The 230,686-nt window shown below is 44.1% G+C and carries 196 protein-coding genes and 2 tRNA genes (2 of these 198 only partly in view); 116 read left to right on the top strand and 82 right to left on the bottom strand.

Features of this window, described 5'->3' with window-relative positions:
• Both V7R39_RS02255 and V7R39_RS02250 read left to right on the top strand, forming a co-directional pair.
• Positions 1-772: the 3' portion of a phosphoglycerate kinase gene (locus V7R39_RS02255; RefSeq protein WP_334027729.1), read on the top strand. It extends 404 nt beyond the left edge of the window; only the last 772 of its 1,176 coding nucleotides appear in the window; its start codon lies off the left edge, out of view; it ends in the stop codon at positions 770-772.
• A 310-nt stretch (positions 773-1,082) separates the two neighbouring features.
• A complete protein-coding gene (locus V7R39_RS02250; RefSeq protein WP_334027727.1) occupies positions 1,083-1,982 on the top strand; it encodes a fructose bisphosphate aldolase in 900 nt (299 codons plus the stop codon).
• A 213-nt stretch (positions 1,983-2,195) separates the two neighbouring features.
• Here V7R39_RS02250 and V7R39_RS02245 read toward each other — a convergent pair whose 3' ends face one another.
• Complete coding sequence (locus tag V7R39_RS02245; protein WP_334027725.1) at positions 2,196-2,660, bottom strand: hypothetical protein; 465 nt, start codon at positions 2,658-2,660, stop codon at positions 2,196-2,198.
• 328 nt (positions 2,661-2,988) lie between these two features.
• Here V7R39_RS02245 and V7R39_RS02240 point away from each other — a divergent pair, with 328 nt between their 5' ends.
• A complete protein-coding gene (locus V7R39_RS02240; protein ID WP_334027723.1) occupies positions 2,989-5,160 on the top strand; it encodes a S9 family peptidase in 2,172 nt (723 codons plus the stop codon).
• On the opposite strand, the gene V7R39_RS02235 is transcribed toward V7R39_RS02240, so the two are convergent.
• The 4 genes from V7R39_RS02235 to V7R39_RS02220 form a co-directional block, all read right to left on the bottom strand.
• Entirely contained in the window at positions 5,138-6,304 is a 1,167-nt protein-coding gene (locus V7R39_RS02235; RefSeq protein WP_334027721.1) for a DUF418 domain-containing protein, read from the bottom strand. The genes V7R39_RS02240 and V7R39_RS02235 overlap by 23 nt on opposite strands.
• Before the next feature lie 287 nt (positions 6,305-6,591).
• Complete coding sequence (ppx, locus tag V7R39_RS02230; RefSeq protein WP_334027719.1) at positions 6,592-8,124, bottom strand: exopolyphosphatase; 1,533 nt, start codon at positions 8,122-8,124, stop codon at positions 6,592-6,594.
• A 16-nt stretch (positions 8,125-8,140) separates the two neighbouring features.
• Positions 8,141-10,213 (bottom strand): polyphosphate kinase 1, encoded by a 2,073-nt coding sequence (gene ppk1, locus V7R39_RS02225; protein ID WP_334027717.1) that lies wholly within the window; start codon positions 10,211-10,213, stop codon positions 8,141-8,143.
• 106 nt (positions 10,214-10,319) lie between these two features.
• Complete coding sequence (locus V7R39_RS02220; RefSeq protein ID WP_334027715.1) at positions 10,320-10,826, bottom strand: glycine cleavage system protein R; 507 nt, start codon at positions 10,824-10,826, stop codon at positions 10,320-10,322.
• A gap of 235 nt (positions 10,827-11,061) precedes the next feature.
• Here V7R39_RS02220 and V7R39_RS02215 point away from each other — a divergent pair, with 235 nt between their 5' ends.
• From V7R39_RS02215 to V7R39_RS02195, 5 genes are all read left to right on the top strand, one after another.
• Positions 11,062-13,230 (top strand): ABC transporter permease subunit, encoded by a 2,169-nt coding sequence (locus V7R39_RS02215; RefSeq protein WP_334027713.1) that lies wholly within the window; start codon positions 11,062-11,064, stop codon positions 13,228-13,230.
• A complete protein-coding gene (gene pstA, locus V7R39_RS02210; protein ID WP_334027711.1) occupies positions 13,223-14,887 on the top strand; it encodes a phosphate ABC transporter permease PstA in 1,665 nt (554 codons plus the stop codon). Before V7R39_RS02215 ends, pstA begins: the two co-directional genes overlap by 8 nt.
• Positions 14,888-14,895: 8 nt before the next feature.
• Complete coding sequence (gene pstB, locus V7R39_RS02205) at positions 14,896-15,702, top strand: phosphate ABC transporter ATP-binding protein PstB (protein WP_334027709.1); 807 nt, start codon at positions 14,896-14,898, stop codon at positions 15,700-15,702.
• Positions 15,703-15,806: 104 nt separating this feature from the next.
• Entirely contained in the window at positions 15,807-16,523 is a 717-nt protein-coding gene (gene phoU, locus V7R39_RS02200; protein WP_163105107.1) for a phosphate signaling complex protein PhoU, read from the top strand.
• 323 nt (positions 16,524-16,846) lie between these two features.
• Positions 16,847-18,115, top strand: coding sequence for an inorganic phosphate transporter (locus tag V7R39_RS02195; protein ID WP_334027707.1), 1,269 nt, complete (start codon positions 16,847-16,849; stop codon positions 18,113-18,115).
• A 158-nt stretch (positions 18,116-18,273) separates the two neighbouring features.
• Here V7R39_RS02195 and phbB read toward each other — a convergent pair whose 3' ends face one another.
• Together phbB and bktB are read right to left on the bottom strand one after the other, a co-directional pair.
• Positions 18,274-18,996: an acetoacetyl-CoA reductase gene (gene phbB, locus V7R39_RS02190; RefSeq protein WP_334027705.1), complete on the bottom strand. Its 723-nt coding sequence runs from the start codon at positions 18,994-18,996 to the stop codon at positions 18,274-18,276.
• A gap of 286 nt (positions 18,997-19,282) precedes the next feature.
• Positions 19,283-20,467 carry a beta-ketothiolase BktB gene (bktB, locus tag V7R39_RS02185; protein ID WP_334027703.1) on the bottom strand — a complete coding sequence of 395 codons (1,185 nt, stop codon included), beginning with the start codon at positions 20,465-20,467 and terminating at the stop codon, positions 19,283-19,285.
• Between the two features lie 397 nt (positions 20,468-20,864).
• Between bktB and V7R39_RS02180 the strand changes: the two genes are divergently transcribed.
• The 6 genes from V7R39_RS02180 to V7R39_RS02155 all read left to right on the top strand — a co-directional run bounded on the left by V7R39_RS02180 (position 20,865) and on the right by V7R39_RS02155 (position 26,231).
• The gene (locus V7R39_RS02180; protein WP_334027701.1) at positions 20,865-21,098 is read left to right on the top strand and encodes a DUF6489 family protein; all 234 of its coding nucleotides are present in this window, start codon (positions 20,865-20,867) and stop codon (positions 21,096-21,098) included.
• Positions 21,099-21,137: 39 nt separating this feature from the next.
• Positions 21,138-22,937: a PHA/PHB synthase family protein gene (locus tag V7R39_RS02175; protein ID WP_334027699.1), complete on the top strand. Its 1,800-nt coding sequence runs from the start codon at positions 21,138-21,140 to the stop codon at positions 22,935-22,937.
• Between the two features lie 122 nt (positions 22,938-23,059).
• Positions 23,060-23,491, top strand: a complete 432-nt coding sequence (gene phaR / locus V7R39_RS02170; protein WP_334027697.1) for a polyhydroxyalkanoate synthesis repressor PhaR — start codon at positions 23,060-23,062, stop codon at positions 23,489-23,491.
• A 223-nt stretch (positions 23,492-23,714) separates the two neighbouring features.
• Entirely contained in the window at positions 23,715-24,356 is a 642-nt protein-coding gene (locus V7R39_RS02165; RefSeq protein ID WP_334027695.1) for a phasin family protein, read from the top strand.
• 116 nt (positions 24,357-24,472) lie between these two features.
• A complete protein-coding gene (locus V7R39_RS02160; protein ID WP_334027693.1) occupies positions 24,473-24,823 on the top strand; it encodes a phasin family protein in 351 nt (116 codons plus the stop codon).
• A gap of 190 nt (positions 24,824-25,013) precedes the next feature.
• Positions 25,014-26,231 carry a polyhydroxyalkanoate depolymerase gene (locus V7R39_RS02155; protein WP_334027691.1) on the top strand — a complete coding sequence of 406 codons (1,218 nt, stop codon included), beginning with the start codon at positions 25,014-25,016 and terminating at the stop codon, positions 26,229-26,231.
• Between the two features lie 59 nt (positions 26,232-26,290).
• On the opposite strand, the gene V7R39_RS02150 is transcribed toward V7R39_RS02155, so the two are convergent.
• Positions 26,291-27,274, bottom strand: a complete 984-nt coding sequence (locus V7R39_RS02150) for a universal stress protein (RefSeq protein ID WP_334027689.1) — start codon at positions 27,272-27,274, stop codon at positions 26,291-26,293.
• A gap of 187 nt (positions 27,275-27,461) precedes the next feature.
• Between V7R39_RS02150 and V7R39_RS02145 the strand changes: the two genes are divergently transcribed.
• A complete protein-coding gene (locus V7R39_RS02145) occupies positions 27,462-28,370 on the top strand; it encodes a hydrogen peroxide-inducible genes activator (RefSeq protein ID WP_334027687.1) in 909 nt (302 codons plus the stop codon).
• A 108-nt stretch (positions 28,371-28,478) separates the two neighbouring features.
• On the opposite strand, the gene V7R39_RS02140 is transcribed toward V7R39_RS02145, so the two are convergent.
• Positions 28,479-29,024 (bottom strand): hypothetical protein, encoded by a 546-nt coding sequence (locus tag V7R39_RS02140; protein WP_334027685.1) that lies wholly within the window; start codon positions 29,022-29,024, stop codon positions 28,479-28,481.
• Positions 29,025-29,032: 8 nt separating this feature from the next.
• A complete protein-coding gene (trhA, locus tag V7R39_RS02135; protein WP_334027683.1) occupies positions 29,033-29,689 on the bottom strand; it encodes a PAQR family membrane homeostasis protein TrhA in 657 nt (218 codons plus the stop codon).
• 505 nt (positions 29,690-30,194) lie between these two features.
• Between trhA and V7R39_RS02130 the strand changes: the two genes are divergently transcribed.
• Positions 30,195-30,566: a hypothetical protein gene (locus V7R39_RS02130; RefSeq protein WP_334027681.1), complete on the top strand. Its 372-nt coding sequence runs from the start codon at positions 30,195-30,197 to the stop codon at positions 30,564-30,566.
• 110 nt (positions 30,567-30,676) lie between these two features.
• Here V7R39_RS02130 and V7R39_RS02125 read toward each other — a convergent pair whose 3' ends face one another.
• A complete protein-coding gene (locus tag V7R39_RS02125) occupies positions 30,677-31,120 on the bottom strand; it encodes a MarR family winged helix-turn-helix transcriptional regulator (protein WP_334027679.1) in 444 nt (147 codons plus the stop codon).
• 155 nt (positions 31,121-31,275) lie between these two features.
• Here V7R39_RS02125 and V7R39_RS02120 point away from each other — a divergent pair, with 155 nt between their 5' ends.
• Together V7R39_RS02120 and V7R39_RS02115 are read left to right on the top strand one after the other, a co-directional pair.
• Positions 31,276-31,704, top strand: a complete 429-nt coding sequence (locus V7R39_RS02120; protein ID WP_334027677.1) for an organic hydroperoxide resistance protein — start codon at positions 31,276-31,278, stop codon at positions 31,702-31,704.
• A gap of 351 nt (positions 31,705-32,055) precedes the next feature.
• Positions 32,056-34,002, top strand: a complete 1,947-nt coding sequence (locus V7R39_RS02115; RefSeq protein ID WP_438823502.1) for a M1 family metallopeptidase — start codon at positions 32,056-32,058, stop codon at positions 34,000-34,002.
• A 161-nt stretch (positions 34,003-34,163) separates the two neighbouring features.
• On the opposite strand, the gene V7R39_RS02110 is transcribed toward V7R39_RS02115, so the two are convergent.
• Together V7R39_RS02110 and V7R39_RS02105 are read right to left on the bottom strand one after the other, a co-directional pair.
• Entirely contained in the window at positions 34,164-35,084 is a 921-nt protein-coding gene (locus V7R39_RS02110; RefSeq protein ID WP_334027673.1) for a cation diffusion facilitator family transporter, read from the bottom strand.
• Between the two features lie 246 nt (positions 35,085-35,330).
• On the bottom strand, positions 35,331-35,933 hold the full coding sequence (locus V7R39_RS02105; RefSeq protein ID WP_334027671.1) for a hypothetical protein: 603 nt from the start codon (positions 35,931-35,933) through the stop codon (positions 35,331-35,333).
• Between the two features lie 484 nt (positions 35,934-36,417).
• On the opposite strand from V7R39_RS02105, the gene V7R39_RS02100 reads away from it, so the two are divergent.
• Positions 36,418-38,676: a TonB-dependent siderophore receptor gene (locus V7R39_RS02100; RefSeq protein ID WP_334027669.1), complete on the top strand. Its 2,259-nt coding sequence runs from the start codon at positions 36,418-36,420 to the stop codon at positions 38,674-38,676.
• Positions 38,677-38,725: 49 nt separating this feature from the next.
• Complete coding sequence (locus tag V7R39_RS02095; RefSeq protein WP_334027667.1) at positions 38,726-39,910, top strand: PepSY-associated TM helix domain-containing protein; 1,185 nt, start codon at positions 38,726-38,728, stop codon at positions 39,908-39,910.
• Between the two features lie 39 nt (positions 39,911-39,949).
• Here V7R39_RS02095 and V7R39_RS02090 read toward each other — a convergent pair whose 3' ends face one another.
• The 5 genes from V7R39_RS02090 to V7R39_RS02070 all read right to left on the bottom strand — a co-directional run bounded on the left by V7R39_RS02090 (position 39,950) and on the right by V7R39_RS02070 (position 43,153).
• Positions 39,950-40,300, bottom strand: a complete 351-nt coding sequence (locus V7R39_RS02090; protein ID WP_334027665.1) for a YacL family protein — start codon at positions 40,298-40,300, stop codon at positions 39,950-39,952.
• On the bottom strand, positions 40,300-40,824 hold the full coding sequence (locus tag V7R39_RS02085; RefSeq protein ID WP_334027663.1) for a M48 family metallopeptidase: 525 nt from the start codon (positions 40,822-40,824) through the stop codon (positions 40,300-40,302). The genes V7R39_RS02090 and V7R39_RS02085 overlap by 1 nt, the downstream gene beginning before the upstream one ends.
• Before the next feature lie 20 nt (positions 40,825-40,844).
• Positions 40,845-41,531, bottom strand: a complete 687-nt coding sequence (locus V7R39_RS02080; protein ID WP_334027661.1) for a YigZ family protein — start codon at positions 41,529-41,531, stop codon at positions 40,845-40,847.
• 127 nt (positions 41,532-41,658) lie between these two features.
• Positions 41,659-42,864 (bottom strand): type II toxin-antitoxin system HipA family toxin, encoded by a 1,206-nt coding sequence (locus tag V7R39_RS02075; RefSeq protein ID WP_334028138.1) that lies wholly within the window; start codon positions 42,862-42,864, stop codon positions 41,659-41,661.
• Positions 42,854-43,153 carry a helix-turn-helix domain-containing protein gene (locus V7R39_RS02070; protein WP_269517472.1) on the bottom strand — a complete coding sequence of 100 codons (300 nt, stop codon included), beginning with the start codon at positions 43,151-43,153 and terminating at the stop codon, positions 42,854-42,856. The genes V7R39_RS02075 and V7R39_RS02070 overlap by 11 nt, the downstream gene beginning before the upstream one ends.
• A gap of 99 nt (positions 43,154-43,252) precedes the next feature.
• Here V7R39_RS02070 and V7R39_RS02065 point away from each other — a divergent pair, with 99 nt between their 5' ends.
• Positions 43,253-43,477, top strand: coding sequence for a hypothetical protein (locus tag V7R39_RS02065; RefSeq protein WP_334027658.1), 225 nt, complete (start codon positions 43,253-43,255; stop codon positions 43,475-43,477).
• A 79-nt stretch (positions 43,478-43,556) separates the two neighbouring features.
• The gene (locus V7R39_RS02060; protein ID WP_334027656.1) at positions 43,557-43,994 is read left to right on the top strand and encodes an SRPBCC family protein; all 438 of its coding nucleotides are present in this window, start codon (positions 43,557-43,559) and stop codon (positions 43,992-43,994) included.
• A 103-nt stretch (positions 43,995-44,097) separates the two neighbouring features.
• Here the strand turns inward: V7R39_RS02060 and V7R39_RS02055 are convergent, their stop codons facing one another.
• The 6 genes from V7R39_RS02055 to V7R39_RS02030 form a co-directional block, all read right to left on the bottom strand.
• A complete protein-coding gene (locus V7R39_RS02055; RefSeq protein ID WP_334027654.1) occupies positions 44,098-45,213 on the bottom strand; it encodes a carbohydrate porin in 1,116 nt (371 codons plus the stop codon).
• A gap of 320 nt (positions 45,214-45,533) precedes the next feature.
• Positions 45,534-46,577, bottom strand: a complete 1,044-nt coding sequence (locus tag V7R39_RS02050; protein ID WP_334027652.1) for an AI-2E family transporter — start codon at positions 46,575-46,577, stop codon at positions 45,534-45,536.
• A 113-nt stretch (positions 46,578-46,690) separates the two neighbouring features.
• Positions 46,691-48,139, bottom strand: a complete 1,449-nt coding sequence (locus tag V7R39_RS02045; RefSeq protein ID WP_334027650.1) for an adenosine deaminase family protein — start codon at positions 48,137-48,139, stop codon at positions 46,691-46,693.
• A 164-nt stretch (positions 48,140-48,303) separates the two neighbouring features.
• On the bottom strand, positions 48,304-49,887 hold the full coding sequence (locus tag V7R39_RS02040) for a trehalase family glycosidase (protein WP_334027648.1): 1,584 nt from the start codon (positions 49,885-49,887) through the stop codon (positions 48,304-48,306).
• On the bottom strand, positions 49,884-51,131 hold the full coding sequence (locus V7R39_RS02035; protein WP_334027646.1) for an MFS transporter: 1,248 nt from the start codon (positions 51,129-51,131) through the stop codon (positions 49,884-49,886). The genes V7R39_RS02040 and V7R39_RS02035 overlap by 4 nt, the downstream gene beginning before the upstream one ends.
• Positions 51,132-51,346: 215 nt before the next feature.
• Positions 51,347-52,372, bottom strand: a complete 1,026-nt coding sequence (locus tag V7R39_RS02030; RefSeq protein WP_334028136.1) for a LacI family DNA-binding transcriptional regulator — start codon at positions 52,370-52,372, stop codon at positions 51,347-51,349.
• A gap of 299 nt (positions 52,373-52,671) precedes the next feature.
• Between V7R39_RS02030 and V7R39_RS02025 the strand changes: the two genes are divergently transcribed.
• The 7 genes from V7R39_RS02025 to V7R39_RS01995 all read left to right on the top strand — a co-directional run bounded on the left by V7R39_RS02025 (position 52,672) and on the right by V7R39_RS01995 (position 64,429).
• On the top strand, positions 52,672-54,942 hold the full coding sequence (locus tag V7R39_RS02025) for a TonB-dependent receptor (RefSeq protein WP_334027644.1): 2,271 nt from the start codon (positions 52,672-52,674) through the stop codon (positions 54,940-54,942).
• Between the two features lie 441 nt (positions 54,943-55,383).
• On the top strand, positions 55,384-56,721 hold the full coding sequence (gene sbcD, locus V7R39_RS02020; protein ID WP_334027642.1) for an exonuclease subunit SbcD: 1,338 nt from the start codon (positions 55,384-55,386) through the stop codon (positions 56,719-56,721).
• The gene (locus V7R39_RS02015) at positions 56,718-60,434 is read left to right on the top strand and encodes an SbcC/MukB-like Walker B domain-containing protein (RefSeq protein WP_334027640.1); all 3,717 of its coding nucleotides are present in this window, start codon (positions 56,718-56,720) and stop codon (positions 60,432-60,434) included. Before sbcD ends, V7R39_RS02015 begins: the two co-directional genes overlap by 4 nt.
• Positions 60,435-60,622: 188 nt before the next feature.
• On the top strand, positions 60,623-61,429 hold the full coding sequence (locus V7R39_RS02010) for an alpha/beta fold hydrolase (protein ID WP_334028133.1): 807 nt from the start codon (positions 60,623-60,625) through the stop codon (positions 61,427-61,429).
• A complete protein-coding gene (locus V7R39_RS02005; protein ID WP_334027637.1) occupies positions 61,426-62,319 on the top strand; it encodes a GGDEF domain-containing protein in 894 nt (297 codons plus the stop codon). Before V7R39_RS02010 ends, V7R39_RS02005 begins: the two co-directional genes overlap by 4 nt.
• A gap of 219 nt (positions 62,320-62,538) precedes the next feature.
• A complete protein-coding gene (locus V7R39_RS02000) occupies positions 62,539-63,909 on the top strand; it encodes a sodium/glutamate symporter (protein ID WP_334027635.1) in 1,371 nt (456 codons plus the stop codon).
• Positions 63,910-64,009: 100 nt separating this feature from the next.
• On the top strand, positions 64,010-64,429 hold the full coding sequence (locus V7R39_RS01995; RefSeq protein ID WP_334028131.1) for a CreA family protein: 420 nt from the start codon (positions 64,010-64,012) through the stop codon (positions 64,427-64,429).
• 122 nt (positions 64,430-64,551) lie between these two features.
• Here V7R39_RS01995 and V7R39_RS01990 read toward each other — a convergent pair whose 3' ends face one another.
• The gene (locus V7R39_RS01990; protein WP_334027633.1) at positions 64,552-65,310 is read right to left on the bottom strand and encodes a MipA/OmpV family protein; all 759 of its coding nucleotides are present in this window, start codon (positions 65,308-65,310) and stop codon (positions 64,552-64,554) included.
• 289 nt (positions 65,311-65,599) lie between these two features.
• On the opposite strand from V7R39_RS01990, the gene V7R39_RS01985 reads away from it, so the two are divergent.
• Positions 65,600-66,535, top strand: coding sequence for a BadF/BadG/BcrA/BcrD ATPase family protein (locus V7R39_RS01985; protein WP_334027631.1), 936 nt, complete (start codon positions 65,600-65,602; stop codon positions 66,533-66,535).
• A 176-nt stretch (positions 66,536-66,711) separates the two neighbouring features.
• Here V7R39_RS01985 and V7R39_RS01980 read toward each other — a convergent pair whose 3' ends face one another.
• From V7R39_RS01980 to V7R39_RS01970, 3 genes are all read right to left on the bottom strand, one after another.
• Positions 66,712-68,304: an ABC-F family ATPase gene (locus V7R39_RS01980; RefSeq protein WP_032096404.1), complete on the bottom strand. Its 1,593-nt coding sequence runs from the start codon at positions 68,302-68,304 to the stop codon at positions 66,712-66,714.
• A 656-nt stretch (positions 68,305-68,960) separates the two neighbouring features.
• A complete protein-coding gene (locus V7R39_RS01975; protein WP_334027629.1) occupies positions 68,961-71,372 on the bottom strand; it encodes a YbcC family protein in 2,412 nt (803 codons plus the stop codon).
• Positions 71,372-72,988, bottom strand: coding sequence for an NADH-quinone oxidoreductase subunit L (locus V7R39_RS01970; RefSeq protein ID WP_334027627.1), 1,617 nt, complete (start codon positions 72,986-72,988; stop codon positions 71,372-71,374). Before V7R39_RS01970 ends, V7R39_RS01975 begins: the two co-directional genes overlap by 1 nt.
• Positions 72,989-73,243: 255 nt before the next feature.
• On the opposite strand from V7R39_RS01970, the gene V7R39_RS01965 reads away from it, so the two are divergent.
• Complete coding sequence (locus tag V7R39_RS01965; RefSeq protein ID WP_334027625.1) at positions 73,244-74,212, top strand: L-threonylcarbamoyladenylate synthase; 969 nt, start codon at positions 73,244-73,246, stop codon at positions 74,210-74,212.
• Here V7R39_RS01965 and V7R39_RS01960 read toward each other — a convergent pair.
• The gene (locus V7R39_RS01960; RefSeq protein ID WP_334028129.1) at positions 74,209-75,081 is read right to left on the bottom strand and encodes a LysR family transcriptional regulator; all 873 of its coding nucleotides are present in this window, start codon (positions 75,079-75,081) and stop codon (positions 74,209-74,211) included. The genes V7R39_RS01965 and V7R39_RS01960 overlap by 4 nt on opposite strands.
• A gap of 335 nt (positions 75,082-75,416) precedes the next feature.
• Positions 75,417-76,010, bottom strand: coding sequence for an HvfX family Cu-binding RiPP maturation protein (locus V7R39_RS01955; protein ID WP_334028127.1), 594 nt, complete (start codon positions 76,008-76,010; stop codon positions 75,417-75,419).
• Between the two features lie 543 nt (positions 76,011-76,553).
• Between V7R39_RS01955 and V7R39_RS01950 the strand changes: the two genes are divergently transcribed.
• The 3 genes from V7R39_RS01950 (at position 76,554) to V7R39_RS01940 (ending at position 81,767) form a co-directional block, all read left to right on the top strand.
• Positions 76,554-77,153 (top strand): hypothetical protein, encoded by a 600-nt coding sequence (locus tag V7R39_RS01950; protein WP_334027623.1) that lies wholly within the window; start codon positions 76,554-76,556, stop codon positions 77,151-77,153.
• Positions 77,153-81,232, top strand: coding sequence for a pullulanase-type alpha-1,6-glucosidase (pulA, locus tag V7R39_RS01945; RefSeq protein ID WP_334027620.1), 4,080 nt, complete (start codon positions 77,153-77,155; stop codon positions 81,230-81,232). Before V7R39_RS01950 ends, pulA begins: the two co-directional genes overlap by 1 nt.
• Before the next feature lie 79 nt (positions 81,233-81,311).
• Entirely contained in the window at positions 81,312-81,767 is a 456-nt protein-coding gene (locus V7R39_RS01940; protein WP_334027618.1) for an MBOAT family O-acyltransferase, read from the top strand.
• Positions 81,768-81,865: 98 nt separating this feature from the next.
• Here the strand turns inward: V7R39_RS01940 and V7R39_RS01935 are convergent, their stop codons facing one another.
• The 3 genes from V7R39_RS01935 to V7R39_RS01925 all read right to left on the bottom strand — a co-directional run bounded on the left by V7R39_RS01935 (position 81,866) and on the right by V7R39_RS01925 (position 84,384).
• The gene (locus V7R39_RS01935; protein WP_334027616.1) at positions 81,866-82,420 is read right to left on the bottom strand and encodes a hypothetical protein; all 555 of its coding nucleotides are present in this window, start codon (positions 82,418-82,420) and stop codon (positions 81,866-81,868) included.
• A gap of 729 nt (positions 82,421-83,149) precedes the next feature.
• Positions 83,150-83,323 carry a hypothetical protein gene (locus V7R39_RS01930; RefSeq protein ID WP_287008326.1) on the bottom strand — a complete coding sequence of 58 codons (174 nt, stop codon included), beginning with the start codon at positions 83,321-83,323 and terminating at the stop codon, positions 83,150-83,152.
• A 26-nt stretch (positions 83,324-83,349) separates the two neighbouring features.
• Complete coding sequence (locus V7R39_RS01925; RefSeq protein WP_334027612.1) at positions 83,350-84,384, bottom strand: zeta toxin family protein; 1,035 nt, start codon at positions 84,382-84,384, stop codon at positions 83,350-83,352.
• On the opposite strand from V7R39_RS01925, the gene V7R39_RS01920 reads away from it, so the two are divergent.
• Positions 84,272-84,919 (top strand): replication endonuclease, encoded by a 648-nt coding sequence (locus V7R39_RS01920; RefSeq protein WP_334028124.1) that lies wholly within the window; start codon positions 84,272-84,274, stop codon positions 84,917-84,919. The two genes, V7R39_RS01925 and V7R39_RS01920, sit on opposite strands and share 113 nt — an antisense overlap.
• A gap of 401 nt (positions 84,920-85,320) precedes the next feature.
• Here V7R39_RS01920 and V7R39_RS01915 read toward each other — a convergent pair.
• Positions 85,321-85,397: transfer RNA gene (locus V7R39_RS01915), tRNA-Ile, on the bottom strand.
• 414 nt (positions 85,398-85,811) lie between these two features.
• On the opposite strand from V7R39_RS01915, the gene V7R39_RS01910 reads away from it, so the two are divergent.
• The 9 genes from V7R39_RS01910 (at position 85,812) to V7R39_RS01870 (ending at position 93,621) form a co-directional block, all read left to right on the top strand.
• Complete coding sequence (locus tag V7R39_RS01910; RefSeq protein WP_334027611.1) at positions 85,812-86,621, top strand: MbnP family protein; 810 nt, start codon at positions 85,812-85,814, stop codon at positions 86,619-86,621.
• Positions 86,622-86,843: 222 nt separating this feature from the next.
• A complete protein-coding gene (locus V7R39_RS01905) occupies positions 86,844-87,173 on the top strand; it encodes a hypothetical protein (RefSeq protein WP_032096413.1) in 330 nt (109 codons plus the stop codon).
• Positions 87,174-87,391: 218 nt separating this feature from the next.
• Complete coding sequence (locus tag V7R39_RS01900) at positions 87,392-87,754, top strand: CidA/LrgA family protein (RefSeq protein ID WP_334027608.1); 363 nt, start codon at positions 87,392-87,394, stop codon at positions 87,752-87,754.
• A 4-nt stretch (positions 87,755-87,758) separates the two neighbouring features.
• On the top strand, positions 87,759-88,469 hold the full coding sequence (locus V7R39_RS01895; protein WP_334027606.1) for an LrgB family protein: 711 nt from the start codon (positions 87,759-87,761) through the stop codon (positions 88,467-88,469).
• A gap of 201 nt (positions 88,470-88,670) precedes the next feature.
• The gene (locus tag V7R39_RS01890) at positions 88,671-89,666 is read left to right on the top strand and encodes a response regulator (RefSeq protein ID WP_334027604.1); all 996 of its coding nucleotides are present in this window, start codon (positions 88,671-88,673) and stop codon (positions 89,664-89,666) included.
• The gene (locus V7R39_RS01885) at positions 89,666-90,154 is read left to right on the top strand and encodes a PAS domain-containing protein (RefSeq protein WP_269517504.1); all 489 of its coding nucleotides are present in this window, start codon (positions 89,666-89,668) and stop codon (positions 90,152-90,154) included. Before V7R39_RS01890 ends, V7R39_RS01885 begins: the two co-directional genes overlap by 1 nt.
• Positions 90,155-90,258: 104 nt before the next feature.
• A complete protein-coding gene (locus V7R39_RS01880; protein WP_334027601.1) occupies positions 90,259-92,061 on the top strand; it encodes an Lcl C-terminal domain-containing protein in 1,803 nt (600 codons plus the stop codon).
• Between the two features lie 91 nt (positions 92,062-92,152).
• Entirely contained in the window at positions 92,153-92,653 is a 501-nt protein-coding gene (locus V7R39_RS01875; protein ID WP_334028122.1) for an Lcl C-terminal domain-containing protein, read from the top strand.
• A gap of 161 nt (positions 92,654-92,814) precedes the next feature.
• Entirely contained in the window at positions 92,815-93,621 is an 807-nt protein-coding gene (locus V7R39_RS01870; RefSeq protein ID WP_334027599.1) for a DUF2884 family protein, read from the top strand.
• A 111-nt stretch (positions 93,622-93,732) separates the two neighbouring features.
• Here the strand turns inward: V7R39_RS01870 and hemW are convergent, their stop codons facing one another.
• From hemW to srmB, 3 genes are read right to left on the bottom strand one after another with little or no spacing between them, the layout of a single operon-like run.
• The gene (gene hemW, locus V7R39_RS01865; RefSeq protein ID WP_334027597.1) at positions 93,733-94,872 is read right to left on the bottom strand and encodes a radical SAM family heme chaperone HemW; all 1,140 of its coding nucleotides are present in this window, start codon (positions 94,870-94,872) and stop codon (positions 93,733-93,735) included.
• Entirely contained in the window at positions 94,865-95,467 is a 603-nt protein-coding gene (gene rdgB / locus V7R39_RS01860) for an RdgB/HAM1 family non-canonical purine NTP pyrophosphatase (protein ID WP_334027595.1), read from the bottom strand. The genes hemW and rdgB overlap by 8 nt, the downstream gene beginning before the upstream one ends.
• A 17-nt stretch (positions 95,468-95,484) precedes the next feature.
• Positions 95,485-96,741, bottom strand: a complete 1,257-nt coding sequence (gene srmB, locus V7R39_RS01855; protein ID WP_334027594.1) for an ATP-dependent RNA helicase SrmB — start codon at positions 96,739-96,741, stop codon at positions 95,485-95,487.
• 307 nt (positions 96,742-97,048) lie between these two features.
• Between srmB and msrA the strand changes: the two genes are divergently transcribed.
• The gene (msrA, locus tag V7R39_RS01850) at positions 97,049-97,648 is read left to right on the top strand and encodes a peptide-methionine (S)-S-oxide reductase MsrA (protein WP_334027592.1); all 600 of its coding nucleotides are present in this window, start codon (positions 97,049-97,051) and stop codon (positions 97,646-97,648) included.
• A 165-nt stretch (positions 97,649-97,813) separates the two neighbouring features.
• Positions 97,814-99,988: a S46 family peptidase gene (locus V7R39_RS01845; protein ID WP_334027590.1), complete on the top strand. Its 2,175-nt coding sequence runs from the start codon at positions 97,814-97,816 to the stop codon at positions 99,986-99,988.
• Between the two features lie 104 nt (positions 99,989-100,092).
• Here the strand turns inward: V7R39_RS01845 and V7R39_RS01840 are convergent, their stop codons facing one another.
• Together V7R39_RS01840 and V7R39_RS01835 are read right to left on the bottom strand one after the other, a co-directional pair.
• Entirely contained in the window at positions 100,093-100,680 is a 588-nt protein-coding gene (locus tag V7R39_RS01840; protein ID WP_334027588.1) for a porin family protein, read from the bottom strand.
• 274 nt (positions 100,681-100,954) lie between these two features.
• Positions 100,955-102,250: a CCA tRNA nucleotidyltransferase gene (locus V7R39_RS01835; protein WP_334027586.1), complete on the bottom strand. Its 1,296-nt coding sequence runs from the start codon at positions 102,248-102,250 to the stop codon at positions 100,955-100,957.
• Positions 102,251-102,396: 146 nt separating this feature from the next.
• On the opposite strand from V7R39_RS01835, the gene V7R39_RS01830 reads away from it, so the two are divergent.
• Together V7R39_RS01830 and V7R39_RS01825 are read left to right on the top strand one after the other, a co-directional pair.
• Entirely contained in the window at positions 102,397-103,308 is a 912-nt protein-coding gene (locus tag V7R39_RS01830; protein WP_334027584.1) for an ExeA family protein, read from the top strand.
• A gap of 10 nt (positions 103,309-103,318) precedes the next feature.
• Positions 103,319-104,611, top strand: coding sequence for a general secretion pathway protein GspB (locus V7R39_RS01825; RefSeq protein ID WP_438823501.1), 1,293 nt, complete (start codon positions 103,319-103,321; stop codon positions 104,609-104,611).
• 38 nt (positions 104,612-104,649) lie between these two features.
• On the opposite strand, the gene V7R39_RS01820 is transcribed toward V7R39_RS01825, so the two are convergent.
• On the bottom strand, positions 104,650-105,882 hold the full coding sequence (locus V7R39_RS01820; RefSeq protein ID WP_334027580.1) for an HD-GYP domain-containing protein: 1,233 nt from the start codon (positions 105,880-105,882) through the stop codon (positions 104,650-104,652).
• 392 nt (positions 105,883-106,274) lie between these two features.
• On the opposite strand from V7R39_RS01820, the gene nhaC reads away from it, so the two are divergent.
• Entirely contained in the window at positions 106,275-107,762 is a 1,488-nt protein-coding gene (gene nhaC / locus V7R39_RS01815; protein ID WP_334027578.1) for a Na+/H+ antiporter NhaC, read from the top strand.
• A 222-nt stretch (positions 107,763-107,984) separates the two neighbouring features.
• On the opposite strand, the gene leuD is transcribed toward nhaC, so the two are convergent.
• From leuD to mutS, 8 genes are all read right to left on the bottom strand, one after another.
• Complete coding sequence (leuD, locus tag V7R39_RS01810) at positions 107,985-108,590, bottom strand: 3-isopropylmalate dehydratase small subunit (protein WP_334027576.1); 606 nt, start codon at positions 108,588-108,590, stop codon at positions 107,985-107,987.
• 3 nt (positions 108,591-108,593) lie between these two features.
• Entirely contained in the window at positions 108,594-109,994 is a 1,401-nt protein-coding gene (gene leuC / locus V7R39_RS01805; protein ID WP_334027574.1) for a 3-isopropylmalate dehydratase large subunit, read from the bottom strand.
• A gap of 9 nt (positions 109,995-110,003) precedes the next feature.
• Entirely contained in the window at positions 110,004-111,101 is a 1,098-nt protein-coding gene (gene leuB, locus V7R39_RS01800) for a 3-isopropylmalate dehydrogenase (protein WP_334027572.1), read from the bottom strand.
• The gene (leuA, locus tag V7R39_RS01795) at positions 111,102-112,661 is read right to left on the bottom strand and encodes a 2-isopropylmalate synthase (protein WP_334027570.1); all 1,560 of its coding nucleotides are present in this window, start codon (positions 112,659-112,661) and stop codon (positions 111,102-111,104) included.
• A 507-nt stretch (positions 112,662-113,168) separates the two neighbouring features.
• Positions 113,169-113,921, bottom strand: coding sequence for a hypothetical protein (locus tag V7R39_RS01790; protein ID WP_334027568.1), 753 nt, complete (start codon positions 113,919-113,921; stop codon positions 113,169-113,171).
• A gap of 195 nt (positions 113,922-114,116) precedes the next feature.
• On the bottom strand, positions 114,117-115,409 hold the full coding sequence (gene eno, locus V7R39_RS01785; protein ID WP_334027566.1) for a phosphopyruvate hydratase: 1,293 nt from the start codon (positions 115,407-115,409) through the stop codon (positions 114,117-114,119).
• Between the two features lie 59 nt (positions 115,410-115,468).
• Positions 115,469-117,100, bottom strand: coding sequence for a CTP synthase (locus tag V7R39_RS01780; RefSeq protein WP_334027564.1), 1,632 nt, complete (start codon positions 117,098-117,100; stop codon positions 115,469-115,471).
• Positions 117,101-117,314: 214 nt separating this feature from the next.
• On the bottom strand, positions 117,315-119,918 hold the full coding sequence (gene mutS / locus V7R39_RS01775; RefSeq protein WP_334028120.1) for a DNA mismatch repair protein MutS: 2,604 nt from the start codon (positions 119,916-119,918) through the stop codon (positions 117,315-117,317).
• A 115-nt stretch (positions 119,919-120,033) separates the two neighbouring features.
• Here mutS and V7R39_RS01770 point away from each other — a divergent pair, with 115 nt between their 5' ends.
• The 4 genes from V7R39_RS01770 (at position 120,034) to V7R39_RS01755 (ending at position 124,539) form a co-directional block, all read left to right on the top strand.
• Positions 120,034-120,573, top strand: coding sequence for a CinA family protein (locus tag V7R39_RS01770; RefSeq protein ID WP_334027562.1), 540 nt, complete (start codon positions 120,034-120,036; stop codon positions 120,571-120,573).
• A 344-nt stretch (positions 120,574-120,917) separates the two neighbouring features.
• The gene (recA, locus tag V7R39_RS01765) at positions 120,918-121,952 is read left to right on the top strand and encodes a recombinase RecA (protein WP_163105169.1); all 1,035 of its coding nucleotides are present in this window, start codon (positions 120,918-120,920) and stop codon (positions 121,950-121,952) included.
• Positions 121,953-122,540: 588 nt separating this feature from the next.
• Complete coding sequence (locus V7R39_RS01760) at positions 122,541-123,347, top strand: ATP-binding cassette domain-containing protein (protein WP_334027559.1); 807 nt, start codon at positions 122,541-122,543, stop codon at positions 123,345-123,347.
• Positions 123,331-124,539, top strand: a complete 1,209-nt coding sequence (locus V7R39_RS01755; protein ID WP_334027557.1) for an ABC transporter permease — start codon at positions 123,331-123,333, stop codon at positions 124,537-124,539. The genes V7R39_RS01760 and V7R39_RS01755 overlap by 17 nt, the downstream gene beginning before the upstream one ends.
• Before the next feature lie 133 nt (positions 124,540-124,672).
• On the opposite strand, the gene V7R39_RS01750 is transcribed toward V7R39_RS01755, so the two are convergent.
• Positions 124,673-124,996 (bottom strand): EscU/YscU/HrcU family type III secretion system export apparatus switch protein, encoded by a 324-nt coding sequence (locus tag V7R39_RS01750; protein ID WP_032094308.1) that lies wholly within the window; start codon positions 124,994-124,996, stop codon positions 124,673-124,675.
• A 14-nt stretch (positions 124,997-125,010) separates the two neighbouring features.
• Positions 125,011-127,662 (bottom strand): flagellar hook-length control protein FliK, encoded by a 2,652-nt coding sequence (locus V7R39_RS01745; RefSeq protein WP_334027554.1) that lies wholly within the window; start codon positions 127,660-127,662, stop codon positions 125,011-125,013.
• Positions 127,663-127,999: 337 nt separating this feature from the next.
• Between V7R39_RS01745 and ccmA the strand changes: the two genes are divergently transcribed.
• The 10 genes from ccmA to V7R39_RS01695 all read left to right on the top strand — a co-directional run bounded on the left by ccmA (position 128,000) and on the right by V7R39_RS01695 (position 136,273).
• Positions 128,000-128,623 carry a cytochrome c biogenesis heme-transporting ATPase CcmA gene (ccmA, locus tag V7R39_RS01740; protein WP_334027552.1) on the top strand — a complete coding sequence of 208 codons (624 nt, stop codon included), beginning with the start codon at positions 128,000-128,002 and terminating at the stop codon, positions 128,621-128,623.
• A complete protein-coding gene (ccmB, locus tag V7R39_RS01735; protein ID WP_334027550.1) occupies positions 128,623-129,288 on the top strand; it encodes a heme exporter protein CcmB in 666 nt (221 codons plus the stop codon). The genes ccmA and ccmB overlap by 1 nt, the downstream gene beginning before the upstream one ends.
• Positions 129,288-130,040, top strand: a complete 753-nt coding sequence (locus V7R39_RS01730; RefSeq protein ID WP_334027548.1) for a heme ABC transporter permease — start codon at positions 129,288-129,290, stop codon at positions 130,038-130,040. The genes ccmB and V7R39_RS01730 overlap by 1 nt, the downstream gene beginning before the upstream one ends.
• A gap of 1 nt (position 130,041) precedes the next feature.
• A complete protein-coding gene (gene ccmD / locus V7R39_RS01725; protein ID WP_334027546.1) occupies positions 130,042-130,239 on the top strand; it encodes a heme exporter protein CcmD in 198 nt (65 codons plus the stop codon).
• Positions 130,240-130,328: 89 nt separating this feature from the next.
• Positions 130,329-130,901 carry a cytochrome c maturation protein CcmE gene (ccmE, locus tag V7R39_RS01720; protein ID WP_334027544.1) on the top strand — a complete coding sequence of 191 codons (573 nt, stop codon included), beginning with the start codon at positions 130,329-130,331 and terminating at the stop codon, positions 130,899-130,901.
• Positions 130,902-130,904: 3 nt separating this feature from the next.
• Positions 130,905-132,908 (top strand): heme lyase CcmF/NrfE family subunit, encoded by a 2,004-nt coding sequence (locus V7R39_RS01715; protein WP_334027542.1) that lies wholly within the window; start codon positions 130,905-130,907, stop codon positions 132,906-132,908.
• Positions 132,905-133,561: a redoxin family protein gene (locus V7R39_RS01710; RefSeq protein WP_334027540.1), complete on the top strand. Its 657-nt coding sequence runs from the start codon at positions 132,905-132,907 to the stop codon at positions 133,559-133,561. Before V7R39_RS01715 ends, V7R39_RS01710 begins: the two co-directional genes overlap by 4 nt.
• Positions 133,562-133,629: 68 nt before the next feature.
• Positions 133,630-134,055 carry a cytochrome c-type biogenesis protein gene (locus tag V7R39_RS01705; protein WP_438823500.1) on the top strand — a complete coding sequence of 142 codons (426 nt, stop codon included), beginning with the start codon at positions 133,630-133,632 and terminating at the stop codon, positions 134,053-134,055.
• Complete coding sequence (gene ccmI, locus V7R39_RS01700; protein WP_334027538.1) at positions 134,052-135,377, top strand: c-type cytochrome biogenesis protein CcmI; 1,326 nt, start codon at positions 134,052-134,054, stop codon at positions 135,375-135,377. Before V7R39_RS01705 ends, ccmI begins: the two co-directional genes overlap by 4 nt.
• Before the next feature lie 2 nt (positions 135,378-135,379).
• Positions 135,380-136,273: an MlaA family lipoprotein gene (locus V7R39_RS01695; RefSeq protein ID WP_334027536.1), complete on the top strand. Its 894-nt coding sequence runs from the start codon at positions 135,380-135,382 to the stop codon at positions 136,271-136,273.
• Positions 136,274-136,435: 162 nt separating this feature from the next.
• Here the strand turns inward: V7R39_RS01695 and galE are convergent, their stop codons facing one another.
• From galE to V7R39_RS01655, 8 genes are all read right to left on the bottom strand, one after another.
• Entirely contained in the window at positions 136,436-137,458 is a 1,023-nt protein-coding gene (gene galE, locus V7R39_RS01690; protein ID WP_334027534.1) for a UDP-glucose 4-epimerase GalE, read from the bottom strand.
• Positions 137,455-137,757 carry a DUF6170 family protein gene (locus V7R39_RS01685; protein WP_032094319.1) on the bottom strand — a complete coding sequence of 101 codons (303 nt, stop codon included), beginning with the start codon at positions 137,755-137,757 and terminating at the stop codon, positions 137,455-137,457. The genes galE and V7R39_RS01685 overlap by 4 nt, the downstream gene beginning before the upstream one ends.
• A gap of 203 nt (positions 137,758-137,960) precedes the next feature.
• Positions 137,961-139,481 carry a peptide MFS transporter gene (locus V7R39_RS01680; RefSeq protein ID WP_334027532.1) on the bottom strand — a complete coding sequence of 507 codons (1,521 nt, stop codon included), beginning with the start codon at positions 139,479-139,481 and terminating at the stop codon, positions 137,961-137,963.
• 233 nt (positions 139,482-139,714) lie between these two features.
• Positions 139,715-140,830, bottom strand: a complete 1,116-nt coding sequence (locus V7R39_RS01675) for a capsule biosynthesis protein (RefSeq protein WP_334027529.1) — start codon at positions 140,828-140,830, stop codon at positions 139,715-139,717.
• A 10-nt stretch (positions 140,831-140,840) separates the two neighbouring features.
• Positions 140,841-141,515, bottom strand: coding sequence for an ABC transporter ATP-binding protein (locus tag V7R39_RS01670; protein WP_334027527.1), 675 nt, complete (start codon positions 141,513-141,515; stop codon positions 140,841-140,843).
• The gene (locus tag V7R39_RS01665; RefSeq protein ID WP_334027526.1) at positions 141,512-142,291 is read right to left on the bottom strand and encodes an ABC transporter permease; all 780 of its coding nucleotides are present in this window, start codon (positions 142,289-142,291) and stop codon (positions 141,512-141,514) included. The genes V7R39_RS01670 and V7R39_RS01665 overlap by 4 nt, the downstream gene beginning before the upstream one ends.
• Before the next feature lie 2 nt (positions 142,292-142,293).
• Complete coding sequence (locus tag V7R39_RS01660; protein WP_438823499.1) at positions 142,294-144,123, bottom strand: polysaccharide biosynthesis/export family protein; 1,830 nt, start codon at positions 144,121-144,123, stop codon at positions 142,294-142,296.
• Between the two features lie 8 nt (positions 144,124-144,131).
• Positions 144,132-144,536: a hypothetical protein gene (locus V7R39_RS01655; protein ID WP_334027522.1), complete on the bottom strand. Its 405-nt coding sequence runs from the start codon at positions 144,534-144,536 to the stop codon at positions 144,132-144,134.
• 706 nt (positions 144,537-145,242) lie between these two features.
• Between V7R39_RS01655 and wecA the strand changes: the two genes are divergently transcribed.
• From wecA to galU, 4 genes are all read left to right on the top strand, one after another.
• On the top strand, positions 145,243-146,304 hold the full coding sequence (gene wecA, locus V7R39_RS01650; RefSeq protein WP_334027520.1) for a UDP-N-acetylglucosamine--undecaprenyl-phosphate N-acetylglucosaminephosphotransferase: 1,062 nt from the start codon (positions 145,243-145,245) through the stop codon (positions 146,302-146,304).
• A 159-nt stretch (positions 146,305-146,463) separates the two neighbouring features.
• Positions 146,464-147,351 carry a glycosyltransferase gene (locus V7R39_RS01645; RefSeq protein WP_334027518.1) on the top strand — a complete coding sequence of 296 codons (888 nt, stop codon included), beginning with the start codon at positions 146,464-146,466 and terminating at the stop codon, positions 147,349-147,351.
• Positions 147,348-148,202 carry a glycosyltransferase family 2 protein gene (locus V7R39_RS01640; RefSeq protein ID WP_334027515.1) on the top strand — a complete coding sequence of 285 codons (855 nt, stop codon included), beginning with the start codon at positions 147,348-147,350 and terminating at the stop codon, positions 148,200-148,202. Before V7R39_RS01645 ends, V7R39_RS01640 begins: the two co-directional genes overlap by 4 nt.
• A 276-nt stretch (positions 148,203-148,478) precedes the next feature.
• The gene (gene galU, locus V7R39_RS01635) at positions 148,479-149,372 is read left to right on the top strand and encodes a UTP--glucose-1-phosphate uridylyltransferase GalU (protein WP_287010229.1); all 894 of its coding nucleotides are present in this window, start codon (positions 148,479-148,481) and stop codon (positions 149,370-149,372) included.
• A gap of 55 nt (positions 149,373-149,427) precedes the next feature.
• On the opposite strand, the gene V7R39_RS01630 is transcribed toward galU, so the two are convergent.
• The 7 genes from V7R39_RS01630 to queF all read right to left on the bottom strand — a co-directional run bounded on the left by V7R39_RS01630 (position 149,428) and on the right by queF (position 157,591).
• Positions 149,428-149,742, bottom strand: coding sequence for a ComEA family DNA-binding protein (locus V7R39_RS01630; RefSeq protein WP_334027513.1), 315 nt, complete (start codon positions 149,740-149,742; stop codon positions 149,428-149,430).
• Between the two features lie 188 nt (positions 149,743-149,930).
• The gene (locus tag V7R39_RS01625) at positions 149,931-150,938 is read right to left on the bottom strand and encodes an isocitrate dehydrogenase (protein WP_334027511.1); all 1,008 of its coding nucleotides are present in this window, start codon (positions 150,936-150,938) and stop codon (positions 149,931-149,933) included.
• Positions 150,939-151,317: 379 nt separating this feature from the next.
• Positions 151,318-152,985 (bottom strand): histidine kinase, encoded by a 1,668-nt coding sequence (locus tag V7R39_RS01620; RefSeq protein WP_334027509.1) that lies wholly within the window; start codon positions 152,983-152,985, stop codon positions 151,318-151,320.
• 6 nt (positions 152,986-152,991) lie between these two features.
• Positions 152,992-153,366 (bottom strand): DUF3192 domain-containing protein, encoded by a 375-nt coding sequence (locus V7R39_RS01615; RefSeq protein WP_032094325.1) that lies wholly within the window; start codon positions 153,364-153,366, stop codon positions 152,992-152,994.
• Between the two features lie 355 nt (positions 153,367-153,721).
• Positions 153,722-155,077 (bottom strand): nucleotide 5'-monophosphate nucleosidase PpnN, encoded by a 1,356-nt coding sequence (gene ppnN, locus V7R39_RS01610; RefSeq protein ID WP_334028116.1) that lies wholly within the window; start codon positions 155,075-155,077, stop codon positions 153,722-153,724.
• An 11-nt stretch (positions 155,078-155,088) separates the two neighbouring features.
• Positions 155,089-156,654: a GGDEF domain-containing protein gene (locus V7R39_RS01605; RefSeq protein ID WP_334027507.1), complete on the bottom strand. Its 1,566-nt coding sequence runs from the start codon at positions 156,652-156,654 to the stop codon at positions 155,089-155,091.
• Between the two features lie 55 nt (positions 156,655-156,709).
• Complete coding sequence (gene queF, locus V7R39_RS01600) at positions 156,710-157,591, bottom strand: NADPH-dependent 7-cyano-7-deazaguanine reductase QueF (protein WP_334027505.1); 882 nt, start codon at positions 157,589-157,591, stop codon at positions 156,710-156,712.
• A 96-nt stretch (positions 157,592-157,687) separates the two neighbouring features.
• Between queF and syd the strand changes: the two genes are divergently transcribed.
• Positions 157,688-158,266, top strand: coding sequence for a SecY-interacting protein (gene syd, locus V7R39_RS01595; RefSeq protein ID WP_334027503.1), 579 nt, complete (start codon positions 157,688-157,690; stop codon positions 158,264-158,266).
• 72 nt (positions 158,267-158,338) lie between these two features.
• On the opposite strand, the gene V7R39_RS01590 is transcribed toward syd, so the two are convergent.
• Entirely contained in the window at positions 158,339-158,632 is a 294-nt protein-coding gene (locus tag V7R39_RS01590; protein ID WP_334027501.1) for a hypothetical protein, read from the bottom strand.
• A 513-nt stretch (positions 158,633-159,145) separates the two neighbouring features.
• On the opposite strand from V7R39_RS01590, the gene V7R39_RS01585 reads away from it, so the two are divergent.
• Together V7R39_RS01585 and V7R39_RS01580 are read left to right on the top strand one after the other, a co-directional pair.
• Entirely contained in the window at positions 159,146-159,511 is a 366-nt protein-coding gene (locus V7R39_RS01585) for a DUF3192 domain-containing protein (RefSeq protein WP_032094329.1), read from the top strand.
• A 164-nt stretch (positions 159,512-159,675) separates the two neighbouring features.
• Positions 159,676-160,326 (top strand): GNAT family N-acetyltransferase, encoded by a 651-nt coding sequence (locus tag V7R39_RS01580; protein ID WP_334027498.1) that lies wholly within the window; start codon positions 159,676-159,678, stop codon positions 160,324-160,326.
• A gap of 126 nt (positions 160,327-160,452) precedes the next feature.
• On the opposite strand, the gene V7R39_RS01575 is transcribed toward V7R39_RS01580, so the two are convergent.
• The 3 genes from V7R39_RS01575 to V7R39_RS01565 form a co-directional block, all read right to left on the bottom strand.
• On the bottom strand, positions 160,453-161,010 hold the full coding sequence (locus tag V7R39_RS01575; RefSeq protein WP_334027496.1) for a hypothetical protein: 558 nt from the start codon (positions 161,008-161,010) through the stop codon (positions 160,453-160,455).
• Between the two features lie 1,169 nt (positions 161,011-162,179).
• A complete protein-coding gene (locus V7R39_RS01570) occupies positions 162,180-162,482 on the bottom strand; it encodes a DUF3301 domain-containing protein (protein ID WP_334027494.1) in 303 nt (100 codons plus the stop codon).
• Between the two features lies 1 nt (position 162,483).
• Positions 162,484-163,542: a DUF3549 family protein gene (locus tag V7R39_RS01565; protein ID WP_334027492.1), complete on the bottom strand. Its 1,059-nt coding sequence runs from the start codon at positions 163,540-163,542 to the stop codon at positions 162,484-162,486.
• Between the two features lie 326 nt (positions 163,543-163,868).
• On the opposite strand from V7R39_RS01565, the gene V7R39_RS01560 reads away from it, so the two are divergent.
• The 3 genes from V7R39_RS01560 (at position 163,869) to V7R39_RS01550 (ending at position 165,550) form a co-directional block, all read left to right on the top strand.
• Positions 163,869-164,210: a YqcC family protein gene (locus tag V7R39_RS01560; protein ID WP_334027490.1), complete on the top strand. Its 342-nt coding sequence runs from the start codon at positions 163,869-163,871 to the stop codon at positions 164,208-164,210.
• A 91-nt stretch (positions 164,211-164,301) separates the two neighbouring features.
• On the top strand, positions 164,302-165,060 hold the full coding sequence (locus V7R39_RS01555; RefSeq protein WP_334028113.1) for a pseudouridine synthase: 759 nt from the start codon (positions 164,302-164,304) through the stop codon (positions 165,058-165,060).
• A 40-nt stretch (positions 165,061-165,100) separates the two neighbouring features.
• Positions 165,101-165,550 (top strand): flavodoxin domain-containing protein, encoded by a 450-nt coding sequence (locus V7R39_RS01550; RefSeq protein ID WP_334027488.1) that lies wholly within the window; start codon positions 165,101-165,103, stop codon positions 165,548-165,550.
• A gap of 156 nt (positions 165,551-165,706) precedes the next feature.
• Here V7R39_RS01550 and dapD read toward each other — a convergent pair whose 3' ends face one another.
• The 3 genes from dapD to map all read right to left on the bottom strand — a co-directional run bounded on the left by dapD (position 165,707) and on the right by map (position 170,279).
• Positions 165,707-166,531, bottom strand: coding sequence for a 2,3,4,5-tetrahydropyridine-2,6-dicarboxylate N-succinyltransferase (gene dapD / locus V7R39_RS01545; protein WP_032094342.1), 825 nt, complete (start codon positions 166,529-166,531; stop codon positions 165,707-165,709).
• Positions 166,528-169,179 carry a [protein-PII] uridylyltransferase gene (gene glnD / locus V7R39_RS01540; protein WP_334027486.1) on the bottom strand — a complete coding sequence of 884 codons (2,652 nt, stop codon included), beginning with the start codon at positions 169,177-169,179 and terminating at the stop codon, positions 166,528-166,530. Before glnD ends, dapD begins: the two co-directional genes overlap by 4 nt.
• Positions 169,180-169,484: 305 nt before the next feature.
• Positions 169,485-170,279 carry a type I methionyl aminopeptidase gene (gene map, locus V7R39_RS01535; protein ID WP_163105209.1) on the bottom strand — a complete coding sequence of 265 codons (795 nt, stop codon included), beginning with the start codon at positions 170,277-170,279 and terminating at the stop codon, positions 169,485-169,487.
• 366 nt (positions 170,280-170,645) lie between these two features.
• On the opposite strand from map, the gene rpsB reads away from it, so the two are divergent.
• From rpsB to tilS, 17 genes are all read left to right on the top strand, one after another.
• Positions 170,646-171,377 carry a 30S ribosomal protein S2 gene (rpsB, locus tag V7R39_RS01530; protein ID WP_032094345.1) on the top strand — a complete coding sequence of 244 codons (732 nt, stop codon included), beginning with the start codon at positions 170,646-170,648 and terminating at the stop codon, positions 171,375-171,377.
• Positions 171,378-171,490: 113 nt separating this feature from the next.
• On the top strand, positions 171,491-172,363 hold the full coding sequence (gene tsf / locus V7R39_RS01525; RefSeq protein WP_334027483.1) for a translation elongation factor Ts: 873 nt from the start codon (positions 171,491-171,493) through the stop codon (positions 172,361-172,363).
• 290 nt (positions 172,364-172,653) lie between these two features.
• A complete protein-coding gene (gene pyrH, locus V7R39_RS01520; protein WP_032094347.1) occupies positions 172,654-173,394 on the top strand; it encodes a UMP kinase in 741 nt (246 codons plus the stop codon).
• Positions 173,395-173,415: 21 nt separating this feature from the next.
• Positions 173,416-173,973, top strand: a complete 558-nt coding sequence (gene frr / locus V7R39_RS01515; RefSeq protein WP_032094348.1) for a ribosome recycling factor — start codon at positions 173,416-173,418, stop codon at positions 173,971-173,973.
• A 9-nt stretch (positions 173,974-173,982) separates the two neighbouring features.
• Positions 173,983-174,765, top strand: coding sequence for a polyprenyl diphosphate synthase (uppS, locus tag V7R39_RS01510; protein ID WP_334027479.1), 783 nt, complete (start codon positions 173,983-173,985; stop codon positions 174,763-174,765).
• Between the two features lie 54 nt (positions 174,766-174,819).
• Entirely contained in the window at positions 174,820-175,683 is an 864-nt protein-coding gene (locus tag V7R39_RS01505) for a phosphatidate cytidylyltransferase (RefSeq protein ID WP_334027477.1), read from the top strand.
• Entirely contained in the window at positions 175,683-176,870 is a 1,188-nt protein-coding gene (gene ispC / locus V7R39_RS01500) for a 1-deoxy-D-xylulose-5-phosphate reductoisomerase (protein WP_334027475.1), read from the top strand. The genes V7R39_RS01505 and ispC overlap by 1 nt, the downstream gene beginning before the upstream one ends.
• Entirely contained in the window at positions 176,864-178,216 is a 1,353-nt protein-coding gene (rseP, locus tag V7R39_RS01495; protein WP_334027473.1) for a sigma E protease regulator RseP, read from the top strand. Before ispC ends, rseP begins: the two co-directional genes overlap by 7 nt.
• Positions 178,217-178,274: 58 nt before the next feature.
• Positions 178,275-180,752, top strand: coding sequence for an outer membrane protein assembly factor BamA (gene bamA, locus V7R39_RS01490; RefSeq protein WP_334027471.1), 2,478 nt, complete (start codon positions 178,275-178,277; stop codon positions 180,750-180,752).
• Between the two features lie 73 nt (positions 180,753-180,825).
• Positions 180,826-181,341 carry an OmpH family outer membrane protein gene (locus tag V7R39_RS01485; protein WP_334027468.1) on the top strand — a complete coding sequence of 172 codons (516 nt, stop codon included), beginning with the start codon at positions 180,826-180,828 and terminating at the stop codon, positions 181,339-181,341.
• 172 nt (positions 181,342-181,513) lie between these two features.
• Positions 181,514-181,963 (top strand): 3-hydroxyacyl-ACP dehydratase FabZ, encoded by a 450-nt coding sequence (fabZ, locus tag V7R39_RS01480; RefSeq protein ID WP_163105216.1) that lies wholly within the window; start codon positions 181,514-181,516, stop codon positions 181,961-181,963.
• A 1-nt stretch (position 181,964) separates the two neighbouring features.
• Positions 181,965-182,735 carry an acyl-ACP--UDP-N-acetylglucosamine O-acyltransferase gene (lpxA, locus tag V7R39_RS01475; protein ID WP_334027466.1) on the top strand — a complete coding sequence of 257 codons (771 nt, stop codon included), beginning with the start codon at positions 181,965-181,967 and terminating at the stop codon, positions 182,733-182,735.
• Positions 182,736-182,737: 2 nt separating this feature from the next.
• Positions 182,738-183,886, top strand: coding sequence for a lipid-A-disaccharide synthase (gene lpxB / locus V7R39_RS01470; protein WP_334027464.1), 1,149 nt, complete (start codon positions 182,738-182,740; stop codon positions 183,884-183,886).
• Positions 183,879-184,475: a ribonuclease HII gene (gene rnhB / locus V7R39_RS01465; RefSeq protein WP_334027462.1), complete on the top strand. Its 597-nt coding sequence runs from the start codon at positions 183,879-183,881 to the stop codon at positions 184,473-184,475. Before lpxB ends, rnhB begins: the two co-directional genes overlap by 8 nt.
• Before the next feature lie 82 nt (positions 184,476-184,557).
• Positions 184,558-188,022: a DNA polymerase III subunit alpha gene (dnaE, locus tag V7R39_RS01460; protein ID WP_334027460.1), complete on the top strand. Its 3,465-nt coding sequence runs from the start codon at positions 184,558-184,560 to the stop codon at positions 188,020-188,022.
• 68 nt (positions 188,023-188,090) lie between these two features.
• The gene (gene accA, locus V7R39_RS01455; RefSeq protein WP_334027459.1) at positions 188,091-189,047 is read left to right on the top strand and encodes an acetyl-CoA carboxylase carboxyl transferase subunit alpha; all 957 of its coding nucleotides are present in this window, start codon (positions 188,091-188,093) and stop codon (positions 189,045-189,047) included.
• An 18-nt stretch (positions 189,048-189,065) separates the two neighbouring features.
• Positions 189,066-190,400 carry a tRNA lysidine(34) synthetase TilS gene (gene tilS / locus V7R39_RS01450; RefSeq protein WP_334027457.1) on the top strand — a complete coding sequence of 445 codons (1,335 nt, stop codon included), beginning with the start codon at positions 189,066-189,068 and terminating at the stop codon, positions 190,398-190,400.
• 113 nt (positions 190,401-190,513) lie between these two features.
• Here the strand turns inward: tilS and V7R39_RS01445 are convergent, their stop codons facing one another.
• Positions 190,514-191,413, bottom strand: a complete 900-nt coding sequence (locus tag V7R39_RS01445) for a GGDEF domain-containing protein (protein WP_334027455.1) — start codon at positions 191,411-191,413, stop codon at positions 190,514-190,516.
• A 379-nt stretch (positions 191,414-191,792) separates the two neighbouring features.
• Here V7R39_RS01445 and V7R39_RS01440 point away from each other — a divergent pair, with 379 nt between their 5' ends.
• Positions 191,793-193,757, top strand: coding sequence for a cation:proton antiporter domain-containing protein (locus tag V7R39_RS01440; RefSeq protein ID WP_334027453.1), 1,965 nt, complete (start codon positions 191,793-191,795; stop codon positions 193,755-193,757).
• Positions 193,758-193,858: 101 nt separating this feature from the next.
• Here V7R39_RS01440 and V7R39_RS01435 read toward each other — a convergent pair whose 3' ends face one another.
• Positions 193,859-194,092, bottom strand: coding sequence for a hypothetical protein (locus tag V7R39_RS01435; RefSeq protein WP_032094361.1), 234 nt, complete (start codon positions 194,090-194,092; stop codon positions 193,859-193,861).
• A gap of 288 nt (positions 194,093-194,380) precedes the next feature.
• Here V7R39_RS01435 and tadA point away from each other — a divergent pair, with 288 nt between their 5' ends.
• A complete protein-coding gene (gene tadA / locus V7R39_RS01430; RefSeq protein WP_334027450.1) occupies positions 194,381-194,938 on the top strand; it encodes a tRNA adenosine(34) deaminase TadA in 558 nt (185 codons plus the stop codon).
• Between the two features lie 392 nt (positions 194,939-195,330).
• Here tadA and mltF read toward each other — a convergent pair whose 3' ends face one another.
• Positions 195,331-196,713 (bottom strand): membrane-bound lytic murein transglycosylase MltF, encoded by a 1,383-nt coding sequence (gene mltF / locus V7R39_RS01425; protein WP_334027448.1) that lies wholly within the window; start codon positions 196,711-196,713, stop codon positions 195,331-195,333.
• A gap of 175 nt (positions 196,714-196,888) precedes the next feature.
• Here mltF and purL point away from each other — a divergent pair, with 175 nt between their 5' ends.
• Positions 196,889-200,776, top strand: coding sequence for a phosphoribosylformylglycinamidine synthase (gene purL / locus V7R39_RS01420; protein WP_334027446.1), 3,888 nt, complete (start codon positions 196,889-196,891; stop codon positions 200,774-200,776).
• Between the two features lie 243 nt (positions 200,777-201,019).
• Positions 201,020-201,160 carry a hypothetical protein gene (locus tag V7R39_RS01415; RefSeq protein WP_334027443.1) on the top strand — a complete coding sequence of 47 codons (141 nt, stop codon included), beginning with the start codon at positions 201,020-201,022 and terminating at the stop codon, positions 201,158-201,160.
• Positions 201,161-201,268: 108 nt separating this feature from the next.
• Here the strand turns inward: V7R39_RS01415 and smrA are convergent, their stop codons facing one another.
• From smrA to V7R39_RS01400, 3 genes are all read right to left on the bottom strand, one after another.
• Positions 201,269-201,856 (bottom strand): DNA endonuclease SmrA, encoded by a 588-nt coding sequence (gene smrA / locus V7R39_RS01410; protein WP_032094366.1) that lies wholly within the window; start codon positions 201,854-201,856, stop codon positions 201,269-201,271.
• Between the two features lie 113 nt (positions 201,857-201,969).
• Positions 201,970-202,045 (bottom strand) — tRNA-Arg (locus tag V7R39_RS01405).
• A gap of 78 nt (positions 202,046-202,123) precedes the next feature.
• A complete protein-coding gene (locus V7R39_RS01400; RefSeq protein WP_334027441.1) occupies positions 202,124-203,305 on the bottom strand; it encodes a flagellar assembly protein T N-terminal domain-containing protein in 1,182 nt (393 codons plus the stop codon).
• 676 nt (positions 203,306-203,981) lie between these two features.
• On the opposite strand from V7R39_RS01400, the gene V7R39_RS01395 reads away from it, so the two are divergent.
• Complete coding sequence (locus tag V7R39_RS01395; protein ID WP_334028111.1) at positions 203,982-204,416, top strand: LPP20 family lipoprotein; 435 nt, start codon at positions 203,982-203,984, stop codon at positions 204,414-204,416.
• A gap of 153 nt (positions 204,417-204,569) precedes the next feature.
• Here V7R39_RS01395 and flgN read toward each other — a convergent pair whose 3' ends face one another.
• From flgN to flgA, 3 genes are all read right to left on the bottom strand, one after another.
• Positions 204,570-205,001, bottom strand: a complete 432-nt coding sequence (gene flgN, locus V7R39_RS01390) for a flagellar export chaperone FlgN (RefSeq protein ID WP_334027439.1) — start codon at positions 204,999-205,001, stop codon at positions 204,570-204,572.
• A 312-nt stretch (positions 205,002-205,313) separates the two neighbouring features.
• Positions 205,314-205,643, bottom strand: coding sequence for a flagellar biosynthesis anti-sigma factor FlgM (gene flgM, locus V7R39_RS01385; protein WP_334027436.1), 330 nt, complete (start codon positions 205,641-205,643; stop codon positions 205,314-205,316).
• Between the two features lie 103 nt (positions 205,644-205,746).
• Positions 205,747-206,463: a flagellar basal body P-ring formation chaperone FlgA gene (gene flgA, locus V7R39_RS01380; protein WP_334027434.1), complete on the bottom strand. Its 717-nt coding sequence runs from the start codon at positions 206,461-206,463 to the stop codon at positions 205,747-205,749.
• A gap of 224 nt (positions 206,464-206,687) precedes the next feature.
• On the opposite strand from flgA, the gene V7R39_RS01375 reads away from it, so the two are divergent.
• The 13 genes from V7R39_RS01375 to flgL all read left to right on the top strand — a co-directional run bounded on the left by V7R39_RS01375 (position 206,688) and on the right by flgL (position 219,571).
• Positions 206,688-207,617 (top strand): chemotaxis protein CheV, encoded by a 930-nt coding sequence (locus V7R39_RS01375; protein WP_334027433.1) that lies wholly within the window; start codon positions 206,688-206,690, stop codon positions 207,615-207,617.
• 15 nt (positions 207,618-207,632) lie between these two features.
• Positions 207,633-208,463, top strand: a complete 831-nt coding sequence (locus tag V7R39_RS01370) for a CheR family methyltransferase (RefSeq protein WP_334027431.1) — start codon at positions 207,633-207,635, stop codon at positions 208,461-208,463.
• Positions 208,464-208,667: 204 nt separating this feature from the next.
• A complete protein-coding gene (flgB, locus tag V7R39_RS01365) occupies positions 208,668-209,099 on the top strand; it encodes a flagellar basal body rod protein FlgB (protein WP_032094373.1) in 432 nt (143 codons plus the stop codon).
• 2 nt (positions 209,100-209,101) lie between these two features.
• Positions 209,102-209,524 carry a flagellar basal body rod protein FlgC gene (flgC, locus tag V7R39_RS01360; protein ID WP_334027428.1) on the top strand — a complete coding sequence of 141 codons (423 nt, stop codon included), beginning with the start codon at positions 209,102-209,104 and terminating at the stop codon, positions 209,522-209,524.
• Positions 209,525-209,555: 31 nt separating this feature from the next.
• Positions 209,556-210,242, top strand: coding sequence for a flagellar hook assembly protein FlgD (locus V7R39_RS01355; protein ID WP_334027426.1), 687 nt, complete (start codon positions 209,556-209,558; stop codon positions 210,240-210,242).
• A 14-nt stretch (positions 210,243-210,256) separates the two neighbouring features.
• The gene (gene flgE, locus V7R39_RS01350; protein WP_334027424.1) at positions 210,257-211,642 is read left to right on the top strand and encodes a flagellar hook protein FlgE; all 1,386 of its coding nucleotides are present in this window, start codon (positions 210,257-210,259) and stop codon (positions 211,640-211,642) included.
• A 195-nt stretch (positions 211,643-211,837) separates the two neighbouring features.
• Positions 211,838-212,581: a flagellar basal-body rod protein FlgF gene (gene flgF, locus V7R39_RS01345; RefSeq protein WP_163105236.1), complete on the top strand. Its 744-nt coding sequence runs from the start codon at positions 211,838-211,840 to the stop codon at positions 212,579-212,581.
• A gap of 73 nt (positions 212,582-212,654) precedes the next feature.
• Positions 212,655-213,443, top strand: a complete 789-nt coding sequence (gene flgG / locus V7R39_RS01340; RefSeq protein WP_334027420.1) for a flagellar basal-body rod protein FlgG — start codon at positions 212,655-212,657, stop codon at positions 213,441-213,443.
• 11 nt (positions 213,444-213,454) lie between these two features.
• Positions 213,455-214,147 carry a flagellar basal body L-ring protein FlgH gene (gene flgH / locus V7R39_RS01335; protein WP_032094379.1) on the top strand — a complete coding sequence of 231 codons (693 nt, stop codon included), beginning with the start codon at positions 213,455-213,457 and terminating at the stop codon, positions 214,145-214,147.
• Between the two features lie 15 nt (positions 214,148-214,162).
• Positions 214,163-215,269 carry a flagellar basal body P-ring protein FlgI gene (locus tag V7R39_RS01330; protein WP_334027417.1) on the top strand — a complete coding sequence of 369 codons (1,107 nt, stop codon included), beginning with the start codon at positions 214,163-214,165 and terminating at the stop codon, positions 215,267-215,269.
• A 12-nt stretch (positions 215,270-215,281) separates the two neighbouring features.
• Positions 215,282-216,238: a flagellar assembly peptidoglycan hydrolase FlgJ gene (gene flgJ / locus V7R39_RS01325; RefSeq protein ID WP_334027415.1), complete on the top strand. Its 957-nt coding sequence runs from the start codon at positions 215,282-215,284 to the stop codon at positions 216,236-216,238.
• A gap of 14 nt (positions 216,239-216,252) precedes the next feature.
• Positions 216,253-218,340, top strand: coding sequence for a flagellar hook-associated protein FlgK (flgK, locus tag V7R39_RS01320; RefSeq protein ID WP_334027413.1), 2,088 nt, complete (start codon positions 216,253-216,255; stop codon positions 218,338-218,340).
• 7 nt (positions 218,341-218,347) lie between these two features.
• A complete protein-coding gene (gene flgL, locus V7R39_RS01315; RefSeq protein WP_334027411.1) occupies positions 218,348-219,571 on the top strand; it encodes a flagellar hook-associated protein FlgL in 1,224 nt (407 codons plus the stop codon).
• Positions 219,572-219,600: 29 nt separating this feature from the next.
• Here the strand turns inward: flgL and V7R39_RS01310 are convergent, their stop codons facing one another.
• On the bottom strand, positions 219,601-220,560 hold the full coding sequence (locus V7R39_RS01310; RefSeq protein WP_334027409.1) for a hypothetical protein: 960 nt from the start codon (positions 220,558-220,560) through the stop codon (positions 219,601-219,603).
• 239 nt (positions 220,561-220,799) lie between these two features.
• Here V7R39_RS01310 and V7R39_RS01305 point away from each other — a divergent pair, with 239 nt between their 5' ends.
• From V7R39_RS01305 to V7R39_RS01270, 8 genes are all read left to right on the top strand, one after another.
• The gene (locus V7R39_RS01305) at positions 220,800-221,645 is read left to right on the top strand and encodes a flagellin N-terminal helical domain-containing protein (RefSeq protein WP_334027407.1); all 846 of its coding nucleotides are present in this window, start codon (positions 220,800-220,802) and stop codon (positions 221,643-221,645) included.
• A gap of 892 nt (positions 221,646-222,537) precedes the next feature.
• A complete protein-coding gene (locus tag V7R39_RS01300) occupies positions 222,538-223,383 on the top strand; it encodes a flagellin N-terminal helical domain-containing protein (protein WP_334027405.1) in 846 nt (281 codons plus the stop codon).
• 746 nt (positions 223,384-224,129) lie between these two features.
• Positions 224,130-224,969, top strand: coding sequence for a flagellin N-terminal helical domain-containing protein (locus V7R39_RS01295; RefSeq protein WP_334027403.1), 840 nt, complete (start codon positions 224,130-224,132; stop codon positions 224,967-224,969).
• An 87-nt stretch (positions 224,970-225,056) separates the two neighbouring features.
• Positions 225,057-225,536, top strand: a complete 480-nt coding sequence (locus V7R39_RS01290; RefSeq protein ID WP_334027401.1) for a flagellar protein FlaG — start codon at positions 225,057-225,059, stop codon at positions 225,534-225,536.
• A gap of 12 nt (positions 225,537-225,548) precedes the next feature.
• Positions 225,549-226,979 carry a flagellar filament capping protein FliD gene (gene fliD, locus V7R39_RS01285; RefSeq protein ID WP_334027399.1) on the top strand — a complete coding sequence of 477 codons (1,431 nt, stop codon included), beginning with the start codon at positions 225,549-225,551 and terminating at the stop codon, positions 226,977-226,979.
• 25 nt (positions 226,980-227,004) lie between these two features.
• Positions 227,005-227,433, top strand: coding sequence for a flagellar export chaperone FliS (gene fliS / locus V7R39_RS01280; RefSeq protein ID WP_163105247.1), 429 nt, complete (start codon positions 227,005-227,007; stop codon positions 227,431-227,433).
• Positions 227,430-227,747, top strand: a complete 318-nt coding sequence (locus V7R39_RS01275; RefSeq protein WP_163105248.1) for a hypothetical protein — start codon at positions 227,430-227,432, stop codon at positions 227,745-227,747. The genes fliS and V7R39_RS01275 overlap by 4 nt, the downstream gene beginning before the upstream one ends.
• Before the next feature lie 2 nt (positions 227,748-227,749).
• Positions 227,750-230,686: the 5' portion of a motility associated factor glycosyltransferase family protein gene (locus V7R39_RS01270; RefSeq protein WP_334027395.1), read on the top strand. The gene runs 438 nt beyond the window's last position; the window shows 2,937 of its 3,375 coding nt (coding positions 1-2,937); it begins with the start codon at positions 227,750-227,752; its stop codon lies beyond the right edge, outside the window.

Here is a 230,686-nt window from a genome sequence, read left to right as displayed (position 1 = left end):
TTTCGTGATGGATGCATTTGGTACTGCTCACCGTGCACAAGCTTCTACACATGGTGTAGCGAAATTTGCTACCCAAGCATGTGCCGGGCCGCTTCTAGCTGCCGAACTCGATGCACTAGGTAAAGCACTAGATAATCCTAAGCGCCCAATGGTGGCTATTGTTGGTGGGTCAAAAGTATCGACTAAGCTAACCGTATTAAAAACACTGGCAGAAAAGGTCGATCAGCTTATTGTAGGTGGCGGTATAGCCAACACATTTATTGCTGCCCAGGGCCACAATGTAGGTAAGTCTTTAGTTGAGATGGACCTAACTGAACAAGCCACACAGCTGATGAACGACGCTCAGGCTAACGGCGGAAACATCCCTGTGCCAACCGATGTAGTGGTAGGCGCAGCGTTTGATGAAAATACCGAGGCCACGTTAAAGCACGTGTCTGAAGTTACTGATGAAGATATGATTTTTGATATTGGCCCAGACTCATCGAAAGCTCTGGAAAGCATTATTAAAAATGCGGGCACTATTGTGTGGAATGGCCCGGTGGGTGTATTTGAATTTGAACAGTTCAGCGCAGGTACGAAAGCTCTGTCTGAGGCAATTGCAGCAAGTGACGCATTCTCTATTGCAGGGGGCGGTGATACACTTGCGGCAGTCGATAAGTACGGGATTGCCGATAAGGTCTCTTACATATCAACAGGCGGTGGCGCTTTCCTTGAGTTTCTTGAAGGAAAAACACTGCCTGCTGTGGCGATACTAGAAGAAAAAAATAAATAAGCGCTGTCGTTGCCTCAAGTTAGCTAATCAAATTAACTCACTTGAAACTATAACGTAAGAAATAGCGCCTAGTATGCTACCGGTGCTTACCTATACTGAAAACAGCAATAACATGGTGCAGGTAAGCGCCTTTCGGAAATGCCCTTTTTAAAGAGCAACTTTCTTTGAAAACGGTGCTTTTCGAAAAACTCTTTTTAAAAAAGGTTCTTTGTAAAAAGAACTGGTTAGCTTTACAGTGATGTTTGCTGACGAAATAACTATAAACCCTACAGCTGTCGTATAGGCAGAACAATACAAAAGGAGTGTTGCAATGGCATCACAAGCTCAGCAATCTATGCTGGATAAACTCAACACACAAATCGGTTTTATTGCAGCGTTAGATCAAAGCGGCGGCAGTACACCGAAAGCATTACGTCTTTACGGCATTGAAGAGTCACAATACAGTTCAGACGAAGAAATGTTCAACCTTGTACACGAGATGCGCACTCGTATTATTACCAGTGCTCCTTTCAGTGGCGAGCGCGTTTTAGGCGCTATCTTGTTTGAAAATACCTTAGATAGAGAAATTGAAGGCATGTCCACTGCTCACTATTTGTGGCAGAAGAAGCGTGTTATTCCGTTTTTGAAGGTAGACAAAGGGCTTCAGGAAGAAAGTGATGGCGTACAGCTTATGAAGCCGATGCCAGAACTTGACGCATTGCTAGCGAAAGCCGTGGCGCAAGACGTGTTTGGTACTAAAATGCGAAGCGTAGTAAAACTCGCTAATCAGCAGGGTATTAAAGCCGTTGTCGAGCAGCAGTTCGAGGTAGGTAAGCAAATTCTTGCTGCAGGACTTGTGCCTATTATAGAGCCAGAGGTTGATATTCACAGCCCGCAGAAAGCCGAAGCTGAAGCACTCCTTAAGCTTGAGATCCTTACCCAGCTTAACTTGTTAAGTGAAGGGCAAGAGGTAATGTTAAAGCTAACATTGCCTGACCAAGCCAACTTCTACAAAGAGTTAGTAGACCACCCACGTGTATTGAAAGTAGTTGCCTTATCTGGTGGTTATACTCGCAACGACGCTAATGCAAAGTTGTCAGAAAACCAAGGCATGATCGCAAGCTTCTCTCGCGCACTTACCGAGGGTACCTCGGCTAAGCAGTCTAAAGAAGAATTTGAAGCACTGCTCGATACCGCAATTGACGGTATTTATACTGCATCTAAGTCTTAATGTAGCGCTTGCATGGCATTGTGCTTTGCCGGAACAAGCGGCATTAGCTTTGCGATATGAGCCTTGCAGCCAACGCTTCGACATATAAGTTTCGAAATGTGAGCTTTGCAAAATAGACATAAACAAAAGGAGAGCATCGCTCTCCTTTTTTATGTCTATTTATTCAGTGCTGACATATTCCGTTTTCAAAAAGAAAGTGAAAAGGCCTTAGGCTCAAGATGAAAAGTCATTTTGACTTAAAAACTGCCTGACTTCCTGCTCATCAAAACGCAACCCTGCTTGGGAAATTGCGTTAAGGGCGGCATCAATGTCTTCAAAAAACGCATATTCAATTTCAGCAGTATCGTAACAAAAGCGCAGTTGTTGTCTTATTGTCATTGCCACATCAGAATCTTTAATCACTACTGCAAGTAATGTTAATCCACGAGTTTGACGAATGCGGGTTTGCTTGATGAAAATATCAAATGTGGAGGGAGGCATAAGGCTTTCACCATATAAAACACTTAATTGCGCCCATTGCTTGCTAGGGTTGTCTGTGTTGCTTGATACGGTCTCTATGTGTTGTGATAGTTTGACCACGCCATGTCGCATTGTTTCGTCATTCCATGGGCCTCTTGCAGAAAAAAGTACAAGCTGCTCACTCACTGCGCTTTTGTATTCACCATGATGATTATGCATATACCTAATGCCACCTTCTTGTTGGTAAAATCACACTGCCATGTCATCTACTTTTTCAATATTCTCCCTTCGTATACGGTTAGCTGTTGCCTAAAAATTAACTCTACGATTGCATAAAGAGCAGAGAAAGCGGTAAGAGTAAATCGCAGCAAGCGTGGTCTACGGCTTTAAATAAAGAACAGTTTGTCTTGAAAGTATGTACATTTTATCGACTAAATCGAGTGAATGGCCGCATATTTAACCCCGCTTTATCTTCATGTCGTTTGATTGCGCTAGTATGAGAGCTGAACAAGTTTGAAGATCAAAAATAAAAAAGAATAGGGCAACAATGACAGCACATTATTTCCACCCACATTGCAAAACAACCAAGAAATCATTTACTACAGGCCGCATTTCTACGGCCATATTATTTTCCTTAGGTACTTCTTTGCTGAGTACGTTACTTCCCGCTACCAGCGTGGCCCAAGAAGACACTCGCACTGTGAATTCGACGCCAACATCACCAGCATCCAATAAAGCTCACCACTTTGCGTCAGAAGATATTTTCAATTTAGAATATGTAAGCGAAGCACAGGTATCGCCAGATAAAAAGCAGGTGGTCTACGTTCGTCGCTCTAATGACATTATGTCTGATAGCACGCGCTCTAATATTTGGCTTGCCAGTGTCGATGGCAGTGAGCACCGGCCTTTACTATCGTCTAAACATAATTTCTACTCGCCCCGTTGGTCTCCTGATGGAAAGCGTTTGGCGTATTTGTCGAATGAAGAAGGAAAGCCACAGCTGTATGTACGCTGGATGGATACCGGGCAAACGGCACTTGTTACTAATGTCACCTCTTCCCCTAGTTCCATTACCTGGTCGCCTGATGGAAAGCACATTGCATTTACCATGAGCGTCGATGCCGAAGAAAAGCCGCTGAAAGTCAATATGCCTAAAAAGCCGAAAGGGGCTAACTGGTCTCCAAGCTTTGAATATATCACTAAAGCAAGGTATCAGGCCGACGGAAGAGGCGTATTAGAGCCTGCGTACACACACATATTCGTAGTGCCATCACAAGGCGGCACCGCAAGGCAGCTTACCTCAGGTGATTATCACCATCGCGGAAGCTTAAGCTTCTCTCATGACGGCGCAAAAATATACTTTTCAGCCAATCGAAGCAGCAACTGGGAATACGAGCCAATAGAAGCGGATATTTATACGGTAGACATGCAAGGGCATATCGAGCAACTAACCAGTTTTAAAGGTCGTGAAGCGTCACCGGTAGTTTCCCCTAATGGCAAACATGTCGCTTACGAACGCCGAAGCGATGACAAAGTCATGTATAAAAATACGTATTTATACGTGATGAAAGCCGATGGTACAGAGCATAAAAATCTCACTGAAACTATCGATAATGCTGTGTCTAACTTTGTATGGAAAGACAACAAGAATATCTACTTTCAGCAGTCTGTACGAGGCTTAGCGCAAGTCGATAGTGTGTCGCTATCGGGCAAAGTAACCAATATGGCATCTGGGTTAGGGGGCACTACTTTAGGTAGGCCTTACGTTTTCGCCACTTACCATGCCGCGGGTGATGTTATTGCCTACACTAAAGGGGCAACTAACAGACCTGCCGACTTATATGTTACCAGCGATGATGAGCGTCAACTGACGTCGCTGAATGAAGATGTGCTTGGCCACAAAACGTTGGGTGAAGTGAAGGAGATTGTTTACAAATCTTCAATAGATGGGGAAGAAATTCAGGGCTGGTATATTCTTCCGCCAGACTATGACAGCAGTAAAACCTATCCACTTATTTTAGAAATTCATGGTGGTCCAAATTTAGCTTATGGCCCCGTGTTTACGGCAGAGTTACAGCGAATGGCGGCCGAAGGTTACGTAGTGTTTTACGATAATCACCGAGGCAGCACTGGCTATGGAGAGCGTTTTGCTTTGCTACTTCAAGGCAAGTACAGCTCAAAGTATGACTTTGCCGACCACATGTCGGGTGTTGATGCGCTCATCGAAAAAGGCATTGCCGACCCTGAAAAACTTTTCATCACCGGTGGCTCTGCCGGGGGAATTGCATCTGCTTATGCCATTGGTCTAACGGATAGGTTTAAAGCCGCGGTAGTGGCAAAGCCTGTTATTAATTGGCTATCTAAAGTACTTACCGCTGACTCAGGGCTTTACCAAATACCCTTTCAGTTTCCTGGCAAGCCATGGGACAACGTAGAGCATTATTGGAAGCGTTCACCCCTGTCGCTAGTTGGCAATGTTACAACGCCTACCATGCTTATCACCGGAGTGAACGATAAACGTACTCCTATGTCTGAAACGGAGCAGTTTTACCAAGCGCTTAAAATTCAGAAAGTAGATACGGTATTAGTCAAAGTACCTGAATCGTCTCATGGCATTGCTACGAAACCGTCGCGAATGATTGGCAAGGTAGAAAATATCTTAGCGTGGTTTAAAAAGTACAGCGGTGCTGATGAAGCTACAACGCCAGATGCTCCTTAGTACGTTTCTTATAAAAGCTATGTAAATACAACTTTCGCCAAATGGCTTCAAAAGGGCCTTGGCGGAAGTGCTTCGTCATTATATTCGCCAGCACTATCTGAATAGCAGTAAAGGCTAACGTTATGATAAGCAAATCAAGCAAGGTCACTGTGAAGGCAAAGTCAGGGAAGTACGCAGGCATGACTATGCGAAAGAGAACCGCCATCGCAATTGATTGAGTGAGGTATAGCGTAAACGCCACTTTTCCACAGTTTACTAACGATTGATACCACCACGTTGCCGTATTTTTCACCTTAACTAACAAATGAGCGTAAACCAACGCACAGAAAGTAGCGGGGACACTCGACAGCATCGGTGTAACGTCTGCTGTTACGCTCTCAATCATTATCAGGGGAAGAGTAGTGGCCATGGATGTCACTATTGCAATGGCGGCTACCTTTATAAACGCCGCTGAAGAAAAGCCTTGGTTGAAAAAGCCATTTCGATAAAGGTAAGCGCCGAACATCATAAGTCCCATAGATTGCCATAGCATGGTAAATGGAGCGACAATAATGCTTATTGCTTGAAAGGTAACTTGTGTTTCAATTTGGAATAAATAACTGCTCTGCCACTGCGCCACTTCATCGCTGTACACTTCACTTGCCCTAAGCGGAAGTTCGCCGCCGAAGTCATAGAAAAATGCTGATATCACGCCAACGAGAAGCATAATAACGCTGCCAATCACTAAAAAATTGAGGCTTTTCTTCTTCAGATCGCCTTGGCTAAGGGAAAAACTCTTTAGAATTAAAAAGGCACAAATGCTGTAATACAGCAGAATATCGCCACCAAAAATAAATACGCTGTGCAGTAGCCCAAATAAAAAAAGCCATTTTAGTCGAGACTTAGCAAACGTTAAAAAGTCGTATCCTCGCGACTGGCAGTGTTCAAACTGAATAGCCAAGCCTGCGCCAAAGAGCAAGCAAAATAACGAACGGAATCTTCCATCTAAGAAAAGGGCATTGATGAGCGAAATGATGTCATCAGATAAAAGTGGTTCTTCAAAAAACGCGTAGCCAGTGTAGAAATTTTGGTGAAACGTAATATTTAAAAAGAGTATGCCGAGGATAGCTAGGCCTCGAATAGCGTCTATTGAATGAATTCGCATTTACATTCCTTGTAAAAGAAGATGGAGTGCCATTAGTTTGGAGTACTAGCAGTTTGGTGTTACAGCAGTGTAGCGAGTCTGATAAATAAAATCGAAATGAAAAATGTATCGAAACGTTTATTAGTTTTTGTGCCTGTGATTTTATTGAATCATATTCGCGTCGATATGTGACACGAGAATTCTAGGTCTGCTACTCGTCAAATTGACTCATCGTTTAAAATATAAAAAATAGCTAGCACTACCGCTAGCTACTTTCTTGATGTTAAACGCTGTAGAGGGAAACCCAGCTAGCTATTAATCAGTAATTCCAAGTCAAGCGCCTGCCAGTGCTGGCTCTCACTGGCTAAATCAGCAGATAAAATGGACTTTTCCTCAAGCCACCCTTCAGGAAAGTTCAACGATAATGATGATGGGGTAACGTCAATCGTCATGTCTGGCAAGAATTGCTCTTGTCGCTTTAAATTGAGTAATGCTCCTAGTCTTAGCAGAGCAATTAGGCGCTTCACGGCGTTGCTGTCAAAAAGGTTAAAGCTAGGTAAGTCACTAATGCGTATTTTCTTGCGATGAAAGCGCACTAGTGTGGCTAACAATAACTGCTGCTCTTGAGTGAAACCGGGCATATCAACATTAGCGAGAATATAAGCACTGTGACGCTGCACGCCGCGGGAATTAATTTGTATGCCTACCTCGTGAAGTAGAGCTGCCCAACCCAGCATATTTTTAAAGTCTTGGCCTTTAAGTTTCCATGCTTTTTCTGCTTCTCGCAGCAGCATTAGCGAGGTATTTAACACAATGGTTGCTTGCGAGGTATCCACATCATAACGGGTTGCTAAGCTACTTGCCGTTCTTCCGCGAATATCAGCGTGATGAAGCTCGTCTTCCATTTGATAAAGCACGCCTTCGCGCAATGCCGCAGGTGAGTAAACAAGTGCTTTAATATCTAACGCTTTAAACACCGCAATTAAAATAGCAATACCACCGGCGATGACCACGCGGCGATCTTCGCTTAAATTGGGAAAGTCCAACTTATCAACATGCCCAGCATCAATGAATTGGTCCATAAGACTACGCAAGGCTTTCAACGTAACGGGAATATCATGTTCGTTAGTTTTGTCTTGCTGACATAGCGTAAACAAAGAGCGAATAGTCCCCGAGGTGCCAACACATTGCACCCAGCCGAGTTTGCGATACTTTACGTCTATCATCTCAAGCTCTTGAGCGGCACTGGTTATTGCTTTATTAAACGCGCTGCGCTTTATTTCGCCGTTAGCAAAAAATTTCTGCGTGTAGCTTACGCAGCCCATTTGCAAGCTTCTACAAAGTAGAGGCTTAAACCCTTTACCAATAACAAACTCCGTTGAGCCACCGCCAATATCTACCACCAGTTGCTGGCCATCGGCATGATTAGTGTGGGCAACGCCGGAGTAGATTAAGCGCGCCTCTTCCACCCCTGAGATAACTTCAATGGGGTAGGGCAGTACGTCTTTTGCTGCGCGAATAAACTGTCTGGCGTTTCGCGCTTTTCGCAAAGTGTGCGTGGCCACAATTCTGACTGAATCGGGCTCGAAGCCCTTTAAACTCTCAGCAATGACTTTGAGCATGGCAAGGCCACGTTCTATGGCTTCATCAGACAAAATATTGTCGTCATCTAGCCCTTCGGCAAGTCGCACCTTCTGTTTAACGCGGTGAAGAATTTGAACAGAGCCCGCTACAATTCTCGCCACGACAAGGTGAAAGCTGTTTGAGCCAATATCTAGCGCGGCGACTTTACTTACTTCCCGGGACTCTACACCGTCAAAGATGGATTCATGCTCAGTCATTAGTGATCAGGTTATCCTACAGGTTGTCTTCAAGTTGTTTGAGGTAATCGTATATTTCTATTTGAGAGCGTACCTTTTTGCGATTACCGCGCAACACATAATCATTCGTCTGTTCAGAGTTGATAACGCGCGCTTTCAGCGTATCTTTAAACTGTAGCTCCATAATATCAACAATGCGCTGCTGCAAGGTTCTATCGTAAACTGGGCAGCCCACTTCTATCCGGTTGTCCATGTTGCGTGTCATCCAATCGGCAGAAGAGATAAACACTTTTCGATCACCGCCGCCTTCAAAAATCATCACGCGAGGATGTTCTAAGAACCTATCGACAATAGAGATAATTTCAATGTTGTCGCTAATACCTTTAAGACCTGGGTTCAGTGAGCACATGCCGCGAACGATACCGCGAATTTTGACGCCTGCTTGGCTAGCTCGGTATAAATCGTCAATTAACTCTTTATCAACAAGGTTGTTAATTTTGAATGTTATTTGCGCATCAAAGCCTTGGTTTAAATGCTGTATTTCTTGACGAATTAACGACTGGATCTTAGTTCTAGAGTTCAGCGGCGAAATTTGTAGATGCTGGAATTTATAACGGCGGTACGGGTATTGAATAAGGTCAAACACCGCTACACCTTCGTCGGCTAATTCTTGATTGCGCGTAAACAAGCTGTAATCGGTGTATATTTTAGCGGTCTTCTCGTTGAAGTTACCGGTACCGAAATGAGCGTAATTAATTAAAGCTCCACGCTCTTCTCGCGTCACAATACACAGTTTTGAGTGAATCTTAAGAGTAGGCACCCCAAGCACAACGCGAATTCCCGCTTCGGTCATTCGTTTCGACCACTCAATATTAGCTTCTTCGTCAAAACGGGCGCGTAACTCTACAACCACGGTCACTTTTTTACCGTTATCCACCGCGTCAATGAGCGAGTTGATGATACGAGAATTACTCGCCACTCGGTAAATATTAATGCGTATGGTGCGTACATTAGGATCGAAAGCTGCCTGACGCAAAAATTCAGTGAAATGCAAAAAGCGGTGGTAAGGATAGTGCAGTAAAATATCGTTGGCTGTAATGGCATCAAACACGGTGTTGTGTTGCGAAAACGCTTTGCTATCAATAGCCGGCAGCGGCGTATGTTCTAAGTATTCTCGGCCCACGTTGGGAAAGCCAATAAAGTCTTTAAAGTTACGATAGTGGCCCGCAGCATGCATGGTATCAAGCTTAGTGATTTTAAGGCGCTTGCGCAGGTCTTGCATCATATCGTCTGGCATATCGGTGTCATAAATAACCCGAACCGGCTCTGCAATAAGGCGCTGTTTCATGCTTTCAGACATTTTCTCAACGTAGCTTTCGTCTATCTCATCGTTGATGGAATACTCGGCATCTCGAGTCATCTTAAATGAAAATGACTCTATGTCGTCAAACTTGATAAAGCCTCGAAAGATATCTTCAAGACAAAGCTGAATCATGTCGTCGAGCATAATAATATGCTTTTTCTTTTTACTTTTTTCTGGAGGAATAAGCATAAAGCGAGACATTTCAGTGGTAGGAACCTGAATGACTGCGAATTTCGTGTTTTTCTCTTTTCTTCTCAGGGCGACATAAAGATAAACAGACGTGCCGTTTAGCCGCTTTAATAGGTCTGTTTTTTTATCAATAATGATAGGCGCAATGTGACGCAGCACTTTATTCACGAAAAAATTGCGAACCCACTGCTGCTGATAATCATCCAGGTCGTTTTTGCGAAGTATATGTATATTATATCGTGCTAAACTTTTAACGACGTCTTTATGAATTTTGTCGAATTTTTCTGAGAGCTGAACCACCTTCTTTTGAATCTGTTCCATCAGAATTGTCTGACGTTCGGCTTCTTCTTCGTTACCGTCGTTTTGCGCGATAGTGATTTGTCTTTTTACACCTGCGGCACGCACGCGGTAAAATTCATCTAGGTTGTTTGAGTAAATACCTAAAAAGCGTATACGTTCAACGGCAGGAGTGTTTTGATCGGCGGCTTCCTGCAACACGCGTTCGTTAAAAGCTAACCAACTCAGTTCCGCAGGATAATATAAAACGTTGTTATCCATAATTTCTCATTCAAGGCTCACAAAATGGTCAAAGGCTGTCATCCGTTAATGACACTTTGATGACAAGGCAATACTTGGCAATGGGTGAAACGGCGTATTCTTCACATTAATGCGTTGCGGTGATGTCTACAACTAAGTCATTCGCCAAAGCTTCAAGGGCGTTTTGCAATGCGCCATCGTCGAATTCTGCTGGTACACCAATTTCTGCTTTCGCTTTAAAAATTAAACTGCCCCAGTTAGGCGCGCTTTCGCAGTGTGAGGCAAAGGTAAGTATGTTGAGGTTGAACTGATTAAGTACACTAGTCAGTTCTTGCACTATACCGGGTTTGTCGTTACCCATTACCTCAACGGTATACTTAACGGCGTTGCTTTCTTGAGGTCCAAGTGCTGCGACATGTTGAACGGTGATGTCGGGTAACGCTTCAATGGCGTCTATTAAAGGCTGTTTTCCCTCTGCACTGACATGCACTTCAACAAAGCCTGTGAATAAACCCGCCATGTGTGCAAAGCTTGATCCCAACCAGTTTCCTTTGTGTGTATAAATACATTTCGCAAGCGAGTCGACTAACCCAGGCTTGTCTTGCCCCATTATGTTTATAACTATAGATTGCATGCAAAACTCCTTGATGAATGGCTGAGAAATAAGCTGAACGTGCTTACGCAGGCTAATAGCATGTGTGATTTCGCTCAATGGTTGAATAGAGGCATAAACACAACGCCTAAAACTCGTAGCAGGAAAAATTTTCGCTTGCTATTAGCATAACAAAACTTACACTGCTCACCAGTGCAATTTACTCCAAATTCTTCCACTGAGAAGGGTTTTTATAATATAAACACTAAAAAGTAGAATGACTCCCGATAGCGATAGCATAAACAAGAGACGCCAACGGACTGACAGACGGTCTCGCTTTGTAGTAACGGGCTTTGGTGGTCTGGTGTTGCTGACGCTGGTTATTCTAGTCTCACACCTTATAAGCCAAGCAGTACCGCTTACCTATACGCCTTCACTTAAACAAGTGGCCCACACCACTGTGCCCAATAATGAATCGATTATCAGCACTGGCGATATCTTTAACGGCCAACCGCTGTTGGCAGAAAAAGCAAACTGTCGATTAGGGCTTCTCGCCTTTTCTGATGGTAAGCTAAAGAATACTCAAGATTACACAAAGCCTTGTGGTCACACGCTTTCTGCTATGAGCGTAATGGGCGAAAACTTCATTGTTGATATTTCACCCACAGGGCAGGTACGTCTTGTTCCTGTACGAACCTACAATACAGACAAACTGTTAGATAAGAAGGTAGTGCAAAGCACTCCGTCTAATACTATTGCTTTTGCGCTTCCCAAACAGGTTTGGCAGGGGCAAAAGCACTGGCAAATTCAATTATCCAATCGGTGGGTAGTGACACAGGTTACCCTTGATAGCGGTGTTTTTGTGCGCTGGGTTAATCGCAAAGCGCCCACCACGTTTATCGATAAACATTTTTCGGGCGCAGAACAGGTCACGCTGATGCCTGGCAGTGAAAGCATGCTGCTGCATAAAAATAACGATATTTATCTTCATCGCCTTTACGATAAGGCTAACGCATCAGCGCCATTTATCAGCAATGTGTCTCACGCAGGCAGTGATGCATTGGTATTCCCCTTGGCCAAACAGCGTTCATTCTTTTTGCACAATCTCAACACCCATTCATTAACGCGGTGGGTATTGAGTAAAGGCAGCGAAGGCTTACATTTTCAAAAGACATACTCAATTGTGTTAAGCGATAGTGAGGTGACGCTAGATATTGCTGAGCATGCCAGCATGAATTTGATTTCAGTGCTAACGAGCAACAGTACGCTATTGCTGATTAATCGAATTACTGGGGAGATAATAAGTTCTCGTCACAGTGATACGGCTATTTCTAGTATTGACTGGCATGGTGATGTGTTAATAGGAAGAAGCAACAGTTCGGTAACGGCATGGCAGGGAAATCACTTAAGCGGTATTACCACGTGGTCTTCTTTGTTTGAACCACAGCATTATGAAGGCTATGACACCGAGGCGACAGTATGGCAAACCACCAGTGCATCAGACTACCAAGAGGCCAAATTTAGTTTAACTCCGCTATTAATTGGTAGTTTTAAAGCATCTTTACTGGCTTTGGTTATCGCTATTCCCGTTGCCATTGGCGCGGCCATTTATACTGCTTACTTTGCAAAAGCGAGACTTCGCCACCTGTTAAAGCCGGCTATTGAGATGTTAGAGGCTATACCCAGCGTACTCATTGGCTTTATTGCCGCTATATGGCTATCGCCCAAGGCAGAGCAATTTCTATTTTCCGTCGCTTTCTTTATTATCTTTGTGCCAATTACACTTATTATTGTGTCGCTGTTTCAGCGCCAAGTAGCGCAATACCTGCCAAAGCGTATTCGCCACGGTAGCGAGTTGGTATTTGCCCTAGGAGGCACGTTATTACTCGCCTTTATCAGCGTGGAATTTGCGCCTCAGTTTATATTCTCTATCATGGGCGTTGATGGGTTTGCACTGTTGGCGTCGGGGTCAGACAGTCCAATTGGTAAAACAACCATTGTGGTTGCTATTGCCTTAGGTATCGCAATTTCGCCCAGCATTTATTCTTTGGCTGAAGACGCCATAAACGGGGTGCCCGAAGATTTGAAAAACGCCTCGTTTGCGCTGGGAGCGACACGACTTCAAACGTTAATGCATGTGGTGCTGCACGTATCGCTGCCAGGCATTATTGCTGCCATAATGTTGGGCTTTGGTCGCGCTTTCGGTGAAACAATGATTGTGCTTATGGTAACGGGGAACACCCCCATATCTAGCTGGGGCCTTATTGAAGGGCTAAGGGCACTAACCGCTAATTTAGCCATTGAATTGCCTGAAGCTGATGTTTCATCGGCCCATTATCAAATTCTCTTTTTTACCGCCTGTATTTTGTTTGCATTCACCTTCATGGTAAATACCATTGCCGAGGTTATGCGGCAGCGACTGGGAAGGAGAAAAAAGCATGACTAAGCTTCGCCTTTCTGGCTTAAATGCGGTGCAGCGTCAGTCGCTGGTGATTAGTTTAACCGCCTTTTTCACTGGCCTATTGCTGATTGCCCTTATTAGCGTACTCGTGTTGATTACGGCAAGGGGCGGCGCTTATTTTTGGCCAAAACCCATATACAGCGTTGCGCTTACTCCCATACCTTCTCCAGAGCTTGCCTCCGACCAAGTTCTACCTAAAGAAGCTGCGTCTAAAGAGACTACACCTAAAGAAATTACGCCTAAAGAGATTATGCCTAAAGAGACCCGGCCGCAGATTGAGACCCTTTTAGCCAATGTATTCGATGATGAAGCTAAATCGGAGATTAGGCTCAAGTATGCAGACGCGCTAAATCCATACGGGGCGCAATTGTTAGTTGAGCGTGAGCGTATAAAGCGTATTGACCTAGCTAAAAACAGCGCCGAGATAAAGCTCAATGACGGGCGGCAGGTAATGGCTGTGCCTGAAAATGTGGTTACGCCAGAGGGCGCCAATATTCCGCTAGCAAAATTGCCGCAAATAATGGAGTCAGTAGCACTCATCTCAAGTGAAATTACAAAATTAAACAAACAATTTTTAGCACCAATTCACGAATCGCTTTCTCGCTTTGACAATCGAGATGTCGCAGCGGATGCGCCAGCGCGAGAAAAGTTAGTAGCTCAGTTCAATGAGTATCAACAACGAGTTCGTTCACTTGAAACTCAGCGAGATCAATACAAGCTTGCGGTGAGTTTTGCCGACGGGCAGCCCTTTAATATTCCGATATTTACGATTCAAAGTGTCGATTTTGTGAGTCGATTAACAGGGTTTGAAAAGTGGCAGGTGGCCATTGGTGAAGTGTTTGTGTTTCTCACTGAATCGCCTAAACAAGCCAATACGTCGGGTGGCGTGTTTCCTGCTCTATTTGGTACGGTGCTAATGGTATTTATTATGACCATTATCGTTACCCCCTTTGGCGTAATGGCTGCTATCTATTTAAGCGAATATGCGCCAAACACAGCCCTAACCACCACTATTCGCGTAAGCGTAAGCAATATGGCCGGTGTTCCTTCCATTGTGTATGGTGTGTTTGGCCTTGGATTCTTTGTTTACACGCTTGGCGGTAGTATAGACAGCCTCTTTTTTAGTGATACGCTACCTGCGCCAACCATGGGTAGCCCAGGTATATTTTGGGCGGCATTAACCATGGCAATACTCACACTTCCGGTGGTTATTGTGGCTACCGAAGAGGGGCTTAGGCGCGTGCCAGAAGGGCTAAAAGCGGGCAGCTATGCATTAGGTGCCACTAAAATTGAAACCATTGTACGCACTATATTGCCTATTGCTTCTCCCGGTATTATGACCGGCGTTATATTGGCCATTGCCAGAGCTGCAGGTGAGGTAGCGCCACTTATGTTGGTGGGTGCAGTCAAATTCGCGCCTGCCTTACCTATTGACGGTGAGTTTCCATTTTTACACCTCGATAGACAGTTCATGCACCTAGGCGTGTTAATTTACGATAGTGCATTTCACAGCCAAACCGATGCAAAAAGTGCATCGATGATGTTTGCCGCGTGCTTGCTATTGCTGGTTGTTGTATTTGTACTTAATATCCTAGCGGTACTACTTAGAACACGCTTACGTAAACGGTATTTAAAAGGGTAAAAGCTGTCATGCTGAAGTTGTTTAAACATAATATACAGCCCGTTAGCGAATTATCGAGCGCGCAGACAGCGGTTGAGGTTAACGAACTCAACTTATGGTTTGGTGACAAGCACGTGTTAAAAGACATCACCATGCGAATCCCGAAAAACAAAGTTACAGCGTTAATTGGTCAAAGCGGGTGCGGTAAATCCACACTGATAAACTGCTTTAACCGATTGAACGACCTGTACGACGGTTGTCAATACAAGGGTGAAGTGATTATTGATGGTAAAAACATTAATAGTAAAAAAATCAACGTGTCACGACTAAGAGCTAAAGTGGGGATGGTATTCCAGCGCCCAAATCCATTTCCTATGAGTATTTATGAAAACGTATGCTATGGATTGAAGCTTCAGGGGGTGCGTGAAAGACGAAATTTAGACGATGCGGTAGAAAGTGCGTTGAAGCAGGCCGCATTGTGGGATGAGGTGAAAGACCGATTATTTGAGCCTGCAATGACCTTATCGGGGGGGCAGCAGCAGCGATTAGTTATTGCTCGCGCTTTATCTCTAAAACCTGAAGTCCTGTTGCTCGATGAGCCAACGTCAGCCCTCGATCCGCTCACGACGCTTTTCATTGAAGAGTTGATGGAGTCGCTTAAAAAGCAATGTACGATAGTTATTGTTACTCATAATATGCAGCAAGCTGCGCGCGTGAGTGACTACACGGCTTTTTTTCATCAAGGTAAACTAGTGGAATATGCCGATAGCGACACGCTTTTCACCATGCCTGAGAAAAAACAAACAGAAGATTACATCACGGGGCGGTATGGTTAAGAACGACTCTTTTATTCCCGTTAGCCATATACGAAGAGGCGCGCTAACTTTAGTAGCAGCCCTTGTTGCACGCGCCATGTTTGCTGTTCACTGGAGTTACTAGAATGCGTCAGGTTGCTTTAAATACTCATATTTCGGGTACGTTCAACGTTGAATTAGAAAACTTGCGTAATTCCGTTTTGACTATGGGGGGCGAGGTAGAGCAGCAGATGGTAGATACGCTGTATGCTATTAAACACAATCATGCAGCCATTGCTGAAAAAGTAGTGTTGAACGACTTAAAAATAAATTCTATGGAAATTCAGATAGACGAAGAGTGCCTGAGAATTATTGCTAAGCGGCATCCCACGGCAAGTGATCTGCGTTTAATCATGACCATTTCTAAGGCTATTACTGACATTGAGCGTATGGGGGATGAGATAGAGCGTATTGCTAAGCTAGTAACGCGGAACAAGCTCCCTTCCTCTGACACCATAAAAAGCAGTATGGTAAAGATAGGCGAACAGGTTATCGATATGATGCGCGGCACATTCGATGCTTTCGCCCGACAAGATGAGTCAGCAGCGCTTGAAGTTTATCGCCAGGACAATCAAATAGACAGTGAATATAAACGCCTGATAACGTACACCACGTCTGAAATGGAAAAAATCACCGAAGATATGCAAGATTGGCTCGACGTACTTTGGGCATTGCGATCACTGGAGCGCATTGGCGATCGATGTAAAAACGTCTGCGAATACGTTGTGTATCTAACACGGGGAACCGATGTGCGTCATACCTCCCTCGAAAGCATCCATCAGAAGATAGAAGATCTGACTTAATTTGCTGCGTAAATGTCGCTATACCGCCCGCGTGGCGTGGCATGGAGACTATTTTGAAATATAGCTGTCATAAAAATGAAACATTTGATTGAATAATCAGCATCGAAATATACTTTTATCTAATTTCGATGATTTTCGCTATGGCTTCGAAGATGATTACGTTATCATGCGCCGGAGCCGAGGACAGGTCGTGCAAAAAACGAACATTATGCTAAAAACATAATCTGTCTTTAACATCACACTCTAGCCTATTTGGCTCGGGGAACTGCTACACAGTGAAGTAGCGTAAAGCCCAAATCGCATTAGCTCGGGAGCGATACTTAGTGGATTTTTTTGAAAGTTATGGCCTAATTCTAATTCTTCTTGCCGGTGGTGTAGGTTTCATCATGGCGTGGGGAATTGGAGCTAATGATGTTGCCAATGCAATGGGGACATCAGTAGGGTCAAAAGCATTAACAATTAAGCAAGCAATTTTTATTGCGATGATATTTGAGTTTGCTGGCGCTTACCTTGCTGGTGGTGAAGTTACCTCTACTATACGCAAAGGAATTATCGACTCAAGCTTTTTTACAGACATACCTGAATTGCTCGTGCTGGGCATGATTTCCTCGCTGTTAGCTGCCGGTATTTGGTTGGCCGTAGCATCATGGTTGGGCTGGCCTGTATCAACAACGCATTCTATTATTGGCGCTATAATAGGTTTTACCGCAGTAGGCGTTAGTATGGACGCGGTTGCGTGGGAAAAAGTTGCCGGCATTGTGGGTAGCTGGGTGGTGACACCGGCTATTTCGGGTGTTATTGCCTATTTAATATTTATGAGTGCGCACAAACTTATATTTCAAACTGCCTCTCCTTTTGAAAGTGCTAAGCGCTACGTTCCATTTTATATGGCGTTAGCGGGCTTTGTTATGTCCCTTGTAACTATTAAAAAGGGGCTTAAGCACGTTGGCTTAGAAATGAGCGCAGTGAATGGATATTTTCTTGCCGTGGGTATCGCAGTTTTATTAGGCGTTGTAGGCAAGTGGTACATTGGCCGTATGAAGTTCAGTGGCTCTGAAGATGCAGATTTACAGGCTGCAAACGTAGAGAAAGTGTTTGCCTTATTAATGGTAGTGACAGCCTGTTGCATGGCGTTCGCCCACGGCTCGAACGACGTAGCGAATGCTATCGGACCATTAGCGGCAGTTGTTAGTGTAGTGAGCAGTGGCGGCGAAATTAATGCAAATGCAAAGCTCGCGGTATGGATTTTACCACTTGGCGGTTTAGGTATCGTTGCTGGATTGGCGCTATTCGGCCATCGAGTAATAAAAACCATAGGGCAGGGAATAACTCACCTTACACCTAGCCGCGGTTTCGCAGCGGAATTGGCAGCAGCTTGTACCGTTGTTATTGCCTCTGGAACGGGGCTACCTATCTCTACCACGCAAACACTTGTTGGTGCGGTGCTAGGCGTAGGTTTAGCGAGAGGAGTGTCTGCACTTAACCTTGGCATTGTAAGAAATATTGTAGTGTCGTGGGTTGTTACGCTTCCTGCAGGCGCTATTCTTTCAATTATCTCGTTCTATATATTGAGAGCTTCGTTTGGGGTGTGATACTACCGCGGTAGTCAGTGCAGCATAATTATACTGAAACGCTTGCACAGGTAGCGAAAGTGAAACTAATATCAACACGCCCTCAAACTCACATAACATAAAAAAGCCGCGATTAGTGAAGACTGATCGCGGCTTTTTGCCAACTAAAAAGACTTCATCTAATACATGTGTTGACCACCGTTGATAGATAATGTTGAGCCAGTCATAAAGCCTGCCTGGTCAGCCACCAAAAACAACACCGCATTGGCAATATCTTCTGGTTTGCCTAATCGGCCCACCGGAATAGTCGCAATTATCTTTTTAAGCACCTCTTCTGGAACCGCGCGCACCATATCAGTATCAACATACCCTGGTGCAATGGCATTAACCGTAATACCTTTTGAAGCTCCCTCAAGTGCTAGTGCTTTTGTAAAACCATGAATTCCTGACTTGGCTGCCGCATAATTCACCTGTCCGTACTGTCCTGCCTGACCATTGACAGATCCGATGTTAACAATTCGCCCAAAGCCACGCTCTCTCATGCCCTCAATAGCGGCGCGACAGGTGTTAAAACAAGACGCGAGGTTCGTTTGAATTACGGCATCCCATTGCTCAAAAGACATACGATGCATTGTACCATCGCGTGTAATACCGGCATTATTGATTAGCACCTCTACCGGGCCGTAATCAATTTCAATTTGTTCAATAGCCTGTTTCGTCTTTTCGAAATCCGATACATCAAATTTAAGCGATGGAATACCGGTTCTTTTGGTAAATGCACTGGCGGCTTCATCGTTACCACCATAGTTTGCAACGACAGTGTAACCTGCCTTATTCAATGTTGTACAAATTGCTTCTCCAATACCTCGTGTACCACCTGTCACTACTGCTACTCTGCTCATGCTGTTTCCTTTCTTAAAGTGCTTACTTTTTATACCAAAATCCTAGCTAACATGTATAAAGGGAATATGACAGGGGTTACATTAGACCTTGGTACTAGATTAATATTTATACAAGTGTCAACGCCACTTCACTGTTTCATAAAAGCCTAAATATCAGTCTATTACTTCTATATCTGATAGTTTTTGAGGCAGTCTACAGCTCATCCGGCCAGTAAGATTTTGAGTGGCGGCTTCCATTCCTCGTCCAACTAATACCTTGTCCAAGTAATACCGTTTTCCCCTATGACTAGAGGCGCTCGAATATGACTGCAATGCCTTGTCCGCCGCCTATGCACATTGTAGCCAGTGCGTACTTACCGCCTATGCGTCGCAACTCATGGATTGCTTTAGTGGCAATGACAGCGCCTGATGCGCCTATAGGATGGCCCAAAGCAATCGCTCCGCCATTGGGGTTTGTTTTTGAGGGGTCTAGTTCCAAGCCCTTTGAAACTGTAAGTGCTTGAGCTGCAAACGCTTCGTTAGATTCAATAATATCCATATCAGCGATAGTTAAACCGGCTTTAGCAAGCGCTGCTTTTGAAGCAGGAATTGGGCCTTCACCCATAACATCATTTGGCACGCCTGCTACTGCATACGATACAATACGAGCGATGGGAGCCAATTCATTTGCACTGGCGTACTTTTCACTCGCCAAGGTAAGGAAGGAAGCACCATCATTAATACCTGACGCATTACCAGCAGTTACACAGCCATCTTTTTTGAAAGCGGGTCTCATACCGCTCAATGTTTCAATAGTAGTGCCGGGTTTAACGTGCTCGTCAACTTCAAAAAACGAGCTGCCTTTTCGGCTTTTCAGCTCAATCGGAATAATCTGATCAGTAAAGTAGCCCGCGTCGATAGCCGCTGCCGCACGTTTATGCGATTCTGCTGCAAAAGCGTCTTGTTCCTCACGAGAAATGCCCCATTTACTCGCGAGATTTTCGGCCGTTATACCCATATGACCGACACCAAAAGGGTCTGTCAAACACGCAACCATCATGTCGTTGGAAACCGTGTCTCCCATTCGTGCTCCGTTGCGAAGGGCAGGCGATAAGTATCCGCCTCGAGTCATGTTTTCAACACCACCGCCAACGGCGAGCTCGTGGTCGCCAAGCATAATGCCTTGGGCAGAATTGACAACGGCTTGTAAACCAGAGCTACACAGTCTATTTAACGCCATTGCAGTTGACGATAACGGCATGCCAGCTTGAATTGAGGCCACACGTGCAACATAGGGAAACCGCGATTCAGTGGGAATTGTATTACCGACAACAACTGATTGATATTGATCAGCACTCACACCTGATGCATTTATACCGCCAGCCAGCACTTGACTCGCTAGCTCGCATGGCTCGATGCCCTTTAAACTTCCGTTAAATGTCCCGATAGCAGAACGAACGGCACTCAACACAACAACGCTATTTACACTCATTTTAATATTCCAAGTCGATTATCGTTAACAATGCCCTTTTACTTCAAAGACGATTAAATAAACATATAGCGTAAACTGAAAATACTAAAGCAGATGTTAATAGACTTTAGTCTTAGCATGATTTAGAGCAGGGTTAGTTGTCCCACGGTCATAATTGCAGAAAAATTGTTTTTTGATGACTTTAAGAGTGTGCATAAGAGTGGCTCTTAGGACCTCATTTAACGTAACTTCTCTTGTTGATGTGGCGCAAACTGGCATTATCGATAACGTGATATTTTTGTTACGTCCACAAATTTTCAGCCTAATACCTTGGTCGAAATATATAGACTTTGGTACCTCTTCAGCATAGGCTAAAAATTAGTCAAAAAAGCGAGTTAATCCAAACGAGGTGTCGTTTATGAAAGTAAAGATTGAGGTCGATTTAAGCCCCGCAGAGGTACGTGAAGTATTTGGACTTCCTGATTTTAGCCAATTTCATGCAGATATTACCGAAGATATGGCTAAACAATACGCCAAAGACCCACAGAAGGCGTTTGACACTTTCATAAAACCATCACTAGAAAGTGGCATAACGGGGTTCAGCGCCTACCAAAAATTGATGGAGTCCTTCTTGGCCTCGGGCAGCAAGTGATCGTCCAAGTACACAAATAAATATCTATGGAGAATAGACATGGGAACGGATGAAAAAGAAGTACTCGCCTGTATCGAGAAGTATGCGGCGGTTTTTAATACAATGGCGCAAGAAGTGCTCTCCCGTTCAGCCGCGAATTCCAAAGGTGCTTCTGTAGATATGCAAGGTTTATTTGACCCGCAAAAATTAAGCGCTCTGCTAAACGGCGATATTAAAGTTGACTCGAACAAGCTCATACAGCAACAAATGCATTACATGCAAAAGCAAGCCGAGTTATGGCAAGAAGCCTCAAAGGCAATGATGGGTGAAGTCTTGCAGACCAAAACAGACGAACATTCAAAAAAGAAACCACAAGACAAGCGATTTGCCCGAGAAGATTGGGACAGTAATCCAGTATTTCGCTATATTAAAGAGTCTTATTTAGCCAACTCAGAAATGCTCAGCAGCATGGTAGATGCTATCGAATTTGCCGATGAAAAAGCTGAGAGGCAAGCCAAGTTTTTTACTCGTCAGTACGTAAATTCTCTTTCACCAACCAACTTTGTGCTGACTAATCCAGAAGTATGCGAAGAAGTGCTAAAGAGCAAGGGACAAAACTTAGTGAAAGGGATGCAAAATTTCTTAGAGGATTTGGAAAAAAGTCCGCTTGAGGCATTTAAAATGCGCCAAACGGACAGCAGCGGTTTTACATTGGGCGAGAACCTAGCGAATACCCCGGGGAAAATTGTATATCAAAATGAGTTAATGCAGCTTATTCATTACGCTCCTGTGCATAAACAAAATCATCAAATACCCGTGTTGATTGTTCCTCCATTTATTAACAAATACTATGTGCTCGATTTAGACGAGAAAAAATCGATGGTACGAGGCTTACTAAATGCTGGCTATTCAGTATTCATGATTTCGTGGGTAAATCCTGATGCCGAACTAGCGGATAACGACTTCGTTGATTACATGCGTAAAGGGCCCATTACCGCGATTGAAAAGGTGAAATCCATTACTGAGCAGACGAAAGTCAATTTAACTGGATTTTGCGTTGGTGGTACACTTTGCGCGATGACGGTCGCTTATCTTGCAGGATTGAAAGATAAATCAGTTAATTCTCTTACACTTTTAACCACGCTATTAGATTTCAGTGAGCCCGGCGAAGTTGCTAATTATTTCTCAGAAGATATGTTGCCATTGATAGAGCAAAACGCTGATATTAAAGGCGTATTCGATGGTCGAATCATCGGCATGAGTTTTAGCTTGCTTCGAGAAAATAGTTTATTTTGGTCATTTTTCATCGATAACTACCTCAAAGGAAAAGACCCTGCGCCTTTCGATATTCTGCACTGGAACAGCGACTCTACAAACATTCCAGCCGCGTGTTTTAAACAATATTTGCGCACTACTTATTGGGAGAACAGGCTCAAGAATCCGGAAGATATAGTTATTGATGGGGTAAAAATCGATTTGAGTAATATCGATATACCTACCTATTTCCTCTCTACTATTTCTGATCATATCGTGCTTTGGAAAGGCGCATATGAGGGAACTAAACTTGTTTCAGGTAATCGTCGGTTTGTTCTAGCCGGTTCTGGACATCTAGCCGGTGTGATCAACCCTACCGAAAGTGGGAAATATCCGCATTGGATCAACGAAAATTTGCCAGATAGTGCGGATGAGTGGTTTGAAGGTGCAACAGAAAATGCTGGTTCGTGGTGGCCTGACTGGCATGCATGGTTGTCTCCTCTATCTGGAAAAAAACTCAATGCGCCAATTCCAGGAAAACACTCGGATCTCCCCGCACTGATGGACGCCCCAGGAAGCTATGTAATGAAGCGGTTAGGCGAATAACTCACCCTATTCATAATTTTAATTACACAGTATTTCTGATGGTAGAAACCGCGCTTATCTTTGCAGGACATCGCAGTTTAGCGTAGTGTTGCCATTTCATCTTTCGCGAAACCGAGGTTACATTGGTAGTCATCAAAAAATATCCGAACAGACGTTTATACGACACTACACAAAGTAAATACGTGAATTTAGATTTTATAAAGGTATTAATTAATGATCGTATTGAATTTAGAATCGTCGATTCAAAAACCGATGCAGACTTAACCAAGTCAGTATTGCTGCAGATAATCAGCGAGTCTGAAACCAATGAGCAACAATCATTGCTAACTGACGTGTTATTGAAACAGCTTATTCGCTTTTATGACAGCGATATGGAGGTATTCGTGCGACAGTACTTAGAGCAAAGTATTGTCCAGTTCATTGAGCAGCAAGATAAGGTTCAAGGTTTAATGAAAAATATGGTTGAAAACAGCCCTATTGGGATGTTTTCTAAAATCATGGAACAAAATATGTCTGCGTGGAATATGAACCCTAAAGACAAAAAAAATAATTAAATCAGTCGTTTAATTTTTAACCTATCAACCAACTTCAATTAAATCTAAATAAATGTTGCGGTGCAGCAAAATAATTCTTGATCTTCTCTTCATATTGTCTATTATCTAACCATAATGAAATGTTGCAGCGCAGCAATTGGCGGTGAGGGTCGCTTCCTCACGCTAGTACATCGTTTGCTGGGTTATTTCAAAATAACTATTTGAAATTACATTGAGGAAAGTCATGTTTGGTCAACTTACAGAACAAATACAAAAGTCGTCAAAGCCCGCTAACGATTTATTATCAGCGAATGTGAAAGCATTTGAAGCTGTTTATCAACAACAAAATTTATTTCTATCCGGTGTATTAGAAGACAGTGTAAAGCTGATTCAAACCATGTCTCGACAAACTGAGGTCAAGGGTGTTCTTGCGGCGCAGTCAGTGTATGCAGAATCAGTAAAAGAACGTTTTACGAGTACGGCTAAAACTGCTTACGGCACGATAACGAATGTTTCTCAACAATATTCTGACGCCTTAAAAGCAGGTTTAGAGAGTGCAGGGGAGCCAAGCACTGCTAATGTAGTAACAAAAGCACCAGTGAAAAAAGCGGCACCTGCAAAAAAAGCCGCACCCGTGAAAAAAGCAGCGCCTGTGAAAAAAACTAGCCCTGTAAAAGCAACGCAAGCGAAAAATAAAGAGGACAGTTCGGTTTCGGTTCAGCAACAAGCCAAGTCATCGTCATCAAAGCCTGCAACAGCTGAAGCGGCAAAAGCGTCGGCTAAACCCGTAGCAAAGAAAGCAGCACCAAAGACAGTTGAAAAATCGACAGTGAAGCCGACAGCGACAAAAAGTACAGATGAGGGTAAGGCGACGCCGACAGTTTAAGCGACGTCAATTAACCGTAACGTTGACATAGCAGCTACTGCTACTACAACGATATCGGCTAAATAAGTTAGTCAGCAACTAGTAATGAGTGTTTAAAATTAAATCGGAGTTTTATTATGTTAGAACAAATGAACGAGCAACTTAAAGAGTCGATGAAGCCAGTAACTGAACTAGCAACATTGAATATGTCTACACTTCAAGCATTAGCGGAAAAGCAAAACGCACTGTTTTCAACATTATTAAGCAGTGGAGTTTCTTTTGCTGAAACAGCGAGCCAGCAAAAAGACGTAATGAGCCTTGCTGAAACTCAAAAAGCGTACTTAGAGTCGTTGCAAGAAACGGTAACTAATTCCGCTAAAGAAACTTATACTCTCGTCTCTGGCGCGCAAGCAAAAGCGGGCGAAATGATGAAAGAAATTAGTGAAGAGTTGACCTCGAAAATGACTTCTGCCGCTACTGCAAAATAAAGTTAAAGGCTTTATATTTATTGCTCTTAAGCAGAAAAGAAACCGCTAAAGAAGCTCCAATCGCAAGAATAGATTAAGACTTGGTGATTGGAGCTTTTTTGTCTCACAAAATTTTTTATATTCACAAAAAATAGGAAAAAGTAAGCCCTAAGTGATTATATAAGCGTTATTCTAAAGCTGAGGAAAGTAAATGAATTATCAAGCGTATGACTATTTTGCCCGCACAGGTCAATTAATGAGTGAAGGTTTTAGCTTAGTTAATGACATTGTATCTCATCCTAGCAATCCCTTGTCATATACTTGGACTGGACGCATTTTAAACGCCTCTCTAGAGACTGCCATTAGAGTCACCCAACGTTACGACAAGCTTGGGTTTAATATAGACTCTGCAGAAGTAGACGGCAAAACAATTCGCGTCAATGAAGAAGTCGCCATGAAACTGCCGTTTTGCAATTTAATTCATTTCAATCGAAGTGGTCAAGTTGCGAAGGAGAAAGTACTTTTAGTCGCGCCTCTTTCTGGTCATCACGCAACACTTCTTAAAGGAACGGTTGAAGCACTATTGCCAGAACACGAAGTATACATTACGGATTGGCTAGATGCCCGTGAAGTGCCTTTAAGTGAGGGGCCATTCTCGTTCGATTGTTATGTGGGCTACCTGATGGAATTCCTTAATCATTTAGGTGATAACTCACATATGATTGCTATCTGCCAACCCACAGTGCAAGCATTGATAGCAACGGCTGTGATGGCTGAGCAGAAAAGTCCAAATACGCCCAAATCGTTAACTTTGATGGCGGGGCCTATAGACACCACAAAGAATCCAACACGCGTTAATGAATTTGCACATGAACGGCCAATGTCGTGGTTTAAAAATGTCGCTATTATGGAAGTACCAGTGGGGTATCCTGGTCAAGGTCGTAAAGTGTACCCAGGTTTTATGCAACTCGGTGGTTTTATATCGATGAACAAACAAACGCATTTGAAAAAGCATCAAACGTATTTTCAAAATCTCTTGTTTGGCGAAAAAGAAGACGCAGATCGCTTTAGGGCTTTTTACGATGAGTATATGGCAGTGCTAGATATGCCTGCTGAATTTTATTTAGAAACGATTGAACGCGTATTCAAAAGCAATGAGATAGCAAACAACACCATTACCTATGAGGGTAAGCCCGTAAATTTTGACGCAATTGTTGATACGGCGCTGCTAACGGTGGAAGGGGCTGACGACGACATTTGTGGTATTGGTCAAACTGAAGCCGCACAAGATTTATGTACTAATATACCCAAAAACATGCGAAAGCATCATTTGCAGCCTGGTGCAGGTCATTACGGTATTTTTAGTGGTTCAATGTATCGAAAGAATGTTCGTCCTTTGGTGACTGAGTTTATCGATAAATATTCCTAATATTACTTAAGATATGGCGCGCGTTATGATGCATTTATTGACGCGCCAGTGCGAAGTAGCTATTTTTTCTCAACAGAAATGGGCGTTTGAAATCCGTTGGGCTTAATTCCAACCACAGCACAATGGAGCTGCTGAAGTGTATCTTCAGCGGTGCTGCCCATGATAAAGCCGGGAAGCCCCAACTTTGCCACTGTACCCATTACCACAACATCAGCTCTTAAAGACGCCGCAGTAGCCGCTATCTCTCGGCGTGGATAGCCATGCACAATATGCCGTTGAGGATTTAAATAGTCCATTACGTCATCGTCAAGTTCGTCACTAAGTTCATCGAGTAGATGGGTTACTTCTTTACTGCGCTCTTCAAAAATATTGGCGAGGTCTTGCTCTATCTTATCGCTGTCGATAGCAATAAACCCATCTCTCGCTATATTTTCAGGCACAGCATCAAATACGTTTACAACATGCAGCTGAGCAAATTCAAGTAAGGCAATCTGACTTGCATGACGCAGTATGTCACGGTTTAGCTCTCGCCTAACGGCGGCTTCCTCTTTTGCATAGTGGTAATTCACGTCGATTGCCGCTACTACATTTTTATATTGACTTTTAGGAGTGCGGTCGACAACCCAAACCGGGCAGGGGCATTTTCTCAATAGGCGTATGTCTAAGCTGCCGAAAAGCTTATCTAAAAAACTCTCTTCTGCACGCTTAATGACCAAGTCGATATTGTTATTTACAACGTAACTCACTACATCAATCAGCGGATCGCCGATCAGTACCTCGGTATCAGCATGATAGTGCTGGCTCCAGTTTTTAGACTGCTCTGTTAGCCACTGCTGAGCTTGAGTTTCCATACTCTGTTGAGATTCAATATAAGAAAACGACTCCATGATCATATTGGCATTAGGCGGAAGCGTCTCTAGTGCAAGCACAATGGTGATATTCGCTTGATGGGTTTTAGCAATGTGAAGTGCCTGAGCAACCGTATCATCCTGACGGTGAGAGTCGCCTAGTACACAGAGAATGTTTTTGTAGTGTCCTTTCATCGTGGCCTCATTAGCATTGTCGTTGTTGTGTTTACCGAATACGCTTTATTACAATCCTAAACTTAGAATGCCTTACTTGCCAGTGTGTAAGTAAGAATTCTTTATGACGTTTTCGGGTTTTTAATGCGCTACACGTAATCCTTATGCTAGATTAGGAACTACATTATTAATCAATTATGAGATGAGCATGAAGTGGCCAAACCTTAAGCATTTACACTACCTTGTAACCCTACATCAAGAGCAGCATTTCCATCGTGCCGCTCAGCGTTGCAACGTGAGCCAATCAACATTAAGTACTGCCATCCAAAACCTCGAAGAGCACTTTGGTAGCCAGCTTCTAGAGCGCGAACATAAAACGTTTGTATTTACGTCGCTAGGACTAGACATTGTGGAACGCAGTAAGTTAATACTGCAAGAAGCGGGTGAACTGGTTGAATATGCGCAAAATGCAGGTAATTGGCAACGAGGTACTATAAAGCTAGGGGTTATCCCTACTATTGCGCCATTCCTTTTTGAAGGCATGTTGGGGGCTTTTAAGGCATTTCTACCAGAGATTAACCTAGAAATGCAGGAAGACACTACTGAAAAGCTGCTTCAACAATTAACAGACGGTAGGTTGGATTTACTTATTCTTGCATTACCTATGGATACCCCAGGGTGCAAGCAAATGGTGCTAGGGCACGATCCATTTCACCTTATCGCCCATGAGGATATGCTACCAACTTTGCCTAACCCAGTGGATATATCGTCGCTACCTAAAAAGAGTATTTTTTTGCTTCAGCAAGAGCATTGTATGACGGGGCATGCGGTAAGCGCCTGTAACTTGCAGCACAGCGACCAAATAAGCAGTGTTGCTGCCAGTAGCCTGTACACCTTGGTACAATTAGCAAATAGCAAAATGGGGTATACCTTTTTACCAGAGTTGGCGATTAACCAGTCTATTTTAGAGCACACCGGGCTTCAAAGTTATCCGGCTGAGGAAAAAGGCTTCAGGGAAATAGGGCTTGTATGGCGCTCTGGCACCACTCGCATGCAGCTGTTTCGACGTATTGGTGAAATTGTTTCACCATTATTGCCAATACCAACGCTCAAATAATAGCGCGAGCAAACACTAAATACCGCAAATATTAAAAAGTTGCTCTTTGAAAAATGATCTCAAGAAAATAACGCAAAGCCACCAATTGCTAGGTGGCCTTATTTCACTTTAGATATGCGGAGCTGAATGACCAAGTGCGGCAGCCCAAGTAAGCTCAGAGCGTGATAAGTTGTTTGCCGCATTTCGGCCAAAGCTATGCAGGGCATTGTAAGCGCTGTTTGATGGAATGCCCACGTAGTGGCAAAGTGCGTAAAAAAGTAGGCTACAGCGATGCTGAGAGCCATCGCAGTGCAAATAAATACTGGCACCTTCAGATAACATTTTTGATAGCTCATGAAGATAATGATGTAGGTGAACATCATCTGTTGGCGATTGAGATGATGGATGACTAAAGGGAACCCACAACCATTCCAAACCATTTTCCAATGCGCTGTCTCGAATATTTGGGGCTTGTTCTTCACCGGTTTGAACCGTTGCCACGTGAGTCACTCCTAAGCTTTTTAATGCACTATAGGCTTCGGCAACAGGCTTCTTGCCCAAACATATTTTGCCCGCTTTCAGCGAGAACCAGGCGATGGCGGGTGACCCATCTGCGGTGATATTGCCATGAGTGTTATTGCCAGCAATGTTAGTCTCAGTTTCAGTTGTATTCACAGCGAGCGTTAAACCACAAAATAATAAATTGAAAAATAATGGCAACCGCATCCGCCGATAACGAATACGTGCCATATAGCATGGGTGTATTTTACCTTTTTTGCCATGTAAAAACAGACGCCCACGCTGAAACAAAGTCCCCCTGCTACGAGTAGCCACAATCCAGCCCCAGGTAATGCCATATAAAGAGGATAAATTAAGCCGATGGCTATCCAGCCCATGAGCAGATAGGTTATAACCGACACTTTCGGAAAGCGATGTTGCGCCACTAATTTAAAGGCAACCCCACCAAATGCAAGGCCCCAGATAACACCGGTCATAACCATACCTAACGCGCCACCGATAGACACTAGAAGTAACGGTGTGTAAGTACCCGCTATCAATAAATATATTGCACTGTGGTCGAAAAGCTTAAGCCATTCTTTGGCTTTATGATGTGAAGTAGCATGGTAAAGAGTAGAGCTTAAAAACATCAGAATAAGGGTGGTGCCATAAATTGCTACGGTAGCTAAGGCAAGTGTACCATCAGCTCGGTAGAGTAAAAAAACTAAGCCAACAATGGCAGCAACCAAACCGACGCCGTGACTAATACTATTAAGCCATTCCTCTATTACTGAGTACGCCCTTGCGGGTATGCTTTCAAGTTGGTCTCGCATTTCTGACATGACTACTCCTATAGCGTGTTTGTCGTCATTTTTGTGAATTTCAGTGAACAAGTGTTCGCTGAAATAATGATAGCAGAAAATGCACTGATATTGACACTAGTTTTCAACTTTCTAAAGACTACTTCTTACTCTTTTCGTTCAGAGCTAACCGTCCCGCCTATCAATGCCTTTTTTACAGCTCGGTAGGTTATATTTTACTCGGTGCATTTTACTCCCTCTTGTGTAGAAACTTCCAATATCAACACAGTTACCTCGCCCCTATTTTAGTAAATGCATGATTTTTATTGTTTTTTGTTCTTGGTTCGAAACCTGCAATAAATCTGTATAAACCAGGAAACAATGGGTTGATAACTCATAAAAGTTAACCAAGCAATTTACAGTTTCAGCACCATTACTGATGCAAGGGAATAGGTGTTTTGTTACAAGTATATAAACCAGCGATGGCAAAAAGTTATAGAGCCAAAATTATAGCGCTGAAATGGAAGCCCTTAATAAGGAGCAATAAATGTCTTTTCTAAAATGGATTTCTTCAGGAATAGTCGTGTCGTTACTCATCGTTTTGATTGGGGTAGTAGGCAACGGGAATACCTTTGTGAGTCAAGCGACTGCTGAGGATAATGCTAAGCCTTATCATACAGACATAACGGATGTGGAAGAGACTTACACCAGCATGGAATTTAACGTAAATAGAAAAACTCATCTATTACGTAAAACTCGAATTGAATTTTACCTTGCACAAGCGAAACAGGCTGATAAGCGTGGGTGGGATCATCAACGCAAAGACATTATGAGAAGAGTGGAAAACATTTTAGCGCATCATCTAACGCAATATGCGCAAGAAGTTGACGCTGAAATGTCCCAGTATACTTCTGCTTAACCATACTTTTGCTTAACCCACATCGAGTATCGCTAAATACAGATAGCTAGAGTTGAGAGCGTGTTAACTGCTGCAGCAATGCACGGTAAAAAACGACACGCTTTAATTCTCTATCTTTGGTCGTCCGCTTTAAAGCAGCTACCAAGTTTGTCTAGTAAGTCACGAAGCTGCACGCTTTCTTCATGGCTCATGCCGTCTAATTTGCACAGCATTTGCGAAGGGACGTCTTGGGCAATGTGTTTTTTAGATTTACCTTCCTCGGTGAGCATTACTCGTTTTACCCGCTTGTCGTGTTCATCTTTTTCAATAGTGAGGAATTGTTTTTCATTCAGCTTTTTAAGAATGAGCGTCATAGCACCGCCATCAATCGCGGTGCGCTCTAATAGTTCGGCAATGGTGATGTTATTCGCTTCCCACAAAGCCATAAGCGTAATGTACTGCGGATAGGTAATATCCAACGCCTTCAATAGGGGCCTGTAAGCACGTGTAAATGCATTTGAAAGCGTATAAAAGCGATGACAAAGCTGATTTTCTAATTTTAATAATTCAGACACAGGCAACTCCAATTCAATAGTGGTTTTATTTTGTATGCAAAGTACTTGAACTTCAAGCCGAGATAGTGTTATTTTATTTTGTATGCAAAGTAAGTATGGCTAATAAAAGTCTTCGCTTGCTGTTTTGCAATTTCTTTTTAACAACGGAGTTTATGATGCATACATTACAACAGGTCGTTTATACCGGCACAGCAACGGCAACAGGCGGAAGAGAAGGCACGGCAAAATCTAGTGACGGCAAACTTGAACTTGGGCTTTCTACACCAAAAGAACTTGGCGGCGCAGGTGGCCAAGGGACAAACCCTGAGCAAATGTTTGCAGCAGGGTACTCAGCCTGCTTCATCGGTGCACTGAAGCACGTTGCAGCTTCACAAAAAATTAAATTGTCAGACGACATTAGCGTAACTGGCGATGTGTCTATTGGGCCTATCGAACAAGGCTTTGCCATTGCCGTTAAGCTTACCGTTGACCTTGGTGATGTGGAAACAGACAAAGCGCAGGCGCTAGTAGATGCAGCGCACCAAGTGTGCCCGTACTCAAATGCAACTCGCGGCAATATTGAAGTAGATATAGCGCTCGCCTAACCATGTTTATTGGTCTATGGCCGCTGCCTTTCAGTGGCCATTGAGCCTGCGCTAAAACCGTGCCTCAGCGGAATCGAACCCTCACAACTACCGAATTCTTTTGTTGCTCAATCTCACAGCCACTGGGCCCACATCATCACTCAACCCAGTTAGCAAAGTTAGTGTTAAACCTTACCTGTCTCATACCCTGTTTATTTATCGCCCGTGAAGCTTCTACTTGCTACTATGACCATGTAGAACGAACTCTTAGACAGAATTGCCTAAACTTATAAAGAAACAGAACGAGCTTGAAAGAACTATAAAGGAAGAAGCATGAAACAACATAGGAACCACACTAAGAGCTACTGCAAAATGCTGGCTACGCTAATTTGCGTACCAGCCCTTTTTGCATGCAGCGATGCCACTACTGAGTCTGCGAGCAAGGCTGACGCTAGCGCTGCCATGAAGAACGCTGCAACCGAAAATATGGAAAATAAGGCGGCCGAAGATAACGCTAGAGCAGAAATTTCAGAGGGGTCATCTGATATGGCCTCAGGGGTCGATTACCATTCATTTTCTAACCCCGATGAAATACGGGTAACCCATTTAGCGTTAGAGCTTAGCGCTAATTTTGATACTCAGCAGTTATCAGGAAGTGCAACGCTCAAGGTAGAGCGCACCGACCCAAAATACAATGAGCTTATTCTTGATACTCGCGCTCTGAACATTGAAACTGTTACCGTAAATGGTGAGGCAGTTCCCTTTACTTTAGGCGAAACCGATGTTGACCTAGGAACGCCTCTTTCCATCTCGCTACCCGAGAACGCCAATCAAGTTACTGTGAACTATGCCACATCACCAAGTGCGTCAGGCGTTCAGTGGCTCACACCAGCACAAACCGCAGGTAAAAAGCATCCGTTCTTATTTACTCAAGCTCAGGCCGTTCACGCCCGAAGCTTTATACCATTGCAAGATTCCCCGCAAGTGCGTGTGACTTATGAGGCCACCATTAAAACACCGCCAAGCTTATTGGCAGTAATGAGCGCAGCAAACGATCCTCAAACAAAGCGTGATGGTGAATACACCTTTACCATGCCGCAGCCTATTCCTTCTTACCTTATTGCATTAGCCATTGGCGATCTGCAGTTTAAAGCCATGGGCGAGAGAACCGGGGTGTATGCCGAACCTGCGCTTCTTGAAGGTGCCGCCAAAGAATTTGAAGACACCGAGGCGATGCTCGAAGTAACTGAAGAGACTTACGGGCCTTATCAGTGGGATCGATACGATCTACTTATTTTACCGCCATCGTTTCCCTTTGGTGGCATGGAAAACCCTCGTCTCTCGTTTATCACGCCAACCGTAATTGCGGGTGACAAGAGTCTAGTATCTCTTATTGCACATGAGTTGGCTCATAGCTGGTCTGGAAATACAGTTACCAACGCTACATGGCGTGATTTGTGGTTAAACGAAGGCTTTACCACCTATTTAACCTATCGCATCATGGAAATGATTTATGGTCATGAGCGGTTTAAAAAAGAGGCCGTGCTAGGTTATCAAGACTTGCAAAACGATATCGCTGCACTAGAACAAAACGATGAAATTCTTGCTATCGATTTACGTGGTCGTAACCCTGACGATGTATTTTCAAATATCCCTTACGAAAAAGGCGCGCTTTTTCTTCGTGAGTTAGAGCAAAAAGTAGGGCGTGAGAATTTTGATGCATTTTTAATGCAGTACTTCGAAGACTTTGCTTTTAAAAGCATTACTACAGATACCTTTATCGACTACTTGGATGGGACGCTGCTTAAGCAATATCCAGAAAAGTTAGACGCTGAGCGTATTCAGCAGTGGATTTTTGAACCTGGTATTCCTGAGGGCGCACCAAAGCCTGAGTCTGATGCCTTCAGTAAAATCGATGATACACGAAGCGCTTGGCTTTCTGGTGACGTAATAGCAGCGGATATTGAAACCGCACAATGGACTGTACACGAGTGGTTGTATTTCCTTAATAACATGCCTGAGTCGTTGACCGACAAGCAGCTAACAGCGTTAGACACGGCGTTCTCGCTAACAGAAACACAAAACAACGAAATTGCCCACAGCTGGCTGATGATTGCTGTAGCCAATGAGTACAAGCCAGCATACGAGCGTTTATACAGCTATTTGGTTAGCATTGGCCGCAACAAATTGGTTAAGCCGCTTTATCGTACGCTTTCACAAACACCAGAAGGCAAAGCATTTGCGAAGAAAGCATTTGAAGAGGCAAAGCCTGGTTACCATCCATTGACGATAAGAGCCAACGAAGGTTTTGTTAACTAAGCGCTGTATGAGTAGTCTCTTAAAGAGTGAGTAGGTAAAGCCTGCTCTCTCAGAATATACGTTATATAAAGGCCCTATCAACTTTGCTTGGTAGGGCCTTTTTTATGCATCTTTATTGTACTGTATTGGTTGTAGCCGTCGCGTGAAAAAGGGTAGCTTGTCTAATCAGCTAACGCTGGGTTAGCGATAAACAATATATCCATAATAATGGCTGGATCCCATTGTCGCATGGCGGTCTCACTGGCAATGCGGATATCGTCTAACTCACTTATCGTGGCAACAGAAAACGATTTATCAACAATAATATGCACGAGTAAATAAATGTCTCTTCCGCTTTTACTTATTCGTACTTCCACATGTTGATAGGGCACTGCAATCAAGGTTTGCTTTAATCGCTTTTCAATCACAGCTGTCACCGACTCTGGTGGCGCTTTATTGATGACTTCTTTTAGGCTGTTAAGCATAATTTTAAAAGGCACTGGCAATATCGCGATTCCTAATATTATTAGCAAGACGGGGTCGACAAAGGGCGCATACTCAGCAAAACGGGTTTGCTCAATACCATACGCAGTGGCAAACCCTAATAGGATGGAAGCACTTAATACGCCATCTACAAACCAAGTGTGAGCTTCTACCGCCACTAAATCTGAGCGCAATGGTTTGCTTTGATACTTCATGTAGCCGGACACAGCAAAGCAGGCAGTAGTAGCAACAACACCGTAAATTATTGCATAGCCATACTCAGCCTTTATTCCGCCGTCTGTAAGGCTACCAATAGCCCCCACAACGGCGTATAAGCACGTGGCAATAATAACAATGGATTTGAATAAGTTTAACGTAGGCTCTATGGCCGTGTAGCCAAAATGAAAGCGGTCGTCATCGGGTAACTGCACTAAATTTGCTACTTTCAGCGTGAGCAACGACATGAAAAAGGCAATGAGTGAGTATGCGCCGTCAAACAGGATGGCGGCTGAATGGGTAATATAGGCAAAGCCAAGTGCGATAAATACAAACAAACCCGCTACGTAAAACGATACACGCAGTAAGGTTTTTTCTTTAGTGTGGTGAAAACCTATGGCCATTTTCGGCTCAAAGACTCAAGTGTTAATATTCGGCGGATAATACGCTTGTTTTAGAAATAAGATAGCGAATTTATGCTGGGTGACGAATAATTTTTTTAAGTCTGGATGCCACCTATAGCAAGAACAAGCAACTAGATTGAGAGTAGAAACGCTGGTGGTATTTTGCGAGAACGCTAAGGACAAAAAAAGGAGTGTATTTACACTCCTTTTTCGATTTTTGCTTGCGGCTAACTAAGCTGCTATGGCCTATTCGCTTTGCTCTTGTGAGATACGTTTGGCATATCTCATCTTCGCTCTAGCCAATTCTGTAAAGCTTGCTTTTACCTCATCAACGGTTTCTATTTTTTCTTTCATGTCTTCGTATTGCGCCGCTTGCGCTTCTTGCATTTTTTTCTGCAGTTCAGATTGGCTTATTCGATAACTTGTTGAGCCTACTTCGCCTGCTCCAATCAAACGGCCATTGTGAAAGCTAGAATTTAAGAACTCGATTCTGTATTCATCAAGGATCTCATTCACAAACAACGCCTGGCAACCGCGGTGGTTAAGATTATTCTCCCATGGCTTGCACTTTACTTTATAGCCTGATTTTTCGGCCACAGTATTGTAAGTTTTGAAAAACGATACCTGTGCATCGTGCAGCTTACTACGGTAATAAGAAACTGGCCGCTTGCCTAATACCTCAATGGTTTCATTTGTGGCTGTGTCTGCAGCATTTCCAGTCGATGGAATATATGATGAAGCCATGGCAAATGGGCTAACAACGGCCGAGAGAAGTACTGCTAGTTTGGCGTACTTTTGGCAGAATACTGGTATAGCTGTGTAGCTTTTGGCTTGGTATTTTTTGAGCATAGTGAAATCCTCTTTTCCTTCAGAATAACGACAACTTGCTATTAAAAATTGGTCTTGCTGCACTCGTGAGTTGCAATAGGTATAAGTCCATTCTTTTTATTACCTATTTCAATATTGTATAAGAAGCGCTTTAAATTCATACAATATGAACGTAGCAAATTAAAGTGCGTTGAACAAGTCGTTGATATCAGTAGCTATCCTCATATGTCGCTTAGCACACTAATTCTATTGGCTGCGCTATGATTATTGGGCTAAGCCATAATTATTAATTCTTTTTTACTCAAGCTATAACAAATCCGTGTGAGCTCAGGCATATCCCTGAAGACGCTAGCCTTTTACGTTAAGCTCCTAATGTAATTAAAAAGCTGGAACCAAAGGTAATTTTCTAGTTACTTTTAAAAATCATTCTCATTTGCATATGTAATAGGAATGATTTACATTATCGCAAAATTTTTTGTCCCAACCGTTAGCCATTGGAATTGTAATGAGAAATACAGGTCGAAACGCTGTCACCGTAGTTATTTTAACCGTGCCAACCCTATTTAACGCGAATGCACAGACTACTAACACGAATGAAGACGAGGCGGCAGACTCCGTTGAAGTCATCAGTGTTGTCGGCACCAACCAGTCTCGTTACATTGTTGAGGCAAAAGACGGAGCAAGTGGCTTAGACTTGTCGTTTCTAGAAAACCCAAGAAATGTTTCGTTTATTCCAGAGCAACTCGTCTTAGACCGAAAAATTACCACTATCGAAGAAGCATTACGTAATGCGCCGGGTGTTAGCGCGGGAGATGGTTTTGGAGGAACTACAGATGATTTCTTTATACGTGGGTTTCGTCGAAACGCATCGTATCGAAATGGCTTCAGGCGCAACTCAGTTTTTAAAGAAAATTTAGCCAATGTAGAATACACACAAGTGGTAAAAGGGCCTGCGGCCATCACTTATGGTCAAGTTGAGCCCGGCGGTGTGGTAGATGTCGTCACAAAGCGGCCGCTAAGTGAACAAAGAATTGCAGGAGAGCTTCGCTATGGTTCGTTTAATGACCAGTTTGCTCTTTTTGATTACTCTCAGCCTATTACCGACGACCTTGCTGTTCGACTGGTTGGTTCAACGCAAGATGCAGAGAGTTTCAGGGATTTTACCGATATTAAACGTGATAATGTTGCCTTTTCAGCCCGTTATTATTTAGCTGACAGTACTCAGTTTGATTTTGCGTACGAATGGCGAGAAGAAGCAAGGCCACTAGACAGAGGCACTATTGCAATAGAAACTTCTCAAGGTCCTCAAGTAATTAACGAGCTACTCGACGTACCATTTAGTCAACGCTTTGGCAGCCCCTGGGAAATAGGCGAGGTTGACTATCAAATAGCAGAATTCCGTGTGCTACACACTTTCGACGATCACTGGAACATTGAAGCAAATATCGCCAGAGAAGACTCGACGGGCAACGACCTTCAATCTCGACCGCGTGCAGCATTTGTAGTAGATGCCGAGACCAATATAAATGAGCAAGGCTTTATAACGGGTCCGTTTGACCCCAGCGTTATTGTGTCAGGTGCGGTATATGACGATCCTACCGACCGTGTTTATCTTGTTAAACGTTTGGACGGCAGCAGAAATAGAGAAATTACAGCCGATCTAGCAAACATCAAGCTTCGAGGCGACTTTGCGTTTGCTGGCATGGAGCACAAAGTAATATTGGGTGCTGACTTTATTGATGCACAAGAAAGCCGTCGCTTTACCATTGGCAGTCAAACAGATGGTGTTACCGCACCATTTCACAGCTTTATCTCCCCTGTTTATGCACTGTCTGATGCTTTCACCGTCGATGACAGACCTTTAGATTTAAATACGCGAAAAGACTATGGTGTGTATGCCAACCTCTTTACCAATGTGACTGAAAATGTTGGGGTACTTGCAGGTCTTCGATACAGCGATACCGAGTCTGAGAACTTTCGTGACGGAGTAACACGCTCGCAAACCGCCGCTTCAGGTGTGGTGCCTCAGCTAGGCCTGAGCTATCAGGTAACAGAATCAATTTCACTTTATTCTTCTTATGCAGAGTCGTTTGAACCCAACATTGTCATCCCGGACAATGAGGGCCTGGTTCGTGAAATCGACCCAGAGGAGGGCGAGCAAGTAGAGCTAGGTGCCAAAGCCGAGCTATTTAACGGTCGAGCACAAGCAAGCGTTGCCGTATATCAAATCGATAAAGTGAATGTGGTAAATGGATTAAATGATGACGGAAGCCCAATATTTATTGACGGAAGAAGCTCTGAGGGCGTTGAGTTTAGCTTAACTGGCCAACCGACGGACGGAATGAACGTTACGGTATCTTATGCTTATACAGATGCTGAAGATAGAGATGCTCAAGGCAACACGCGTCAGGCCGAGTCTATTGCTGATACTATTTTTAATGTTTACGCATCTTATGAATTTCAAGGCGGACAACTAGAAGGCTTAGGGCTTGGTGCTGGCTATTACTACGAGTCTGACCGAGTTCTCGACCCTGAAGGAAACCTTTCTGCACAGCTGAACTTAGGTGATGTTAATTTAGTCGATTTATCGGCATGGTACTCTGTGAAAGCCCCTCAAATGTTCAGTGACGATGGCACAATACGCTTTCAGCTTGCGGTCAAAAATGTATTTGAAGACGAGTATTATGGTGCTGGCTTTACTGTTCTGAGAATACCGGTAGGCATGCCTCGCACCGTATTCGGTTCGGTTTCTTTTGATTTTTAGGCTTCACATACTATGAATTTGGCTTTTCGCCACACTGCGGTGTAATGACATGGCTGCTCGTAAACGACTGAAAAAGCTGTATTCGTTACACGCTTGGCTGGGTTTTCAACTTGCTTTGGTGATGTCGGTTATTTTGGTGACGGGTACCATTGCTACCGTTTCAAACGAGATAGACTGGTTGCTGTTTGATGCTTTGCATCGGGATGATAGCGTTGTAGAAACGCAGCAGCCCGTCACCTCTGATGATTGGGCTGCTATCTATGCGTCGCTTAAAACCTCATACCCGCAGGGCGAAGTTCGCTACTTGTTAGATATGGGAGAGTCGTACTTAACCCACAGAGCGCTGATAGAAAATGAGGCGCTTAGCACCTCATTTGTGCAAATTGACCCCGCCAGTCATCGTGTTACCGGTGTTATGCCGCGTCTTACCGTGCAACGTTTTTTTAGAGATTTTCATCGTTATCTATTTATGCCCGCGTTTCCTGGCATCTTATTTGTGTGCGCCTTTGCTTTTGTGCTGGCCCTATCGCTATACACGGGCTTAAAAACTACTCGAAATTGGAAGACGGCGCTGTGTAGATTGCGATTAAACCATGGGGCGCGTATCGCGTTAAGTGACTTGCATAAGGTTTTGGGGCTTTGGGGTGTCTGGTTTGTTGCACTGATAACGGTAACGGGGCTATGGTATTTTTATGAGTTTAGTTTTCAGTTAGTTGGCTCTAGATTAGAGCCTAGGCCGCCTGCAATAGAGACGCCGCAGACTGAAAATAGGGTGTCTATTTCGGTCGAAGACTTTCAGCAAATGGTACAGCTTGCTCAGTCAAGCCACGTAGATTGGGAGATTACGTCAATTCTATTGCCAACTGATAATACAAAACCTGCTGAGTTTAGGGGAGTAGGTAGCAACCCTCTACTTCGCGATAGGGCATACCGAGTGTTTATTAATCCGCAGACATTCGAAGTTATTGATGTTTTTTCACCACACACAATCGGTGTCAACGCCTACTTAAATGAATACGCCGACCCTCTGCACTTTGGTAATTTTGGCGGTTTCGTTAGTAAATTAATTTGGTTTGTTTTCGGTATTGGCCTGTCGGCAATGTCTATTACTGGCGTGCTAATGACCTGGAAGCGCACGAAAAGCCGCATTCTAACCAAGCAACAAATAAAAACATTACCCATTATTTTACTTACGTTAGTTGCCTTCTTTTTCTGGGTGCAGCGCTATTTATAAGCTATCCATATTTTTAGATGGATCGGGAAAAGGCGCTTATTAACGAATAAACGCCTTCCATTCTTGCAGTAAATGTTTGAAATCTGCCAAGCCGCAACCTGCTTGCATCTCTTGGTCGTAATCTTCGGCAAATTCTTTGTGACTGGTTTCGTTGTGATTGAGGGTAAGTATTACTTCGTCGTCTTCAATGGTTAACGTGTATTCCTTGCCAATAAATTGGTAATGAGGAATGTTGCGACACAGCAGGTTTTCAATAGCATCTAGCACTGTAATAATGCTTTCGCGATCGGTGCCTAAATCGTTACTTAACCAATCGCCAAAAGCTTCGCACTCAAGATCACATTTGGCGGAAGGCTCTCCTAACATGTCAGTGCGAAATTGAAAATCCATTAGGCCTCCTTAGGCATTTGATAAACATACCCTGTTAATTCTAGTTCAGTTAAATAGACTCGCACGTCAAATTCAATTTGATGGTAGCCGGGCAGCATGTGTTGGCACAGTTTGTAAAAGGCTTTGTTATGCTCTTTTTCTTTAAGGTGGGCTAATTCGTGCACCACTATCATGTTTAAAAATGGCTCGGGCGTGTGTTTAAACAAGCTGCTCACTCGCAGTTCGTTTTTACTCTTTAATTTGCCGCCCTGTACTCGAGAAACATAGGAATGTAATCCAAGGGCGTGGTTCACAACATGGATTTTTTGATCGTATATGACCTTACTCAACGGTTGGGTTTTCTTCATATACTGATTTTTAAGCCCCATCACATATTCGCGTAAGTCATTGTCGTTTGCCACTGAGTGAGTGGCAGGGTAACGAGTGCGCAGCCAATCTCCCAGCGCGTCGTCGTCAATCATCTGTTGAATCTGTTGCTGCAGTCTCTCAGGGTAGTGTGAAAGATATTGAAGCCTGCTTTTCATATTGGCACTCATTTTGGCACTCATACTGACGAATCATTCAATTTGCTTTGCTTGCTTTCAACGTCCCGGCTTTCAACGTTCCGGCTGTCAACGTCCGGGCTGCCACCTTGCTGGTCCTTAATGTCTTGATTAACAATTGGCGCCAGCTGCTGCTTTATTTCTTCTACGTGGGTAACGGGTATTTGAATATCAATACTTACCTGCTGTGCATAGCGACAGTCGGCAATATTGCCCGACGCTTGCTGAACCAAATGCCTAACAAATTGTTCGTGTTTAAAGTCTACATCAACAGTAAGCATGTGAAGGGTAACTTCTTCTCGTACAGCAAGCTGTTCAATGGCCTGCTGCGCCGCCGCTGAATAAGCGCGAACCAGGCCGCCAGCGCCTAACTTTATACCGCCAAAGTAACGAGTCACTACAATCATAACATCGCCAATATCCTTGTGCTGAAGCACGTTTAAAATAGGTTTGCCGGCTGTGCCACTTGGCTCGCCATCATCGGCCATAGCAGCGCTTACTGGAGAGCTTGGAGGACCAAAAATATAGGCCCAGCAATGATGTCGTGCATCGGGGTAGCGCTGCTTTACTTCATCAAGCACAGCCATTGCGCTCTCGCGAGAGTTGGCAAATGCTGCCATCGCAATAAACTTGCTTTTCTTCACTTCAAACAGGACTTCAACCTGATTGGCGGGAACAGGATAATTCATTTGGTAAGTATACCCTATTGCGCAGCCCCAATTAAGCGGTTCATAGCGATAGTGCAATGACTCTTAGTCCAACAAAATGAGACTCTGTTGAATGGATAAGGTATACACTTCACCCTCCTTGTATTCACTAACTTATGGAAGGAATTACGCCTTCTAAACGCTTTATGTCAACCTCGCTGATATCAGCAAAACGTTTAAAATGAGCAGGCCATTGACGAACATAACACTCAATCTCAGCAATAATCTTTTTGGCCTGAGAATTATTTAAACCAAAGCGTTTAGCTTGCGACAGAATATTATCGATACTCGCATAGCGGCCATCATCACCAAGCCCTAGGCCGTGCTGCTTTGAGTTATTAATTGGAGTAATATCGTAAGCGGGGCTCAAGCGCCACGTTTGCTCTGCAAAATTATACAAAAATGCATGGTTTCGGCTGTGGTCATCTGTATTACCTATAAATACGTTAAACACCATTCGCCTGAATAGTTCAGTAGCATCATCCGCAAATTTACCTGTATGGTGGCGAATAAACTCAGCCAGTTCAGCGTAGCTATAGTAAGTAGCTAAATCGCTTAAAGCGACTTTAGGCCTTTGCAACAAGCTGTTGGCGCTCAAAAAATGATGTGTTGGTAAGCCTTCGCTTACGTCAAAACGCTCAACTAAGAGAACATCTCCATTTTCTGTTTCTTGAATACAGGTATTTGCAGAACGAATCCCCAATTCATTAGCCATACGCATTGCACCATGCTCAGCTCTAACTAAATTGAACAAATCGTCTTGACGATTAAACTTTGCCAAATAAAGTTTCTCACCAATCTTCACTGATGTTTTAGGCCTTGCACCCCCCATACTTTGGCCAAACTCAAAGGCTTTTTTTGCCTCATCTGAAATAGCCTTATCAGCGAGTAAATCGTCCTTGGCTCGATCTAAAAACGCTAAGTCGGCTAACGTGTTTTTATTTGTTTTATGCTTTGATGCACTGCGCGACAAACTAAAAACCAAAGCACCAACACCATATCCAGACCCAGCTAGTAAAAACTCAAGTTCGTTTTTGGGTCTAGTATTATGCAGTGAAAGTATAAGCTTACGACCCCATGAGTCAGCACCGGCATCACTTAATACGCCAAATATACCTTTATTCGCCGAATAGCTGAAAATGCCAGATTGTAGCGGTAAATGCACAGGGTCAACAGCAAACGCATCTGGCCGTGCGAGGTAACTTTTACCGTAGTTAAATTCCCCTCGACCTGTTTGTGTGTTTAGCTTGAAAAAGCCACAAATAATAGGGGCGTCTTCCAAACCATCAATAAAAACATAAGCCTCAGAAGTCATCATTAATCTCCTGAGTTTTGCGGCCTTTGCGCTGCCTTGCATTGTAACCACCAGCATCCGCAACCAATTCATTAACTTCGTCTAACAATGAGCCTTGTAGCTGAAGCGCAACTAAAGCCTCAAACAATATATCGCTTTTTACCACCTCGCCTTGCTCAAGTTTTTGCACCGTTGAACGGGATACGCCTATCATTTTCGCAAACGTACTTTGGGTATAATTCAAAGTGCGATGCTGACGTATTAAATCACCCAATTTATTCGCCAACTTTGACGCTTGCTCAGATCTCATAAGTGAACACTCTATCAGTCATTAATTATCTAATGATTACTTTAGCAGTATTTATATTGCATGCAAGATGATTTAAACACATACAAAGTATGTGTAACGATGTCCTCATTAACAAAGAAACCGCTGACGCTGATAGCACTGCAAAACACCTTTGAGGTGTTTTGCAACTTGTTGGTAAGCCGCATTCACTTTCGGTATCACGAGCAGCTAGAGCGCTTAAAAAACAGTTATGCGCTTTTCGACCCCAACAAAGATGTCCGCACGCCGCAAGACATTATAGATAGCCAACGCAAAGCCGTTATAATTGCCTATAGTTGCAGATAAAAAGTGGTTACTTGAGCTATTCACACATTACTTTATATTCAAGCAATCAATAGGCTCACATTTTTCTAGTAGGTATCTAATGTTTTCAATTCATGTAGAACGAGTAATCGATAAACCTATCCACGATGTGTTTGCGATGCTAAGCGATCACGAAAACTATGCGCAGTTTAAAGGCGTGGATGAAGCGAACTTACTAGTTCATGGTAAAGACGATAAAAACGGGTTAGGTGCTGTGCGTGAAATTATCGCAGGTGGCGCTAATCTACATGAAGAAATTGTCGCGTTTGAGCCTCCTTATAAACTTGGCTACAAGGTGATAAAGTCGAAACCGTTGCCTTACGATCATCAGTTAGGCGAAATAACTCTAAAAGAAATTGACGGTAAAACCCTCGCAACGTGGCGCTCAAAAGGCCATATCACTATTTTCTTGTTGGGGAATTTGTATTTCGATAAGCAAATTCAAAAAAACGGTGGAAGAGCGTTTGGCAGTATCTTGAAGCAGATTGGCAATTCATAACGCTAGCTAGAGTGCTTCCTTGGGAGGGGGCATGTTTAGCTAGGGAACTTCTCTAGACAGAGGGCTCTTTTAGATAGAGAGCCTGTTTAGATAGAGGGCTTCTTTAGATAAAAAACTCTACTCTCATTGTTAAAACAAGAGCGTCTTTTGCTTCCCTGTCTGCGGCAGGGTTTGCGATAAACTGTATGTCTGGTTTAAGCGCAAGGGTATCTGTTAGCTGAAAACGATAGAAAAGCTCTATCGCTGTTTCGTCTCGCTTGTATTGAGATGCTACAAGGGGGCTGGTGGTAATATGAGATATGCCAAGGCCTAACACGTCGTCTTTACGATTATTCATGCCGTACCACGTTATTCCAGCGCCAATATGCGTGTCTATTTCACTGGTTGTATCGCTACTTTGCCCATACTGCAAAAACCAACCACCGTTCTGTGCTGAAAATGATCGAGAGCTAAACTCACCAGACAGAGTGGCGAAAAGCCCGCTAGCATCCTGAGGAGGCATTGATTCGTCAACTTCATTTTCTACTAATGGCGCAATGTCGCCCGATTGCATCCAGCCGCCAATGGCAGCCGTGATGTTGCCTATATGTTGTGTCCATTGCCCCACGGTGAAACCGTTACTAAAGCTGCGATTTTGATTGGCGTAATGTCCAATAGATAGCTGTGTATTTTGCGTGGCGCTATAAAACGCATTCACCGATAGCCGGGGGCTTGGATAAGTGGGGAAATAGGAAACCGTCGGGCTAAAACCCATGGACGAGTGAATAAACTCTCCAGCATGTTCAGCATAGGCGAATTCATTATTGGCATCGACTTGACCTATTTTGAAGCGCAGGTTTTCTTCGTAAAATAACTTCTCTACCCAAACCTCATATATTTTTGTGAGCTCAGCTTCATCAATATTCGAAAATGCCTGAAGATCGCCAACAGAGTCACTGCCGTTGTTCCCTTTCAATACTTGAGCATCTGCAAAAAATAACGTGCTGTCGTTAATACGATATTCATAGGCAACAATACCCAGCGTCCTATTTATCGTAGCGTGCTCCTTTAGTCCTCCCGATGCTACATAGCTTGTGTCGTGAACGAGAGTAAGTGAGAGGGTGTTTGCCAAGGTATTGGCAGCACAAAAGCATGATGCCAAAACCACACTGAGCTTGAGCGTATTAAATCGTACTGCTCGTTTTTTTAATTGTGAAATGCTGAATAGAATGGGAAACACCTTACTTCCTATTTATTGGTGAGTACCACAACCAACCACCTTTTATGTTACTCTTTACGTAGGTCAGATAAGAATTAGCTCACCTGAGCTTTCAAAAGAAACGACGTTGAAAGAACAGGCTTTAAAAAACAGCATTGAAGCAGGTGCTTAAATCAACGGCCAGATTTTCAAATCCCAGGTGTTCAAATCCCAGATGTTCAAATCTCAGGTGTTAAAAACTCAGATGTTAACAGCGCACTAACTGACAGCCTAGAAGCTAATCAAACAGATGTTCAAAGCTGCGTGACTAATTAGTTCGATAATGTGAACCTGCCCCCCTTTTATTTATATAGCTCGCTGTGTTTGTATTTATCGATGAAAAAGCGGATTAATACACCTATTATGGCGGCCAGAGGCACTGCAACTAAAAGCCCTAAAAAGCCGAACAAGCTACCAAAAATAGACAGCGACATAATAAGCCACACTGGGTGTAATCCTACAGAATCCCCAACGAGTTTAGGTGTAATAAAGTTGCCCTCAACGGCTTGGCCGAACACGAAAACCCCTACGACCATCGCCACAGAAATCCACTCATTCCAAAACTGAAATAAAGCCAAACCTAACGCAAGTAGCCCGCCCAATATGGCGCCTAAATAAGGAATAAAGCTTATCAATCCTGCTGCAAACCCAACCACTAGCCCAAATTTAAGGCCTACAAGCATCAGCGAGATGGCATAGTAAACCCCTAAAATAATGCATACGGAGCCGGTACCGCGAATAAATCCAGCTAAGGTTTTATCTATTTTTTTCAATAAGTCGCGAATAACCGGTTCATGTTTGCGGGGAAGTAAACCGTAAATAGTTGAACTCATGCGGTGCCAATCTAAAAGTAGATAAACGGCTACTACAGGCACAATGACAAACAGCATTGCTAAATCGATGATGTTTGCAGCAGAGCTAAATGCTGTACTTAAAAACTCACCGCCACGCTCTTTTAAAACGTCACCAGCAGAGTTCATTACTGAGCGTAAAGTAGTACTTTCACCAAACACTGACGGGAGTGTTTTACTTAACCACTCACTCAAACTGTTGAATAAATCTGGGCCAGATTCGAATAAGCTTATTGCTTGCGACACGATTGCCGGTACAACAAGAAGCGCGGTGAGCACAAAAATGAGCGTTGCTGAAAGTGTTATCAGGGCAGTAGCCGCGGGGCGGCTGAATCCTTTACTCTCCAATTTTTCTGCGACTGGGTTGAGAATGTAGGCAACCACTGCACCTAAAATAAACGGTAAAAGCACATCGCCTAAAAACCACAGCGCAAGAATAAGTGCGCCTAAAGCAAATGCCCAGTACTGAATCTGCCTTTTTCCTGTAGTTGTCATATGTCCTTATTCCCTGTTATACACTGTAGCTAAGCGGTGCAAAGGCTTACAAAGCTCCTGCATTGCCCATGTCCTATCGCCCATGTCCTATCGCCTATGCCCTATCAATTTAGCTATTCGCTGCAAACGGCCGGTGCGTAGCTGCAAATAAAGGTGTAATGCTGCTGTACGTCTGCTATTGGCGTATTGTTCAACCTGTTATCAATAAAGCCCTGAGTTTCTTTTTTAAGGCGAAGCAGTAACGTCTCGCGGTCTTCATCTGACATGAAGCTGTGAACTATCGCGTTTGTATTTAACTCAACCAATTCATCCCACGATAAATTAAAGTGCGATACTGCTAGATAATACTCATCAGTTAAATTGCTGCTCCACATGCCCCTATCATCGGTTGAAAGCGTCACTGGCACGCCTGTTCGCAAGTATTCTGGGAAGGGATGTTCATTAATACTCTCAGCATATTCCAACAGCAGGTTAGATATGAGGTTTATCTCCACTAGGTAAGGAGAGTTGCGCATCATCAATAGCGTGTCTGGGTCTTCAATCAGGTTATACCCATGACCAATTCTGTCTGCGCCCAGCAGCAATGTATCTTTAATGTGAGTATTGGGCTCATCCGACTCACCAGCATGAACACTTAGCGATACCGGTGGTGACTGAGCACGGAGTTTACGCAGTGTTGACAGAAAACGCAGTGGATACCCTTTATCATTATCTTCTCTGCCCACAAAGTTGATGCCAACAAAGTAGTCTCTATGCCCATCAACAAACTTCCATGCCTCTTCCAACTGTTGTGTAGCGTTAGGTAAAAAACGCACTATATGGATTTGAAAGCGTACCTCTACATTAGTTTTTTGCGCGGCGTCGCTCTTTAACATGTCTATCAATAATTCAGCAAAAGCCTGGGGAGAATAAGGGGAGCCGTCTGGAAACCGCATGTCAGTTACTTGAAGCTGAGTTTCTAAGTACAGTACGTTTTCCTGCTGGTAGGCCTTCATGTTCTCTAACAGTAAATAGGTTTGTATGTGCGGGTTAAGCAGCATGTCGCCTAAGCGTTGCCAATGAGTCTGAAAAAATTCGTCGCGACCCTCGTGAGGCTTATCCAATCTAATGCTGTTCAGAAACGCCTGCTTTTGCGTCTTACCCAAGTTGGTGAGCAGGGTGTAATTGTTTTTTTCGCAGGTAGAGAGTTGCTCGTAAGTAAAGGCTGAAATGGTGTGAAACATCAACAGCTGAGGATTGATGCCAAACTCGTTGGTGCCGTAACCGTTACACAGCGTGGGCGCTGTTTTTGTGTAGTAAGTATAGCCGCCGTTTTGCTTTGAATTTGTGGCGATATCCCACCACCACTCGCTCATGCCAGCGCCGGAAAGGTGATGATGAATATCACCGCCTTTGGGCATGGCATGCAAGAAGTTATACATTTGCGCTGGTGTTGCGCGCTGCTTAAATGCGTTGAACCACTCAGACATTGTCGATGCAGACACCGATGGCGTTGTATCCGCTGCACTGGCAGGCAGGCTGAGTATAAGTAGGCAAGCGAGAGCCTTGATGTGATTTAACAAAAAACTGTCCTCTATTAGCAGGTTACTTGAGTGATTATCTGAAAAGCATCAAATCATTGCAATTATATAACCTGTAGGTCTACGTAAGAGGGTAGTTTTAAATGACTGTTTTGTATATGAATAAAGGCCAAGTGAACAACGAGCTTGCTGAATTAGGGAGAAATCTACCCCTTCAGCGCATTTTTAAAATAGCTGTAAACGCCGTTAGTCCATCCAAATCCTAACTGCACATCGTATTCGCCGCCCCCTGCGGTTTCAGTAGGCTTGCAGACATTGTACTTTTCAAATAAGGCTCCGGTATTGGCAAAACCATCTTCAACCGTAGTGCAAAAACGCTGCATAATTTCTCTGGCATCGTTGTTGAATTCATAATTTGCCATACCTATTGCTGCAAAAAATTGCAGAGGAGCCCAGCCATTTGGCGAATCCCATTGTTGAGATGTGGTGTTTGTAGTAGTTACTACGCCGCCTTCTTTTAGCAGGTCGTTTATCAGTGTGTGTTGGACTGTAGCAGCCTGAGTATCGCTTGCTATGTTCACGAAAAGCGGAACGGTCATAGCCGCTGATACAACAGTCGTTTGAGTCATACTAGGAAAGTGGCAGTCAAAGTAACCGCCTTTTTCTGTGCTGTACAAGTAATTACTAATAGCCTGTTTTCTGCTTTTAAACGCATCTTGGTAAAGAGCGCGCTCTTTACCTTCTGTCACCCGTGATAGTGTTTGTTCTAGTGAAGCTAAAAGCGCATTTAAATCGACAGGAAGCAGTTCTGTGGTTCTGATGCTTTCAAGGTGCTGTGGGTTTGCAAGCCAGCGAGAGCTGAAGTCCCAGCCCGATTCGCAGGCCGCCCTGATATGTTGATAAAACCCGCCTTTATCGGCATTGATATTATTAGCAGTTTCTATGTCTTCTCTGTAAGACTCGGGCCTTGGTGTTGGCTCGGGATCGAAATAGCGATTTAACACAGCGCCGCAGGGCATTGTAACGGTGCGAAGTTCGGCCCGCGTTCTCACCTGATCTCTACTAGTTTCGCTAGAGGTTTTATCACCGTCGCTAAGGGCTTTATCACCGTCGCTAAGGGCTTTATTAGCCCCATGCATCCAAAAGGCATACTCTTTTTTTAGCCCATCAATGATGTAGGCTCTTTGTTTTTCTGAAAGTTGGTTTTCTAGCAAGTTGAAGAATAAAGCTAAAATAGGCGGCTGACTTCTAGAGTGGTAATAAGCCCTGTTGCCGTTGGGGATACAGCCCACTTCGTTAAGAATATCTACAAAGTTTTCCAGCATATTAATAGCCATATCGCTTCGCCCTGCATGCACAAGACCCTGCGCGGTAAAATAACTATCCCAGTAATAAATTTCGCGAAAGCGACCGCCCGGCACAATGTAAGGTCGAGATAACGCAATTAAACTATCTTTGTGTTGAGTATCTGGAGTGCGCGTGAGCACATCCCACATACTGGAAATATAGGTAGTTATATCGTCGCATGGCAACGTCAAGGTCCCATTGTCGCTATCTGGCAGGGTAAAATGTGCGTCCACAAAGTTGTGCAAGTCTATCTCGCCACCTTCCTCACTCGCTATCTGCAACTCTTGTTCGTATTGTTGAAGTACTGTTGTTAGGTCTGTTTTTACTATGGCATCGGCGAAGGTTTTGCTATCAGGAAATAGTTCGGCCATTTGAACGTGTCGAAATAAGTCGCTGTTAAAAAACGCCAGACTGTCGCGCCAGCTATGCAAAGAGGAGTTCATGATGATGAGGCATCCTGTAATTCAGAAGAAAGTGATGCTTTTTTAAAGAAAAAGAGCGTGGCAAGAAGTCCCGCTATAGGAACAAGGGATAGGTAAAACGCGTTTTGACCGCCCATAGCATCAAAGACAAAACCAGTGACGATTGAGCCTGTTGTGCCACCAAGAGCTGAAAACACAACTATGAGCCCAGTCATTGGCGCATGCTGCTGCAAAGGCAGGGCGCTTAACATAACTGAGTTAATAACTGGGTAAATTGGTGCCATCATTAGTCCAATCGTTGGTATGAGAAATGCTGCTAGTGGGGCGCCGGTCCAATTGGTTATATCACTATGCGCGCCGCTATTTTCAGCTAAAGGTAAGCTGATAAGCATGACAATCGCCATTCCAACAAGACAGATGTTTAAAAACGGATACCAGTTCATTTTTCTTAGCACAGCACCGGCTGTCAAGCGTCCCACTGCAAGAGCTATGGCGAAAATGCTCGTCATTTGAATGCTTACCTGGGTAGGTAATCCAAGCACCTCTTTATTGAAGGTTGGTAGCCATGAACCTATGCCTTGTTCTATCAATACATAAAGAAAAATAGAAAAAATGAATACTAGTACTAGCGGCTTGTAGGCAAGTTTGAGCATGCTTGTGAATTCACTTGCAATGGTAGCGTCGTCAGAAAGCTTCACCGCCTTAATTGGCGCAAACATCACAATAACGAATGTAAGCGCAACTAACGCAGCAAGAAGATAATAAACATTAAGCCAAGCAAGGGAGGCGTCGTTATTCGGATCGATAAAACCTGCAAAAATCCAATAGCCAGACAAAACACCCAACATAAAAATACCCTCTATGGTGTTCATTAATGATGAGTGAGTTTTTGTCGACGATGAAAGCTGACCAATAATGGCGTATACCGACACTTTAACGAGGGCAAATGCAGTTCCGATGCAGGCAAACAGCACTTTAATGAACATAAAATTAGCGACTGATGGGGTAAGAGCGCAGGCTACAGCAACAAGAGCTAAGCCTAATAGCATGGCAATTTTATACCCGATCCGAGGAATAACGCTGGCTACCAAAAAAGACACAATGGCAATGGAAAGGTCTTTAAACCCCTCGAGGGTGCTGGCTTGAGGTTTACTAATGTCGAAACTATTGATGGATTGTAGGATCACAGTGCCTACGCTATTTAGCAGTATGGCGAAGACATAATAACTCACTGCAATCGCAGCAATAATCATCAAACGAGACATGTGTAAACACTCTGTTAACTTAATTAAGCTGGAGTGTAATGCTAAGAAAATAAAAATGCAAACGTTTGCATTGACGTTCTATCAATTTGGAATGAGGGAGGCAATAATTCGGCATCAGTAAGCATGAGTGCATTACGACGTATTGAGATGCGCTCAGGAAAAAAGGTTATTCAGGTGGTGTTCTTATCGCTACAGACTGAATAAAGCCACTGCGTTTATTTAGTTGAACGCCTTACAATGAGCGAAGTTTCAACTATCTGATTTTCAGTGGGTTTGTTTTCTAACTGATTAAGTAGCTGCTCAACCATAAGCGTTGCGGCTTGCTGCGTATTTTGCCTTATGGTAGTAAGTGCAGGGTGCATGAGCTCGGCGAGAGATATATCGTCATAGCCCACTATGCCTACATCGCTTGGAATGCCGACGTAGCGCTCTTTTAGTGCTTTTAAAGCACCCAATGCCACCATGTCACTCACGCACACAATGCCATCGAAATCGAGGCCGTTAGCTTTTATCCGATTATTTATGTACTGATAAGCCGTTTTTGAGGTTATATCAATAGCGCCTACATGAGAAAAGTCTGGCTCGATGTTGGCCTCCTCGTGAGCTTGCATAAAGCCCTTAAGTCTTTCTCCCATTTCCGCGTGTTCTGAATCACCGAGAAATAGCACTCGCTTCGCTCCCTGACTTAAGAGGTACTTTGTTGCTTCATAGCCACCTAAAAAATTATTGCCGCCCACAATGGGGTACCCAGCATCAGTTTTAGTGTCTCCCCACACCACAATGGGCACGCCACTTTTGGCAGCACGATCAATCTTTTCTGTGGTTTTACCTTGTCCAATAACCAAAATGCCGTCGGCCCGTTGACTATGAATAAAGTAATTAGCCCAATCGTCAGAGGCCATAAAAGAATTAGACAGCAGTAGTTCATAACCTTTGGCGTTTAGCGCCTGATTCAATTCACCTACTAACTTGAGTAAAAATGGGTCTGTGGTGCTTTGTTCAGTATTGTCGATAAGGTTGAGTATAACGGCAATTACGTTGGTCTTTTGAGTTCGCAATCTACTGGCAGCGGCATTTATACTGAAATTATTTTCTTTGGCTAACGCCTGAATTTTTACACGAGTTTCTTTTTTAATTAGAGGGTTGTCTTTAAGCGCCCTGGAGGCTGTAGAAGTAGAAACCCCGGCCAATTCGGCAAGTTTAGCAAGCGTTAGTTTTGTTTCAGCTGTCAATGTTACGATTCTCTGTTGTTGTGTTTTTAGTTTGCAAAGTCTGTTGCATGTTTTCTACCGATAAAACAGCTCGTTAACTAGGCAATAAATGCATTATGCCATGCTCAACTCAATATAGCGCACTAATATACAGTAGAAATCATAGCGAGATTTACTTGTTAAAAAATTGCAAACGATTGCATTTTATTCTTGCAATCGTTTGCAAACAGATCTATTTTGTTATCAATTCGTGATGCAGGTAACAATTTTTAAACGTGTTATCTGCATTCAGTTAACAACGCAATATAACATTTTCGGGAGCACACACCATGAAAACGTTGTTTACAAAAGCTTCGCTAGCCAGTGCAGTTGCAGTGGCGCTTGCACAACCTGCTATCGCACAACAAGAATCAGGGCAAACTACTAAAGATCTCGCAAAAGAAAACGCGGAAGTCATTGTAGTAAGTGGTACGCCGGGCGGTGCTGGAATAAGAAAAATAGACGCGAGCTTTGCCGTTACAAATATCGACGCGAGCGACATAGAAAAATTAGCGCCTAAGTCTACCGCTGATTTGTTTAAGGCCATTCCTGGTGTTTGGGTTGAAAGTTCTGGTGGTGAGTCTGGTGCCAACGTTTTTGTGCGTGGTTTCCCAGGTGGTGGCGATGCGCCGTTTCTCACTATCGCACTTGATGGCTCGCCCATTTATCCAGCGCCAACACTCTCTTTTTTAGAGAATTCTCAGCTTTTCCGCATCGATGAAACCATCGAAATGGTAGAGGGTTTGCGCGGTGGGCCTAACCCAGTTGTAAGTAACGGTCAGCCAGGCTTAACGACCAATTTCAGAATGAAGCGTGGTGGCGAGTCTAGCGAGGCAATGGCAAAGTACACGGTGTCTGACTATGGGCTTAATCGTGTTGACGTAGTAGCAAGTGGCGCACTCGCTGACGACCTGTACTACATGGTAGGCGGCTATATTAAAAGCTCTGAAGGGATCAGAGATGCCGGCTTCAATTCAGAGCAAGGCAATCAGTTTACCGTCAACATTACTAAGGTGTTCGACAAAGGCGAGTTAAATCTCTATACCCGTCAAACTGATGACCGTGGCACTTGGTATTTACCTACGCCGCTAAACGTTGAAGGTATTGATGCAAATTACACTCAAATCGGCCCACTTAACAGACAAGCCACAATTACCTATGGACCAGACGATACTACTGAGGCGTTTGATTTTGGTGATGGGCGAGGCTGGGACGGTCATGTCAGTGGCGGAAGCTTAAAGCTTGAGTTAGGTGATGACTGGTTTCTTATCGACCGTTTTAACCTAACAAAGGGTGAAGCAAACACGTTTGGTCTTGTACCAAATGGCGCTGCAGTAACAGTTTCAGACGTAGCCGATAATGGTGAGTCGGCAATTGGTGCCGTAACAGGCAACACCTATGCAGGTGATACACCTATTCAGCAAATTGGTCGTTGGGTTGTACTTAAAGACATTGAATCATTTACTAACGATTTAGCGATATCGAAAAGCTGGGAAGATTTTGATGCATCATTTGGTATTTACAGTGCTTCGACTAAGTCTGAAGATTGGTGGAGCATAGGTAACACGGCTTACCACGTACTGGTACCGGGGGGCGAATTGCTAGACGGTATTGAATGTAATAACAGTGCCGAGGGCTGCGGTTTCAACTACGACATTAATTCGGTAGGCGACGCCAGCACCATGGCGTTTTATGCAACAGGTAAATGGTATGCGACGACAGACTTAAGCATTGATTTAGGCCTACGCCGTGAGAATCACGAAGTAAATTATTCAGTAGACGAAGGGTTAGACGGTACCATCACCAAAGCACTTGAATACGACGAAACCAAAACATCGTGGACTTTAGGAGCGAACTACGCTTTAAACGATAACAGCGGCGTTTTCATTCGCACCAACCGCGGTTATAAAATGCCTTACTTCGATGATTTCCGTGACAACTGGGGCGCATACACTGGCGGAAACGACCTCATTCAGGAGATCACGCAAGCGGAATTGGGCTATAAGTTCATGAACGATAACGTACAATTTTTTGCAACTGCTTTCGCGAACGAAGTTGAGGGCGACACTTTTGTACGCAGACCTGGTGCGCCAGCTGAAATACTTACTAACGAAGCCTACGGTGTTGAGCTAGATGGACGATACAGCCACGACTCTGGCTTCTCCTTAAGTGTTAATGCAACGCTGCAAGAAACTGAAATTACAGCAAGTGCGACTAATGAAGGTAATGAGGCTCAGCGCCAACCAGGTTGGCAGGTGCGCGTAACGCCAAGTTACGACTTTGATATCGGTGACATGTACGCAACGGTGTATGGAACCCTGTCTGCCGTTGACGACCGTTTTGGCAACAATGAAAACACAGTTGTGCTAGAAGGTTATGAGAAAATTGATGTGGGCATGACCTTAGACCCAACAGAGTCGCTTCGTCTTCAACTCTCAGTAGATAATTTAACTGATGAGCAGGGCATTACCGAGGGCGATCCGCGTAACCCTGATGCACCAAATGGCCGTTTTATTATGCCGCGCAGCGTACGATTTAGTGTCTCTTACCTCTTTTTCTAAATGTTTGTAGAAAGAAGGACCGTACATAAAAGGAAACGTGAATCATAAGTAACACAATGAAACTGAAAAGGCTGGCGGCAAATACGCCGGCCTTTTTTATTTGCACACCCTACTAACATCTCTCGTCAGTATTCATCTTGTCAGCAGAAAGTGAAAAAGCAGAACTTGAGCAACAAATGAAAAACATCAAGAGTGCAGAAAGGGAAAAATGTACAGTTGGTCATAGGGCTCTATTGCCTTGCAAATTCATATGCACCATTGTTATAAAAGTAGAATATCTCTATAGTTCGAAGAAATTTTCTGTGTTTGTAAATACGTGCTTGGTGTTTAAGAGCTGGGCAATTGGATTTATGAGCTTTCGGCTAGTCTGCTTATAAGTACTTTGCGAGTTCAATATACGTCACTTTATTTATTCCAAACGCATTCTGGTTCCCCGATTATATGAAAATATTGCACACGTCCGACTGGCATTTAGGGCAAAGTTTTTTTACAAAAAGCCGAAAAAATGAACATGACGCATTTCTCAAATGGCTGCTCAACGAAGTTGAAAAACATGCAATAGACGCAATTATTGTGGCGGGTGATGTGTTTGATACCGGCACACCTCCTAGCTATGCCAGAGAGCTTTATCATGCGTTTATCGGTGCATTGCAAGGCACACAATGTACCTTGATAGTGCTTGGCGGAAATCATGACTCGGTTTCAGTACTTAACGAGAGTAAATCACTGCTTAGGTACCTCAATAGCCACGTTATTGCTAGCACATTTGGTAACAGCAGCGAGCAGGTTATAGCTTTGAATGATAGAGCGGGCAATGTAGGCGCAATACTGTGTGCAGTTCCGTTCATTCGCCCTAAAGATGTTGTAACAAGTGCGGCAGGGCAAAGTGCGGTAGATAAGCGCCACGCGTTAGGTGAGGCAATAAAGCAGCATTACGCAACGCTATATCAGCAAGCCGTCGCGCTTCGAAATTCGATTGCAGTTGAATCGGAGCAACAGGCCGAGACCATTCCCATTGTTGCAACCGGCCATTTAACAGCGCTGGGTGTGAGTCAGTCTGAAAGCGTGCGCGATATCTACATTGGCACGTTAGAAGGGTTTGATGCGAGTGGCTTTCCCCCGGCCGATTACATTGCCCTTGGGCATATCCATAGGCCACAAAAAGTGGCTAAAACCGAGCATATTCGCTATTCCGGCTCGCCAATACCCTTAAGCTTTGATGAGCTGAATACGCAAAAGCAGGTTGTTATTGTTGAGTTTTCATCAGGCCAAACCGCTATCACGCCGATCCCCGTTCCGCGCTTTCAAACCATGGAAGTGATCAAGGGAGATTTGGCGAGTATTGAATTAGCAATTAATAGCAGCTGCGCCATTGCTGATGCCACAGAGCTTTCGCCTGTGTGGCTGTGTATTGAAGTTGAAACTCAAGATTACCTTACGGATTTGCAACAGCGTATACAGGCTTTGTTAGAAGGGAAAAACGCCGAAATATTGCAACTCAAGCGTGTGAGAAAAAGTGCCACTAAAAGCTTAAGTGAAACAAAAAACAGGCAATTGAGCGAACTGTCGGTAAAAGAGGTATTTGAGGCGCGGTTGGCCCTCGAAGATTTTGACAGCCTTGAGCCAGATGAAAGCACACCCACTCACGCATCATCAACAAACCGTAAAGCGCGCATAACACAATTGTTTTCAGAGGCAGTAGAGCGAGTTCACGCTAACGACGAGGATAATGACGCACCTGCTACTAAGAGCAAAGCAGATAAGGAGCAGGCGCAGTGAAAATATTAACCCTGCGACTTAAAAACCTAAACGCATTAAAGGGCGAGTGGAAGATAGATTTTACCCAATCGCCCTTTGTTGATAATGGTTTATTTGCTATTACTGGGCCAACGGGGGCTGGTAAAACCACATTGCTCGATGCCATTTGTCTAGCGCTTTACCATCAAACTCCGCGTTTGGGCACCATATCTTCTACCTCCAACGATATTATGACCCGCGGCACGGCAGAGTGTTTAGCAGAGGTAGAGTTTGATATTAAAGGCAAAGCCTACCGTGCTTTTTGGAGTATGCGCAGGGCGAGAGGAAAAGTCGATGGCAATTTGCAAAGTGCCGATGTTGAATTGGCTGAAGTAGACACTGGTAAAGTATTAGCAACTCAAGTGCGTCCTAAAAGTGATGAGATAGAGCGATTAACCGGGCTTAACTTTGCTCGTTTTACAAAGTCGATGATGTTATCGCAAGGCGATTTTGCAGCGTTTTTAAATGCCAATGAAAACGACCGAGCCGAGCTATTAGAAGAGCTCACGGGAACGGAAGTTTACGGTCATATTTCCCAAGCGGTACACGCGCAGTTTTCTGAAGCTAAGCAAACAAAGAAAGAGTATGCGTTGCGCCTTGAAGGTGTAACGCTACTTAATGATTCTCAGCACAAAGCGCTTACCGATGAATTAGATCAGATCAAACAGCAGGTAGCCGATTTAACCGCGCAATTAATTACGCTAAACCAGCAAAAGCAATGGCAAGATGCCCTTGAAGAAAATGTGAATGCGTTAAACGAGGCTCAGCATTTGAAAGCCGCTGCGCTGAAAGCGCAAGAAGAGGCAAAAGAAAAGACCGATAAGCTTACTCACAGCGAGCCAGCAGAAGCATTGCGCACACCACATCAACGATGTGTGTCGCTGCAACAGGATATGGCTTCCTATCAAACGCAATTAAGTGAAAAGCAACAACAACTTCCTCAAGCGCAATCAAATTCACAGGAGGCGCAAAAAGCACTCGATAGTGCAGAGCAAGCGCTCAGAGAGAAAAAAGATAAAAGCGCACAGTTAGAACATCGCATCAGCAACCATGTATTGCCCATCGACGCCAAAATAGCGCAAGTCTCAGAGTTGTTAGTATCGACAAACAGCAGTATTACTGCGTTAACGGCGTCTATTATCGAACATCAGCAGAAAAAAGCGTCCTTAGAAGGAGAGTTTGCGGAAAAGGAAAGCCTGCAAAATGCACTGAGAACCTATCTTTTAGAAAATAAGACAGTCGGCGATATGGCTGAGCACATAAGCGGTTGGAATGAAACCGCGCAGACTATTACGTCAGAAAAAGAACTGCTTGTTCAGTTAATAGCTAAACAGGAAAATAACGCACTACAACACGATGAGCTTTCAAAACAGGCTAAAAAGCAGGCTGATTACATTGAAGTGCTGAATAAAGAAAACCGTGTGCTGAAGGAAAGGGTTGAGCACTGCCAGCAAGGGTTAAATGCAATGTCGGAAAAGGGCAGCAAAGCGCAGTTAAACCGTGAAGTGTCGGTAAAGCTTAAACACTGGGACAGCATGCTTCAGTGTCAGTATTTACAAAAGCAACATGATGAACTTTCTCAAAACTACAATACGCTTATTGCTCAAGAAGCAGAACTAAATAGCACTAAAGAAGCGCAGCAGGCTGCACGCAAAAACTTGGTGGCGCAATATCAAGATACGAAGGGCCGATTGAAAGACGTAGAGCAGTTAATATCGCTGAATAATGAAGTGGCTCACTTGCGCGCCCAGCTTGAAAACGGCGAGCCTTGCCCAGTTTGCGGGGCAAGAGATCACAACGAAGAGTCAGTCACTATTGATGTGCCCGAAACGGTACAAAAGCGTGATGCACTTAAGCAGCTGTTAGACACTATTGAACAAGATGGAGCAAAAGCGAGAGATGCATTAGCCAATACTGAGCTCGCCATAGTGCAAGCCACAAAACAAAAAGAAGCAATTTCTGAGAGGGTAAAAAACGCAAAACAGGAGTGGCACAAGCAGCAAGGTGTTGTAAGTTCAGCAATAGATTCTGCTTTTAGTGCAATTACAATAGAAGACAAAGACGCTTTTTTGGCCTTTGATGCAACCTATAAACAGCGTATTGAATGGTTACAGCAACAGGTAAAGAACATAGAGCACGCAGAAAAAGAGTTTGCAGACGCGCAGCATGTTTACAACCAAGCAATGGCGACGGTGTCGCAAGCGAAAAATGATTGTGAGCTTTTAAATCAGCAGCAAAGTATGGTTGCTAAAACAGCGAATGAGCTTGGCGAAGAAATCAAGCATAAGCAATCTGTATTAGTGACAAAAGAGCAAAAGCTAGCTGCCGCAATTAATGAGCTTGGTCATTCAATGCCAGAGCAAGATAGCCTCTCTACTTGGCTAGGTGAGCAAACAAATGCACTAACAATTTTTAAAGAAAAACAGCAAGAGTTAGAGCGACTCACGCCAAGTATTGATGCGTTTAAGGAAGACGTTGCCGCCATAACGCGCGCCATTGAAGGGTTTCAAGAACGGCTGAGTGAAACAAAAGAAAAGGCAAAGCAGCAGGGAGACGAACTGGCCTCGCTTAGGGCGAAAAGACAAGAGGTCTTCCCAGAGGAAGATATTGACACCGTGCGCAATAGCGTTGCCACCCAAATTACTCAGCTGGAACAACAGTTAGTCGCCTCAAGAGCCAAGCAAGAGAGTGCCAATAGTGCCGTATCTCGATTAGATGCGACAATTGAACAGCTTAGTGAACAGCTAGGTAAAAAGCAGCAGCAATACCAGGAGGCCGATAGCGACTTTAAGGCGCTATTAGCCAAAAGCCCGTTTGAAAACGAAGCAGCATTTACCCGTGCTCTACTTGATGAAAATGAGCGAGAACAATTGGTAGGGCTTAAAGAATCGATATCTCATCAACAGCAGCACGCAGATTTGTTGTTATCAAATGCTCAAGCGCAAGCCGACAAGCTTAACGCCAACGACAATGCACAGCAGTGGCACCTATACCTTAAACAACACAGCGCGCAGCAAGTATTAAGCGACATTGAAGCTACAGCAGAGCGCAAAGATTTGCTCTTGTCTGCACAAGGACAAATAGCGCAGCAGCTCAATGATAACGAGAAAGCGCAAAATAAGCAGCGCCAGCTAATTGCAGAAATGTCGACGTTTGATGTTTATTACGACGATATTACGTATTTGCATTCCTTAATCGGCTCAGCGAGTGGTGACAAGTTTAGGCGCTTTGCACAAGGACTTACTTTGGATAACTTGGTGGTGCTGGCTAATCAGCAGCTTGATAAGCTGCACGGGCGGTATCAGTTAATTCGCAAAGAAAATGAAGGCTTAGGGCTTAGCGTGGTTGATACTTGGCAAGGCGATGCGTTAAGAGATACAAAAACTCTATCCGGGGGCGAAAGCTTTTTAGTGAGTTTAGCGTTGGCACTATCTCTATCTGATTTGGTGAGTTTTAAAACCAGTATCGACTCACTTTTTTTAGACGAGGGATTTGGAACCTTAGATGCAGAAACGTTGGATGTCGCCTTAGATGCTCTTGATAATTTAAATGCTAGCGGAAAGATGATAGGTGTTATTAGCCACATAGAGGCTATGAAAGAGCGCATTCCTACTCAGTTAAAGGTAATAAAGCGAAACGGCGTAGGTTTGAGTGCATTGGAAAAGCAGTATTCAATACCTTCTACCTTAGTATAGTTTTTAGAAAGTTTCGCTGTTTTTTTAGTCTAAAAGGCTATTAGAGCGAATAGTGGCAGTCATTTTGCGCTACACTAGACGATATAGAAGTAATTTGAATTTTGGTTTGAAATAAGGACATTTTGCTAGGAAAACAGCAGCTAGGGTAAGCAAACCACCTATTGTCAAAAAATATCGGCAGAATAGATATGTACTTAGAGACAGATATCATAAAGCGCAACAATGTGCGCGTTTTTGGTAACGGCGAAGTTACCCTACTGCTCGCTCATGGTTTTGGTTGCGATCAGCGCATGTGGGACCATCTAATCCCTTATCTTGAAAACGACTACAAAATCGTTTCGTTTGATTATGTTGGGTGTGGACAGTCAGATCTTAGTGCATTCGATAAAAAAAGATACTCCAAGCTGAGTGGTTATGCGAAAGACGTTGAAGAAATCTGTGATGCGCTTGAGCTAAGCAATATTATTTTTATAGGCCATTCAGTGAGTGGCACTATTGGCATGCACGCGGCAATCGAACGCCCAGGCTTAATTAACAAGCTGATCATGGTTTGTCCTTCTCCATGTTTCTTAAATATACCGCCCGATTACATGGGTGGGTTTGAAAAAGAAGACTTAGAAGAGCTCATCAATTTAATGGATAAAAACTATCTTGGGTGGGCCAATTATTTTGCCCCTATTGTAATGGGCAGAAGTAACGACAATGCTTTTACCCAAGAGCTAGAAAACAGCTTTTGTTCTACCGATCCCAGCTTCGCTAAACCCTTTGCTAAAGCCACATTTTTTGCTGACGATAGGTACCTTTTGCCAAAGCTCGGCACGCCAACACTGATACTTCAAAGCCAAGATGACAGCCTTGCATCTGTTGAAGTTGGCCGCTACATGAATAAAGCAATAGAGCACTCTGAACTCATCGTTTTAGAAGCCAAAGGGCACTGCCTGCACATGACAACACCAGAGCAGGTGGCTTGTGCTATCGGGGAGTTCTTGGGTTGAACCAAGTAGAGTTTGATCATTTCCCTTGCCTGCTGTTAGTGAGTCATATTGAGACCACCCATTTGCTCACTTGCAATACTTATGCAGAGAGTTTTCTGGGGTTACAGAGCATTGAAGGCTCGTTTGGCATCAATGACATGCTGTCTAAAGCATCACTGATTTTTTACGAGAGCTACTTAAAGCCTATTTTGTTAAGTAATGGGATGTGTAAAGAGGTTCAACTTACGCTTTTGACTCATACTGGCGAGCGTGTTCCTGCTGTGGCCCATATTACGTTGAAAGATGCGGCGCTTTACTGGGCTATTTACCCTGCTCAAGAGCGAGACAAGCTATACCAAGAGCTTGTTTCTGCTCGCGAGAATTTGGAAGCAAAAACCGAGGAGCTCACTCGACTAACTCGGCTAGACCCGCTCACATCATTATTAAACCGTCGTGCACTAACCGCCGACCTTAATAAAATAATCACGCTCATAAAACGCAAGTACGTACCTTTATGCTTAGTACTCATCGATATCGACTTTTTTAAACCTATAAATGATAATTTCGGTCACGAGTATGGCGATGAGGTTTTAATAAAACTTGCCGCCGCACTAAAAGGCGTTGTACGAGAAAGTGATTTAGTCGCGCGATGGGGTGGCGAAGAGTTTTTATTAGTTCTTTATAATGCCAACGTTGACGATGCGTTTTTTTATTGCGATAGAATTCATGAGGCCGTTCAAGACATTGACCTACCTGATAATAAACATCTTACGGTAAGCATTGGCATAGCCCATGTGAAGCAAGAGGATATCAGCGACAGTGAGGTTATTTCTAAAAATATTCACGTTGCAGACAGCGCGCTTTACATCGCTAAAAAAAGCGGTAGAAATCAAACTCAATTACTTAGGTAGTGTTGGCGCTGTATGCCGATACTTTTGCACATAGTAAAGACAGTCGCTATGGAGGTAGTTAAAGCAAAGCGAGTGTATAAAATCCTTGGCCAATGTCGTAGCAGCGTAAATTTTACATACGCTGGTTTATTTCCCTGCGCTTGATATTGCTGAAAAGCAGCCATTTTTAGCTGGTTTGATGTTTGCATATCTCTTGATGATAACTACAGGAGAGCAAGTATGCAGCAGGCCCTCATAACCCTTTTATTTGCATCAATTTTTGTATTGATAGGAAATACACTGTGCAAAACAGTTCCTTTTTTGCGCAACTTTACAATACCCGGTGCAGTAATTGGTGGCGTGATTGCCCTGTCCATAGGGCCCCAAGTTGTCTCTTCAAATAGATACCCTTCAGCTATGGACTTAACGTATCTCTACCCTAACCTTGGCGACTTCCCTGGTTTGTTTATTAATGTTGTGTTCGCTTGCATGATGTTAGGGCGCTATTTCGACTCTCCCACCTCAATATGGCGAAGGGCAAAACCGCAGGTGGTTATGGGCCACATTTTTGCTTGGGGGCAATACGTTGTCGGATTGGCGCTGGTACTTTTTGTTCTGGCCCCAATTTTTAATATAAGTGATTTAGCGGGAGTCACCATTGCCATTGGGTTTCAAGGAGGGCATGGTACCGCCGCTGGCTTGGGCGAAAATTTTGCTGCACTGGGGTTTGAGCAGGGCGAAGCGTTTGCGATGGCAGTCGCAACGGTTGGTATCTTGTCTGGCGTTATTTTGGGGCCGCTGCTTGTGAATGTAATACTGCGTCGTCACACAATATCAGATAATACACGTCAAGATAGCAGCGACAATAAAGTACAGAAGACCGCGCCAGACAGTAAAAGCAACAACCAAAATTCTAGCCCATTAACTGGAAAATTAACTGTGCACCTTGGCGTTATCGGTATTGTACTGCTATGTGCATGGGGAAGCCTTAAAGGTATTCAGCTTGCCGAGTACGCTATTCGTGGCGATAGCAAGGAACAATATTTTTCTGATTTTATTCCTCTTTTTTCTGTCGTGCTGGTTACCGGCATGGTTGTACAAGCGTTACTGCAATATCTATCTTGGGATAGATATTTCGAACGAAAGGTATTTGCAAGAATATCTGCCTATGCACTTGATATGGTAATTTTTTCTGCACTTGCGACTTTGTCACTCGACATTGTTTCAACACACTGGAAATCCCTATTGGCGTTATGTATTACTGGGCTAAGCTGGAATTTACTCGTTTTTTTTGTGCTTGGACGCTACGTTTATAAACAGCCATGGTACGCTTATGGTGTAGGAGATTTGGGTGGCGGGACGGCAACTACAGCGTCTGGTATTCTTTTAATAAAAATGATCGATCCAAATAAAAAAACAGATGCAATGAGCGCCTACGCTGACAAGCAACCCTTTTACGAACCCATTATGGGCGGAGGGTTGGTAACCGCATTTGCGCTGCCCATTCTAGCTAGCGTAGGCATTCAGACAAGTCTTTTAATTACAACGACGATACTAACCGTTTGGCTAGCTTTTGCATGGCATATAGGCCACAATCGAGAGGCTGTGTAAACAATATACTATGGAGACAGTAATGACATGTGAATGGAGAATATCTGACGTAGGCGCGTTAGTTAAACAATGGTGTGTTGGTGCAGTATTATTGGTAATAATGGCAATTACAGGCTGCAGTGATAGTGAGGTAGGCGATGTTTCACTTGGTGTATTTACCACTAAAGATATTAAAATTGATGCACTCGTTGACCCTATCGTGACAGGAGTAACATGCCACATATCAAGTATAGAAGCAGACCTGGATTTCTCAGACCCTTCAGATAGTGCAATTGCATGTAGGCAAACCGGGCCGATAACAGCTCAAATGCTAGCGAACATTGATAAATCGCCCTCTGGTGACGTTATTTTTAGAAAATCGAAAAGTATTTTCTTTAAAAACATGAAGCTTCGCCGCATTTACGACGAAGAATCACAAACGCTGATGTACTTGTCGTACAGTACGAAAGAAACATCGGGCAGCTACAAACATAGCTTATCTACGGTACCACTTTGGGAAACCGCGGCTTTTAATAATTAATCGAGTGCTGCAAAAAAGCCTGTGATGAAAGCTCACTTTTAAAAAGCGCACGATAAAAACGTTTCTTTATTGTGCGCTATCATAACCAATGTCAATAAGTTCGATCTTGGTTTTAAATCTCTTTAGAACATGCGTGTGTAAACCAGCGTAGCGCTCAATGCAGTGTCGTCATCGGTGAGTGGACTGTCGGTTATGCTGCTATCAAAAAATGTAGCGCCAACGTCAACTCGGGTCATGCCGCCTAAAAACTTACCCGTAGACACTGCGACTCTTACTTCGGTATTTGTCGCGCTGCTGCCTTCATACAAACCTCTAAATGCAGTGACTTCTTCAGGACGCACGCCGTAGTAATAATCTACATAGTTACTGTCTTGAAAGCTAAGACCAATAGAGGGCTCAATCAAAAAGCCATTTACTCTAAATTGTTTACCTATTCGTGCGGTGGCTTGAAAACCATCGTATTTACCTAGCATATCGGCATTGGTGGATAAGGAGTATGTCCAGCTTTGCGTGTTGTAATTTGCACTTATTCCAGCGGCAAAACTAAAGTCTCTATCGTCCATTCCTTCAAAGATAAAGCTGTCGGATTCCTCGTAACCGGCGAACACGGGAACCAATTGTGCATCGACTGAGAAGCCCTCTTTTTGAAATACCTGGTAGCTAACAAAAGGCCCATACACCCTGAGTTTTTCGCCGGCATAACCAATAATAGGAATAGGAATAATTCGGTTATCGAAGCCCGCGTAGACATCTTGCGATGCGTTAACGCCAAAGCCATACATCCAGCCTTGAGGTTGTTGTGGAGCTTGGGCGTACGTAAACGTAGACGCTGTTAGTGCTGACAGCAAGCCACCTAGTATTAAACTTGTTTGTATTTTCAATTTCGAGCCTCCTTTTTAATAGCAATTTATTTGACCGTTTAAATCACAGTTTGAACAGAACTTAAAATAAAACTTCAAACAAGAATACATTCAAAGGGTCATAATTGATCAGCACAATGCGTGAGTGAGTGTAACCAAGTGTTGCTGGTGTCCTAAGGCTACGCCCTAGCAGGCGGGTTTATAGAAAAGAAATGGTGATGAGTAGTAAAAACCACGTTAGTTGATGATAGCGCTTGTGATAGAGTGGAGGGATATGAAGCAAAGTAATATGAAGTAAATTGACGAGAAAATGGTGAAGTACGAATACATTATTGGCATCGACGGCGGTGGTTCACACTGTCGGGCTGTGTTGCAAAATAGCAATGGAAAGCTAGTTGGAGAGGGAGTCTCTGGGGCATCAAATATAATGAGCGATCCCTATCTGGCACTGCAATCAATCGTGAGTGCCTGCAAAGCAGCAATAGCCGATGCCAACCTGTCGCTTTCTCTGTCTGAACTGGTGGTAATGGCGGGGCTTGCTGGCGCCAACATTCCTAAAGCAAAGACCTATTTTCTGTCATTGCCAATGCCGTTTAAACGCATTCACGTAATGAGCGATTTGCATGCCGCCTGCTTTGGTGCCCATGAAGGTGCAAATGGTGGCCTAATTATCTGCGGCACTGGCTCTGCAGCTACGTGTCATCGCGATGGCACATTTAAAGATATTGGTGGTTATGGACTTAGTTTAGGCGACAATGGCAGCGCAGCGTGGCTTGGTCTTCAGGCAGTCAAAAATACCTTACTTACGATGGATGGTGTTCATCAAGAAAGCACACTTGCAAAGCGAGTGGTTGAGCAACTCCAAGCACGCACAGCTAGCGATGTTGTTACCATTACCTCCTCTTACAAGCCCAGTCATTATGGAGAGCTGGCACCCCTTGTTACAGCATGTCATGAAGCAGGCTGCGAAACAGCTACCGAGATTATTCGCGAAGGCGCACGCTACATTCACTCCATCATAAACACGCTGAACGAGTACTATCGAAACTTTTATAAAACAGCTGGCGATTCATCAGTAATGCCAGTGTGTGTGGTGGGTGGACTTGCGCAAACTTATATTCCGTTATTGCCTAATGATATACAGCAATCGTTATGCGCGCCAAAAACAAACGCTCAGCGCGGTGCGATAGGATACTTTTCTCAAGTGGATAGCGCGAACGATAGAGTGAAAGAAGGCGTAAAGTAAAAACATTCTTAAAGGAATAGGGTCGATAGTAACTGGACTGATAGTAACAAGGCCGATAGAGACGGGTTTCTATAGGAAAAGGGTTTTGTGTACAATAGTGTGAAGGGTAGACGTGGTTTAAATAAATAAGGTGGCTTGCGCCACCTTATTTTGTATATAACGTTTAAAACGATAATTTACGCTATTTCTTTGTGCGACAAGAACTCGTCGTAGTTACCATCAAAGTGGTTAAGCTCTTGATCTTTTATTTCAATAATTTGAGTAGCTAGTGAAGAAACGAACTCTCTGTCGTGGCTAACAAAAATAACCGTGCCATCAAATTTGTAAATAGCATTGTTAAGCGCTTCGATAGACTCCATATCCATGTGGTTGGTAGGCTCATCTAGCACAAGTACGTTGATATCTTGAAGCATTAGCTTGCCAAACAATAGACGGTTTTTCTCACCACCTGAACACACCTGCACTTTTTTATTAAAGTCGTCAGAGGTAAACAGCAAGCGTCCCAGCATGCCTTTTATTTGAAGGTCGTCATGCTTTGGACTGCGCCACTGGCTCATCCAGTCAAACAACGTCATATCTTTTGCGAAGTATTTGGCGTTGTCTTGTGGAATGTAACCTATCGCTGCGTTTTCCGCCCACTTAATGTTACCCATTGTAGGCTCTAAATCGTCCACTAAGGTTTTAAGTAGCGTTGTTTTACCTGCACCGTTTTCACCGATAATCGCCAGTCGCTGACCTGCTTCAAGCAACAAGTTAACGTTGCTGAAAAGCGGAAGGTCGGGATAGCTGTGACCAAGCTCTTCAAGGGTTATGGCTAAGCGATGCAGTTTTTTGTGTTGCTTGTACACAATGTAAGGCTTACGGCGACTCGACGCTTTCACTTCAGATAATTCAATTTTTTCTAAACGGCGAGCTCGAGAAGTTGCCTGCTTTGCTTTTGACGCGTTAGCAGAGAATCGCGCAACAAAGCCCTGAAGTTCTTCAATTTCAGCAGATTTCTTCGCATTTTCGTTGTGCAGTTGCTCTTGCACTAACATTGCAGCCTGAACGTAATCGTCGTAATTTCCTGGGTAAGTACGAAGTTCACCGTAGTCAATATCCGACATATGAGTACACACAGAGTTTAAGAAGTGTCTATCATGGGAAATAATGATCATGGTAGATTTACGCTTGTTTAGCTCTTCTGCTAACCAGCTTATGGTGTAAATATCCAAGTTATTGGTTGGCTCATCAAGTAGCAAAATATCAGGTTCTGCAAACAATGCTTGAGCAAGAAGAACACGGACTTTTTTGCCTGGTGCAATTTCTTTCATTAGGCCAAAGTGGTAGCTTTCATCAATACCGGCAGAGCTTAATATATCGCCCGCTCGGGCTTCAGCTGTGTAACCGTCCATTTCGGCAAACTGGGTTTCAAGATCGGCAACACGCATACCGTCTGCTTCGCTCATATCAGGCTTGCTGTAAATGGCGTCGCGTTCTTGCTTTACTTCCCATAACTCACGGTCGCCCATGATAACGGTGTCAACTGCGCTAAATTCTTCAAATGCAAATTGGTTCTGACTTAAAATACCGAGTTTAGTACCCGGTGCCATAGAGACATTGCCAGAAGTTGGTGTAAGTTCACCGCTCAAAATTTTCATGAAGGTAGACTTGCCGCATCCGTTTGCACCAATTAGGCCGTAACGGTTGCCGTTGCCAAATTTGGCAGAAATGTTTTCAAACAGTGGCTTAGAGCCAAACTGCATCGTAATATTAGCGGTGGTTATCAAAACAGGTATCCAGGGGAGTAAATCAGAAGATAAAGCTGGGCGCGTTTTTACGCCGAGGCAGCTTGCATTGCGCGCGCACTATAAGGAAATAAGGGCAATATGTCGAGGAAATTTTGAGCTATTGCCCTTATCTTCACACAAATGTCTTAATTCATGCCCCTATTCCTTAGCACTAAAAACTAGCCCCCTTCAAGAGCGCACAGTCACTCATTCGATTAGTGGGCTTGCTCCTAATGCATTAAAAGGAACAGTGCACCAGACTGAGTTGTGCGCTAAAGAGAACAGCACTCTAAGCAGAGAGCCGATGCGCTAAAGAGAACAGCACTCTAAGCAGACAGTCGGTGGCTTCCAAATGCTGTTTGGTTGATAGGTGAGCCATTCATTGCCGCTACAAGCGCTAACTTAATACGCTCGTTTGCTTGAGGTGAGCTTGAGGATGGGGCTGGAGCTGGGGTGTTTATTTTGTTTACCTGTTCGATAGATGGTTATGATGAACCAAAGGATATGGCGTTTTACGCCAATGCGAAAATTGAAAGAATGAATCGCAGCGATAGTAAAAACAAAGTGACTTGAAAAGCGGAATAAAAAAAGCAATGTGCAAAAAAGACGTCCCTGTCAACACACTTACACACAAACACATTTACCGGTAGGCAGAATTACATAGAAAGGCCGTGAGACTTGTACCACTTTCCTTTGTAAAGTCTTTCTATGACAGCCTGCTTTTCCCAGCTAAATAAATATATCCAGTCGTTATCAATAAGCTCTTGCAACATGGTGTGTTTATTCACAATGTCGAGAATTTTGTGATTTGGAGCAACAATATAAACACCCAGTCGTTGAGGTTGGTGAACCCAGCGTTCGCCGTTGTGTAGCGACTGCTTTGAAAGACCTATTCGCAAATCACCGGAATTGCCTTCAAACACACCAATATTGTTGCCAACGGCGTTGTGAAGCACCTTGTTTCCACTGCCCAATTTTTCGTTGTCTGTTACCGAGGCGTTGTACTGCGCGTTGATCCAGTGGGTAACAATCATTGGCGCTGTCATCAACGTTTCTAGCACGGAAGAGTCTAGATCGGTTTGCCAGGTATAGTCGTGTAGAAAGCTTTTGCCTTCTAAGTCGACGCCGCGAGTACGCTGGCGAGGACCGATAATAAACGACGCGTTTCCTGCAAGACCCCATTCAGGCTGAACTTGAGACCAGTCTTTTGCACGGTGCTGAAAGCGCTGGTCGCGTTTCTTGTCCGATTCAAACTGTAAATTGTTACTGTAGTGTTTAGCCCGTTCCTTTTGCGCCTGATGCTTGGCTTTTAATAACCAGTTTTTTACTTTCTCTGGTACAGACGTATCAAAACACTCCACGTCATCAGTAGTCGTATTATGCAGTGCGGGAATAAAGCGCGTATTGCCTGCTATTTTGTGTCCCATTGTTTTAAGTGCTTTGCGGACATCCTCATCATTGAGTAATTGTGCCAGCACGCGCACATTAACCTCGCCAGATTGACCGCCGCAGGCGCCGCAATCAAGACCAGCGGCATGCAGATTATTTCTAGATTTGCTGCCATGACCTACTAACAACACAGTGGGAGAGAACTTATTCATTCCCATCATTTTTAGTGCACCTGCAGCCAAGGCCACTTTGTCATCTAGGCCAATAGGGCCGTTTTCATTTTTAATTTCCCAATTGCGCTCATGACTTAATGTGTTCATTGGGTTTTCTTTGCTTGATGGAAGCCAAGAGTTTTTCAAAAGTTTAAAGGCATACCACCACCCCGCAGACTCCACCATAGAAAAGCTGCCAAGTGGCGACTTGCTCCACTTGTGCCACGTAGAACGCTGCTGAATAAATTCGGTGCGATGAGATTCAGTACCAGTTTCCGATACTAAAAGCTGCGGAGCGAGAAGCCCTGGTAGTTGAGGACGTTTTGAATCTGTATTCGCAGGCGCATAGGCTACTGGCATACCAAAAAAGCCTGCAAACCCCATGGTTTTCACTGAAGGACTTTGCAGTTCTAAAACACGGCGTATAACTTCAGAGCGCACATCAATGCAAAAGATAGCCTGCACTTCTGCGTGGGTTTGCTCAACCGGCTTACAGCCAATCAATTTAGTCTGTAACCGCTGTTGCTGCTCATACTCGTAGGCATACATCATTACCCACAGGCTTTGTTCTTCTCGTTTAAACTGCTCTATTCTTGTCGGGAGTTGATTTAATATGTAAGACCATCTTGTTCTTACCTGATTAGCCTCTACAGCATGGTGTTTTTCATAATACCGATACACAATGAGCTCCCAGGCAAGACGAATAGCGAGTAAACCTTGCAGTTCGTTTTCGTCTTTGAGCCAAGTGCGATAAGCGATATAAGAAGACCACCCGTTAATACTCATAATGAGCGCGTAAAAATAGTCTTGCGCTTTGCTGTTATCTAGCGCCAGTGTTTTACTCGCTTCAAGTAGAAGAGCATCGACACTTGTTGGCAGGGTTTCAAATACTTTCTTAAGTCCTCGGGTATTCATCAGTACGTTAATGCCGGCGTCGTGCTTTAACCCATTAAGCCAACTCTTATACAGTGAGTCGGCGGCAGAGTTGCCTTCAACGTGAACCAGCGGTGATTCGTGTTGATAATACGCCGCGCAAAACTGACTGATTTGAAATAAGCACTCATCTTGCCAGGTCATTTCACTTGCCGAGCGATAGCTGTCGAAGTGCGTCGTAATAAGTGGAAGCTCTAACTTCTTGGTGGTATCGCCCAGCGTAGACAAAAACGTCGCGCTATCTAATGTAATACCGTACTGAATTAAACTGTGAGAAATTGCATTGTCTGAGATCTCTCCCTCTTTATACAAATCTAACCAGTGAGACGCTGGCATGACAGTTGATATACCGGCAAGGGCATGTACTTTTGCCGACACGTCTTGCTGTGTGCTGTTTATCAGTTTCCAATAGGGATTTACCGCAATTAATTTATCAAGAGGAAAGTTTGGCGCTACTCCTTCGCAAGCTTGTGCTGCCGCTTTGTGAATGCGCTTTTCGTCAAGGCTAGAAGCGTTAAGTGAGATAACGGTCATTATTGACTCCCAATTTTAGACACTGATGCTGCATGACTAGGTCGCGACTGTTTCTCACGCAGCGTTATTGGATATAGTTTTAATGTGACTTTGGTAAACCATTCATCGAGGTAAAACCCTGCAAACAAGAGCTGTTTAAAACGCTTTACTGCAATATGATTAGCAAATGTTTGCATAACACAGTGCAGCGCAAATAGCGTAATTAACAGTGCTGATACCCATATGTCCATTAGCGAAAACATGCCAATTGGGGCCGGAAAAGCGGGCACAATATAGCTTTGAATTACGCCTTTTATTGTTGCGTAAAAGCTTACAAGAGCAATGGTAATAGCCACTAAGATATACATTTGTGTTTGGTCTGAATTAGCGGTTCGCATAGCAAGAAACGCGGTGAATGCCAGCGCCATGAGAAGCCAAGGGCTTGCGGGCCCTTGATAGCTAGAAAGTGTAAAGCTAGCAGCAATGACAAGAGAGGTAATAAATGCAGCGTTAAGCCAATCGGCGAAAAGGGGGGCGCGATGGGCGCTAATGTCGTGCTCTAAGGTCTCATAAACCGCCGAGCCTGTATTTAAAAACGCATAGGCCTTATAAAACGAGTGAGCAACCAAGTGGATTAGTGCAAGTGAATACAATCCCATGGCGCATTCAATGAGCATTAACCCCATTTGTGATGACGTTGACCAAGCAAGTCGTACTTTAATCGTGACGCGGGTTGTCATGATCAATGCACTGAAAAATACACTTAACCCTGCTACAACTAAAAGCATCCACTGCGCCTCACTACTTGCAGCAACAAGGGGAGCAAAGGCCAATAACAGGTAACCACCTAAGTTTATAACACCTGCATGAAGTAGCGCACTCACTGGAGTAGGCGCTTCAACGATATTAATGAGCCATCCATGCGCCGGAAGTTGAGCACATTTTAACAGCGCAGCTGCACTTATTAGACAAGCGGCATACGTGGCTAATTGAGTGCTAGTGAAACCAGTTTGTGTTTGACTGAGCTGATCTGGTTGATTAACGAGATACAAAATTTCATCGATATACAAGGTGTCGAATGCTAAAAACAGCAATACAAAGGCGCCAGCCATTAAACACTCTGAGGTGCGAGCCAAAATAAACTTTTTGTGTGCCGCGATAATGGCGCGTGGGCGCTCGGGATAAAGTAGCAATAGGTTGTGCAAAGAAAGACTGACCGCTAGCCATCCAGCCCAAAAAATAACGAGGTGGTTGGCCAAAATGGTAATAACCACAGACGATAAAGTGAGCTGCATCCAGCGCAGGAAACTGGGGTAACAGGCTTCACCCACTAAGTAATTGCGAGAGAATCGCATAAGGATGGTGCCTATTGCTACAACCGTTAGCATAACAATGGCTTTCATCGGGGAAATAGAGACTAACATGACACCCACTGCAGCTGTCCCCTCATCAGTAAGCATGCTACTAGAAAGGCCAGTAACTAAAGACACGATGAGCAGTGTGATACTTCCCACAATAGCCACTTTCTCAATATTGACAGTCGAGAACATTGTGGCCTTTTTACTGGTAAACCAAGACAGTATGGCCCAGAACAGTGGCAGCAAAATTAGCAAAAATGCGCTGGTTTGCGGTGACATGTTTTACTCCTTATTTGTTTTAAGCAGTAAAGCACGGTCAGTTTCATTTAAAAAATAGATATATATTTAAAAATCGTTCGTATTTTTAACTTTGTTAATTTTTTGTTTTTAGTAAAGTATTGAAATATATATTAAATATTAGTTTTTATTGTTGATTTGTTCTGTTTAATGAATGGTTTTGTTTAATAATTTGAATTTTATTTTATATTCATTGAGGGCGATCATTACGCTAACAGAATTTTTGTATAACGAAGCATGCAACCTACAACCCCTATCCTCCATTTTCCCAACGACTTAGCACAGGCAACCGCTTTTATTAAAGCAGGTGAGTGCGTAGCTATTAAAACCGAGACGGTATACGGCCTTGCTGCTGATGCATCGAACGAAGATGCGGTGAAAGCCATTTTTAAAGCCAAAGCGCGGCCAGCCACAAACCCGCTTATTGTTCACATTGCCAGTATTGCTGATATGAAAAAGTGGGCAAGGGATATTCCATCGCGGGCTTATTTATTAGCTGAAAAATATTGGCCGGGTCCGTTATCCCTATTGCTAAAAAAGCAGCCATGGGTAAGCGATACCGTCACCGGGGGGCAAGATACTGTGGTGCTGAGAATGCCAGCGAGTAATGATTTCTTATCGCTTATAAAAGCAGCGGGTGTTGGGCTTGCTGCTCCCTCTGCCAACAAATACAAGTTTATAAGCCCAACTTGCGCAGCCCACGTGCTTACGTCTTTACATGGACGAATTGCTGCAGTGGTAGATGGAGGAAGGGCGGAAGTGGGTATTGAGTCGACCATTGTTGATGTAACGGAAGAGACGCCTTGCATATTGAGGCCTGGGCCTATAGGTCGCGACAGTCTAGCCCGTGATTTACACACTGATATCACCTTCAAAAACAATGAAGGCCTTACTGTACCTGGCAGTGTCTTACAGCATTATCAGCCGAATACGCCTGTGAAGATGCTTACCCAAAATGTGCTATCGCAAAAGCGATTTACTAAAAGCGAAGGCTTAATATCGCTTTCACCCTATATTTGGCCTTTAGAAAAAGGAAAACACATTCAACTTTCTTCAACACCCAAGGAGTACGGACGAGATTTTTACGATGCATTGCATCAGTTGGACAAACAGGGGCTGAGTTGTATTTACATTGAAGCTTTACCTAATACCGATTCGTGGTTTGCATTAAATAATCGGCTAAGCAGAGTAGTAGCTCTAGGCTAGCTTTTCGTTTGTTCAATCAGTTGCTGAACATGTGGCGAAACCCGTTTTTTCGACAGGGTAACAGCATAAAAATGTTCATAGGCATCGGGCAGGCTTTGTTGAATGTGCAAAAGACCATTGGCAATTTCATCGCGAACTACCACTTCAGGCATAATTGAAAAGGCGCCGCTATCTCGTGCTAGCAATCGAAGCATCGCCATGTCGTTGGTTTCTGCCTTTATCTTGGGTGTGTATTGAAATTTGGCACAAGCAATACTAAACGAAGAACGAATTTCGCTGTTTTGGGAAGGAAGAACCCAGGTTACATCGCTATAGCTATTGGGAAATTTACGGGTTCGCTGAGGCTTAGTAGGCCCAATAATCTCAATGGCTTGTCGCGAAACTAATTCGCTGTGCCAAATAGCGCTTTGCTGGCCCAATTCAACATTGTGATTGGTGAGTATAATGTCGAATTTAAAGCTAGAAAGCCCATCAAGCAAGTTTTCTAGGCTATCCGTTTGCAAAGAGAAAGTAGCAAATTTATCGTTTATAAGCGGAAGCGTAAAACTCTCTACAAAGTTTCGAGACAAGTTAGATAACACGCCAATTGAAACGTGCCTATGTTGAGTGGGTAGCCCCTTATTGATCAAACTCTCTAGTTCTTCGCCTTTTGAAAATATGTCGTCGGCGTAGGCAAGTACCTGCTTACCCTCTGGCGTTAGAATAAGTGAACGACCCTTGCGGGTGAGAAGCTCTATACCTAAGTGCTGTTGAAACTGTTTAAGCTGGGCCGATATAGCCGATTGTGAAAGGTGAATTTCGTTGGCTACCTGAGTTAGATTACCTGTATTCGCGACGCGCCAAAAATAATACAAATGATGATAATTCATTCTCGACACGAGGTTATCTCCGTAGCTCTTATAAGCCTATGATTTAGCTTTAAATTTAGCGGTTAACGTTGCTTATTCTACCGCAAAAAATGAGACAGTGCAGTATTCTGTTGTTTCGATTCCTCGTTAACCCCCTTAAAAATATAACATAGTGCGTTTATCAAATTGCTTAAAAAGCGCTTTGACGAAGAAGGCATCGTCATTCCATTTCCTATTGCTGCAATTAATCTTCAACAATAGCATCAGCAAGGCCAGAAATAAAAACAGCAACAAGACCAAAGGTAAAAACAGCAATAGGAGTAAGCCAATAGCCATAGTGAATAAGGTTGTTAGTGTTATCTATTTCTTGTTAAAAAGTAATCGGCACTCACGTATTTTCCGCCGCCGTAAATAAGTAGCACGAGTAACATAACAAAATAGGTGGCGGCGAATTCAATGCCATTATTTAACACCACAATATTGCCACTGGAAGTTAGCCAGTCGTAATTGCCGTGGGTTTGAAGAAGTGATTTGGCAGCAGCAAGTTTTTCAGGAGCGTCCATAATGCGCTCGTTTAACAAAATCGTACCATCAGCCAGCCACGAAGAGGGATCAGAGATAGCTAGCCAGCCGTTTTTTCCATGCACGGTTACCATGGCCACCAGCATGGTTATTAGCAAAGGGATACTAACTAGTCGGGTAAATAAGCCGAACAAAAGAAAAATACCTCCAACCAGTTCAGCTGCTGTAGCTAGTAGCGCAAGCACAAATGGAAAGGGTAGCCCCAAACCGTAATCTTCATTTCCGAACCAGTCTACTATTCCTGAAAAACTGCTGGCTTTATTCCAACCTGCCTGAATCATAACTGGCGCTAGATAAAGCCTTATTAATAATAATGCTACCCCATCGAAATGGTGTAAACCCTTAACAGTATTGTCGTATTTTGAAATGAGCACGGCGATAAACCTTAAATGTGAATTTTTAAATAAGAACGCCAAACGAGCAAAAAAATTTCGTGCAAAAAAATTTCACGTCATACACTTTCATGTTTTGTGGAAAGCTCATTTTAAAGAAGGAGAATTACCTAAAATCACACTGCAAAAGCTGGAAGTTCTATTGCTGTCGAAATAGAGTGCTATCGCATAACGTTCTTTTCCGCTGCGTTTCAAAGTACGAAATTACACTACGGAATTCGCTTTTGAATTTCGCTACATCAACACCTTTGTTAATCTCAAAAATTTCATATTTACCGTCAATTTCTAAGCATTTGTCTACACATTCGTTAAATTCTTCCCAATATGTCTCATTTCTTTTGCATACGTATTCAGCGCTCTTTTAGGGGCTAAACGCTAGTAAGCAAGTATCCCTTCCAATAGCATGTGTGAAAAATAAACATTTTGTTAACACGAAATGCACTTCTTTAACAAAAAGGTGAAATGATGAATTTCAGGTTTATAACGGCAGTTACACTAGTTTTTATATGCGCTCAGGTTATGTGCACACGGGCTAATGCTAGCCTCATTACCAATGGCGATTTTCAAACATGCAGCTTCGATGGGTGGAGTTTAGACACAGACGCGTTCGGTGAACCCGCCAATACCAGTGACTTCTCGATAATAAACAACGCAGGTCAATGCTCTGCGCAGGTTAGTGTAGAGAATTCGTTGTCCGTCAACTTTAACAACTCATTGATTACCCAACTCGATTTATCAGATGTTGCCAATGGTGTGTCGTTAGATTTAAGTTTTGATTGGATATTCAGTGGGTTCGACTTACAAACAGACATCGAATCTGATTTGTTCTCAGTGGTGCTAAACGATGGGATTAATATCGAAACACTATTTTCTGTATTCGAAAACGGCAGCGGCACATTTACCACGCAAATTGACAATAGTTACGATGGCTTTTTTCTTGAATTTGTATTGGAGCCTGGCTTCAATGGTGAATCATTTGCCTCAACGTTCATCATTGATAATGTCTCCTTGTCTGCAGAAGTAGATGTGCCAGCGCCTCACACTTCGTTATTAATGGCAATGGGACTAGCCATTATTGGCATTCGTCGTAAGCATCAGGATAAAAGGGGAGCATTGTAATGAACAAGTTATCAATGATGTGCCTACCTTTACTGGCCCTTACAGGCGCTCCATCGTTTGCAGATTGGCAGCAAACAGAAGCCGCTGATACAAGTTACCTTAAACGTCCTATGCTCGATCGTATTAATCGACAATACGTCACTACAGTTACGGTTGAAAATACGGGTGATTCGATATTACTAGGCCCTTTACGTATCATGGTGAATGCTAGCAGCCATGCGTTGATGAATGCCAGTGGAGAAGAAGACGGCGTACCTTACTTAACGCTAGATAATGAGCAACTGTCACCTGGAGAACGCGCTACTGTAAACGCTAGATTGGAACTGCGTCGAGCCCGCCTTTCTTTAGACCTTTCGGTGCAGGGGTTTGTTGAAGACAGCGGTGGCACGGGCCTAACACTTGCCGAAAATCAGATTGCTATATTTTATGGCCGCGACGATGGTCAATACGACGGATGGGGCTTACACCTTTGGAATGGCCAAGCATGTGGCAATTACGCTGAGCCTACTACACAAAGTTCTCATTTTAATAATTGGAATGATCCCTATCCTGCTGACGGAGTTCATCCCGATTATGGGGCGTATTACATAATGTCAGTTGAGCCTGGAGCTGACTGCTATAACTTTATTTTACATAAAGGAAATGAAAAACCGCTAGGCGACGCTGATAGTCAATTTGAACCTGAATTTGGTAACCAAGCGTTCACATTTAATGGCTTTCCAGAGCTTTGGTATACTCCCGTAACTAGCCGTCCTCAGTTTCTGGATGGTGCAAGAGCTCACTGGATGGATAGTAATACCTTGCTTTGGCTTACTGAGCACAGCGATGCCGTAAATATATCGCTGTATCATTCGTCTGACGCGAGCCTTGATATAGAGAGCTCGGGTGTGTCGTTATTAAACACCGATGCATTGAGTTCTGCCTCCAGCACTCCTATGTCTTTGGATGCGCCAGAGCTATTTCATTACAACAACAATCCGCACTTAAGTGAGTTTACCGGCTTCTCAATCGATGTAAGCGAAGCGCAAGCTAAGCAGATGCTGACCGGTCAGCTTATTGCCGTAGCTGCCGATGCTGAAGGAAACATTGTTGATTCAACGCGAGTTCAAATTCCAAGAGTTTTAGACTACTTATATACACGCACTAACAATGATGCAAATGAAGCGAAGTTAGGCGTAGACTACAGTAACGAGTCAGTGACCGCTTCAGTATGGGCTCCAACTGCCCAGTCGGTTTCATTAAAGGTATACAACAAAGCAAAAGCGCTACAAAACACCTATCCTATGATACTTGATTCAGAAACAGGTATTTGGCGTCACACGGGTGAAAAGGCAACGTTAGACAGACAATTTTACCGCTATGAACTGTCGGTTTACCACCCACTCACACAAAACATTGAGTTAGTTGAGACAACCGATCCGTATTCAATCTCCCTGTCCACAAATGGCCGCTTTACTCAATTTGTTAACCTTGATGATGCAGACTTGAAACCAGCAGGCTGGGATACACACGTAGTTCCACCAGCGAACGATCCTGAAGATATCATTATTTACGAAAGTCACATTCGCGACTTTAGTATTCTCGATGAGAGTACTAGTGCTGAACATCGCGGTAAATATATGGCATTTACCGAGCTCAATTCTGCTCCAGTTCAACATTTACAGTCGTTACAACGTGCAGGTCTCACCCATTTTCACATGTTGCCGGCGAACGACATAGCAACTATTCGAGAGGATGAACAAGGTCGCGTAGACGTTACCGATACCGTAGGTAAACTGTGTAGTTTGAATGCCCAAGCGCCTGTTTGCGGGGTGGAAAATGACAACGCGATTATTTTAGATGTACTGCAAAGTTACTCACCTAGCACTGCTGAAGCACAAGCATTAGTAGATTCAATGCGTGCCTTTGATGGTTTCAATTGGGGCTACGACCCACATCATTTTGCTGCGCCAGAGGGTAGCTATGCTACCGCTCCAGACGGTGAAAATCGAGTTTTAGAAATGCGCGCAATGAACCAATCGCTTCATGAAATGGGGCTGCGTGTAGTGCTCGACGTGGTGTATAACCACACGGCATCATCGGGGCTTTACGATACATCGGTACTCGATAAAGTAGTACCTGGGTACTACCAGCGCTTAAGTGAAACCACTGGCAGCATAGAGAACTCAACATGTTGTGAAAATACCGCTACTGAACACGTCATGATGGCAAAACTAATGAACGATTCGTTAGTCAGTTTTGCTAAAGAGTTTGGATTCGATTCATTCCGCTTTGATTTAATGGGGCATATACCGAAGCAAGCCATTTTAGATGCTCGTGAAGCGGTTCGCGAAGTAGACTCAGACACCTATTTTTATGGAGAAGGTTGGAATTTTGGTGAAGTAGTTAACAACCGCAGATTTGAGCAGGCGGCCCAGCTTAATATGGCTGGCTCTGAAATAGGTACGTTCTCAGACAGACAGCGAGAGGCAGTGCGAAGTGCAGCGCTGTTTAACGCGGGTGGCAGCCTACACGACCAAGACACCATAAGAATTGGCCTAGTGGGTAATGTAGGTAGTTATCAATTTGTAGCGGCAGATGGAACGTATCTGTCTACCTACGACTATAGTTGGAACGGACAGCCGGCCGGCTACAGTGATGACCCCGCTGATACCGTTAACTATATTTCGAAGCACGACAATGAGGCACTTTGGGATCAGCTTCAATACGGTTTGCCAAGTGATATGGCAATACAAGATCGCGTTCGTATTCAAAACGTTGCGCTTTCTATTCCTATGCTAAGCCAAGGGATCCCATTTCTGCATATGGGCTCTGAACTAATCCGTTCAAAATCCATGGACAGAAACACTTATGATGCTGGTGATTGGTTTAATAGAGTCGATTTCACCAAAACGACAAACAATTGGAATATCGGCTTACCGCTAGCGCAAGATAACGAGGCGAAATGGGGAGAAATTAGCAGCGTGTCAGCTAATACAAACTCGCAGTTTGGCCCGAAAGATATTGAGCTGACTTCGTCACTGTTTAAAGAGTTTTTAAATATTCGAGCGACCAGCAAGTTGTTCAGGCTCACAAGCGCAAACGATATTTCGGAGCGAATTCGTTTTCACAATACGGGGCAGGGGCAAGTACAGGGTTTAATTGTGATGAGTCTTGATGACGGTATAGGTCTTGAGGATTTAGACGCAAACAATGATGCAATTGTGGTACTTTTTAACGGAACACAAAGCTCACAGAGTTTCAGCATAGTCGATGCACTCGGCTTTGAGCTTCATTCCAATCAGCAGGCATCTGCCGATGAACGAGTGCAAAATGCATCGTTTAGCAACGGTAAATTCAGTGTACCAGCGCTTACCACTGCAATATTTGTTAAGCCGCAAAATGGCTCTCAAGGGTACGGACTGTCAGCTTTGCCACCCTATGGTGATAGAGCAGTATTTCTTCGCGGAAGTATGAACAACTGGGACATGTCACTACCACTTGAATATGTGGGGAATGACAAATATCGTCTTACCGTTAATTTGCTTGAAGGCACTTACGAGTTTAAATTAGCCGACGAAAATTTTGATGTGGCAAATATTGGTGGTGGTTTCGCGGTAGGGGCGGGACAGTCGTATACACTAAATAATGGCGGTAATAACCTTACACTGAACATTATTAAAGACGGTGATTATACCTTTGAGTTAGACGCTTCAAACGATGCCAATCCAGTACTCAACATTACTAATGAAGACCCTGATGCAATACCTGCACCCTATGGTGATACGACTATTTATTTACGCGGTATTATGGGCGATTGGGGCACATCTCGCCCAATGACATACGAAGGAGCAGGGGTTTACGCTATAAGTACTTTTGTTAGTGCTGGTACCTACGAATTTAAAGTAGCGGAGGCTAACTGGTCAAACCCGAATTTAGGTAATAATGGTGGCTCAATTAATGTGGGGGAATCTATATCGTTAACGCAAGGCGCTGGTAACGTGCAATTGACGGTTAGTGAATCGCAAACACTACGCTTTAAGATAGACGCGAGCGATACCAGTTCGCCGATTGTTCTAGTGCAAGGACCGGAACAATAGTAGGCTATTTATAAATCTGCTAAAAATACATAATGGGGCGATAAATATCGCCCCATTTTATTTTCAAAAGAGACGTATTTTGACAATTAGACTAAATCAATATGTGAAGAAAAGAACCGGCCTAGGACTAGGTGCTTCTGGCTCTCTGCAAAATATGCTTTCACGCTCCCTAGGGGCCAAATCTTTCAGTCACTTTTGGCGATACTGGAATCCGATTTGGAGCTACTATTTATCGCGATACGTCATGCGGCCACTATCAAGATGGATACCGCAGTGGCTAGCCATAATGATAACTTTTGCAGTAAGCGGAGCGCTTCACGACTTAGCAGTTACCTTGCTTAAATGGCGCGTTATATTCTTTTTTACACCTTGGTTTGCAGTGATGGGGGCAGCAGTTTTAGTCACGAGTAAACTGAGTTTCGAATACGCTAATTTCCCGTGGGCCATTCGTGCATTGTTCAATGTAGCGATAATAGTTGCGTGTTATTTGTTGACCACGTTGCTTGATGAAGTGTTTGTGCAGGCTTATAGCTAACTTCACGTTTATTGAGTTTTACGTGCTGGGGACTAACACCCCTAATGATGTCTATAGTCCAGAATTTACCGTTTCATTTGAAGCAAAAAATAGTGGAATCATGTCTTCGGCAATAAGGCCATTTTTGACTTCTTAAGTTCGTTTATAGCTTGTTTACCTGTCACTTGCACAAGATAAGGGCTTGGGTCTAGCATTGCGTCTTTAAACTCAAGCTTAAAGTAATATTCTTGTCCAGGTTTTGCTTCAAAATCATGTAGCGCGACATAATCAATTTTATCGTTAGTGGTTTTTGCTTCAGCAGCAGAAATTACACCGGCTACCGCAGCAAGCGGAGATACAGGCGCATATATTGGACTTTGCTGTAAATCTGCCAATAGCTCAACTCGTGTAGGAACTGTATCGAAACGATAGTAAGTATTTCTAGAGATTACCGCGAGCGGTTTAGGACTTTGTTGACTTACGTTCTGAGCCACAAGCCAAGAAAAAGAGGCCGCATAGACGTCGGAATCACGATAAATCGTAATTCGTGCTTTATCTGGAGATACGGTATCACGTGCTTGTTCAAACGAAGCGCCTTTCGGATTAGAAGCACATCCCGATGCTGCTAACAAAACCATTAAAAAACCAATAAATAAAAACTTTAAATGTTCCATATTTATATCCTTTTATTAAGACAGCTTTTATACAGGTACTTCTCTATATTATTGTCGTGCAAGTTAAGACAAGAATGTGATAAGAATCATAAATTCAATTAAAAATTGTGCAACCTTTATCCAATGTGCTCGACAAGATTCGAGAGGGATTTAGGGTTAACTTTTTGATGTTGAGTGCGTTTGAGCTTTAAAAAATAATTGGGAATGAAAAAATGGTGGCCCAACCCTGATTTGAACAGGGGACCTGCCGATTATGAAACTGCTTGAGGAAATCTTTAAGAGAAGGGCAGAGTACCGGGTTTCGGGTTTTGTGCTAACAACCATCATGGCAGTGTGGTGGAGCCTAAGAAGATAATTAAAAAAATAAACGAAAGGGCTGACATTTCCTTTACTCTTCACAATCTGCGCCGAATTTTCTGCTCTGTTGCTGAAACGAACGGTGTCGGGACTTATATGTTAAGCCGGCTGCTTAATCACAAAACAAGCAGATGTGATGTTACTGCTGGTTATACGGTTTTGACTGCGGAGGAATTAAGGGAGCCAGCAGATAGGATATGTAAATGACTATCGGAATACGCTGGAGTTAAAACCTGTAGTGACGAAAGTTCGTTAGGACAACTTACAAAACAGTCAGCAAACTTAAGCAAGGAGCAGCGACTTGAACTGATGTCAGCTTTATTATCATGAAAGAGACAAAACAATAGAGGGAGTTTCTGGCTCCCTCGAATATTAGCGAGTTTGTAGTAGTTCAGCCTGCTTCACTACTGAATTCTGAGATTCTACAGCTCTATCGATAACACGGCTGTATACCTTTTTCTTTTTAGTCGAGTCGGCGTTGCGAACGAACTCAGACAGGCTGGAGTTGTATTTGGTTGTCTGGCCGTTTTTAAATCTGGCAAACATCATCATTCCCCCATTTGATTGCCCAATTAATGAGCGGGTTGCGATTGTATCAGGGTAGTAAGGGTCTCGCGAGTAAATTTTTGCTTAACATGATTTTCTACAGCCTGAATGTTGGCGTGGTACATACGAGTGCCCCCCTCGTTGTCCTTTAACAATAGATCTATCTTTATCTGACCACCAAATTGCTGCTTTAGTTTCCGTACTACCGCTTGAGACTCCAAAAATTGATCTACAAATATTTCAGGGTTAATCCTTCTGCCTTCGACTTTTTCTCTAGATTGAACAAACTTCCAAGCTAACTCTGGAGACTGGTATACAAACAATACGAGAACATCGCGACCCCGATCAATAGCCCTTATAATGTTTTTCTCGGCGATAGCGTAATTTGATAACGTTCCATCAAGCAAAAATGACTGCTTACGCTTAAACGCATTGTCTAGAGTTCGCTCTACAATAGAGGAGACTGCTCTTTGAAATAGGAATGAATTGTCTCCCGTATATTGTTCGAAATAGTGACGCAATTCGTCGGGATCTAATCGAATAACATTGGTAGCCTCAACTTCTTGCAGAAACTCTTTGGAGGTTTCGGTTTTCCCTGCGCCAGGGGAGCCGGCCATGAAGACCGCTACAGGTTCATCTTCAGGAGGAAATCTTTCTCTATTAGTCAATTCGTTTGCAATGGCAGTACGATTCTTCTTCGCAAACTTAATGGCTTCACAGGAGGTAAAACTTATTTGATACACAAACAAAACCTTTTTCGTACACGAAGAAGCCGATTTCAAACCTTTCTCGTACACATAGAGAACTTTTTTCGTACGAACCCCGCTTGAATATTTTAGTGCTGGAGACAGTGAGCTCCGTGAGCTAGCAAAGCAGAACGCAAGACGATGCAAGCGCTTTGATTTAAATGTACTGGCTAATACCGAGCCCGTTAACGTAACGGGCAGTATTCCCGTTAACGGGTTTTCAGCCGTATACGATGCATGCTGTGAATTCGTTAACGGGTTTGGTATTAACCCACCAGCCTTAACTAAATCCGTTAACGTAATGGGTGCAATCAAAAGAATGCAGGATGAGTACTGGTGGCTCAGAAAACTTCGCAAGGTAATCATTCGCAAACGTGAAGAGGTGTTGATTCATCTAAGACAGGTGAATAGCAGAAAAGGCAAATATTGTAGTGATTATACTGTTAATCAAAGAATAATTCAGAAAGAGCTTCAACGAAAAATGCTAGAAGAACTCGTTATCGTTAACGAGGACGGCGAGTCTTTTTCACTTGCTGAGTTATCAGATAAAAACGTCAACGGCGCAGATTTAGACGGTGGTAACTCCATCGATGCATCTCAACGCGTAGAAGCATGGGCAAGTTGCTGGGGAATCCGTCAATTTCAACAAATTGGAGCGGGTTCGGTAACAGTGTGGCGTGAACTTCGAAGATTGAAGCAACTCCTTGGTGAACATGACCACTTTACTGATATTCACAAAGCTGCGGACAGTGGAGCATGGGCTGAATTTGTCAAACTAAAACCGTTTGAGCTTAGAAAACTTCGTGGAGCCACAACTAAACTATTTTCTAAATACCTTGATTTTAAATGAATTTTTCGTAGCCATGGGAAGCAATGTTATCAATGATCTCCCTGAAGAAGAGTTTGGCAATGTAGTCAATGTAAGAGTCAATAGCTTATAAAACCTGCCCACACTTGCCCATTTATACCACTGAAAACTGATTTAACTAACTCAATTACATTCATGAGCTTAGATTCGAAAAGACTGCCTTCATTGATCAATTATCCTTAAAGACTCCAGTATTTATTCAGTATACATATTTATTGATCAGTAATGGAACACCAGAAATTATAGATACAAAACGCAAGCCTTACCTCCAGAGTGCGAAACTGATCAATTTACTGATAAATCACGTTTTGCTACAAATTTGCTATAAAAAGGCAATGTATTAAAGATTGAAAGCGGTTACTTACTTGGAATGCTAAGAAAAATGGTGGCCCAACCCTGACTTGAACAGGGGACCTGCCGATTATGAGTCGGATGCTCTAACCAACTGAGCTATTGGGCCATTTTGAATTGTATATTGCGCTGCGTTAACTATGTGATTCGAAGCTATGTTTGAAAGCATCGTGTGCTTCACATATTTAAGCGACCGCAAGTATAAGCAGTTTTATTTGGCTTGTCACGCCTTGGCAATAGCTTTATGAATTGTTTGCTTTATTTTTGTTCACATTAGCGCAAGATGTAGTGAAAAGCTTTCGGTGATGGGCGTGGCTCTCTCCTCTTATTAAGTTTCTTGACTCACTATAGCCAAAAGCAGCACTATTAGGGCTGCTTGTGATTCGCTACAGGTTGTCGATAATCAGCTCATGGCTGCAAACAATCGCTTGAGTTAATTTACTACGCTTTTTTTAAACTTTACTTCCTTATTGCTTGTCTATTTGATGTCTACTCTCTTTTTCTACAGGATAAACGCCCCGTTATGAACATGCATTCCCGTTCTGCTTCTTTGTTAGCACTATTATTTATTGCCACCTTGTCATTGAGTGGTTGTGATGTGGGGAGCTTTGGCAGCAGAGAAGCTGGTGAAATACCGTTTAGACTAGTGGGCGTTGAAACTGATGCCTGTCCCGTCATTGTGCGCGCCGGAAACGACAGATGGAATATCGACTACTTTGGGTTTTATCTCAGTAAGCCAGAGGTGCGAGTTGACGGGAAATGGCAGCGAGTGAGGTTTAAGCAAACTCAATGGCAAACGCCGTCTACTGCGCTTTTAAAGTTTCATACCATGTGCAGCAACCCAAGCGATGCGAACAGTAAGATTGTATTAGACGTTTCTGAAGAGCTATTAAAGTTGTCAACCAATTTGCGTTTCACTATGGGGCTGCCTCTAGAGCAAAATCACGCCGACATTAATAAACAGACATCGCCGATAAACGATAAATCTATGTTCGCTAACCAGTTAGACGGGCATATGTTTTTGCGGTTAGATGTATCGAAAACCGGTGACCCGTCATCCACATGGTCTTATCATTTGGGCAATGCAGGGTGTGAAGATACAGGGATTGATGAGGTGAAAGTTGAGTCGTGTGCGTTCACTAACCGTGTTGAGTTTATACTTCCTATGACACAGCTAGATACTGACTTGGATCTTGATATATCAGTGTCTAATATATTTGCTCAGTTAGATATAAACGAGGTGGAAGACTGCAAGTTTTCATCACCTGAAATTGCCCCATGCAAGAAGCTTATCCATAATTTGGTGTACCGCCCCTGGATAAAGTGGCAATAAACTAGCGCGATAAATAAAGAAAAGAAGCAGCAATAGCACCAAAAGTAAGCAAAAGGCGACAAAAAGTAGTATTTATTTGCCTGTTCTAATTGTTTTATGTTTATACTTTAGTCAAAGCAAGAGTTTACTGCTTATGTGCTATGCATGTAATTAGTGGTAAGCTTATAATAATTTAAACATTGCATTGCCTTATACAGCAGGTGCGCTGTCGCGGAGATAAAAATGACAGAAAGAGCCTTTATTACAAGTGGCCGTAACACCATTATTCATAAAATTCGAAAGCTTGATTTACTGGTAATAAACGGAGATGAGCATCCGCCGATTATTGTTACTTATAAGGGTATTAAGCAGTACGAAGGCAAAGTGCCAGAGAACAAGCGCGATGCCAAAATGATGGATATGGAGCTTGTGGACGTGACGATGAGCGACGTGTTTGGTGATGAGAAAACATTGGTGTTCATCCAAACCCTTAACGGGAAAGAGTACAAAATAGACTACTCGAAAGTTGGTACCAGCATGTTTATTAAAATTCACCAAGACAGTTTCTTCTAAGCTGATACTGAGTTAAAGCAAGTATTGATTTTAAAAGTAAGGGCTAGTTTATCTAGCCCTTACTTGTTTTTGACGCCTCAGTTTTAAGCATTTCAACATAAACATAAACATAAACATAAGCGTTGTGAGCATTGATTAGTAAGACCTTTGTCGCGCTTTTCAGCATACTATTATGAGAATACACTTATTGATCAATATCAAAGAGACAAAAGGCGAAAATGCTTCAACTTAAAAATACGTTCATTGGCGCTTTTGCTATTTTACTTGCCTATTACGGCGGGGTATTTCTCTCAGCTTCCCTCGACCTGCCCATTCCCGGGCCGTTGCTAGGGTTAGTGTTATTACTTTCTTTGTTTTTCGCCTTTCCAAACATTGAAACGCACGCAACATTAGTGGCGCAGCCTTTACTCAAGCACATGTCTGTACTTTTTGTGCCTGCCGTATTGGGAGTCGGTATGTATTGGAGCGATATTGAAGCTAATGCGATGGCGCTGGTTCTAGCGATTGGGGTCACCACAGCATTAAGCTTGGGGTTAACGGCGTGGGTAGCGAATAAACTAATGAAAAAGAAGTCGATGTAGCGCAATGATAGATGCGATCCTCAATACCTTTACAGTAAATGGCCTTATATGGTTATTCGTTACCCTGCTTTGTTATGCCCTTAGCGTAAAAGTGAACCTGGCTTTTAACGGCCATCCCGCGTCACACCCGCTGGTAATGACGGTATCGCTGGTGGGGCTAGCGCTTTTACTCGCTAATATGAGTGTGCCTCAGTATCAGCAATCGGTATCGCTGTTGCACTGGTTGTTGGGGCCGGTGACCGTTGCTCTAGCGCTGCCTATTTTTAAGCAGTGGCAAAAATTAAGGTATTATGGCTGGCGACTATTTGCCAGTATTGCGGTAGGCGGTGTGTTGGCGCCATTATTAGCTTGGTTTACACTATATGCGTTGGGCTCGCCCGTTGCGCTGCAACTCACCATGTTAGCTAAATCGATAACTACGCCGCTGGCCATGGAGGCCACTGCTCAAATTGGTGGCATACCAGCACTGGCGGCCGTTTTCGTTATTACCACGGGTATTGTGGGAGCGGTGGTCTCGAACACGGTCTTTTTGTTGTGCCGCGTAACAAGCCCAGAGGCCCAAGGCATCGCCTTAGGTACAGTGGCTCATGCAGTAGGCACAGCCAAAGCCATCCACATTGGCGAAGAGGTTACCGCGATGGCAACCCTCGGGCTTTGTATTAACGGCTTATTTACCGCTTTTGTTCTCCCTCTTATGTTCAACCTAGTGTTATAAATTCCCAACAGCATTAATTTGGTGTTATCGTTGGCAATATTCCCCAAAAGTGCTATTCCTTAGTGATGTATTTCATATCATTATACGCTTATGTAAAAGTGCGTTTCAGTTTGCTGTCATTCTGCCGATACGGTTATATTAGGTAATAATTGATAACGTCGGTGAAAACTGGTTTCTTAAATTAGGTGGTATAAAAGCTTAATGTTTTCCGTACTCGTATGTGATGACTCATTAGTTGCACGAAAGCAAGTGGCCAAGTGCCTTCCCCAAGACTGGGATGTTGCCGTTCACTTTGCAAAGAATGGTCAAGAAGGGCTTGCAGCTATTGCAGAGGGCAAGGGCGATTTACTGCTGCTCGATTTAAATATGCCCGTACTCGATGGATATGGCACCCTAGAAGCTATTCAAAAACAGGGGCTTAAAACTAAGGTCATTGTGGTATCTGGCGATATTCAGCCTGAAGCCCGTGATCGCGTAATCTCGCTTGGTGCATTAGATTTTATTCGCAAGCCCGTCGACCCTCAGGCACTGGCCGAGGTATTAGATAAACATAATATCCTGCACGTTGAAGAGGAAAAGGTGCATGGGGTTACTCCTCTTGGCCCTGATATTCGCGATTGCTACCAAGAGATTACTAATATAGCCATGGGCCAAGCGGGCGACCACCTAGCCAGAACCATGAACGTATTTGTTGAATTACCCATTCCCAACGTCAATCTCATTGAAGTGTCTGAACTTCATATGATGCTGTCAGATATAGAGAGCCATGAAGAAGTTACCGCGGTTTGCCAAGGCTTTTTGGGCCCCGGTATTAGTGGCGAGGCGCTGTGTATTTTAAGTGATTCAAGCTTCGACGACGTGGCCAAAATATTAAATGTAGAAGGTGAGGTAGACGATCAGCTTCAATTAGAATTATTGATGGACGCTGCCAGTATTTTAATTGGCACCTGTCTCAGCGGGCTAGCAAACCAGATGGATGTTAATTTTAGCCAAGGGCATCCTATTGTTCTTGGTCAACATCGCGCGATTACCGAAATCATCAGTATGAACCAAATTAAGTGGAGGCGAACGCTGGCCATTGAATTAAGCTATGGTCTTGAGGGCTACAACGTTCAATGCGATCTCATTTTGTTGTTCACTGAGGAATCGATGAAAATGATGAATTCAAAACTCGCCCATTTGCTGGAGGACTTTTAATGAATCAGAATCTCGACGATTTATTAGAATTCCATTGGATGATGGATATGCTGCAAACCGTTGATGTAGGTATTGTGGTGTTAGATAAAAGCTTTTCTGTGCAGGTGTGGAACGGCTTTATGGAAAGCCACAGCGCAATGCTGCCTAGCGAAGTGAGAGACAAGTCGTTATTTGAGCTATTTCCCGCCATCAAAAAAGACTGGTTTATGAAAAAAGCCAAGCCAGTGTTTGAATTGAAAACCCGTGCATTTATGACTTGGGAGCAACGCCCCTATTTGTTTAAGTTTCCCAACTATCGGCCGATTACAGGTAGTGAGCCATACATGTATCAAAACATCACGCTTTCACCGTTGACCTCGGCAACGGGTAAAGTGGATTACATCAGTATGATGATTTATGACATGACTGATGTGGCAGTAGGGAAAAAGCAATTAGAATCTTTGCAGGTATCGGTGTCAGAGGCGCAGGAGTCGAAAAGAGTACTCTAGCGTTAACGCAACTGCATCACCTCACTCCTTACTCCCCTCAGTAATTTAAAACATACTGTTTTTTAAAAGCACGGCAAATAGGTTGTCGTGCTATTGGAGCTTTTATGCAAATAACGCCTTTTATTCATTCTCCTCGCTCTTTTACTGCTGCGGCACAGTTTTTTGCAGTGTGTTGTGGTGTCTTTATTTTAGGCGCATGTGGCGGAGGCGGCTCCGATTCCAACAGCAGCCCAGGAAACAGCGCTCTGGCGGTAAATGCAGGGCCAGACGCCACCGTTACCGAAGGGGTTACTTATACATTAAGCGGTAGCGTAACTGGCGGAGACGGAACCTATACCTATAATTGGACTGCGTCGCCTACCCTTGATATTACCCATGACGATACATCCACGTCATCAGCGAGCTTTGTCGCGCCTTCGGTAAATGAAAGCACCAGCTATACCATTACGTTGGCGGTAAATGACGCAAGCGGTAATTCAACCAGCGATGCCACTATCATCACAGTTGCGCCTATTAATATCGATCCCGTGGCAGATATTTCTGTTCCTCAGTGGAGTGGTCTGCCAGCCAATAATTTTCCAGGCGGTGTGAATATTGTGTTAGACGGTTCTGGCAGCAGCGATGCTGATGCGCCAGCGAATACAAACGCTATAGCCAGCTATACGTGGTCGCAAACCAGCGGAACCAATGTCATCACGGGTGTTGAAACCAATTTATCTACGTTGAGTATCACTACGCCTATTGCCAACGATCCACAGACCCTCGAATTTCAGCTAGAAGTGGTGGATAGCGAAGGGGCGAGCGACACCGCTTTAGTGAGTTTGTCTATTCAGTCTGAGGCCGAAACGTTACCAGAAGCTAACGCCGGCTTTTCGCAAGGCGTATTTAGTGGTGAAATTATTGTGTTGAATGGACAAGCGAGTACCAGTATTCCGGCGGCAGAGCCGCTTCAATATTCTTGGGAGCGTAGCAGTATTGCGACCTCTTCTTTGTCTGGTACGACTGGCTCTAACCAAGACAATAGTGACCCAGCGAGCACATCGGTAAGCATAAAAACCGTTGACGATAGTGATGCGCTATCTACCTTCGCCATTGCCCCTGCGGTATCGTCTGCCACAGTAGTGACGTATACGCTTACAGTAACCGATGCCAATAGCAACAGTGTTGAAGATACTATTTCGGTGCGTATTCAACCCATGCCCACTGCGTTAGTCAACGACACTGGTTTTTTACAACAAGCCACCAATAATGCGTTAACCCAAGCACAGCAAAACGACTTTCCTGGCCAAGACGGTCAGCGCGGCTCTGATGTTATTGAACAAAACGGATTAATAGAAAAAGCAGGCCGAGGTAAAGCCGGGTTTGATTTTACCCGCTTAAACGCAAACGGCGATGAGCAAGACGCTGATGCCCAAACATGGTCTTGCGTTCGCGACAACGTAACCGGCTTAGTATGGGAAGTGAAAACCGATGACGGTTCGGTGCGCGACGTAAACTTTACCTACTCTTGGTATAGCGAAGAAGTGAACGGCGGTTTTGAAGGCGACCAAGTGGGCATGGCCGCAACATGTCTGCTCACTAACTGCAATACTGCGGCCTATGTTGCCGAGGTTAACTCACAAGGTTTGTGCGGCTTTTTCGATTGGCGTCTTCCCACGCATAAAGAGCTCTTTTCGCTTATGCATCTTGGCGACGTTAGCGGGGTAGCGATAGATGAAGATTATTTTCCCAATACAGGCACGCCATCAAGCACGCCTCTTTGGTATTGGTCGTCAGTGCCTAGTGCTGATGGTGTAAACAGTGATGATGCACAAAATTCATGGGCGTTAGATTTTGACTCGGGTGTTGATAACTTTCTTAATAAGTCCACGGCAGCGAGAGTGCGTTTAGTGAGAGCAGGGAGATAACGTAATGAAACTACCTATAAGCAACATCTTTATGACACAAACTGCTGCAGCCATAAACACGACGTTAAAAGCCAAACTGGCTGGTGCATGTATGTTAGCGGCGCTATTTACTGTTTCTAATTTGGCGCTAGCGCAAGAGTGTTTGTCAGATGGCCTTGAGACTACGCCTAACGTTAATTTTACAGCGGTAACCACAAGCTCATTACTTGATGTGACTACCGACCTTGTGTGGCGGCGTTGCTCAGAAGGGCAAACGTGGAATGGCTCTACGTGTGAAGGTGAAGCGATTAAATATACGTGGCAAGAGGCGCTGCAACTAGCCCATCAAGCAAGCGACGAAGACTTGCTCGGCTGGCGTTTACCTAATGTTAAAGAGCTTGCTTCGATTACCGAGCGAGACTGCGTGAGACCCGCTGTAAATAGCTCGCTTTTCCCGGCTACGCCTCCTGATGATTTTTGGACTTCTACACCATCTGCTGACGATCCTGATAGAGCTTGGGTGGTTGCCTTTTTTAATGCCAGTCACTCTATTAAAGAAAAAGACCGGTTTATTTATGTTCGCTTAGTGAGAACATTTACCACCGAAGAATAAACATCTGCGTTTAGCAAAAACAGATAAAGTTATCGAAGGAAAAGCACATAAAAATTTATGTGCTTTCTTTTTATCCAACCTAGTTCAAGTTCAACCTGATTTTTAGCACGTTAAACTCAACACGGCTTTTTATTTTGTCGCAAGCTAGCCACAATAGGGTTATGAAATATTTCCCTCGTTTCAAACCTATTTCGATACTGCTTTGCTTGTTAGCAGGGGTGCCGTTTACTACGCAGGCCGAATTTACCTGTAACATCGATTTTGCCTACGGCATTGCGGTTAATAGCGACCAACTGCGAGTGATGGATAAAACTCGCACCGTAGTGCAAATTAACGAACAGTCTCAGCTTTTTATTGGCGGTCGGTGGCAAACCCTTAATGAGGAGCAGCGCGCTTGGCTTAGTGAATATTCAAATGGTTTGCATTACGTGGTGCCGAAAATGATAGTGCTGGCCACCGAAGGAGTAGATTTGGCCATAGACACTATCGAACATGTTTACTTGGGCTTGGTAGGTAGCGATCACGACAGCTACGAGCGCTTGAATACCGCGATGAAGCGGGTACAAGGCAGAGTGAAGGACAAGTTTCGCCATGCCAGTAATCACTACTTTATTGGCCCTGGGTCGCTAGAAAGCGTCGATGAGTTTGTAGACAGTGAAATTGAGGCGCAGCTTGAAGAAGCTATTTCCACCTCAGTAGGCGGTATTCTCTCAGCTATCAGCGGTATTAACACCGAAAATAGCGAAGTGAATGAAGAGAAAGTTGCGGCGATTACAAGACAGCTAAATACAGTTGGTGAAGGTTTAGACGTTGGCGATAAGGCCACGACGCTGCGTAAAAAAGCAGAATGGTTTTGTGAAAAGCTTAAGCGTTTAGACATTGCCGAGGAAAACTTAAGAGCCAGTCTTCCAGCGTTTGAACCCTACAACATTATTACTTCGCAAACAGCACAAACGGCTAACGAGTAAGCCCGGCGCTGCCGCTTTGCAAACAAACTGACGCGCTATACAACGCCGCCTTTAACACTGCCGCTTTTTAAACTGCAATCTATAACGCGGTGCAGGCTCATTTGCATGCCATTACACAAAGCAGGAAAGCAGCGTATTTAAGTAGCGTCGGCCCTTAGCGGTAACCTGCCAGTGGTGCGGTGTAATGTCTAGCAGTCCTTTTTGCGCAGCATCATCTAGCGCAGACTTCACCTCATCGCTTATTGAAACCCCTGTTAGCGCACTATAGTCGTCGATAGGGCAGGGTTCTAAAAGACGGAATCTATTCATAAAAAACTCAAAGGGAATATCGTCTTCTTCTACCATTGTGGTGGTATCGATATAGGGCCGGCTTATTTCCATATAGCCTCTAGGGTGTTTCACCTTTACTAGCCTTTTTATGGTCTCGCTTTCTATATCCGTTATTTTGCCATGAGCCCCGCAGCCGATACCTAGGTAGTCACCAAAACGCCAATAGTTTACATTGTGGCGACACTGGTGGCCTTTTTTTGCATAGGCTGAAATTTCATATTGCTGGTAGCCCGCCGCTTCTAGCACTTTGTGCCCTTGTTCTTGAATTTCCCACAGTATGTCGTCATCTGGTAAGTCGGGAGGGCGAGAGTAAAAAGGCGTGTTTGGCTCAATGGTCAGCTGATACCACGATAGGTGATATGGATTAAGAGCGATGCCTTTATCTAAGTCTGACATGGCATTGTCGACACTTTGCTGTGGCAATCCGTGCATAAGGTCGAGATTGAACGTAGGCAGTCCAGCACTGTGCGCCTGCTTTACTGCATTGATAGCTTGGTCATCGTTATGAATACGCCCAAGCACCGCTAAATGCTGCGGTTGGAAGCTTTGAATCCCCACAGAAATACGGTTTACGCCAGCGTGATAAAATCCTAAAAACTTTCCAGCTTCCACGGTACCAGGGTTGGCCTCCATGGTAATTTCCGCATCGGGTGCCAAATTTACCCGGGCTTTTATGCCAGCGATAATATCTGCCATTGCGTCTGCAGAAAATAAGCTTGGTGTGCCGCCACCAATGAAGACGGTATCTACCTGCCTATCGCCAATAGACTTGGCGTCTTCTGCAAGGTCGTCGAGTAGATGAGCCACGTATTCTTTTTCTGGCAATGCCGACTTTAATCCATGTGAATTGAAGTCGCAGTAAGGGCACTTTTGTACGCACCAAGGAATATGCACATACAAACTAAGGGGTGGATTACGCAAAAGCAGATCTCATATTATCAAGTAAAATAGCCAGCGCTTTACCGCGATGACTCACGCGATTTTTTTCGCCGCTTTCAAGCTCTGCCGCTGTGCAGCCGTGGGAAGGCAGATTAAAAACAGGGTCGTATCCAAAGCCACCGTCGCCTTGGCGAGCTTTAAGAATTTCGCCTTGCCATTTGCCTTGGCTGACTAGTGGTACAGGGTCATCGGCGTGACGCATAAATACTAGTGTGCAGAAAAAGTGGGCTTTGCGTTTTGCTTCGCCATCAAGGGCAGCCAAGAGCTTATCGATGTTGTCACCGTCGTTGGCGTTTTCGCCAGCATAGCGAGCCGAGTAAATGCCTGGGGCACCGCCTAATGCATCAACCACCAAACCAGAGTCGTCAGCGATAGCGGGCAAACCCGTAACCTCAGCTGCATGGCGCGCTTTAATAATGGCATTTTCTACAAAGGTGGTACCTGTTTCTGGTACGTCTTCAACGCCCAGTTCTTTTTGTGCAATTACGTCTACGCCATAGTCAGCAAAAAGAGAGGTGAATTCACGTACCTTGCCTTGATTACCCGAGGCTAAAACAATTTTTTGGGGAAATGTCATATTTTTTCTCTGGCCTACTACGCTTTTTTGCCAGCTGACTTTGCTTTTGAACTGGCCCTTGCTTTCGCTTTGTTCTTCGGCCTAGTCTTTTTCTTTGTTGCTACCTTTTTCTTTTTGGCAGTAATTTTGGGCGTTTTGTTTTTAGGTCTAAGCTCGGCGATAACTCGCCCTTTAATAGGCTCTTCCATATAGCGGGCAACTTTTGCAACCATGGCAAAATCGTGGGCTTCTACCAGTGAAATAGCAGTACCTTTTGCGCCAGCGCGGCCGGTTCTTCCTATTCTGTGCACGTAAATATCGGCTTTGCGTGGCATGTCAAAGTTAATAACGTGGCTTACGTCTGGCACATCTATTCCACGTGCTGCCACGTCGGTGGCAAGTAAAATGGGCACTTCACCGCTTTTAAAACGCGCTAGTGCTGCGTTTCTTTTGTCTTGTGGCATTTCGCCCTGAAGCCAGCAAACATTGATTCCTTTAGACGCAAGTACATCTTTAAGTGTTTGTAAGCGCTCTCGCGTCTTTACAAAAACCACAGCAGTGGTCACTTGCTCTTTAAGAATATGAATAAGCAGCGCTTGCTTATGAGCGTAGTCATCAGCAAGGTGATACCACTGGTGTATTTTATTTTTTTCTTTGCGTGATGGGTTTGCTTCAACAACTTCAGGGTTAATTAAGATGTCTTTCGCAAAGTTTCTTACCCCAGCGCCTTCTAAAGTTGCTGAGAAAAGAAGGTTCTGTTTGCGCCAGCGAGCTTCCGTGGCTATTTGATTTACAACGGTAGAAAAGCCCATATCGAGCATGCGGTCAGCTTCATCAAGAATTAAACATTCAATATCACGGCAGTCAGCAGTCTCTTTTTCGATGTGCTCTAAAAGGCGTCCCGGTGTGGCTACAAGAATATCTAAGTTTTGGCTTAGTGTTTCTTTGTCGGTGCCATAGTTAATACCGCCAGTAATAACACCACAGATTAGCTGTGTATGCTTGGTAAAACTTTTAGCTTGTTCGTATACCTGAAGGGCAAGTTCACGAGTGGGCGTCAGAATTAATATACGCGTAGCGCCAGGTTGCTTACGCGGGTAATCCAGCAAAAATTGACACGCAGGCAGCAAGAATGCTGCTGTCTTTCCGGTACCGGTGGGTGCAGACGCTAAAATGTCTCGTCCGTCCATTGCAAGTGGAATCACCAATTCTTGAATGTTGGTGGGGGCTTCATAACCCATTTCGGCCACGGCGTGACAGAGAGATTCGTCTAATTCGAGTTCTTCGAAAGTCATAGTATAAAAACGCTTAAAATGAATGGGGTGTATTGTAGCATTGATGCGTCGAAACACAGAAAAAAACTGTACAGGAAATGAGATTATCTCACCGTTCCCTTTTGTTCTCGTTAACGCTTTCGGTATCAAGTGCAATGTTTGGACTGAGGTCGCTAATTTAAAACCACGATTTTGTTTTAAACGTAGAAAACAAAGTTAAGTAAAACTCAAACGCCAACCGGACTAGGTCAACACCCCTACGCGTTTGAAAATAGCTATAATCAACATAGCTGAAAAAAGCGCTTCTCAAAATAGGTAAAACTCTGTTATGAAAAAAATTCTTACGCTGGCAATAACGTGTGCCGTACTTTTTTATGGACCTTTAACAATGGCTGCGAATACGAAACAAGCCATACTGGCAGGTGGCTGCTTTTGGTGTATGGAAAAAGACTTTGAAACATTGGAAGGAGTCACTGACGTTATTTCAGGTTTCACTGGGGGAAAACTTAAAAACCCGACGTATAGTGGCAATCATCAAGGTCATTATGAAGCCGTGTTGATCACTTACGACACTAGCGTGTTGAGTTATCAAGATATTTTGGACCATTACTGGGTAAACATCGACCCATTTGATGACAAAGGCCAGTTCTGTGATAAAGGACCTAGCTACCGCAGTGCTATTTTTGTAAAAAATGAGAGTGAGCGCATGCTAGCAGAAAAGTCTAAGCAGGCAGTTATCAGTCAGTTTCCAAATCAGCAGGTGGTTACGCCTATTCTCGATGCCTCAACCTTTTACCCCATTAAAGGTGATGAAAGCTATCATCAGGACTACTACAAAAAAAGCCCAATCCGTTATGCAACCTATCGCTGGGGATGTGGCCGCGACGCTCGCTTAGAAGAAATTTGGGGTGATGCAGTTACGCACTAAATACGTCAACGGCTTTGGTTACACTTGTTAACAATTGTGTGCTCACAATATGAATACGCTTTTGCGACAATGCAAAATACTACACTGTGTGTAACGAGTTACTTTATTTCACGGAACTTGAAGGCGGCTAATCACACCGTCTATTGGCAATAAAAAGGAAAATCTATGTCAAAAATAAAAGCGTTATGTATTTCAACTGCATTTATCGGTGCAGCTGGAGCGGCGTTGCACGTAAATGCTAAAGAAGGCATGTTCACGCCAGAGCAATTACCATCAATAGCGAGCGAGCTAAAGCAAACAGGGCTGGCCATTCCTGCTGAAAGTATTAACGACTTAACGGCATTCCCCATGGGCGCGATTGTGTCGCTTGGTGGCTGCTCAGCGTCTTTTGTGTCTGATAAAGGCTTGGCGGTTACCAATCATCATTGTGCGAGAGGCTCTGTTCAATACAACAGCACGCCTGAAAATAACTATTTAGAAGATGGTTTTCTTGCCAAGCAAATGAATGAAGAGCTGCCTGCTGCACCTGGCACCCGTATGTTTGTCACCGTTGGGTTTGAAGACGTAACAGATAAAGTAACTGGTGGTATAAAAGAATCGGTAGAAGGGCGTGCGCGCTTCGATGCTATCGAAGCTAACCGTAAAGCATTGATCACCGAATGTGAGTCACAACCGGGTTTCCGCTGCTCAGTGCCGTCATTTTTCCAAGGCCTTGAATACAAGCTTATTAAACAAATGGAAATACGCGATGTTCGCATTGCGTATGCACCTGCAGATTCCATTGGGAAATACGGCGGTGATATCGATAACTGGATGTGGCCTCGCCACACCGGCGACTTTTCATTCTATCGTGCTTACGTGGGTAAAGACGGCAAGCCAGCCGATTTTAGTGAAGAGAACGTACCGTTTAAGCCAGATCATTTCTTAAAAGTGTCTGCAGCAGGGCTAAGCGACGGCGACTTTGTTATGGCAGCGGGATACCCGGGCTCAACAAATCGCTATGCGCGTTTGTCTCGCGTATCGTATACATTCGATTGGTTGTACCCCACCTATTTAGATTTGGTAGGCGAGTGGATTGATACTATCGAAAAAGCGTCAGAAGAAGGAAGCGACGCGCGCATTAAATACGAAGCGACTCTTGCCGGTTTAAATAACTTCCATAAAAACACCTTAGGCCAGCTATCTGGTGCCAAACGAGTGGGATTAGTACCACGTCGTGCTGAGCGCGAAGCACAGTTGTCCGCTTGGCTTGATAACAATGACAAAAGCGAACTTAAACAGGCGCTAGCTGAACTAGACGCGGTAAGCGAACAGCAGATGCAAATGAACAAGCAAAACTTTTGGTACAACAACTTGAACCGCGCCCAGTTACTGTCGTCTGCGCAGACGCTATATCGCAACGCTATTGAGAGTGAAAAACCTGATGCAGAGCGTGAGTCTGGATTTCAAGAACGGGATCAAATTCGTTTGAAAGAAGGAATGGAGCGAATAGAGCGTCGTTTCGATCCGATTGTCGATCAAGCTGTTTGGCAAAAAATGATCAGTATGTACCTCGAGCAACCTGAAGAAAATCGAGTTGCTTCATTTGACGAGGCAGTTGGTATTAGCGGCTCTACGGACAGCCAAACACTGCAGAAAACGTTGAAGGCGTTTTACGATAATACCTCATTAACCGACACTGAAACTCGACTTTCATGGCTTACCGCTCGCCGTGAAGACTTTGAAAAAAGCGATGACCCATTCATTAAATTGGCCGTTGCACTTTTCGATACTGAAATGCGTATTGAAGATCAGAGCAAAACCTTAAGCGGTAAAGCCACAGCGCTTCGCCCTAAATACATGAAGGCAATTATTGAATGGCAGAAGTCGATGGGAAGTTTGGCTTATCCAGATGCTAACAGTACATTGCGTGTGACTTACGGTAACGTAATGGGCGGTTCGCCTAAAGATGGTCTTATCTACGAGCCTTTCACCCGTCTTGAAGGGATCACTGAGAAAGACACCGGTGAAACTCCGTTTAATTCACCTAAAAAACAGCTTTCACTCATCAATGAGTCGAAGTATGGCCCGTATAAATTGGATGATATAAACAGCGTTCCAGTTAATTTTTTAACCGACTTAGATTCTACAGGCGGTAACTCAGGATCTGCTACCTTAAACTCGAAAGCCGAATTAATTGGTTTATTGTTTGATGGAACCTTTGAGAGTGTTAACTCAGATTGGGATTTCGACCCTAAAACTACCCGCACTATCCACGTTGATACCCGCTATATGCTTTGGGTAATGGAGTATGTAGATGGGGCGAACAACTTAATTGAAGAAATGACAGTAGTGAGATAAAAGTAGTGAGATAAAAGTTGCCAGGTAAAAGCGGTTAGTAACAAACTGAAAGATAAAAGCCAGCCTGATTAAAGGCTGGCTTTTTAGTATTGAAAAACTGCTATTTAGAAGCGGTATTCAACACCGATACTTGCTTGTTTTAAATCGGTTTCAAAATTAGTGTCGTCAATATCGTCAACGGCTTCTTCCGCGTCTAGTTCAGCGTCGTATACCGTGTATTCCGCGTTTACTAAGAAGTTAGCGGTAATGGCGTAACTTAAGCCTGCGCCCACAAAGAGGCTTTCATCGTCTGATTCAGTTAAAATGCCACCTAGATTATACTCAGTTTCTGACCACAGTTGACCTGCTTTTGCATAAAGTGAGAAACGGTCCGTTAACGGAAGAATACCTTTAATCGCTGCCGTATACCCATCGGTATTCCCGCCAGCTAGGTCGGTGCCGTAGTCACCGAAGTCGATAAAACTACCTTCTAATGCTACGTACTCGTTGAATTTATAACCTAGCAATCCTTGCCATACATCTTTGTCGTCATCAAAGTCGTCTTCACCTTCTACACGAAGGTATCCGTAGTTACCGCCTACATAAAATCCACTATCTTCAAGCGTAATATCAGTTGATTGCGCATAGGCACCGAATGATGTTAATGATGAAAGTGCTGCGATTCCTGCAAGTGCTGTAAGTGTTTTTTTCATAATGACATCCTCTTTTCAATTTATAACTTTCCATTAGCTTCCCTTAAGGAAGTTCAACGTGAAGCTGTAATTGTTCACGGTTGATGCCATTAGCTATTCAATTGGTATGCCAGCGTAAATTTCACAGAAAAGAGGGAAAAACCGTGAAAGAGCTTCACAGTTTACACAGGTTTTTGACCGGAGTTGTACAGCTTTTAATCGTCGATTAAAAGCTGTACGGCAGAACTTTCATGCCCTTTGAAAAGAATACATAAGCTTTGCTGTATGTAATGACTTACTTAGCGCTGTTGCCTTTGCCTGGCTTAACAGCATGGACTATGGCCTTTAGCTTTTCTGTATCTAAAGCTTCTTTTATTGCTGCGCCCTTGTGCCCTTTGGCAATAATGTCTTTAACATTAACCTGGTTCGCTGCGGTTAATGCCTTATTAATTAGGCCGTGCATAGCTGACCATTTTACTCCACTTGCCTCTGCCGCAGGGCCAATGGCAACAAGTAATCGTTCAAAGCGCTCAGCTCGTCGCCAGGCGTCCGCTTCGTTGAAAACAGTGATCAGGGCGTCTGGGGTTATACTTGTTTTGGTATTAGTCGTTTCAGTAGAGCTCGCTTTATGGTTTGTCGCAGAGCCAATATCATTGCCTAGCAATAAGGTTTTAAATTTACAGGCTAGCACAACAATCTCGCTTACTTGGTTTGGCACCCTTAGACGCTTACACAGCGCAGCTGCTTTTTGCTCATCTAACGATATGCAAAGTGAGGTAAACCGAGTAATTAATATTTGAATATCATCTTGTACTTTTTTATCAGTGCTGACGTTTTCATCAGCTCTGGTATCGATACTGTCGTCGCTGCTGCTGTCGCCGTTATCGTTGTTACTACCGTTACTATTAGTGGTGGCTACTGCTTTAACCAGTAACGCTATTGCTTCGTCGATTATGTCACTGAGTTCCATAAACCAGCTTGGCAACGCCTTGCTTTTTGCTAACGTAGAAAAATACACTTCGGGAGATTGCTCTAAAAGGCTGCGCTTAGTCTCTTGCCATACGCGTTCTGCACTCAATGCAGTTAACTCGCCGCTTGTCGCCATTGATGACATAAGGGCGATGGTGTCTTCGGCAACGTAGAAACCTAAGTAGGCGTACCTGGCGGCAAAGCGGGCCGCGCGAAATACTCGTAACGGGTCTTCACTAAATGCTTGAGAAACATGGCGCAAACACCTGTTTTCTAAATCAGCTTTTCCGTTATAAGGGTCGATAATATTGCCCGAATTATCTTGCGCCATGGCGTTAACGGTAAGGTCGCGACGTCGCAAATCGTCTTCAAGCGTCACTTCAGATGATGCATCGCAAATAAAGCCCGTGTAACCAGCCCCAGATTTTCTTTCTACGCGGGCTAGGGCATATTCTTCATTAGTGCGAGGGTGGAGGAATACAGGGAAGTCTTTTCCTACTTGTGTGAAGCCTTTTGCGAGCATGTCGTCAGGGGTTGCCCCCACCACCACGTAATCGCGTTCGGTAACGGGCCGTCCTAACAATGTGTCTCTAACGGCACCACCAACCAAGTAAACTTGCATGTATTCTCGCTCTTCAAAAAGTAAGGGTAATAATGGTGAGTATACCAATGTTACAATTAAATTTGTTACTGCGTGCTATGGCGCTTTTACTTACCGTCATGCTCTGGTAGTTTAATCATCGTTTTTACGATGAATTAGCGAAAACCATGTACTTGAATTACTTCGGGTTAAACGACAACCCGTTCTCCATAGCACCAAACCCCGACTATCTTTACATGAGCCCACGACATAAAGAGGCTCTAGCACACTTAACCTTCGGCTTGAGGGAAAGCGGTGGTTTTGTCATGCTAACTGGGGAGGTTGGAACAGGCAAAACAACGGTTTCGCGAAAGTTACTTCAACAGCTGCCGGATAACACTCAGGTAGCGATGATTTTAAACCCCACGTTATCAGCCTTAGAGCTCTTGGCCACAGTGTGTGACGAGTTAGGGCTTTCATATTCATCTGATAAAGCCAGCCTTAAATATTTCACTGACCTCATCTTGTCTAAACTCGCCGAAAATCATAAATCGGGTATGAATACCGTATTGATGGTTGATGAAGCGCAGCATTTATTGCCTGAGGTATTAGAGCAGTTGCGCTTATTAACTAATTTAGAGACTAACCGAGAAAAGCTGCTTAAAGTGGTGTTAATTGGCCAGCCTGAGCTGCAGCAATTGCTTAAACGCAATGAACTACGACAGCTTGCACAACGCATTACGGCTCGATATCACCTGTTGCCGCTAACCGCGCCAGAGGTGAGTTCTTACATTGCACACCGACTTAGCGTGGCAGGTGGCGATATTAGTATTTTCAGTAAGGGTACTTTGCGTGCAGTACATCAAATAACGGGGGGAATTCCTCGGGTTATTAATTTGCTATGCGATAGGGCGTTAACCCTTTCATTTACTAAGCAACATGCGGTGGTGAAAAAGCCCATTTTTCTCGCTGCGGCAGAACAAATTTTGGGTGAGGATGTCGTAAGCCAAAGAGTGCAGGGCCAAAACCGGTGGTACTTGACGGGTGCGTTTTTGCTGGCGTTAGTGTGTGGGTATGCCATTGGGAGTTTGTATGTCTAGTATGTCTAATATGTCTAATATTGTTGCTATTGAAAATTTGCAGCCAGGCATGGTGATAGTTCAAATTACCAAGCAAAACGGGCCAGTTAAAATACGCAAATCCGGATTAGTATCGAGCGATGCTATGGTGCAAGGCCTTTCAGAGATGGGAGTGCAAGAACTTGAAATTGACCCTGAACAAACAGTTGAAGTTGCGCCTCCAACTCCCACTTCAACTCACCATCGCACGCAAACGCAGGCATTGTTGCGGGGCCAGCACGATACGTCGGCGCGCTTCGATAAATCGTTGAATGACCAATTCAATCGCAGCTTATTTTTGCCTACCGTTGAAGGGCTTCCGTCGTCGTTTTCGCTCTATGCAAAGCAAGCTTTTGTTTTTGCCGTTGTGATAATAGGCGGGCTTGCCCTTGGCTTTACCGCGGCGACTAAGAATAATTGGTGGCCGGCGTTAGCCTCATCAATTTCTACAGATACCTCAACATCAGCGGACAATATTGATACTGCGTCGAATACGCCCTCGAATATCACTGCAGATGCAGCATCGAATCAAAACGGTATTAGCGGTGAGCAAACCTCATCCAGCAACACAGGGAATAATCCAACGCCTGCGCTGCAGGCATCTCAAGAGCAAAATGCACAACAGCAGCCGACGCAACAGTTGTCACAACAATTATCACAACAGCTAGGTCAACAATACGTTGGTAATACGCAAGATAATGCGCAGAATATGATGGATAACAACGCATCGCAGCCGTCGAATAATCAAACCGCTTCAAATGGCTCTGTAACTACTGCTAGCAACACTGGGCTGAACACTAATTCTGGGGGCGCTAATTCTGAAATTGGCAGAGTTGGCAATCAGGAAAGCAGAGGGCAAAATATTATAAAAGAGCAGCCCTCTAGCGACGAGTACGAAGGGAAAGTGCTTAACGAGGAAAATAGCACTAACAATATAGAAGTTTCTCCAGAGCTAATGGCGCGATTTAACGCGGCAGTTGAAGCACTTGATGAACAATCACCGGGCTCAGCGAGAGAGCCTGAAACCAAGGTGACGGTACGTGACGATACCTTACGGGTAGACCAATTACCGGTTAGGTTGTTAACTCGGTTGCCTACCATGAACTTCAGTGCTCATATGTACGCGTCTCAACCGCGAGATCGATGGGTTAGGGTAAATGGTCGACAGCTCTCAGAGGGCGACTGGATTGCCGATAAAGTTCAAATAGTGAATATTGAGGCACAGCGTGTAGTACTAGCCTTTGAAGATGAAATATTTACTATGGCAGCGCTTACTGACTGGTAGCGTGCAAGGCAGGCCAAGCCCCGATTATCGGTTATTGCTTACTGCGGGGCCTGTCGAACAAATACCTCTTTAAAGAACTTCGGTAGGTTAATTTTGAATTCTTCCGGACGCACGCCAGATACCACCTCATCGTTATAAAGACTGAGGTCTATCTTTTTAATTTCATTAAAATGGTTTGATGTAACACTGTAAAAAGTCATCACGTGAGGATTTATTGGGTCTTTTGGGTTTATTTTGCTAACAATGCCTAACTTGCCGCTTTTCAATTTAACCAACGAGCCCACTGGGTGCACGCCAATACATTGGATGAACTGTCTAACAAGCGATTGGTCCAAACCAGCAGAGCCAGAAAGGCGCTTCAACGCCTGCATGGGAGTTAGACTAGCCTGCGACGGATGATGAGATGTTAACTCATCATAAGTATCTACAATGGCGGCTATTCGAGCAAATTCTGATATATCATTGTTACTGAGGCCTCTTGGGTAACCACTGCCGTCTACTCTCTCTTGATGTTGTTCAATAACCTGCAAAGACAAATCGGGAATATCTCCGCATTGCTCTACTAAGTTAGCGCCAATTTCAACGTGAGTTCTCAAAACAGCGATGTCGTCTTCAGATAACGCTGCAGTTGGCCTTCGAATATCAGCAGGTATCGAAGACATTCCCGTATCCATAAGCAGTGCGCCTAAGCTTGCTTGTTCAATACTGTCTCTGTCGTAGCCAAGAAATTTACAAAATATTCCGGTTAACACAGAGCAGTTTATCGAGTGTTCTAGCAGGTAGTTGTCAGTATCTTTAATCAGAGTGAGACAGCTTAGTGCGTCTCCATTATCAAAGACACTCTCTATAAGACTTTGCGAGAGCGAGGTCATAGGAGATAAGTCGGTCACGGCTCCTTCGTTTAACGCCTTAACAAAACTGCTTTGAATTGACAGTGCATTCTCATAAAAGTCATTGGCTTCGTTGATGGATGCATTGTTAAGGGGTTTCGGCTTCGCGGCTGCAGACTCCACACTTTCGTTTGCCACACTATTATCAGGCTCATTATCTTTAACAAGATGGTCTTTAACAGGATGGTTTTTAACGAGGTGATGTGTGGACTTAGCCATATCAACCTCTAGCAGTAATATGCCCTTCTTTTTTAACGTATCTACAATGCTCTGCGACTTTACGACGCCTTCTGAGCGCATATGTAGGGCGCCAGATTGCTCGAGAACCTGTGTTACGTACATTCCTTGTTTTAGCTCATCGATGGATACTTGCTCCAGCATTTTTTAATCCGTTTACTGCGTTATTTGAGACCCGTTAAATTAGCATAGGGCGAGGTGTGATGAAATGCCAATAATGAGGTTTGTTTTTTTAAAAGCAAAAATTGTTTCTTCTACTTGCAGTGGTTTTATTCGTATCGGCAAAACTAAAAGTAAAGCTCATTTCTTTGCCTAAATTTTTGATTCAGCCTCTAGCTAGTTCAATGTCAAAGACGTGTCCTACGTACTGTTCGATCTTTTACGCTAGCAGTAGCGTAGCAAACTTGTATAGATAATAAGTATTTAACTCTTGCAATAGCGCATTTCCTGTCTAGCTAGTTACTTTTATAGCTAGAGCGCTATTCGCGGCATAGGGGCTAATTATGCACACCAGTGCACCAGAATAAGGATGTCCTATGAAAGATGAAAAGCAAACTACGCCCGGGCTTTTACTAGCTTTAACACCCGTTGTGTTAACGCTAATAATTTTGGGAACTCAAATTTTCTATTTTGGCGTTTTCGAGCCTCATATCCCCTTGGCGATAGGTGTAGCGCTTGCGAGCTTTGTAGGAGTTTATCTTGGGCTCTCGTGGGAAGATATTCGCGCCGGTATTTTTAAGGTTATTCATGTTGCGTTGCCATCGGTAAGTGTGCTCATAACGGTAGGCATGATTATCGGTATTTGGATTGCGAGCGGCACAGTACCCACCATTATTTATTACGGTTTAAAAACCTTATCACCAGAGATATTTCTTGCCGCTGGTATGGTTATTTGTGCTGTGGTGTCAGTGTCTTTAGGCACAAGCTGGGGAAGTGTTGGAACCGTTGGCTTGGCCCTAATGGGCATTGGCGAGGGTTTTGACATTCCTATGTATTGGACGGCAGGCGCTGTGGTGTCTGGCGCATTTTTCGGTGATAAGGTATCGCCGCTTTCTGACACGACGAATCTGGCACCAGCGGTGACAGGTACCGACGTCTTTTCACACATACAAAACATGATGGCCACAACTATACCGGCAATGGTCATTGCGCTGTTAATCTATATTGGCGTTGGCTTTTTTGTTATCGATACGCAAAGTGTGTCGTTTGAAAAAATTGAAGGTATTACTACCGCTTTAGAAGATAGCTTCTACATATCTGCATGGGCGCTATTGCCCGCTTTGGTGGTGATGGTATTGGCATTGAAAAAATTCCCACCTCTGCCTTCGCTGTTCGCAGGTGTAGTTGTTGGCGGCGCGTTTGCAATGGTCACACAAGGGCAGTCACTCCAGGCCGTGTTTGACTATGCAAATAACGGTTACTCCATTCAAACTAATATTAGCGAAATAGATACATTGCTTAATCGCGGCGGTATTCAGTCGATGATGTGGACAATCTCGCTAGTGCTTATCGCACTAGGCTTTGGTGGAGCCCTTGAGACAACAGGCTGCTTGAGAAGCATTATCAATGCTATTAAAAGTAAAGCAAAAACGTTTGCAGGTACTCAAGTTGCCGCCGTAGGAACTGCGTTTGCAACGAATCTTGTTGCCGGCGACCCTTACCTATCTGTTGCTTTACCAGGACGTATGTATTCTCCTGTTTATCGCGGTATGGGGTATTCAACGCTTAATCTTTCCCGTGGTGTAGAAGAAGGCGGTACGCTAATGTCGCCACTCATCCCGTGGAATGCCGGGGGCGCGTTTGTTATTTCCGCACTAGGGCTTGGCATATCTGGTGATAACTTACAAAACCTACTCTACATACCGCTGGCTTTCGCATGTTGGACAGCGCCATTAATAGGGATATTCTATGCCTATACCGGTATGTTTTCACCAAAGGCATCGGATAAAGAGCGAAAAGAGTGGGAGTCATCAGGTGCTGATATTGCCAAGTTCAATGATGACGGTACGCCAGTGACTGAATGATTGTGCCTTTGTCGACTAAAAGGGGGGCCGATGAACGACGCTCTTATTAAACATGGCTCTTTTTAATCAAAACATCAATTGAAAGAAATAGCGTTTAAAGTATTTAGATGGAATAGAAAAGCGAGAGTTGTCAATAACTCTCGCTTTTTGTTTGTCGCTTTATTTAGGTTTTAATGTTGGGCTCTTAATATTGGGCGTTTATCGTAGCGGCCCCAATGCAGCCTAAAGCCAGCTAGGCTGCTTGTCCTCAAACGCGTTGATAGCACTATCCAGCTCGAGAGTTTGACCTATTGCATCTAGGCCTTTTATCAGATTAGTTTTGTGATGAGGTGCTATATCAAAACTAAACGATGCATCGTTGTAGCTCACTGTCTGCGCCGGCAAATCCACCGTAATAGCGACCTTTGGATCTGCTTTTACAGCGTCAAATAAAGCGTCCATTTGTTCGCTGCCTAACGCAACAGGAACAAGCTGGTTGTTAATACAGTTGCCATAAAAGATATCAGCAAAGCTGGTGGCAATAACGGTTTTAAAACCAAAATCGGCCAGTGCCCAAGGTGCGTGCTCTCGACTTGAACCACAACCAAAGTTTTCTCGTGCCAACAATACGCTAGCGCCTTTATGCTCTGGCTTATTCAGTGAGAAATCTGGATTAGGCTCTTGCTCTTTTAAATCCAAATAGCGCCAATCGTGAAAAAGGTGCTTGCCGTAGCCTATACGGGTGACACCCGTAAGAAACTGCTTAGGAATAATTTGGTCTGTGTCCACATTGGCTTGGTCTAACGGTGCTGCAATGCCCGTGTGGTGTGTAAAACCTTGCTCTGACATGTATTACTCCTGATAGTCTCTAACGTCGGCGAAGTGGCCGTTAATCGCTGCGGCCGCAGCCATTGCGGGGCTCACTAAATGGGTGCGTGCACCACGACCTTGGCGTCCTTCAAAGTTTCTGTTGCTGGTTGATGCACAGCGATCGCCAGAAACCAGTTTATCGTCGTTCATACCCAAACACATTGAACAGCCAGGTAAGCGCCACTCAAAGCCAGCCTGCTCGAAGATTTTATCTAAACCTTCAGCTTCAGCTTGGCGTTTTACTGCACCAGAACCCGGCACCACAATAGCGGTAACCGATGACGATACTTTGCCTTTTTTGGCAACATGAGCTGCGGCACGTAAATCTTCTATACGGCCATTGGTACATGAGCCAATAAAAACGTGATTTACTGCTACATCAGCGAGCTTTTCACCTGCCTTCAAGCCCATATAGCTCAGTGCTTTTTTCGCACTTTCTATTTCAATTGGGTCGCTAAAGTCTTCTGGAGCCGGCACTGGAGTATTTACCCCAATAACTTGCCCTGGGTTGGTTCCCCATGTGACCTGCGGTGCTATGTCTGCCGCTTCAAGTTCGACAACCGTATCAAAGCTTGCACCGTCTTCGGTGTATAGGGTTTTCCAATAGGCAACCGCGTCATCCCAAGACTGGCCTTTGGGGGCGTATTCGCGGTCTTTCAAATACGCGAAAGTAACGTCGTCTGGTGCTATAAGCCCAGCTTTTGCCCCCGCTTCAATACTCATGTTACATACGGTCATTCGCTCTTCCATGGTAAGTCCACGAATGGCCTCGCCCGCATACTCAATCACATGACCTGTTGCACCAGCGTGTCCAACTTTGCCGATGATAGCCAAAATAATATCTTTCGCTGTAATTCCCACGGGAAGTTTGCCATTCACATTAATAAGCATGCTTTTTGCGCGGCTTTGCTTCAGAGTTTGTGTGGCTAAAACATGCTCAACTTGAGAAGTACCTATTCCAAATGCAAGTGCACCGAATGCGCCATGGGTTGCAGTGTGAGAGTCGCCGCACACTACGGTCATGCCAGGCTGTATAAGCCCTAATTCTGGCCCCATTACATGCACGATGCCTTGTTTTTGATGGCCTACAGGGTAAAGCTGAATACCGTGATCTTCACAGTTTTTGGCTAGGGTATGCAGCTGCAGTGCGTTATCTGGGCCGCATGCATCAATGGCTAACGAGCGCGTTGATATGCTGTGATCCATGGTTCCCACAGTTTTATCTGGGCGACGCACTTTACGGCCTTTGTCGTTAAGCCCAGCGAATGCTTGCGGAGATGTCACTTCGTGAATTAAGTGGCGGTCGATATAAATAAGGCTATCTTCGCCTAGTTGGTCGACAATATGCGCTTGCCATACTTTGTCATATAAGGTCTTGGCCATGTGGTATTTCTACTCCTGCGCCATTAATTGTTTAACAATTTCATCGCCTACTTGCGATGTATTTGAAGCTTGGTCTCTTTTATCTTCAGGCAGCAGTTCGCCGGTGAGTACGCCCTTTTCAAGAGTGGCGACCACGGCTTTTTCAATAGCATCTGCGGCGTCGTTTAAGTTCATACTGAATCGCAACATCATGGCTGCCGATAAAATTTGAGCGATGGGGTTTGCAATACCTTGGCCTGCAATATCCGGCGCTGAACCGCCTGCAGGCTCGTATAAACCAAACCCGTCTTCATTCATACTTGCCGATGGCAAAAGCCCCATAGAGCCGGTCATCATAGCGCATTCATCAGATACGATGTCGCCAAACAAGTTTGAACACAGCATGACGTCAAATTGCGCGGGGTTCTTCATTATTTGCATGGTCGCGTTGTCGATATAGATGTGATCTAACTCAACATCGGGAAAGTCTTTGGCCACTTCTTCTGCCACTTCACGCCACAATCTGCTAGTGACCAATACATTGGCTTTATCTACTGAGGTGACTTTACCGCGACGCTTTTGTGCTGCTTCAAAGGCGGCGATGGCAATACGGCGAATTTCTCGTTTGCTGTAGCGCATTGTGTCGTAAGCAAACTCTTCCTCGCCTTCACCCTCACGACCTTTAGGCTGGCCAAAGTAGATGCCGCTGGTAAGTTCGCGCACTACCAACACATCAACACCTGATTTAGCAATGTCTTCACGAAGTGGAGATAAACCTTCAAGGCCAGGATAGATACGTGCAGGGCGCAAATTACTGAATAAATCGAAATGGCTTCTTAAAGTAAGCAGTGCAGCGCGTTCGGGGCGCTTTTCAAGTGGAAGTGTATCCCACTTAGGGCCGCCTATGCTGCCAAATAAGATCGCGTCTGCTTGTTCACAACCTAACAGTGTTTTAGCTGGAAGGGCCTCACCTTCGGTATCGATAGCAAAGCCACCTACAGGAAACTCATTGCGATTTAGCGTAATGCTAAACTTCTTTTCTACAGCATCTAAGACCTTGTTGGCCTCTTGCATAATTTCTGGACCGATACCGTCTCCGGCTAATACGGCAATTGAAAACTGGCTCATTTACACTCCTACAACGCGTTCTTGTTGATTCTTTTGCTGGTCAATCTGGTCGGCCAGATAAGTATTGTTCAGTACAAATATCAATGATTTTACACCGGCTTCTACGATATCTGTGGCCAAGCCTATACCGTGGAATCGACGCTCTTTATATGTGGCGATGACACTCACTTGCGCTAACGCATCTGCACCTTCGCCTTTTGAATCTAGTTTAAAGTCGACAACTTCTAAGTCTTCATGACCAAGAATAGAGATTATCGCTTTAAATGCGGCATCTACTGGTCCGTTACCTGTGCATGCCTGTGTAATCTCTTGTTCGCCCACTTTCATTTTTACGGTAGCGCTTGGGATAATTTCTCTGCCCGAATTAGCCTGTAGGTAAAGTAGTTGATAGTGCGCTTGGTCGTGCTTTTGCTTATCGAAAAACAACAGTGCCTCAAGGTCGTAGTCGTAAACCTGTCCTTTTTTATCAGCCAGCTTTAAAAACGCATCGTATACGGCCTCCAAATCAAATTCTTCAGGCTTGTAACCTAATTCAGTAAGCCTATGTTTAATAACATGGCGACCCGAACGAGAGGTTAGGTTTAGGTTGTTCTTATTAATGCCCACGCTCTCAGGCGTCATAATTTCATAGGTATTTTGCGCTTTTAAGACACCGTCTTGATGAATACCTGACGAATGGCTAAAGGCGTTGGCACCAACAATGGCTTTGTTTGATTGCACCGGCATATTACACAGCTGGCTGACAAGTTTAGACGAACGTGAAATTTCCGTGGAATTGATATTAGTATCAATCCCAAGCAGCCCTTTTCGAGTTTGCAAAATCATTGCAATTTCTTCTAGCGACGCGTTACCTGCACGCTCACCAATACCATTTATAGTGCACTCCACTTGACGCGCACCTTGCTCTACTGCAGCCAGTGAATTAGCAACAGCTAAGCCCAAGTCGTTGTGGCAATGCACAGAGATAATGGCTTTATCGATGTTAGGAACCCGATTGAACAACTGCTGAATAATACCGCCAAACTCAGTGGGCGTAGTGTAGCCAACAGTATCTGGAATATTTACCGTTGTAGCGCCCGCGTGAATAGCAGCTTCAACCATACGGCAAAGGTAGTCGATATGCGTTCTGCCGGCGTCTTCACAAGAAAACTCCACATCATTGGTGTATTTACGGGCATGCTTTACCGCAGCCACGGCCATGTCTACCACATCATCATGAGATTTACGCAATTTGGCGCCAACGTGTATTTCCGATGTGGCAATAAAGGTATGTATTCTAAACTGATCAGCTACGCTAAGGGCTTGGCCGCATGCATCGATATCACCGGGAAGGGCGCGGGAAAGACCGCAAATCACTGAGTTTTTGATCTCTTTGGCAATCAACTGTACTGATTGAAAGTCGCCAGGCGAAGACACAGGGAAACCGGCTTCAATAATATCTACACCTAGTCTCTCAAGCGCCAGTGCAATCTGTAACTTCTCTTTGGCACTTAGACTTGCTGGCAAGGCCTGCTCACCATCTCGCAACGTGGTATCAAAGATTTTCACTTGATTTGTCATGACGCTCTCTCAATTGAATAGTAAAAAAAAACCCGTGCTGTGCACGGGTTTTTGTGTGATTAGTCGCTGGTCGCAATCTACCCGTGCAGTCTGGCTGCCATTAGGAGTAGTGTAATTAGAAGAAAACGAATACGCATTTTTCAAAAATCTTTGCTGACCAAAATTGATAACGACAATTTAACCATGTCAGCCTTGGACGTCAACCATTGTTTACCATATTGATTAAATTTTTATGAAAAAATTGATCTTAATGCCAGTATTAGGATGTTTATCCTAATTAGTGGCGTGGGCTCTCTGGTTTTATGTGTTAAACGTCTGTTTGATTGCTGCTAATGCAGATAGCGAGACTGACTTTCGAAATAATTAGTATGTTTGTACTCTTTTTGACTGATATTGATAAGTCGTTAAATGAATTAATACTTATTATTTTTGTATTTTTATTCATTTATGGGTTGGTATGGCATCGCTAATGTCTCCTTAAAAGAAAAAAGGGCGTAGACAAGTCCTTTATTTCAATAAGGTAAAGTTCTTCCAGTTTATTTGAGTAGACAGCCGCATTTCTCTGATAGACAGGGCACGAGGTGATACGCGAGATTTGAAGTTCCAAGCATGACCTGAGCAGGCGCTCGCCATGATGGTTTTCGTTGGTTTAAGGAGAGTTTTACTATCAAAAGAGCCGTGGCTTTCAAGTCCACCTTCACGAGACTCTTCATCTGAGCTTTCAATAAAATGACTAGCCTGCTTATTTCTTCGATTCACTTCTTGACTGTTTCCCCGATTGACTCCATCAACTGTAAACCAACCGTGTTTGTTCAAATGAACGACGTCATCTACCAACATCGTTTTGTCGATAGCGTCTAATTCAAGGTGAACGCCTTCAATGGTTTTAACTAAGACTGGAACAATTAACCCATAGTCGGCATGTTTTCTAAACCATTGCGCTGTTGCATCAGCATTCTGTGGTAAACGGGGCGCAGATTTTGGCTGCTTGGCGTACCAGCTTCCGTTATAGGTATCGGTAGATAGTGGAGTGGGATTGGTTACAAAATATCGAGCGACACTTCTAATATGATGAGGCAAGCCACCAATTCGGCGTTTAAGGATAGACGCATTAGTGATCCCGCTATGTGCAATAAACAAAAGCTCCCTTTCGTACAGCGCCGTACACACTTCAGAAAACTGTGCGTGATTACCACCCAGTTCGCCTAAGTCGTTAAAAAAACCTGATTGTGTTTTTGGCGGATGACTGTTTATGCTCACGTTAACATCGCGTTTTGACTGTCTCTGCACTAACCGTATCAAGAATACTGCAAACTCGCCACTGCTCGATGCAGCGATTACAACGAATTAGAATGAATGCGGACAGCAGCAAGAAAAAAGGCGTAATCGTAGCCGCGATTACGCCTTATGATATAGCGCCTGTGTTTAGGTCACTGGTTAATAATTGTGAGTACTTTACTGACCTTTAATTTCAGAAAGGCCTTTATAGGTTGCTGCACTACCAAGCGCTTCTTCAATACGTAGAAGTTGGTTGTACTTAGCGACACGGTCAGAACGGCAAAGAGAGCCAGTTTTGATTTGACCTGCTGCAGTACCTACTGCCAAATCAGCAATGGTCGCGTCTTCAGTTTCGCCAGAACGATGAGAGATGACAGCGGTAAAGCCAGCGTCTTTCGCCATTTTAATTGCGTTAAGCGTTTCTGTTAGTGAGCCAATTTGGTTGAACTTAATAAGAATTGAGTTACCAATACCGTTATCGATACCGCGCTTAAGAATTTTGGTGTTAGTGACGAACAAATCATCACCAACAAGCTGTACTTTGTCACCAATCTTCTTCGTTAAGCTTTCCCAGCCGTCCCAGTCACTCTCGTCCAAGCCATCTTCGATAGATACGATAGGGTACTGTGAAGATAGGTCAGCTAAGTAGTCGCCAAACGCTTCTGAGTCGAAGCTCTTATCTTCACCAGACAATACATACTTACCGTCTTTGTAGAATTCAGACGCCGCACAGTCGAGGGCAAGGGTAATGTCTTCATTCATTTTGTAGCCAGCGTTTTCAACGGCTTGTACGATAACAGCAAGTGCCTCAGCGTTAGAGCTAAGGTTTGGTGCAAAACCACCTTCATCACCCACGGCGGTGTTGAGCCCCTTCGCTGACAGTACTTTCTTAAGTGAATGGAAGATTTCAGCACCCATACGCAGTGCTTCTTTAAAGCTTTTCGCGCCAACTGGCTGAACCATAAATTCTTGAATATCAACATTGTTGTCTGCGTGCTCGCCACCATTGATAATGTTCATCATAGGCACAGGCATTGAGTATTGACCAGACGTGCCGTTTAGGTCAGCAATGTGCTCATAAAGCGCCACGCCTTTTTCAAGGGCGGCTGCCTTTGCTACAGCAAGAGATACAGCCAAAATAGCGTTAGCACCAAGAGTTTCTTTGTTTTCAGTGCCGTCTAAGTCAATCATCACCTGATCGATATCAGACTGCGCTAGTGCATCTTTGCCTAAAAGAGCCGGAGCAATGGCGTCGTTAATAGCCGCTACTGCTTTAATTACACCTTTACCAAGGTAACGAGACTTGTCGCCGTCACGCAGTTCTAATGCTTCGCGGCTACCCGTAGACGCGCCAGAGGGTGCAGCAGCACGACCCATAACGCCAGACTCTAAATAAACGTCTGCTTCTACAGTTGGATTACCGCGTGAATCTAAGATTTCACGTCCGATGATGCGACTAATTTTCGCCATGTTATTTCCTCAACAATTGATGTGGGAACGCAACGGGAAAGCGTTCCCTTTATTAGAAACTAGTGATTTTCTTTTTGGTATTTGCCTGCAGCTTCAACAAATCCTTTAAACAACGGATGCCCATCGCGAGGTGTTGAAGTGAATTCAGGGTGGAACTGACCTGCGATAAACCAAGGATGGTCAGGTATTTCGATAACTTCTACAAGTCGTTTATCAGTGGACAAACCACTGACTTTTAGACCTGCAGCTTCGATTTCATCGCGTAAGTTGTTATTAACTTCATAGCGGTGGCGGTGGCGCTCGAATATTTCGACGTTGCCATACATCTCATGCACTTTAGTGCCTTCAATTAAATGACAAAGCTGGCTACCCAATCGCATTGTACCGCCAAGGTCTGACGTTTCAGTGCGCGTTTCGGTAGTACCTGCTGCATCTAGCCATTCTGTGATTAACCCCACCACAGGGTATGCAGTTTGTGGGTCAAATTCTGTGCTGTTGGCTCTCTCCATACCTGCAACATTTCGCGCAAATTCTATTAGCGCTACCTGCATACCTAGGCAAATACCCAAATACGGAACTTTATTTTCACGGGCGTAGCGAGCTGCAGCAACTTTGCCCTCAATTCCTCGCTCACCAAATCCGCCAGGCACTAAGATAGCGTCTAGCTTTTCAAGGATTTGCGTGCCTTTACTTTCCACATCTTGAGAGTCGATATGATGAATGTTCACGGTCAGTCTGTTTTTAAGACCAGCATGCTTTAATGCTTCGTTAACGGATTTATACGCGTCTGGCAACTCAACATACTTACCAATCATGCCTATATTCACTTCGGCGGTGGGATTTGACTCTGCGTAAAGCACCTGTTCCCACTCGACTAAATCGGCTTCTGGGCAATCAAATCCGAAGCGATCCACAACAAGCTGGTCCATTCCCTGCGCTTTAAGTGCAGCTGGAATGCGATAAATGCTATCCACATCTTTTAATGAGATAACCGCTTTATCTGCGACGTTAGTGAAAAGCGCGATTTTAGAGCGCTCACTGGTAGGTAGAGCACCTACAGAACGACACACAAGAATATCGGGTTGAATACCAATAGAGCGCAACTCTTTAACTGAATGCTGGGTTGGCTTTGTTTTTACTTCACCGGATGCTGGCATATAAGGCACTAGCGTAAGGTGCATGTACATAGCACGCTCGCGGCCTACTTCAGTGCCTAGTTGGCGAATGGCTTCTAAGAAAGGTTGTGACTCAATATCACCTACGGTTCCACCCACTTCTACAATGGCAACGTCGTGACCTTCAGCACCTTCAATTACGCGACGTTTAATTTCGTTGGTAATGTGTGGAATGACCTGAATTGTGGCGCCTAAGTAATCGCCGCGACGCTCCCGTTTAAGTACTTCTTCGTAAACACGGCCTGTGGTGAAGTTGTTGCGTTTTGTCATACGGGTGCGAATAAAGCGCTCGTAGTGACCAAGATCAAGGTCTGTCTCTGCACCGTCATCGGTAACAAATACTTCACCATGCTGTATAGGGCTCATTGTGCCCGGGTCGACGTTGATATACGGGTCGAGTTTTAACATGGTAACGGTGAGACCGCGTGCTTCAAGAATTGCTGCTAATGATGCTGCTGCAATACCTTTTCCAAGCGATGAAACTACACCACCAGTGACGAAAATATAATGTGTCATGCGAAACCTAGAACGTTAGGGTTGTATGGTAAATATAGGCCGATTTCAGAAAGAAACCATCTACACTTTGGACGGGGCGATAGTATACGCAAAACCATGTTAACAGACAATCTATTTGCCCACATGATGTGCAAAATCACACCAGGTTTATGCTAAATTTAGGCCAAATTTACGCCAAGTTTAGGTCAACAGTGACCTAAACTTGGCTTTGCGGCTAAGACTGACTTAAGCGCTTTAAGGTGTAAATAAGGTCGAGAGCTTGGCGCGGAGAGAGCTCATCAGGAGATATGTTCGCAAGGGCATCGACAGCAGGGTTGGGTTTATCTGGAAACAGCAGTTCTGCTTGGCCTTTTGGCTTTGCGTCTGATACAGCCTTTGTTGTCGCTTTTGTTGTAGCTTTGGGGGTGCTTGCCGCCTTATCAGGCGTGCTCTCTTCTCCTTGTATCATAATATGAGAAGATTCGAGCGCAGCGAGCTTTTGTCGGGCGGCTTGAATAACGGTTTTTGGAACGCCCGCTAACTGCGCTACCTGAAGCCCGAAACTTTTGCTTGCTGCACCTTCTGACACCTTATGCATAAAGCGAATGGTATCTTCAAACTCAACAGCATCTAAATGCACATTTACTACACCTTGCTGTGTATCTGGCAGCTCAGTAAGCTCGAAATAATGAGTAGCAAAAAGGGTATAGGCATTAAGCTGCTTGGCAAGGTAACTTGCACATGCCCACGCCAGTGAGAGCCCGTCGTAGGTGCTGGTTCCACGGCCAATTTCATCCATTAACACCAATGAATTTTCTGTGGCATTATTGAGAATATTGGCGGTTTCTGTCATTTCTACCATAAAGGTTGAGCGGCCAGAAGCAAGATCATCAGACGCACCAATGCGGGTGAAGATACGGTCAAGTTTACCAATGTGAGCCTGTTGAGCCGGTACGAAACTACCCACACATGCGAGCAGTGCAATAAGAGCTGTTTGACGCATGTATGTAGATTTACCGCCCATGTTAGGCCCCGTAATTATTAGCATGCGCCGTGCGCTATCTAGCTGAAGCGGATTGGCGATGAAAGGCGCTTTCATTACATTTTCGACAACAGGGTGGCGACCTTCCCCGTAAGTAAGTGCACACTCTTTGCTGAGCCTCGGCCTATGCCAATCTAGAGCTATTGCCCGTTCGGCGAAACAACACAGCACATCGAGTTTTGCCAGCGCAGCGGCACTGTCTATCAGGCTATTTAAGTAAGGCGTAAAGTCATCAAATAGTGCCTCGTACAGTTTTTTCTCTAGCGCAAGCGCCGCCCCCTGACTACTAAGTACCTTATCTTCGTGCTCTTTTAATTCAGGAGTAATAAAGCGCTCGGTATTTTTGAGCGTTTGGCGACGGATATATTCCGTGGGTGCATTTGCGCTATTGGCGCGGCTAATTTCAATGAAAAAGCCATGTACTCGGTTGTATCCTACTTTAAGGGTAGAAATACCAGTACGCTCTCTTTCTCGACGCTCCATTGCCTCAAGATAGTCGGTAGCGCCCTGAGAGAGCGCGCGTAATTCGTCTAATTCTTCATTGTAGCCAGGTGCTATGACGCCGCCTTCTCGGATAATAACCGGCGGGTTATCAATAATGGCCTTATTAAGCAGTGTTTGCAGTTCGGGATAAGTGCCGATGGTTTCACTGATTTGTTTTATTTGGCCAGTTTCAAAGCGCGATAATGCGTCGTGTAAATCAGGTAAAGCGTTAAACGCGTTTTTTAATCTAGCAAAATCACGAGGTCGCGCAGAGCGAAGGGCTAAGCGCGCCATAATACGTTCTATATCACCAATGTGTTTTAGGGCGCTGCGAATATCGTCAGGGTTATCATCAATAAAGGCGTCAACGGCGTCTAATCGACTCTGTAGCTCATGTTGGTCGGTTAACGGTGAATGGATAACCCGTTGCAACATACGGCTACCCATCGCCGTTGTGGTGGTGTCCATCACACTAAAAAGCGTGTTTTCTTGACCGCCAGATAAGTTATGGGTGAGCTCTAAATTGCGCCTTGTCGCTGCGTCTAGCTGAACGCGGCTGTCTTGCTGTTCGGTTTGTATTTGCCTTATATGAGGTAGGGCAGTTCGCTGGGTGTCTTTTACATATTGCAACACGCAGCCCGCAGCGCCTAACCCTTTGGTTATGCCTTTAAGGCCAAAACCATCAAGGGTCTTGGTCTCAAACTGCAGATTCAGCTGCTCATCTGCGGTATCAATGTCAAACTCCCACTCAGGACGACGTCGTAACCCTTTCCTGTTTTCTATTAGCGATACATGCTCAAATCCCTCTGGGTAGAGCAATTCAGCAGGGTTGACTCGTTGAATCTCGGCGAGCAAGTTCTCATCATTATCGCATTCAAACACCACAAATCGTCCGCTAGTCACGTCGAGCGTGGCTAAACCATAGTGCATTGTGTGGCCACACACTGCGGCTAATATATTATCGCGACGCTCTTCTAGAAGCGCTTCGTCGGTGACGGTACCCGGTGTGACAATACGCTGAACTTGGCGTTCTACTGGACCTTTACTCGTAGCGGGGTCGCCTACCTGCTCACAAATTGCCACCGATTCACCCATTTTAACCAATCGGGAAAGGTAACTCTCTACCGCGTGATAAGGTACACCAGCCATTGGAATGGGATCGCCGCCAGACTTGCCCCGAGCCGTCAATGATATATCGAGAAGATCTGCAGCTTTTTTGGCATCATCAAAAAACAATTCGTAAAAATCGCCCATGCGATAGAACAAGAGAATATTCGGATGCTGCGCCTTAATCGTAAGGTACTGGCGCATCATAGGAGTATGTGATTCCAAAAAAACGGCCTCGATAGATATGTTTATGGTGTTAGTGCGTATGGTAACAAATAAATGATAAACTCTGTGCAACAAAAAGCACTGACGGTAAATTGATATGACCACACCATTTTCAACGGTTTCTAATACAAACGCTATACCTCTGGTGCTTGATAGCGCGTTAAATACCCAAGTAATGGCGATTGGTGATGTGTTGCGTGAAAGGGGGTGGACAGCATCTTCTGCTGAGTCGTGCACTGGCGGCGGTATTGCTTTCGCGTTTACCAGCGTGGCAGGCAGTTCAGATTGGTTTAATCAGTCTTGGGTAACTTATTCTAATAAGGCTAAAACACAGGAACTGTCCGTAAAGGTTGAAACCCTTGAAGCGCATGGTGCTGTATCGCAGCAGACGGTGACTGAGATGGCGCTTGGTGTGCAAAAGCGATGCGGAGCAAACGTGGTGATTACGGTTAGCGGTATTGCTGGGCCTGGTGGCGGTAGTGATAACAAGCCTGTTGGTACTGTGTGGTTTGGTTTCATTTGTGGGGATGATGCTTTTCAAGTTAAGCAGGTGTTTAGTGGCAACAGGGATGAAGTGCGTGGTCAAGCGGTAGCGTTTGCAATCAATTACGTACTGAAAATGCTTAGTGCCAGTTAAGCCAAACATATTCGGGCGTGTTGGAAAAAATAATTAAAACACTGGTTGAAACTGTATGCTTGTACAGTATAGAATGCATCCAGAAATTGTTAAGGTGTAGATGTAGTTGTTAGTCATAGCAACATTAGATTTACGCGCGGTTTTATAGCGCTGAGTCACTACTAACGGTGTTTTGGTGTGAGTGCACCTGTATAAAAGTTAAAATATAAGAATGTATAAAAGTTAAAATATAAGAATGTAAAAAAGTTTTTTTATATTTTAATTTTTACTCACATTCATGTTCCAACTCTTGTTGATAATAAACGCAATGTGACGCGCAAGAGATAAGCATAGGCATAGTTAAAATGACAGATCAAAATAGAACTAAAGCGTTAGATGCAGCGCTTTCCCAAATTGAAAAGCAATTTGGTAAAGGCTCAATTATGAAGTTGGGCGAAAACAAGACGATGGATGTGGAAACGATTTCTACAGGCTCCCTTGGGCTAGACATTGCGCTTGGTGCGGGTGGTTTACCACTTGGCCGAATTGTTGAAATTTACGGTCCAGAATCATCGGGTAAAACAACGTTAACCCTTGAAGTTATTGCTGAAGCGCAGCGCCAGGGCAAAACTTGTGCGTTCGTCGATGCGGAACACGCGCTAGACCCTATTTACGCTGAAAAACTTGGCGTTAACATTAACGAGTTATTGGTATCGCAACCTGACACGGGTGAGCAAGCTTTAGAAATTTGTGACATGTTGACACGCTCTGGCGCTGTTGACGTTATTGTTGTCGATTCTGTGGCGGCGCTAACACCGCGAGCTGAAATCGAAGGCGATATCGGTGATTCACACGTTGGCCTTGCTGCGAGAATGATGTCTCAAAGTATGCGTAAAATTACGGGTAATCTGAAACGCTCGAATACAATGATGATTTTCATCAACCAAATTCGTATGAAAATTGGTGTAATGTTCGGAAGCCCTGAAACAACGACAGGTGGTAACGCACTGAAGTTTTACGCGTCTGTGCGCTTAGACATCAGAAGAATTGGTTCGGTAAAAGAAGGTGACGAGGTTGTCGGTAACGAAACTCGCGTTAAAGTCGTTAAGAACAAAATCGCGCCTCCTTTCAAGCAAGCTGAATTTATCATTCGCTACGGTGAAGGTATTTCTAAGCACGGCGAGTTAATCGACTTAGGCGTTAAGCACAAGTTGGTTGATAAAGCCGGAGCGTGGTATAGCTACAACACAGACCGTATCGGTCAGGGTAAAGCGAACAGCATGTTGTTTTTAAAGAACAACCCTGCCGTATCGGACGAGATAGAAGCTAAGCTTAGAGAAATGTTGCTTCCAAGTAAAATCGTTGAAGATAAAAGCGAAGAGGCTGGTGAAGAGTCATAAGCACCACCAGAGAGAGCATCTTACTCAAATGACGTGTGAGAAGCTCAATCCTCTTTAAAATAATTAAAACCGCCATCAAGGCGGTTTTTTTGTGTCTATCAATCGTTATCGATAGCCGAATAGAAAATTAACGATATTGTTCAACAGAAAACATTTACTAACATTTTTCGCCTGAATAATCCTTGTTTACATGACCAATTAGAGGAATGCTGTAATTAATCACAAAAAGAAAAGACTAATAGTCTGTTCGGCGTTTCATCTAAGCGCAAAGTAAAGCGAAAAACAGTAAAGCGAAAAACAGTACAGCGAAAAATTACAGTGACAAGTAGTACAGTGACAAATTGTACAGCGCTAAATAGTGAAAAGATAAATAGTGAAAAGATAAATAGTGAAAAGATTAATAGAATGTTCAAGCAATAGCCCAAGCTACGAACGTTGTATGTTTATGCAAAATAAAGTATTTCTAATAAGATAAAAATAAATAGTGTAATGCTGCTTGTGTTGTAAGCATCACTGAACGTCATCGGTTTATGAATACGCGTGTCGCTTACATAAATCGTAACTAACAAAAGAGAAGAGGGAACGTCCATGATTGAAATAGCTGGCCTCGCTAAACGCTTTGAGGTCGAGAACCCGAAAAAGCTTAGCGAACAAGAGAAAAAAGATCCGCGTTTGAAGGGGCGTTATTTTCAGTCTGTTAGGGATGTATCCTTTACATGTCAAAGTGGAGAGGTTCTTGGTTTGCTTGGGCCCAATGGAGCGGGTAAAACGACGACGCTTCGTATGTTATCAACGGCACTTCGTCCAGATAGCGGCAGCGTGTTAATAGATGGCCAAGACATTTTGGCGAATCCTAATGTTGCACGTAAAAAGATAGGATTTTTATCGAGCTCCACAGGTTTGTATGGCCGACTGACTGGCAGAGAAAATATTAGTTACTTCGGCGAACTGCATGGATTATCGAAAAGTACGATTAATGCTCGTATTGAAGAAATGGCAGACTTACTTGATATGCAGAGCTTCTTAGAGCGACGAGCCGAAAATTTTTCATCTGGGATGAAGCAGAAAGTATCAATAGCGAGAGCGGTTATTCACGAGCCTTCACTTGTTGTGCTCGATGAGCCCACCACGGGTCTAGATATTATGGCTACCAGCACCGTAATGGAATTTATCCAGCGATTAAAAGACAAAGGCACGCCCGTTATTTTCTCTACCCACCATCTCGATGAAGTGCAGACGCTGTGTGACAAAGTCACCGTCATCAACCAAGGTGAAACGGTATTTAATGACTCATTAGCGGCGTTCAGTGCACTGTCTGATGGCCAAATGCACAAGAGTTTCCTTAAAACACTAGAAACAGGATCACAGGAGAAGAGCAATGTGGTTAATCTTTAAGAAGGAGTTTAAAGAGTTATTGCGGGATAGAAAAACTATCATCTTTATGATCTTGTTACCGCTATTACTATTTCCCGCGATCTTTGGTGTGGGCATTTTCTTTATGAGTAATGCCGCTGAAAAGGCAGAAAACGAAATTTTAAAATATGCCATTGTTGGTGAAGCTTATGCGCCAGATATTGTTGAGTCGTTCAGTCAGGCTTCTGATAAGTTTGAGCTAGTCGCTATTGACGGCGCCGCCACCGATAAACAGGGCTACGCAACGCTGATTAAAAACGAAACCTTAGACTTCGTGCTAGTAATACCTGAAACCTTTAACCCTGACATTTTGACATCTGGGCAGCACAAAATTGAGCTTTATCTTAATGACGCTGGACTTAATAAGGTGTATGGACGGGTAGCTGAAATTATCGATGTATATATGGATGAGTACCAGCTTTCTGCATTTACGCAGTTAGGTTTAAATGAATCTCAGCAGGAGGCGCTGCTAAAACCCATTTCAATTGAAAAGCAAAATATTGCTGATGATAGAGAAGTGTGGGGAGAGCGTATTGGCGGCTTCCTTCCTTATTTTATATTCATACTGTGCTTACAAGGCGCAATGGCACCGGCCGCTGATTTGGGGGCAGGGGAAAAAGAAAGAGGGACACTGGAAACATTACTTATCTCACCAATGGACAGGTACAAACTTGTACTGGGTAAATTCTTTACGGTAAGCGCTGCGGGGATCATTACTGCCCTCATCACCGTATCATCCATGGCTCTGTGGGGAATAGTTTTATCACAAGGTATGGCCATCGAATTTGTCGTTGAAGTGATGTCCATGATTGGCATTGTAGATTTTGTACTTATATTTCTTATGTTGGTGCCTGTGGTGGCAGTATTCGCAGCTATTTTGCTTTCCCTTTCTATCTATGCGCGCTCATTCAAAGAAGCACAAAGTTATATGGGCTCGCTAATCATGGTGGTTATCTTCCCTGTGCTGATTGCCATGATGCCTGGTGTAGAACTAAAAGGTGCGTGGGTGTGGGTTCCGTTAACGAATGTAGCTCTTGCGATGAAGGAACTGTTTAAGGGCACTATGGACTACTTTGCGTTGTTCGGTATTTTTACCTCCACAGCCGTAATAGCAATAGGTCTTATCATGTTCTGCATTCATTGGTTTAACAAAGAAAAAGTACTCTTTAGATAGCCAATTTACTGGTATAAGCGAGAGCGCCCTGTGTGGATGGAAGGTTGTTAATCCTACCAGCCACACGGGGCGTTTTTTTATGGCGTGGGATATTCTCGAAGGCTGTATATTCGGCCAACACAAAGGGGAAGTTTCATACCTCAAAATCGATTCGTTTGATAATACCTTCCCAGCCCGGTGGGATCTTTCCTTGCAGAACGTATGAGTAGGCAAGCAGCTCTGCGATGACAAAGTACAAGGACTCTGGGATATCTTGGCCTACATCAAGTGTGGCAAGGACTTCACTTAAGTAAGGGTCTTCATGGATAAGTATTCCTGTTTCTTCTGCCATAGCAATGATGGCTTCGGCGAGGTCGCCATATCCCTTTGCCACCACTTTGGGCGTATTTTTTTTGTCGCCTCCTTCGTACTTGAGGCCTATGGCACGTTTAGCCTTGTTTTGCTTATCTGAACTCATCGCAATAACTCATTTCACACTTTGGTCTCAAAAATATGATGTGGACGGCTGTTGAGTGTGTCCGGTATATGGCCGCGCTGAAAACTCGAATTTTCAACATGAAGCCCCAGCTCTTCTAACCGTTTGGTTAAATATGGCAGTGTATCTGCAATCCTTGCCAAAATAACGTCATTTGACGCATACAAGTCGAGGGTTATTGACTCTTTATCTATTTTTGATTTGGCGAGTACCTGCCCTGTATCGCCGATATCCAACTTCATAGTGACATTCCATAGCCCCCGCTGACCGCTATTTTCTTGCTGTTGGTGCTGCTTCTGATTTTCGCGATAGATGAGCAGTTCCGGTGGCGTGCTGTGTTGAGACAGCGTGGGCAGCACGTAATAAAAAGCATCCTGACCTTGAATACGTGTATCTGCTTGAGTCACTTTGCTTTGCTGATGATTGGCAAGTAACGTTTTTAATTGAGCTAACAGTTGCTGACGTCCATCTAACTGGTTTACATCTTGACTAACTCTGCTTGGCTGAGTGTTACTTCCCACGCTTGCTAAGGTTTTGGAGATAATAGAGTCAGGTGCATCTATTTGCGACTTCAGACTGGGCTGTCGTTGCAGGGCTCTTCCCGCTAGTGCGAGCTGAACAAGTGCAACAAGTCCTTGTACAAAACTCGATACCGCAACGGGAGAAGTCAGCGTTGATGGCGTTGCCAAAAGTGCTGGGCTGTTTAGCAGCGTTTGAATACGTTGAGGCAGTGACGAGTCAGCCCCTGGCGAACCGGCCTTTAAGTTAACGTCTTTAACCTCTTTGTCCTTCCCCGTGCTGTCAGTAGATTTCACGTCAGACTCGGCTAAAGCGTTTGTCATTTCTTTGACTAGCGCGTTTCGTTCACTTGCACTTATTTGCTGCTTGCTGGTGTTATTTGAGAGTTGCTGCAATAGATTATTAAAAAGCTCCACCGAAGCGCTTTTTGCTTCAGATTTTATCATTTGAGCAATGGATCCCAGCGTGGGCTTTGTTGCGTTTGCTTCTTTGGTCAATTGGCTGCTCGCTGTGTTTTCCACCGCATTTGCATTGTGAGTAGAAGATGCCTTTTGTGCAGGCAATCCTTGAGTTGTTTCAAGCTGAGGCTTGTTTAGCGCTGAAGGCGAAGCCGAGCGAATATCTATGCTTTTTAGTTGCTGTATTAATTTGGACAGTGCAGATGACGTATCTTGTTGGGCTATGGAATTGCCTTGTACCTGCCCAAGAGCGCTAGTGTTCGGTCTATTCTCTACAATGGACACTAGGGCTGTAAGGGCGCTAGCGGTGCTGCCAGTTTGATTCAACAAAACACGGGAGAGTGAGCGAATGGCGTTATGTACATCACTGCCGCTAAGAGACTCAGGTGAAGTTTTAATACTGGCATTGTGAGTATTATTAACACTATGAGAGTTAAGCAATGACGCATTAGGTGCTAGCCGTGAACTTGCCCCTTTTCCAGCGCCCGTTATTTCAATCCCAGTTAGTTGAGATGTCGGCAAGCTTTTAACATTGATATTACGCAGCTGCTCTGTGCTCAATTCAGGCATTATGCCCTTAGCTAAAAGTGAAGCTGAAGCCGGTAGTGAAAATGTGGTAAGCAGGCTATTTTTCGTAGTGTGAATGTTTAGTGTAGCGTTTGCTGCGTCCTTTGTACTTAAGGAAAGTAAACTTACGGCTTTTAAAGTGTTACTGCCAAAACTTGAGTTTAATAACGACGCCGAGCCAGGGAGGAACTGCTTTAGCGCTGCAGTTACACCGCGCTCTTGAGATATTGCCACACCGCCTTGTTTAAGCGCCTGCTCAATAAGTTGGTATTGAGCTTTTGCACCTATATATCCTAATAATAGGGAGTCTAAGTTTGTGCGCTGCTGTGCAGAGCCTTTGCCCGTTAACTCGTTGGCAATATTATTTAAACTAGTGTGTAGTGTAAGCGCAATATTCCCACTTTGCGTCCTGTTAAGGCTGATGGAAACGTCTTTGCCAATAAGGTTTTGAAGTGATGCCATTGACTTAGCGTCTAATTGCGCCAAGGGCAAATGAATTGATTTACCTCCCTCTATACCAAGGGTCACTTCTTTACTGGTAACAGAATGTAGTGGTGCCCTAAGCGATACCGCGGCTCCTTCAGCGTTCTTTAAAGCTTCTGCGATTGCTTTAAACAGTTGCCCTTGTTTATCTAAGGGAATACTCATGCTCTGCGATGTCACCTCTACAGACGCCAGTGCAGCTTGTACTGTGGCCTTTGCTATAGAACCTGTTGTTCCAGAGCTATTTACTCCAGAGACACTTGCCTCAGAGCCACTTGCCCGGGAGCCGAGGGATATGAGTTGAGGCTGCTGTATTCCCCGGCGAGAAACAGTATCGGGGACACGTAAATTCGCTTTTAACTGGGGAGTGCTTAGGGCCAATACATTATCCGGAAGCCGAGCAACAACTACCTTAGCGGCGTTATCAATTGCGACCGCCCGTGATAGCGGGGTGCTCCGGGATTGATTCATAGCGCCTTGTTGAGTAGGTGTTTGGCCTGTATCAGCGGATACGGGGTTGGCGCTTTGACTGCCAGCAGCGCTCGCAGCGCCTGTTTGCCCTGTAGATTGTGCTGTTGTTTTCAGTACATTCGCGAGAATATTGGAAAGTTGCGACGTCATGTGATTGGTATCGGCCTTGGCATGTTTTTCCTTAGCTACGTAATTGATAAAGGCACAATCGATTATTATAGTAAAGCAGGTTAAAAGCCGCCTGTTAAACCAGTTACAAGCTCGCCGGTTAATTCGCGTATTCGTTCATTTTTTACGAAGCATATGAACAACCCAGCTAATGTTGTAGATAGCGTGGGATGGAAATGATAAATCGTTAATAAAATGACAAGAAAACTGTTGAAGTAAATCATATTTAATTGATATTCGCGACTGCGAAAATGCCATCCTGTGATAAACTAGCGTCAATTTTTAAAGGTAGTAATTCGTACAGAAGGTAGGCGTCGTAGTGCTAAAAGCGTGTGAACTAACATGCGTAAAAAGAGACAGGGTATTATTTGAAGATGTTTCATTGGCGGTCAATGCCGGTGAGCTCCTGTATGTCCGTGGGCCTAACGGAGCGGGTAAAACCAGCTTACTTCGAATTCTCACCGGTCTAAGCACGCCTGAATCTGGCACCGTATTGTTTAACGGAGAGAATATTGCAGATTCTTCGTTTTCGTATTTGTCGACGTTGTTATACCTAGGCCACAAAAGCGGGACCAACGGTAGCCTATCTGCAATGGATAACTTAACGTTTTGGCTCGCTCAACATCAAGTGAAATGTGAAGAGAGCCAACTTTTCGATGCATTAATGCGTGTAGGGCTAGTTGGTCTTGAAGATGTGCCGATTCGGTTCTTATCGGCGGGTCAGCAGCGAAGAGTAGCCCTGACCCGTTTGTGGTTAAAGCCCGCTGACGTATGGATCCTCGATGAGCCTTTTACAGCGTTGGATGTAAAAGGTATAGCGTTGCTCGAGGAGCAAATGAAATCTCATGTTGAGAATGGTGGAGTTGTCATAACTACCTCTCATCAGCCGCTGTCTGAAGCTGCAGGCGCGCACAGCGTATTTGATTTGGAGTATCGAATTTAATGTCGTTGTATCAGGGGGTCTTTAAACGAGACGTTCACGTTGCGTTTAAACAGAAGGCTGAGCTACTTCAACCGCTTATGTTTTTGCTGATGGTCGTTACCATGTTTCCACTTGGTGTCAGCCCGTCTCCTGACACCTTGCAACGCGTTGGTCCTGGGGTGCTGTGGATTGCGGCAATCCTGTCATCATTGATGGCCATGGAGCGAATGTTTCGAGACGATTTTCAAGACGGCACCATGGAGCAATATGTACTCTCAGGTATGTCCCTCGCGGGAATTAGTGCTGTGAAGGTGTGCGTACATTGGCTGGTGAGTTTTATACCCATGCTAGTACTTTCACCGCTATTAGCCATGTTTTTAAATTTAACGTTTGATATGTACGTGGCGCTAATAGCTACTTTGCTATTAGGTACTCCGCTACTGTCATTGATTGGTGCAATTGCAGTAGGGTTAACGGTAGGGTTACAGAAAGGTGGCGTGTTGTTAGCATTGCTGCTAATCCCTGTTTTTATTCCGTTACTCATTTTTGCCACGTCAGCTGTGGATTCTGCCGCACTTCAATTACCTTATTATCCGCAACTTGCTATTATCGCCGCCATGCTGCTGCTGGCACTAGCAATAGCACCTTTTGCGATAGCGTATTCTTTAAGAGTGAGTCAGAACTAATGTGGAAGTGGTTACATCCTTACGCAAAAACAGAGCGAGCTTATCAGCTTTGCATGACATTACAGCCTTGGCTTTGGGCAGGCGCAGGTGTTGCTTTGGTTGTTGGCACGCTTTGGGGACTTGCGTTTGCGCCACAGGATTATCAACAGGGTGATTCATTTCGTATTATTTATATTCACGTGCCAAGCGCCATATTGTCTATGGGCACGTACGTAGCTATGGCGGTAGCGGCACTCGTCGGTATGGTATGGCAGTGGCGCACGGCTTACATGAGCATGATTGCGATGGCGCCTGTTGGCGCTGTAATGACATTTATTGCCTTGTTCACCGGTGCTGCATGGGGTAAGCCTATGTGGGGCGCGTGGTGGGTATGGGACGCTCGGTTGACCTCAGAGCTTATTCTGTTGTTTTTATATTTTGGTGTTATAGCGCTTTACGGTGCATTTGAAGATAAGCAGCAAGCTGGCAAAGCGGCAGGGGTTATGGCGCTAGTAGGGGTAGTGAATATTCCTATTATTCATTACTCAGTTGAGTGGTGGAACACCCTTCACCAGGGGGCCACAATTAGCAAATTTGACAACCCCTCGATAGCACCTGAAATGTTGTGGCCGCTACTGATTAATTTACTGGGTTTTGCATTTTTTATTGGTGCAGTAACCACAGTTCGCTTGCGCAATGAAATAGTGCTGCGAGAAATGCATCGTCCTTGGGTGCAAGCGCTTGCAAAAAAACAGGTAAAAGGGGCTCAGTAGTATGCAGTTTGAATCGTTGGCAGACTTTTTTGCCATGGGCGGGTATGCCTTTTACGTCTGGATATCGTTTTTTGTCACCTTTGGTAGCATGGCCATCATAGCAATACAAAGTTATGTGAAACAAAAAGCGCTGCTGTCTACAACGCTGAAAGAACAAGAGCGAAGAGCCCGCATTAAACGTGCTCAGCAACGTGTTTAAATTGGGCGTTTAAAATAAACACTTAAAATTAGCGTGCTATAGCTAAGACATATTTTTCAATTTTCCAAATATCGAAGTGAGATAGTTGCATGAACCCAAGACGAAAGCAGCGTTTAACTGTAGTGGCTTTAATCGGCCTTCTAGTTGCTAGTGCAATTGGACTAATGCTTTATGCATTAAACGACAGCATTGATTTATTTTACACGCCAAGCGAAATCATTGAGGGTAAAAATGGACTAAAGCCACAGGTAGGACAGCGCTTGCGTATTGGCGGAATGGTGGTGCCAGGAACGGTAAGCCGCGACCCAGATAGTTTAGCGGTCAGTTTCGACCTTGTAGACACAGGTCCTGCTGTTACGGTGACTTTCACCGGCATTTTGCCAGACTTATTTCGCGAAGGTCAGGGTATAGTGGCAACGGGTGTATTAACAGACTCAAGACAGATAAATGCTCAGGAAGTACTGGCAAAACACGATGAAGAGTATATGCCGCCTGAATTGGCAGAAAAAATGAAGGGTATAAAACACGTTAAGCCGGAAGATAAATCCGGTTACGGTTCTTCAGACGTCAGCTCTTATAACAAAAGCACCTACGAAAGCGGCGTATCGGGCAATAAGCCTTCAAAGGCAGATTTAACCACGAGCATGAGTGAGGGGCAGTAAGTCATGATACCTGAAATTGGTAATATAGCGCTCACACTGGCGTTAGTGCTATCCATTTTGTTGGCGGTATATCCGCTTTGGGGCGCACACCGTCAACATGAAACCTTGATGGCAACGGCGAAGCCGTTAGCGATTGGCCTATTTGTTTTTACGCTCATTGCTTACGTGTGCCTTACATATGCTTTTGTTACCGATGACTTTAGCGTTGAATATGTTGCCCAACACTCGAACAGCAAACTGCCTATTTACTATAAAATCACCGCGGTATGGGGGGGGCACGAAGGCTCATTTCTATTGTGGGTACTGATGCTATCGCTATGGACTGTTGCAGTGGCCATTTTTAGCCGGGGGATCCCCCTTGCTATGGTAGCTCGAGTCCTATCTGTGCTGGGAATGATTGGTATCGGTTTCTACTTGTTTATGCTTTTAACGTCAAACCCGTTCAACAGCATGCTGCCCTTCTTTCCCGTTGATGGGCGAGATCTCAATCCGCTGCTGCAAGATTTTGGCATGATTATTCATCCTCCTATGCTGTACATGGGATATGTAGGTTTTTCTGTGGCGTTTGCATTCGCAATCTCAGCGCTAATTTCAGGACAACTCGACTCTACATGGGCTCGGTGGTCTCGTCCTTGGGTGATTGCTGCATGGGCATTTCTCACCGTTGGCATTGCACTGGGTAGCTGGTGGGCTTACTACGAGCTTGGCTGGGGCGGCTGGTGGTTTTGGGACCCAGTAGAAAATGCGTCTTTCATGCCGTGGCTAGTAGGTACTGCATTAATGCACTCCTTAGCAGTAACTGAAAAGCGCAAAGCCTTTAAGTCTTGGACGGTTTTATTGGCGATTGCTGCATTTAGCATGAGCTTACTTGGCACCTTTTTGGTTCGCTCTGGCGTTATTGTGTCTGTGCATTCCTTTGCAAGCGATCCCACCCGAGGTTTATTTATTCTCGGTATTCTTATTGTGCTCAGTGGTTTTGGTTTACTGCTCTACGCAATGCGTGCTGCGTCACTGAAAAGCCCGGGCAGATATCAAGCTTTCTCACGAGAAGTGTTATTGATGGGAAACAACGTTTTCCTCTGTGCTGCAACGCTAGTGGTGTTGCTAGGGACTCTATTTCCACTTGTGCATAAAGAGTTGGGGTTGGGCAGTATTTCGGTGGGTGCACCGTTTTTCAATCAGATGTTTACGCTGCTTATCGTTCCTTTTGTGCTTATTCTTGGCCTTGGGCCGCTTACCCGTTGGAAGCATCAAAAAGCCAGCGAGCTTAAAAAACAGTTGCTTGTAGCGCTAGGCATTGCGCTAAGTGCAGGCATACTTGTGAACTTCGCCTACGACACGCCAAGCTATATGGGTGTGCTTGGTATGGTACTGGTGTTTTGGATTTTGGTGATGACGGTGCAAGAAGTTATTCAGCGGGTATCCTCAATGCCCAGTGACATAAGCACATTGACATCGCTTAAAAAACTGACGCCTAGCCACTGGGGTATGGTACTAGGTCATGTTGGTTTTGCTATTTCAATTATTGGTATCACACTCGTGTCTAATTATGAGCTGGAGCGTGATATCCGTATGGATGTTGGCGAAACAGTGAGTTTAGGTGGTTATGACTTTACTTTTACCGATGTAAAGCGCGCCGACGGACCAAACTATAATGCCGACGCGGGCGTTTTTGATGTGTATAAAAATGGCGAAAAAGTCGTAAGGCTCGAGCCTGAAAAGCGTCTTTACACCGTGCAGCGTATGCCGATGACCGAGGCTGCAATTCACTCTACAATTGCGCGGGATGTGTTTATCGCCATGGGCGAGCCATTAGATAATGGGGCTTGGGCAATACGGATATACATTAAACCGTTTGTTATTTGGCTATGGGCTGGTGCGGTAGTAATGGCGCTGGGCGGCGTACTGTCAATTAGTGACAAGCGCTACCGAATTGCAAAAGTGAAGAAAGTAAAAGCGGTATTGAGTAGAAGCGCGACAAATAAACCTGAAGGGAATGCAATATGAAGAATGCGCGTTTAGTCGTCATTCCACTGGTATTATTTTTATTGCTGGTTGTCTTTTTATTCAAAGGGCTGTTTTCAGACCCTCGAGAGCTTGATTCTCAGGTGAAGGATAAAGTACTGCCAGCGTTCTCACTACCAGATCTTATGCAACCAGACATTATCTATACGCCAGAAAGCTTAAAAGGGCAGGTGACGCTATTAAATGTGTGGGGCGTATGGTGCGTAACGTGTGCGGTTGAAATGCCTTATTTGACTGAGCTGAAAAATGAGAAAGGCGTTCATATTGTCGGTCTCTATTTTGACCAAGATTTAGATCCAGATTTTGGCACTAAGACACTTAACCGTGTTCAACAAGAAGTGACATCCATGTTGAGCCGATACGGCAATCCGTATGCGTTTAATATTTTTGATGTGTATCGCGATACATCATTGGATTTGGGTGTTACGGGCGCACCAGAGCATTTTGTTATTGATGCCCAGGGCGTTATCCGGATGCACCATATTGGTGACATTAATGAGCGGGTTTGGAAAAACAAAGTAGGCCCACTGTACAATCGGTTAGTGGCAGATGCATCATATGGTAAGTTTGATAGTGTTAAGACAAGTACTAGTACCAACGCAAACGCTAAAACTATTAGCGCGGAGGTAAAGTAATGCGCCAATGTATAACGTCGTTGCTCATTGCCTTGAGATTAAGACTCTTCATATCAAGCGCTTTAATGATGAGCGCGCTGGCTTTTGCTAGTACCCTCTATGCAGCAGAAGACAACTTTTCATTTGAAACACCAGAGCAACGGGCGGCGTTTTTAACATTGACTGCGGAACTACGCTGCCCTATGTGTCAGAATCAAAACATAGCGGATAGTGACGCTATGATCGCTCATGATATGCGCCGCAAAGTATATACCCTTCTTAAACAGGGCAAAACTGAAGCACAAGTTATTGATTATATGAAAACGCGTTACGGGGACTTTGTTCACTATCAGCCACCGGTGACAATTGCTACCATGTGGCTATGGGCTGTGCCGGTGTTGTTTGTTTTTATCGCATTACTATTTATCGTTAGACGTAAGTCTGCCTCACCGCCTGAGGACATGGCAGCAAAATTAGCCAAAGCCGATGCAATGTTGGAGCAAGATAAAGAATGAGTTGGTCTGAGTTTTATTTAATTGTTTCTGGGCTTATTACCCTCGTTCTTTTAATTATCGCATTTCCGTTTTTACGCAATAAAAATCATGCAAAACGAGATAGCCTGAGCAATACGCAAATTATTAGACAGCGCCTGATAGAGTTGGAGCGCGAAAAAAAAGAAGGGCTAATTAGCGAAATAGACAAACGCCAAGCGGTGGACGAGTTAAAAATTGCCCTTGTTGACGAAAGTGCTTTTACAGCAAAGAAAACCGGCACCGCGCCTCTTGTGCTGATTGTCGGTGGGTTAATTGCCCTCATTTGCGGCGCCGTGGTTTACTCTCAAGTGAATCAAATGAGCCAAGTCAAGCGTTCAACGGATGCAATTGCTGCGCTGCCTCAATTGAGTCAGCAACTTGCGAACGGCAATGCGAACAGCCTGACTCAGCAGGATATTGCTGATTTAGCCCTCGCTATTCGCCAGCGCCTTCGCGACGACCCGAGTGACGATACTGGGTGGATGTATTTAGGTCGTTTGATGCTAAGTATAGGGCAAGAGGTGCAGGCGATAGAGGCTATCGATAGAGCTACCGCTTTGGCTCCTGCCAACAGTGGTCACAAAATTACGCTTGCGCAGGCGTTGATGACCACCGGTGATGTGAATAATCTTCAAAGGGCACAGGCTATATTAAACGGCTTGTTAGCCAATACTCCAGATAACGACAATCTTGCTTTAATGATGGCCGTGGTATCTGCACAACTAGGTGATTTAGCGCAGACTAAACGTTATTATGCTCAAGTGAAAGACAAGCTTCCCAATGGCAGTGATATGCAGCAACGTCTAACGGTTCGTATTGCTGAGCTTGAGGGGCGAGCTAGTGATGTGGCACAGCTGACTGGCAGCACTAATGGTGTTAATGACAGCGACATGCTGACACTGGGTGAAGCGAGTAATGAGTCAGCCGCTTCGTTATCAGCGTCATCACAAGTTAAAACTGGCTTTACTATCAATGTTGAATTGTCCGAAGAGGCGAAGGTAAAAGCGCCCAAAGAGGGCTTTCTCATCGTATTTGCACAAGATGCTCTATCAGAAAATAGAATGCCTGCGGCGGTAGTAAAACTGCCCATTGGCACTTTGCCTACAGTGGTCATTCTTGGCAATGAAAATGCCATGATGCCGCAATATAATTTGAGTTCACTGTCCGATATCACCATTACAGCAAGGCTGTCTATCGATGGGGATGTTTCTATTTCATCAGGCGAGTGGCAGGGCAGTACTTCAGCGCAGGTTAAACAAGGGCAAATGCCTGAGTTAACCGTCATCATAAATAAGGAATTGTAGTAATGGATATAACCAGGCAACTGGTCGCTGGCGCTTTAGTTATAAGCAGCCTGTTAGGTGGGTGCGCGACAAACAACGCTTCCCAACAAACCTCCGAAAATGTATCGGGTAACACACAAGTGGACTCATCAGACCCAAGAGACCCACTTGAACCAGTAAACCGATTAATGTGGGATTTTAACTGGGAAGTACTAGATGCTTATTTTGTACGGCCTCTTACCGTTGGTTACGTAACAGTGATGCCTCAGTTTGCAAGAACTGGCTTACTTAATGCTTCACGAAACTTACAAGAGCCGGCTAACTTTATGAACAATGTGTTTCAAGGTAAGGTGGACGATGGTTTAGACAGCTTAGCCCGTTTCCTATTAAACTCTACCGTGGGCTTACTTGGCACTATCGATGTCGCTGAGAACATTGGCATATCTCGTAAGGACGAGGAGTTTGGCGAAACGTTAGGGGTGTGGGGTGTTGATACAGGGCCCTTTATGATGCTGCCGGTGTTGGGGCCAAACGACCCGAGAAGTTTCACAGGCCAATTTGTTGATGGCACGGTATACCCCATGGCGGTTATTGCTAGCAACTTTTTTATTGCGCGCTATGTAGTTTCTCTGGTTGAGACTCGAGCACAATTAATGGCGCAAGAAGCGCAGCTAGAGCAGTCAGTAGACGATTATGCATTTGTCAAAAATGCTTATTTCGAAAACCTAGCCTTTCGCGTTACCGACGGTAAAAGCGGCGACAAAGCTATTAATGAAAAGCAGCTAGATGATTTCGCTGACTTTGAGGCTATGCTAGAAGATTCAAGCTTCGATGATTACGACTATGATGAAGAGCAAAGCGAAGATGACGAGCAAATTGATAAAACTAAATCGTCAAAAGATATTATAGATAATTAAAGGGCATTCAAAGCCCTCGATTATATAGGCAATAAAAGCTTACTTTTAGCAACGCTACACGCTCGAGACAAATAAAAAGACCCCCAGTAGTTAGAATGTCAAACTACTGGGGGTCACTTCATAATGCATGGGTTTTTGCTTTCAAACTTGTCTAACTGCTGGTTAATCTTTCGGATAGCCTGTTGGGTTCTGCGACTGCCAATTCCACGTATCGGCACACATGTCCTCTAACCCTTTATCAGCATTCCAATTTAATTCTTGGGCTGCCTTTGTAGGGTCAGCATAACAAGCAGCTACATCGCCACTTCGTCTCGGTGCAACCTTGTAAGGCACCTTTTTGCCAGAGCCTTTTTCAAATGCTGCTATCATTTCTAACACAGAATAACCCTGACCCGTGCCGAGGTTGTACTTATCTAATCCCATATTCAGATTGAGTCTGTCTAGCGCTTTCAAGTGGCCATTCGCTAAATCGACAACGTGGATGTAATCTCTCACCCCCGTTCCATCAACCGTATCGTAGTCATCGCCAAAAACGCTCAGTTGCTGAAGTTTGCCTGTCGCAACTTGAGAGATGTATGGCATCAGGTTGTTTGGGATCCCATTAGGATCTTCACCAATTTGGCCAGATTTATGTGCGCCTACCGGATTAAAATAACGCAGCAACACAATGTTCCACTCGTTGTCTGACACATAAAGGTCACTAAGCATGTGTTCGACCATGAGTTTTGACATGCCGTAAGGGTTTGTTGGGTGACCTGTCGACATATCTTCACTAAGAGGAAGGGATGCAGGGTCGCCGTATACAGTGGCTGATGAGCTAAAAACAATGTTCTTCACATTGTGTTTTTGCATTGCCTTACATAGCGTTAGCGTGCCGTACACATTATTTTCGTAATAAGATAACGGCTTGGCCACCGATTCGCCTACCGCTTTAAGTCCGGCGAAATGAATAACGGCAAAAATGCTGTGCTCACTAAAAATATCATCTAATACGGCGGTATCTCGTATATCACCTTGTACAAAAGTAATTGACTTCCCAGTAAGGCCTTCAACCCGTCTTAACGACTCAGGACTGGCGTTACATAGGTTATCGAGTACAACGACGCCGTAGTCTTGTTCGAGAAGCTGTAGAACGGTGTGGCTACCAATGTAACCCGCACCACCAGTAACTAAGATGGTTTTCATTCATTTTCCTTGCTTGACGGTTGCGCAATGTATTTAGCGCATATGGAGTATTGGATAGGCTTTATCACCAACGGATAGAGTAAAAATACCACAAATGCCCATAGTAGCGATGTCCAATTTGTGGCCGTTTGAAGAATAAAAGCAAAAACAGGCACAATAACGAGTAGCTTTAAGACATTCAGTAGCGTTTTCTCTGGTACGGAAAGACGCTTTGATGCTTGGTCAAGCAAACGAGCGCGCTCGGCTAAGGGTAAACCTTGTAGCGCAGGGATATTACGTGTAGAAAAATAAAACGTCATCATTACTCTCAATAAAAAGCTTACTTGTAACTAAGACGTGCTTATCTTTGTTGTAAAGCAAAGATGAGCACGCTCTTACAGTTCGCTCCCAATAAAAAACCGCCGAAATACAACTATAACGGCGGTTATTGTAGGTCAATATTCTACTAGTTAAAACAGCGTAAAAATAAAACTGTTTTAACCTAAGAAAACATAATCAACTTCTACGTTTTTTCTTGGATCCCAGCTTTCTCCCAAAAGCGTGATTTAACGCTAACAAGGGCAATCACAATACCTACAGCAATGCTGAATAAGGCTATCTGTAGATAAAGATTAGGCATTTCTTTTACATTTTCTGGGTCGAAATTACCAGAAAGAAGACCGGCAATGATGTTACCAATTGAATAGGTCAATACGAATACACCCATCATCTGTCCAGCAAAACGTTTAGGCGACAGTTTACTGACCGCACTTAGCGCCACAGGGCTTAAGCATAGCTCGCCCACTGTATGTAGGAAGTATGTCGTTACCAACCACATAGGCGCGACCTTTAGGCCTTGTGCGGCATATTGTGATGCCATAAACATCACCAAGAAGCCTGACGCCATAATGATAATACCGACGGCACATTTGATGGTGTAAGACGGGTCAATCATCCGCTTTGCAAGGTTTATCCAAAGCGCGGCAAAAAACGGCGATAGTATGATAATAAACAATGAGTTTGAGAGCTGGAACCACACCGTAGGTATAGCAGACATACCAAACCAAGAGGTAAGGAAGGAACCATCGCTCAACACACGGTCGGTATAGTTTTGTGCAAATAAATTCAGTGAAGAGCCCGCTTGTTCAAAACCAGACCAAAAACATGCCGAGGCTACACATACTAAGAACAGCGCCCACATGCGTCTTTTTTCGTTTTCTGTTAAGTCGCCTTTGAAGTAAATAAAGCCAAAATATAAAAAGAAAATAGCAGTAAAAAAGATAGCCACTTTTTGTGCAAGCGCGATAGGTTCGATAACAATGCTACCCATGTGAGCCATGATGATGACTGCAATAGCTGCCGCAACAACCACAAGTACACCTGTCCACGCCCGCTTTTTTGCTGCGCCTTGATAGGCATTTGCTGGAGCCACCGATTCCGCTGAAAGCGTACGGCTAGAGAAGTAGTATTGAATTAGACCAATTGCCATACCCACAGCAGCTGCGCCAAAGGCGTAGTGCCAGCCCCAGTTTTCTTGAAGGTAGCCGGTGACTAAGTACGCAATCAAAGAGCCAATATTGATACCCATGTAATAAAGGGCATAGCCACTGTCTCGGCGACCGTCGTCTTCCCCGTACTGCTGGCCGACCATGGCAGAAATATTAGGTTTTAGTAACCCAGTTCCTGATGCCACTAAAATTAGACCAACGAAGAATAGGTTCTGCAAATCAATAGCAAGGACTACGTGCCCTGCAAAGATAATAAGGCCGCCATACCAAACCGCTTGCTTACCGCCAATTAGTCTGTCAGCTAACCAACCACCGGGTAAGCCTAGAAAGTAAACGGCACCGGTGTATAAGCCATAAATTGCACCCGCTGTCGCTACGGTTAATCCAAGTCCTTGGGTTTGAAGGCTTGCTGTCATAAAAAGTACGAGCAGGGCGCGCATGCCGTAGTAACTCATGCGTTCCCACATTTCAGTGAAGAAAAGCGTTCTTAGGCCCCCTGGATGACCGAAAAAGCTTGTATCGATAGATGGTTTCATAATTATTTTTTAATTCCACATTGCTTATGGTTGTTATTGTAGAGCTCTATATTGGTCGGCTCTTTGATAATGGTCCGAGTACGGATAACTTCTTATACTAGAGGTGGCGATAAGACACAAGATTTCGCATGCAAACTTCGAGAGCCAAGTGTCAACCGACCAAGTATTGAACAATGCTGAGCAACATTGAGCTGAAGCGGCCGGATGACATTTATCTTTATTCTGCGTAAAAATTACAGTTCTCGAATCGTTGCAACTATTATGCGTGCAATGCCGTACAGCAAAAGTAGCGCTACGCCGAAAAGGACGAGATTATACAAAATAGTGGGGTAGGAATTGTCATCGGGCAGGGTGGGTGATTCCACTGTCACCAGATGCTGTAGTTTTTGATAAGCTTCAACCCGAGCGTTTTCAAGCGTGATTAAAGATGATGAATACGCCTGAATGGCAAGCTGCAGCTGAACTTGCAAATTGCTGTACTGCGCCATCAATTCACTCACAGAAAGGTTTTGCCCCGGTCCTTCGGTAGTGCTAATTTTTTCTTTCTGTTTTTCTACTTCTTTTTGTAATGCACTAATTTCGCGCTTTATATTAATCACTTCTGGAGCCATATTTGACATCATTGTGGCCATGGTGCTCAGCTCAGCCTTTTTCTGCGCAAGTGTCGCTTCAAGAGAAAAGGCTATCTGTTGAAACGCAGCGCCTTCGGCGGTGGGGTCTAAAACATTATATTTTGACTGAAAGCCCAAAATCTCTGTTTTTGCATTTTGAAGTTTTTGCTCTACGATTTCGTGCTCGCCTTTAGCGAATACCAGTTTAGATTTAGCTAAGTTGTTATTGATAGTATTAATAAATTGTTCAGCTTTTTCTACAATAGCCTGGTTGATCACTTGTGCATACTCAGCATTAAACGCACGGGTACGCAATGTAATTACCGAAGACGTAGAATCAACACTTACGTCAACATGGTTAAGGTAGAACTGATAAAAGTCTTCTTGTTTATGCTCTAAGGATAAACCGCTGAACATGTCTGCCTCATCAGAGGTGTAGTGGTCACGCAATTGAATAGTGCTGTCTAGATACTTAATCATATCGGCAGACTGTATATAGGCTTCGACTAAGGAGCTTTCGTTACCACTCCCGCCAGATACGCCAGCAGCCATAAGAAGAGAAGATGGGTCGAAACTGCTGCCACCATCACTAGATTTTACAATTAACTGACTTTGACTTTCATACTGAGGCGCTGCCCAAACGATAAGATAAAAAGCATAAAGCACCCATGGCAGAATAAGAAGTGCGGTTTTATTCTGTTTAAGAAGAGTGTTTAGCTGTGTAAGAGATTTTTCCACGGTGTTAAACCTATTTAAGTGATTTCTTATTGTCCGCATCCTGCGTATACACGTCGATGCCTTCTTCAAGATCTTGATAATATCTGAGCTTTCCATCATCAATGATGACGGCTGAAGTACAAAACTCTCGGATTTGATCTAATTCATGGCTCACCATAATGACGCCGGCCTGTTTACTTTTTTCTTTTAATGAAAGTCGGGCTTTTTTGCGAAAAAGTGGATCGCCAACGGACGTCGCTTCATCGATAAGGTAAATATCAAAATCAATGTTCATACAGCATGCAAACACAAGCTTGGCGCGCATACCCGAAGAGTAGGTGCGAACAGGAAGGTCGAAACGATTGCCTAACTCGGCAAATTCCTGAACCTTTTCTTCATACTCTGGAAGAGAACGAACATTGTTAATCCTTCCCACAAAGCGCGTATTTTCACGCCCTGTCATTTGTGGGTGAACGCCAGTTGCAAGCGCAACCGGCCAAGACATAGCTTTATTAGTGACAACGCGGCCTCTGTCTGGGTATTCACTTTTAGCAAGCATGCGGAACAGCGTAGATTTACCCGCCCCGTTCTTCCCTAAAATAGCCACATTGTCTTCGCTTGGAAAATCGAAGTTTAAATTTTTAAAAATGTACTGTGGTCCCATTTTACTTGGGTAGCTTTTGGTTAAGTTTTCTATCTTTATCATCTAGACAGCACCCTTTTCCATGTGATGTGGTACATCGAAAGACTTAGGAATAAAAAAGCAACGGTAATTTCGATAGCAAAGGCAAGCGATACACCTTTATGGCCATAAGACTCAAAGCAGGCATAACGCGCTAGTTCATTGAAATGCACTAGTGGATTCCACGTTAGATACGGCCAAAACTCTTCTGGTAAGTCTTGCAAACTGAAGAATACGCATGAAATAAACATAAGCGGCCGCGTGAGCATCGACTTAATTTTGTCCACTTCAGGTACAAATGCTGCTGCAATGGCAAATATAAGACCTATAGAGATTGAAAATACCCATAAAAGCAGAAACAAAAAAATCAAAAGTAATGGGTCATGAACAACGAATGTTTCGCCCATTAAAAAAAGTGCCAAGGCTAGGAGCATCACAACAACCACTTTCACTGAGAACTCTAGGAATCCAGCAGTGATAATGGCCGATATTGGCTGCACTTGTCTAAATGCATAAAGGGGTTTGTTTCGTCGTACTGAAGTTGACACTGACTGTAAACAGGTTGTAAGAGACTGTAGGCCGACCATGCCAATCATCATAAAAATAAACAAAGGAATAGAGTGAATATCGTCACCGCTAATCAAACCGCGGAGATAAGACAATGCAAAAATAAATGCAAAAGGCTCTAAAAATGCCCAGCCCAATCCAAATTTATCGTTAAACTTACTCTGCAACTCACGAAGGAAAAGCGCAAAGACTACGCCTCTCCATGCATAAAGCTGTTCTTTAAATGTGACCATTATTAGTTAGTCGCCACGTTGGCGGCAACCGCAACTTGGAAGACGATTTGAGTGATATCTTTAACCGCTTGAAGCAATTTAGTATCGATAGCAGGTAATACAATAATTTGATCGCCAGGCTCTAGCTTACTTTCAGCACCGGATAGCAAGCTGCCGTTTAAGTTGCTAAATGTGACGTTACCATTTTTACGTACAATTAAAATGCGTTCGTCTTCTGCTCTTTCTGTAAATCCGCCAGCCCACGCTAAGTAGTCTTCGGTGGTGGCCTCAGGGTTAAATACAATAGATTGAGGCAATAGTACTTCACCGCCAACATGAACTAGGTCAGTGACTTCCGGGATAACAATAGTGTCATTCGGTTCAAGAAGAATATTGGCGATATCACCGTTTTCAGAAACTACCACCCTTCCTTGAGGTTCGACTTGTCTAGCGCGAGCAATAAAATCAGCGACGAGCTGCGCCTCTTGAGCGCGGATTGCACCTTCGCCCGTTGAGCTAATTGGTGCGGTATACATGCTGCGTTCAAGACGCTGTAGGCCCTCTTCTATGATTTCTTTTTGCTTTATTGCCACGCTTTCTCTTAATAAAAAGATATTTTGAGTGTCTGATAAGGCGGTGTCGGCTTCGATATGATCTAACACGTCAAGCAAGCGAGTGCCCTTGTCGATCATAACTTGTGATGCGCCTGAAAAGGCTCCAGCAACGTTTATGCGATATATTTGCGGTTCGTTGTCGGCAACATACTCTACCGTATCCCCTGCACGTAACGTTAAGGTAGAGAACTCCTCTATACTTAAATATCTAGCATATTGTTTATCTCCCCTTACGCCTGCTACTGAAGCGTGAGACGCAAACTCACCTGGACGAGCGAAGTAGTTGACGGCTTCACCATTTAGCTCTTCATTTAAAAATTCAAATGTGAAGCTGTTCCGCGCACCGGTTTCAACGGTAATAGTGTTGCCAATTGGGTGCACTAATATGGTATCGCCGTCTTTAAACGACAGCGAGGGAAGCTTTCCGCTTCTAAAAAAGGCATAAAGATCTGCACTTGCTACCACTTTATTATCGCGCAGTACATCTATTTGCCTAAAGCTGCCACGCTGAAAATCAACACCGCCCGCTCTTTTTAGAAAGTAGAGTACGCTATCAGAAGCGAGTCCAGCGTATTGTCCCGGTCGTAACACTGGTCCTGAAACGTAAACCGAGACAGGGGTAGTCGTAAGAAGGTTCACATACACATTAACGTCATTAGTATAGACTTGGCGTATTTTACCAGTTACCGTTTGATTAACACTGCCTGCTGGCGTATTTGCTACACGAATCGGTCCAATATTTGGAATAAAGATGTTGCCCTGATTATCGACAGTAACCACATCTGAAAAGTTAACCGCTCCCCACAACCAAATTGAAATTTTATCTCCTGGTGCTACAAGATAGTTGTCATTCATTCCGGAGGTGCGCTCTGACTCAAATCCACCGATGAATAAGTTAGCCGCAAAAGGCGGATTTTCCATCGCTGTTTGTAGAGGGAATACGGTATCTATGGTGGGCTCACCCGGCAAGGATACGCCATTTCTAGGTTGGGTGGAGAACTGCCCTACAGCGCTGCCAGATTGTGTTGCCCCAGGTAGCGTTCGTTGGCTTGAAATATTAAGTGGAGATACTGCCGACGTTCCCGCGGACGAGCTGTTCGCTTGCTGAGCTCGTTGTCTTAGCTGTTCTATCTGTTCGGCGCTCTGACTATTTGCGTTGTTACTAAAAGCTAGAAATGTAATGAGAAGCGGCAATGCAACCGCCAGAGATTGTTTAAGCTTAATCACGTTGTTAACCATCATCTTAATTAAACGCCTTCCATGTTAGTCGTTCCGACAAGTGGGTTTATTAAAACCCACACACCATCTCGTTCGCATGATGTAATTTTTTTACGAGTAGCGTTAGACACTGCTTCTTTACTGCTATCGCTTAGCACAAATCTTATACATTTATTGCCAGTGGCTGAAATATATCGCTCTGCTGACTGATAGCGAGCACCCTCAAAGGTTATCGGTATTAAGTCACTGGTATCAAAAAGCATATTGGCTCTTGGAATATTAATAGTCTGTGCAGTGGTACTATTTAGTGAATAAGCTAGAGAAGAATGAACCAATGGTATGTCAGCTTTAGTGACCGTGGGGGTATTGGTACAACCTGTTACGCCCATCATTACGGTGACAGCAGAGAAAAAGTAGGTGACGTGTTTTAACATTCGCTTTCATATCCGTGTAGCAATTTGGCGATAGGATAACACAAGATTTATCAAAAGCGTGATCGTGGATATGTGTAATATATTGCTCAATAAACAAAAGTGTTTGTATACTCCCCACTACACACCGCGACTTACAATTTTATCTCAGACAAAGTGACAATTTTCGGTATCCAAAGCTTTGCAGAAAATGAGTCAAGTTGTTTTAAATTTACACATTTGCACAATTATTGCTTGCCAATAGCATATTAACGGATTTGCGCGAGTAACCTCTAAAGGTATTTTCACTTTGTATTTAGAGTAGCGATTCGTAAAAGAGTTGCTGCAGATTAAGAAATTGTAGAAGATGACGCTTAAATCGTTTTCTGCGATATACCGTTATGTAGATAACAGACGGCTTAGGCTTGGTGTTATTGAAATAACAAAGGAAGTTTCCGCAGATTGCGCTTTATGAAATAAGAGTAGCGAAAGAGTGATAAGTTACGGATACTTTTTTATTAGCTAGGGTGGTTAGTTAGTCAAATGTTTTATATCATTGTGCGCAACAAATTGCGCAATGGCAGAACAAAATAGCCCGTTTAATCCTGCTGTAATTAGGGAAAAGATTGTTGTTTTACATGGAACTAATGTTGAGATATTTATCAATAACAAAAACGACTTGTGTTGGGTTTTCGCAAACCAACAGAGGTAACAAGGAATTGTGCTTTTTATGCTAGCTTACCTGCAGTTTGTGCCGCTTTTCACTGCATTTTTTGTCGCGCTTATTTTGTTAGTGGTGATGACTCCGCTTGCGCATCAGTTTGGCTTGGTTGACCAACCCACAGCGAGAAAGCGTCATGCCGGAATAGTGCCTTTAACGGGTGGCGTCGCTATTTTTATGGCCGTGTTGGTTGCAAGTGTTGCAACCGATGTGTGGATGAAAAATAATCCACTGTTCTTCACTGCTTCTGCTTTTGTCGTTTTGCTTGGCATGTTAGACGATAGGTTTGACTTAAGTGCCAAAGGCCGACTTATGTGTCAGTTTGGGGTCGCATCTATCATGGCGTGGAGTGCGCAAAACTACATTACCTCGCTAGGCAGCATTCTAGGGGCTGAGGAAGTATTTCTCGGTATTGGAGGTTATTTCTTCACTATTGTGTGTGTTGTTGGCGTTATCAATGCGTTTAATATGATTGACGGTATCGATGGACTAGCCGCTGGAATGAGTTTAGTCATTCTATTAACATTGGTTGGTTTTCTTATCGCAACGGGGAATGGCGTTGCTATCATGGAGCCGCTTATCATTGTCGCTGCAATTGTTCCGTTTTTAGCGTTTAACCTCAGCTGGAAAGGCTTTAAGGGCAACAAAATTTTCATGGGCGACTCTGGAAGTATGTTTGTGGGCCTCACCATTGTCTGGTTATTGGTTGATCATACTCAAGGAGAAGGAGCCGCGTTTAGACCTATTACTGCGGTTTGGCTTATAGGCCTCCCTTTAATGGATATGGCAGCTATCATGTATCGTCGAGCTAGAAAAGGTCAATCCATGTTGCGGCCAGACAGACAACACCTTCACAATATTTTTATGCGAGCGGGTCTTAGCAGCAGAAAATCGCTTATCGCTATTTTAGCATTGGGCGCGTGTTTCTGTGCAGTCGGAATACTGGGTGAAGTCTATCAAGTCTCGGAAACTATTATGTTCTGGGGATTCATGGCACTGCTTGTAGTTTACAGTTTCGTTATTCAGAATATCTGGAATGTCTTGCGATTTATAAAGCGCGTGACAGCCTAGCTCTCAAGAAATCTTCAACGCACTCGCAATCATGCAGAATAAGTAAAATAGGCAGAGCGGAAATGCGTAGATGCCAGCAGCATTTCTCTGTAAGATGTTGTAAAGAGTCGCACAATTTACGCCTCTTTTCGCATGCACACGTCACAATCGGTAATCTATTTGAATAATCAATTTTCTGTTCTTTCCAATAACAATCGAAAAAAACATGTAGAAACTATCGTTGCTATGGCCGTTTATCATGCGGACAATGTTGCGTGGTTGAAAGAAGCTATGAGCAGTATTACCACGCAGGACTATCGCGATTTTTTGTTTGTCATTGTTGTAGACGGTTCGGTACCTACAGTAATTCTGGACACGGTATTAGATGCGTCAAAGCAGGATAGCAGAATTATTGTTGCACAAAATTCAGATAATGTGGGTCTTGCCAGCAGCATGAACTCAGCTGCAGAATTTGGCCTTTCCTTTGAACCTCAATTTTTCGTGCGAATGGACGCCGACGATATCTCTGAGCCTAATCGTCTTTCTCGTCAAGTATCTTATATGAGAAGACACAGTTACATTGCGGTGCTAGGTACAGGGTTAAATGAGGTTAACGAAAATGGCGACAAAGTAGGAGCCCGAGTTATGCCTGCTTCTCATAAGCAAATCGCAAGAATATTGCCCCGCCGCTGCGCGCTCAATCATCCAACGGTGGTTATTCGATATAACGTATTTAGAGACGGGTACCGGTACGACAGTAGTTTGATGAATACTCAAGATTACTTTTTCTGGATAAAGCTTGCGTCTGAAGGGTACGTCTTCAGAAATTTAAAAGATCGTTTGTTGAAATTTCGCCGTGTGAATAATTTTTATAAACGCCGAGGGCTCAGTAAATCCTTAAACGAATTCAAAGCACGAATATACGCCATTATAAAGCTAAAGCAGTATTCATTGTATAATGTGGCCTATGCCTTTGGTGTGCTGGCATTACGAATGATGCCCGGCAAGTTTGTGAAGTTGGCCTATAAGTTAGATAGGCATTTACTTGAAAGGTTTGGTAAGCATTGAGTATTGGCATTGTCGTTATTCTTTACAACCCCGACGTGGAGCATGTAAATCATCTAATTAATGAGTTTGCTAGTGATGAATGGCAGATAGCCATTGTCGATAACTCCCCTCATCCTACGCAGTTAGACTTAGCTAGCAACTGCATCTATTCCCACTATCCATCAAACCTTGGTATTGCTGAGGCACAAAACGTGGGTTTACGCGCGCTTTTCTCTCAATCAATCGGCTATTGTTTTCTTCTCGATCAAGACAGTAGCTTTTCACCTACTATCGCAGCCTCACTGTATAAGCAGTTCATCGCGCTTGAAAAAGTAAGTGCTGTTGCTGCTATAGGCCCATCAATTCACTGCCAATTTAGTAATACAGTGCAGGAGGGGGTGATTCAAAAAGGCAAGCAGATATCGTTAGGGTTAAGAGAAGTTAAGCAGATAATAGCCTCCGGGATGCTCATTTCTCACCAAGCGTTTGAAAAGGTGGGTGAGAAAGAGTCAGGATTGTTCATTGATGGAGTCGATCATGAGTGGTGTTGGCGAGCAAAGTGTAAAGGATTGAAAGTTTATCAATCTCAATTAGTCAGCATGCCACATAGGCAAGGCGACGATAGAATTAAAGTGCTTGGCATAACCTTTAAGCAGGGGGCGCCTGTAAGACTTTACTACCAGCTGAGAAATGTGCTTATTTTAAGTCGCCGGCGCTATGTCCCCATTTATTGGAAATGTCGTCATCTTTTCGCAATACCACTGCGTTACATTGTGAACCGTTTCGTTTTTGAAAATGGACGAGAGCGAGGTCAGTTCATGCGTAAAGGACTTAGAGACGGCATCAAAAAAAACTACGGCCCTTTAAAGTAGCGGCAAGGCTCAGTAAAACTGAAAAATTATGGTGAACAAAAGATCTTTTCTTTCACCATATTGGTGCGTGGGATATCATGCTGTCACAAGTTTGGTGCTAAAAAACTGAAAAATTTATAGTTTGGGCATTGAATCATTCTTTATGCTCAAAATGTGTTAGTTGGAACATCGATTGCATCTCATTACATAAGCCGACGTGCTCATTTAAATGACTACCTTTGAATAAGGACTGTGTAAAGAGAGCGTCGAAGAATTTGAATCAAAAGGATACAGACTATGAGTCAGGTAAAAAAAGCAGTAATTCCAGTAGCAGGCTTAGGAACAAGGATGCTACCTGCCACGAAAGCAATACCGAAGGAAATGCTGCCAGTTGTTGATAAGCCTCTAATTCAGTATGTAGTGAGCGAGTGTGTTGCAGCCGGTATTAAAGAGATTATTCTTGTTACCCATGCAAGTAAAAATAGCATTGAAAACCACTTCGACACCTCTTTTGAGCTAGAGGCTACGTTAGAAGCGCGTGTAAAGCGTCAGCTGCTTGAAGAAGTACAGTCTATCTGTCCTAAAGACGTCACCATCATGCAAATTCGTCAAGGTGTTGCGAATGGCCTCGGCCACGCGGTACTTTGCGCTCGTCCACTTATTGGCGATGCACCGTTTGCCGTTGTGCTACCTGACGTTATCATCGACGATGCTGCGAGTAACCCTAAGAAAGACAACCTTGCTGATATGGTTGCCAAGTTTAATACAAGCCGAGTGAGCCAAGTTATGGTTGAGCAGGTTGCGCAGGAAGATATCTCTAAATTTGGTATTGCAGACCTTGACGGTGCGTCAATTACTCAAGGTGAGTCAGCGAAAATACACAAAATGGTAGAGAAGCCGCCACTTGACGAAGCGCCATCTGATTTAGCCGTTGTGGGCCGTTATGTGCTTTCAGAGAAAATTTGGGATTTACTTGAGTTCACGCCTCCAGGTGCTGGTGGAGAAGTGCAGCTTACTGACGCTATCGATGCGCTAATGAAGCTAGAGCAAGTAGATGCTTACTACATGAAAGGAAAGAGCCATGACTGTGGTAGCAAGCTTGGTTATATGAAGGCGAATGTTGAATATGCACTACGCCACCCAGCTTTAGGTGAAGAGTTTAAAGAGTTTTTGGCTACCATCAAGGCCTAATAATAGAACTTAAAGAATAAAAAATGCGCCTTTTAAGGCGCATTTTTTTGTTGATTCAATCAACTTTCACCAAGCTTTGAATCTTAGATAGCATTTTGTTACCAATTCCTTTCACTTCAGTTAACTGAGCGACTTCCAAAAAGGGACCAACCTGTTCTCGGTAATTAATAATTGCTTTAGCTTTTGATACACCAACACCTGGCAGTGTCTGCAATTCAGCCAGTGAGGCCACGTTTAAATCAAGCTTATTGGCAACAGACTGGCTAGAGTTGTGTCGTGTTCCGTCAGTATCTGTGCTTTGTGAGTGAGCTACAGGTATGTGAAGTGACAGTGCGGCGAGTAACAGTAATCCCGGTAGTATTTTATTCATCATCGTTCCTTGTTTTAACGGTGTACACCATTTGTACAACAAGAATTGTATGAGATTGAGGGGATTAGGCTAGTCCAGTTTTAGTACAGGTTTTAAAATAATTACCTATGCGACTGGTATAAGTGAAGAATGAGTAGATAAAAAATAGCGGGCACTGCCCGCTATTTTTTTATTTCTTACTGAAGTGCTTACAGACGTTCAATCAATGCGTCAGTAAACTCAAGCGTACCCGATTCGCCACCAAGGTCGCGTGTGGTGCGGTCGCCGCTCTCAATAACATCTTTAAGTGCTGAGCGAATTTTTTCTGCTTTGTCGCTCATGTTCAAATACTCTAACATTTGCGCTGCAGCTAGAATAACTGAAGTTGGGTTAGCAAGGTTTTTACCTGCAATATCAGGAGCAGAGCCATGTACAGCTTCAAAAATAGCACAGTCTTCGCCAATGTTCGCACCCGGTGCCATACCTAGGCCGCCAACAAGTCCTGCACATAAGTCAGAAAGAATGTCGCCGAATAAGTTGGTCGTAACAATGACATCGAACTGATGTGGATTCATAACTAACTGCATACAGCAGTTATCAACAATCATTTCTGCTGATTCGATGTCTGGATAACGCTCACCAACTTCACGGGCCACTTTAAGAAACAGTCCAGAGGTTGATTTTAAGATATTTGCTTTGTGAACCGCTGTAACCTTCTTTCTTCCTTCGCGGCGAGCAAGTTCGTAAGCAAAGGTCACAATCTTCTCTGCGCCGTCACGTGTAATCTTACTCATGGCTTCAGCTTCATTGCCATCTTCAGACACTACTTGGCCAAGACCAGAATACATACCTTGGGTATTTTCGCGCACAGTGATGATATCAATGTCTTCGTAGCGCGCTTTTGTACCTTTAAAAGACATTACCGGGCGAAGGTTTGCGTACAGTTTAAACTGCTTGCGAAGGCTCACGTTAATAGACGTGAACCCTTCCCCTACTGGAGTCGTGAGGGGGCCTTTAAGTGCTACTTTGTTTTTTGCAATGAGGTCGAGTGTCTCTTGTGGTAACAATTCGCCATGTTCTTCTAGAGCAACGAGTCCTGCGTCGGCATAATCGTAGGCGAAGTTACAGCCAACCTTGTCTAAAATTTTTGTGGTTGCATCGATGATATCCGGGCCAATGCCGTCACCGCGAATGACTGTAATATGTTGCTGAGTCATGATGGGAGATCCTCTAGTAATTCTGTTGTATTAGTCGTTAGGTTCTAAATGCACCGCTTTATTGTCGCGAGCATAACACGCCATTGCTTGCCTGCTTATTAAAAACTTGAAAAAGTAGGGGATATTAAAATGTCGCAGTGCAAAAGTTCGCATATTTTATACGATAGAAGGCATAAGTTATAGCCATTCGTAAATATAAATTGGAAACGGATATAATAAACGCCGAAAAGTGCTTTCCCATTTAAAAAGAGGTGCTTTACTGCCTCGGCCTGAATAAAAGTCAGAGCGTTAAATAAAGGCTTATAGAGAGAGCTACATCGAGATACGCTCCCTAAGAAGAAAGTTATTCATTGACAAAGCTACTCAGCGAAAAAACTAACTAGCGAGGCAAAGGGCATATCAAATGAGGTCTTTGTTCATTCACAATGTGCGCTAGGTCACTAGGAGATATGGACAATACAGACATCCACAGCTTTGCATCTTCAGTGTTGCTCAAGTCTTTATCTGGCGTGGTTAATAGATACGATCTGGCTAAATAAAAACCCATTGATACTACCGCGTGCTCCTTTCTTAATGATGCGGGTACGGCGTCATTTGTTTTATTGCACTGATGAAGCACCGCACGCCACGTAGCGCTTTGATGCCAGTTCTTAGCTAGTTCACTGGCAATAGAGAGCCAAGGCGATGGTGTCATGATGTTAAACGTATTATTGATAGAGAAATTCGGGTTTGCCCGAATAGGAAGTTTGGTAATTACTTTCAAGCCAGGCAGCGTGAAAAGCGGTGAGCAAGCGAAGGTCATAGTTAGCGCCGCGGACTGGGCCGTAAACTTGGTTTTGGTAAGCGATGCGATATGACTGGCAAACGCGCTGGCAACCAGTGTGAATTGTTTGCAGGTATCTACAAGAGGAAACTCATGCTGTGTTAATCGCTCCATTAAAGCAAATTGAACAAGCATATCGCCCACGCGCTCAGTACCGTAAGTGAGTACTGCCTGTTTTATCGTCTTCACCGGTAGTTGCAAGCGGTTATCTTGGCTCGCTGTGCTTATTAAAAAATGATTGAACGTAGGAGCACGTTCTATTTTCTCACAAAGCGTCGGAATATCGATGTCGCGTTTTTGCAACTCGTCAATAATGTGCAAAAGTGCTGAAGGGGGGCGTTGAATAGCAAATGTTGTTGGAAAAAAAGGCTGGCCTCCCTTTACTTGTCGAGGGGCTCTAGTTTCATTAAAAAGTGCAATGAACACATCAAATTCAATGTGTTGATGTATCGGCGAGCGTATTGATGAAGCAGGCACCCAGTCATTATCGCAGTCGGCATTACGAGCAATCGCTGCAAAACTGTGGTTTTGCTTTATATCAACAATGGTTGCCGGAATACCATTGGCATACACTTTCTCGCCTGGCATAGCACGCTCAAAAAGTGGAGACAGTGAGGGCAATAAGCCGTGATGGTGCACAGGTATTAAGCGAGTGCATTGAGAAAAGAGGCTATGCTTTTTTTCCGCCGATGTGCTGCTGATAATTTTAGACAGTAGACAAAGTCGCTGTGCGCGATTGATTTTAGCACTGGCAAGAGAGTGGGCTTGTGCATTTTTGGAAGAAAATACTACCCGTTTTAATCGCAAAATATCCAGCCAAGACGATAAGCCTTTCGCGCGTAAAAATTCAGAAATTGCATTACCGTCATTCGATTTTCTTATCAGGCTAGCGTCGCCTAGTTGCTCGGCATCTGCTTCGCCACTTTTATCGTAACCAGCAAGATGATAGAGGGCTAAGGTTGCCGCAACAAGATGCTGAAGATAGTGATCGTTAAAGTGATTGAGCTTACCAAATACTGTCAATAAAAGTATGTGGGCTAACTGCGGGGGAAGTGAGTTTTTAGTTCCATGAACCGCAAGCGCCGCGGCGGGCTCTTCATTAACAAGCGCGATGGCTAACTTGGCATTTCTAAGCCAGAGGTTAACTTTGTTATCAACGCTTTGTGAGGGAGTCGGTGCAGCAAGTATTTGAGAAAACGTCGACTGAATATCGGCTAATGCCATACGGGGCTAGCTTTCTTGATAGCTAGAGTAGGCACCTTCTCCCCAGGCAATGAGCTTGTCATTTTCAAACAGTAAAGGCGTACATTCGTCTTGGGTTGTTAAGCCATCGGCACGGACATGCTGCGTTCGAAAGAACATAACTTGAATAGCATTCACCCCTTGGCGTTTCGCCTCAGTCAAATCAGGTGAGCCGAGTAGTGCAAGCACCTCCTCTCGCGTGCTGCCTAATTTAAGCTTGGTAATTTGAACGCGGTTATACTCTTCTCTATCCTTCCAATCCATGTTCTCAGGCTTATCTGGATAGAACGCGATAATCATAAAAACAAATAACGCGTAAAGTCCTACGCCAGCTAGGATGAGTCGAATAACTTTGGTGTTCATAACCGTTACTTCTCGTGTCTAAATTAATGTAATAGTGACAAGCATGGGTGCCTATTGCAGATGCACAACGTGGCCGAATAACGCGGCCGAATAACGTGAGCATGCAACGCATAAGCGTGCAGATTAAAATCCGCTAAACCTATTCGCTCATTCCCAGCTTTTATAATATTTTAAGTCTACCGTAAATTGTATGAGAATAATAAGCGATTATGGTAAGTGTTTATGTCAGGCCATGGTTACCAGCAAAAGTATAAACGCTAAAGAGTAGGAGGCGAACGCGCAGCGCTTATTTTCAAAGCGCTGGCGGTGCAATACATCTCTTGGCTAAATAAGTTGGCTAAATGAACTGGCTAAGTTATTTTACCAAATAGCAGGGCTCGTAAGCGCTGCCAGGAAGCTTCATTCGGTGCTGTTTTACAAATGATTCTAGCAGTACATCAACATGCTTCATTAACGCTTTGTCGCCAGTAATCTCAAAAGGGCCGTTTTCTTTTATCTGCTTAATCCCTTCTGCTTTTACATTACCGGCAACGATACCTGAGAACGCTTTTCTTAAATTCGACGCTAAATCGCTTGTGCTTTGATGATGGTCAAGTTGAAGCCCAGCCATACTCTCGTGCGTTGGAATAAATGGCTGTTGAAAGTCTCGCTCTATTTTTAACGACCAGTTAAAACTAAAGGCATCTCCCATCGCACCGCGATATTTTTTGACCTTTTCTAACCCTTTACATAATGAACGAGCTACTTCTTCTGGGTCGTTCACTATAATTTGGTATTTCTTTTGTGCTTCTTTCCCCAAGGTCTCTGCAATAAAAGTATCTACTGCCTCGAAATATTCTTCACTGCCTGCAGGGCCGGTTAGAATGACAGGGAAAGGCTGCTGACCGTTTCTTTCATTCATCAGAATGCCAAGAAGATACAGCAGCTCCTCAGCCGTGCCTACACCACCTGGGAATATGACAATACCGTGTGCCAAACGCACAAACGCCTCTAAACGCTTTTCAATGTCAGGCATTATGATGAGCTCATTAACAATCGCATTAGGTGGCTCAGCGGCAATAATACTGGGTTCTGAAATACCTACGTACCGACCGGATTTGTATCTTTGCTTAGCATGACCTATTGCCGCCCCTTTCATTGGGCCTTTCATTGCACCTGGCCCACAGCCAGTACAAATGTTCATGTCTCTAAGACCAAGCTGATAGCCCACTTCTTTAGTGTACTTATACTCAATCTGATTAATGGAGTGGCCGCCCCAGCATACAATGGTATTAACGCCATCGTTGCCCTCTAGCGCTTTAGCATGGCGAAGCATATCAAACACCATATCGGTAATTTGCGCGCCGTCTGTTGGTGCATGTTGATGTAAGAAATCATACTTATCGCCCATGTACAGTAAGTCTCGTAGAACGGCGAATAAATGTTCATGAACGCCTCTTACGAGGTTGTCGTCTACAAAGGCGACTTCTGGAGGGTTAATCAACTCAATTTTCACGCCGCGCTCACGGCGTACAAGTCTTATATCGAAATTTTCATAGGGGGCAAATAAGGTTTCAAAATTATCTTCATCAACACCGCTGTTTAACACGGCGAGAGAGCAATTTCGAAACATGGTAAAGAGTTCGCTATCGGACGCATCCTGCAGGCGCGCAACTTCAGCTTGTGACAGTTGGCTCATCAAACCCATGGGGTTTAGCTGTACTTTTTTAATCACACTACTTCCTATTTTTGGGCGTCGATGTCAGTAACGACTTGATTTCGGCCATTTCGTTTAGCTTGATAAAGGTATCTGTCTGCTCGCTCAAAAGCCGAATCAATGGTATCTGCTGAGGTAAATGACGTACCTCCGAGCGATACGGTAATAACCACTTTTTCTTGCTTAAACTTAAGCTGCATACTTTCTAAATCTTTTCTAATCGCCTCTAGCTTTTCTCGTAGCTTTGTCTCGTTGGTATCGGGCAAAAGCACCACAAACTCCTCTCCGCCCCAGCGCGCAAGAAACTGATCGTCAGCCATATGACGCTTAAACGCTCGGCTAACAATCTGCAGCGTCTTATCACCAGCGGAATGACCGAACTTGTCGTTAATTGATTTGAAGAAATCAATGTCGATAAGGGCAATAGAAAGCGGCTTTTTTGAAGATTGGAAGTGCTGATGCGCTAAAGCCAACTGTTCATTGTACGCTTGACGATTAGGTAAACGGGTAAGTGCATCTGTTTTACTCTGCATTACTTGTTCAGCAAATTTCCGCTTATAGGAATTGGTTTGCTGCTGAAGCTTGTTGATTCTGTCCTGCATGGACGACAATAAAGAAATGAGTGCTGTTTGGCTCTCGCTGTCGCTTGCCTGGGTGTCTGTTAGAGTCTTTGACAATACTTTGATACATGACTGTGTTTGCGTTTTTAGCGCGTCAAACGAATCAGTTGTAGAAACTGCTTCTTCAATATTATCGATATAGGTTTTCAGCTCAGCATTACTGGCTGTGCGTTGCTCAAATTGCGCTTTGCTTCCGTCGATACTTCTGCTGACATCTTCGCCAATTTTACCGAGTGACGTATGCAGCCCCTGAATGACTTTTCCGGTTAAACTAGCTTCCGCCATGGCGTCTTGCACTATCATGCGAAGTACTACGACACAACTCTCTAGTAGCTGCTCGTTAGCCATGCCTTGATCAAGCCGCTTTTTGATATCTAAAAGCTGTCTATCGTTGGGTTTTTTCTCTGTGTATGAAGTCACTAGCTGATTAAGCTCTATAAAAATAGAGCGGTAAAAATGAGCACTCCCCCGCTCCGTACCAACATCTTCCGCTGACTGTCGCTGTTTTGATGTGGCGGTTTCGGGCGTTGCAGAATCTGTTAACAAGCCTTTAACGTGCTTACCAAGGGCAACCCGGTGAAGCTGAACCGCCCTAGCGTAGAGCCTGTAAATGCTGAATATATCTGATACAGGCTGATTAAGTTTTATGAGCTCTTGAGTAGCAAGACCGCGAAGCTCTTCATCTTCAAAGATTATTTTCTGCAGCTGCTTCATGGCATCTTCAATAGATGACACCGTCTCAAGACTGTACTTGCGAAGGGTAATGTCTTGATGCTGAAGTGCCGCATTCAGTTTATTGATACTGACTGTAGCTAAACTGAAATTGGGCGTGCCGGATAGGTGTCCGCGCAGGGTTTTCAGTTCACCATCAACCTTGTCTGAAAAACCCTCGTAAAAAGATGAAAGTTTTATGATGAATTGACACAATAGCGCATTGTTTTTTTTGTACGCTTGTAGCTGTTTATCTTCCATGTTGCTCATCTTTTGTTGTTTATGGACACGTCACATTGTCAAGTTCAGCAAAGGTCTATTGTCGAGCTTGACGATGGTTTGGGTATGGTGCCTCAAAATTGGTACGAAATGGATTGATATCCAGTCCACCCCTTCGTGTATATCGAGCGCAGACCGTCAGTTTTGTTGGTTTACAGTGATTAAGGATATCGCTGTAAATGCGCTCTACACACTGCTCGTGAAATTCATTGTGTTGTCTAAAACTAATCAAATATCGCAGCAAGCCTTCATGGTCGATTGGCGAACCTGTATATTTAATTTGAATACTTGCCCAATCTGGCTGGCTGGTAATAAGGCAATTAGATTTTAGCAAATGAGAAACAAGCGTTTCACTCACTTCCTTGCCTTTATCTGATGATGCCAAACCAAGATACCGAGTGTCGGGCTCATAATTATCAATTTCAATATCAAGCTCATCGAGCAATGTACCTTGGAACTCTTTGAATTGCAGAGTTTCAAATTCACTTGGTAAAATCAGGTTAACTTCAACGTCTTTGCCCGCGCAGGCAGACAAATCTTTTTTGAGCACTGTTTTTACATCGTCGCTGCTTTTAAAACGGGTTTGATTAAAGCTGTTTAGATAAAGCTTAAACGACTTAGACTCAATCAGGTTTTCAGAGGTGATCGGCACCATGCATTCAAGAATCGCGACCTGAGGTTTACCTTTCATATTGAGCCAGGATAATTCATAGCCTGTCCACGTATCGATACCTTCAAAAGGAAGCGTATCAGAGGAAGGGACTCCTGATTTAAAAGGCAGTGTATCTCTACTTAGACTACGCGGCACCCCTTGAAGGAGCGCAGGGTTATATTCATACTCGTAGTCTACTTGCTTACCTAACGAGAGATCGTCTGGTGCAGAAATAGTAATTTTTTCTCGTTTGTTGTCTGTCGACATAAGAACCCTAATGCATTAATCGCTATATCATCGCCAAACGTTGACTTGGCATATTTTACGTATAGTGTAACCCAAAAATACGAAGGTAATTAAATAATGGCTCTGTCTATTTGCGAACAACTGGATAATTTTGTTTCATCTTATGTCGAGAACGCCAACGAAGGTGTTCTGTCCATTCCTTATGACAAAGAGTGGCCCTCGCTGTGTTACAAAAGCGAAGGCGAGCAGGGGCGGCATGGACAACAGGGGCTACAGGGGAAAATAGTACCTTGGCGGCCTGTGAAACAAACAAAGCCGTTGTCTTTTGATAATGTAGGTGATGCCCTTGAACTTACCTTAAACAGTGACTATTGCACCTATTTCACGCGTTATTTTAGCAATAATCTAATTGCAACAGCTCCTCAGGGTGAATGCGAGCTACTTCAGGTGTGGAATGAAGAAGATTTTGAGCGCTTGCAGCAAAACCTTATCGGCCACCTGCTTATGAAGCAGCGGTTAGAACAGGCGCCAACGCTATTCTTTGGGTTAACCGATGAAGAAGATTTCATATTAACGGTAATCAACAAAACAGGCGAGGTTGCATTAGAGCAGGTGGGTATGGAGCCAAAAGAAATTTTGGCGCCGTCACTCGCTGCTTTTCTTTCTACCCTTAAGCCAAGCTCAGCAAGTCGATAAGGCCTATTTTGCAACGTCGACGAATAGACCCTCATTGCCGGCCGCGTGTCTCATTGCTGGTCGCGTGTCTCATTATCGGTCGCGCAGCAGGTCAGCCAGTGATGCTTTCAGTGTTTCTACTTCTCGTTCGAGGGCATCTACTCGAGTCGCCAGGCTAACTGAGTCATCACCAGGCTGTGTCTCGTTCCGCGAGTTTTTAGTTTGTGCACTTGGCGTACTGGCATTAAAGCGCTTAATTGCATCTATTGCTTCAGTAACCGATACTTTAAACGGCGCCTTCGAACGAAGAATCCCCACACTTGGAGTCTTGCCTTCTTCATGCATTTTTTGGCAGATAATGATTAATTGGTTAATGGTGTTGTTCATAGTTTATTTGTTACTACCCTAATGTTTATGCCAACTGTCAATGTGTTGCCCTCAATGTGTCACCCTCAATATGTAGCCTTCACTGCATTGCTACCAAATGTGCCGCCTTCAATGTATTGGTGGTCAAAGCCTTTGAGTTTAAAATGAACGTCAAGCATCTTACTACCTATCAGTCATCAGGTTCATTAACCAAAGTACCTTACGGCATATCGAACTAACCTTCGGCGCAAAGGTCAGCAAAGGTCAAATGTTAAAAAGACTAATAATTTGCCTTATTCACTAATTGTTAAGGTATTTAGTATTTAGAATTTTTAATAAATATAATAAAAAACAAATGCTTACGTTTTGGCGCTATTTTTGATTGTTACTTGTTAAGTGTGCGCCTTGCAAAGTTTGCCATCTAACGGTTTATCTACTCAGCAACGGCGCAGGCGTGTTGACAATTTTGACCAAAGTTCGAACAGCAATAGTCAAGACGCCCTAAATAAATCAAATAATAATTAAGGAATATACATGAAAACACTCATTCTTTCTGTCGCTGTTGCGTCTTCATTACTACTTTCTGGTTGTGTTGTTTCTGTAGGAGGTGGCTCTGATAGTCACTACGGTTCAGATTGGGAAGACAGAGAGTTCAATAATCGTAAACATATCGCTAATCTTGAGGTTGGGGTTGGCTATGAAACGGTATTGAGAAAGATGGGAGTCGCCGACTTCAACGAACTTTTTGAAAAAGCAGATGGTACATACCGCGTACTTTATTACCGTACTCAAAAAACAATGGGTGATGGTGTAACAACAAAGGACGAATGTACACCACTGGTATTTAGAAACGGAAACCTTGCGGGTTGGGGAGACAGTGCCTACAGCCTAATGCATTAAAAATTGTTAATAAAAAGTTAACAGGTGATGGGTTTTCGCGTAGTCTAATCATTAATCAGTTCTACAGCGTATGAGTTATAGCTATTTGAATTTGCGTGAACAGTATATTCAGTGGTCATTTTTTAAACGCGAACATAGATATAAGCCTACACGGAGGCCCTCTCATGGATATCGAATCAAATGAGGCTGTTCTTGCTCCATCAGCCGATACGGTTAAAGCCATTTATCTTGGCGTTGATGATCTAAAAATCGCGGCATCTATCCTTTATAACGCCTATGTGGATGACCCTCTGTTTTTGGAAATTTTCCAAGCAGAAAAAGAAGGCTATGAGAGTCGATTACGCTCGGCTATCCGAGAAGAGCTTAATGCGTTTTGGGTTGCAGAGCAGCCCATGATAGGGCTGTTTGATGCTGAACGTTTAATTGCAGTAGCGTGCCTTACTGCTCCTGATGCGGCATTTGGTGCAGGGCGATATTGGCACTGGCGACTTCGCATGTTGCTTACCGCTGGGCTTTTCGGAACGAAGCAAATGCTGGAAAAGGAAGAAAAAGTACGAACCCTGGTTCCAGCAGAGAATTTTCACATGCTTAGCTTCATTGCTGTGCATCCTGATCATCAAGAACACGGTTTAGGTCATATTCTACTTGGCGCAATTGACAGTGTGGTTGAAGAAGACGCTAAAAGTGCAGGTATCGCGGTATTCGTGACCATTGATAAGCATAAATCCTTTTTTCGCGACGACAAATACAGTGTTGTTGGTAATTTATCTTTATCTCATGTTAATGGGTCGGTGATGTTCAGAGCTAAGTCTTAGTAAGGTCGCTATGACATGCAACTTTCTCAGCAGCACATACTCGTTTAGCGATGCGCTTTTGTTAATGCAGAGATGATAGTTCGTTGCGAACGAGTCAAAGACGTATATCACGCTTTCTACTGTGTTCTAGTCCTCTAATCCAAACTTTTTTCGAATTCGTTTAGCCCATGAAGGCCTTTGTATTTTGTAACGATTTGGGTTTTTCGGAAGAATGATATTTGGGTTTGCAGCTGCAAGCGCTTCGAAAAAAGCGTGTCGATTAAAGCCGCGATAATTGTGATACATAAGTTGCTTATTCTCTCCACTTTTCAACACAATGAAATTAGAAATATGTTGCCTTGTGTCACTTATTTGCTTTAACTCCGTAATGTCATCAATGTTGACCTGCCAACTTATATCACCGAAGGTAGGGTCGGAGTACGACAGTTTAGTAGATGACACACAAACTCTAATCTCTTTATTTTCACACCAAAACCATAATGCCAACCCAAGCAAAATAGCTTCAATAACCCAAATGGCGATATCTAGCACATCAAAAAGTTCATTTAGTGCAGTGCTATCGCTTGTTAAATTTGGAAGATATCGATGTGCTGCTTCGCATAAAACAAGCGCCACGCCAGCATTAAAAACAAGTAATAGCGCGGAAGAGCGCTGCTTTCTTGTAAAAATGAAGTGAGTTGCCATACGTTCTCTCTCAGGAATGAACTTTACAGTGAGACTACAATAGAGTGTTAATTCGCATTAGCAAAGTAGAGCGTGGCTTTAGTCAATAATTGATACGTAAAGCATGGCCAGGCGTCATAGCATTAACTAGTAGGAGGCACGCAGTAGAGCGTGAGTTGTGTCTCTACCAATACCAGAATGAAATATTCGAACAATTTATATACTTCGCATTTCCCAACGCCATCCACCCACCTCACTAATTGCTCAGGCAAGTGTGAGATATCTCCTACAAAATCTGTGAGCTTTCCGCCTTTTTTCATATGGGAAATTTTTAGACTAAAGTATAAAGCATTTGATTTTTATAGGCTTTTTGTTTTTTATCCAAAAGTTGTAGAGGATCACTCCTTAAAACTTTGTAATTTCGTATAGCGGTAATATTTAAAGATTATATTATTTAACACGTCACAGGGAAACACGATGAGTCAGGATGATTTGCAAGGATGACCTAGGACAACTTAAGGATGAGATTCTCACACGGAGTGAGAAAAAGGAAATGGACAAGACAAGGACGCTAATTACAGGACGTACTTAAGGGATGAAGGATAGGGACATCTCGCAAAAAGGATTCACAATTGGACGTGGGCAAAGAACAGGATGCTTCTTCTGCATTGCTATAAAGGATGATTCAGGGACGAGTGTATAAGGATATAAAGCAAGGATGTAGAACAGGGATGCTATTTACAGGGAACGCTTAAGGAATGAGCGGGCTACAGCAGGATGTGTAGTCAAAAAGACTATAAAACAATGGATAAGGAACGTCAGCGGAGTCTGGCATGGACAGCCTCAGGAAGAGGAGCACTGTAGAATGGATTTACAGTAAACAAGGAACAATGGAAAGGAACCTACGCACGGACGGGTAGCTCACAAAGGGTATTGTGAGACAAGAAGGAAAGGGGCGAAGACGGATTCTGATCGGGAAGATTTTAGTCGCAAAGGATCGCAGAGAGGGATGCTCAAAATTACGAAAAAGGGGGAAGTCTAATGACTTTCCCCTTTTTTATTATTTAGTCCTGCTCACCTAGTTAGACATGGCCGTGTTATTAAGCCCAGTCTCAGTAAGCCCAATCTCAGTAAGCCCAATCTCAGTAAGCCCAGTTCCATTCGTCTAGGTACGATGAAACTCAGTGCTATTAAACGCGATGAGGTGGAACCTCGGTGCGTATGACGCGGTTTCCTACCAACTCTACCTCTCCGCTGTATCTATCTTCACCATTGCTTGAAAATTCAAACATAAACACACTATTCCAATCGGGCTTTTTGAATTTAAACGAGAGACGTGTTTTGGCTCGCGCAACACTCAATAATTGAAGTTGGTGTTTATCACAATACTGTTTTAAATACGCATTTGTGCTTTCTGATATGCCTCTTATTCGCCAGAATTGATAACTGATAAAGCCAATTGCCAACCATAGGGAAAGCTCTAAAAGTGTCATACTATTTCCCCGTTTGCGCAAAAAGTTGATTAAAGGCTTTGGCTAATACAGCCGGACGGTCGGGTGAGCGTAAAAGGGTAAGTACTTGACGGCGCAACTTAGGAACTTGAACTAAGTCAGAGAAGAACCCAGAAAATAAAGCGCCTGCATGGCCTTCACTTTCATCCGCCTTTGCTGCTTGTGTTAAAAATAAGGTTAACAACTCGTTGTCCATTTGCTCATAGTGACGAGCGGCTATAACGCTTAGCACGTCAAGTCGCGTTGAAATGTCTTTATTTAAAATACTCTTGAGTTCACAGTGAAGCTGTTTATTAAACTCATTGCTTGAAAGCGCGCGCAGTGCAGCCAAGTTAATATCATCGTACTGTGCTTTTTGAAAAAAGCGTTGTAACACGAACGTCTCAACAGGTTTTGACAGAGGTACGTACTCGAGCATTTCCATAAACGTATTCAAAAATACGTCAGAATACAGATTAGCATTGTTTATAAATGCTTCTTCTAACCTATATTGATGACTGTGGGTAGGTAGAGAAAATGCAAAATCTGCCACACTTTGCATAGACAGCTGCTGCCAATCCACTAACTGTGGCGCTTGAATGTAAGCCTCAACTTGTTTGGCCTCATCGCTAAGCGGCTGCGATAATGTGTGTTTCACTAACGCATTAAACTGAGCCAGCAACGCTTGATTGGGAACAAACGAATAGGGGTTATCAGGCAGTGTCTGTGCTTTTTCAGTATCCTCTATTATGGACTGACCCAACGCATCGACAATAATATCAAGAAAATGATTACGGGCGGCTGTCACTACCAAGCCTTGTTCATCAATAGGTAGCTTTACAAACCAAATATAATGTTCTGTTGAGCTTTGCTTGTTCCAAAAAACAATACCAAACCATGCGTGCTGTTGGCGCGGGAGAGGAGCGTAGGCATTACCACTTTCAATATCTAAGAATGATTGATTATCAATGATTGTTAATCTGCGACCAATATCGAATACCTTGTACTCAGTACCAGCGTGTAATAAGAATTCACTGATTGAATTAATTGTGTCTGCGCTCATCAAAACATCCTAAATACTACAAATTTATCCACGTGAGCTTTTTGCTCATAATTGTGTGCCTGAATAGACTTTTTCTAAATACACGTATTCATTACGCTGAAAAGAACGAGATTGCACACAAAGGGGCGGGGCCAGCGTCGCTTTTCTATGTGTGTTTCTCGAACATGTATCGCCAATACGAGCCTAGAAGCCACTAATGCTATTAGTTTATCACAGATAATACGCACTCAGACATGCACACAATTATGAATACAGCAGTGACAGGGTTCTGATTAGCCTGATATAATTTCGCGATACACTTTTGAGCATTCGTTGGTAGTGAGTTAATGGTAAATCAGGTCTATCAGGATATGGCCTCAGCAATAGAGACACTCGTTTTGTTGATGGACAATGAAGGGCTCTGGCCGAGTACTAATTCTACTGACGCTGAGCCTTCTGAAACGGCGTTGCGCAGCCAAGTGCCATTTGCTTTAGACACCATGGAGTTTGAAAGCTGGTTAGCTTACGTCTTTATTCCTAAAATGAGACATATCCTCAGTGCTCAAATGCCCATACCAAGTATGAGCATCACACCGGCCGCTGAGCAGTATTTCACTCTAGCTTCTCAGGCTATTCTCGACCAGCTTAAAACGATTGATGGGATTTCCAGCAAAGCGAATTTGAACTAATGAGACGACTACAAAAGCTAGCACACGGAGCAATTCAAATGGCATTCTTGCAATGAACAATAAAGCAGTCGATAAGCCCTTCTCTCAATATATGGTTGAGCAGCCAAGGCCATCGGCCGCTCCTTTGACAGTTTTATATCAAGATGAGGATATTGTTGCCATTGAAAAGCCTCCTGGTCTTTTGGTCCATCGAAGTCCTATCGACAAACATGAAACCGTTTTTGCCGTACAAACTTTAAGAGATCAGCTCGGTAAGCACGTATTTCCTGCCCATCGATTAGACCGGCCTACCTCCGGTGTACTGTTATTTGCCTTCGACGGGCGCATGGCGGCGCAGCTTGGTCAGCAAATGATGCAAAAACAAGTGCATAAAACCTATCATGCCGTTGTAAGAGGGTTCGTTTACAACACTGGGCTTATCGATTATGCGCTGAAGTACAAGTACGATAAAATTGCAGATAAACACAAGCGCCCGCAGCAACCTGCGCAAATGGCAACCACCGCCTACGAATCTTTGGCACGCTATGAAGTGCCCGAGCCGGTAGGAAAATATCAGAGCGCTCGCTATTCGCTAGTAAAACTAACGCCAAGCACGGGGAGGAAGCATCAACTTCGTCGACATTTGGTTCATATTCGGCACCCGATTATTGGCGATACCACTCATGGCGACGGAAAGCAGAATAAATTCGCTAAATCGCACTTTAGTTTTAATAATTTGGCCTTAAACTGTACGTCAATGGGATTTCATCATCCTTCATCAGGCAGATGGATGACACTATCATCAGAACTTCATCATGAAATGGCGACATTTGTACGCCATTTAGAAAACTTTCGCGTTGTTCCTTCGTAAAAGTATACGACATCGCGGAAAATAAATAGCAGAGGTAGTAATGGGTACTTTGAAGATAATTGCGGGCACAGTATATGGAAATGCTCAGCATGTGGCCGAGCAGGTAGAAGAGAATTTGGCCGAGCAGGGTATTGATTGCGAGCTAGAGAGCACGCCGTCAGTTGAAGATTTTACTGATGCGGATGCAATATTAGTTATTACGTCTACCACTGGACAAGGGGATATCCCGCCTAATTTAGAGTTTGTATTTTCAGATTTAAAAGACGATTCACCTCTGCTAAAAGATAAGCCCTTTGCAGTAGCTGCACTAGGTGACAGCAGTTATGGTGAGAGTTTTTGTGGCGCAGGTAAACAGTTTCAGGCTTTATTAGTAGAGCTTCAGGGAACGCCAGCGGCAGAACTTCTCGAAGTAGATGCAATGGAGACGTTGGAGCCAGAAAAAGACGTAATCGATTGGGTGAACAGTATTAAAGACAAGCTGATCGCATAAAATTCGATGGGCCTTTAACAAACGCAAGGTCATTAAAATAAAAAAAATGGCGCTAACTGGTTAGCGCCATTTCTATTTGTAGCTCGTTTTCCTTAGCTTCGCTTTAGCACTAGCTCTGCTTTAGCAATAACTTTGTTTTAGTAATAACTACGTATGCTATTCAACGCCGCGTAAAAGTGCATTAATGCCAACTTTCGCACGGGTTTTTGCGTCTACTTTTTTCACGATAATAGCAGCGTAAAGGCTATATTTGCCGTCGGCACTTGGCAGGTTTCCTGAAACCACTACCGAACCTGCTGGAACTCGGCCGTAGTGAATTTCTCCTGTTTCACGGTCGTATATACGAGTACTTTGACCAATATACACACCCATAGAAATTACCGCACCTTCTTCAACAATAACGCCCTCAACAATTTCGGAGCGGGCTCCGATGAAGCAGTTGTCTTCGATGATGGTTGGGTTTGCTTGCAATGGCTCCAACACGCCGCCAATGCCTACGCCACCAGAAAGGTGAACGTTCTTACCAATTTGTGCACATGAACCCACGGTTGCCCATGTATCAACCATTGTGCCTTCATCCACGAATGCACCAATGTTGACGTACGATGGCATTACCACCGCGTTTTTACCCACAAATGTACCAGTGCGAACTGCTGCTGGTGGCACAATGCGCGCACCGTCAGCAACGAATTGCTCGTTGGTGTAGTTGGTATACTTAAGAGGCACTTTATCAAAGTATTTGCTCTCGGCACCGTCAATCATTTCGTTATTGTGCAAACGGAAGAAAAGCAATACCGCTTTTTTCAACCACTGGTGAACTACCCATTCCCCAGCAATTTTCTCTGCTACTCGAGCTTTGCCGCTATTCAGTAATGAAATAGCTTCTGCAACGGCATTTCTTACCTCATCAGGTGCTTCATTTGGGCTGATGGCATCGCGATTTTCGAAGGCGTCTTCAATAATGGATTTCAATTCATTCATGGTATTGTAATATCTTCAAGTTGGTCGAGTTTAAACAAAATCTGCTTTTTCAAGCTGACTTGTTGTTCTTGGGTTAATGCGGTGCCAGCCTCGTTGCTGACGATGAAAATGTCTTCGGCGCGCTCGCCAATGGTCGCTATTTTAGCAAGTTTTAATGTCATATTCGTGTCGACAAACGCGTGGCCAATTTTAGCCAAAATGCCGGGCGCGTCCAGTGCTTCAAGCTCAACCAGAGTGGCTTCGTCGTGTAAATTGAAAAAGCGCACTTTAGTTGGTACGTCTAATTGTCGCATTTGACGAGGCAGTTTGCGTTTGTTTTCGTGAGAACGTCCAGGTTTTTCAAGCTGTGTAGATACGGCCTTTTCTAGTGACGAAATACGAGAGTCGGATGAAAGGCGAGTGCCATCATTTTCCAGAACTATCATACTGTCGAATACGTAGCCGTCTCGAGTAACGGTAACGTGGGCATCGTGAATTGAGCAGTTTCTGCTATCCAGTACTGAGGCAACCTGTGCAAACAGGGCCTTTCTGTCTTTACCATAAACGAACAACTCAGTGCCACCTTTAGCGCTGTTGTCATTCGCCCGTACAAGTAAGGCTTCGTTGTCTGGAGTAAGCCAGTCATCTTGTGCCGTAATAATTTCTTCTGTATGCCACGCAACTTGAGTGGGTTTAAAGCGCACAAAGTAATCGTCGTCTAATCGTGCCCACAGTGCATCAACAGATATCGGATCCACGGCGCGCTCTTGCAAAATCTGTCGTGCTTGATGTTTATGTGTCGCAACGCGTTCATTCAGGGTCACCTGACACTGCAAGCCATTATCTAGTGCTTTTTGCGTCATCAAGTATAGCTCTCTGAGCAATGAGGCTTTCCAGTCGTTCCACAAGTTGTCATTGGTAGCACGAATATCTGCAAGGGTTAGCGTGTAAAGTAAGTTTAAATGATTGTGGCTTCGAATAGCTCCTGCAAACTCACTGATTACATCCGGATCGTAAATGTCTCGTCGTTGAGCCACCACCGACATCAGCAGGTGATTCTCTACTAACCAAGCTATCATTTCGGCATCATCACTGGGCACATTATGAAGCTCGCAAAACGTGGCGACGTCTTTTGCGCCAAGTTTAGAATGATCGCCATTTCGACCTTTAGCAATATCGTGAAAGATTGCGGCAATATACAGTACCTCTGGTTTATCGAGGTTGCGACAAATGCGCCCGCATCGAGGAAAATCTTTATTTTCTTTCGAAAAGAAATAATTGACCTGTTTAACGAGTCTGTGCGTGTGCTCGTCAACGGTATAGGCGTGAAACAAATCGAACTGCATCATGCCCACAATGGTATCCCATTCAGGCAAATAGGCTTGAATAACACCGTATTGATGCATGATGTCCCAGCCGAAGTTGAAGAAGTCTGGCTGCTTCATTAACATCATGAACTTTTCACGACATGCAGGTCGTTCTACGTAGTAATCACTTTCAAACTCTCTATGAGCATTTCGCAGCTGTCTAATGCATATGGTACTGAGGCCTTTTACTTCAGGGGTATTCGTCACTAAATTTAGAAAGTCGAGAATTGCCTCGGGTGTTGAGAACACACGCTCGTGGCGCGGTGATATCATGTAGTCGAGTAATTCAAAGTCTTCATTGATGATGGCGCTGTGCTGAACACTTTGATTCAACATATCGTACTTAAAGCGCTGGAGCAGCATCTGATTGAGCTCGGTCACTCTTGCCACTGTACGGAAAAAGTCACGCATCATCTTTTCTACAGATGACTTGCCTTCTTCCCCGTACCCCATCATCTCTGCCACATCGGGCTGATAATCAAACAAGAGGCGGTTTTCGCTTCGTTGAGCAACTAAATGAAGTGCGCAGCGCATTTTCCAAAGATGCATCCGACAGGCTATTAACTCGCTGTGCTCTTGCTCCGTAAAGTAACCATGGCCGACCAAATTCCAGCCGTCATATTCTTTAAAGTGCTTTTTGGCCACCCAGCCAATAGATTGAATATCACGCAAACAGCCAGGGTTTTCTTTAATATTCGGTTCAAGGTTATAGGCAGTACCGTTAAACTTTGCATGACGCCTTTTCTGCTCATCGTATTTTGCAGAGAAAAAGGCTTTGCTGCTCCAAGAGTTTCTGCCGTTAGCTTCTTCCCAGAGTTTTTCAAACGTTTCTTCGCTTCCAATTAATAAACGACTTTCCACAAGGTTAGTGGCAATGGTGATATCGTCTTTTGCTAGCTTCACCGTTTCTTTTAAGGTTCGTACCGACTGTCCTACATCAAGCTTAATATCCCACAATAAGGTAATGAAGAGACCTACTTTCTCTTGAGCATCAGCACTGAGCTTCTTTTTACTGACAATAAGCAAGTCGATATCTGAATGAGGTTGAAGATGACCGCGGCCGTAGCCACCAACAGCGCAAAGCGACAGGTCGTTAACAGCATCTAGGCCGAATAATTTCCAAAGGTGGCAAAGAAGTGCGTCAACAAAGTGCGCTCTGCCAGTGACTAGCTGATTTACTGGGGTGCTATCAAAAGATTGCGTTATCCATTCGTAGCTTTTTTCTACACAGGCTTTAATAGTAGGAACGTCATCAACAGCACCTATGGTATCGATATCTTGAATAAGAGATTGGAGCGTCAAATTGCACCTTTTTCGGACGTCTAACAAACCCCTCCGACTCTATCATGGATTAATATCAATTCGCACCTGTGAATAAATGCATATTTTAGGTTGAATTGTGAATATTTATGGAAAAATGTTATAGCGTAAGCGATAGACAGAGATAAGTAGGGCATAACATTAACAGGGTGAGTAAGTGAAAGAGGTTACACGTGAGGTTTGTATAAAGCCGCGCTAGCCATTGCTACAGAATTCATATCAATGGCTAGCGCGGCTGCAGGGGATTGCGCTTAAAAATTAACGGCAGCCCTGATTAGCTGTGAGAATTAGCTGTGAGAGATGGTACGGGGAAGGGTTTCTTCATCGCGAAGTGTTAGCACTTCGACACCGTCTTCAGTCACCAATAAGGTGTGTTCCCACTGCGCACTCAAGCTCCTGTCCTTAGTAACAACGGTCCATTGGTCTGGAAGAACTTTTGAATAGCGCTTACCCGCATTCACCATAGGTTCAATAGTAAAACACATGCCTGGTACAAGTTCTTCACCGGTTCCAGGCTTGCCGTAATGCACAATCTGCGGTTCCTCATGGAAGCTCGAGCCAATACCGTGGCCACAATATTCTCTTACAATTGAATAGTTATGCGCCTCTGCATGGGTTTGACATATATGACCAATATCGCCTAAACGCATGCCGGGCTTAACCTGCTCAATCGCCTTATACAGTGACTCTTGCGTCACGCGAATTAAACGTTCCGCTAAAATAGTGGGTTTGCCCACAACAAACATTTTTGATGTATCGCCGTGATAGCCGTCTTTGATAACAGTAACGTCAATATTAATAATATCGCCGTCTTTCAGCTTTTTGTCCGAAGGTATGCCGTGACAAATACAGTGATTAACCGACGTACATACAGACTTTGGAAAAGGCGGTTGCCCGTAATTCAACGGAGCAGGAATCGCCTGTTGCTCATTGACGATGTACTCATGACATAGCGTATTGAGTTCATCTGTCGTGACTCCTTTTTTTACATGGGGAGTGATCATGGTTAATACGTCTGCCGCTAGTTTTCCAGCCACGCGCATTTTTTCGATTTCATCAGGGGATTTGATTATTGCTGCCACAACGCCTCTCAATAGTCGTGTTTAGTTAATGACAATATTCTACGCAGTATATCACCAATAAGACCGCTTTTGGATAAGCAAGAGCACAAAGAGACGGTTTAAAGAAAGAAGAAAGAAAAATTGAAGAGAGGAAATACCCCTGAATATGGGCTCAAAACTTGAGAGTGAACTGTGGTTGTGGTATAAAGCGCGCGCCCTGACGGAAAGCCTATTTTTCTTTGCGAAAAAAGCTGCACGTTATAGGGTATATTCTTTTATTAAAACACACATATACCGACACTTGTTATCGGGGTGTCCAAGCTAACTCGCGTTGGCAAGGATCGATACAAGGGGTATATGGAGGCCTAACCCCAAGAGGAAAATAAAATGGCTAATGTTTCTATGCGTGACATGCTGAAAGCCGGTGTGCATTTCGGTCACCAAACTCGTTACTGGAACCCAAAGATGAAACCTTACATCTTTGGTGCTCGTAATAAAGTTCATATCATCAACCTTGAAAAAACAGTTCCACTTTTCAACAACGCATTGAACTACATCTCAGGTGTTTCGTCGAAGAAAGGTAAAATCCTTTTCGTTGGTACAAAACGTGCCGCTGGCGATGCAATCAAAGATGCTGCAGTAAAATGCGACCAGTTCTACGTAAACAAGCGTTGGTTAGGTGGTATGTTGACTAACTGGAAAACAGTTCGTCAGTCAATCAAGCGTTTGAAAGAGCTTGAGCAGAAGAGCCAAGACGGTACGTTTGAAAAGCTAACCAAAAAAGAAGCATTAATGCTTCAGCGCGAAATGGATAAGCTTGAAAACAGCCTGGGTGGTATCAAAAACATGGGCGGTCTTCCAGACGCGATCTTTGTTGTAGATGCAGACCACGAGCACATTGCAGTTACAGAAGCACGTAACCTTGGTATCCCTGTTGTTGGTGTTGTAGATACTAACTCTAACCCAGATGGTGTTGATTACATCATTCCTGGTAACGACGATGCTATCCGTGCTATCCAACTTTACTTGGACGCTGCTGCAGACGCTATTAACTCAGGTCGCGAGAGCAACCTTGAAGTACAAGCTGAGCAAGACGATTTCGTAGAAGCGGCAGAGTAATTCTGACTGCTCGCTGCCTTGTAAAAGGTGGTGACATATTGCGAAACGTAATGAGAGGGGCGAGTCGCCCCTTTTACCTAACGAATTTATATTTATTGCTGAGGAATTGAAAAATGGCAGTGACTGCAGCACTAGTTAAAGAACTGCGCGAACGTACAGGCGCAGGTATGCTGGATTGTAAAAAAGCGCTGGTTGAGACGGATGGCGACATTGAACTAGCCATCGAGAACATGCGCAAATCAGGTCAAGCAAAGGCAGCTAAAAAAGCAGGCCGTATCGCAGCTGAAGGTGTAATCCTTACTAAAGTTGAAGGTGGTCGTGCGACTATGCTTGAGCTTAACTGCGAGACTGACTTCGTAGCACGTGATGAAAGCTTCCTTAAGTTCGGTAACGACTTACTAGAAGTAGCATCTGCGAATAACATTAACGACATCGATGCGCTTAATGACGCAGAAATGAACGGCGTTAAAGTTAGCGACGCTCGCGACACGCTTGTAGCGAAAATTGGTGAAAACATTTCTCCACGCCGTGTAATTAACGTTGAAGGTGACACGCTTGGTGGTTACGTTCACGGTGGTCGCATCGGTGTTATCTCTATCCTTACTGGCGGCAGCGAAGAGCTAGCTAAAGACGTGTGTATGCACGTTGCAGCTGCTAGCCCGCAGTACGTTAAGCCTGAAAACGTTCCGGCTGAAGTTGTTGAGAAAGAGAAAGAAATCCAAATCGACATCGCAATGCAGTCTGGTAAGCCAGCTGACATAGCTGAGAAAATGGTTGCGGGTCGCATGAAGAAGTTCACTGGTGAAGTGAGTCTTACTGGCCAACCTTTCGTTAAAGATCCATCGATCACCGTTGCTGAACTTCTAAAGAACAACAGCGCTGATGTTATCAACTTCGTACGTTTCGAAGTAGGTGAAGGTATCGAGAAGAAAACTGAAGATTTCGCAGCAGAAGTAGCTGCGCAAATGGAAGCGGCCAAGAAATAATTGAGCGTTTTTCTTTTGCATTCAGTGAATGTCAGATAAACTAAAAGCACCTCTTCGGAGGTGCTTTTTTATAGCTGAATCTCTTTCTATTGCTGAGGTTTCGCGATAGTGTGAGGCGCTGCTATGATGATGAGCGCCGCTGTAATGGCAAGTAGTATGCAGCAAAACCACTTGTGCAAATGCATAAACATATCAAAATGAGCTAAAGCGCTTTGTTCTATATTTTTTCATGCAGCTGCATGTCGTTAAAATGTATAGCACAAACCGGGTTTACGAGGACATATCGAATAATGAGTATCACACCTAAATCAGCATATCGACGCATTCTATTAAAATTAAGCGGTGAAGCCCTCATGGGTGAAGAAGGGTTTGGTATAGACCCTAAAGTGCTTGATAGAATGGCACAAGAAATTAAAGAGTTGGTTGAACTTGGCGTTCAAGTGGGTCTTGTAATTGGTGGCGGTAACTTATTTCGCGGCGAAGGTTTAGCGAAAGCAGGTATGAATCGTGTTGTTGGCGACCACATGGGTATGCTAGCTACAGTAATGAACGGCTTGGCGATGCGTGACGCGTTGCACAGAGCATTTGTTAACGCCCGTATGATGTCAGCTATTCCATTGAATGGCGTTTGTGATGCTTACAACTGGGCAGAGGCTATTAGTCTGTTAAAATCGGGTAGAGTCGTTATTTTCTCAGCCGGTACAGGCAATCCATTTTTCACAACAGACTCTGCGGCGTGTTTACGTGGCATCGAGATTGAAGCTGACGCTGTGTTGAAAGCAACAAAGGTTGACGGTGTTTACAGCGATGACCCGGTTAAGAATCCAGACGCTACCTTGTACGATCAACTCAGTTATAATGAGGTATTGGACAAGGAACTAAAAGTAATGGATTTGTCAGCATTTACCCTAGCACGTGACCACAGCCTCCCAATTCGCGTTTTCAATATGAATAAGCCTGGTTGTCTTAAACGCGTAGTGATGGGCGAAAAAGAAGGCACGATAATCAGCCACGCTGGCAATGATAAATAAAGAAACATAGGACATATAATCGTGATTGATGAAATTGAATTAGATGCGCAAGAGCGTATGGAAAAAAGTGTTGTTGCCCTGAAGGGCCAGTTTAGCAAGATACGCACAGGGCGTGCACACCCCAGTCTGCTTGACGGTATCATGGTGCCATACTATGGCGTAGATACACCGCTGAAGCAGGTTGCAAATGTTATTGCCGAAGATAGCCGCACACTTGCACTAACGGTTTTCGATAAGTCAGCTATCCAGGCCGTTGAAAAAGCTATCATGCAGTCGGATTTGGGGTTAAACCCAATGAGTGCGGGTGGTTCTATTCGTATTCCTCTTCCACCATTAACAGAAGAGCGAAGAAAGGATCTTATCCGCGTTGTGCGTAATGAAGCGGAAGGCGGACGTGTTGCGATTCGAAACATTCGTCGTGACGCGAATGGCGACATCAAAGATTTGCTGAAAGAAAAAGAAATTAGTGAAGACGAAAGTCGCGCTGCTGAAGAGAACATTCAGACAATCACTAATGAAATTATTAAGAAAGTTGACAGCATGCTTGCTGACAAAGAAAAAGAACTCATGGAAGTATAAGTTAGTATCATGATTGGAAAGCGTTTAAACGCAGCCAAAAAGACTAACGTAATAGGGCTAGCACCAGTTGCTGGCCCTAAACACGTGGCTATTATTATGGATGGCAACGGTCGATGGGCGCAAAAGAAAGGGAAGATTCGTACTTTTGGTCACAAAGCAGGTGTTGAGTCTGTTCGTTCTGTAGTGCGGTTTGCTAGGCAAAACGCCATTGAGTCCCTCACACTGTTTGCCTTTTCCAGCGAAAACTGGAAGCGACCAGAAGAGGAAGTGAGCGTATTGATGGAGTTGTTTAACCTCGTGCTTAACAGTGAGGCAAAGCGACTGCACAAAAACGGCGTTCGGCTTCAAGTCATCGGCGATTTAAGTGCCTTTGACGGAAAGTTGGTAGAAAAAATTCGCAAAGCCGAAGAGATGACCAAAGACAATGCCGACCTAGTGCTTAATGTTGCAGCAAACTACGGCGGGCGTTGGGACATTGTTAATGCTGCTCAGCAATTAGCAAATCAAGCGAAAGAAGGTAAAATACACGCGAGTGATATTGATGAAGCGATGTTCACTGCACATACCTCTACCGCAAACCTACCCGAATTAGACCTCCTTATCAGGACTGGTGGCGAGCACCGCATAAGTAATTTCCTATTATGGCAATGCGCTTACGCTGAGCTTTATTTCACCGACGTATTGTGGCCAGACTTCAACGAAGATGTATTTCAACTCGCTGTTGACGATTTTAATGTTCGTCAACGTCGTTTCGGTCTCACCGGTGAGCAGGTTATCGTTTCCGATGATTAGGTTTACTCAGGCGATTATCGGACTCGCCCTGAATATAAAAGCCAAGGGCAAATTATGCTAAAACAACGAATAATAACCGCATTAATTCTTGCGCCACTTGCACTGTACGCCATTCTATTCTTACCAATATTCTGGTTTGAGATTGCTATTGCAGGCGTTGTAGGTATCGGTGCTTACGAATGGGCAGCCATGGCGGGGGTTTGTGAACGACCTAAAAAACTGCTGTTTATGGCAGGTGCGTTCGCTATTTGTATTGCGCTTTCGTTTATTGTTGATGCCAGCGTTATCTGGTATCAAGGGCAATTGCACAGCCTCTATACGGGTATTCTCAGCGTGGCTGTTGTGTGGTGGATTGCGTCATTGGTAATGGTGCTTGCCTATCCAAAGTATTCTAAATTTTGGCGCGACAGTAGGGTGGTACGAACGGTATTTGGTTTACTTACTCTCATTCCTACATGGGTTGCGGTAATCGCGCTTCGTACAAGCTTGCACGATGTGGACCCTTTCTACGGCGCCTCACTTATCTTTTATGTATTGGGGATTGTGTGGGCCGCTGACATTGGCGCGTTCTTTGTAGGCGTTAAGTTTGGTCGCCATAAGCTGCGTCCTAACGTATCACCGGGTAAAAGCTTAGAAGGCTTGTTAGGTGGTATTGCTGCGTCCTTTGCTATTATCGCCTTTGCTGCACTGCATTACCAAGTTGAACCGTCGCGCATATGGCTTCATCTTGCAATCGGCGGAATCACGGTAGCAGTATCGGCGTTAGGCGATCTCAACGAGAGCATGCTAAAGCGTTGTGCAGGTATTAAAGACAGTGGCAAGATTTTACCCGGGCACGGTGGAGTCTTAGACCGTATCGACAGCTTAACCGCTGCGTTTCCTGTTTTCGCGTTTTGTTATGTTACCTGGATGGCGTAATGGAGACGGTAACGGTATTAGGGGCCACAGGCTCCATTGGTTGTAGTACACTTGATGTAATTAACCGCCACCCAGACAAATATCGCATTTTTGCTATCACCGGTAACACGCAGTTATCTTTGCTTATGGAGCAGGCGAATAAATGCTCGCCCCGATATGTGGTCATTGCTGACCCTGCAAATTACGACGATGCTTTACGTCTTGCAAAGCAACATAATGTTGAAGCAGAAATTCTATGCGGGCAGCAGGCCTTAGAAGATGTTTCAAGCGCGCCAGAAGTAGATGCTGTGATGGCGGCAATTGTCGGTGCTGCAGGTTTATTACCCACCATGGCCGCAGTAAAAACGGGAAAGCGCGTATTGCTTGCCAATAAAGAAGCATTGGTTATGTCAGGTGCGCTCTTTATCGATGCGGCGAATAAAAGCGGTGCGCAAATTCTGCCTATTGATAGTGAACATAATGCTATTTTTCAATGCCTACCCCATGATTATACCTACGGCGATTTAGCAGGCTCTGGTATTTCAAAAATACTGTTGACTGGCTCTGGCGGTCCGTTTAGAGAAAGAGCGTTAAACTCCTTTAACAGCATCACCATCGATGAGGCTGCAACTCACCCTAATTGGTCTATGGGCAGAAAGATTACTATCGATTCAGCCACTATGATGAATAAGGGGCTTGAGTTTATCGAGGTATGTTGGTTATTCGGTGTCAATGCCAGCGATATTGATGTTGTTATTCACCCGCAAAGCATTATTCACTCAATGGTGCAGTATGTTGATGGTTCGGTGATTGCCCAAATGGGGAATCCGGATATGCGCACGCCCATTGCTTATGGTTTAGCACATCCCGAGCGTATCGACGCTGGCGTCAAGCCGTTAGATTTTAAAAGCTTAGCCGACTTCAGCTTCCACACGCCGTGCTTTGAACGATATCCAAATTTGAAGTTGGCAATAGACGCTTGTCAAGACGGGCAGTGTGCAACCACCAGCTTAAATGCAGCTAACGAAGTTGCAGTAGCGCATTTCTTGGAGGGGCAAATTGCTTTTTGTGATATTGCAAACGTCAACGAGGCGACACTCAATGCACTGTCTATGGTGGAGATGACGTCTATTCAGCAGATAGTGGAGCAAGACGCATTGGCTAGAACCAAAGCGAACGAATTAATTCGAGGTAAATTTCAGTGCTAGCATTTTTTTGGAGTCTAGGTGCATTCATTCTTGCCCTCGGTATTCTTGTGGCCGTTCATGAATGGGGTCACTTTTATGTGGCGCGAAAATGTGGAGTGCAGGTAGAGCGTTTTTCCATAGGCTTTGGCAAGCCGATTTGGCGCAAGTTGAGTAAGTCAGGTACAGAATATGTGATTGCCATGATCCCACTTGGTGGATACGTGCGAATGCTTGACGGGCGAATTGACGATGTCCCACCTGAACTCGAGAGTAAAGCCTTTAACAACAAAACCGTATTGCAACGTATGGCCATAATTGCTGCGGGCCCAGGCGTTAATTTTATATTTGCGTTTTTTGCGCTCTGGCTAATGTACATAGTAGGTCTAGAGACGGTTAAGCCAATAGTTAAAGCGGTAGAGCCTGACAGTATTGCCCACGTGGCAGGTGTGCAACCTGGCGATGAAATTATCAATATCGACGGGCGAAACACGCCAGATTGGGAAGCTGTTAACTTAGAGTTAGTGTCAAATATTGGCGGCGATAATACCGTGGTTACCGTTAGAAATTCATCGAATATTGAAAAAGAACTCACATTTACACTGGATACTTGGAACTTTGACCCAGATATCGAGTCTCCTTTAAGCAGCTTAGGATTGACGCCATTTCGCCCAAATCCAACTTTAACCGTTGGTTTTGTAGGTGATGATAGTGCAGCGAAGGAAGCGGGGCTTTTGCCCGGTGATAAAATCGTTGCACTTAATGGTAATAAGCTTGCATCGTGGAATGCGTTAGTTGATGAAGTTGTTGAAAGCCCTGGAGAGGTTATTTCTCTTGCTATTGAACGGGATGGACAGCAACAGACGCTACGTGCCACGATAGCGCGCCGTGATACATCACAAGGGCAAAGTGGGTATCTTGGTGTGAGCCCAACGTTTGAGTCTTGGCCAGAGGGGTATGTGTTTACGCATCAATATGGCATTATAGAGGCTATTGGGACAGCGCTAGATAAAACATGGCGCTTAATGACACTCAGTGTCGAAATGATAGGCAAATTACTCACTGGCGATGTGTCAGTTAAAAATTTGAGTGGGCCTATCTCAATTGCTCAAGGAGCAGGTACAAGCGCTGGTTATGGGCTTGCATACTTCTTGAGTTTTCTAGCCTTAATAAGCGTAAATTTAGGCATTATAAATTTATTACCCCTGCCCATGCTTGATGGTGGTCATTTGATGTTTTTCATCGTTGAATGGATCACTGGCAAGCCTGTGCCCGAAGCGGTGCAAGAATGGGGTTACCGAATAGGTGGCGTGCTTCTGTTTATGATTATGGGTATCGCTATTTTTAACGATATTGCTCGCATAACCTGATGTATATCAGGAAGTACAAAACAGCAAATATGAAACGCGGCCAGGAAAAGAAAAATAGATGAAGTTAAAACAGTTAGTAGCAGCCGGAGTTATTCTTTCCAGTGCTAGCTTTGCCAATGCTGCGGCGCAAGACAGTGAATTCGTAGTACAAGACATTCGTGTTGAAGGTTTACAACGTGTAGCACTTGGTGCGGCGTTAACTTACTTGCCTGTGCAAGTAGGTGATGAGCTAAATACATTCCGTGTAACTCAGCTTATCCGTTCGTTATATTCTTCAACTCACTTTGAAAACGTTGAGATATTGAGGGATGGCAACACACTCGTTGTGCGCGTGTCTGAACGTCCAACCATTAGTAATATCATTTTTGAAGATAATGACGACATTAAAGATGAGCAGCTGCAAGAAAGTTTAGATGGAAATGGCGTAAGGATTGGTGAACCCCTAGACAAAACCGTATTAACCTCTATTGAGAATGGTCTTAAGGATTTCTTCTACAGTATCGGTAAATATAACGCTGACGTTACCGCCATTATTACGCCTCTACCGCGTAATCGTGTGGACTTAAAACTTCTTTTCGAAGAAGGGGACGCAGCGGAAATAGAACAAATTAACATTGTTGGAAACGAGCTTTTTTCAGATGAAGAGTTGATGGAGTCGTTTGAACTTCAATACGACACCCCTTGGTGGGATTTCTTATCTGAAACTCGTTATCAGCAGCAAACTCTACAAGGCGATATGGAATCGTTGCGCAATCACTATCTCGACCGTGGTTACCTGCGCTTCAATGTAGATTCAACGCAGGTGTCCATGACACCAGAGAAAAGCGGTATCTATGTAGCCATGAATGTGTCTGAAGGTGAGCAATACACCATTTCAGAAGTAGAGCTTGTGGGTGATGTTCTCGGACACGAAGAATATATCGAACGTGTACTGCCGCTAACACCTGGTGAGCTTTATAACCAAGCTGAGGTGACCTACACAGAAGAATTCATCAGCAAGTATCTTGGCCGGTTTGGATATGCCTATCCAACGGTAACCACCGTGCCTGATATCAATGATGAAGATAAAACGGTAAAACTGACACTGTCTGTCGACCCGGGTAAGCGCATCTACGTTAACCGTATCAAATTTAACGGAAACGTGGTTACCGCCGATGACGTTCTTCGCCAAAATGTAAGTCAGATGGAAGGCACGTGGTTGTCAAATAGCCAGCTTGAGGTGTCAAAAAGCCAGCTTTCTCGTCTTACTTACATGGAAAATGTAGAGTTTGAGACAGTACGAATTCCTGGCTCAGAAGATAAAGTAGACGTAAACTTCAACGTCAAAGAGCAGCCCTCTGGCTCATTTAACGCGGGTATCGGTTACGGCGACAGAACTCGGCTGAGTTTGCAAGCGGGTATACAGCAAGATAATTTCCTAGGTACCGGTAAACGAGTTGGGCTCAACCTAAATACTGTTGCGTTTCAGAAATCAGCGCAAATAACCTACAACGACCCATATTTCACCATAGATGGTATCAGTTTAGGTGGAAGTATCGGGTACAGTGAATTTGATGGTTCAGAATTTAACGTTATCCAGTACAACTCGAAGCGCTGGTCTATTGGCGCCAATATTGGTTACCCGATAAACGAAGTAAACCGTATTAACTTCGGTCTAACCTATAGCAACGTTGAATTATTTAACCGTGGTTTTTTTGAACAGACAGAACGCTTCTATAGTCAGTTCCCAGATGGGAACGATCCAGATGCAGCGGTTAAATATGACAGCTACCTAGCGAGCGTAAGTTGGAGCAGAGTTACCTTAAACCGTGGCTTGTTCCCAACGGCGGGTTCATCGCAGCGCGCCTCGTTTAGTGCAACGACGCCGAACTCTGATGTAACGTATTTCAAAACTGTTATTGATGGTAAGTGGTATTTTCCACTATCGCGTAATCAACGTTGGTCTTTCCTAGCTCGCGTTCGTTTAGGATACGGAAATGGCTATGGCGACATTAACGGCAATGATCAAATTCTTCCGTTTACAGAAAACTTCACCGCGGGTGGTGCAGACTCACTACGTGGGTTTGAAAACAACACAGTTGGTCCAAGAGGTTTATTGATATCGTCACCTGGTAATATAATAGGGCCAGACGGCGAAACGTTCCCAACGGATCCTGCTGACGCTGTCATTTCGTGGTCTAGACAAAGTTTAGGTGGGAACGCAATGGCACTCGGTGGTATAGAACTTATTGTGCCAACCCCTTTTGTTGAAGCTGAAATGGACAACTCGGTAAGAACAAGTTTGTTTGTGGATGTGGGTAACGTGTGGGATACTGAATTCGATTTCGAACGATTCAGTCAGCTAGATGTAAGTCCACAGCAACAGGGTGAGTTATTGGACTATTCTGACTGGACTCTGTATCGTAGTTCGGCAGGTGTATCTGTGCAATGGGTGTCACCCATGGGACCAATGGTATTTAGTTTCTCTAGAATGATACGAGAGCGTGAAGGTGATGACGCAAGATTCTTTACCTTCAACATTGGTCAGACTTTTTAGATACGTTTTTAATGATAAAAGCGGGCTCGCACTTCGTGTGTCCCAAATAAGATGATACAAAAAGGAGTTCCCTTTGAAACAGTTGGTTAAACATATCGTTGCAGGTGCAATGTTAAGTAGTGCACTCGTCAGTACGTCAGTAATGGCAGAGCAGAAGATGGCCGTGGTAGACGTGCAAGGTATTTTCCAAGCTATGCCTCAGGCTGCAGAGTTGCAAAACGCAATCCAATTAGAGTTTAAAGACCAAATTGAAGAAGTTAATCAGCTTCAACGTGACGGTCAGTTCTACGCAGAACGTCTTCAGCGCGATGCAGCAACAATGAGCGACTCAGAGAAAAAAGAACTAGAACAAAAGATCTTATCTGTACGTGAAGCGTTGTCTCAAAAAGGTCAGCCACTTCAACAGGAAATTCAACGTCGCAGTAACGAAGAACGCAACAAGTTACTAGGCCTTATCAAGCAAGCTATCGATTCAGTAGCGGCGAAACAAGGTTATGACCTTGTACTTAACGCTGGTGCGGTAGCCTTTGCTAAAGAAGACCACGACCTGTCTGAGCAAGTATTAGAACAGGTTAGCAAAGCTAACTAAAAACATTGCCAAGGCTGGTAGTGTGCAACAATTTATCAGGCCAACAACCGAAAGGTGTTGGTCTGATTTGTTTTTTGCGTTTAACAGCGTATGGTTGCCGCCGAATTTAGTTTTACGGCGAGTTTGACCATAAATCAGTTGCTAGGTCATGCTTGATTACAGGAGAAAGTTCTTGACCAATTCACTTAATACCATCGAAATACAGGAAATAATGGCACTATTGCCACATCGTTATCCTTTTCTGTTAGTCGATCGCGTCACCGACTACGTTCTTGGTGAGTCAATCAAAGCGTATAAAAATATAACGATTAACGAACCGTGTTTTACCGGTCATTTTCCAGGCCAGCCAATTTTTCCAGGCGTGCTTATTCTTGAAGCGATGGCCCAGGCGGCAGGTGTACTTGGTTTTAAAACCATGGGCAAAAATGACAGTTTATACTTGTATGCAGGAATTGATAACGCCCGCTTCAAGCGCCCGGTAGTGCCTGGTGATAAGTTAGACTTTGACGTGGCGTTAGTGAAAGAAAGAAGAGGGATCTGGAAGTTTAAAGGTACTGCAACCGTCGACGGCGATTTAGTGTGCAGTGCAGAATTTATGTGTGCGATGAGAGAGATAGCATAACGTGATCCATCCTACTGCGGTAATTTCAGAGAGCGCTACCATTGGTGAAAATGTCACTATTGGTCCATTTTGTGTGGTCGACGATAATGTAACTATTGGCGATGGTTGCATCTTGAAGTCACATGTAGTTGTTCGCGGTACCACGCGAATAGGCAAAAATAACAAGTTTTTTCAGTTTTCGTCTATTGGCGAAGACTGCCAAGATAAGAAGTATGCAGGTGAGCCCACCGAACTCATTATTGGTGACGACAACGAGTTTCGTGAAGGGGTTACCGTTCACCGCGGTACCGTGCAAGACGAAGGCGTAACTATTATTGGCTCTCGCGGCTTGTTTATGGTTAATGCCCATATAGCCCACGACTGTGTGCTCGGCGATGACATCATTGTTGCTAATAACTGTGCCATTGCAGGCCATGTTCATATCGATGATTTTGTTATTGTTGGTGGCGCAGTGGGTATTCATCAGTTCTGCAAAATTGGGGCTCATGCCTTTTTAGGTGCTGGCGGCATAATTTTGAGAGACGTTCCGCCGTTTGTTATGGTGAGCGGTCACAAAAATATTCCTCAAGGCATTAATTCAGAAGGCCTTAAGCGCAGAGGTTTTGAAAAGGACGAAGTGCTTGCGATAAAGCGCGCATACAAAGTTATTTATCGTGCTGGCAATACCATTGAAGAGGCCATCGACGCGTTAGAAACACCCGCTAACGATCACGATGGTGTGGCGCGCATGGTAGAGTTTCTTCGCCATGCTGAGCGAGGCATAATCCGATAGTTATGAAAACGCCATTACGAATTGGCATGGTTGCCGGAGAGCCTTCCGGTGATGTCCTCGCCGCTGGCGTGGTTGCTGAGCTAAAGCGCCAATACCCCGATGCAGTGATAGAGGGTATTGGTGGGCCTAATATGCAGGCCCAAGGTTTTAATACATTATTTGACATGGAAACGCTGTCGGTAATGGGTCTTGTCGAAGTATTGTCCCATCTTCCTGCCATCCTCAAAGTGAAAAAGCAGCTGCTCGCCCACTTTGAGCAGAACCCCCCAGACATATTTATTGGCATAGACGCACCAGATTTTAATTTGCGTGTGGAGAAAACGCTTAAACAGCGCGGTATAAAAACCCTTCACTATGTCAGTCCCACCGTGTGGGCATGGCGAGAGAAACGTATTCACAAAATTGCGAATGCAGCGAGCCGTGTATTGGGTTTGTTTCCTTTTGAGCAAAAAGTATATGATAAATACCAAGTGCCCTATACGTTTGTGGGTCACACTATGGCGGACACCATCGCTTTGGTGCCGGATCAGCCTTTAGCAAGAACTACCTTGGGCATTGAAAGTGATACGCCGGTATTGGCGGTGTTGCCTGGCTCACGGCGAGGCGAGGTAGATACTTTGCTTCCTGTTTTTTTAGACACGATAGAAGCTATCCACAAAAAGCGCCCCGATATCCAGTTTGTCATCCCTGCTGCCAACGAACACCGTTTAGTACAAATTGAAGGTTTTTTAGCGCAATCTGACAGTGCGCAAACGCGACTTCCTATCCACGTCACGACAGGTACTGCCCGTGACGCCATGATTGCCAGCGACGTCATACTCTTGGCCTCTGGTACAGCAACATTAGAGGCCATGCTGTGCAAGCGTCCTATGGTGGTGGCGTATAAACTGGCGCCGCTTACCTACAAAATTATGCAGCGCATGTATAAAGCACCGTATTTTGCCTTACCTAATTTACTTGCGAACGATGCAATTGTTCCAGAATTACTTCAAGAGGACGTAAACGCTGAGAATATGAGCAATCAATTATTAGGTTTCTTTGAAAGTGACAATTCTGCACTTATTTCCCGTTTCACCGAACTCCACCATACGCTAAAATGTGATGCTGATAAAACAGCTGCAAAAGCGGTAGTGGAGGAGTTACTTGGATAAATTAATAGCCGGTGTGGATGAAGTAGGTCGCGGACCTCTCGTTGGTGATGTGGTAACCGCTGCCGTTATCTTAGACCCGTCAAACCCTATCGAAGGGCTAAACGATTCAAAAAAGCTTAGCGAAAAAAAACGCATTGTATTAGCTCAAGAAATTCGAGAGAAAGCACTGTATTGGAATATAGGTCGTGCTAATCCAGCTGAAATCGACAAGTTAAATATACTGCACGCTACCATGTTAGCGATGGTGCGAGCTGTACAGGGGCTTCCCGTTACACCTGATTTTGTGCGTGTAGATGGCAATCGGTTGCCTGCATGGAATTACTCATCTGAAGCGGTTGTGAAAGGTGATAGCCTACATCAAGAAATATCTGCGGCGTCGATTATTGCAAAAGTAGAGCGTGACAATGATATGTTGGCTCTGCACGAGGCGTTTCCTCAATACAACTTTGCCGGTCACAAAGGTTATCCTACTAAAGCACACTTTGCGGCACTGGCCGAGTTTGGTGTGTTAGATTGCTATCGCAAAAGCTTTAAGCCGGTAAAGGCGCTGCTAACAAACGATACCCAAATAGCTGCTAGCGCACAGTAGTTAAAAAAGCTGCTAACGCACAATAATTAACAAAGCTGCTAGTGCAAGGTGCCTCGCAAAATTAAAAAAGAGAAATAACATCATGTCTTCGCCATTTATTCATTTACGGGTCCACAGTGATTATTCAATGATGGATGGGCTTAACAAGGTTAAGCCCATTTTGAGCAAAGTGGCTGAGCTTGAAATGCCAGCAGTTGCTATCACCGACCAAATGAATATGTGCGGCCTAGTGAAGTTCTATTCTGAAGCGCATTCGAAGGGTATCAAACCCATCGTTGGTACTGATTTTTGGGTAACGAATGAGGTATTTGGCGACGAACCATTCAGACTAACGTTGTTAGCGATGAACAATGTGGGATATAAGAACATGACTGTGCTTATATCTAAAGCCTATTTAAGAGGTCACCTTGCTCATCGCGCGGTTATCGACCAGTCTTGGCTTGCTGAGCACAGTGAAGGGCTTATCGTGCTTTCTGGTGGTTTGCACGGCGATGTTGGTGTGGGGCTAACCAAAAATAATACGAAAATTCTCGATGCTTCAATAGAGTTCTATAAAACCTATTTTCAAGACCGCTTTTATTTAGAGCTTGTTCGCACTGGGCGGGTGGGAGAAGAAGACTACCTTCACCGTGCAGTAGAATTTGCTCATCAGCAAGATTTGCCCGTAGTGGCGACCAACGAAGTTTGCTTTATTGACAGAGAAGGCTTCGATGCTCACGAAATTCGCGTGTGTATTCACGATGGGTATACCTTAGACGACACCCGTCGTCCAAAGCGCTATAGCGAGCAGCAGTACCTGCGAACTGCCGAAGAAATGGTGGACTTGTTCAGCGATATTCCAGAAGCTATAGAAAACACCGTTGAAATAGCGAAGCGATGCAACGTTACCGTTCGGTTAAATGAGTACTTCTTACCTCAGTTTCCCACCGGTGGCATGACCACCGAAGATTTCTTGGTTAAAGTATCTGAGGAAGGCCTTGAAGACAGGCTTGAGTTTTTATTTCCAGATGAAAATGAACGCAAGGAAAAACGCCCAGAATACGATGACCGACTTCGAATAGAACTCGAGGTTATCAACCAAATGGGATTCCCCGGTTACTTCCTTATCGTGATGGAATTCATCCAATGGAGTAAGGATAACGGTATACCCGTTGGACCTGGGCGTGGTTCAGGTGCAGGTTCATTAGTGGCTTATGCGTTAAAAATTACCGACCTCGACCCCCTTGAATTCGATTTGCTTTTCGAGCGTTTTTTGAACCCTGAACGTGTATCCATGCCCGATTTTGACGTGGACTTCTGCATGGATAGACGGGATGAGGTTATCGATCACGTTGCCGAGCTGTACGGTCGCCAAGCGGTATCGCAAATTATCACCTTCGGTACGATGGCAGCAAAGGCCGTTGTGCGTGACGTGGGAAGGGTACTAGGACATCCATACGGCTTCGTAGATAGAATTTCAAAGCTTATCCCGCCAGACCCGGGTATGACCCTGGAAAAAGCATTCAAAGCGGAACCCCAGCTTTCTCAAGTATACGAGCAAGACGAAGAGGTAAAAGACCTCATTGATATGGCGCGTATTTTGGAAGGTGTTACCCGTAACGCAGGAAAGCACGCCGGTGGTGTTGTAATTGCGCCCACCACTATTACCGACTTTTCACCACTGTACTGCGATGACGAGGGGAACAACCCGGTCACCCAGTTTGACAAAAATGATGTTGAAACTGCAGGGCTAGTTAAGTTTGACTTCTTGGGACTGAGAACGCTGACCATCATTCAGTGGGCTATTGATATGGTCAAAGAAGGCAAAAATATCGATATCGATATTTCTGCTATTCCTCTTGCCGATGCTAAAAGCTTTCGCACGCTTCAAAATGCTGAAACTACGGCGGTTTTCCAGCTCGAATCTCGGGGCATGAAAGAGCTCATCAAGCGCCTTAGACCCGACAGCTTCGAAGATATCATTGCATTGGTGGCGTTATTTCGCCCAGGTCCACTGCAGTCGGGCATGGTAGATAACTTTATCGACCGTAAGCACGGCAGGGAGGCGATTTCCTATCCGGATAAAGATTATCAGCACGAATGCTTAGAAGTTATTCTAGAACCTACCTACGGTATTATATTGTACCAAGAACAGGTTATGCAGATTGCCCAAGAGATGGCGGGGTACTCACTGGGTGGTGCCGATTTACTGCGTCGTGCAATGGGTAAGAAAAAGCCAGAGGAGATGGCTAAGCAGCGCGGCGCGTTTGCCGAAGGGGCCAAGGGCAATAACATTGACCCTGATTTGGCCATGAAAATCTTCGACTTGGTGGAAAAGTTTGCAGGCTATGGTTTTAACAAATCACACTCTGCGGCGTATGCATTGGTGTCGTACCAAACGCTGTGGCTAAAAGTACATTATCCTGCCGAATTTATGGCCGCGGTAATGTCTGCGGATATGGATAACACCGATAAAATTGTTACCCTAGTAGACGAATGCGAGCGCATGGGCATCGAAATTTTGCCCCCAGACTTAAACGCCGGTAAATATAAATTCACCGTTGATAGTAAAGGACGCATTGTCTATGGCATTGGCTCTATTAAAGGGGTTGGTGAGGGCCCAATTGAGGCCATAATTGAAGCCCGAGATACTCACGGTGAATTTAAAGATCTTTTCGAGTTTTGCGCAAAAATCGACACTAAGCGAGTCAATAAGCGGGTGCTAGAGAAGTTGGTATTATCTGGCGCCATGGATAATTTAGGTCCACACCGAGCTACACTAATGGCCACGTTGCCAGAGGCACTCGCTGCTGCAGGTCAGCACGCGAAAGCCGAGTCATTTGGACAGTCCGATATGTTTGGCTTATTGACTACTGAACCCGATGAAGTAGAGCAGGCCTTTGCCGACGTTCCCGAATGGCCTGAAAAAGTCTGGCTAGAAGGTGAAAAAGACACCTTAGGTTTATATTTAACCGGCCACCCCATCAATCAATATGCCGATGAACTTCGCTATTACACCGATGGCCGTCTTGTGGACTTAAAACCAACGAACAAAGATCACATGTCGAGTGCTGTTGGTCTTGTACTTGGCGTAAGGGTTATGACGAACAAACGAGGACGTCGTTGGGCAATAGTGACACTGGATGATAAGAGTGCCAGAATGGATGTTCGTTTTTTCCCCGATACGTACGAACAGTTCGAAAGTGTGCTAGAAACCGATAAAATATTGCTCATAAAGGGACAGGTCAGCTTTGATGATTTCTCTGGGGGCAATACAATCACCGCCCGTGATGTAATGGACATTGTTCAAGCACGAGAGAAAAATGCGAAAGCGCTGGCGTTGAAAGTTGATACCCAGTCGCTTGAAACGAAGAAAATGAGTCAGATGCAATCTATTCTGCAGGCATTTAATGGCGGTAGTTGTCCTGTTCAAATAGAGGTTACGCATCCCGACGCCGAAGCAACGTTAGCGTGCGGTGTTAAGTGGTATGTAACCCCAGAGGACCAACTTTTGCACGATCTCAAACAGTGTTTGGGAGAAAAAGCCGTTTCAATTCTCTACCATTAATAGGTAGAGTTCGATAGATTGGACATCTCGCGTTTGTATTGACGAGCGTAGATAGAATAGGACATAAAATGAGCATACAGTTTTTGGACTTTGAGCAACCCATAGCCGAATTAGAAGCAAAAATAGAAGAGCTAAGACTGGTTAATCAAGGCGGTGAGTTCGATGTTGGTATTGAAGAAGAGATTAACAAGTTACGAGGCAAAAGCGCCGACTTAACGAAGAAAATCTTTTCAGATCTCGGCGCATGGCAGGTTTCTCAAATAGCCCGCCACCCGATGCGTCCATACACATTGGACTATATTCCTCGTATTTTTAGTGAATTCGATGAATTAGCAGGGGATAGAGCGTTTGCGGATGACAAAGCGATTATTGGCGGCCCGGCAATGCTAGACGGTCAGCCAATAATGGTAATTGGACACCAGAAAGGTCGAGACACCAACGAAAAAGTCAGACGCAATTTTGGTATGCCTAAGCCAGAAGGGTACCGCAAAGCGCTACGTTTAATGAAAATGGCGGAGCGTTTTAATTTACCTATCATCACCTTTATCGATACCCCAGGTGCGTACCCTGGCGTAGGCGCTGAAGAGCGTGGACAAAGCGAAGCTATTGCGAAGAATCTTTTTGAAATGGCAGAGCTCACTGTGCCTATCATCTGTACCGTTATTGGTGAAGGCGGCTCTGGTGGTGCATTAGCCATTGGCGTGGGCGATAGAGTGAATATGCTTCAATATTCCACCTACTCTGTTATTTCACCTGAAGGGTGTGCTTCTATTTTGTGGAAAAGCGCAGAGAAAGCGCCACTAGCGGCAGAAGCAATGGGTGTTAGCGCCCCGCAAATTAAAGAGCTTGGGCTGATTAATAATATTGTTGAGGAGCCTTTGGGCGGTGCTCATCGAGACCACAATAGCATGGCTGCCAATTTAAAAGCGGTACTGAAGCAGCAGTTGAGTCAACTTAAAGAGCTAGACAAAGACAAACTTCTTGAAGAGCGTTATCAGCGACTCATGTCGTTTGGCTACTGCTAATTAACAAACGGACAGTGTGTGCCCCCCATATCAACTGAAATTGGCCAGCAGGTAATTGACTCAATTGCTGCTGGTCTCACTAAGGCTAATCTTCCTTTACATTCCCCCCTTGTGGTTGCTTTTAGCGGCGGAGTGGACTCATCAGTACTCTTACAATTAGCCTTATTATATCGCGACCAATATCACTGCGAGCTACATGCAGTGCATATTCATCATGGGCTAAGCGATAATGCCGACGCGTGGTCAAAGCATTGCGACTTACAATGCAGAATAAATGATGTTGTCTATCACCAGCAGCGGGTTGTCGTTGATACAAGTTCACGTAAAAGTATTGAAGCTGAGGCAAGAAAGGCGCGTTATCACGCTCTACTAAGTGCTTGCGAGCAAATAGGAGGCGTACTGCTTCTTGGGCAGCATGCAGAAGACCAGCTAGAGACAGTACTGCTGCAGTTAAAACGCGGAGCAGGGCCGCAAGGACTTGCCGGTATGGCTGAGTCTCAGTGGCGAGGCGATACCTTGGTTTTGCGACCTATGTTAAATCTTAAAAAGACAGATATCGTCAGTTTTGCTCAGTGTGAGGCATTGAGCTGGGTTGAAGATGAGTCGAATTTTGAAACCAGTTTCGATAGAAACTTTTTGCGCAATGATATTATTCCTGACTTAGTTGCGCGCTGGCCTGAGTTAGCCAAAACGGTAAGTCGCAGTGCGCTGCTATGTGCAGAGCAGTCTCATTTAATCAATGATACTGCCAATCAATTTTTAAACGACTGCCAGCTATCACCTGTTTGTATTAATGGCGATGCTCTGTCAACACTATCGATACCTTGGCAAAAAGCAGTGATTCGATTGTGGTTTACCCAGCAAGGTCAACTAGCGCCGTCAAAAGCACAGTTAGATGAACTGCTTTCCATGCTAGGTGCTAAACAAGACGCTACACCGGAAATGTCGTTTAAGTGGGGTAAAGTTGCGCGCTCTAATGGCGATATTTACTGGGTGATAAAGCCAACAGAAGATATTCCGGCAACGCTAGCACTCAATAATCACGAGACGACTTACCTGGCGTGGTTGAGTATGAGCGTCACCGTGTCTCTTGAAAACAGTGAAGAGGCAATTTGTCTTAAAACTGATATGCGAGGGCTTAAGGTTAAACCTGAGCAAGCTGGGGTGTCAAAGGAGTTAAAAAACTGGTTTAAGGTATGGCGAGTGCCGCGTTGGGAGCGACAGGGCGTACCGGTAATTTTTATTGGCGATACTCCGGTAGCAGTCATTGCCAATAGGGAGTGCCTTTATTTAAGACGTGAGGACAGCAGCGTGAAGGTAAATGTACGTATCGAGTGTTGTTTAAAGGATTAGCGGCAAGGGTTTGCCGCGTTTTAGTTATAAAAAGAACAGATTCGCAACTGGCTCAGAATCGTAACTAGGCCATGTCCTTAAAAAATTCTAATTAGGTAAGCAGGCAATACAGGTTATGCGGCTTGGTAATCATCTTTCCCTGAACTTTTTACTTTGTAAAGCGCACTATCAGCTCGGTCGAACATGCTGTGCGTTGTATCACCTACACGATAGAGTGCTCCGCCTAGGCTGCATGAAATGCCTAAATTCACCAAGTAATCGGAACCACTGATACTGGCCCTTATTCGCTCAGCAGCGCATGAAAGCTGCTGCTCGGTTTGACAGTCTAAAATGCAGCAAAACTCATCGCCACCATACCTAAAGGGCTCATCTTCATTGCGCAGCACGTTCACTAAACGCGAAGCCACGTGTGTCAACACGCGGTCTCCCTCGCTGTGCCCAAACGTGTCATTCACCTGCTTAAAGTTATCTAAGTCTAAGACCAACAATGAAAATGGTTCATCTCGGCGCTGTGCCCAGCTACGCTGACGGATCATAGCTTGTTCAAAGGCAATACGATTACCTAGCTCAGTTAAGCCATCTTTTGTTGCCATACTCTTCATGCGTGAATGCGATACGGCATGTTTTACTTGTTTACCAAATAAATCATGAAGTTGAAACAGTATCTCACGTTGCGACAGCGAAAGAGGTGAGCTAATGTAATAGTAAGCGTGCGCTTGTTCTCCACCTCTCGATGCACAGCCTTGCAGAGGCAAATCAATCAGGGTTGACGAAATTTTTGCATTGCCGTACACCCAGCGGGGATCAAAATCAGTCAAGCTCAAACCTGCCACTGGCAAAAGAGCGTTGAGCTGTTGGAAATAGAGTGTACCCAACTCTTCAAGCTCAAGTGTAGAAAGTAGTCGATTGATGAATACAGTCAGTTCACTCACAGAAAGACCGTGAGCCTGTGACTCTCTCGGATAAAAACTGCTATGGTGTGTGCTATCGTATACTGACGTTGAAAATTCCACGGCGGACCCTTTTCGCAATATATTGCATCGGTTGTGTGTCAAATCACTGACACTGGTACTTATACTGACGCCCAGCATGGGCAAGGGCGGCAATATTTATCTTAAATGCTGGCGTACATCGCGACTGTTATATCGGCGAATGAATCGTTGAATACATTGTCGAACACATTGTCAAACACATCGGCGAATGCTTTCGGCAGATGCAACACGGGCACGCTAACACGTTATTGAGTAAGAGCTTTGCAAACTAAGTGCCAATTCTTTTTTGACGCATTGGGCTTTCGCACTAGGCGGCCCTGTTAACTTAATGGCTCTGCTAATTCAGTGGAAGCTGTGAAGTAGCATCACCGAATATTTAAAAAGAAGTAACGGAGGGAAAGTGGGAGCTGGTTTTTTAAACATAGTGGTTTTAATGTTTATATCGGTGTGTGCGGTTGCCTTATTTAAGCGAGCGCACTTACCACCTATTCTTGCCTATCTTTTTGCAGGCATTCTTGCTGGCCCACAAATTTTATCGGTATTTGCTCATCCAGAGCAGATGCATCTGCTGGCCGAAGTGGGCATTGTATTTTTGCTGTTCTCTCTAGGGCTTGAATTTTCATTACCTAAATTGCTTGCAATGCGCTCATTAGTCTTTGGGGTTGGCTTGGGGCAAATGTTAATCACCACCGCAGTCTTCACAAGCGTTCCATACTTTTTAGGGTTGTCATTAAGTGCTTCCATCATTGTGGGCGGAACTCTCGCATTAAGCTCGACAGCCATTGTCATAAAGCAGGCCACTGAGATGGGCATTTTAAACAATCGCCGCACTCAGCTAGCAATCAGTATTCTTCTTTTCCAAGACTTAGCCGTTGTCCCTTTTCTTATTGCAATCCCCTTGCTAGCACAAACAGGTGAAGTAAGTATTGGCTTAGCATTAGGTGAGGCATTACTTAAAGGGGTGTTCGTTATCGCTTTTCTTATGTCTATTGGTAAGTGGGTACTCCCATGGGTATTTAGAGAGGTCGCCAGAACGCGAACTGATGAGCTGTTCGTGCTTACCACTATCTTAATCGCTTTATTGGCTGGTGGATTAACCTTCTATTTTGGTCTTTCAATGGCGCTAGGGGCTTTTTTAGCCGGAATGATGTTGGGAGAAAGCCAGTATAAATATCAGCTAGAGGCAGATATTCGCCCCTTTAGAGACATTTTGATGGGACTGTTTTTTGTTACCGTTGGCATGCAGCTAGATTTAAGCGTGTTGTGGAGCAATCTATTTGAAATCGTTTTTGGTGTCTTTGTCCTTATGCTGGTGAAGGTGGTACTGGTAAGGCTTGCATCAATGCTGGTTAAAACCGACCCCATTGACGGATGGTCGGCTGGCGTGAAACTTTGCCAAATAGGGGAGTTTAGCTTCGTTATTGCCGCGCTAGCCACTACCCATGGTGTTCTTTCAACGCAGCAATCGTCACTCATTATCAGTATGGGGGTCATTAGCATGGCGTTAACCCCGTGGTTAATGAGTAATAGTGTGCTGATTGCAAAGCGTATCGTGAAAAGCGATCTAACCCTCACCGATGAGGAAACGAGTGTACGCCACGATAGCCTGATTAATCATGTCATTATTTGCGGTTTCGGTCGGGTAGGGCAGTCGGTGGCACGCATGCTGAAAATGGAAGGAATAAAGTTTGTCGCCATAGATATGGACCCTGTACGAGTGCAGGAAAGTCGCAATGCTGGAGAGCCTGTCGTGTTTGGAGACGCCAGTCAAAAAGATATTCTGATAAGCGCAGCAATTGAAAAAGCGACCTTAGTGTTGGTGACCTTCGACCAGGTAGATAAAGCGAAACAAGTTATTACTCAGGCCAGAACCATTTCCTCTACAGACGTAATGGTGAGAACAAAGCGGGATTATCATTTAGAAAGTCTTTACTCAGCAGGAGCAAACCAAGTTGTGCCCGAACTGCAGGAGGGAAGTTTAATGCTAGTCTCACAGGTGCTGCATTACGCGGGTGTGCCCATGTCGAGAATATTGAAGCGGGTAAGAGCAGAGCGAAAAGGCCGTTACGATCATATGCATGGTTTCTACCCAGGCGAGACCACGGAGATACGCTATGGCACAGAGGATAAGTTAGAGTTCATTCATGCAGTTGTGCTCAGCGAAGGCGCTGCATTTGTGGGTAAACCTTTAAAAGACATTGACTTTGCCCGCATGCGGGTAAAGGTGAAAGGACTACGTCGAGACGGTAATGAAGTAAAAGAGCCAGATGAAAACGCAATATTACAAGCCCATGATGTGCTTGTTATTGCGGGCAAACCACGAAGAGTAGAGCGAGCAGAGCGTAAACTATTAGAGGGCAGTTAGCCCTCTTTAAATCGCTTTAAGGTGTGCCTTTTAGAGCACGTCCTTTAACGTGCCCTGTAATGTGCGCATTTAAGAACTGTAACCTTAAAATCTATAACCCATTAGGCTACTCGGTCTTTTTCTAAATCAGCAAATTGTTTTTTGAGGTCGTATTTTTCGTCGGTAACGATTTTCTCTAATACCGAAATACGTTCTTTTAATTCAGCAATTTCCGATTTGTATGCATCGAATTCCTTGCTGTTAAGTTTTTTCTTGCTCTTATCTTTCGCGCTGTCGATAATACTGACTAGCGCCCAAGCACAGATAGCAACAATAGCAATAGCAGTTAAATTCACGGTGGCATCCCTCTCAAATATCGTTAAAAAAGTGTAGTCGATAACAATTAGTTTGTCTTGTTAGGCTGTTTGACACAGCGTGTTTATTTAATATCGATGATTTAAATAAACCCTATTTGTTGATAAATGTACAGCAAGATTGTTGCCATTGATAAAAAAGACAATACTAACAGTGGCTTATGTTATTAAGGTGAATGTTTTAGTGTTTTGGATGATGAAAATTACTAACTGTTTTAGTGATATTGACGAAGGAATAACTAAAATGGTCAATACGAGGTATGCCGTTACATGACGCCTGACAATACGATTTCCTCTTGCTCAGAGGCCAATGAGCAAGACATCGAGTGGATGAAACATGCGTTAAGGCTTGCTGATAAAGCCGAAGCAATTGGAGAGGTTCCAGTGGGTGCATGCGTGGTGGCTAAAGGCGAAATAATAGGTGAAGGCTGGAATACGCCAATACAAGATCACAACCCCACTGCTCACGCGGAGGTACATGCGGTGACGCAGGCGGCTAAACATGTGCAAAACTATCGCCTTATAGACGCAACGCTTTACGTTACCTTAGAGCCATGCTCAATGTGTGCAGGCATGCTAGTCCATGCAAGAGTCAAGCGCGTGGTGTTTGGAGCTTGGGATGCAAAAACAGGTGCAGCTGGCTCGGTGATGAATTTGCTACAACATCCCGTACTCAATCATCAGTCTGACATCGTGTCTGGTGTGTTAGCCGATGAATGCGCTAATAAAATTTCCGCATTTTTTAAAAGGCGAAGAGAGGAGATAAAAGCGGCTAAAAAAGCGAAGCGCTCCCAGCAAAATGAGGAACTGAAGCCAAAGCAGTTATAAATTTGGGCAGTTATCGATAAGCTTATTTACAAATGTGGCAATTAAAAACCAGAGCACCTATTTAGCACCTATTTATCACTGTTCAGGGCTTCTGGTTAGTTGGGTGAACATATCGTTAGTGACATAAAGCCTTCTGCGGTGTAGTACTTTTTGATGGCTTTTCTTTATTAACAGTCTGCGTCTATTGTTATTTCTCAATGTGACCCCTTTTCTCATAAATCTATTTCGTTTCATATGCACTCCCTATCCTCACGATTCTGGGAAGCCAAGTGACAACAATTTCAAACATACTTTGCTAGCAATATATTGAAACAGGCTTGAGCTTCCAAACTTACGTCATAGAGATGACACTTAAATGACATATTTCAATAGCCAGCAGACTTATACTGGTATTAAATTTTATTTTGTTCATCTAGCCATACTAGGCTGTCGTAGTAGCGCCTGATATTTTCAACATACTGCATTGCTTCATCGCCGCGAGCATAGCCATAACGGGTAGTGCGATAGTATTTTTTCTGCCTAAGCTGCGGCAATCTGCGTTTCACATCCACCCATAAGTCAGGGTTACCGCCTTGTCGCTCGGTTAATACTCTCGCATCCTCCAGGTGCCCCATACCTATATTGTACGCGGCCATGGCCATCCATACTCTGTCAGGATTACCAATTCGCGCAGGTATTCGACTCAGTAGGCTGGCAAAATATCGAGAGCCGCCGCGAATGCTTTGTTCAGGGTCAACGCGATCGCTTACATCCCAGTCACTGGCAGTATCTAGGGTAAGCATCATTAGCCCCCTAACACCAGTGCGAGAAACCGCGTCCGGCTCCCAGTGACTCTCTTGATAGCTCATCGCCGCCAGCAGTCGCCAGTCTAAATCGCCCGAATACTTTTTGAATAACGGTAGGTATTGTTTAAGGGTAGATTCTGCAGCGTTCTTGAATGCTCTGCTGTCAACATAATCAAACTGACGAATGTGTCCAAAATATTTGTCTTCTAAAACGGTAAACCACCCTGACTGGTGTACCGTTCCAAAATACTCAATAATAGCTGCTTTCACTGAGTCATCTTGATGTACTGGCATCGCCCAAGCTATGGGCATTTTCACATTTAAGGTTTTTGCTACAGCCAAGCTAGGATAACGCCTGCGCTGTAACGCGAGCCGATTACTGTCAGCTACTGTAAAGCTAATTTCTCCTGACGCGACCTGCTGCAGCAATTCTTCTGAATCAGAATCTTCGGTGGTGATAACCTTTGATGACGTTACATCTGTAGACGATTGATTCAGGAGTTCATTCAGTACGTGTACTTGACTGCTACCCGACACGGTAATAATAGGTGACGATAGCGCCCGTAAATCACGGGGCCGGGTTGTACCGGCCTTAAATACAAGCTGTTGATCCACAAATTGATACGCTGGTCCGTAGTCAAAGCGCTGCTGCAAATTTGATGTAACGGCATCGCCAGTAGCAACAATGTCGAGGTTTCCTTCTTCTAGCTGTTGCAGCATAACGTCGTAACTGTAAAACGGGTACAGGTCTAGCGTTACCCCGAGATAATCCGCAAAGCCAGCCAAAAGCTCATATTCAAACCCCTGGGGCCCGCCGGCGGCATTGTAAAACGTGCCGGCGCCATAAACGGTTCCAACTTTGATAGAGTTTCTTTCAAGTAGCTGTGATAGTGCAGTCGGCACAGAGGGAGCCGTGCACGCTATGGTGACAACTGAAAGTATCACTAAGGCGTAAAGTCGAAATTGCTTCTTGTAGCGTTGTAACTGCATAGCGCTTTTCTTATTTGTGTAAGTTAAAAAAAATTCAAAAAAATTTCATGTAAGGTCTTATTGAGGTTACCAAATGAGCGTAATTGCTCTATAATCCGCGCCGAATTACTCATCAATTTAAGAGGCAACGCGTCGCATTGGTGGTCGTTGTTTCAAAACAACCAGGTAAAGCACTATGTTGGTCCTTCGAGGCGCTCCCGCACTATCAGAGTTTAACCAAACTAAACTGATTGCAAAGCTGGGTCAATCCGGCGTTAAGGTGAATAACCTTTATAGCGAATATATTCACCTAGTAGATTCTCAAGGTGACTTATCCAATCAGCAAATAGACATCTTAGAAAAACTGCTCACTTACGGGCCTGCTAGGCAAACACAGTCGCCTTCTGGAACACTTTTTCTTATCACTCCTCGTCCAGGTACTATCTCACCTTGGTCCTCAAAAGCTACCGATATCGCTCATAATTGTAGCCTTGATACTATTAACCGTATTGAACGCGGTTGTGCATTCTACATCGATACCGATACCCGCTTAAGTGATGACGATTTTGCTCTAGTTGCTAGTTTCTTACACGATAGAATGACAGAATCGGTGTTTACCAAAACTGATGATGCTGCGGTGCTTTTTGCACAGGCAGAGGCGAAAAGCTTTACTTCTGTACAGATGTTAGAATACGGAAAAGATGCACTAGTAAACGCAAATGTGTCTTTAGGTTTAGCGCTTGCAGATGATGAAATTGATTACCTATTTGACAGCTTTACGACGTTAGGCAGAAACCCGACGGACGTAGAGCTTTATATGTTTGCACAAGCAAATTCTGAACACTGCCGTCATAAAATTTTCAATGCCAGCTGGACCATCGACGGAAAAGATCAGGAAAAGTCTCTTTTCAAAATGATCAAAAATACCTTCGAATTGCTGCCTGACAGCGTATTCTCTGCCTATAAAGATAATGCAGCGGTAATGGAAGGTTGGCAAGCCGGACGTTTCTTCCCAAATCCTCAGTCGCATCAGTATGAATATCATCATGAAGATATCGATATTCTGATGAAGGTTGAAACGCACAATCATCCAACGGCTATTTCGCCTTTTCCTGGTGCTGCAACAGGTTCCGGTGGTGAAATTCGCGATGAAGGCGCAACAGGCCGAGGCTCCAAGCCTAAAGCTGGGCTTGTAGGCTTTACGGTGTCTAACCTTCGCATTCCCGGTTCAGAGCAGCCGTGGGAAAGTGAATATGGTAAGCCGCAGCGCATTGTTAGCGCGCTTGATATCATGACAGAAGGCCCATTAGGTGGCGCTGCGTTTAACAATGAATTTGGTCGTCCTAATCTGTTGGGTTACTTCCGTACTTACGAACAAGAAGTAAACAGCTTTAACGGTGTAGAAGTAAGAGGCTATCACAAGCCTATTATGCTAGCCGGTGGGCTGGGTAATATTCGCCGCGACCAAATTGAGAAAGGTGAAATCACGGTGGGTGCCAAGCTCATTGTACTTGGTGGGCCAGCGATGAATATCGGCCTTGGTGGCGGTGCAGCCTCATCAATGGCATCAGGCCAGTCAAACGAAGATTTAGATTTTGCCTCTGTACAACGAGAGAACCCTGAAATGGAGCGTCGCTGTCAGGAAGTTATCGATGCATGTTGGCAGCTTGGCGAAAATAACCCTATTCAGTTTATCCACGATGTCGGTGCGGGTGGCTTGTCTAATGCGTTACCCGAGTTAGTCAGCGATGGTGGTCGCGGCGGAAACTTTGAGCTTAGGAAAGTATTGTCAGACGAACCCGGTATGACGCCGTTAGAATTGTGGTGTAATGAATCACAAGAACGCTATGTCATGTCAGTAGCACCGCAAAATATGCCAGTATTCGAAGCGATTTGTGCCCGCGAACGGGCACCTTACGCGGTGGTGGGTGAAGCGACGGTTGAAGAGCATTTAAACCTTAATGACAGTCAATTCGATAATAAACCTATCGATATGCCATTGGACGTTTTACTGGGTAAGCCACCTAAAATGCACCGCGATGTTACATCAAAGGTTGCGCATTCACCTGCCTTTGACGACAGTCTAATTAACTTACGTGAAGCAGCAGAACGCATTTTGTCACTGCCTACGGTAGCTGAGAAAACCTTCCTCATTACCATTGGCGATCGCTCTGTTACAGGACTAGTCAATCGCGACCAAATGGTGGGTCCGTGGCAAGTACCCGTTGCTGACGTCGCGGTGACCGCCAGTGCCTTTGACACCTATCACGGTGAATCAATGGCAATGGGAGAGCGCACCCCAGTCGCCTTGCTATCTCATGGGGCTTCTGCACGACTTGCTGTAGGGGAAGCGCTGACGAATATCGCAGCCTCTTACATTGGTGATATTAAACGCATCAAATTGTCTGCAAACTGGATGACGGCCGCGGGTCACCCTGGTGAAGATGCAGGTTTGTATGAGGCGGTTAAGGCTGTTGGTGAGGAGCTTTGCCCTGAGTTGGGATTAACTATTCCAGTGGGTAAAGACTCCATGTCGATGAAAACGGCATGGCAGGACGATGGCGAAGAAAAATCAGTCACATCGCCACTGTCTTTAGTTATTACTGCATTTGGTGCGGTAAAAGATATTCGTAAAACCGTAACGCCTCAGCTAAGAACTGACAAAGGTGACAGTAAGTTATTACTCATTGACCTTGGTGAGGGCAACAATCGCCTTGGCGCTAGCTGTCTAGCGCAAGTGTACGAGCAACTCGGCGACAGCCCAGCAGATGTGGTTTCAGCAACCAGACTGAAAGGGTTTTTCAACGCTATTCAAGCGCTATTAGAAAAAGGTCTTGTACAAGCATACCACGACCGCTCTGACGGCGGCTTATTTACCACCGTTGCGGAGATGGCTTTTGCTGGTAAAACCGGCTTAACAGTGACGCTAGATAAACTTAACGGTAGTGATTTGTCAGTGTTATTTAACGAAGAGCTAGGTGGCGTACTGCAGGTGCTAAAACGCGATATTGACGCGGTAAATAGCATTCTTGCAGAGCACGGGGTTGCCGACATCACTTTTGATATTGGTTCGGTTAATACTACCGATATGATTGAGTTTCAGCGTGACGGCGTTGCTGTATTAGCTGACAGCAGAGTATCGATGAGAACCACGTGGGCAACCACAACGTTTGAAATGCAAAAGCTACGGGATAACCCCACTTGTGCAGAGCAAGAACACATTGCTAAGCAAGACGCCACAGACCCAGGTCTACATGTTAATTTATCTTATGATGTAAACGATGATGTTGCGGCACCTTACATTGCCACCGGCGCTAAGCCTAAAGTGGCTATACTAAGAGAGCAAGGCGTTAACTCCCACCTTGAAATGGCAGCGGCGTTTACTCGAGCAGGCTTTGATGCGGTAGATGTTCACATGAGTGATATTCTTTCAGGTCGAAGTTCACTAGATACATTTGCGGGTCTTGCCGCATGTGGCGGCTTCTCTTACGGTGACGTTTTAGGAGCAGGTGAAGGCTGGGCGAAGTCTATACTCTTCAACAGCATGGCAAGAGACCAATTTGAGCAGTTTTTTACTCGCAACGATACCTTTAGTTTAGGAGTGTGTAATGGCTGTCAGATGCTGTCTAACTTGAAATCACTTATTCCAGGCACCGACCACTGGCCTCACTTTGTAACAAACCAATCGGCTCGCTTTGAAGCCCGTGTTGCTATGGTAGAAGTGATGAAATCAAAATCTGTGCTACTTGATGGCATGGCCGGTTCGCGTATGCCAATAGCAGTTTCTCACGGCGAAGGGCAAGCAGAGTTTGCCAATGCTGATGCGTTAGCGAAAGCAAACGAGCATGTAGCGTTGCGATATGTCGATAACTTTGGTAATCCAACCATGCAATATCCCGCTAACCCTAATGGATCGCCACAAGGGATCACCGGTCTTACGTCAGCCGATGGGCGCAGTACTATTATGATGCCTCACCCTGAGCGGGTATTTAGAGCGGTCGCCAATTCTTGGTGTCCTGATGACTGGGAAGAAGATGGGGCATGGATGCGTATTTTCAGAAACGCACGTAGGTTTGTCGGTTAGAAATCAATGTTAAGCGCAATTTATGTTGGCTGTTTGCAGCCAACATAGTTGCTGATTTATTAAACAAGGGCACTTTTTGTGTCAAACCATTGGCTTAGCGTCAAAATTTTGATTTTAACCCTTGTTATTGGTGTATCGCTGATCTATTGTAGTGTTGCATGGAGTGCAATTTGGTTACAGGAGTTGAATTGGGTTGCACTAGCCATTGGTTACAATGCTAGTTTAAATAATAAGAGACGAACAATGAATCGTTCCTCAAAAGGGTTTGGCTTAACTGGAGTCGCCGTTGCCGTGGTATTAATGTTCATTACCGCTGTATTTAGTACTTCTGCAAAATCTGCAGACGCTCCAACAATGCTAAGTGTGCAATCTTCAGTTAAGTAGTCTGAAAGAAAACAGTAAAGCCCGTAATGAATTCGTTTATTACGGGCTTTGTTCATTTTGGGCGATGCTATTTTTCTATCATCATCTACCCCTAAGTTTAAGCGGTATTCATCCTTTCCTATTTTTTTCTCTGTTTATCAATTTTTGTTGAGGGTGTTTCTTTAATAACACATAGGTAGCGCCAAATCCGCCATGCATAGGTTGCGCGGTGTGAAATGCAATGACTTCCTCAAGTTCGCGCAACCAATGATTAACGTAACTTTTCTTTAAAGCCGGAAATGGTTTAGAGTTTTCACCCGTTCCATGCTTAATCAAAAGTGCTCTTACGCCTTTTTCATGCCCCGAAAGCACGTTCTGATAAAGTAAATCTCTGCTTTCATCGAGGGTTTTTCCCGCCATAGATATCACTACCTCTAGCGGGTACTTTCCTAGCCTTAGCTTTTTAAATACGCCATCTTGAATGCCTGGCTGCTGAAATTGTATAAAATCATCGGGCGGCACAGGCTTAACACCTTCCATACTGAGTGGATTTTTTAATTTATCTCGAATGGAGGCTTGCAGGGAAGCGCGTTTCTGTTTTTCTGCTAGGGCTGCCGCTGGGTCGTGCAGCTGTGCTTTATCGTCAGAGATAATGGGTTTTACATCTTGCATCTCAGCAAAAAAAGAATCCAATTCATCGTGTTCGAAATGGCTCATTACGGCTCCCCGAGGTTATAACTAGCTTCAATAACACGTTATTCAATCGCTTAAATAACGACAGGTGTTTTGTACACTAAAAAAGAATATGGGGATTAAATTGTAAATTTCAGTGGCGTCCCCACCGCGACTCGAACGCAGATCTAAAGCTTAGGAGGCTCTTGTTTTATCCAGTTAAACTATGGGGACGTAGTTTATGATTATACCCACCTAAGCCAAATACGGAACCCTCGATTTAGGATAATTATCCCGTTGCTTCTGGTGCGTTTATTTTTTCACCACAAAGTCATTTTCTTGGATATTGGCAACCAATCCAGCGTTTTTGTGAATAATCGTTGCAGAGTTTGCAAAGGTATTTTCAACCACAAAAACACCAGGGTAGAGTGAGTACTGAAGGTATTTCTTTCCTTTATTATCCATGACTTCTTTTGCCTGATAAAGCACGAGCTCATCGGTGTCTTGCAATCCGTTATCTCGCCCTAACGAAATAGAAATAATATCTCCAGCCACATTAACCACTCGCCCTGTTACCGGTTGGCAGGCTGTCGCTTCTTTTAAGTCTTGAATAGCGTCTATCATGAGCTTTTGTGCCGCACGACCATAAGTAGAGTGCCAAAAGTAATTTGAAAACTCATCGATTTGAGCAAATCGGTCAAATGTCCACTGGGCATGTGTACTGTAAGACTTGGTAAAGAGTTTGCCTCCATTTATGCCGTCAAAAACATGGAGAGTTATACCAAAATACCTGTCAACACTATCATCGGCCCACGGCGTAAATACAGAGGCTGTTTCTCTTTTAATGCTCAAGTCGTCAATGGTACCTACTATTACAAATTGAGAGTTCCCTCTTTGAGACAAAGAGCGCACGTTTTGTTCGGTAAATTCGCTTTTAAATTTTGCTGTATGCGGTGCAATGTAAGACAAGCGAAGCGTATCAGTCGTATTCGCCATTAAGTCTGCAAAGCGTTTAGTTACCGCCTCATCTAAGTGCCTAATATTGCCCTCGGTAAGTTGTTGTCTATTTGAAATAAGGAAGTGTGTTGTTGCAAACCGTTTTATGTCAGATATGGCGGTGCATTGTTGGGAGGCAGGGAAAATATCAGCTCTAATACTCACCGTGAAAACTTCGCCATTGTACCTTTCGTCGATAATTTCTAATTGTTCAACCTCGCCTGTACTCCGGATCGTCATTTCTTCGTTTTCGAGTAATCCATTGGTAAGCTGTTGGACACTTTTAATAGATGCCCCTGAGAAAAGCATGGCTTGTTTGAGAGCCTCTTCAATTGCCTCACGTCTAGCCGTTTCTTTGTCACCATTTAAGATAATCGCTCGTCCTTTGGCCTCATACCACATGGCATGGGATTGCCCACCAAACAGGGCAATTAGGCAAACCAGTGCCACACACACATTGATCAAAATGGCGTAGCCTTTTATCTTTTTATTTTGCATATAAACCTCACGAACTCTGCAAATAATGTATCGCTTATTTGTGTTTGACGTTTATTAACGTTTATTTGCGACGGCTCTGTAATGACTGTATGAATGACTCAGCAAATTTCTCAATGTGGTATTGAGTGCTTTTTGGTAGCTCTTTTACCTAAAGCGCTTTTACATAAAAATGACGCTACGTATTCAGTAATGACCTTGTCATCCTAAAGAGCTATGCTAAAACAATGCCAAGTGATAGGGGAAAATGTTGCGAAGCGTAATTAACAAGCGCAGCAGCTCAAAAGGCTTAGCAACTAAAAAGAATGAGCTCTACAAAAAGCGCGAGTCGTTAGCACTATGATTAAGCCATATTGCGGTAAATAGGTTTTAAGCAGTTTAAGCAGAATATAAATAGATTATTTCAAACGTATTCTCTTGTGAACCACATACGATTAGGCACAGGCCTTGCTACACAATCAGGCACAGGCTTTGCAGAGTTTAGGCACAGGCCTTGCGGATAAAAATACAAGCAAAGCACAAGCATAAAAATTATCGCAGATATAAGCGTAACGCACACCGTTAAAATTAATGATGACAGGGTGAGCATTTAAGTTAACCGTTACGCGTGATATCAGAAATAGGAAAGAATGTAATGGGTAATTCAACAAGTGTTGTTAGAGTGAAAGCTGCTTTACTTATGTTTAGTATCATGACGCTCGCGAGCTGTGGCATCATCGATAAGCATGTTGAGTGGGAAACGGTTGAGCCAGCGTCTTACCCTGTTCTTACCGCCATAGGCTATGCCCCTATTGAATCGCAGCAGGGCAGTAATGCTAACGTAAAGCTTTTAATGGCGATGAAAGCGTCAAAACTAGAAGCTTACAGAGAGTTAGCCGAACAAGTTTACGGTCAGCGTATTGAAGGCAGCCAATCATTATCTAGCCTTGTTGTTGATAGTGAGTCCTTACGTGCTTCTGTGGATGGCGTAATCAGGGGAGCAAAAATTGTGAAAACTTACCCGGTAGGTGAAGACACGTATGTCACAGAACTTTCTTTGGATATGAAACGTGTGCACGACATATATTTGACGACGGCTAAGCCTCGAAGAGTAAAAGACGTTAAATATTACTGAGCGGCGAAGGTAGGCTGGTTATATTAAAACGGTTTTTCGTGAAGGGGATATTGAAGTACACTATGCGTAAAAAGTAGCGATTGTAAGAGTTATGCCCAAAGGGGTGTACACGCGTTATTTACAAGCGCTATTTATACGCGCTTAGTATAAACGCTATGCGCTCACACCTGAACCAAGTGTGCCGCCCTTCGGCTTTCCTTTCTTGTCATACGTAAGCGATTCTTTCGCACGTACTTCCATCATCAGGTTGCGCAGGTGGGTTAAGCGAAGCTGGCCCTGTTCAACTGCTTTTTGGTTTACTTGAGTACGATACTTACAATCGTCAAGCAAGATTTTAGCCTTGTCTGTAAGCGCATCGTCTTTTTCTGTGTAAGACTGGCCATTGGCAAACATAGACTCTGCTGTAGCGTCTAGCTTTTGGATTTCTTCTAGCAGCTTTGTTTTTTCATCGAGTAAAGTCATTAACGCTTCAGCATCACGAGAACTGATGAGGTGAAGCTCTCTTTCTAAAAGTCCAGAAAGCGCCGTCAGCTTATCCACCTGAGCGCTTAATACCGATGTTAGGTTAGCATGCTGATTCGTCAATTTATTACTCTTATGGTTCATTCGCCGTGTCTGAAAGCTAAGCCTCTATTGGTAGCTGTTCTTTGCGAAATTGGCACGTCATAATTTATTAATGTACGCTTTTAGATGGTGGCTTTCAAGTTGGCGTTTTAGATCTCACCGCAAGAGGATTGGCAGAAGCCTATGGCGTTGCATAAAGCCTTTAGCGTTGCATAGGGCCATTGGCGGCAATACTAAAATAGCGATGCTTGGAATGTACGTTATACCCTCACTACTGAGTATTAGTCATTTCCAGAGCTTTGCGCTAACGCTACCCAGTGCTTTGCGCAATGGCTATTTGGTGCCGAAAATTTCTGCCTCAGCTTTTGCAATCTTACTTGCAAGCACTTCAGGGTTGATTTGGTAATCACCGCTTTGAATTGCTTTTTTCAAACGATCAACTTTTTCCTGATTAACTGGCGCCTCAGTTCCTTTCTTCTGAACCTGGTTCAGCTGCTGGGCCGATTGCGTCAACGAAACAGAATCTTGGCGAGGTGCTGGCGCCGCGGTGGCGCTTTTAGCAGTCGCTTGCTGTTGAGCTTGCTGGGTCTGGTTTTGTTGTGAAACCTTCCCGTTATCAACGGGATTTTTTGGTAACCCATTGTTTATATTATTAATAGCCATAATAGTTCCTCACTACCTTTTTACCTCTATAAACGTTATCGGCCGCTGATACATTTTCTTTAGCCCAAATTAACGTAAAAAGGATAGTTTTCGTACGCCATTATCACAATTGTATCACGACTTTCTCTACGCTGGCGACTTTGGCTATAACGGTCTTTTTTGAGCTCGCGTTAAGTACTTGAATATTATCGCCTACCACGCCATCTTGTTGCGCTATACCAGCGGTTTTTACTTTCATTTTACCAACCTCGGCCGAGATGGTAATACGATCGCCCTTGCATACAAAACAGAGCATGTTTGCTTGAATAGCCTGTCCATTCGTGGCCCGACGTTTCATACGTGCACCAACTAGCGTTTCAATATTGGTAAACGTTGTATATCGAAGGCGTTTAATGTCTACACTTGCCATTTTCAAATTGGATGAGGTCAACACTGTGCCAGGGCTAACGGCGCCATAGGTCACCACTATATCTTTTGTCCTTGATACTTGACCACTGGTGAATAAATACCAGTCGTTATTCTGACAGCTCACCCGCACTGAAATGTATGATTGACGAAGGGCTTCTTCTGATGTGTGATACTGGTAACCCTCGGGGCATTCTGGAATATTTATCCTATCGTCTATTTTAACAATATCGACGTCGATGTTAGTATCCGCGGAATTATCTGCGAGTTGCGATACCAAATAGTCTTTAGCGCCATTTTCCACAACACGGTGTAAACTATCTGTCGCAACGCATGAAAATGACACTGCACTCGACATGATAAGCGCAATAGCGGCCAATGTTTTCTGTTGTCTTTTGCTATTCAATTTTTTCATTGTGACTTTTCGTGTTCAGTTCGTGAGTTATTGGCTATGCTTAGTAACAAGATGCGGGATGATAATAATCGAGCTTTATTATGTCAGTCGCTTTTGAGAGTTGCTTTTAAAAGTTTTAGGCGATACTGTCATTTTTCTGTCGTTTAACCTGCAAAAACCAAGTGATCTTGTCTATCTTATTGGATAACGCAATGTTCATGCCCAGAATTACCTAGAGGTGACTTATGTCGGGGATTTTAGATTCAGTTAACCAGCGCACGCAGCTTGTGGGGCAGAATCGTTTAGAATTATTATTGTTTAGGCTAAACGGACGTCAGCGTTTTGGCATAAACGTGTTTAAAGTTCGCGAAGTGCTTCAGTGCCCTCCGTTAACTTCCATGCCCAAGCTAAATCCTCTGGTAAGGGGAATTGCCCATATACGCGGACAGACTATTTCTGTTATCGATTTAAGCATGGCGACGAAAGGCAGAAAAATAGAAGACTTGTCTAACGCCTTTATCGTGATTGCAGAATATAACCGCTCAGTGCAAGGTTTTTTAGTGGGTGCAGTAGAGCGCATCATTAATACTAACTGGGATGCAATAATGCCGCCACCTCAGGGAACTGGGCGCGCAAGTTACCTTACCGCAGTAACGGAAGTCGAGAACGAACTTATCGAAATTCTCGATGTTGAAAAAATACTTAACGAAATTTCTCCGTTGAATGCAGAAGTCAGCTCAGAAGTCGCTGAAGGGCTAACCACCGAAGGGCAAGAAAACAAAATTATCTTTATTGCGGATGATTCCACAGTTGCAAGAAATCAGGTTAAAAAAGCGCTGACTTCATTAGGTCTTGAGATTGAGCTAGCTAAAAATGGTCTTGAGGCACTAAAGCGCTTAAAAGAAATTGCCGAAGAGTATGGCGATATCACTAGGCGCGTTGGTGTTTTAGTCTCTGATATCGAAATGCCTGAAATGGATGGCTACACGTTAACTGCAGAGATAAAGAACACGCCTGAACTGCAAAAGCTTCATGTTGTCCTTCACACCTCGTTAAGTGGCGTATTCAATCAGGCTATGGTTCAGAAGGTCGGCGCCGATGACTTTATCGCAAAATTCCACCCTGACGAATTAGCGACCGCAGTGCAAAAATGGCTAATGACTGAATGCGAATAACGGAGCACCAAGGGATTGATTAATAAAGAGGTTTCGCCAGAGGGCTACCTAAAGTTTAGGCAGTTTTTAGAAAAGCAGTGTGGAATAGTGCTTGGCGAAAACAAGCAGTATTTAGTACGAAGTCGACTGGCGTCTTTACTGTATAAATACAGCTATAGCTCTGCGGATGAATTGATCAACGTGGTGGTGCGCGGTCACGATCGCGGATTGCTGCAAAGCGTGATCGATGCCATGACGACAAACGAAACCCTGTGGTTTCGCGATAACTACCCCTTTGATCTACTCGTCAAAGAGTTGCTTCCTGATTTGGCCAAAACCAATAGAAATATCAAAATCTGGAGTGCGGCTTGCTCCTCAGGTCAAGAACCCTACTCAATAGCAATGGCAATTTTAGAATTTCAGCGACAGCGTCCAGGCATCTTGAGAGGAGGTGTTGATATTGTGGCGACAGATTTGTCATCTGAAATGCTGTCTAAATGCGAGTTGGGTGTTTACGATGAACTATCTCTAGCACGAGGGCTTTCTCCACAGCGCAGACAAACGTTTTTCCAGCAGCACGAAATGGGGAGAATGCAAATAAAGCCAGAAGTGCGTAGCATGGTGACGTTTAAAAGTTTTAACTTGCTGTCGAGTTATGCCGCCCTCGGTCGTTTTGATATCGTGTTTTGCCGTAACGTACTCATTTACTTCTCTGGCGACGTAAAGCAGCGAATACTGCAACAAATTGCCGGTCAGCTGCAGCCAAAAGGCGTTCTTTTCCTTGGCGCTTCTGAATCTATCAGCTCAGCCAGCGACACTTACTCTATGGTTAAATGCCAACCTGGCCTCTACTATCAAAAACGGTAGGGGGGTATCAAAATAAATTAGGGTAGTTTGAAAGCTGAATTTTATAGGCTTTTTTCATTATCCGACTCCGTATTCTGCAAAATATCAAACGTCAAAATCCAAACTGGCACTCGCCTTGCTAACTATTTCACTAGAAGGTAATTAATACCTTTCTGATGGCACAACACGCATCAGAGGGGAGTGAAAAGTTAGGGGTCATAGTCAATGGCGATCAATCTAGATAAGTTAGTAGGATTCCACGAATCAGCGCTTAAGATCCGCACTGAGCGGATGGAAGTCATCTCTGGCAATCTAGCGAACGCAAACACCCCTGGCTATAAAGCAAAAGACATCGATTTCAACAAAGCCATGCAGTCAGCTTTAAACGAAGGTGTTCAGGGCCAACATAAAAGCACCGGTGGACTAGTTCGTACCAATGAACGCCACCTAAGCGGCAATCCTTCGTCAGTCGCGGCAAATTTTGACATGCAATACCGTATCCCTACTCAACCTGATACGGGTGATGGCAATACTGTTGAAGTTCAGTCTGAAAGGAATCGCTTCCTAGATAACGGACTTCGCTACCAAGCGAGTTTGCAGTTCTTAAACGGAAAGATTAAAGGCATGAAAAAAGCACTAGGCTCTGGAGGGCAGTAGCAATGGGTTTATTTAACGTTATGCAGATATCAAGCACGGGTATGGAGGCGGAGAATGTTCGCCTTAACACCACGGCTAGTAATATCGCAAATGCAAATTCAGTGAGCAGCAGCTACGAAGAGACCTATCGTGCACGCCACCCCGTGTTTGCATCAGCATTGCAAGATGCAATGAGCGACCAATCAAAAGGTGTGGGAGTTCAGGTTAAAGGCATCGTGGAAAGCGACGCGCCTTTACACGTTGAGTATTCGCCCAACAACCCTATGGCTGATGCTGAAGGCTATATTTATAAGCCAAACGTGAATATCGTCGAAGAAATGGCGAACATGATGTCGGCATCTAAGGCATATGAAACAAACGTTCAAGTGGCTGACACCACGAAGCGTATTTTCCGCCGAGTATTGCAATTAGGGCAAGGGCAATAATGCGCGGTTGGATTAATGTGAGGACAAACCAGTGAACACGATTAATAACACCGGCTTAAATAATGACCTCTTTTGGCAAGAAGAAACGGTGAAGATAGCTGACGGTACTGAGCAGCAGCTTACACAAGAAGACTTCTTCTCGATGTTGACAGAGCAGCTTGCTAATCAGGACCCGACAAAGCCAGTAGACAACGACCAAATGGTCGCCCAAATGACTTCGTTTACTATGGCTGATGGTATCTCTCAGCTAAACGAGAAGTTTGAAACGTTTGCGTCGTCAATGACGTCGAATCAGGCGCTTCAAGCATCTAGCTTGATTGGTCAGAACGTGCTTGTTCAAGGCAATGTTGGTTTCAAAGGTAGCGATGGTGAAGGAATTTCTGGTGTCGTTGTTAATGAAGGTACTGTACAGAATATGACCATAAGCGTTGAGAATCAGTTTGGTGAGGTTGTCAAAACTATCAATGCGGGCACGCAAACTGCGGGTAATATCGAGTTTGAGTGGGATGGTAGAGATCAGCAGGGCAATCTCATGCCGGCTGGCGAATACGTAATAAGCGCCACAGGCGAATTAAACGGCGAAGGTGTTCAAATGAACACAGCGGTCAATCGCCATGTAGGCAGCGTAAGCCTGGCTGGAAGCGGTCAAGGCGTCATTTTGAATTTGGATGGTGATGTCAGTATCAATCTTGACGACGTCATTCAAATCGGCAGTTAGTAGGAGAATCAAAAATGTCTTTTAATATTGCACTGAGCGGTGTGTCAGCCGCGCAAAAAGATTTGGATGTAACCGCCAATAACATTGCAAACGTCAACACGGTTGGCTTTAAAGAATCGCGGGCTGAGTTTGGTGATGTGTATGCTGCATCGCTACTTGCAGGTGGTAAAACCAAAGTGGGTGATGGTGTACTTACTCAGGAAGTTGCTCAGCAATTTTCACAAGGTAGTCTTCAGTTTACCAATACATCACTGGATCTTGCCATAACGGGTAATGGCTTCTTTGCTACGGTACCTGAAATTACCTCACGAGATTTCTCATTCACTCGTGCAGGTCAGTTTAAGCTGGATAACAATAATTTCGTTGTAAATAGCAACGGCGATAACTTGATGGGCTTCCCCGTAAACAACGATGGCACCAGTGCATCAGTTGCGTTAAGTACCACAGAGCCAGTTCGAATTCCTGATTCATCTGGTTCGCCTCAACAAACCTCTGAGGTGGATATTCGAATGAATCTACCTGCCGGAGATTCGGGACTAGACCCGCAGGACTTTGACCCAGAAGATCCATTGACTTACAACGCAGCAACGTCGGTTACTGTTTATGATTCACTGGGTGACAGTCATGTGATGACGTATTACTTTATCAAAGATAATGCTCCTACTGCCGACAACGAATGGTACGTGGCCACCGCTGTTGATGATACCTTAGTAGATATGACAGATTCGACAGGCGCTGATACCGACCCGGCTACAGCGGTACACTCTGTTGGCGGAAATACCGGAAATGCAGTAACGGCCTCAAAGCTGTTATTCTCTCAAGGCGGTGACTTTAACGGAATGCAAACACCAGATGGGCTTCCCACGTTAGACTTTAAAATGCAGACTGAAGCCCTTGGTCCTACTATTTTAGCTAACGGTTCTGATCCAACTCAGCAAATCAGTATTGATTTTAATCTAGACGTTAATAACGCTACACCAAACGAACCAACTCAGTTTGCATCTGCATTTGAAGTAACCTCATTAGAACAAGATGGTTTGCCGGTAGGCCGATTAACCGGAATTGATATCGGGCCGGATGGATTGGTAAGAGCAACCTTCTCAAATGGTACGTCTGAGCCCATTGTTCGTGTTGCGCTAGTCAGGTTCTCTAACGAGCAAGGTTTGACTCAGGAAAGTGGCACTCAATGGAAAGAAAGTATCTTATCGGGTGAGGCTCTTGCTGGTGAGGCAACTACTGGCACCTACGGTGAGATAAACTCGTCATCATTAGAGCAAGCCAACGTTAACTTAACCACTGAGCTTATCGATATGATCATCGCTCAACGTAACTTCCAGGCCAACTCTCGAGCTCTGGAAGTGAATAACTCACTTAACCAGACTATCTTGAATATTCGATAGGCTAAGTAGCTTAGCGCGGAAGAATAGAGCTCGTAAAATCAAAGCCGCAGATACAATCTGCGGCTTTTTACTTTTTAAAATCATAATTTTAGCTCTGCACCCTTACCCTAGTCAAAATCATCCCTCTAACTCCCACCATTCTGGCACTACCTTTGCAATCTCTGTATATGGTTTGAACAGAGTCAAAAGTCAGTCATGGATAAACTTCTCTATATTGCAGCAAGCGGTGCGTCTCAAGACCTTATGGCGACAGGTATTCGCTCGAATAACTTGGCCAACGCCCAAACGACAGGATTTAGAGCTCAGCTAGAGCAAGCGCGAGCAATGCCGGCTTACGGCGAAGGTTTGCCTACCCGTGTTTTTTCAATGACTGAAAGCCCGTCTAATAACTACGAATCTGGTCCTATGATTAAAACAGACCGTGATTTAGATGTGGCAATTCAAGGAGACGGTTGGTTTGCTGTTCAGGGCGACGACGGTCAAGAAGCCTATTCACGCAACGGAAACTTTAAATTAAGCACCGACGGAATTTTGACAGATGTTAACGGTCGCGCAGTGCTAGGGGATAACGGTCCGCTTTTTTTGCCAGTGCCTCTCGATAACCTGACCATTGCTGCGGACGGAACACTGTCAATGAGACAAGTTGGCGCACCGGCTAATGTGATAGAAACGGTTGGCAGATTAAAGCTAGTAAGCCCTAACTATTCAGATATGGAGCGTGGCACTGATGGTTTATTTCATATGAAAGACCGCTCGGTGGCAGACCCATCAGCTAATGTAAAAGTGATGTCGGGCATGCTCGAAGGCTCTAACGTAAACGCCGTTGAAGAAATGGTAGATATGATAAGCCTTCAGCGTCATTACGAGTTACAGGTAAAAGTCATGAAGCAAGCTGAAGAGCTCGATACCCGCGGCAATTCGATGTTGAGAATTTTGTAATAGCAAATTTCAATTTTTATTTAATATTTTTCTTTAACAGCAATACGTATCGTCGTGTTGTTTGGAGGTTAACATGCATCCAGCATTGTGGATTAGTAAAACCGGATTAGATGCCGCTCAAACTGACGTGGCTGTGGTTTCTAACAACTTAGCGAATGCCTCAACGGTAGGTTTTAAGAAAGATCGCGCCGTATTTGAAGATTTGCTCTATCAAAACATCAACCAACCGGGCGGCAGGTCGTCTGCAGATACTGAGCTGCCTTCAGGCCTTATGCTGGGCTCTGGTTCGAAAGTAGTGTCTACGCAAAAAGCCCACACTCAAGGCAATCTGCTAACCACTGACAACGCACTTGATTTATCTATTCAAGGGCGCGGCTACTTTGAGATTTTACAGCCAGATGGCACTACGGCATATACCCGAAATGGCCAATTCAGTTTAAACGACCAAGGGCAAATAGTAACCTCTGGCGCGGGTTATTTACTTCAGCCACAAATTGCGATACCGCCAGACGCTCAGCAAATTACCATTTCTCAGGATGGACAGGTGAGTGTTAGCGTTCGAGGGCAGGCACAGCCTCAGCAGTTAGGGCAAATTAATATTGCCGATTTTGTTAACCCAACAGGCCTGCAGCCGATTGGTCAGAATTTGTATTCAGAAACCGTGTCTAGCGGATTCCCAAATCGAGGTGTTCCAGGTCTTCAAGGACTAGGAATGTTAGCACAGGGCGCGCTGGAAACATCGAACGTCAACGTAACGGAAGAGCTCGTTAATTTGATTGAAAGTCAGCGACTTTACGAAATGAACTCCAAAGTTATCTCATCAGTTGACCAAATGCTGGGTCAAGTCATTCAGCAGCTGTAGGAGTGTTTACTATGTATCGTTTCGGTTATTTTTTTACTGCGCTAGTTGCTTTATCAGTTGTCACAGGGTGCGAGAGTACGCCTGATACACCGGTACAGGCAAACGATCCTTTTTATGCGCCAATCATTCCTGATTATCCCAGAGAAACGATCATTGAGGACGGTTCATTATTTCGCGGTCATTTAGCAAGAAGCCTTTACTCTGATGTCACTGCGCGTCAAGTGGGTGACATCATCACCGTTACGCTTAGTGAAAATACGGCGGCAACTAAGTCTGCAAACACGACTACATCAAGAGAAACTTCTGCCGAGCTTGACCCTATTATTGGGTTAGGTGGTAACGCGGTAAATATAGGTCGTGAATCCATACAGCTTGGCATTGATGGCTCAAACGATTTTGCCGGTGATGCTGCAGCTAACCAAACAAACAGCCTTCAGGGAAGTATCTCTGTCACCGTTGTGGATGTTTTACCAAACAGCAATCTTGTGGTGCGGGGTGAGAAGTGGATGACCTTAAATCACGGCGATGAATATATTCGGTTAACTGGAATAGTTCGACCGCTCGATATCGACCCAGACAATCAGGTTGAATCTACGCGTATAGCAAATGCGCGCATTCAATATAGCGGTACTGGATCATTCGCCAATGCACAAGAGAAGGGATGGCTAGGTAAATTCTTCTCTTCTACTTGGTGGCCGCTATAAATGATGGGGTTTCTTATGCGTGCTTTAACATGTTTATTTGTTGCTTTATGCCTTTCAGGCGCAGCCAATGCTCAAAGGATCAAAGACGTAGCATCTATTCAAGGTGTGCGTTCTAACCAATTGATAGGTTATGGGCTAGTGGTTGGTTTACCCGGAACAGGCGAGCAGAATCCGTTTACTGAACAAAGCTTTAGAACCATGCTCGCCAATTTTGGTATTAGGATGGACCCTAATATTCGCCCAAATGTTCGAAATGTTGCGGCCGTTGCAGTGCATGCCGAGCTTCCTGCATTTAGCAAGCCCGGTCAAACAATTGATGTTACCGTTTCTTCTGTGGGTGAGGCGAAAAGCCTTCAAGGCGGCTCTCTACTACAAACCTTTCTTCGCGGGGTAAACGGCGAGGTATATGCTGTGGCCCAAGGAAGTTTGGTGGTCAGTGGTTTTGGTGCTGAAGGTGGCGATGGCTCGCGAATTGTGGTTAACACACCTACGGTAGGACGTATTCCAAACGGCGCCATGGTAGAAAGAGAAGTGCCAAGTGGTTTTGCAAACGGCGATACGCTGACGCTTAACCTTCACTATCCTGATTTTACTACAGCGAAATCGCTGGCAGACACTATCAATGAACGCTTAGGTGCGCAACCAGAAAATGGCTATGTCATTGCTACACCCATTGATGCTGCCTCTGTTCGAGTATCGGCTCCCCGAGATGCAGGACAGCGTGTAGGCTTTCTCGCCACACTAGAAAACTTTGAATTTACGCCTGCCGAAGCCCCTGCTCGTGTCGTTATTAACAGCAGGACCGGCACTATTGTCATCGGCAGCGAGGTACGTCTTCTTCCTGCCGCGATAACGCATGGAGGGCTAACTGTCACTATTTCAGAGAACCAGCAGGTTGCCCAGCCAAACGCTTTTGCAGACGGCGAAACAGCGGTTACTACGCAATCTATCGTTGACGTAGATTTAGCAGACAGTCGAATGTTTAAGTTTGAGCCAGGTGTAACACTTGACCAACTAGTGCGTGCAGTAAATGAAGTAGGCGCGGCACCAGGCGATCTAATGGCAATCCTTGAGGCATTAAGGCAGGCCGGCGCGTTACGCGGCGAACTGGTTATTATTTAGGGGCTTACGGTAATGGACGCACTTAGCACAAAAGGCCAGCTTGATATGGCGCGCAACGTTCACGATATGGGCAGCATCAACAAGATGCGCGAGGCCATAGCGTCGGGCGATGAGACTGTATTGCAAGAAGCAGCAGAGCAGTTCGAAGCGATTTTTGTACAGATGATGCTTAAGTCCATGCGTAAAGCTCAAGACGCATTAGCCGACGAAGACAGCCCGTTTAATTCACAGCAAGTAAAGTTTTATCGCGATATGCACGACCAACAACTAGCCACGGATTTGACTGCTGGCGGCGGGATGGGTCTTGCCGATGTGATTGTGAAGCAGCTTGGCCAAACCGAAGAAAGCTACACGCCAGCCAGCGTGATACGCAGCGACGGCAATTTATCTTCGCTTAATCAACACCGCGCTGAGTCCATATCTCAGGCACAAGATGTAGCGTTATCCTCACACTCTATGGGCAGCAAAAGTGCTCATAAGGAAGCGATGTTCGATAGTCCTGAGCAATTTGTTGAGTCACTTATGCCACATGCTGAAAAAATAGCTGAAAAGTATGGAATGGATGCAAAAGCGATAGTGTCGCAAGCTGCGGTTGAAACAGGTTGGGGGAAATTTGTTATTCACTCAGCCGACGGTAAAAGCTCCCACAACCTATTTGGAATAAAAGCAAATAGCGAGTGGAAAGGAGAGCAGGCCGTTGTTGACACGCTTGAATTCAACGGTTTGGTTCCCCAGAAACAAAAAGCAGCGTTTAGAGCATACAGCTCTATTGAAGATGCAATGGAGGACTATGTACGATTTATTGCTACGCAGCCACGCTACAGTGACGCAGTGAAAGCTGCAGGTAACGCCACAGAGTATACCCAAGCATTGCAGAACGCAGGTTATGCAACCGACCCACATTACGCCAATAAGATCATGTCTGTTTACAACAGCGATAGACTTAATGCGCTGATTCCGCAGAGATAGGGGAGGCAAACACCATGAGTTCAGTTGACTTATTTTCTCTTGCAACCAGTGGCGTTAATGCCAGTGGCAAGCTTCTTCAGACCACCAGTAACAACATTGCCAATGTAAATACGCCTGGGTATGTCCGCGAGCGCACAGAGCTTAATAACAGCCAAGTGTTTGGTGTTGAAATTGGCAATACAGAAAGAATTATCAACGTGTTTGCGCAAAATCAACTTCGTCGCGATATAACCGCGGTTGGAGAGCTTGAGGCATTTTCATCAAAAACCACGGCTATCGATAATTTGCTCGCAGGTGATGCAAACTCTATTTCAAAAGGGATGAGCGAATACTTTTCAGCGCTACAGACTGCTGCTGACGACCCAACAAACTTAGCATCTCGAGAGCAGGTACTTGGCAAGTCAGAGTCCTTGTTTCAGCGTATGAGAACCCTGTCTGACTACATGATTGAAAAAGAGGAAGAGCTTAACTTAGAGTTTACTTCTTTGATTAATCGCGCAAATACCCTTATTGGCAATATCGGTGATTTAAACCGAAATATTGTTATTGCTAATGGAAACAGCACAGCCGATCAGCCATCAGCACTGCTCAATGAGAGAGACAAAGCGGTTGATGAGTTATCGTCAATTATGGGTATTAATGTTAAGGAAAGTCAGACACAAAACGGTGCGGTTACCATAAACTTAACCTCTGGTGAATCCTTGGTGTTGGAAAACGGCGCGTTTAACTTATTTGAAGTTAACACCGATGCTGACCTGTCGTTAAAGCAGTTAACACTGCAAACGAACTTTGGCTCGCAAACAAAAGCCGATGCGTCACTGCGAATTCAGGAAAGTGATTTGGGCGGTGCACTTGGCGGACTATTCGGCTACCGAAACGAAGTGCTTGGCCCCACAATGCGAGACGTTGGTCAGCTGTCTATCGCTTTCGCAGACGCGATGAACGAACAGAATAAGCTTGGTATGGACCTAGACGGCCAGCTTGGCAGTAATATTTTCGATATCCCCTCATTTCGCGGCCTAGCATACGCAGACACCAATGGTGATTATGTAGTTACAGCGCAAGTTACCGAAGGTATGGGCGCAGAATTAACAGATGCAGATTACAAAATTGAAGTAACTGCAGTTTCAGGTGGAGCACCTAGTGAGCTGGAAATTACGTTTTTAAATGCAGACGGAACACCAAAGAAAGATGGCTCTGGTAACGATATCGTGTTTTCAAACTTTCCTGTTTCCTCTGGCTTTAACGAGCTGCCAGGTGGAATTGAAGTAGATTTCGCAGGAACATCTAGCTATACGGTAGGCAACGAATTCCTTATACAGCCTACAAAAACCATAGCGTCAAAAATCGATTTCAGCACAATGCGTCCAGAAGATTTGGCATTTGCAACACCCGTTCGCGGTCAAGCCGACAGTACAAACTTAGGTGATGCGAGTGTGGTGAATGTAGCCGTATCTAATACTACGGTGGGTGCAGGTATCGACCGCTCTGCCTTTGATGGTGCTGGTGGTATTGATACAGGAGCACCCGCTCAAATTGTATTCACTGCCCCAGACACGTTTGATGTTGTTGATGGAACTGGTGCCGTCATGGCAAGCGTTACCGGAACAACCGATTTAAACAACCTGATTGAACAGGCAAAAAATAGCGGTACGTGGCCAGCAGGACTAAGCGGTCTTACTGATTACCCAGGCTACGATATAAGTTTAGACGGCGTTCCAAGAGCCGGTGATAGCTTTTCGCTCGCTTATAATACTGACGGTTTTAACGATAACAGCAATGCCCTTAATCTTGCGGCCTTACAAAATGAGAACTTAGTTCAGGTGAGCAGTGAAGCCACAAATACACCACGTACATTTCAAGATGCCTATGCGTCAATGGTAGGTCGCATCGGTGAAGATGCTGCGATGGCCAAAGTGTCGTTGGCGTCGGCTGAAGCCATGCAGGTGCAATCAGAAAACTGGTTTCAGTCTGTCTCCGGAGTGAGTTTAGATGAAGAGGCTGCCAACTTGATTAAGTATCAGCAAAGTTACGCCGCGGCGGCTCGTATTCTTACCACCGCACAAGAACTGTTTAACACCATTCTACAGTCTGCGAGGTAGTTAAAAAATGCGCATAACTACAAATCAAATTTACGATCAAAACGTTCGCTCAATTATGAACAATCAGACCGAGCTGTCTAAGACTCAAGAGCAACTTGCTTCAGGTAAGCGAATTATTGCGCCAAGTGACGATCCTGTTGGCGCAGCAAAAGTACTGCGTTTAACCGAGGAAGTGGACGAGCTTACTCAATTTCAGCGTAACAACGACCTAGTGACAGGGTCTTTAGAGCAGCAAGAAGCAGTACTGACGAATATCACCAATTCTATCAACCGTGCTAGAACATTGGTTGTTCAATCAGGCAACGGTATTTTAGCCGACCCTGATAAACGGGCCATTGGTGCAGAGCTAGAACAGATAAAATTGGAAGTTTTAGATTTGATGAACACGCAAGATGCCGACGGAAATTACCTCTATGCAGGTTATCAATCTGGCAATCAGGCGTTTTCGTTTAATCCTGCGTCTACAGGCAATGCCGTTTCCTTTGCCGGTGATGCCGGTGTCAGTTTTATCCAGCTTTCAAATAGCTCAAAAATTCAGTCAACCAGCAATGGCTATGATGTGTTTGAAAACGTGCTGTCTCGATTTAAATTTTCAGTGACAGGAAGTGCTGTAGGCAATTTAGAAAGTGCGACGGTAAAAGAGCAGGGAACATTCGATACGTTTTTCGATAAAAACTTCGACCCTGTGAATGCTGCTAATAATAACTATCGGGTGAACTTTTTAGCCGGTGGACAAGCTGAACTTGTTAATCAAGGTACGGGCACGGTAGTGGATACGGTAGGCTTTACATCGGGCCAACCTTTCACCATAAAAGGCATGCAATTTGAGGCTACTGCCGTTGCCGGCAACAGTATAGATTTCTCTTTGGATACGCCAGAAAAGAAAAGCATGGCGCAGGCAATTCATGAGATTCAAGAGATTTTGCTAGACAGCACCATTGATAACGGTGCACTGCAAGAGTCTATTGCCGATGCATTGGTAGGGCTAGATAACGGCTTAGAGCGAATCTCTCTAGAACGGGCGTCCATCGGCAGTCGACTCAACATTGCAGAATCATCGTACGAAACTAATCTGGATATGGAAATTGCAGCTAAAGCAGCGCGCTCATCCATTCAAGATGTAGACTACGCTGAAGCATCGACTAAATTTGCTCAACAAGAGACGGCGCTTAATGCCGCCCTTGCTACATTCCCAAAAATAACCAACTTGTCGTTATTTAACTTTATCTAAAATGTGTTGAACTGGTCATTAGCGCGGGTTTACATGCTCAATTTAGCAAGGTAAACCCGCGCTTCTTCATCGCAATGACTCGAATAATAGGATACGTAAAGAATATCGTTATCAAGAACCAAACCTGGATAACTAGTATCACCGCCACTTGGAAGAGTAATCAGTTCAGTGAGCTTTTTTGATTGAACATCAAAATGCCATAGTTTGGTACTGAAAATATCGTCCTCCCATTCAATGTGTCTACCTGCCACAATAAAATTCTCATCTTCCAACATAACTGCTGCTGGTCCGCCGATGTAAATGTCTAAATCATGCCATTCCCAGTTTGTGTAAGGAGGATTTGCGTATCCAAATTGAGCGCTGTATGTGTCGGCATCTCGGCGTAAAAAGACGCTCGCATTACCCTGTTCGTCAAAGAGAAGTGCACTTTCATTGGGGTAACCCTTGTCTGATTTTTCAAGTCCAAATACATTGTCTTGATAGCATGTCATTGAGTTTAAAGGATTACCCCTATACAAGCTTATAGATTGAGCTTTGCGATTATAGGCAAACCCGTATGCCGTTGTTTTAAACCAATCGCAATTCCAAATCCACCAAGCGTCATCGCCAAAATAGTGTGGTCCATTCCAGGATAATCCTGTGTCAGAGCTATAGCTCACCATATGACGTGAAAGGCTACTGTCTTCTAAAACAGTTTTGGCATAACCGGTGATGATAAGACGTTTGCCATCGAAAGAAAGTTTTGGATCCCTAAGATCTGTGCCTGGTATTTCTAATGCCCAAGAATTGAATGGCTTCAATGTTTTTTTATCTATACGTACAACGATAATTCTGCCGTTTGGGCTGACATGGGTGTCAGCCTTGCGGTAGGTGCAAAATAGCGATGAACCTGAATTATCAAAAGGGTCTGCGCATAAATCAGTAAAGGCAGCGTGAGATGCGGGCGCTGATATCTGGGCGACCTCAAGTATTTTCAATTTATCCAGCACTAAAAATCTCCTATTAAAATCCGATAGTTACGGCGCTTAACTCAGGCAATAAGCGGAAATATGTTACCGCTAATCGGCAATATTCGTAATTTTTTCTAAAGGGAAGTTACATATTGTCGATACAGTTTCTGAGAGAGCCAGTTCATCAATTACCCCTCAGGTGTTGATGACTACTAAAACAAAATGTCGGAAAACCCGACAGCCAGCCCACGCTGGACTGAGAGTGTAGGAGAGACTTTATGTCTATGTTCGTCAATACCAATGTATCATCATTGAATGCACAGCGTCAGTTATTCGATGTTAGTAATTCTTTGAATACGTCATTTGAGCGTTTGTCTTCAGGTTTCCGTATCAACAGCGCTGCTGATGATGCCGCAGGCCTTCAGATAACCGATAGAATGACATCACAAGTTCAAGGTCTTAACCAAGCGGTTCGAAATGCAAATGATGCGATCTCACTATCGCAAACTGCAGAGGGTGCGCTATCTGAGACTACCACCGCGCTTCAGCGCATTCGTACTCTAGCAGTACAATCGCAAAACGGAATTAACAGTTCTGCAGACCGTGTTGCACTTCAAAAAGAAGTGTCTGCACTGCGTACCGAAATTTCACGAATTTCTACAACGACGCAGTTCGCCGGTGTAGATATTCTATCTGGTGATTTTTCTGCGAAGTTTTTGGTTGGCGCTAATGCAGGGCAAACAATATCGGTAAACCTTTCTTCTGGAACACTTGCGAGAGCAGGCGTGAGCGGATTTAGCGCTACTGGTCTTGGAATTACTACCGACGATGTTCTAAGCAATGGTAATGCATCAGCAATGCTTGCAAGCGTTGATACAGCAATATCAGCGATAGGTGGTTTACGCGCTGATTTAGGTGCGCTTCAAAACCGTTTCCAATCAACCATTCGTAACCTTAGCAACATTTCTGAAAATGTTTCTGCTGCACGTTCACAAATAAAAGATACGGACTTTGCGACTGAAACCGCTAATCTAACCCGTAATCAGATACTGCAGCAGGCAAGTACAACTGTATTGTCTCAGGCGAATCAGCGCCCACAGGCAGCATTACAGCTTCTAGGATAAGCTTTCTAAGCCATAGACTACGGCGAGGATGAAGCCAGGGGGTAGTGACCCAGTGCTTGTTATCTATTTAAATGGCCAGTAATTGAATGAATTTCAATCACTGGCTTTTTTGTATCTAAAGTATTTAGATACAACCGAATAATTTTTCCTCATTCTGCTTTTTTCTAGAGAGCGAATGCTTGTTTTGAGTTCCTTGTGAGCTGTTAACTCTTATCCCGCATCGAAAAAAACGTTTTCACTTCTGCCTTTTATAACTTTCACATCGGCTGTTTTATCCACAAAGTCTTAATTTTCCTGCATCTCAACCTCAACTTTATGATTTCAATTGGCTCGTAATGTCATGAAAATAATCGGTTTTTAAAAATTTTACTTTTTTTTCGTCTCAGAGGGCAAAAAACGCTAAAGGAAAATCGGTAATAGGACGATAACTATTACAAAGGGGAGATAAAGAACGTTTTTACTTCCCAAGTGCTAATAACAACAATAGTAGGGCACTAAGAAAGACCTTATTTGCGTAAAGTAAATAAAGTAAGTGAAATTAAAGGTTAGGAAAATCAACCTATTAAGATGTTAAAAGTGCAGTTTAAAAAGTTCTAAAGTAATTGTGTTTTAATGTCGATATATAGGAAGGTTTGCTAGAAGGGTTGGAGCTGCTGACGGGCGAGAATGAAGCCAGGAGGTAGTGAGAGGTTTGAGGTCTGGAACATCAATCTCACCAGCCAGCAAAGAGAAGAAAACTTCTCCGTTTAGCAAACTTCATCAGTAGTGTGCCGATGAAGTGTCAGATAAATCTGACGACTTAAATCAAGCACGCACTGTGCCAAGAATTTAATACAACGCGCAAATAATAAAACCAATAGCGCAATCACTCGAAACTGTTAGGAGAGACCCCATGAGTCTATTTGTAAATACCAACGTGTCATCATTGAATGCACAACGTCAATTATTTAATACCGGAAACAATCTAGATACCGCATTTGAACGTCTATCTTCTGGGTTTCGCATAAACAGCGCCGCGGATGATGCAGCGGGCTTGCAAATCACCGACAGAATGACATCGCAGATTCAAGGCTTAAATCAAGCGGTTCGAAATGCAAATGATGGAATTTCATTAGCACAGACAGCTGAGGGTGCAATGGCGGAAACTACGACCGCGTTACAACGTATCCGTACGCTTGCAATCCAATCGCAAAACGGCATAAATAGCTCTGCTGACCGCTTAGCGTTGCAAAAAGAAGTATCTGCATTACGTACTGAAATCTCGCGAATTGCGACAACAACCCAGTTTGCCGGTGTGGACGTACTGACAGGAAGCTTTTCTGCCCGATTCTTAGTGGGTGCGAATGCCGGTCAAACTATCTCGGTAAATTTGTCTAGCCAGGCACTAACGCGCGCAGGCGTTCAAGGATTCAGTGCAACAGGTCTAGGTATCACATCCGAAGACGTGTTGACGGAAACAAATGCGTCAGGTCTATTGTCTTCAGTTGATAGCGCTATATCAGCAATCGGTGGAATTAGAGCTGACTTAGGTGCTCTACAAAATAGATTTCAATCAACCATTCGTAATCTAAGTAATATTTCTGAGAATGTGTCAGCGGCAAGATCTCGCATCAAAGACACTGATTTTGCCACAGAGACGGCAGAACTAACCCGTAATCAGATATTACAGCAGGCAAGTACGACTATCCTATCGCAGGCTAATCAGCGTCCACAGGCTGCATTATCACTACTAGGTTAATCTTTTAAATTAGGCGTAAGTCTGGGAAGGAGTTGAGAGGCCATCCCCTAGAAAGGAATGCGACCGTGAGGTCGCACCTTTAAGAAAGCGCCGACTAACAGGACCGAGAGTGTAGAAGCGTTGGTTGAGAGGCCAGTTTGTCCTACTAAACCCTGCCAGCCGACAGAAACTAATTTTGCTCAATCTCCTAACGTGAGCAAATTGGCCGAGATATTATGTCTCGGCCTTTTTTTTATAATCGCCGAGACATCCCACCAATTTCAGACTCCAGTAGAGCAAGGCTGGAATCTACTTTTTGATAAAGCATCTTTGATGCCAACTTAATCTAAAGTTCCCGTTTAATTTTCACTAGCAGTGCAGCTTTACTCAATCATATTTCTAATGGGTTGTAAGCAGTATTAGAGCCCTGTCTTATTCACACCGCAACCGGATACCGCTCCGTATAAATCTAATATATTGTCTTTGACAACGAATTTATAGTTGCCGCTGTGATTCGAGAGTCTGTATACGCATATTTAGAATAAATAAAAACCAATTAAATCAATATTATAAATAAACTTAATAATTTTTTGAAAAAAAATTAAAAAAAAGGCTAAAGAACCTAAAGCCTTGGCCGATACCTATTGTCGAGGGGTAATTTACTTTACTTTTACAAGAGAGGTTAGCAGGCGTAGTGACCCGGCTAATTTGAACTGGATGGATTTGAATGTACTTGTAAGCACATCGAATCTCTAGGAGGTAATCTAATGTCTTTATTTGTAAATACTAATGTGTCGTCGTTAAATGCACAACGTCAGCTTTTTGACGTAAGCGACCGTTTAAACACATCGTTCGAAAGACTTTCATCGGGATTTCGTATAAACAGTGCAGCTGATGATGCGGCAGGTCTTCAAATCTCTGACCGTCTCACATCGCAAGTTCAGGGTCTTAATCAAGCGGTAAGAAATGCGAATGACGCAATTTCTTTATCGCAAACCGCAGAAGGTGCTTTAGGTGAGGTAACCAGTAGCCTTCAGCGAATCCGTCAGCTTGCAGTACAATCTCAAAACGGAATCAATAGTTCTTCAGACCGTAATGCACTTCAAAAAGAAGTTTCTGCGCTACGTACTGAAATTTCGCGTATTGCGACCGATACTCAATTTGGTAACGTAAACTTGCTTGATGGAAATTTCTCGGCGAGCTTCTTGGTTGGTGCCAATGCAGGTCAAACGATTTCAGTGAATTTGTCTAGGGGGAATCTTGGCTCAATAAGCGGTTTTAGTGCAACCGGTTTAGGCATTACGACAAATGATGTGTCTACAGCCGCTGGCGCCTCTTCATTACTTGCAGATATTGATGGCGCAATCTCCGGTATCGGGGGAGTGAGAGCAGACCTTGGTGCGCTTCAAAATCGCTTTCAGTCGACAATTCGTAATCTGAGCAACATCAGTGAAAACTTGTCCTCGGCCCGTTCGCAAATACGCGATACAGACTTTGCGGCTGAAACTGCCGAGCTAACTCGAAATCAGATTATCCAGCAGGCATCGGTTTCAATCCTTAGCCAGGCTAACCAGCGTCCGCAAACAGCACTATCACTACTTGGATAAGCAGTTAAAAAGTAGCTATAATTAGTAGGGCGGGTGCTTACATATGATGTAACGCCCGTTTTTCTGGTTTAGGTCAGGAGGTATTAGGTGGAAATTCAAAATACCCAAGGTGGTCAAGCTTTTGCATCACCAAACGTAACACCTATTCGGACGGATACTGATGTAAAGAAAGAGTCTTCCAGCAGTGAAAATAAAGAGTTTAATCAACGAAATAATGATTCTTTAGCAACACTGCAAACTCGTGATTCCTTTTCTGTCGAGACGAATAAAGAATTGTCTCAAGCATCTGGATTACAGGCCGATAACGTAAGAAGCACGGAGAATGATAAACAGCTTGATGATGCAATATCAGAAGTCGAGTCATTCCTAAAAGTTCAGAATCGGGATTTAGCGTTTTCTATCGACGAAGAAACCAATCGTTCAATAGTTACGGTTAAAGATTCCCAATCTGGAGACGTAATACGGCAAATTCCTTCCGAAGAGGTGCTAGAACTTGCCGAGCGTATCCAAGAGCTCCAACAGGATGTTGGGAACAGTGTGGGAGTGTTTATCAACAACCAGGTTTAATGAGGTAATACAATGACAATTCAGTCTCTAGGTGTAGGATCGGGGTTAGCCCTTGATGATCTTGTACAGCAGCTTATAACCGCAGAACGTAAACCGAAAGAAGATCGTTTGAATGCGTCGGAAGAGCAAATTGAGGCTGAAATTTCTGGCCTTGGTCAAATTAAGTCGAAACTTTCTGATTTTAAAGATACAGTAGATGACCTTCGAAGCGATAACGGTATCAATGGCCGAGAGCCAACTATCACCAATCCTTCCGAGGATGACGATGTCCTATCAGCAGAAGCATCCAACTCGGCACTCAGAGGTAGTTACGAGATATCGGTAGAGCAACTTGCCGCCGGTAGTCGTATCACCACCGATGCAGGTGCATTCACATCGAGTAGCGATCCAGTTCTAACGTCGGGCACAGGTTCACTTTCATTTGATGTGGGTGGAGCGGATAGCTTCACAGTAGACGTTACAGCCGGTATGTCCTTAACCGCCCTTCGTGAAAAGATCAATGGTGCTGACGATAACTTTGGCGTAACCGCGAATATTATCGATACAGGCACTGGTGCAGGCCCCCGGCTTGTATTCTCTTCATCTGAAACGGGTGAGGGCAACGATCTTGTCATTACTAACGATACTGGAGTTGCTGAACTTGACCGCCTATCTACAACGGGCGGTACCGCCAATATTAGTGCGGCGAATATTGAAAGTGCTAAAAATGCTATAGCTTATATAGATGGCATTGAAGTTCAAAGTACTTCTAACGAGTTCGAAAATACAATTCAAAACGTATCCTTTGATGTCAATGAGGTTTCTCCAAAAGACTCCGTTGGCGATTTTTTGCCGACTAAGTTGGACATTGGTTTTGACAAAGAAGGTTTGGATAAAAAAATCCGCGACTTTGTTGATAATTACAATGCGTTGATTGATGAAATAGGTACGTTAACTAGCTATGGCGAATCAGAACTTGAAGATGACGGAGCGCTTGCTGGCGACTCACTGCTTCGCGGAATTCAGTCTGGCCTTGCTTCTATAGTTAGCGGGAGTGTGAGTAACTCAGCTCTTGGGAATCTTTTTCAGGTTGGCATAGAAGTTGATAGTGACGGTAAGCTCGAAGTAGGCACCACTGATTTTGGTCTAGGGTCTGGTGAAGACAGATTAGAGGATGCACTCGAAGATAACTTTGACGAAATCGCGAAACTGTTTACTGATAAAGACGAAGGTATCGCCACGCGTATGTTCGAATTTGCCAAAGAATACACTTCGTTCAGCGGCCTGATTAGTTTAAGAGAACGAGCGGCAAAGGATAATCGAGACGAAATTCTCGACCAGAGAGAAACGCTGGAGCTACGTATGTTGAGTTTCGAGCAGACGCTTAGAGACAAGTATTTAAACCTTGACCAAACTGTAGCGCGACTAAACCAAACTGGCTCTGCATTATTAGCCTCGTTATAAGTTTAAAGATGTAATCGGAGATAGTATGTCACTTAAGGGTATTAACGCTTATCGTAAAGGCAACTTAAAGCAAGATGTTTCAAGTGCCGATCCTCACAAGCTCACACTGATGTTACTGCAGGGGGCGCTTGACCGTATTGCATATGCAAAAGGCGCGATGGAGCGCAAAGATCTTATTGTGAAAGCTGACTATATTTCAAAGGCAAGCGCAATAATAATGCACCTAAGAGATACGTTAGACTTAAAGGTGGGCGGTGAAGTTGCTGAAAATATGTTCGCACTTTACAACTACATGGTAGAGCGTCTTGGCGATGCTCATATTAATAACGACTTGAATATGTTGGACGAAGTGTCTAGCCTGTTAACACCAATACGTGATGCATGGGTTTTGATTCCTGAAGATGCCAAGCAGGAAGCTTACGAAACACAGCGCCAAAACCGACAAGCGATTTGAACAAATCAATATTAAATCACGCTAACACCCCACTTTTTTTGCAAGCAGTTAATTCTGAATTAGCTGCTTGTCTATCTACTCCTGGTGAAGATTTTTCAACAGATCGTTTTAGATACCTCTGCGATGTTCGCCACAAGGTAGTCATTCGGGCATTAGCTCGACTTGACCCAGATGTAAGACACTCATTTGCCAAAGAAGAACTTGAGATAAATAACAATTTAGAAAAGCTGGCGCAAGGTTTGCTTCTCAATGCCAAAGACGAAGCTGTGAAATTCTCCCGAGGTCGCTCGGCTGTGAAGAAATATAATAAATAATTATGCTTAATCAAATTCAGCTACATATTCATAACGACGAAGAAGAGCAGCTTAAAGTAGAAGAAAAAGTCGCAGTAGAATTAAGCCAGCGTTACCGAGAAAATGTTGAAGCTTTTCGCCGCTACATCCCTTCCTTACTCCCAACAATAACCTCTGACAAAACAAGTAACTCTACGATACTTTGTAATAAGTATGGGGGGGTGAACTTAGTTAAAATAAGCAATGGCCAAGTTGTTTATGGTAGCGCTCCACAGCAGGATATTGCATTAGAAGTTGAAGATGCTTTACAGGAAATGTCTCCTGTATTTTACGAGCCAAACTGTACGCAAGAACCGGATGTCCTTGTCATATTTGGTCTAGGGATCGGATATCATATTCCCTTGTTGTTAGCGAAAGAAAAGTTTAAACACATCGTTATTTATGAACCTGACGTGGACTTATTCACTTGCTCGCTTTCAACGGTAAATTGGAAGCACATTCTAGAAGACGCTAAAAAGTCTGATATAGGACTCTTTCTACAAATTGGTAATAACGCCAAGCAGTTTGCGGAAAACATGAGTGAACTTCAGCAACACCTTGGTAGCAGTGGTTTTTATTATTACAAGCATCTCAATAACCAAATATTCGATGAATTGGAATATAGGCTTAGAACAGAATCTTGGGATAAGGTAAGAAAATGGACAGGGCAAACAGAAAGCAGAAACTCAATTCTAAATTACCTGCCACTATGGACGCGAAGAAACGTAATTGATGTACCTGCTTCTCCTCTACCAGAGCAAAGATTAAGCAATAATCTTAATGCACTAAAATCATTTTTTCCTGACGTCTATCAAGAATTCAAGGATTATAAGCCATCGAATTGGTTACCTTGCGTAGAAAATGATTCGACAATTAATTTATTGCATGAAAAAACACGTTCTTGGTTTTACCATTCTGAAGCTGCTAAAGCATGTGAAGATAGCTTTGATTGTTTCGCTCAGCATCCCCACAAGGACGGCATTGTCTTGGGCTATAAAGGTAAAAAGCTGAGGAACTATTTGCATTATCAGATGGTTAAGGAGTGCGAAAGTGTACTTGATGGTGTGGAAGACGAGAGTGGTAATCTACCCGAGCATTTAAAGTCAGTGATATTCTTCGGTCTTGCAGCCGGTTACGACCTTGCCTATCTTGTAGAGCACTATGATGTCGAAAAGTTGTTCATTTGTGAGCCCAATAGAGACTTTTTCTTTGCATCGTTATATGCCTTAGACTGGGAAAATATTCTTACCTATTTTTCAAAAGGGGAGCGGAGGCTTTATCTCAATATCGGAGATGATGGTACCCACCTGACCAATGACCTGCTGGTACAATTTCAAACTATAGGGCCTTACGTTCTTGCTAATACCTATTTTTATCAGTCCTATTACAACGATCACCTTGTTAAAGCAATTTCAGAATTAAGAGAGCAGCTGCAGGTAATGATTGCAATGGGGGACTACTTTGATAATGCAAGGTACGGTACATCTCATACTATTTGGGCTATCCAAAATGAGATCCCTTTTTTAAAAAAAGGGGTGTCCTCCCAGCTGTCTGTTGATGACAAAGATGTGCCAATATTCATTGTAGGGAATGGGCCTTCACTTGATAATTTATTGCCGTTATTAAAGAGCGATGGTCATAAAGGAATCATTGTTTCGTGCGGCACTGCGCTTCAAACGTTGTACAACAATAACATCCTGCCAGATTTTCATGCTGAAATTGAAGCGAATCGTTCTACTTATGATTGGGCCGTTCGAATCGGAGATGCCGAATATTTAAAACAAATAACGCTTATCAGCTGCAACGGGATTCACCCAGACACATGTGCTCTCTATAAAGATGTCTTATTGGCCTTTAAACAGGGAGAGGCGTCAACAGTTTCAATGTTTGAATTATATGAAAAGAGTGTTTTTGCTGCTCTGAATAGAGCTTATCCCACGGTCACTAATTTTGCGGTGGATTTTCTTACTCAGATAGGATTTCAACAGTTTTATCTACTTGGGACGGATTTGGGGTTTGTTGATGAAAAACATCATCACAGTAAAGCATCTGGCTATTATAGCGATAAAGGTGAAGATCTGTATGACTACAGTGCAGAGAATAATACCTCACTAGTCATACCAGGTAATTTTAGGGCGTATGTTAATACGAAATACGAATTTAAGGTGTCTAAATCAGTATTAGAGGATACGCTAGCGAGTAAAAATGTTGATGTTTACAACCTCAATGATGGCGCAAGAATTAAAGGTGCACAGGCGCTCAACATTGATGATGCGTTGGTAACGTGCTCTGATGAGAATAAAACAGCAGCCCTTGAGAACGTAAGACGGTTAGGATTCGAATCGCTAGCAATCTCGGATTTCGAAGCGAAATTCAAAAAACGGTTTAGCCATGATGAATTGCTCAAAGAAATCCGAATGCTTCACGAGTCGATACCTGAGTTTTTCGAGAGTCATCAACAGGTAGATGCCCTAATTGAAGAGCAGAGAGGCATTCTAGTGAACTCAGTATTGAAAAAGAATTCACTACTGTTCTTTTACCTCAATGGTACCCTTAACTACATCAACAGTTCCTTCACTAAAATTGCAAACCTTAAAGACAAAGAACGAGTAGTAGAATTAAGCCAACAACTGGCAAACGTTTGGTCTCGTTATATTTCCTATATATTGAGAAGTTTCGAATTTCAGGAGTTTGAATACGACAATGTCACGAGTTTTATGGGCAAACGTCGTGAGTTACTCATTCAATATCATGTTGAGAAAGAGGCTCTGAAGATAAATTTTGGTGGCCAGCCTCTCAGGTGTAATTCTAGTGCTTACTTGAAAATTACCGAAGAGTACGAACGTGCGAATGCATCACAGGTTGCTGTGCATGTGGACAGCAACCTTAAGCATGTTGAAAGTAATCTGCCTGCCTTTTTA

Origin of the sequence: Alteromonas sp. P256 (genome assembly GCF_036864455.1) — a bacterium.
GTDB lineage: Bacteria > Pseudomonadota > Gammaproteobacteria > Enterobacterales > Alteromonadaceae > Alteromonas.
The sequence above is the reverse complement of the archived record's forward strand: the minus strand, read 5'-3'. Positions and strand labels throughout refer to the sequence as shown.

Bases quoted from the DNA above. Each gene is read 5' to 3' on its own strand.
- V7R39_RS02250 (WP_334027727.1), top strand. From the start codon at position 1,083: ATGGCATCACAAGCTCAGCAATCTATGCTGGATAAACTCAACACACAA.
- V7R39_RS02245 (WP_334027725.1), bottom strand. From the start codon at position 2,660: ATGCATAATCATCATGGTGAATACAAAAGCGCAGTGAGTGAGCAGCTT.
- V7R39_RS02240 (WP_334027723.1), top strand. From the start codon at position 2,989: ATGACAGCACATTATTTCCACCCACATTGCAAAACAACCAAGAAATCA.
- V7R39_RS02235 (WP_334027721.1), bottom strand. From the start codon at position 6,304: ATGCGAATTCATTCAATAGACGCTATTCGAGGCCTAGCTATCCTCGGC.
- ppx (WP_334027719.1), bottom strand. From the start codon at position 8,124: ATGACTGAGCATGAATCCATCTTTGACGGTGTAGAGTCCCGGGAAGTA.
- ppk1 (WP_334027717.1), bottom strand. From the start codon at position 10,213: ATGGATAACAACGTTTTATATTATCCTGCGGAACTGAGTTGGTTAGCT.
- V7R39_RS02220 (WP_334027715.1), bottom strand. From the start codon at position 10,826: ATGCAATCTATAGTTATAAACATAATGGGGCAAGACAAGCCTGGGTTA.
- V7R39_RS02215 (WP_334027713.1), top strand. From the start codon at position 11,062: ATGACTCCCGATAGCGATAGCATAAACAAGAGACGCCAACGGACTGAC.
- pstA (WP_334027711.1), top strand. From the start codon at position 13,223: ATGACTAAGCTTCGCCTTTCTGGCTTAAATGCGGTGCAGCGTCAGTCG.
- pstB (WP_334027709.1), top strand. From the start codon at position 14,896: ATGCTGAAGTTGTTTAAACATAATATACAGCCCGTTAGCGAATTATCG.
- phoU (WP_163105107.1), top strand. From the start codon at position 15,807: ATGCGTCAGGTTGCTTTAAATACTCATATTTCGGGTACGTTCAACGTT.
- phbB (WP_334027705.1), bottom strand. From the start codon at position 18,996: ATGAGCAGAGTAGCAGTAGTGACAGGTGGTACACGAGGTATTGGAGAA.
- bktB (WP_334027703.1), bottom strand. From the start codon at position 20,467: ATGAGTGTAAATAGCGTTGTTGTGTTGAGTGCCGTTCGTTCTGCTATC.
- V7R39_RS02180 (WP_334027701.1), top strand. From the start codon at position 20,865: ATGAAAGTAAAGATTGAGGTCGATTTAAGCCCCGCAGAGGTACGTGAA.
- V7R39_RS02175 (WP_334027699.1), top strand. From the start codon at position 21,138: ATGGGAACGGATGAAAAAGAAGTACTCGCCTGTATCGAGAAGTATGCG.
- V7R39_RS02165 (WP_334027695.1), top strand. From the start codon at position 23,715: ATGTTTGGTCAACTTACAGAACAAATACAAAAGTCGTCAAAGCCCGCT.
- V7R39_RS02160 (WP_334027693.1), top strand. From the start codon at position 24,473: ATGTTAGAACAAATGAACGAGCAACTTAAAGAGTCGATGAAGCCAGTA.
- V7R39_RS02155 (WP_334027691.1), top strand. From the start codon at position 25,014: ATGAATTATCAAGCGTATGACTATTTTGCCCGCACAGGTCAATTAATG.
- V7R39_RS02150 (WP_334027689.1), bottom strand. From the start codon at position 27,274: ATGAAAGGACACTACAAAAACATTCTCTGTGTACTAGGCGACTCTCAC.
- V7R39_RS02145 (WP_334027687.1), top strand. From the start codon at position 27,462: ATGAAGTGGCCAAACCTTAAGCATTTACACTACCTTGTAACCCTACAT.
- trhA (WP_334027683.1), bottom strand. From the start codon at position 29,689: ATGTCAGAAATGCGAGACCAACTTGAAAGCATACCCGCAAGGGCGTAC.
- V7R39_RS02130 (WP_334027681.1), top strand. From the start codon at position 30,195: ATGTCTTTTCTAAAATGGATTTCTTCAGGAATAGTCGTGTCGTTACTC.
- V7R39_RS02120 (WP_334027677.1), top strand. From the start codon at position 31,276: ATGCATACATTACAACAGGTCGTTTATACCGGCACAGCAACGGCAACA.
- V7R39_RS02115 (WP_438823502.1), top strand. From the start codon at position 32,056: ATGCTGGCTACGCTAATTTGCGTACCAGCCCTTTTTGCATGCAGCGAT.
- V7R39_RS02110 (WP_334027673.1), bottom strand. From the start codon at position 35,084: ATGGCCATAGGTTTTCACCACACTAAAGAAAAAACCTTACTGCGTGTA.
- V7R39_RS02105 (WP_334027671.1), bottom strand. From the start codon at position 35,933: ATGCTCAAAAAATACCAAGCCAAAAGCTACACAGCTATACCAGTATTC.
- V7R39_RS02100 (WP_334027669.1), top strand. From the start codon at position 36,418: ATGAGAAATACAGGTCGAAACGCTGTCACCGTAGTTATTTTAACCGTG.
- V7R39_RS02095 (WP_334027667.1), top strand. From the start codon at position 38,726: ATGGCTGCTCGTAAACGACTGAAAAAGCTGTATTCGTTACACGCTTGG.
- V7R39_RS02090 (WP_334027665.1), bottom strand. From the start codon at position 40,300: ATGGATTTTCAATTTCGCACTGACATGTTAGGAGAGCCTTCCGCCAAA.
- V7R39_RS02085 (WP_334027663.1), bottom strand. From the start codon at position 40,824: ATGAAAAGCAGGCTTCAATATCTTTCACACTACCCTGAGAGACTGCAG.
- V7R39_RS02080 (WP_334027661.1), bottom strand. From the start codon at position 41,531: ATGAATTATCCTGTTCCCGCCAATCAGGTTGAAGTCCTGTTTGAAGTG.
- V7R39_RS02075 (WP_334028138.1), bottom strand. From the start codon at position 42,864: ATGACTTCTGAGGCTTATGTTTTTATTGATGGTTTGGAAGACGCCCCT.
- V7R39_RS02070 (WP_269517472.1), bottom strand. From the start codon at position 43,153: ATGAGATCTGAGCAAGCGTCAAAGTTGGCGAATAAATTGGGTGATTTA.
- V7R39_RS02065 (WP_334027658.1), top strand. From the start codon at position 43,253: ATGTCCTCATTAACAAAGAAACCGCTGACGCTGATAGCACTGCAAAAC.
- V7R39_RS02060 (WP_334027656.1), top strand. From the start codon at position 43,557: ATGTTTTCAATTCATGTAGAACGAGTAATCGATAAACCTATCCACGAT.
- V7R39_RS02050 (WP_334027652.1), bottom strand. From the start codon at position 46,577: ATGACAACTACAGGAAAAAGGCAGATTCAGTACTGGGCATTTGCTTTA.
- V7R39_RS02040 (WP_334027648.1), bottom strand. From the start codon at position 49,887: ATGAACTCCTCTTTGCATAGCTGGCGCGACAGTCTGGCGTTTTTTAAC.
- V7R39_RS02035 (WP_334027646.1), bottom strand. From the start codon at position 51,131: ATGTCTCGTTTGATGATTATTGCTGCGATTGCAGTGAGTTATTATGTC.
- V7R39_RS02025 (WP_334027644.1), top strand. From the start codon at position 52,672: ATGAAAACGTTGTTTACAAAAGCTTCGCTAGCCAGTGCAGTTGCAGTG.
- sbcD (WP_334027642.1), top strand. From the start codon at position 55,384: ATGAAAATATTGCACACGTCCGACTGGCATTTAGGGCAAAGTTTTTTT.
- V7R39_RS02010 (WP_334028133.1), top strand. From the start codon at position 60,623: ATGTACTTAGAGACAGATATCATAAAGCGCAACAATGTGCGCGTTTTT.
- V7R39_RS02000 (WP_334027635.1), top strand. From the start codon at position 62,539: ATGCAGCAGGCCCTCATAACCCTTTTATTTGCATCAATTTTTGTATTG.
- V7R39_RS01995 (WP_334028131.1), top strand. From the start codon at position 64,010: ATGGCAATTACAGGCTGCAGTGATAGTGAGGTAGGCGATGTTTCACTT.
- V7R39_RS01985 (WP_334027631.1), top strand. From the start codon at position 65,600: ATGGTGAAGTACGAATACATTATTGGCATCGACGGCGGTGGTTCACAC.
- V7R39_RS01975 (WP_334027629.1), bottom strand. From the start codon at position 71,372: ATGACCGTTATCTCACTTAACGCTTCTAGCCTTGACGAAAAGCGCATT.
- V7R39_RS01970 (WP_334027627.1), bottom strand. From the start codon at position 72,988: ATGTCACCGCAAACCAGCGCATTTTTGCTAATTTTGCTGCCACTGTTC.
- V7R39_RS01965 (WP_334027625.1), top strand. From the start codon at position 73,244: ATGCAACCTACAACCCCTATCCTCCATTTTCCCAACGACTTAGCACAG.
- V7R39_RS01960 (WP_334028129.1), bottom strand. From the start codon at position 75,081: ATGAATTATCATCATTTGTATTATTTTTGGCGCGTCGCGAATACAGGT.
- V7R39_RS01950 (WP_334027623.1), top strand. From the start codon at position 76,554: ATGTGCACACGGGCTAATGCTAGCCTCATTACCAATGGCGATTTTCAA.
- pulA (WP_334027620.1), top strand. From the start codon at position 77,153: ATGAACAAGTTATCAATGATGTGCCTACCTTTACTGGCCCTTACAGGC.
- V7R39_RS01935 (WP_334027616.1), bottom strand. From the start codon at position 82,420: ATGGAACATTTAAAGTTTTTATTTATTGGTTTTTTAATGGTTTTGTTA.
- V7R39_RS01930 (WP_287008326.1), bottom strand. From the start codon at position 83,323: ATGTTTGCCAGATTTAAAAACGGCCAGACAACCAAATACAACTCCAGC.
- V7R39_RS01910 (WP_334027611.1), top strand. From the start codon at position 85,812: ATGAACATGCATTCCCGTTCTGCTTCTTTGTTAGCACTATTATTTATT.
- V7R39_RS01905 (WP_032096413.1), top strand. From the start codon at position 86,844: ATGACAGAAAGAGCCTTTATTACAAGTGGCCGTAACACCATTATTCAT.
- V7R39_RS01900 (WP_334027608.1), top strand. From the start codon at position 87,392: ATGCTTCAACTTAAAAATACGTTCATTGGCGCTTTTGCTATTTTACTT.
- V7R39_RS01895 (WP_334027606.1), top strand. From the start codon at position 87,759: ATGATAGATGCGATCCTCAATACCTTTACAGTAAATGGCCTTATATGG.
- V7R39_RS01890 (WP_334027604.1), top strand. From the start codon at position 88,671: ATGTTTTCCGTACTCGTATGTGATGACTCATTAGTTGCACGAAAGCAA.
- V7R39_RS01885 (WP_269517504.1), top strand. From the start codon at position 89,666: ATGAATCAGAATCTCGACGATTTATTAGAATTCCATTGGATGATGGAT.
- V7R39_RS01880 (WP_334027601.1), top strand. From the start codon at position 90,259: ATGCAAATAACGCCTTTTATTCATTCTCCTCGCTCTTTTACTGCTGCG.
- V7R39_RS01875 (WP_334028122.1), top strand. From the start codon at position 92,153: ATGTTAGCGGCGCTATTTACTGTTTCTAATTTGGCGCTAGCGCAAGAG.
- V7R39_RS01870 (WP_334027599.1), top strand. From the start codon at position 92,815: ATGAAATATTTCCCTCGTTTCAAACCTATTTCGATACTGCTTTGCTTG.
- rdgB (WP_334027595.1), bottom strand. From the start codon at position 95,467: ATGACATTTCCCCAAAAAATTGTTTTAGCCTCGGGTAATCAAGGCAAG.
- srmB (WP_334027594.1), bottom strand. From the start codon at position 96,741: ATGACTTTCGAAGAACTCGAATTAGACGAATCTCTCTGTCACGCCGTG.
- msrA (WP_334027592.1), top strand. From the start codon at position 97,049: ATGAAAAAAATTCTTACGCTGGCAATAACGTGTGCCGTACTTTTTTAT.
- V7R39_RS01845 (WP_334027590.1), top strand. From the start codon at position 97,814: ATGTCAAAAATAAAAGCGTTATGTATTTCAACTGCATTTATCGGTGCA.
- V7R39_RS01840 (WP_334027588.1), bottom strand. From the start codon at position 100,680: ATGAAAAAAACACTTACAGCACTTGCAGGAATCGCAGCACTTTCATCA.
- V7R39_RS01835 (WP_334027586.1), bottom strand. From the start codon at position 102,250: ATGCAAGTTTACTTGGTTGGTGGTGCCGTTAGAGACACATTGTTAGGA.
- V7R39_RS01830 (WP_334027584.1), top strand. From the start codon at position 102,397: ATGTACTTGAATTACTTCGGGTTAAACGACAACCCGTTCTCCATAGCA.
- V7R39_RS01825 (WP_438823501.1), top strand. From the start codon at position 103,319: ATGTCTAATATTGTTGCTATTGAAAATTTGCAGCCAGGCATGGTGATA.
- V7R39_RS01820 (WP_334027580.1), bottom strand. From the start codon at position 105,882: ATGCTGGAGCAAGTATCCATCGATGAGCTAAAACAAGGAATGTACGTA.
- nhaC (WP_334027578.1), top strand. From the start codon at position 106,275: ATGAAAGATGAAAAGCAAACTACGCCCGGGCTTTTACTAGCTTTAACA.
- leuD (WP_334027576.1), bottom strand. From the start codon at position 108,590: ATGTCAGAGCAAGGTTTTACACACCACACGGGCATTGCAGCACCGTTA.
- leuC (WP_334027574.1), bottom strand. From the start codon at position 109,994: ATGGCCAAGACCTTATATGACAAAGTATGGCAAGCGCATATTGTCGAC.
- leuB (WP_334027572.1), bottom strand. From the start codon at position 111,101: ATGAGCCAGTTTTCAATTGCCGTATTAGCCGGAGACGGTATCGGTCCA.
- leuA (WP_334027570.1), bottom strand. From the start codon at position 112,661: ATGACAAATCAAGTGAAAATCTTTGATACCACGTTGCGAGATGGTGAG.
- eno (WP_334027566.1), bottom strand. From the start codon at position 115,409: ATGGCGAAAATTAGTCGCATCATCGGACGTGAAATCTTAGATTCACGC.
- V7R39_RS01780 (WP_334027564.1), bottom strand. From the start codon at position 117,100: ATGACACATTATATTTTCGTCACTGGTGGTGTAGTTTCATCGCTTGGA.
- mutS (WP_334028120.1), bottom strand. From the start codon at position 119,918: ATGATGCGCCAGTACCTTACGATTAAGGCGCAGCATCCGAATATTCTC.
- V7R39_RS01770 (WP_334027562.1), top strand. From the start codon at position 120,034: ATGACCACACCATTTTCAACGGTTTCTAATACAAACGCTATACCTCTG.
- recA (WP_163105169.1), top strand. From the start codon at position 120,918: ATGACAGATCAAAATAGAACTAAAGCGTTAGATGCAGCGCTTTCCCAA.
- V7R39_RS01760 (WP_334027559.1), top strand. From the start codon at position 122,541: ATGATTGAAATAGCTGGCCTCGCTAAACGCTTTGAGGTCGAGAACCCG.
- V7R39_RS01755 (WP_334027557.1), top strand. From the start codon at position 123,331: ATGTGGTTAATCTTTAAGAAGGAGTTTAAAGAGTTATTGCGGGATAGA.
- V7R39_RS01750 (WP_032094308.1), bottom strand. From the start codon at position 124,996: ATGAGTTCAGATAAGCAAAACAAGGCTAAACGTGCCATAGGCCTCAAG.
- V7R39_RS01745 (WP_334027554.1), bottom strand. From the start codon at position 127,662: ATGACGTCGCAACTTTCCAATATTCTCGCGAATGTACTGAAAACAACA.
- ccmB (WP_334027550.1), top strand. From the start codon at position 128,623: ATGTCGTTGTATCAGGGGGTCTTTAAACGAGACGTTCACGTTGCGTTT.
- V7R39_RS01730 (WP_334027548.1), top strand. From the start codon at position 129,288: ATGTGGAAGTGGTTACATCCTTACGCAAAAACAGAGCGAGCTTATCAG.
- ccmD (WP_334027546.1), top strand. From the start codon at position 130,042: ATGCAGTTTGAATCGTTGGCAGACTTTTTTGCCATGGGCGGGTATGCC.
- ccmE (WP_334027544.1), top strand. From the start codon at position 130,329: ATGAACCCAAGACGAAAGCAGCGTTTAACTGTAGTGGCTTTAATCGGC.
- V7R39_RS01715 (WP_334027542.1), top strand. From the start codon at position 130,905: ATGATACCTGAAATTGGTAATATAGCGCTCACACTGGCGTTAGTGCTA.
- V7R39_RS01710 (WP_334027540.1), top strand. From the start codon at position 132,905: ATGAAGAATGCGCGTTTAGTCGTCATTCCACTGGTATTATTTTTATTG.
- V7R39_RS01705 (WP_438823500.1), top strand. From the start codon at position 133,630: ATGAGCGCGCTGGCTTTTGCTAGTACCCTCTATGCAGCAGAAGACAAC.
- ccmI (WP_334027538.1), top strand. From the start codon at position 134,052: ATGAGTTGGTCTGAGTTTTATTTAATTGTTTCTGGGCTTATTACCCTC.
- V7R39_RS01695 (WP_334027536.1), top strand. From the start codon at position 135,380: ATGGATATAACCAGGCAACTGGTCGCTGGCGCTTTAGTTATAAGCAGC.
- galE (WP_334027534.1), bottom strand. From the start codon at position 137,458: ATGAAAACCATCTTAGTTACTGGTGGTGCGGGTTACATTGGTAGCCAC.
- V7R39_RS01685 (WP_032094319.1), bottom strand. From the start codon at position 137,757: ATGACGTTTTATTTTTCTACACGTAATATCCCTGCGCTACAAGGTTTA.
- V7R39_RS01680 (WP_334027532.1), bottom strand. From the start codon at position 139,481: ATGAAACCATCTATCGATACAAGCTTTTTCGGTCATCCAGGGGGCCTA.
- V7R39_RS01670 (WP_334027527.1), bottom strand. From the start codon at position 141,515: ATGATAAAGATAGAAAACTTAACCAAAAGCTACCCAAGTAAAATGGGA.
- V7R39_RS01665 (WP_334027526.1), bottom strand. From the start codon at position 142,291: ATGGTCACATTTAAAGAACAGCTTTATGCATGGAGAGGCGTAGTCTTT.
- V7R39_RS01660 (WP_438823499.1), bottom strand. From the start codon at position 144,123: ATGGTTAACAACGTGATTAAGCTTAAACAATCTCTGGCGGTTGCATTG.
- V7R39_RS01655 (WP_334027522.1), bottom strand. From the start codon at position 144,536: ATGTTAAAACACGTCACCTACTTTTTCTCTGCTGTCACCGTAATGATG.
- wecA (WP_334027520.1), top strand. From the start codon at position 145,243: ATGCTAGCTTACCTGCAGTTTGTGCCGCTTTTCACTGCATTTTTTGTC.
- galU (WP_287010229.1), top strand. From the start codon at position 148,479: ATGAGTCAGGTAAAAAAAGCAGTAATTCCAGTAGCAGGCTTAGGAACA.
- V7R39_RS01630 (WP_334027513.1), bottom strand. From the start codon at position 149,742: ATGAATAAAATACTACCGGGATTACTGTTACTCGCCGCACTGTCACTT.
- V7R39_RS01625 (WP_334027511.1), bottom strand. From the start codon at position 150,938: ATGACTCAGCAACATATTACAGTCATTCGCGGTGACGGCATTGGCCCG.
- V7R39_RS01620 (WP_334027509.1), bottom strand. From the start codon at position 152,985: ATGGCATTAGCCGATATTCAGTCGACGTTTTCTCAAATACTTGCTGCA.
- V7R39_RS01615 (WP_032094325.1), bottom strand. From the start codon at position 153,366: ATGAACACCAAAGTTATTCGACTCATCCTAGCTGGCGTAGGACTTTAC.
- V7R39_RS01605 (WP_334027507.1), bottom strand. From the start codon at position 156,654: ATGGAAGATAAACAGCTACAAGCGTACAAAAAAAACAATGCGCTATTG.
- queF (WP_334027505.1), bottom strand. From the start codon at position 157,591: ATGTCGACAGACAACAAACGAGAAAAAATTACTATTTCTGCACCAGAC.
- syd (WP_334027503.1), top strand. From the start codon at position 157,688: ATGGCTCTGTCTATTTGCGAACAACTGGATAATTTTGTTTCATCTTAT.
- V7R39_RS01590 (WP_334027501.1), bottom strand. From the start codon at position 158,632: ATGAACAACACCATTAACCAATTAATCATTATCTGCCAAAAAATGCAT.
- V7R39_RS01585 (WP_032094329.1), top strand. From the start codon at position 159,146: ATGAAAACACTCATTCTTTCTGTCGCTGTTGCGTCTTCATTACTACTT.
- V7R39_RS01580 (WP_334027498.1), top strand. From the start codon at position 159,676: ATGGATATCGAATCAAATGAGGCTGTTCTTGCTCCATCAGCCGATACG.
- V7R39_RS01575 (WP_334027496.1), bottom strand. From the start codon at position 161,010: ATGGCAACTCACTTCATTTTTACAAGAAAGCAGCGCTCTTCCGCGCTA.
- V7R39_RS01570 (WP_334027494.1), bottom strand. From the start codon at position 162,482: ATGACACTTTTAGAGCTTTCCCTATGGTTGGCAATTGGCTTTATCAGT.
- V7R39_RS01565 (WP_334027492.1), bottom strand. From the start codon at position 163,542: ATGAGCGCAGACACAATTAATTCAATCAGTGAATTCTTATTACACGCT.
- V7R39_RS01560 (WP_334027490.1), top strand. From the start codon at position 163,869: ATGGTAAATCAGGTCTATCAGGATATGGCCTCAGCAATAGAGACACTC.
- V7R39_RS01555 (WP_334028113.1), top strand. From the start codon at position 164,302: ATGGTTGAGCAGCCAAGGCCATCGGCCGCTCCTTTGACAGTTTTATAT.
- V7R39_RS01550 (WP_334027488.1), top strand. From the start codon at position 165,101: ATGGGTACTTTGAAGATAATTGCGGGCACAGTATATGGAAATGCTCAG.
- dapD (WP_032094342.1), bottom strand. From the start codon at position 166,531: ATGAATGAATTGAAATCCATTATTGAAGACGCCTTCGAAAATCGCGAT.
- rpsB (WP_032094345.1), top strand. From the start codon at position 170,646: ATGGCTAATGTTTCTATGCGTGACATGCTGAAAGCCGGTGTGCATTTC.
- tsf (WP_334027483.1), top strand. From the start codon at position 171,491: ATGGCAGTGACTGCAGCACTAGTTAAAGAACTGCGCGAACGTACAGGC.
- pyrH (WP_032094347.1), top strand. From the start codon at position 172,654: ATGAGTATCACACCTAAATCAGCATATCGACGCATTCTATTAAAATTA.
- uppS (WP_334027479.1), top strand. From the start codon at position 173,983: ATGATTGGAAAGCGTTTAAACGCAGCCAAAAAGACTAACGTAATAGGG.
- V7R39_RS01505 (WP_334027477.1), top strand. From the start codon at position 174,820: ATGCTAAAACAACGAATAATAACCGCATTAATTCTTGCGCCACTTGCA.
- ispC (WP_334027475.1), top strand. From the start codon at position 175,683: ATGGAGACGGTAACGGTATTAGGGGCCACAGGCTCCATTGGTTGTAGT.
- bamA (WP_334027471.1), top strand. From the start codon at position 178,275: ATGAAGTTAAAACAGTTAGTAGCAGCCGGAGTTATTCTTTCCAGTGCT.
- lpxB (WP_334027464.1), top strand. From the start codon at position 182,738: ATGAAAACGCCATTACGAATTGGCATGGTTGCCGGAGAGCCTTCCGGT.
- dnaE (WP_334027460.1), top strand. From the start codon at position 184,558: ATGTCTTCGCCATTTATTCATTTACGGGTCCACAGTGATTATTCAATG.
- accA (WP_334027459.1), top strand. From the start codon at position 188,091: ATGAGCATACAGTTTTTGGACTTTGAGCAACCCATAGCCGAATTAGAA.
- tadA (WP_334027450.1), top strand. From the start codon at position 194,381: ATGACGCCTGACAATACGATTTCCTCTTGCTCAGAGGCCAATGAGCAA.
- mltF (WP_334027448.1), bottom strand. From the start codon at position 196,713: ATGCAGTTACAACGCTACAAGAAGCAATTTCGACTTTACGCCTTAGTG.
- purL (WP_334027446.1), top strand. From the start codon at position 196,889: ATGTTGGTCCTTCGAGGCGCTCCCGCACTATCAGAGTTTAACCAAACT.
- V7R39_RS01415 (WP_334027443.1), top strand. From the start codon at position 201,020: ATGAATCGTTCCTCAAAAGGGTTTGGCTTAACTGGAGTCGCCGTTGCC.
- smrA (WP_032094366.1), bottom strand. From the start codon at position 201,856: ATGAGCCATTTCGAACACGATGAATTGGATTCTTTTTTTGCTGAGATG.
- V7R39_RS01400 (WP_334027441.1), bottom strand. From the start codon at position 203,305: ATGCAAAATAAAAAGATAAAAGGCTACGCCATTTTGATCAATGTGTGT.
- V7R39_RS01395 (WP_334028111.1), top strand. From the start codon at position 203,982: ATGTTTAGTATCATGACGCTCGCGAGCTGTGGCATCATCGATAAGCAT.
- flgM (WP_334027436.1), bottom strand. From the start codon at position 205,643: ATGGCTATTAATAATATAAACAATGGGTTACCAAAAAATCCCGTTGAT.
- flgA (WP_334027434.1), bottom strand. From the start codon at position 206,463: ATGAAAAAATTGAATAGCAAAAGACAACAGAAAACATTGGCCGCTATT.
- V7R39_RS01375 (WP_334027433.1), top strand. From the start codon at position 206,688: ATGTCGGGGATTTTAGATTCAGTTAACCAGCGCACGCAGCTTGTGGGG.
- flgB (WP_032094373.1), top strand. From the start codon at position 208,668: ATGGCGATCAATCTAGATAAGTTAGTAGGATTCCACGAATCAGCGCTT.
- flgC (WP_334027428.1), top strand. From the start codon at position 209,102: ATGGGTTTATTTAACGTTATGCAGATATCAAGCACGGGTATGGAGGCG.
- flgE (WP_334027424.1), top strand. From the start codon at position 210,257: ATGTCTTTTAATATTGCACTGAGCGGTGTGTCAGCCGCGCAAAAAGAT.
- flgF (WP_163105236.1), top strand. From the start codon at position 211,838: ATGGATAAACTTCTCTATATTGCAGCAAGCGGTGCGTCTCAAGACCTT.
- flgG (WP_334027420.1), top strand. From the start codon at position 212,655: ATGCATCCAGCATTGTGGATTAGTAAAACCGGATTAGATGCCGCTCAA.
- flgH (WP_032094379.1), top strand. From the start codon at position 213,455: ATGTATCGTTTCGGTTATTTTTTTACTGCGCTAGTTGCTTTATCAGTT.
- V7R39_RS01330 (WP_334027417.1), top strand. From the start codon at position 214,163: ATGCGTGCTTTAACATGTTTATTTGTTGCTTTATGCCTTTCAGGCGCA.
- flgJ (WP_334027415.1), top strand. From the start codon at position 215,282: ATGGACGCACTTAGCACAAAAGGCCAGCTTGATATGGCGCGCAACGTT.
- flgK (WP_334027413.1), top strand. From the start codon at position 216,253: ATGAGTTCAGTTGACTTATTTTCTCTTGCAACCAGTGGCGTTAATGCC.
- flgL (WP_334027411.1), top strand. From the start codon at position 218,348: ATGCGCATAACTACAAATCAAATTTACGATCAAAACGTTCGCTCAATT.
- V7R39_RS01305 (WP_334027407.1), top strand. From the start codon at position 220,800: ATGTCTATGTTCGTCAATACCAATGTATCATCATTGAATGCACAGCGT.
- V7R39_RS01300 (WP_334027405.1), top strand. From the start codon at position 222,538: ATGAGTCTATTTGTAAATACCAACGTGTCATCATTGAATGCACAACGT.
- V7R39_RS01295 (WP_334027403.1), top strand. From the start codon at position 224,130: ATGTCTTTATTTGTAAATACTAATGTGTCGTCGTTAAATGCACAACGT.
- fliD (WP_334027399.1), top strand. From the start codon at position 225,549: ATGACAATTCAGTCTCTAGGTGTAGGATCGGGGTTAGCCCTTGATGAT.
- fliS (WP_163105247.1), top strand. From the start codon at position 227,005: ATGTCACTTAAGGGTATTAACGCTTATCGTAAAGGCAACTTAAAGCAA.